Origin of the sequence: Pantoea sp. Cy-640, from assembly GCF_011752635.1 — a bacterium.
Lineage (GTDB): Bacteria > Pseudomonadota > Gammaproteobacteria > Enterobacterales > Enterobacteriaceae > Pantoea > Pantoea dispersa.
The window spans coordinates 229,893-458,486 of sequence record NZ_VWXB01000002.1 but is presented as its reverse complement, the minus strand read 5'-3'; the positions used below and the strand labels follow the sequence as shown (position 1 = coordinate 458,486).

At 57.0% G+C, this 228,594-nt stretch carries 212 protein-coding genes, 3 pseudogenes and 1 riboswitch (2 of these 216 running past the window's edge); of the genes and pseudogenes, 114 read left to right on the top strand and 101 right to left on the bottom strand.

Going from position 1 to position 228,594, the window contains the following annotated elements; genetic code table 11:
• Positions 1–18 carry the 3' end of a LysR family transcriptional regulator gene (locus F3J36_RS07630; protein ID WP_058758955.1) on the top strand. The gene continues 837 nt to the left of window position 1, outside the view, so only the last 18 of its 855 coding nucleotides appear in the window; the start codon falls outside the window, past its left edge; it ends in the stop codon at positions 16–18.
• A 25-nt stretch (positions 19–43) separates the two neighbouring features.
• Here the strand turns inward: F3J36_RS07630 and F3J36_RS07625 are convergent, their stop codons facing one another.
• Complete coding sequence (locus F3J36_RS07625; RefSeq protein ID WP_371742002.1) at positions 44–964, bottom strand: LysR substrate-binding domain-containing protein; 921 nt, start codon at positions 962–964, stop codon at positions 44–46.
• An 87-nt stretch (positions 965–1,051) separates the two neighbouring features.
• Between F3J36_RS07625 and F3J36_RS07620 the strand changes: the two genes are divergently transcribed.
• Both F3J36_RS07620 and F3J36_RS07615 read left to right on the top strand, forming a co-directional pair.
• The gene (locus tag F3J36_RS07620) at positions 1,052–1,354 is read left to right on the top strand and encodes a carboxymuconolactone decarboxylase family protein (RefSeq protein ID WP_166719364.1); all 303 of its coding nucleotides are present in this window, start codon (positions 1,052–1,054) and stop codon (positions 1,352–1,354) included.
• A 5-nt stretch (positions 1,355–1,359) separates the two neighbouring features.
• On the top strand, positions 1,360–1,758 hold the full coding sequence (locus F3J36_RS07615) for a tautomerase family protein (protein ID WP_166719363.1): 399 nt from the start codon (positions 1,360–1,362) through the stop codon (positions 1,756–1,758).
• A 92-nt stretch (positions 1,759–1,850) separates the two neighbouring features.
• Here the strand turns inward: F3J36_RS07615 and F3J36_RS07610 are convergent, their stop codons facing one another.
• From F3J36_RS07610 to gcvA (F3J36_RS07570), 9 genes are all read right to left on the bottom strand, one after another.
• Complete coding sequence (locus F3J36_RS07610; protein ID WP_166719362.1) at positions 1,851–2,873, bottom strand: C45 family peptidase; 1,023 nt, start codon at positions 2,871–2,873, stop codon at positions 1,851–1,853.
• 19 nt (positions 2,874–2,892) lie between these two features.
• The gene (glnQ, locus tag F3J36_RS07605; protein ID WP_058759243.1) at positions 2,893–3,615 is read right to left on the bottom strand and encodes a glutamine ABC transporter ATP-binding protein GlnQ; all 723 of its coding nucleotides are present in this window, start codon (positions 3,613–3,615) and stop codon (positions 2,893–2,895) included.
• A 2-nt stretch (positions 3,616–3,617) separates the two neighbouring features.
• Positions 3,618–4,274 carry a glutamine ABC transporter permease GlnP gene (gene glnP, locus F3J36_RS07600; protein ID WP_021508828.1) on the bottom strand — a complete coding sequence of 219 codons (657 nt, stop codon included), beginning with the start codon at positions 4,272–4,274 and terminating at the stop codon, positions 3,618–3,620.
• Between the two features lie 51 nt (positions 4,275–4,325).
• The gene (gene glnH, locus F3J36_RS07595) at positions 4,326–5,078 is read right to left on the bottom strand and encodes a glutamine ABC transporter substrate-binding protein GlnH (protein ID WP_166719361.1); all 753 of its coding nucleotides are present in this window, start codon (positions 5,076–5,078) and stop codon (positions 4,326–4,328) included.
• A gap of 127 nt (positions 5,079–5,205) precedes the next feature.
• Positions 5,206–5,760 (bottom strand): carboxymuconolactone decarboxylase family protein, encoded by a 555-nt coding sequence (locus F3J36_RS07590; protein ID WP_211072910.1) that lies wholly within the window; start codon positions 5,758–5,760, stop codon positions 5,206–5,208.
• Positions 5,757–7,085, bottom strand: coding sequence for an aspartate aminotransferase family protein (locus F3J36_RS07585; protein ID WP_166719360.1), 1,329 nt, complete (start codon positions 7,083–7,085; stop codon positions 5,757–5,759). Before F3J36_RS07585 ends, F3J36_RS07590 begins: the two co-directional genes overlap by 4 nt.
• A gap of 127 nt (positions 7,086–7,212) precedes the next feature.
• Positions 7,213–8,070: a MurR/RpiR family transcriptional regulator gene (locus tag F3J36_RS07580; protein WP_104093462.1), complete on the bottom strand. Its 858-nt coding sequence runs from the start codon at positions 8,068–8,070 to the stop codon at positions 7,213–7,215.
• A gap of 198 nt (positions 8,071–8,268) precedes the next feature.
• Entirely contained in the window at positions 8,269–8,898 is a 630-nt protein-coding gene (locus tag F3J36_RS07575; protein WP_058776142.1) for a LysE family translocator, read from the bottom strand.
• Between the two features lie 96 nt (positions 8,899–8,994).
• Positions 8,995–9,879, bottom strand: coding sequence for a transcriptional regulator GcvA (gene gcvA / locus F3J36_RS07570; protein WP_166719359.1), 885 nt, complete (start codon positions 9,877–9,879; stop codon positions 8,995–8,997).
• A 268-nt stretch (positions 9,880–10,147) separates the two neighbouring features.
• Between gcvA (F3J36_RS07570) and F3J36_RS07565 the strand changes: the two genes are divergently transcribed.
• The 5 genes from F3J36_RS07565 to F3J36_RS07545 all read left to right on the top strand — a co-directional run bounded on the left by F3J36_RS07565 (position 10,148) and on the right by F3J36_RS07545 (position 12,893).
• Positions 10,148–10,588 carry a VOC family protein gene (locus tag F3J36_RS07565; protein WP_166719358.1) on the top strand — a complete coding sequence of 147 codons (441 nt, stop codon included), beginning with the start codon at positions 10,148–10,150 and terminating at the stop codon, positions 10,586–10,588.
• Positions 10,589–10,623: 35 nt separating this feature from the next.
• A complete protein-coding gene (locus F3J36_RS07560; RefSeq protein ID WP_166719491.1) occupies positions 10,624–11,154 on the top strand; it encodes a GNAT family N-acetyltransferase in 531 nt (176 codons plus the stop codon).
• Between the two features lie 47 nt (positions 11,155–11,201).
• Complete coding sequence (locus F3J36_RS07555) at positions 11,202–11,639, top strand: acetyltransferase (protein WP_166719357.1); 438 nt, start codon at positions 11,202–11,204, stop codon at positions 11,637–11,639.
• Between the two features lie 25 nt (positions 11,640–11,664).
• On the top strand, positions 11,665–12,060 hold the full coding sequence (locus F3J36_RS07550) for a GFA family protein (RefSeq protein ID WP_166719356.1): 396 nt from the start codon (positions 11,665–11,667) through the stop codon (positions 12,058–12,060).
• 92 nt (positions 12,061–12,152) lie between these two features.
• Positions 12,153–12,893: a GntR family transcriptional regulator gene (locus F3J36_RS07545; RefSeq protein ID WP_088517460.1), complete on the top strand. Its 741-nt coding sequence runs from the start codon at positions 12,153–12,155 to the stop codon at positions 12,891–12,893.
• Here the strand turns inward: F3J36_RS07545 and F3J36_RS07540 are convergent.
• The 8 genes from F3J36_RS07540 to F3J36_RS07505 form a co-directional block, all read right to left on the bottom strand.
• Positions 12,880–13,860: a PfkB family carbohydrate kinase gene (locus tag F3J36_RS07540; protein ID WP_150360121.1), complete on the bottom strand. Its 981-nt coding sequence runs from the start codon at positions 13,858–13,860 to the stop codon at positions 12,880–12,882. The two genes, F3J36_RS07545 and F3J36_RS07540, sit on opposite strands and share 14 nt — an antisense overlap.
• Positions 13,847–14,869, bottom strand: a complete 1,023-nt coding sequence (locus F3J36_RS07535) for an ADP-ribosylglycohydrolase family protein (RefSeq protein WP_211072962.1) — start codon at positions 14,867–14,869, stop codon at positions 13,847–13,849. Before F3J36_RS07535 ends, F3J36_RS07540 begins: the two co-directional genes overlap by 14 nt.
• 17 nt (positions 14,870–14,886) lie before the next feature.
• Positions 14,887–16,161: a nucleoside permease gene (locus tag F3J36_RS07530; protein ID WP_031279949.1), complete on the bottom strand. Its 1,275-nt coding sequence runs from the start codon at positions 16,159–16,161 to the stop codon at positions 14,887–14,889.
• Positions 16,162–16,550: 389 nt separating this feature from the next.
• Positions 16,551–17,861 (bottom strand): MFS transporter, encoded by a 1,311-nt coding sequence (locus F3J36_RS07525; protein ID WP_021508813.1) that lies wholly within the window; start codon positions 17,859–17,861, stop codon positions 16,551–16,553.
• 108 nt (positions 17,862–17,969) lie between these two features.
• Positions 17,970–18,608: an isochorismatase family protein gene (locus F3J36_RS07520; protein ID WP_021508812.1), complete on the bottom strand. Its 639-nt coding sequence runs from the start codon at positions 18,606–18,608 to the stop codon at positions 17,970–17,972.
• A gap of 9 nt (positions 18,609–18,617) precedes the next feature.
• The gene (locus F3J36_RS07515) at positions 18,618–19,319 is read right to left on the bottom strand and encodes an Asp/Glu racemase (protein WP_199188990.1); all 702 of its coding nucleotides are present in this window, start codon (positions 19,317–19,319) and stop codon (positions 18,618–18,620) included.
• Between the two features lie 47 nt (positions 19,320–19,366).
• Positions 19,367–20,188: an alpha/beta fold hydrolase gene (locus F3J36_RS07510; protein WP_166719354.1), complete on the bottom strand. Its 822-nt coding sequence runs from the start codon at positions 20,186–20,188 to the stop codon at positions 19,367–19,369.
• A complete protein-coding gene (locus tag F3J36_RS07505; protein WP_058758938.1) occupies positions 20,185–21,333 on the bottom strand; it encodes an FAD-dependent monooxygenase in 1,149 nt (382 codons plus the stop codon). Before F3J36_RS07505 ends, F3J36_RS07510 begins: the two co-directional genes overlap by 4 nt.
• A 322-nt stretch (positions 21,334–21,655) precedes the next feature.
• On the opposite strand from F3J36_RS07505, the gene F3J36_RS07500 reads away from it, so the two are divergent.
• The 4 genes from F3J36_RS07500 (at position 21,656) to F3J36_RS07485 (ending at position 27,388) form a co-directional block, all read left to right on the top strand.
• Positions 21,656–22,708: a 2,5-dihydroxypyridine 5,6-dioxygenase gene (locus tag F3J36_RS07500; protein WP_166719353.1), complete on the top strand. Its 1,053-nt coding sequence runs from the start codon at positions 21,656–21,658 to the stop codon at positions 22,706–22,708.
• A 78-nt stretch (positions 22,709–22,786) separates the two neighbouring features.
• Positions 22,787–23,248, top strand: a complete 462-nt coding sequence (locus F3J36_RS07495) for a MarR family winged helix-turn-helix transcriptional regulator (RefSeq protein WP_021508807.1) — start codon at positions 22,787–22,789, stop codon at positions 23,246–23,248.
• Between the two features lie 43 nt (positions 23,249–23,291).
• Positions 23,292–23,819, top strand: a complete 528-nt coding sequence (locus F3J36_RS07490) for a (2Fe-2S)-binding protein (protein ID WP_370586261.1) — start codon at positions 23,292–23,294, stop codon at positions 23,817–23,819.
• On the top strand, positions 23,816–27,388 hold the full coding sequence (locus F3J36_RS07485; RefSeq protein ID WP_166719352.1) for a molybdopterin cofactor-binding domain-containing protein: 3,573 nt from the start codon (positions 23,816–23,818) through the stop codon (positions 27,386–27,388). The genes F3J36_RS07490 and F3J36_RS07485 overlap by 4 nt, the downstream gene beginning before the upstream one ends.
• 21 nt (positions 27,389–27,409) lie before the next feature.
• Here F3J36_RS07485 and F3J36_RS07480 read toward each other — a convergent pair whose 3' ends face one another.
• Together F3J36_RS07480 and F3J36_RS07475 are read right to left on the bottom strand one after the other, a co-directional pair.
• Positions 27,410–27,994, bottom strand: a complete 585-nt coding sequence (locus tag F3J36_RS07480; RefSeq protein ID WP_166719351.1) for an NTP transferase domain-containing protein — start codon at positions 27,992–27,994, stop codon at positions 27,410–27,412.
• A 53-nt stretch (positions 27,995–28,047) separates the two neighbouring features.
• The gene (locus F3J36_RS07475) at positions 28,048–29,424 is read right to left on the bottom strand and encodes an aldehyde dehydrogenase family protein (RefSeq protein ID WP_166719350.1); all 1,377 of its coding nucleotides are present in this window, start codon (positions 29,422–29,424) and stop codon (positions 28,048–28,050) included.
• Positions 29,425–29,904: 480 nt separating this feature from the next.
• On the opposite strand from F3J36_RS07475, the gene F3J36_RS07470 reads away from it, so the two are divergent.
• The 3 genes from F3J36_RS07470 to F3J36_RS07460 all read left to right on the top strand — a co-directional run bounded on the left by F3J36_RS07470 (position 29,905) and on the right by F3J36_RS07460 (position 34,860).
• Entirely contained in the window at positions 29,905–30,834 is a 930-nt protein-coding gene (locus F3J36_RS07470; RefSeq protein ID WP_021508802.1) for a RepB family plasmid replication initiator protein, read from the top strand.
• 1,847 nt (positions 30,835–32,681) lie between these two features.
• Positions 32,682–33,881, top strand: a complete 1,200-nt coding sequence (locus F3J36_RS07465) for an AAA family ATPase (protein ID WP_125311079.1) — start codon at positions 32,682–32,684, stop codon at positions 33,879–33,881.
• Positions 33,882–33,888: 7 nt separating this feature from the next.
• Positions 33,889–34,860, top strand: coding sequence for a ParB family protein (locus F3J36_RS07460; RefSeq protein ID WP_058780984.1), 972 nt, complete (start codon positions 33,889–33,891; stop codon positions 34,858–34,860).
• A 506-nt stretch (positions 34,861–35,366) separates the two neighbouring features.
• Here the strand turns inward: F3J36_RS07460 and F3J36_RS07455 are convergent.
• Positions 35,367–37,298, bottom strand: coding sequence for an aliphatic sulfonate ABC transporter substrate-binding protein (locus tag F3J36_RS07455; protein WP_166719349.1), 1,932 nt, complete (start codon positions 37,296–37,298; stop codon positions 35,367–35,369).
• A gap of 272 nt (positions 37,299–37,570) precedes the next feature.
• On the opposite strand from F3J36_RS07455, the gene ssuD reads away from it, so the two are divergent.
• The 8 genes from ssuD (at position 37,571) to F3J36_RS07415 (ending at position 47,045) form a co-directional block, all read left to right on the top strand.
• Positions 37,571–38,746 (top strand): FMNH2-dependent alkanesulfonate monooxygenase, encoded by a 1,176-nt coding sequence (gene ssuD / locus F3J36_RS07450; protein ID WP_058758931.1) that lies wholly within the window; start codon positions 37,571–37,573, stop codon positions 38,744–38,746.
• Positions 38,747–38,760: 14 nt separating this feature from the next.
• A complete protein-coding gene (locus F3J36_RS07445) occupies positions 38,761–40,167 on the top strand; it encodes an FAD/NAD(P)-binding protein (RefSeq protein ID WP_166719348.1) in 1,407 nt (468 codons plus the stop codon).
• A gap of 74 nt (positions 40,168–40,241) precedes the next feature.
• Positions 40,242–41,636 (top strand): LLM class flavin-dependent oxidoreductase, encoded by a 1,395-nt coding sequence (locus tag F3J36_RS07440; RefSeq protein WP_058780980.1) that lies wholly within the window; start codon positions 40,242–40,244, stop codon positions 41,634–41,636.
• Entirely contained in the window at positions 41,633–42,652 is a 1,020-nt protein-coding gene (locus tag F3J36_RS07435; RefSeq protein ID WP_166719347.1) for a methionine ABC transporter ATP-binding protein, read from the top strand. The genes F3J36_RS07440 and F3J36_RS07435 overlap by 4 nt, the downstream gene beginning before the upstream one ends.
• Positions 42,649–43,347 (top strand): methionine ABC transporter permease, encoded by a 699-nt coding sequence (locus F3J36_RS07430; RefSeq protein WP_058780978.1) that lies wholly within the window; start codon positions 42,649–42,651, stop codon positions 43,345–43,347. The genes F3J36_RS07435 and F3J36_RS07430 overlap by 4 nt, the downstream gene beginning before the upstream one ends.
• Entirely contained in the window at positions 43,344–44,219 is an 876-nt protein-coding gene (locus F3J36_RS07425) for a MetQ/NlpA family ABC transporter substrate-binding protein (protein ID WP_058780977.1), read from the top strand. Before F3J36_RS07430 ends, F3J36_RS07425 begins: the two co-directional genes overlap by 4 nt.
• 174 nt (positions 44,220–44,393) lie before the next feature.
• Complete coding sequence (locus F3J36_RS07420; RefSeq protein WP_152390888.1) at positions 44,394–45,827, top strand: MFS transporter; 1,434 nt, start codon at positions 44,394–44,396, stop codon at positions 45,825–45,827.
• A gap of 3 nt (positions 45,828–45,830) precedes the next feature.
• A complete protein-coding gene (locus F3J36_RS07415; RefSeq protein WP_166719346.1) occupies positions 45,831–47,045 on the top strand; it encodes an acyl-CoA dehydrogenase family protein in 1,215 nt (404 codons plus the stop codon).
• Positions 47,046–47,147: 102 nt separating this feature from the next.
• Here F3J36_RS07415 and F3J36_RS07410 read toward each other — a convergent pair whose 3' ends face one another.
• Positions 47,148–47,657 carry an ATP-binding protein gene (locus F3J36_RS07410; RefSeq protein WP_166719345.1) on the bottom strand — a complete coding sequence of 170 codons (510 nt, stop codon included), beginning with the start codon at positions 47,655–47,657 and terminating at the stop codon, positions 47,148–47,150.
• Between the two features lie 375 nt (positions 47,658–48,032).
• On the opposite strand from F3J36_RS07410, the gene F3J36_RS07405 reads away from it, so the two are divergent.
• On the top strand, positions 48,033–48,566 hold the full coding sequence (locus F3J36_RS07405) for a hypothetical protein (protein ID WP_166719344.1): 534 nt from the start codon (positions 48,033–48,035) through the stop codon (positions 48,564–48,566).
• Positions 48,567–49,137: 571 nt separating this feature from the next.
• The gene (locus F3J36_RS07400; protein WP_166719343.1) at positions 49,138–50,271 is read left to right on the top strand and encodes a glutathione-independent formaldehyde dehydrogenase; all 1,134 of its coding nucleotides are present in this window, start codon (positions 49,138–49,140) and stop codon (positions 50,269–50,271) included.
• Positions 50,272–50,470: 199 nt separating this feature from the next.
• On the opposite strand, the gene F3J36_RS07395 is transcribed toward F3J36_RS07400, so the two are convergent.
• The 5 genes and pseudogenes from F3J36_RS07395 to F3J36_RS07375 form a co-directional block, all read right to left on the bottom strand.
• Complete coding sequence (locus F3J36_RS07395) at positions 50,471–50,965, bottom strand: anti-virulence regulator CigR family protein (RefSeq protein WP_166719490.1); 495 nt, start codon at positions 50,963–50,965, stop codon at positions 50,471–50,473.
• 287 nt (positions 50,966–51,252) lie between these two features.
• Positions 51,253–51,565 (bottom strand): annotated as a pseudogene (locus F3J36_RS07390) (hypothetical protein).
• A 193-nt stretch (positions 51,566–51,758) separates the two neighbouring features.
• Entirely contained in the window at positions 51,759–52,454 is a 696-nt protein-coding gene (locus F3J36_RS07385) for a DJ-1/PfpI family protein (protein WP_166719342.1), read from the bottom strand.
• 229 nt (positions 52,455–52,683) lie between these two features.
• On the bottom strand, positions 52,684–53,037 hold the full coding sequence (locus tag F3J36_RS07380) for an NUDIX hydrolase (protein WP_166719341.1): 354 nt from the start codon (positions 53,035–53,037) through the stop codon (positions 52,684–52,686).
• Positions 53,031–53,624, bottom strand: a complete 594-nt coding sequence (locus F3J36_RS07375) for an NUDIX domain-containing protein (protein ID WP_088517482.1) — start codon at positions 53,622–53,624, stop codon at positions 53,031–53,033. Before F3J36_RS07375 ends, F3J36_RS07380 begins: the two co-directional genes overlap by 7 nt.
• 80 nt (positions 53,625–53,704) lie before the next feature.
• Between F3J36_RS07375 and F3J36_RS07370 the strand changes: the two genes are divergently transcribed.
• The gene (locus F3J36_RS07370; protein WP_166719340.1) at positions 53,705–54,454 is read left to right on the top strand and encodes a DeoR/GlpR family DNA-binding transcription regulator; all 750 of its coding nucleotides are present in this window, start codon (positions 53,705–53,707) and stop codon (positions 54,452–54,454) included.
• Positions 54,455–54,687: 233 nt separating this feature from the next.
• A complete protein-coding gene (locus F3J36_RS07365; protein ID WP_166719339.1) occupies positions 54,688–55,008 on the top strand; it encodes a hypothetical protein in 321 nt (106 codons plus the stop codon).
• 58 nt (positions 55,009–55,066) lie between these two features.
• Here F3J36_RS07365 and F3J36_RS07360 read toward each other — a convergent pair whose 3' ends face one another.
• Positions 55,067–55,444, bottom strand: coding sequence for an Ltp family lipoprotein (locus tag F3J36_RS07360; protein ID WP_166719338.1), 378 nt, complete (start codon positions 55,442–55,444; stop codon positions 55,067–55,069).
• 744 nt (positions 55,445–56,188) lie between these two features.
• Here F3J36_RS07360 and F3J36_RS07355 point away from each other — a divergent pair.
• From F3J36_RS07355 to F3J36_RS07335, 5 genes are all read left to right on the top strand, one after another.
• Positions 56,189–57,175, top strand: a complete 987-nt coding sequence (locus F3J36_RS07355; RefSeq protein ID WP_031279943.1) for an autoinducer 2 ABC transporter substrate-binding protein — start codon at positions 56,189–56,191, stop codon at positions 57,173–57,175.
• 253 nt (positions 57,176–57,428) lie between these two features.
• Positions 57,429–58,949, top strand: coding sequence for a sugar ABC transporter ATP-binding protein (locus tag F3J36_RS07350; RefSeq protein WP_088517486.1), 1,521 nt, complete (start codon positions 57,429–57,431; stop codon positions 58,947–58,949).
• Positions 58,942–59,931, top strand: coding sequence for an ABC transporter permease (locus tag F3J36_RS07345; RefSeq protein ID WP_166719337.1), 990 nt, complete (start codon positions 58,942–58,944; stop codon positions 59,929–59,931). The genes F3J36_RS07350 and F3J36_RS07345 overlap by 8 nt, the downstream gene beginning before the upstream one ends.
• A gap of 1 nt (position 59,932) precedes the next feature.
• Positions 59,933–60,886 carry an ABC transporter permease gene (locus F3J36_RS07340; protein WP_058758909.1) on the top strand — a complete coding sequence of 318 codons (954 nt, stop codon included), beginning with the start codon at positions 59,933–59,935 and terminating at the stop codon, positions 60,884–60,886.
• 28 nt (positions 60,887–60,914) lie between these two features.
• A complete protein-coding gene (locus tag F3J36_RS07335) occupies positions 60,915–62,555 on the top strand; it encodes an FGGY-family carbohydrate kinase (protein ID WP_058776185.1) in 1,641 nt (546 codons plus the stop codon).
• Positions 62,556–62,610: 55 nt separating this feature from the next.
• On the opposite strand, the gene F3J36_RS07330 is transcribed toward F3J36_RS07335, so the two are convergent.
• On the bottom strand, positions 62,611–63,018 hold the full coding sequence (locus F3J36_RS07330) for a Rid family hydrolase (RefSeq protein WP_166719336.1): 408 nt from the start codon (positions 63,016–63,018) through the stop codon (positions 62,611–62,613).
• Between the two features lie 251 nt (positions 63,019–63,269).
• On the opposite strand from F3J36_RS07330, the gene F3J36_RS07325 reads away from it, so the two are divergent.
• From F3J36_RS07325 to F3J36_RS07285, 9 genes are all read left to right on the top strand, one after another.
• Positions 63,270–64,208, top strand: coding sequence for a GlxA family transcriptional regulator (locus tag F3J36_RS07325; RefSeq protein WP_058776186.1), 939 nt, complete (start codon positions 63,270–63,272; stop codon positions 64,206–64,208).
• 151 nt (positions 64,209–64,359) lie between these two features.
• The gene (locus F3J36_RS07320) at positions 64,360–65,175 is read left to right on the top strand and encodes an SDR family oxidoreductase (protein WP_166719335.1); all 816 of its coding nucleotides are present in this window, start codon (positions 64,360–64,362) and stop codon (positions 65,173–65,175) included.
• Positions 65,176–65,334: a hypothetical protein gene (locus F3J36_RS07315; RefSeq protein WP_247653150.1), complete on the top strand. Its 159-nt coding sequence runs from the start codon at positions 65,176–65,178 to the stop codon at positions 65,332–65,334. It abuts the gene before it with no gap.
• A gap of 45 nt (positions 65,335–65,379) precedes the next feature.
• Positions 65,380–66,087, top strand: coding sequence for an MFS transporter (locus F3J36_RS07310; protein WP_166719334.1), 708 nt, complete (start codon positions 65,380–65,382; stop codon positions 66,085–66,087).
• A gap of 311 nt (positions 66,088–66,398) precedes the next feature.
• On the top strand, positions 66,399–67,397 hold the full coding sequence (locus tag F3J36_RS07305) for an ABC transporter substrate-binding protein (protein ID WP_166719333.1): 999 nt from the start codon (positions 66,399–66,401) through the stop codon (positions 67,395–67,397).
• Positions 67,397–68,434 carry an iron ABC transporter permease gene (locus F3J36_RS07300; protein ID WP_021508765.1) on the top strand — a complete coding sequence of 346 codons (1,038 nt, stop codon included), beginning with the start codon at positions 67,397–67,399 and terminating at the stop codon, positions 68,432–68,434. The genes F3J36_RS07305 and F3J36_RS07300 overlap by 1 nt, the downstream gene beginning before the upstream one ends.
• The gene (locus F3J36_RS07295) at positions 68,434–69,195 is read left to right on the top strand and encodes an ABC transporter ATP-binding protein (RefSeq protein ID WP_166710652.1); all 762 of its coding nucleotides are present in this window, start codon (positions 68,434–68,436) and stop codon (positions 69,193–69,195) included. The genes F3J36_RS07300 and F3J36_RS07295 overlap by 1 nt, the downstream gene beginning before the upstream one ends.
• 11 nt (positions 69,196–69,206) lie before the next feature.
• Entirely contained in the window at positions 69,207–70,457 is a 1,251-nt protein-coding gene (locus tag F3J36_RS07290; RefSeq protein ID WP_166719332.1) for an MFS transporter, read from the top strand.
• Between the two features lie 165 nt (positions 70,458–70,622).
• On the top strand, positions 70,623–71,009 hold the full coding sequence (locus F3J36_RS07285; RefSeq protein WP_166719331.1) for a VOC family protein: 387 nt from the start codon (positions 70,623–70,625) through the stop codon (positions 71,007–71,009).
• A gap of 114 nt (positions 71,010–71,123) precedes the next feature.
• On the opposite strand, the pseudogene F3J36_RS07280 reads toward F3J36_RS07285, so the two are convergent.
• From F3J36_RS07280 to F3J36_RS07260, 5 genes and pseudogenes are all read right to left on the bottom strand, one after another.
• Positions 71,124–73,223, bottom strand: a pseudogene (locus F3J36_RS07280) (peptidase domain-containing ABC transporter).
• A complete protein-coding gene (locus F3J36_RS07275) occupies positions 73,216–74,490 on the bottom strand; it encodes an HlyD family secretion protein (RefSeq protein WP_166719489.1) in 1,275 nt (424 codons plus the stop codon). Before F3J36_RS07275 ends, F3J36_RS07280 begins: the two are co-directional and overlap by 8 nt.
• Before the next feature lie 49 nt (positions 74,491–74,539).
• Positions 74,540–75,184, bottom strand: coding sequence for a CPBP family intramembrane glutamic endopeptidase (locus F3J36_RS07270; protein ID WP_166719330.1), 645 nt, complete (start codon positions 75,182–75,184; stop codon positions 74,540–74,542).
• A complete protein-coding gene (locus F3J36_RS07265) occupies positions 75,181–75,408 on the bottom strand; it encodes a hypothetical protein (RefSeq protein ID WP_058781980.1) in 228 nt (75 codons plus the stop codon). The genes F3J36_RS07270 and F3J36_RS07265 overlap by 4 nt, the downstream gene beginning before the upstream one ends.
• Before the next feature lie 48 nt (positions 75,409–75,456).
• Positions 75,457–75,810 (bottom strand): hypothetical protein, encoded by a 354-nt coding sequence (locus F3J36_RS07260; protein ID WP_166719329.1) that lies wholly within the window; start codon positions 75,808–75,810, stop codon positions 75,457–75,459.
• 864 nt (positions 75,811–76,674) lie between these two features.
• Here F3J36_RS07260 and F3J36_RS07255 point away from each other — a divergent pair.
• On the top strand, positions 76,675–77,442 hold the full coding sequence (locus tag F3J36_RS07255; RefSeq protein WP_058775537.1) for a GntR family transcriptional regulator: 768 nt from the start codon (positions 76,675–76,677) through the stop codon (positions 77,440–77,442).
• Between the two features lie 11 nt (positions 77,443–77,453).
• On the opposite strand, the gene F3J36_RS07250 is transcribed toward F3J36_RS07255, so the two are convergent.
• Together F3J36_RS07250 and F3J36_RS07245 are read right to left on the bottom strand one after the other, a co-directional pair.
• Positions 77,454–78,323, bottom strand: a complete 870-nt coding sequence (locus F3J36_RS07250) for an N-acetylmannosamine kinase (RefSeq protein WP_166719328.1) — start codon at positions 78,321–78,323, stop codon at positions 77,454–77,456.
• The gene (locus tag F3J36_RS07245) at positions 78,320–79,018 is read right to left on the bottom strand and encodes an N-acetylmannosamine-6-phosphate 2-epimerase (RefSeq protein WP_058770456.1); all 699 of its coding nucleotides are present in this window, start codon (positions 79,016–79,018) and stop codon (positions 78,320–78,322) included. Before F3J36_RS07245 ends, F3J36_RS07250 begins: the two co-directional genes overlap by 4 nt.
• Before the next feature lie 330 nt (positions 79,019–79,348).
• Between F3J36_RS07245 and F3J36_RS07240 the strand changes: the two genes are divergently transcribed.
• The 8 genes from F3J36_RS07240 (at position 79,349) to F3J36_RS07205 (ending at position 86,121) form a co-directional block, all read left to right on the top strand.
• The gene (locus tag F3J36_RS07240; RefSeq protein ID WP_058770457.1) at positions 79,349–80,362 is read left to right on the top strand and encodes a Gfo/Idh/MocA family protein; all 1,014 of its coding nucleotides are present in this window, start codon (positions 79,349–79,351) and stop codon (positions 80,360–80,362) included.
• Between the two features lie 29 nt (positions 80,363–80,391).
• Positions 80,392–81,660, top strand: coding sequence for a sugar ABC transporter substrate-binding protein (locus F3J36_RS07235; RefSeq protein WP_166719327.1), 1,269 nt, complete (start codon positions 80,392–80,394; stop codon positions 81,658–81,660).
• A gap of 68 nt (positions 81,661–81,728) precedes the next feature.
• Positions 81,729–82,589 (top strand): carbohydrate ABC transporter permease, encoded by an 861-nt coding sequence (locus F3J36_RS07230; RefSeq protein WP_058775541.1) that lies wholly within the window; start codon positions 81,729–81,731, stop codon positions 82,587–82,589.
• Positions 82,582–83,409, top strand: a complete 828-nt coding sequence (locus tag F3J36_RS07225; protein ID WP_166719326.1) for a carbohydrate ABC transporter permease — start codon at positions 82,582–82,584, stop codon at positions 83,407–83,409. The genes F3J36_RS07230 and F3J36_RS07225 overlap by 8 nt, the downstream gene beginning before the upstream one ends.
• 24 nt (positions 83,410–83,433) lie before the next feature.
• Positions 83,434–84,579 (top strand): ABC transporter ATP-binding protein, encoded by a 1,146-nt coding sequence (locus F3J36_RS07220; RefSeq protein ID WP_166719325.1) that lies wholly within the window; start codon positions 83,434–83,436, stop codon positions 84,577–84,579.
• A gap of 126 nt (positions 84,580–84,705) precedes the next feature.
• A complete protein-coding gene (locus F3J36_RS07215; protein ID WP_166719324.1) occupies positions 84,706–85,029 on the top strand; it encodes an antibiotic biosynthesis monooxygenase in 324 nt (107 codons plus the stop codon).
• The gene (locus F3J36_RS07210; protein WP_166719323.1) at positions 85,022–85,414 is read left to right on the top strand and encodes an amino acid-binding protein; all 393 of its coding nucleotides are present in this window, start codon (positions 85,022–85,024) and stop codon (positions 85,412–85,414) included. The genes F3J36_RS07215 and F3J36_RS07210 overlap by 8 nt, the downstream gene beginning before the upstream one ends.
• Positions 85,411–86,121, top strand: coding sequence for a helix-turn-helix transcriptional regulator (locus tag F3J36_RS07205; RefSeq protein WP_166719322.1), 711 nt, complete (start codon positions 85,411–85,413; stop codon positions 86,119–86,121). Before F3J36_RS07210 ends, F3J36_RS07205 begins: the two co-directional genes overlap by 4 nt.
• Before the next feature lie 173 nt (positions 86,122–86,294).
• On the opposite strand, the gene F3J36_RS07200 is transcribed toward F3J36_RS07205, so the two are convergent.
• On the bottom strand, positions 86,295–87,242 hold the full coding sequence (locus F3J36_RS07200; RefSeq protein WP_166719321.1) for a sulfonate ABC transporter substrate-binding protein: 948 nt from the start codon (positions 87,240–87,242) through the stop codon (positions 86,295–86,297).
• Positions 87,243–87,484: 242 nt separating this feature from the next.
• Here F3J36_RS07200 and F3J36_RS07195 point away from each other — a divergent pair, with 242 nt between their 5' ends.
• The 3 genes from F3J36_RS07195 to F3J36_RS07185 all read left to right on the top strand — a co-directional run bounded on the left by F3J36_RS07195 (position 87,485) and on the right by F3J36_RS07185 (position 90,719).
• Positions 87,485–89,539 (top strand): FUSC family protein, encoded by a 2,055-nt coding sequence (locus tag F3J36_RS07195; protein WP_166719320.1) that lies wholly within the window; start codon positions 87,485–87,487, stop codon positions 89,537–89,539.
• Between the two features lie 106 nt (positions 89,540–89,645).
• The gene (locus F3J36_RS07190) at positions 89,646–89,867 is read left to right on the top strand and encodes a YdgH/BhsA/McbA-like domain containing protein (protein ID WP_010615756.1); all 222 of its coding nucleotides are present in this window, start codon (positions 89,646–89,648) and stop codon (positions 89,865–89,867) included.
• 150 nt (positions 89,868–90,017) lie between these two features.
• Positions 90,018–90,719, top strand: coding sequence for an aspartate/glutamate racemase family protein (locus F3J36_RS07185; protein WP_166719319.1), 702 nt, complete (start codon positions 90,018–90,020; stop codon positions 90,717–90,719).
• A gap of 125 nt (positions 90,720–90,844) precedes the next feature.
• Here F3J36_RS07185 and F3J36_RS07180 read toward each other — a convergent pair whose 3' ends face one another.
• From F3J36_RS07180 to F3J36_RS07155, 6 genes are all read right to left on the bottom strand, one after another.
• Positions 90,845–92,116: an alanine racemase gene (locus F3J36_RS07180; protein ID WP_166719318.1), complete on the bottom strand. Its 1,272-nt coding sequence runs from the start codon at positions 92,114–92,116 to the stop codon at positions 90,845–90,847.
• An 11-nt stretch (positions 92,117–92,127) separates the two neighbouring features.
• Entirely contained in the window at positions 92,128–92,865 is a 738-nt protein-coding gene (locus F3J36_RS07175; protein WP_021508752.1) for an amino acid ABC transporter ATP-binding protein, read from the bottom strand.
• Positions 92,862–93,506 carry an amino acid ABC transporter permease gene (locus F3J36_RS07170; RefSeq protein WP_021508751.1) on the bottom strand — a complete coding sequence of 215 codons (645 nt, stop codon included), beginning with the start codon at positions 93,504–93,506 and terminating at the stop codon, positions 92,862–92,864. The genes F3J36_RS07175 and F3J36_RS07170 overlap by 4 nt, the downstream gene beginning before the upstream one ends.
• Positions 93,503–94,240 (bottom strand): amino acid ABC transporter permease, encoded by a 738-nt coding sequence (locus tag F3J36_RS07165; protein ID WP_166719317.1) that lies wholly within the window; start codon positions 94,238–94,240, stop codon positions 93,503–93,505. The genes F3J36_RS07170 and F3J36_RS07165 overlap by 4 nt, the downstream gene beginning before the upstream one ends.
• 53 nt (positions 94,241–94,293) lie before the next feature.
• The gene (locus F3J36_RS07160; protein ID WP_021508749.1) at positions 94,294–95,130 is read right to left on the bottom strand and encodes a transporter substrate-binding domain-containing protein; all 837 of its coding nucleotides are present in this window, start codon (positions 95,128–95,130) and stop codon (positions 94,294–94,296) included.
• A gap of 193 nt (positions 95,131–95,323) precedes the next feature.
• Positions 95,324–95,716, bottom strand: coding sequence for a RidA family protein (locus tag F3J36_RS07155; protein WP_021508748.1), 393 nt, complete (start codon positions 95,714–95,716; stop codon positions 95,324–95,326).
• Between the two features lie 382 nt (positions 95,717–96,098).
• Here F3J36_RS07155 and F3J36_RS07150 point away from each other — a divergent pair, with 382 nt between their 5' ends.
• From F3J36_RS07150 to zigA, 3 genes are all read left to right on the top strand, one after another.
• The gene (locus F3J36_RS07150) at positions 96,099–96,851 is read left to right on the top strand and encodes an IclR family transcriptional regulator (RefSeq protein WP_010615761.1); all 753 of its coding nucleotides are present in this window, start codon (positions 96,099–96,101) and stop codon (positions 96,849–96,851) included.
• A 150-nt stretch (positions 96,852–97,001) separates the two neighbouring features.
• On the top strand, positions 97,002–98,108 hold the full coding sequence (locus tag F3J36_RS07145) for an ABC transporter substrate-binding protein (RefSeq protein WP_166719316.1): 1,107 nt from the start codon (positions 97,002–97,004) through the stop codon (positions 98,106–98,108).
• 159 nt (positions 98,109–98,267) lie between these two features.
• Positions 98,268–99,485 carry a zinc metallochaperone GTPase ZigA gene (zigA, locus tag F3J36_RS07140; RefSeq protein WP_166719315.1) on the top strand — a complete coding sequence of 406 codons (1,218 nt, stop codon included), beginning with the start codon at positions 98,268–98,270 and terminating at the stop codon, positions 99,483–99,485.
• Positions 99,486–99,526: 41 nt separating this feature from the next.
• Here the strand turns inward: zigA and F3J36_RS07135 are convergent, their stop codons facing one another.
• The gene (locus F3J36_RS07135) at positions 99,527–99,760 is read right to left on the bottom strand and encodes a hypothetical protein (RefSeq protein WP_058781352.1); all 234 of its coding nucleotides are present in this window, start codon (positions 99,758–99,760) and stop codon (positions 99,527–99,529) included.
• A gap of 57 nt (positions 99,761–99,817) precedes the next feature.
• Positions 99,818–100,498 (bottom strand): O-methyltransferase, encoded by a 681-nt coding sequence (locus tag F3J36_RS07130; RefSeq protein ID WP_088517579.1) that lies wholly within the window; start codon positions 100,496–100,498, stop codon positions 99,818–99,820.
• A gap of 93 nt (positions 100,499–100,591) precedes the next feature.
• On the opposite strand from F3J36_RS07130, the gene F3J36_RS07125 reads away from it, so the two are divergent.
• Both F3J36_RS07125 and F3J36_RS07120 read left to right on the top strand, forming a co-directional pair.
• On the top strand, positions 100,592–101,230 hold the full coding sequence (locus tag F3J36_RS07125; protein ID WP_058775568.1) for a TetR family transcriptional regulator: 639 nt from the start codon (positions 100,592–100,594) through the stop codon (positions 101,228–101,230).
• 135 nt (positions 101,231–101,365) lie between these two features.
• Entirely contained in the window at positions 101,366–102,187 is an 822-nt protein-coding gene (locus F3J36_RS07120; RefSeq protein ID WP_021508741.1) for a Cof-type HAD-IIB family hydrolase, read from the top strand.
• 86 nt (positions 102,188–102,273) lie between these two features.
• Here the strand turns inward: F3J36_RS07120 and F3J36_RS07115 are convergent, their stop codons facing one another.
• Positions 102,274–102,702, bottom strand: coding sequence for a helix-turn-helix domain-containing protein (locus tag F3J36_RS07115; protein WP_166719314.1), 429 nt, complete (start codon positions 102,700–102,702; stop codon positions 102,274–102,276).
• Between the two features lie 108 nt (positions 102,703–102,810).
• Between F3J36_RS07115 and F3J36_RS07110 the strand changes: the two genes are divergently transcribed.
• The 3 genes from F3J36_RS07110 (at position 102,811) to F3J36_RS07100 (ending at position 107,127) form a co-directional block, all read left to right on the top strand.
• Complete coding sequence (locus F3J36_RS07110; RefSeq protein ID WP_166719313.1) at positions 102,811–103,860, top strand: NAD(P)-dependent alcohol dehydrogenase; 1,050 nt, start codon at positions 102,811–102,813, stop codon at positions 103,858–103,860.
• A gap of 181 nt (positions 103,861–104,041) precedes the next feature.
• A complete protein-coding gene (locus F3J36_RS07105) occupies positions 104,042–105,877 on the top strand; it encodes a methyl-accepting chemotaxis protein (protein WP_166719312.1) in 1,836 nt (611 codons plus the stop codon).
• A gap of 173 nt (positions 105,878–106,050) precedes the next feature.
• Positions 106,051–107,127 carry a diguanylate cyclase gene (locus tag F3J36_RS07100; protein WP_058781357.1) on the top strand — a complete coding sequence of 359 codons (1,077 nt, stop codon included), beginning with the start codon at positions 106,051–106,053 and terminating at the stop codon, positions 107,125–107,127.
• Here F3J36_RS07100 and F3J36_RS07095 read toward each other — a convergent pair whose 3' ends face one another.
• Positions 107,128–107,589 carry an OsmC family protein gene (locus F3J36_RS07095; protein ID WP_104093520.1) on the bottom strand — a complete coding sequence of 154 codons (462 nt, stop codon included), beginning with the start codon at positions 107,587–107,589 and terminating at the stop codon, positions 107,128–107,130. It lies immediately after the preceding gene.
• A gap of 128 nt (positions 107,590–107,717) precedes the next feature.
• Entirely contained in the window at positions 107,718–108,488 is a 771-nt protein-coding gene (locus F3J36_RS07090) for a GntR family transcriptional regulator (RefSeq protein WP_166719311.1), read from the bottom strand.
• A 79-nt stretch (positions 108,489–108,567) separates the two neighbouring features.
• Between F3J36_RS07090 and F3J36_RS07085 the strand changes: the two genes are divergently transcribed.
• The 11 genes from F3J36_RS07085 (at position 108,568) to F3J36_RS07035 (ending at position 121,459) form a co-directional block, all read left to right on the top strand.
• Complete coding sequence (locus F3J36_RS07085; RefSeq protein ID WP_166719310.1) at positions 108,568–109,848, top strand: M20 family metallopeptidase; 1,281 nt, start codon at positions 108,568–108,570, stop codon at positions 109,846–109,848.
• Positions 109,849–109,869: 21 nt separating this feature from the next.
• Positions 109,870–111,468: an ABC transporter substrate-binding protein gene (locus F3J36_RS07080; protein WP_166719309.1), complete on the top strand. Its 1,599-nt coding sequence runs from the start codon at positions 109,870–109,872 to the stop codon at positions 111,466–111,468.
• A 9-nt stretch (positions 111,469–111,477) separates the two neighbouring features.
• Positions 111,478–112,425: an ABC transporter permease gene (locus F3J36_RS07075; protein ID WP_021508731.1), complete on the top strand. Its 948-nt coding sequence runs from the start codon at positions 111,478–111,480 to the stop codon at positions 112,423–112,425.
• Positions 112,418–113,248 carry an ABC transporter permease gene (locus tag F3J36_RS07070; protein WP_166719308.1) on the top strand — a complete coding sequence of 277 codons (831 nt, stop codon included), beginning with the start codon at positions 112,418–112,420 and terminating at the stop codon, positions 113,246–113,248. Before F3J36_RS07075 ends, F3J36_RS07070 begins: the two co-directional genes overlap by 8 nt.
• Positions 113,245–114,882 carry an ABC transporter ATP-binding protein gene (locus tag F3J36_RS07065; protein ID WP_166719307.1) on the top strand — a complete coding sequence of 546 codons (1,638 nt, stop codon included), beginning with the start codon at positions 113,245–113,247 and terminating at the stop codon, positions 114,880–114,882. The genes F3J36_RS07070 and F3J36_RS07065 overlap by 4 nt, the downstream gene beginning before the upstream one ends.
• 10 nt (positions 114,883–114,892) lie before the next feature.
• Positions 114,893–116,122, top strand: a complete 1,230-nt coding sequence (locus F3J36_RS07060; protein WP_166719306.1) for a M20 family metallopeptidase — start codon at positions 114,893–114,895, stop codon at positions 116,120–116,122.
• Positions 116,119–117,234 carry a Xaa-Pro peptidase family protein gene (locus tag F3J36_RS07055; RefSeq protein ID WP_166719305.1) on the top strand — a complete coding sequence of 372 codons (1,116 nt, stop codon included), beginning with the start codon at positions 116,119–116,121 and terminating at the stop codon, positions 117,232–117,234. Before F3J36_RS07060 ends, F3J36_RS07055 begins: the two co-directional genes overlap by 4 nt.
• Before the next feature lie 14 nt (positions 117,235–117,248).
• A complete protein-coding gene (ddpX, locus tag F3J36_RS07050; protein WP_166719304.1) occupies positions 117,249–117,839 on the top strand; it encodes a D-alanyl-D-alanine dipeptidase in 591 nt (196 codons plus the stop codon).
• Positions 117,840–117,913: 74 nt separating this feature from the next.
• Positions 117,914–118,043: riboswitch (TPP riboswitch) on the top strand.
• A gap of 68 nt (positions 118,044–118,111) precedes the next feature.
• Entirely contained in the window at positions 118,112–119,221 is a 1,110-nt protein-coding gene (locus tag F3J36_RS07045) for a long-chain fatty acid--CoA ligase (protein WP_247653149.1), read from the top strand.
• On the top strand, positions 119,218–120,666 hold the full coding sequence (locus F3J36_RS07040) for an acyl-CoA reductase (RefSeq protein WP_166719303.1): 1,449 nt from the start codon (positions 119,218–119,220) through the stop codon (positions 120,664–120,666). Before F3J36_RS07045 ends, F3J36_RS07040 begins: the two co-directional genes overlap by 4 nt.
• Positions 120,667–120,685: 19 nt before the next feature.
• Positions 120,686–121,459, top strand: a complete 774-nt coding sequence (locus tag F3J36_RS07035; RefSeq protein ID WP_166719302.1) for an SDR family oxidoreductase — start codon at positions 120,686–120,688, stop codon at positions 121,457–121,459.
• A 59-nt stretch (positions 121,460–121,518) separates the two neighbouring features.
• Here the strand turns inward: F3J36_RS07035 and F3J36_RS07030 are convergent, their stop codons facing one another.
• Both F3J36_RS07030 and F3J36_RS07025 read right to left on the bottom strand, forming a co-directional pair.
• Positions 121,519–121,851 (bottom strand): four-helix bundle copper-binding protein, encoded by a 333-nt coding sequence (locus F3J36_RS07030; RefSeq protein ID WP_058758661.1) that lies wholly within the window; start codon positions 121,849–121,851, stop codon positions 121,519–121,521.
• A 492-nt stretch (positions 121,852–122,343) separates the two neighbouring features.
• Complete coding sequence (locus tag F3J36_RS07025) at positions 122,344–122,508, bottom strand: general stress protein (protein WP_010615780.1); 165 nt, start codon at positions 122,506–122,508, stop codon at positions 122,344–122,346.
• A gap of 491 nt (positions 122,509–122,999) precedes the next feature.
• On the opposite strand from F3J36_RS07025, the gene F3J36_RS07020 reads away from it, so the two are divergent.
• Complete coding sequence (locus F3J36_RS07020) at positions 123,000–123,506, top strand: ferritin-like domain-containing protein (RefSeq protein WP_211072908.1); 507 nt, start codon at positions 123,000–123,002, stop codon at positions 123,504–123,506.
• 18 nt (positions 123,507–123,524) lie between these two features.
• On the opposite strand, the gene F3J36_RS07015 is transcribed toward F3J36_RS07020, so the two are convergent.
• Positions 123,525–124,487, bottom strand: coding sequence for a PDR/VanB family oxidoreductase (locus F3J36_RS07015; RefSeq protein ID WP_166719301.1), 963 nt, complete (start codon positions 124,485–124,487; stop codon positions 123,525–123,527).
• A gap of 10 nt (positions 124,488–124,497) precedes the next feature.
• On the bottom strand, positions 124,498–125,529 hold the full coding sequence (gene hpxD, locus F3J36_RS07010) for a molybdenum cofactor-independent xanthine hydroxylase subunit HpxD (protein ID WP_166719300.1): 1,032 nt from the start codon (positions 125,527–125,529) through the stop codon (positions 124,498–124,500).
• Between the two features lie 137 nt (positions 125,530–125,666).
• Between hpxD and F3J36_RS07005 the strand changes: the two genes are divergently transcribed.
• Positions 125,667–126,593 carry a LysR family transcriptional regulator gene (locus F3J36_RS07005; protein ID WP_166719299.1) on the top strand — a complete coding sequence of 309 codons (927 nt, stop codon included), beginning with the start codon at positions 125,667–125,669 and terminating at the stop codon, positions 126,591–126,593.
• Between the two features lie 6 nt (positions 126,594–126,599).
• On the opposite strand, the gene F3J36_RS07000 is transcribed toward F3J36_RS07005, so the two are convergent.
• The 4 genes from F3J36_RS07000 to F3J36_RS24175 all read right to left on the bottom strand — a co-directional run bounded on the left by F3J36_RS07000 (position 126,600) and on the right by F3J36_RS24175 (position 130,420).
• The gene (locus F3J36_RS07000) at positions 126,600–127,925 is read right to left on the bottom strand and encodes an MFS transporter (protein WP_211072907.1); all 1,326 of its coding nucleotides are present in this window, start codon (positions 127,923–127,925) and stop codon (positions 126,600–126,602) included.
• A 269-nt stretch (positions 127,926–128,194) separates the two neighbouring features.
• The gene (gene map / locus F3J36_RS06995) at positions 128,195–128,980 is read right to left on the bottom strand and encodes a type I methionyl aminopeptidase (RefSeq protein ID WP_088517519.1); all 786 of its coding nucleotides are present in this window, start codon (positions 128,978–128,980) and stop codon (positions 128,195–128,197) included.
• Positions 128,977–129,222, bottom strand: a complete 246-nt coding sequence (locus F3J36_RS06990) for a ParD-like family protein (RefSeq protein ID WP_010615787.1) — start codon at positions 129,220–129,222, stop codon at positions 128,977–128,979. Before F3J36_RS06990 ends, map begins: the two co-directional genes overlap by 4 nt.
• A 1,012-nt stretch (positions 129,223–130,234) precedes the next feature.
• A complete protein-coding gene (locus F3J36_RS24175; protein ID WP_247653160.1) occupies positions 130,235–130,420 on the bottom strand; it encodes a DUF1330 domain-containing protein in 186 nt (61 codons plus the stop codon).
• Positions 130,421–130,594: 174 nt separating this feature from the next.
• On the opposite strand from F3J36_RS24175, the gene F3J36_RS06980 reads away from it, so the two are divergent.
• On the top strand, positions 130,595–131,080 hold the full coding sequence (locus tag F3J36_RS06980) for a MarR family winged helix-turn-helix transcriptional regulator (protein ID WP_088517581.1): 486 nt from the start codon (positions 130,595–130,597) through the stop codon (positions 131,078–131,080).
• A 493-nt stretch (positions 131,081–131,573) separates the two neighbouring features.
• Here F3J36_RS06980 and F3J36_RS06975 read toward each other — a convergent pair whose 3' ends face one another.
• Complete coding sequence (locus F3J36_RS06975) at positions 131,574–132,479, bottom strand: DMT family transporter (RefSeq protein WP_166719298.1); 906 nt, start codon at positions 132,477–132,479, stop codon at positions 131,574–131,576.
• Between the two features lie 119 nt (positions 132,480–132,598).
• Between F3J36_RS06975 and gcvA (F3J36_RS06970) the strand changes: the two genes are divergently transcribed.
• Positions 132,599–133,513, top strand: coding sequence for a transcriptional regulator GcvA (gene gcvA, locus F3J36_RS06970; protein ID WP_088517522.1), 915 nt, complete (start codon positions 132,599–132,601; stop codon positions 133,511–133,513).
• 241 nt (positions 133,514–133,754) lie between these two features.
• On the opposite strand, the gene F3J36_RS06965 is transcribed toward gcvA (F3J36_RS06970), so the two are convergent.
• Complete coding sequence (locus F3J36_RS06965) at positions 133,755–134,210, bottom strand: GNAT family N-acetyltransferase (protein WP_166719297.1); 456 nt, start codon at positions 134,208–134,210, stop codon at positions 133,755–133,757.
• A 228-nt stretch (positions 134,211–134,438) separates the two neighbouring features.
• Positions 134,439–135,446 carry an NAD(P)-dependent alcohol dehydrogenase gene (locus tag F3J36_RS06960; RefSeq protein ID WP_166719296.1) on the bottom strand — a complete coding sequence of 336 codons (1,008 nt, stop codon included), beginning with the start codon at positions 135,444–135,446 and terminating at the stop codon, positions 134,439–134,441.
• A 94-nt stretch (positions 135,447–135,540) separates the two neighbouring features.
• On the opposite strand from F3J36_RS06960, the gene F3J36_RS06955 reads away from it, so the two are divergent.
• Positions 135,541–136,443 carry a LysR family transcriptional regulator gene (locus F3J36_RS06955; protein ID WP_166719295.1) on the top strand — a complete coding sequence of 301 codons (903 nt, stop codon included), beginning with the start codon at positions 135,541–135,543 and terminating at the stop codon, positions 136,441–136,443.
• 53 nt (positions 136,444–136,496) lie between these two features.
• Here F3J36_RS06955 and F3J36_RS06950 read toward each other — a convergent pair.
• A pseudogene (locus F3J36_RS06950) lies at positions 136,497–136,643 on the bottom strand (hypothetical protein); the annotation flags it as partial.
• Positions 136,644–136,692: 49 nt separating this feature from the next.
• Positions 136,693–137,487, bottom strand: coding sequence for a helix-turn-helix transcriptional regulator (locus tag F3J36_RS06945; RefSeq protein WP_166719294.1), 795 nt, complete (start codon positions 137,485–137,487; stop codon positions 136,693–136,695).
• A 111-nt stretch (positions 137,488–137,598) separates the two neighbouring features.
• Between F3J36_RS06945 and F3J36_RS06940 the strand changes: the two genes are divergently transcribed.
• Positions 137,599–138,678: a zinc-binding dehydrogenase gene (locus tag F3J36_RS06940; protein WP_166719293.1), complete on the top strand. Its 1,080-nt coding sequence runs from the start codon at positions 137,599–137,601 to the stop codon at positions 138,676–138,678.
• Between the two features lie 111 nt (positions 138,679–138,789).
• Here the strand turns inward: F3J36_RS06940 and F3J36_RS06935 are convergent, their stop codons facing one another.
• The 5 genes from F3J36_RS06935 to F3J36_RS06915 form a co-directional block, all read right to left on the bottom strand.
• Complete coding sequence (locus tag F3J36_RS06935) at positions 138,790–139,017, bottom strand: YgdI/YgdR family lipoprotein (protein WP_021508704.1); 228 nt, start codon at positions 139,015–139,017, stop codon at positions 138,790–138,792.
• 22 nt (positions 139,018–139,039) lie between these two features.
• Entirely contained in the window at positions 139,040–139,267 is a 228-nt protein-coding gene (locus tag F3J36_RS06930; RefSeq protein WP_021508703.1) for a YgdI/YgdR family lipoprotein, read from the bottom strand.
• A 187-nt stretch (positions 139,268–139,454) separates the two neighbouring features.
• Positions 139,455–139,706, bottom strand: a complete 252-nt coding sequence (locus F3J36_RS06925) for a biofilm development regulator YmgB/AriR family protein (RefSeq protein WP_021508702.1) — start codon at positions 139,704–139,706, stop codon at positions 139,455–139,457.
• 21 nt (positions 139,707–139,727) lie between these two features.
• A complete protein-coding gene (locus F3J36_RS06920; protein ID WP_021508701.1) occupies positions 139,728–139,931 on the bottom strand; it encodes a hypothetical protein in 204 nt (67 codons plus the stop codon).
• Between the two features lie 143 nt (positions 139,932–140,074).
• Entirely contained in the window at positions 140,075–140,692 is a 618-nt protein-coding gene (locus tag F3J36_RS06915) for a TetR/AcrR family transcriptional regulator (RefSeq protein ID WP_058770495.1), read from the bottom strand.
• A 188-nt stretch (positions 140,693–140,880) separates the two neighbouring features.
• Between F3J36_RS06915 and F3J36_RS06910 the strand changes: the two genes are divergently transcribed.
• Positions 140,881–141,609: a YoaK family protein gene (locus F3J36_RS06910; protein ID WP_132463588.1), complete on the top strand. Its 729-nt coding sequence runs from the start codon at positions 140,881–140,883 to the stop codon at positions 141,607–141,609.
• Positions 141,610–141,620: 11 nt separating this feature from the next.
• Positions 141,621–142,193, top strand: coding sequence for a pyridoxamine 5'-phosphate oxidase family protein (locus F3J36_RS06905; protein ID WP_166719292.1), 573 nt, complete (start codon positions 141,621–141,623; stop codon positions 142,191–142,193).
• A gap of 3 nt (positions 142,194–142,196) precedes the next feature.
• Here the strand turns inward: F3J36_RS06905 and F3J36_RS06900 are convergent, their stop codons facing one another.
• The 5 genes from F3J36_RS06900 to treZ all read right to left on the bottom strand — a co-directional run bounded on the left by F3J36_RS06900 (position 142,197) and on the right by treZ (position 151,936).
• A complete protein-coding gene (locus tag F3J36_RS06900) occupies positions 142,197–143,393 on the bottom strand; it encodes an MFS transporter (RefSeq protein ID WP_159377522.1) in 1,197 nt (398 codons plus the stop codon).
• A gap of 187 nt (positions 143,394–143,580) precedes the next feature.
• Positions 143,581–145,224: a methyl-accepting chemotaxis protein gene (locus F3J36_RS06895; protein WP_166719291.1), complete on the bottom strand. Its 1,644-nt coding sequence runs from the start codon at positions 145,222–145,224 to the stop codon at positions 143,581–143,583.
• 300 nt (positions 145,225–145,524) lie between these two features.
• The gene (gene glgX / locus F3J36_RS06890) at positions 145,525–147,600 is read right to left on the bottom strand and encodes a glycogen debranching protein GlgX (RefSeq protein WP_166719290.1); all 2,076 of its coding nucleotides are present in this window, start codon (positions 147,598–147,600) and stop codon (positions 145,525–145,527) included.
• A gap of 59 nt (positions 147,601–147,659) precedes the next feature.
• Complete coding sequence (gene treY / locus F3J36_RS06885; RefSeq protein WP_166719289.1) at positions 147,660–150,155, bottom strand: malto-oligosyltrehalose synthase; 2,496 nt, start codon at positions 150,153–150,155, stop codon at positions 147,660–147,662.
• A complete protein-coding gene (gene treZ / locus F3J36_RS06880) occupies positions 150,152–151,936 on the bottom strand; it encodes a malto-oligosyltrehalose trehalohydrolase (RefSeq protein WP_166719288.1) in 1,785 nt (594 codons plus the stop codon). The genes treY and treZ overlap by 4 nt, the downstream gene beginning before the upstream one ends.
• 328 nt (positions 151,937–152,264) lie before the next feature.
• Here treZ and F3J36_RS06875 point away from each other — a divergent pair, with 328 nt between their 5' ends.
• On the top strand, positions 152,265–152,474 hold the full coding sequence (locus F3J36_RS06875) for a CsbD family protein (RefSeq protein WP_021509571.1): 210 nt from the start codon (positions 152,265–152,267) through the stop codon (positions 152,472–152,474).
• A gap of 228 nt (positions 152,475–152,702) precedes the next feature.
• Here F3J36_RS06875 and F3J36_RS06870 read toward each other — a convergent pair whose 3' ends face one another.
• The 4 genes from F3J36_RS06870 to F3J36_RS06855 form a co-directional block, all read right to left on the bottom strand.
• Entirely contained in the window at positions 152,703–153,641 is a 939-nt protein-coding gene (locus F3J36_RS06870) for a bifunctional helix-turn-helix transcriptional regulator/GNAT family N-acetyltransferase (RefSeq protein WP_166719287.1), read from the bottom strand.
• Positions 153,642–153,795: 154 nt separating this feature from the next.
• Positions 153,796–155,079 carry an MFS transporter gene (locus F3J36_RS06865; protein ID WP_166719286.1) on the bottom strand — a complete coding sequence of 428 codons (1,284 nt, stop codon included), beginning with the start codon at positions 155,077–155,079 and terminating at the stop codon, positions 153,796–153,798.
• A 136-nt stretch (positions 155,080–155,215) separates the two neighbouring features.
• The gene (proP, locus tag F3J36_RS06860; RefSeq protein ID WP_031280122.1) at positions 155,216–156,649 is read right to left on the bottom strand and encodes a glycine betaine/L-proline transporter ProP; all 1,434 of its coding nucleotides are present in this window, start codon (positions 156,647–156,649) and stop codon (positions 155,216–155,218) included.
• Positions 156,650–157,133: 484 nt separating this feature from the next.
• Positions 157,134–157,673 (bottom strand): nuclear transport factor 2 family protein, encoded by a 540-nt coding sequence (locus F3J36_RS06855; RefSeq protein WP_021509568.1) that lies wholly within the window; start codon positions 157,671–157,673, stop codon positions 157,134–157,136.
• A gap of 120 nt (positions 157,674–157,793) precedes the next feature.
• Between F3J36_RS06855 and F3J36_RS06850 the strand changes: the two genes are divergently transcribed.
• From F3J36_RS06850 to F3J36_RS06835, 4 genes are all read left to right on the top strand, one after another.
• Positions 157,794–158,687: a LysR family transcriptional regulator gene (locus tag F3J36_RS06850; RefSeq protein WP_166719285.1), complete on the top strand. Its 894-nt coding sequence runs from the start codon at positions 157,794–157,796 to the stop codon at positions 158,685–158,687.
• Between the two features lie 230 nt (positions 158,688–158,917).
• Positions 158,918–160,237, top strand: coding sequence for an MFS transporter (locus F3J36_RS06845; RefSeq protein ID WP_058775106.1), 1,320 nt, complete (start codon positions 158,918–158,920; stop codon positions 160,235–160,237).
• A gap of 1 nt (position 160,238) precedes the next feature.
• Complete coding sequence (locus F3J36_RS06840) at positions 160,239–161,432, top strand: enolase C-terminal domain-like protein (RefSeq protein ID WP_166719284.1); 1,194 nt, start codon at positions 160,239–160,241, stop codon at positions 161,430–161,432.
• 126 nt (positions 161,433–161,558) lie between these two features.
• Positions 161,559–162,257 carry a GntR family transcriptional regulator gene (locus F3J36_RS06835; RefSeq protein ID WP_166719283.1) on the top strand — a complete coding sequence of 233 codons (699 nt, stop codon included), beginning with the start codon at positions 161,559–161,561 and terminating at the stop codon, positions 162,255–162,257.
• 39 nt (positions 162,258–162,296) lie between these two features.
• Here the strand turns inward: F3J36_RS06835 and F3J36_RS06830 are convergent, their stop codons facing one another.
• Positions 162,297–162,872 (bottom strand): TetR/AcrR family transcriptional regulator, encoded by a 576-nt coding sequence (locus tag F3J36_RS06830; protein WP_166719282.1) that lies wholly within the window; start codon positions 162,870–162,872, stop codon positions 162,297–162,299.
• Positions 162,873–162,960: 88 nt separating this feature from the next.
• On the opposite strand from F3J36_RS06830, the gene bdcA reads away from it, so the two are divergent.
• On the top strand, positions 162,961–163,674 hold the full coding sequence (gene bdcA / locus F3J36_RS06825; RefSeq protein ID WP_021509562.1) for an SDR family oxidoreductase: 714 nt from the start codon (positions 162,961–162,963) through the stop codon (positions 163,672–163,674).
• A gap of 2 nt (positions 163,675–163,676) precedes the next feature.
• Here the strand turns inward: bdcA and F3J36_RS06820 are convergent, their stop codons facing one another.
• From F3J36_RS06820 to gcvA (F3J36_RS06805), 4 genes are all read right to left on the bottom strand, one after another.
• Positions 163,677–163,922, bottom strand: a complete 246-nt coding sequence (locus F3J36_RS06820; RefSeq protein ID WP_166719281.1) for a hypothetical protein — start codon at positions 163,920–163,922, stop codon at positions 163,677–163,679.
• A gap of 170 nt (positions 163,923–164,092) precedes the next feature.
• Positions 164,093–164,983, bottom strand: a complete 891-nt coding sequence (locus F3J36_RS06815; protein ID WP_166719280.1) for an oxidoreductase — start codon at positions 164,981–164,983, stop codon at positions 164,093–164,095.
• 19 nt (positions 164,984–165,002) lie between these two features.
• The gene (locus F3J36_RS06810; protein WP_166719279.1) at positions 165,003–165,830 is read right to left on the bottom strand and encodes a DMT family transporter; all 828 of its coding nucleotides are present in this window, start codon (positions 165,828–165,830) and stop codon (positions 165,003–165,005) included.
• A 75-nt stretch (positions 165,831–165,905) separates the two neighbouring features.
• Positions 165,906–166,811, bottom strand: coding sequence for a transcriptional regulator GcvA (gene gcvA, locus F3J36_RS06805; protein WP_166719278.1), 906 nt, complete (start codon positions 166,809–166,811; stop codon positions 165,906–165,908).
• 121 nt (positions 166,812–166,932) lie between these two features.
• Here gcvA (F3J36_RS06805) and F3J36_RS06800 point away from each other — a divergent pair, with 121 nt between their 5' ends.
• The 4 genes from F3J36_RS06800 (at position 166,933) to F3J36_RS06785 (ending at position 170,543) form a co-directional block, all read left to right on the top strand.
• Complete coding sequence (locus F3J36_RS06800; RefSeq protein WP_166719277.1) at positions 166,933–167,631, top strand: response regulator transcription factor; 699 nt, start codon at positions 166,933–166,935, stop codon at positions 167,629–167,631.
• The gene (locus tag F3J36_RS06795; RefSeq protein ID WP_166719276.1) at positions 167,631–168,896 is read left to right on the top strand and encodes a HAMP domain-containing sensor histidine kinase; all 1,266 of its coding nucleotides are present in this window, start codon (positions 167,631–167,633) and stop codon (positions 168,894–168,896) included. The genes F3J36_RS06800 and F3J36_RS06795 overlap by 1 nt, the downstream gene beginning before the upstream one ends.
• Positions 168,897–168,986: 90 nt before the next feature.
• Entirely contained in the window at positions 168,987–169,754 is a 768-nt protein-coding gene (locus F3J36_RS06790; RefSeq protein WP_088517545.1) for a MipA/OmpV family protein, read from the top strand.
• An 87-nt stretch (positions 169,755–169,841) separates the two neighbouring features.
• On the top strand, positions 169,842–170,543 hold the full coding sequence (locus tag F3J36_RS06785; RefSeq protein ID WP_088517546.1) for an OBAP family protein: 702 nt from the start codon (positions 169,842–169,844) through the stop codon (positions 170,541–170,543).
• 14 nt (positions 170,544–170,557) lie between these two features.
• Here F3J36_RS06785 and F3J36_RS06780 read toward each other — a convergent pair whose 3' ends face one another.
• The 4 genes from F3J36_RS06780 to F3J36_RS06765 are packed head-to-tail and all read right to left on the bottom strand — an operon-like array spanning position 170,558 to position 175,393.
• Entirely contained in the window at positions 170,558–171,337 is a 780-nt protein-coding gene (locus F3J36_RS06780) for an SDR family oxidoreductase (RefSeq protein WP_088517547.1), read from the bottom strand.
• Positions 171,338–171,347: 10 nt separating this feature from the next.
• The gene (locus F3J36_RS06775; protein ID WP_166719275.1) at positions 171,348–172,427 is read right to left on the bottom strand and encodes a Xaa-Pro peptidase family protein; all 1,080 of its coding nucleotides are present in this window, start codon (positions 172,425–172,427) and stop codon (positions 171,348–171,350) included.
• On the bottom strand, positions 172,420–174,063 hold the full coding sequence (locus F3J36_RS06770) for a GMC family oxidoreductase (protein WP_166719274.1): 1,644 nt from the start codon (positions 174,061–174,063) through the stop codon (positions 172,420–172,422). The genes F3J36_RS06775 and F3J36_RS06770 overlap by 8 nt, the downstream gene beginning before the upstream one ends.
• A gap of 10 nt (positions 174,064–174,073) precedes the next feature.
• Positions 174,074–175,393 carry an MFS transporter gene (locus F3J36_RS06765; RefSeq protein WP_059011891.1) on the bottom strand — a complete coding sequence of 440 codons (1,320 nt, stop codon included), beginning with the start codon at positions 175,391–175,393 and terminating at the stop codon, positions 174,074–174,076.
• Positions 175,394–175,600: 207 nt separating this feature from the next.
• Between F3J36_RS06765 and F3J36_RS06760 the strand changes: the two genes are divergently transcribed.
• Positions 175,601–176,773, top strand: coding sequence for an ROK family protein (locus tag F3J36_RS06760; RefSeq protein WP_132463652.1), 1,173 nt, complete (start codon positions 175,601–175,603; stop codon positions 176,771–176,773).
• A 102-nt stretch (positions 176,774–176,875) separates the two neighbouring features.
• Positions 176,876–178,312 (top strand): sugar porter family MFS transporter, encoded by a 1,437-nt coding sequence (locus F3J36_RS06755; RefSeq protein WP_159377504.1) that lies wholly within the window; start codon positions 176,876–176,878, stop codon positions 178,310–178,312.
• Positions 178,313–178,373: 61 nt separating this feature from the next.
• Here F3J36_RS06755 and F3J36_RS06750 read toward each other — a convergent pair whose 3' ends face one another.
• Entirely contained in the window at positions 178,374–179,123 is a 750-nt protein-coding gene (locus F3J36_RS06750) for an SDR family oxidoreductase (RefSeq protein WP_166719273.1), read from the bottom strand.
• 144 nt (positions 179,124–179,267) lie between these two features.
• Between F3J36_RS06750 and F3J36_RS06745 the strand changes: the two genes are divergently transcribed.
• Positions 179,268–180,173 (top strand): LysR family transcriptional regulator, encoded by a 906-nt coding sequence (locus F3J36_RS06745; RefSeq protein WP_021509549.1) that lies wholly within the window; start codon positions 179,268–179,270, stop codon positions 180,171–180,173.
• 213 nt (positions 180,174–180,386) lie between these two features.
• Positions 180,387–181,250, top strand: coding sequence for a DMT family transporter (locus F3J36_RS06740; protein ID WP_021509548.1), 864 nt, complete (start codon positions 180,387–180,389; stop codon positions 181,248–181,250).
• A gap of 29 nt (positions 181,251–181,279) precedes the next feature.
• Here F3J36_RS06740 and F3J36_RS06735 read toward each other — a convergent pair whose 3' ends face one another.
• Both F3J36_RS06735 and F3J36_RS06730 read right to left on the bottom strand, forming a co-directional pair.
• Positions 181,280–183,094, bottom strand: coding sequence for a glycoside hydrolase family 15 protein (locus F3J36_RS06735; protein ID WP_166719272.1), 1,815 nt, complete (start codon positions 183,092–183,094; stop codon positions 181,280–181,282).
• Positions 183,095–183,168: 74 nt separating this feature from the next.
• Entirely contained in the window at positions 183,169–184,062 is an 894-nt protein-coding gene (locus F3J36_RS06730) for an SDR family oxidoreductase (RefSeq protein ID WP_058770520.1), read from the bottom strand.
• 303 nt (positions 184,063–184,365) lie between these two features.
• Between F3J36_RS06730 and fdhF the strand changes: the two genes are divergently transcribed.
• The 4 genes from fdhF to F3J36_RS06710 are packed head-to-tail and all read left to right on the top strand — an operon-like array spanning position 184,366 to position 190,142.
• Positions 184,366–187,338, top strand: coding sequence for a formate dehydrogenase subunit alpha (fdhF, locus tag F3J36_RS06725; RefSeq protein WP_166719271.1), 2,973 nt, complete (start codon positions 184,366–184,368; stop codon positions 187,336–187,338).
• On the top strand, positions 187,338–187,823 hold the full coding sequence (locus F3J36_RS06720; RefSeq protein ID WP_166719270.1) for a DUF1641 domain-containing protein: 486 nt from the start codon (positions 187,338–187,340) through the stop codon (positions 187,821–187,823). Before fdhF ends, F3J36_RS06720 begins: the two co-directional genes overlap by 1 nt.
• Entirely contained in the window at positions 187,816–189,186 is a 1,371-nt protein-coding gene (locus tag F3J36_RS06715; RefSeq protein WP_166719269.1) for a cytochrome ubiquinol oxidase subunit I, read from the top strand. The genes F3J36_RS06720 and F3J36_RS06715 overlap by 8 nt, the downstream gene beginning before the upstream one ends.
• 11 nt (positions 189,187–189,197) lie before the next feature.
• Positions 189,198–190,142 carry a cytochrome d ubiquinol oxidase subunit II gene (locus F3J36_RS06710; RefSeq protein WP_166719268.1) on the top strand — a complete coding sequence of 315 codons (945 nt, stop codon included), beginning with the start codon at positions 189,198–189,200 and terminating at the stop codon, positions 190,140–190,142.
• A 433-nt stretch (positions 190,143–190,575) separates the two neighbouring features.
• Here F3J36_RS06710 and F3J36_RS06705 read toward each other — a convergent pair whose 3' ends face one another.
• Both F3J36_RS06705 and F3J36_RS06700 read right to left on the bottom strand, forming a co-directional pair.
• A complete protein-coding gene (locus F3J36_RS06705) occupies positions 190,576–191,736 on the bottom strand; it encodes an ABC transporter substrate-binding protein (protein WP_371741997.1) in 1,161 nt (386 codons plus the stop codon).
• A complete protein-coding gene (locus F3J36_RS06700) occupies positions 191,726–193,858 on the bottom strand; it encodes a TonB-dependent siderophore receptor (protein WP_166719267.1) in 2,133 nt (710 codons plus the stop codon). Before F3J36_RS06700 ends, F3J36_RS06705 begins: the two co-directional genes overlap by 11 nt.
• 407 nt (positions 193,859–194,265) lie before the next feature.
• On the opposite strand from F3J36_RS06700, the gene F3J36_RS06695 reads away from it, so the two are divergent.
• The 4 genes from F3J36_RS06695 (at position 194,266) to F3J36_RS06680 (ending at position 198,531) form a co-directional block, all read left to right on the top strand.
• Complete coding sequence (locus F3J36_RS06695; RefSeq protein ID WP_166719266.1) at positions 194,266–195,159, top strand: MurR/RpiR family transcriptional regulator; 894 nt, start codon at positions 194,266–194,268, stop codon at positions 195,157–195,159.
• A 208-nt stretch (positions 195,160–195,367) separates the two neighbouring features.
• Positions 195,368–196,282: an alpha/beta fold hydrolase gene (locus F3J36_RS06690; protein WP_166719265.1), complete on the top strand. Its 915-nt coding sequence runs from the start codon at positions 195,368–195,370 to the stop codon at positions 196,280–196,282.
• Between the two features lie 131 nt (positions 196,283–196,413).
• On the top strand, positions 196,414–197,010 hold the full coding sequence (locus F3J36_RS06685) for a TetR/AcrR family transcriptional regulator (protein ID WP_058770527.1): 597 nt from the start codon (positions 196,414–196,416) through the stop codon (positions 197,008–197,010).
• Between the two features lie 48 nt (positions 197,011–197,058).
• Positions 197,059–198,531 carry an MFS transporter gene (locus F3J36_RS06680; protein WP_211072901.1) on the top strand — a complete coding sequence of 491 codons (1,473 nt, stop codon included), beginning with the start codon at positions 197,059–197,061 and terminating at the stop codon, positions 198,529–198,531.
• A 55-nt stretch (positions 198,532–198,586) separates the two neighbouring features.
• Here the strand turns inward: F3J36_RS06680 and F3J36_RS06675 are convergent, their stop codons facing one another.
• On the bottom strand, positions 198,587–200,767 hold the full coding sequence (locus tag F3J36_RS06675) for a TonB-dependent siderophore receptor (protein ID WP_166719264.1): 2,181 nt from the start codon (positions 200,765–200,767) through the stop codon (positions 198,587–198,589).
• A 492-nt stretch (positions 200,768–201,259) separates the two neighbouring features.
• Here F3J36_RS06675 and F3J36_RS06670 point away from each other — a divergent pair, with 492 nt between their 5' ends.
• Genes F3J36_RS06670 through F3J36_RS06655 form a run of 4 tightly spaced genes read left to right on the top strand, consistent with a single transcriptional unit; the run spans position 201,260 to position 206,177 of the window.
• The gene (locus tag F3J36_RS06670) at positions 201,260–202,156 is read left to right on the top strand and encodes an ABC transporter substrate-binding protein (RefSeq protein ID WP_021509534.1); all 897 of its coding nucleotides are present in this window, start codon (positions 201,260–201,262) and stop codon (positions 202,154–202,156) included.
• Positions 202,153–203,076 carry an amino acid ABC transporter permease gene (locus tag F3J36_RS06665; RefSeq protein ID WP_021509533.1) on the top strand — a complete coding sequence of 308 codons (924 nt, stop codon included), beginning with the start codon at positions 202,153–202,155 and terminating at the stop codon, positions 203,074–203,076. The genes F3J36_RS06670 and F3J36_RS06665 overlap by 4 nt, the downstream gene beginning before the upstream one ends.
• Positions 203,069–203,830 (top strand): amino acid ABC transporter ATP-binding protein, encoded by a 762-nt coding sequence (locus F3J36_RS06660; RefSeq protein WP_058758829.1) that lies wholly within the window; start codon positions 203,069–203,071, stop codon positions 203,828–203,830. The genes F3J36_RS06665 and F3J36_RS06660 overlap by 8 nt, the downstream gene beginning before the upstream one ends.
• A gap of 34 nt (positions 203,831–203,864) precedes the next feature.
• The gene (locus F3J36_RS06655; protein WP_166719483.1) at positions 203,865–206,177 is read left to right on the top strand and encodes a molybdopterin-dependent oxidoreductase; all 2,313 of its coding nucleotides are present in this window, start codon (positions 203,865–203,867) and stop codon (positions 206,175–206,177) included.
• Here F3J36_RS06655 and F3J36_RS06650 read toward each other — a convergent pair.
• A complete protein-coding gene (locus F3J36_RS06650; protein ID WP_166719263.1) occupies positions 206,170–207,501 on the bottom strand; it encodes an aspartate aminotransferase family protein in 1,332 nt (443 codons plus the stop codon). The genes F3J36_RS06655 and F3J36_RS06650 overlap by 8 nt on opposite strands.
• Positions 207,502–207,600: 99 nt before the next feature.
• On the opposite strand from F3J36_RS06650, the gene F3J36_RS06645 reads away from it, so the two are divergent.
• On the top strand, positions 207,601–208,518 hold the full coding sequence (locus F3J36_RS06645) for a LysR family transcriptional regulator (RefSeq protein ID WP_166719262.1): 918 nt from the start codon (positions 207,601–207,603) through the stop codon (positions 208,516–208,518).
• A gap of 174 nt (positions 208,519–208,692) precedes the next feature.
• On the opposite strand, the gene betA is transcribed toward F3J36_RS06645, so the two are convergent.
• From betA to betI, 3 genes are read right to left on the bottom strand one after another with little or no spacing between them, the layout of a single operon-like run.
• Positions 208,693–210,372: a choline dehydrogenase gene (gene betA / locus F3J36_RS06640; RefSeq protein WP_166719261.1), complete on the bottom strand. Its 1,680-nt coding sequence runs from the start codon at positions 210,370–210,372 to the stop codon at positions 208,693–208,695.
• Positions 210,373–210,397: 25 nt separating this feature from the next.
• The gene (betB, locus tag F3J36_RS06635) at positions 210,398–211,870 is read right to left on the bottom strand and encodes a betaine-aldehyde dehydrogenase (RefSeq protein WP_104187214.1); all 1,473 of its coding nucleotides are present in this window, start codon (positions 211,868–211,870) and stop codon (positions 210,398–210,400) included.
• A gap of 13 nt (positions 211,871–211,883) precedes the next feature.
• Positions 211,884–212,480 (bottom strand): transcriptional regulator BetI, encoded by a 597-nt coding sequence (betI, locus tag F3J36_RS06630; protein WP_058758824.1) that lies wholly within the window; start codon positions 212,478–212,480, stop codon positions 211,884–211,886.
• Positions 212,481–212,721: 241 nt separating this feature from the next.
• Here betI and F3J36_RS06625 point away from each other — a divergent pair, with 241 nt between their 5' ends.
• Entirely contained in the window at positions 212,722–214,752 is a 2,031-nt protein-coding gene (locus F3J36_RS06625) for a choline transporter (protein WP_021509525.1), read from the top strand.
• 105 nt (positions 214,753–214,857) lie between these two features.
• Positions 214,858–215,814 (top strand): UV damage endonuclease UvsE, encoded by a 957-nt coding sequence (locus F3J36_RS06620; RefSeq protein WP_058758822.1) that lies wholly within the window; start codon positions 214,858–214,860, stop codon positions 215,812–215,814.
• 8 nt (positions 215,815–215,822) lie between these two features.
• Here F3J36_RS06620 and F3J36_RS06615 read toward each other — a convergent pair whose 3' ends face one another.
• The 5 genes from F3J36_RS06615 to ascF all read right to left on the bottom strand — a co-directional run bounded on the left by F3J36_RS06615 (position 215,823) and on the right by ascF (position 221,296).
• Positions 215,823–216,296, bottom strand: a complete 474-nt coding sequence (locus tag F3J36_RS06615) for an OmpA family protein (protein ID WP_166719260.1) — start codon at positions 216,294–216,296, stop codon at positions 215,823–215,825.
• Positions 216,293–217,507 carry a diguanylate cyclase domain-containing protein gene (locus F3J36_RS06610; RefSeq protein WP_058770539.1) on the bottom strand — a complete coding sequence of 405 codons (1,215 nt, stop codon included), beginning with the start codon at positions 217,505–217,507 and terminating at the stop codon, positions 216,293–216,295. Before F3J36_RS06610 ends, F3J36_RS06615 begins: the two co-directional genes overlap by 4 nt.
• 1 nt (position 217,508) lies before the next feature.
• Positions 217,509–218,072, bottom strand: coding sequence for a YfiR family protein (locus F3J36_RS06605; protein ID WP_058775074.1), 564 nt, complete (start codon positions 218,070–218,072; stop codon positions 217,509–217,511).
• 322 nt (positions 218,073–218,394) lie between these two features.
• The gene (locus F3J36_RS06600; protein ID WP_166719259.1) at positions 218,395–219,831 is read right to left on the bottom strand and encodes a 6-phospho-beta-glucosidase; all 1,437 of its coding nucleotides are present in this window, start codon (positions 219,829–219,831) and stop codon (positions 218,395–218,397) included.
• 25 nt (positions 219,832–219,856) lie between these two features.
• Positions 219,857–221,296, bottom strand: coding sequence for a PTS cellobiose/arbutin/salicin transporter subunit IIBC (ascF, locus tag F3J36_RS06595; RefSeq protein WP_058775072.1), 1,440 nt, complete (start codon positions 221,294–221,296; stop codon positions 219,857–219,859).
• A gap of 263 nt (positions 221,297–221,559) precedes the next feature.
• Between ascF and F3J36_RS06590 the strand changes: the two genes are divergently transcribed.
• Positions 221,560–222,579, top strand: coding sequence for a LacI family DNA-binding transcriptional regulator (locus F3J36_RS06590; RefSeq protein ID WP_150059068.1), 1,020 nt, complete (start codon positions 221,560–221,562; stop codon positions 222,577–222,579).
• A 2-nt stretch (positions 222,580–222,581) separates the two neighbouring features.
• On the opposite strand, the gene F3J36_RS06585 is transcribed toward F3J36_RS06590, so the two are convergent.
• On the bottom strand, positions 222,582–223,256 hold the full coding sequence (locus F3J36_RS06585; protein ID WP_166719258.1) for a GntR family transcriptional regulator: 675 nt from the start codon (positions 223,254–223,256) through the stop codon (positions 222,582–222,584).
• Between the two features lie 114 nt (positions 223,257–223,370).
• Between F3J36_RS06585 and F3J36_RS06580 the strand changes: the two genes are divergently transcribed.
• From F3J36_RS06580 to F3J36_RS06565, 4 genes are read left to right on the top strand one after another with little or no spacing between them, the layout of a single operon-like run.
• Complete coding sequence (locus F3J36_RS06580) at positions 223,371–224,051, top strand: DUF2848 domain-containing protein (protein ID WP_104187226.1); 681 nt, start codon at positions 223,371–223,373, stop codon at positions 224,049–224,051.
• 10 nt (positions 224,052–224,061) lie between these two features.
• A complete protein-coding gene (locus F3J36_RS06575) occupies positions 224,062–225,405 on the top strand; it encodes an amidase (RefSeq protein ID WP_166719257.1) in 1,344 nt (447 codons plus the stop codon).
• Between the two features lie 2 nt (positions 225,406–225,407).
• Positions 225,408–226,049, top strand: coding sequence for a DUF4286 family protein (locus F3J36_RS06570; RefSeq protein ID WP_166719256.1), 642 nt, complete (start codon positions 225,408–225,410; stop codon positions 226,047–226,049).
• Positions 226,036–227,349: an MFS transporter gene (locus F3J36_RS06565; protein WP_166719255.1), complete on the top strand. Its 1,314-nt coding sequence runs from the start codon at positions 226,036–226,038 to the stop codon at positions 227,347–227,349. Before F3J36_RS06570 ends, F3J36_RS06565 begins: the two co-directional genes overlap by 14 nt.
• A gap of 30 nt (positions 227,350–227,379) precedes the next feature.
• Here F3J36_RS06565 and F3J36_RS06560 read toward each other — a convergent pair whose 3' ends face one another.
• Positions 227,380–228,594, bottom strand: the 3' end of a protein-coding gene (locus F3J36_RS06560; RefSeq protein WP_305848952.1) for an EAL domain-containing protein. 1,380 nt of this gene lie beyond the right edge of the window; 1,215 of the gene's 2,595 nt are visible here — the last part of the coding sequence; its start codon lies beyond the right edge, outside the window; it ends in the stop codon at positions 227,380–227,382.

The following is a 228,594-nucleotide window of genomic DNA, read 5'->3' as shown; positions in this document are numbered from 1 at the left end:
CTGCTGATTGCGAAGTAACGGTCGCAGGGATTAGCGCAGCAATTCAGGCGGGCCGCAGACCCGGTAACGGCTCTATGCTGCGCAGCGCATTTTCCATCAGTCTGGCCAGCAGGTTTTGCGCATTCGGCTCAGTCTGGCTGCCACTTTTTTGTTCCAGCGTAACGCCCAGCGCGCCCAGCGGCGGCAAAACATTGCCAGCGCTCACCAGGTTAGCGGGCATGCCGACCCGCGTGCGCACGGTGATCCCCAGACCGGCCCGCACCGCCGCCCAGATGCCGCTCAGGCTAAGGCTGACAAACACGATTCGCCATGCAATGCCCGCCCGGTCCAGACTGTCGATGGCGCGCGAGCGCATCAGGCAGGGATTATCAAACATCACCAGCGGCAGCGGTTCGCCCTGGCTTATCATCGCGCTGACGTCGCAGTCGGGGTGGGCGATCCACTCCAGCGGGAACTGGCCGATCAACACGCCTTTACGCTGCAGCGTTTGTGCCTGCCACAGCAGCGCCATATCAAGAGCATCGCTGTCCAGCGCTGCAAGCAGCTCCTGATTACGCGCCACGCGGGCGATGATCTGCAGCCCGGGATGGTGACGTGTAAATTCGCCCAGAATACCGGGCATCAGAGTGTCACCAAAATCTTCCTGCATGCCCAGGCGCACTTCCCCCTGCAGCCCTACACCGCTGAAGGTGCACAGTGCTTCGTCGTTCAATGCCAGCAGACGACGGGCATAACCCATCATCACTTCCCCCTCGCGGGTTAACGCCAGATGACGCCCGCTTTTCACCACCAGCTTGCTGCCACATTGCTGTTCCAGCTTTTTTAGCTGGGCGCTGACCGCCGAAGTGGATCGACAGAGCCGCACGGCGGCCTGCGCAAAACTGCCACACTCCATGCCGGTGACAAAACTGCGCAGCGCATCGAGATCCAGCGTCTGAGCTAACTTTTGCATGATCGTCCTGATTTATGGGATGAATGACGGTGTTTTATTTGATTTTCAGGATGGTTATGTTTCGCCACAATCGCGGCTGAGTCAATACGGAGAAACATCATGGCAAAAACACTCGATAGTAAAACGCTGGCGCGCATCGCGCCAAAGCTGGCCGAACTCAGTCAGCAGGTTCTTTTCGATGACATCTGGCAACGTGACGCGCTTACGCCGCGCGAACGCAGCCTGATTACGCTGGCCGCACTGACGGCGCTGGGGCGGGTGCAACAGCTGCCGTGGCATATCGAATTCGCGCAACAGAATGGCCTGGCACGAGAAGAGATCGTCGAAGTGTTCACCCATCTGGCCTTTTATGCCGGCTGGCCGGCGGCAGTATCAGCGCTAAGCTGTCTGAAAGAGGCGTAACCCTCATGCCTTTTACCCGCATCATACTGCGTCAGGGTTATAGCGACGCGCAATTAACGCAGATTTCCGACATCCTGCAACAGAGTCTGGAGGACGAATTTGCCGTTCCACCCGGCGACCGCTTTCAGGTATTTGAAGAACTGCCGGCGCGGCTAAGGGTGTTTAATCGCCACTATAAAAGTCGCGGGCGTTCAGAGAATTTTGTTCAGTTCATGATTACTGCGGGCAAGCCGCGCAGCCGCGAACAGAAGCACAAGCTGTGTCGCAGATTGTGTCAGCAACTCTCGCAATCGCTGGATATCGATCCGCAGGATGTGATGGTGATTATCCAGTTTAACACCGTCGATGACTGGAGTTTCAGCGACGGATGTCTGATGTCCGAAGAAGCGCGTATCCACGAGTAACATAGTCAGTATTGCTGGCAGCGCAGGTTAGCGCGCTGCCAGCAATCACTGTCCGGCTTCAGTGATGGGGGGTGGAGATTAAAAATAACACCTCATGGACGACCAGCAGATTGCAAAGCGGCGCGCTGGCGGTCGCGCGTGAAGATCTGCCACGTCACCGCGTCATCACTCAGGGTAAAAATAGCCGTGGCGAGGGTATTTTCCTCATCCGGATCCTGCGGCGACAGCCGGTAAATCGGCAACGCTGCATCCTGCTGATCCGATAAAATCGCCTTAGCCGCCGCGCCATCTACCGCCGGTTGCGTCGTCAGCCATGTCTCCAGACGCTGCTGGCGCGAGCCGGAACTGGCAGTGACCACCTGTTCGACGGCGGCAAGCTGCGGGTGAATAAGATGGTTAGCGTGCCCGAAAGGTGCGTTCAGTGGGATCACTGAACAGCCTGAGCCTGTCGCTTCAATACTGATCAGTCGGCTATCGCCCTGCTGCCCCAGCGTATGGTGAAACGCGCCGGCGCGCGGCGTGGCGCTAAGTATGGCGATCGCTTCATCCAGCGTGGTCGCATTCAGCGACGCGCGGGCGATAATCTGGCGCGGCATGCCATCCGGACGATGCTGTGCGCGAATGTTATTGACGGTGTTAACGATGCCCTTCTCATTAACGGCAAAAGTGTGACCGCAAAGTGATGCCGGATAGGCGAAGCTGGTGAACGCGAGCCCGTCATCGGGGGTCACGGTGACCAGCGCACAGTCGTCACGCAGCTGGGGAAAGCCATCTTCGTTGTGCGCAATGATCAACTCCCCGCTGGCACTTTTCCCCGCCACCGTGGTGCAACCATCCGAAGTAGAACGCACCAGATCGCCCCGGCAGTTCCACGCAAACACCTCGTCAATCGGTGCCTGTAATCCTGCAGCCAGCCCTTCCAGCTCCTGCCAGATCAGCGGAAACTGGCGCTGGACCCGCGCGCGCATATTGCGGATTTGCTGCGTATCTTTCATGGAGGTGACCGTTTGCCAGAGACGGGTATGCCTGAGTTTGTTATGCCAGGCATCACGGCCAAAGTCACCGAGTTGCTGACCAATAACAAAAGCCGAACCACGGAAGTCGATTTTTTTCATAGCGTTATTTCACTTCATTTCAGGATACATGTTGCAAAAATTCTTTCAGACGCGGATTACGGCTGGCAGTCAGCAGCATATCAGGTGGCCCATCTTCGGCAATGGTACCGCCATCAATAAAGATCAGCCGCGAAGCCACATCGCGGGCAAAGCCAATCTCATGCGTCACAATCACCATGGTCATGCCCTCTTCAGCCAGCGAGCGCATCACTTTCAGCACTTCATGACGTAACTCCGGATCCAGCGCGGAGGTTGGCTCATCGAACAGCATCATTTTCGGCCTGACGGCCAGTGCCCGGGCAATCGCCACGCGCTGCTGCTGGCCCCCGGAAAGTTCAGACGGATAGTGGCTGGCGCGATCGCGCAAGCCAACGCGCTCCAGCAGCGCCAGCGCCTGCTCGCGCGCCGCGGCTTTCGTTTGATGACGCACGCGAATCGGGCCGAACATCACGTTTTCCAGCGCAGTCAGATGCGGGAACAGGTGGAACTGCTGAAACACCATGCCGGCTTCGCGGCGGATATCACATTCATTCGCATGCGGATCGGTGATATGCATTCCGGCGACCAGCAGCGTCCCGGATGAGATCTCTTCCAGTTTGTTGATGCAGCGTAGCAGCGTTGATTTGCCTGAACCTGAAGGGCCGATAATCACCACCACCTCGCCGGACTCAATTTTTAAATTGATATTGTGCAGGACCTGCGTGGCACCGAAATTTTTCGACACTGCGTTAAATTCAACCATGCTCATAAAATATGGATCCTTTTTTCCAGCTGCTTCAGTAAAAAGCTCAGGCATAACGTCACCAGCAGATAAATCATGGCCACCGCCGTCCACACTTCCAGCGCACGGAAATTACCCGCAATGATCTCCTGCCCCTGACGCGTCAGTTCTGCCACGCCAATCACAATAAACAGTGAGGTATCTTTAATACTGATAATCCACTGGTTACCTAAAGCCGGAATCATGCGGCGTAACGCTAAAGGCATAATGACATACCACAGCGTACTGCGCTGCGATAAGCCCATCGCCAGACTCGCTTCTTTAAAGCCTTTATTGATTGAGAGGATCGCGCCCCGGGTAATTTCAGCAATGTAGGCACCGGAGTTAATCACAATAGTCACGATCGCGGCGGTGACGGGATCAATTCTTATCGGCAACACCATCGGCAGTGCAAAATAGATAAACATTACCTGCACCATGATGGGCGTACCGCGAATAAGCTCGACAAAAATAAGTGACAGCGTTTTGGCGATTTTTCCGCCCAGAGCACGGCAGGTTCCTGCCAGTAAGCCAATAATAAAACCGCCCAGCAGACCTGACAGCGAAATAATCAAGGTCAGCTGCAGACCCTGCAGCAGTAGCGGCAGAGATTCCCAAATATATTTACTGTCAAAATTCATAATTTAACCTGTAAACGCTAAACAAGGCCGGAGAGCTCCGGCCTGGCAGGATTATTTCGGCTGCTTAGCAAACCATTTCATGTAGATTTTGCTGTAAGTCCCATCCGCGCGCAGGGCCTGCAGCGCGGCGTTGATCTTAGGCGTCAGGCTGCTGTTTTTCTGCATGGCAAAGCCATACTGCTGCGGCAGAATCGTGTCGTTTTCACCGCTGGCTTTCACTTTGCCATCGCCCGCCGTTTTCACGTAGTACAGCACATTGGGCGAGTCGTGGACCACCGCATCAAGGTTGCCGGCCTGCAGATCCAGATAGGCGTTGTCGATATTAGGAAACTCAACATAATTTGCCTTGTATTTACTTTTCATAAAGCTGGCTGCGGCCGTGCCCTGTTTCAGGCCCACTTTCTTGCCGGTTAAATCGCTGAATTTTTTAATGCTGTTATCATCGCTTTTGACGGCCATTAATAAGTCGGCGTCATAATAACCGTTGCTGAAATCCACCACCTGCTTACGCGCATCGGTAATGGTAATGCCTGCCATCGCGACATCCAGATTCCGTGATTGCAGCCCCGGAATCAGGCCACCAAAGTCCATTGGGTGTAATTCATAGCTGACATGCATTTTCTTCGCGATGGCATCCCATAAATCAATGTCAAAGCCGACGTATTTATCACCTTGCTTAAATTCAAAAGGAACAAAAGCCGTATCAACCCCGACGGTTAATTTATCCTGCGCCGCAGCGATAAAACTGGCGGAACAGGCCACCAATACCAGTGTAACCTTTAGTTTATTTAAAAATGCAGACATAATAACCCTCAGCGTCAGTAATGTAGCGTGCAATGATTGTCATCCAGCGAAATAACCCGGCGGACATGGTCAAAGAAGGTGGTTAATATAATGGGCGCATCAGGTACGCCCGGAGTAATGCGACAACTTATGCAGGAAGCAAGTGATCCTGCGTAAAGGGTACCGGCGTCTGTGCGCCGTTCATGATCATCGAGAGAAAACTGTAATAGCCGTTAATGCCTATCAAATCCACCACGCCCTTCTCGCCCCATAATTCGATGGCTTGCTGCCAGGTGGCATCACTGATTTTCTGTTGCTGATGTAACTGCTGGCAAAACTGATAAATCACCCACTCATCAGGCTGCAAATCCGCGGGCTGACGTTTTTCATTGATGGCCTGCACCGCTGCAGCAGAAATCCCCTTTTCGCGCGCTATGGGCGCATGGATTGCCCACTCTACCGGCTGTGACCAGTGCCTTGCCGTCATTAAAATCGCCAGTTCCGATAACCGCTGGCCCAGCGCACTGCGATAGCGCAGATATTCCCCCATACGCTGTGCATGTGCCATTAACTCGGGGCTGCGCAGCAGCGGCTCAAACGGGGGCAGCAGCGCGCCGCGCGGCCCGTTGATAATCTCTTCCGCGAGCGGACGTTGCCGCTCATCCCAGTCCTGCTCCGCCAGCGGCGGTAATCGGTTAATCATAATTTGCCGGTCTCTTCACGTATCACGGTGTTCAGCGTATCCACGACAAAATCCAGTTGTTGCGGGGTGACGATAAACGGTGGGGCAATTAAAATATGGTCGCCATATTGCCCGTCCAGCGTGCCGCCCATCGGATAGACCAGCAAACCGCGCGCCATACAGTTGGCCTTGATGGCTGCGTGAAGTTTTAACGCCGGATCGAACGGGGTTTTCGTGGCTTTATCACGCACCAGCTCCACACCGGCAAACAGGCCGCGGCCGCGCGTATCACCCACGTGCGGTAACTCCCCCAGCACGTCGCGTAGCGCCTTGTGCAGATAAGCGCCCTGCTGCTGAACCGCCTCCAGCAGATGGTCGCGCTCAATCACCTGCTGTACTGCTAACGCCGCCGCAGCGGCTGTCGCGTGACAGATATAAGTGTGTCCATGCTGGAACAGACCGCTGCCAGCCTGCAGCGCAAACACGATCTTCTCACTGGCCAGCACCGCGCCGATGGGTTGATAACCGCCACCCAGTCCTTTGGCAATGGTAACCAAATCAGGTACCACGCCATCCTGTTCGAACGCGTGCAGTGTGCCGGTACGCCCCATTCCGCACATCACCTCATCGGCGATAAACAAAATGCCATACTTGTCGCACAGGCGACGTACACCCTGCAGATAGCCCGGCGTCGGCGGCGTGGCACCGCTGGTAGCACCGACCACCGTCTCCGCGCAGAAGCCAATAATCGTTTCCGGGCCCGCATCGATAATCGCCTGCTCCAGCTCGCTCAACAGCCGCTGGGTATACTGCTGCTGGGTTTCATCGGCACGGCGATCGCGATACTCATTGCAGGCTGAAACGCGAATCACGTCGATTAACAAGGGTGCGAACTGACGCCGGCGCCATTCGTTGCCACCCACCGCCAGCGCGCCCAGCGTATTGCCGTGGTAGCTCTGTTTGCGGGCGATGAAACGGGTACGCGCGGGCTGTCCGATCTCAACAAAGTATTGCCGGGCCAGTTTCAGTGCGGTTTCCACTGCCTCAGAACCGCCCGACACGAAATAGGCATAGTTAAGATCGCCCGGTGCGGTGCGCGTTAACTGTTCGGCGAGCTGTTCAACGGTATCGCTGGTGAAGAAACTGGTATGCGCATAAGCCAGTTGATCGATTTGACGATGCATGGCTGCGAGGACGTCAGGATGGGCGTGGCCCAGGCAGGAAACGGCGGCGCCACCGCAGGCATCAAGATACTGCTTTCCCTGTGCATCAAAAATGTAGGCCCCGTGTGCGCGAGTGGCCACGGCGGGCACGCTGCGCAGACTGCGGTGAATGATACGGCTCATGCTGGTCCTGCTCCTGAATACGCTTTGTTGTTGAAACGTATCTTGCAGGATCCATTTGAATCACGTCAACGCAATAATGATTCAATCGCATTCAATATTCTTATGACAGATACAAATGAATCATCTGTCAGGATTTGCCGGCATGCACGTAAGCGCCAGAATCGATTAAATAGCGTTCGGCGTTTTCAATTTTACTGACCGCATCACGTCCATGACGGGCCACCAGCATCGCCAGCAGGCACTCGGCCAGGCCCATGCCAGAAACGACTGACGGGAAGAACGATGGGCTGTCCAGTGAAAACCGGAGCGAGCAATCAGCGGCCTGCGCCAGCGGCGAGACCGGTGAGTCGGTGATGGCGATGATCTTTGCGCCCGCCTGCTGCGCTGCGCGCAGTACATCAAGTGATTCGCGTGAATAAGGGGCAAAGCTGGTAAGCAACAGACAATCGGCGGCGGTCAGTTCACGCGTGAAAACTTCGATATTGCTCGCCAGACCATCCACCAGTGATACCTGACGATTGAACAGCCGATACACATAAAATAATGACCAGGCGATCGGAAAGCTGGCGCGGAAGCCGCAGATGTAAACATTGTCAGCCGCATCGAGTAAGGTCACCGCCTGTTCCATTGCCTGGCGGTTTTCGTTCTGCGTAAAGGCCAGGTTGGTCTGATGGGCCTGAAACATCGCATCATACAGCTGCGGCTGCGTGCCGGCAGCTACCAGCTTTTCCGCTTTCGAGACATAGGTATCATTGCGCAGGCCGATGTCATCGATGAATGCGTCTTTGAGTTCACTCCAGCCGTTATAGCCCAGCCGTTTCGCCAGGCGCAGCAGCGTTGCCGGTTTCACTCCGGCCTGCTGCGCAAAGGTGCGCATGGATTGCACCACCAGTTGATTGGCATTCTGCAGTGAGAATTCGGCAGCCCGCTGTAGTTCTGGCGATAATTCACTGAACTCGCGGACGATAGTTTCCTTTAGATTCATGGCAACGATTCACAGGCTTTGACGTTCAGGTATCTAAACACATTTGAGATCAAGACTCTAGGCGCGGTTATCGCACCGGAGTGACGGCCTGAAGCAGGGCGCGATGCGTCGCGCCGCGACAATCAGGCTGCTCATGGTGGTTTACTTAACTGAGCGGCCTGTTGCTATGGAGGGCGAACCTGAGGTTAAAAATTTACTTTATTGACGACTCAACACCAGTTTCAGTCCGGCAATGGCAAAACAGCAGGCTAATAGCGCATCTAATCCCCGGCGGATACGACGGTAAAACGCGTTCATTGCTGCGGTGGAAAATATCAGCGCATAGCCGCAAAATACCGCGACGCAAATTGCCGCACAGCCGAGAATAATCAGCGGTAAGGTCGAGGCTGCAGCGTCCGGTTTGAGCGCGACGGACATGATCGCGACCCAGGTTAAAATGGCTTTCGGATTACCGACGTGCATCAAAATTCCCTGCCGAAATAACGCGCCATACGCAACGCGGTGATCGCTGATAACGGTTTTATCGGCAGCGGTGCGGGTTAACGCAGATTTACCGGCTTTGTATGACAGCCACAACAGATATAACCCGCCGCCGATTTTCAACACCAGCAGCAATTGGGCAAACGTCGCCAGCACGGTTAATACCCCGCAGGCCGCCAGCAGCGCCCACAGCATTGAACCGCCAATTACCCCGCCCGCAAGCGCTAAGGCGGCACCGCGCCCTTTATTCATCGCCGTTCCCATAATCGCCATATTACTCGGACCAGGGCTGGCCGTTGCCACAAAATAAGTGGTGTAAATCAGCATTAATTCGTGTGAAAGCGCCATGATATCCTCTGCAGGTGAAATATCCTGAACCTGTTATATCGGCTTGCTCAGAAATTTACTATGTCTTGTTGATATGAAGAAATGCCGGACGCTGTTCTATTCTGTGGACTGCTGCATGAGCCAGGCTCTTACCTTTACCACAGCAGAACGCAGCAGCGCTTCCTGAGGCGTAATAAGCCAGTACGCGTGTCCGGTATTCAGCGTATTTGGAAACGGTGCCACCACTTCACCGGATGCCAGATTCGCCTGAACAAATCGCCTGCGCATCAGCGCTACGCCCATGCCGGCAAGCATCGCCAGCCACGCCCCGCTGCCATCGCTATACAACGGCCCTTTACCGGAATCAATATGCCCGACACCGGCTTCAGCGAGCCAGCGCTGCCAGTCTTCCCGGTGCATATCATGCAGTAACGTGACGCGACCGAGTGCGGCAAGTGCCGGCGGTTCTCCCAGCTGCTGCGCCACAGCAGGAATGCAGACTGCAAGGTAGTCGTCGTCGATCAGCTTCTCACTCACGCAACCTTCACAGAAACCATTACCATGCCGTACGGCCAGGTCGATACCATCCGTGGCGAAAGACTGAATGCGGGAAGTGGCGCTGATACGCAGGTCGATATCCGGACAGGCGCGTTCAAAATCAGCCAGTCGCGGCAGTAACCAGTGGGTCGCAAATCCGGTGGTGCAGGCCAGCGTGATGGTATTTTTTTGTGTCTCCTGCACCAGCGTTTCAGTGGCTTCACGTATCAGGCTGAAAGCCGAAGCAATCGAGTAGTAATAGCCCTGACCGGATGCCGTCAGCGCCAGCTTGCGTCCATTTCGCTGAAACAGTGGCAGGCCCAGTTGCCGTTCCAGTTCCCTGATGTGCAGACTGATCGCGCCGGGCGTGACGTGCAACTCCTGGCCTGCAAGGGTCATGCTGAGATGCCGGGCAACGGATTCGAACGCCTTCAGGGCGTTAAGAGAAGGCAGGCTGTTTCGCATTGTTTAGTTTTCCTAAAAAACAGGCGGAAATTAAATCGTTTTTATTTCCGCTCCGTCAACGTTATTAATAGGCAAATAGCACGCGATGCCGTGTCGTTTTTATTCCAAGACTGTTGAGTTACATTGAAATTTTAAGAGAAAGTACCGTTTCACGCATCACGCCTCCACACGGAAAAATGATCAGCTACCACGCCCTTTATGGCGATTAACCTTAAGCAGGCTTGAGTTTTTATCGTGTCAGGGGGCAATAAATGGAGACAGGATGCAGATGAAGGATATCGATGTTGGATTTACCCACGTTGCGTTTATGGTGAGGGATCTGGAGAAGAGCATGGATTTCTACCGCCGCTATGCAGGAATGAAGGTGATACACACCCGTGAACCTGACGTCCCGGCTGCCCGCAAGGTGGCATGGCTGAGCGACCATACCCGCCCTTTCGCGCTGGTTCTGGTACAGGCGGATGACGTGTCAGATACGCCACTGGGTAAATTTGGACACTTAGGCATTGCCTGTGCGTCACGCGAAGAGATCGATCGTAAAACAGCGATGGCCGTCGCCGAAGGCGTGTTACGCAAAGCCCCTGAAGAGGCTGGCGAACCGGTGGGATATTACGTATTTTTTGCCGATCCTGATGGCAATACGCTGGAGCTGTCTTTCGGGCAGCGCGTCGGGCTTGAAGCGATACGCACCGCTCCCGGATCACTTTAACTCGCCTGCACGCAGGCAGCGGAGAACATATGGCGCTGACGTTGCCGATTTATACTCAACGCCTGGTGTTGCGCAAGCTGACAGTGGCTGATTTGCCGCATCTGTCGCGCTATCGCAATCTGCCAGACGTTGCTCGTTATCAGAGCTGGGAAGAATTTACCCGGCAGGACGCTGAGAAATTATATGCGCAGCAGGATGCGCTGCCGTTCAACAGCGATAACACCTGGTTTCAGCTTGCCGTAGCACACCAGGAAGGCCACCGGCTAATAGGGGACATCGGAATTCATTTTTTTGATGGAGGAAGACAAGCTGAACTCGGCATGACATTTGATGCCGGATATCAGAAACAGGGTTTTGCGCTTGAAGCAATGAGTGCCATCGTTACTCTGCTTTTCACGCAGTTTGCAAAACACCGGCTTACTGCCGTGGTAGACACACGTAATATTCGCGCCATAAACCTGCTGGAAAAGCTGAATTTTCGCCGTGAAGCGCACTACCGGCAGAATATTTTTTTCAAAGGGATGTGGGGCGATGAATATCTTTATGCGCGGCTGGCCAGCGATTAGCGCAGATATTGCGTTAAGCCATCGCGTTGGCATGTTAAGGAGACATAGTGACAATTAGCGAAGTAAGCAAGGAAGAGTATCACTTACTGATTCAGGTCTGGGAGGCTGCCGTCCGGGCAACGCATCATTTCCTGAATGAACAGGATATCCTGCGGCTCAGACAGCTTATTCTGGAAAATTATTTTGATGCCGTTGTTTTGAGAAAGGTGACCGATGAAAACCATGACATTGTCGGATTCATCGGCGTGCAGGATGAGAATATCGAGATGCTTTTCGTCTCGCCCGCTCATCACAAAAAAGGGATCGGTGCACGGTTAGTCCGTTACGCTATCCGTCATCTTTCAGCGAAAAAAGTGGACGTTAACGAACAAAATACCGCTGCGCTCGGGTTTTATCAGCATCTGGGTTTTCAGGTGACGGGACGGTCTTCTGTTGATGGTGAGGGAAAGCCGTTTCCCCTCCTCCATCTGAAACTGATGCAATAATCCGGCACAGGAATCAGGAGAAAAAATGAACGGAAGTTGTCTCTGTAAACGTGTGCGCTACGAATGCGATCGCCTGGCGGGCAGCATTACGCATTGCTGCTGTCATACCTGCAGAAAAGCGCACGCCGCCGCTTATACCTCGACAGCGCGCGTGCGGCGTGAGGATTTCAGGTGGACCCAGGGAGAAGAATTTCTGACGGCCTTTAATTCTTCCCCGGATAAGTTGCGTTATTTCTGTTCAGTCTGCGGATCTCATCTGATGGCTGAAAGACCTCATCAGAGCCACGTGATTCTGCGTGTGGCCACGCTGGACGACGATCCCGCTCAGACGCCGGTTTCCTATATCTGGTGCTCGCACACCGTGCCGTGGCTAACAGAACGCGATGATGTACGTCATTATGAGCAGGATAAAGAAACATGATGACTGGTCAAAACGCCGCTGGCTGCGCGCCGCATTAAAATTCAGTATTATAGCGGTTCCTGCCGCTGACCCGAGTGAGTGCCCTGCCCGCTATGACTGACCACAATGCGCTGTTGGCGCGGTTGACCACCACGCTGGCGATAGAGAGCCGCACGCCGCTGTATAAACGCTTTGCCAGTGCGATTAAAGAGGCAGTGCGCGATGGCACGCTGGTGCACGAAGAGATCCTGCCGGGCGAGCGCGAGTTTAGCCAGTCGCTGAACATTTCGCGCATCACCGTGCGTAAAGCCATGGACGAGCTGGAAAAAGAGGGCGTCGTGTTCCGTTCCCGCGGCTACGGCACGCAGATTTGCAGCCAGTTTGAATATTCACTCAAAGAACCAAAAGGATTGTCGCAGCAGGCGGTGCTGCGCGGTAAAACGCCGGACACCGTGTGGATCAACAAAAGCAAAATTGCCTGTAGCGCAGAGATCGCCGAAAAGCTGGGGCTGAGCACGGGCAGCGATGTCTATCTGCTGAAACGTATTCGCTATGTTGACCGCCAGGCGGTCTCGGTTGAAGAGTCATGGGTGCCGGCGCGCTACATTGCCGATGCCGATGAGATTGGTATTTCGCTGTATGACTATTTTCATCGCCAGCAGATCCTGCCGGTGAAATCCCAGAGCCGGGTCAGCGCGCGTATGCCGGACGAAGCCCTGCAGCAGCAAATTGCCCTGCCCGCCAATGTGCCGGTGCTGGTGATTAAGCAGCTGGCACTCGACGCACAGGGCAATCCGCTGGAGTACAGCATCAGCTACTGCCGCAGCGATATGTACGTGTTTATTGCTGAGTAAGGCGTTGCTGCCAGTAAGCGCGCAGTGTGGCGCGATCGGGCGCACAGTCGCCACCGCGCCGGGAAACCACATACGACGCCACTGCGTTGCCCAGCGCAACGCTCTCCGCCAGTGACCAGCCGGACGCTAATCCCGCCAGTAATCCGCCAGCATGGCTGTCGCCCGCGCCGATAGTATCAACCACCGTTGTCGCCAGTGCGGGCACCCAGCCCTGCGCCTCAGCGTCGATGTATCCGGCACCTTCGCTGTCCAGCCTTAACACCATTGCGCCGCCAAACTGCTGCTGCCAGCGCGCCATCAGCTGATGGGCGTCGAAAGGTTCGGATGCGCGCAGACGCTCATGCCACAGCAGCTCCGCTTCCTGCCTGTTCACTGTAATCAGTGGCTGCAACGCCATGATACGCGCAAACTGTGCCTCGCCGATGTCCGCCAGCCGCGGGCCAAAATCCACCAGCAGCTGATACGGCGGTGCCTGCTGCTCCAGCCAGTCGATCAGCACTTCGCCGCTTTTGCTGGTGAGCTGATAACCCGAGAGATAGATCCAGCGCTGCGCTGGCTGCGGCAATGTGCGTAACAGCGCGGCGTCCCACTGGTTTTCCACGCCACTGACGGAAAGAAAGGTGCGCTCGCCATCCGGCTCGACCAGCGCCAGACACCAGCCATTATCACCGTGCGCATTTTCCAGTACGCTCTGCACACCGTATTCCGCCAGCTTCTGTCGCACGATACTGGCCCAGATACCGTTCCCCAGCGGCAGCGCGTTGATAGAAGGAATGCCGAGACGATGCAGCGCAATGGCGACGTTGAGCGCGCAGCCGCCGACGTTAACGCCCTGCTGATGCAGTTCGATGTCGCTGCCGCGATACGGCAACGTCCAGGCATCGGCAATCACATCCACTACCGCCGCCCCCACCACGCACACCGGCAACCGGCCCGCCAGTCGGGACAGATCGTCAGGCGTCAGCATAGGCGGCCTCGCGCTGCTGGCGGAAACGGACAAACGCGCGGCTGTAGTGAGTGAAATCCAGCGCGTTAGCAGCATCCAGTTCCGCTTTTAGCTGCGCATCGATCGCGTCGATACCGTGCAGCGCGCCGCAGATAGCAACCGCCATCGCGCCGATGGTATCCGTATCGCCGCCCAGATTGGCGCACAGAATGGCGCAGCGGTTGGGATCGGTGGCTGCCAGTTCGACCATAGCGATCGCCGCCGGTACCGATTCAATGGTGCTGGTGCCGGTACCGACCAGATCGTAGATCTGCTGCATGGTCGACTCGGTGCCCCTGCCCTGCGCCACCACCTGCAACGCCAGTTCGATGCGGGCCGCCATTGCCGCACTGAAAGTGGTGACTTGCCGCTCCTGCGCCGCGCGGGCAATCGCCGGCAGTTCGTCACGAATTGTTGCCCAGTCGCTACCGTCAATCGCGCGGGAGATTGCCCAGGCGATCGCGGTGGCACCGGCAATCGCCACGTCGGATTTGTGCGTCGGACTGGAGGCCAGCGCGACAGCATCAATAAAAGCCGGCAGGTCACGCGCTGGCAGCAGACAGCCCAGCGGTGACACGCGCATCGCCGCGCCGTTGGTCAGGCCGTTATTTTCCAGCTGCGCCACCGGCGTACCGTTTTTCAGCGCGTTAAGCGCGATTTTGGAGGTCGGCCCGAGCACATTTTTGTTAAAGGCATCAAACGCTTCCGCCCAGCGCAGAATATTGGCACCGATAGTTTCCGCATCAATTTCGCCGTCGTGACTGATGATGGCATCGGCCAGCGCCAGCGCCATTGAGGTGTCGTCAGTGAAAGCCGCCCGGCCAAAGTAGCAGGCGGCATTGTTTTCTGCCGGGCCGGGCAGGAAGCGATCGATCCAGCCAAAGTGCTGTTTCACGCGGCTGCGCGGCCACAGTTCCGATGGCATGCCCATCGCATCGCCCAATGCCTGGCCGTAAAATGCGCCCAAAATCCGTTTTTCCTGGTGTGTCATCGTCATGGTTACATCTCTTATTTATGGCTGTCAGCGGTTGCTGAGTTTTCAAAAGCGGTTAATTCATCACTGCGTTTTTTGCCGTCGCGGAACAGAACGATAAAGGCGATGGTGATGATGACTATCATCACGCTGCCAAACATCCACATTCCCGCCCAGTTGAAGGTCTGACCGTTGCGCGGCTGGTCATACGCAAACATCTCCTGCATCAGATAGCCGCCGAGGCGGTAACCCAGCAGGCTGCCGATGCCCTGACAGGCCAGGGTGATCAGGCCCTGCGCAGCGTTACGCATCGCCACCGGCGCTTTCTTATCCACATAAATGTAGGCGGTGATGAAGTAGAAGTCGTAGCTGACGCCGTGCAGCAGAATGCCCATAAACAGCAGGCCGAAGGTCAGCAGGTTTTGATCGCCGCCGAACACAAAGAACACGTAGCGCAGCGCGGCGGTGACCAGGCCGAGCAGCAGCACTTTGCCGATGCCGAAGCGTTTAATGAAGAACGGCAGCGCCAGCAGGAAGAAGATTTCTGATACCTGGCCGAGCGTCATCCAGCCGGTGGCGTGTGGCAGACCGACTTCGGTCAGATATCCCTCAGCGAAGATGTAGTAGAACGCCAGCGGCATACTGAACAGGAATGAACAGACGAAAAATACGAGGAAGCTGCGATCTTTCAGCAGATGCAGTGCGTCGAGGCCGAGCGCCACGCGCAGGCTGAACTTGCCGGTGCTTTTGGGTTCGGTGGCTGGCAGAGTCAGGGCGAACAGGCCAAGCAGCAGCGAACTGGCCGCGGTGATCAGCAACGGTACATTGCTGGCGGAGATATCGCCAAAGCCGAGCAGCGGCGGCAGGAAACCGCAGGCGATGCCGGAGGCGATCCAGCCGATAGTGCCCATCACGCGGATGCGCGGATAGTCGCGCTCCACGTCACCGACGTGGGAAAACGCAATACTGTTGGTCAGCGCAATGGTCGGCATATAGGTGAGCGCATACAGCAGCAGCAGCGGAAAGAAGCTGCTGAAGTGCGTCTGCTGTGCGGCAAAGAACATCAGAATCGCGCCGGCGATGGTCAGCAGCGATAACACTTTCTGTGCCTGGAAGAAACGGTCAGCCAGCGAGCCGACCAGAATCGGTGACAGGATGGCAGCGATGGAGGTACAGGCGTAGCACCAGGCGATCTCAACTGGCGAAAAGCCGTTTTTGCTGAGAAATGCCCACAGCGGCACGAACCATGCCCCCCAGATAAACCACTCTAAGAACATCATGAACGACAGCTTTGGAATTGTAGTTTTCATCGAAATAGACTCCCCGGTGTTGGTAGAACCAATCTAGCACCAGAATAGATACCTTTATAATACCTTTAGCTGATAGTTTGAGCTATCCCACAAGATTTTTACCTTATGGATAACCGATAAGCGAGGAGGATTGGGTTCGGGTGGGCGTGACGGTCTGGCGGGGTGTGGAGCTGCATCCAGCGGCTGTGAGACGGTCGCTATGAATGGCGTAATCCTTGTCAGTTATCTTTGAATTTGTATATAAATGATTGCACTTATCGTAGCGGCGCAATTTATTGCGCGATGAATCGCGCCGCTACGAATTTGTGCGTATTGCAGTTTCTGAACTATTCGGCATTACACCATCGATGGCAATCCATCAGCGGTCGTTCAAATAGGTAAGGTATTCGCTACCGGTTCACCAGCTTCGCTGGCAGCGCGACCACCAACAGCGAGCTGAGCAGCAGACACACGGCGAAGAACCACAGCGCGCCGTTGCTGCTGCCGGTGAGATCCAGCGCCACGCCCATGACGGAATTACTCACCAGTCCGGCGATATTGGCGATCGAACAGGCCAGCGCAAAACCCGCCGCAGCCGCCGTGCCTTTCAGGAACGTAGCGGGCAGACTGAAAAACACCGGCACCGCCCCGATAATCATCGCCTGTGCAATTGAGAACAGCAGCACGGTCATCGCCACGTTGTGAGCAAAGAAGGTGCTGGTGCCCATCGCTGCCGCGCCAATAATAAACGGAACAATGATGTGCCAGCGGCGTTCACGCAGGCGGTCTGAGCTGGCACCGATCGCCAGCATACCAATCAACGCCGCCAGGCTGGGGATCGCCGTCAGATAGCCAATCGTGGTGATATCGGTGGTGCCGGCATTCTTAATAAAGGTCGGCATCCAGAAACCCATGGCGTAAGCGCTGAGCAGAATCGAGAAATCGATGCCGCCGAGCATCACCACGCGAATATTCAGCAGACCATCGCGCAGGCTGTGTTTCAGCCCTTTGGCGTCACCTTCGTCGCGCGCCAGTTCGCGCAGCACCGCCTGCTTCTCACTGCTGCTGAGCCAGCTGGCGCTCTCGACGCTGTTCGGCAGCAGCCAGAACGTCAGCACACCCAGTAATACGCTGGGCAGGCCTTCCAGCAGAAACAGCCACTGCCAGCCGCGCATGCCGTAAACCTCATGAAAATGCCCCATGATCCAGCCGGAAAGCGGTCCGCCAATCAGGCTGGAGAGCGGCAGGCCAATCATAAACAGCGCAATGATGCGGCTGCGGCGCCACGAAGGAAACCATTTGGTGAGATAGAACAGCACGCCAGGCAGAAAACCGGCTTCGGCCGCGCCGAGGAAAAAGCGGATGATGTAGAACTGGGTCGGCGTTTGCACCAGCAGCGTGGCGGTCGAGAGCAGCCCCCAGGTAATCATAATGCGCGCGATCCAGATCTTTGCGCCGACCCGCTGCAGAATCAGGTTGCTCGGCACTTCAAACAGGATATAGCCGACAAAAAACAGCCCGGCACCCAGACCAAACGCGGTCTCGCTCAGCGCCAGATCGCTCGCCATCTGTAGCTTAGCCAGGCCGATATTGATGCGATCAAGATAGGCCGCGAGATAACACAGGCAGAGAAACGGAATCAGCTTCCAGGTGATTTTGCGATAAATCGAAGCGGTGTCTTCGGCTGCCAGCGCAGCAGGACGGGTTGAAACGTCAGTCATGGTGTTCTCCGGGCGCAATAACCCCGTCGTCGGGGAGATGTTGTTATGCGTCTCAGCCGCAGCCGAAACGGACTGTTTGTGCGCACTCCGTGCAGGTGAAACGCGCCCTTAACGGGCGCTGAACTTCCCGAGATACTCCAGCGCCGCGGCTTTACTTACCACGTCGCCATATTTACTGTCGATATCAAACAAATTGGCCTGATGCGGCGCATCATGGCGATCGCCCACGCATTCGCGCACCACCATGGCGCGAAAACCGTATTGCAACGCATCCACTGCGCTGGCGCGGATGCAGCCGCTGGTGGAGCAGCCGGCGATCAGCAGCGTATCAATGCCCTGCGCCACCAGCATCGATGCCAGAGACGTGCCAAAAAACGCGCTGGCATACTGTTTGGTGATCACCACTTCTGCGGCAAGCGGCTGCACCGCCGGACAAAACGCGGCCAGCGGATTGCCTTCCACCATGTCACGCATTACCGGAGCTTTCTGCACCCAGATCCCGCCGTCCTGCTGATGCTGCGGATGGTAGCGAATCTGCGTATGGATCACCGGAATCGCGCACTGGCGCGCCGCCGCCAGCAGGCCCTGTGCGGCGGCCACCGCCTCTACCACGCCCGGGGCAAATAGCGCGGCGCCCGGGGTGGTGTAACCCTGCAGAAAGTCGATCATCAGCAGCGCCGGACGCTGACCAAAACCGATGCGGTTGCCCCAGACACCGGCGTAGTTATCACTGACACTCTGGCTCATGGTTTCTCCTTACCACGCACCGGACAGCAATGCGCCCGCGCCCGGTACCACCGGCTCCAGCTCCAGCGCCTTCAGCAGAGCATACGTGGTGGCAATGGCGGCCGTAATTACCGGCTTGCCGGTCTGCGCCTCCACTTTTGCCACCGCCGGCAGCGACGGCATCTGCACGCAGGCCGACAGCACCACCACATCAACATCCGTCAGCGTCATGTCCGCCACGATGCCGGGTAAATTGGCCGGGTCGTGGCGGGCGACGGCGAGGTTATCGGCAATTTCCAGCGCGCGCCACTGCTTTACCTCAATCCCTTCGCGCTGGATGTAATCCACCACCAGCTCGGTCAGCGGCTTCATGTAAGGTGCCACCAGCGCGATCTTCTTCGCGCCCATAATATGCAGCGCATCGACCAGCGCGCCGGCACTGGTGATCACCGGTGCCAGCGCCTCGTTGTCGCGCGTGACCTGCGTCAGGCGCTGCTGCGACTGGCGATGATAGCCCGGGCCCATCGCCATGATCGCCACCAGACAGGCATAGCCGAGCACGTCAACGCGCGCGTCGGACAGCTCCAGCGCACAGCGGTCGGACTCTTTATCCATCGCCGCCAGCTCATCTTTATTGACATGTTTCATGCGCATACGGCTGGAGTGGAAGGTAAACCGCTCCGGGCGAATCAGCTGGCGCGCCTGCAGCATGGCGGGAATTTCGGTTTCCATGGTGATGTTGGAACTCGGCACAATCTGGCCGATACGATACGAACGCGTCATGGCTGCGTCTCCGGAGTCAGTGAGGGGCCAAGGAAGGTGCCAAAGGCATTAAAGAAGCCGTGAAAATCATCCCACGGGATCATGTGACCGGCGCCGGCTACCCGGCTGATCTCAATGGTCGGCAGCAGCTCGCGGATTTCGGCTTCATCTTCCGCCTGAATGACGCCGCCCTTGCCTGCCACCATCAGCAGAGTTTTTGCCGGCAGCTGAGGGAAATATTGATGGATATCCAGCTGGTGAAAATCGTCATAGGCGCGACGGATGGCCGGCGTATAGCAGGTGTGCAGCCACTCGGCGCGCAGCTGGCGCTGGTCATCGCTCCAGGCCGGGCAGTATTGCTTCATGGTTTCAGCATCCATGCCGCGCTGCGCGTCGCGAATGGAATCTTCATACCACGGCCACTGCCCCGGATAGAGACGCCGGCCCGGCCCGGAAACTGGCGGATCGATCAGCGACAGCGACAGCACGCCGGCTGGCTGTTTCACCGCCGCACGCATGATGAAGCGCGCGCCCATCGAATGGCCAACCAGGTGATAGCGCGTCAGCCCCAGCGCATCCGCGAAGGCGTTGATGTCATCGGCGCAGCTCTCCATGCCGTAATCCAGCCCTTCACCGCTGCTGGAGAGCCCGCGACCGCGCACGTCCAGTACCCAGGTATCAAAATGCTGCGCAAAAACTTCCGCCACAAAACCCCAGGTGATTGCCGGGCTGGTGATACCCGGTACGAGGATCAGCGCGGGCCCGCTGCCGCCGTAGCGCAGATAGTGCTGGCGAATGCCGTTGGCCTGTACCTGACCGCCGTGCATAAAACGGCTCATGAGGTCACCTCGCTTTTCAGCGGCGCGGCAAACACATCGTAGCCGTACACCCAGGCCGGATCTTCCTGGGTGCGCAGGAAAGTATTGGCGTTAGAGACGGCCTGCACGCGCGACGCACGTTCTTTGCGGTTGGCTTCATACAGGCGGAACGCGGTGCGGTAATCATCAAGACCGGTTTCTGTCAGGCAGCGCGACAGCATGGCGGCATCTTCGATGGCCATCGCAGCGCCCTGCGCCATGTGCGGTTTCATCGGATGGCAGGCATCACCCAGCAGCACAATGCGCCCTTCGCTCCATACCGGCAGCGGCTGGCGGTTGAGCAGCGGCCATTTGGTGACCGATTCGCTGCACTCGATCAGCGCCTGTACCACCGGATGATAGTGACCAAAGGTTTCCAGCATCTCCTGCTGACTACTGTCAACGAAGCTGCCTTTGATATCCCACGCCGGGTGCGGCACACCGGAGACGTAATAATATTCGTCGCGCGCTTTGGTGGTGTAATAGACCATCAGATGACGATCTTCAGACCACCACTTCACGCAATCTTCAAAGCTGAGGTTGTATTTGCGCAGTTGTTCGCCGCGGATCAGCGCACGGTGCGCCACCCAGCCGCTGTAAGTGGGCGCTTCCACACCCAGCAGATGCTCACGCAGTTTTGAGTTGATACCATCCGCACCAATCACGATATCCGCGCGCGCTTCGCTGCCATCCTGAAAACGCAGCACCACATCGCTGCCGCTGTCTTCGACGCTGCTCAGGCACTTGCCGAACTGGACGCTGCCCGGCTGCAGACTGGTCATCTGCATGGCCTGCAAATCGCCCCGGTGCACCGTGACATAAGCCGCACCGTACTCTTTGCGCGCATAAGCGCCCAGCGGAATGCGTGACAAATACTCCCCGGTCTCGCCGTCGCGGCTGAACCAGAAATCGGGATGCGAAGCCAGATCCTCCAGCTGCTGTTCGATGCCCATGCGGCGAAACACCTTGAGCACGTTCGGCCCCATGTGGATGCCGGCACCCAGACGGGAGAAAGCCGGGCTTTGTTCATAAACCGTGACATGAAATCCCGCTTTCTGTAACAGCGAGCCGGCGGCAAGCCCGCCCAGCCCGGCGCCGATCACCGCGATGCGTTTCATATTGCTCATATTTTCCTCTCACACTGACGCTGATTTGAAGGTATGCACGCGGATAAACGATCAAACCCGACGCTGAGTTTATAGTGCATACGCTTTAATTATTGAGGTTATGACACTGTTAAAAGCAACCGTATTTACAGTGAAAACTCGATAACATGATGTTAATCACAGCCTGATGATAAGGTTAAATAGGCTTTTCTTATGTCAAAAAGAAATGCTTGCACTGTTCTTCGCAACACGTCTATAACAAACACATAAAGCGTGTTCGCTATAAATAGCTGAAGTTTTGCGCAGCAAATTGTCTGACATCTAACCCTGAGAGGAAACCGCTATGGCAGTAAATCAGAGCCAGTTAGGCCAGATGTTCGAGCAGGTTTTACGGCTGTCGAAAGTCGACGCCAGCCAGAGTGTCGCCATCCTGAAAAGTCACTATTCCGATGCACGCACCGTGCAGGCCGCCACTGATGCTGCACTACGATTGGGCGCGAAGGTGTATTGCGTTGAGCTGCCGGCCTTCAATCACCCGACGGCGATGGGTAACGACATGACCGCCTACTGTGGTGATACCGCGCTTACCGGCAACATTGCCGCACAGCGCGCGCTGGAAGCGGCGGACCTGATCGTCGATACCATGATGCTGCTGCATTCGCCGGAGCAGGAGCAAATCCTGAAAACCGGGACGCGAATTTTGCTGGCCGTCGAGCCGCCGGAAGTGTTGGCACGAATGTTGCCCACTGAAGAGGACAAGTCGCGCGTGCTGGCCGCGGCGGCGGTGCTGGAAAAAGCGCGCATGATGACGGTGAAGTCACCGGCCGGCAGTGATTTTCGCGCCCCGCTCGGCCAGTACCCCACGGTAACGGAATATGGCTACGCGGATGAGCCGGGCCGCTGGGATCACTGGCCGAGCGGCTTCCTGTTCACCTGGCCGAATGAAGATCAGGCTGAAGGCGTGCTGGTGCTGGACGTCGGCGACATCCTGCTGCCGTTTAAATCTTACGCGCGTGAACGTATTACGCTGGAGATTGAGCAGGGCTTTGTCACCCACATCCACGGCGGCTTTGAGGCTGAGTATCTGCGCGATTACATGCGCTACTTCAACGATCCGGAAGTGTACGGTATTTCCCACATCGGCTGGGGGCTGCAGCCGCGCGCACAGTGGACGGCGATGGGGTTACACGACAAAAACGACGGCATGTGTATGGACGCGCGCGCCTTTTACGGCAACTTCCTGTTTTCGACCGGACCGAACACCGAAGTGGGCGGCAAGCGCAAAACGCCGTGCCATATGGACATTGCTCTGCGCCGCTGCGACATCAAAGTGGACGATTTGCTGGTGGTGGCGGAAGGTGAAGTGGTGGCACCGGAGGCCTCACGCGCGCGTTAATCGTGCGCAGGGAACGGCTGTCAGCGCAGTGACAATGCATTACACTGCCTGACAGTTTCCGGGAAAAAGGATAAAGGCATGTCGCACCAGCAGGATCCGCGCGCAGACCAGCGCTATGACTATACCGAGCAGGTTGGCCATCTGTTGCGCAAGGTGTATCAACGCCATGCGGCGATTTTTCAGCAACACGTCGGTGATTCACAGATAACCGCCGTGCAATTTATTACCCTCTGTGCGCTGCGCGATCGCGGTCCGAGCGCACAGAACGATTTAGTGCGCTATACCGCCGTCGATCAGGCCACCATTCGCGGTGTGGTTGAGCGTCTTAAGGCGCGCGATCTGGTCAGTCTGGGTCCCGATCCCACCGACAAACGCAAAGTGATTGTCATGCTGACCGACGCAGGCCACCGCCTGATTGACAGCACGACAGACAACGCGATGCGCATCACCGAAATGACTTACGGGCAGCTGAATCCGGCCGAACGGGTCGCGCTGATTTATCTGCTGAAAAAAATGCTGGACGATACGAGCCAGCCCTAACCCGGGGCGCTTAGCCGCCTCGCTAAGGCGGTTAATAATGAAAATGCTGGCACATCAGACTGCCACACCGGTTTCACCTGCATCCACGTGCCATTACGCCCTTGAGGTGAACGGTGCGACTCACCCCATCAGCAGCTATCGCGATACCTCGCTGCTGCTGGTGCTGCGTAATCAACTCCAGCTTAACGGACCCAAATATGGCTGCGGCCTGGGCGAATGCGGCGCCTGCACCGTGCTGATCGATGGTGTTGCCGCGCGCGCCTGCGTGATCCCGGCGTATGGCGTGCGTCAGCGCGCTATCACCACGCTGGAAGGCCTGGGCAACCGCGACGCACTGCACCCGGTGCAGCAGGCGTTTATTGAGGCGCAGGCCGCACAATGCGGTTACTGCCTTAACGGCATGATCATGACCACTGCCGCGCTGCTGCGCGCTCAGCCCTGCCCTGATGACCGGCAGATACGTGCGGCGCTAAGCGGTAACCTGTGCCGCTGTGGCACCCATCAGGAGATCCTGTGCGCGGTGAAGCGCGCCATTACCTTATGCCTGCAGCAGGCGGAGGCGGCATCATGAGTGCGGCTAACGTCCCCACGCAGCAGCAGTTGCTGGCAGCCAGCGACGTCCTTTTGATTGTCGATGAGATTCAGCCGCCGCCAGGGCTGGTACCCAAAGGCCAGACGCCGACGCTGAAAGCCAAAGAGCGGGCACTGTTTCTGGCTATTGACGGTTCCGGCCGCGTCTGGGCCTTCAATGGCCATGTCGATCTCGGCACCGGGGTGAAAACCGCGCTGACGCAAATCGTCGCCGAAGAACTCAATTTGCGCATGGATCAGGTGCAAATGGTGCTGGGCGATACGCTGCGCGTGCCCAACCAGGGTGCCACCATCGCCAGCGCCACCTTGCAAATTTCTGCCGTACCACTGCGTAAAGCGGCTGCAACGGCGCGCCAGTGGCTGTTAAAACAGGCCGCCGCGCGCTGGCAGCTGCCGGTGGAGAGCATCACGCTGGACGGCGGTTTCCTGCAGCACCCCAGCGGGGTGCAATTGTCATTTGCCGAACTGGTGCAGCAGCAGCGCAGCATCGTGCCGATTGATCATCAGGTAACACTCAAGCCCGCCAGTGAATATCGCTTAGTTGGTACCAGCTCAGCGCGGGTGGATATTCCCGCCAAAGCCACCGGCGAACTGACGTGGGTGCATGACCTGCGCGTGCCCGGTATGCTGCACGGCCGGGTCATTCGTCCACCGTATGCGGGCTATGACACCGGCAGCTTTGTCGGCACCTCATTGCTCAGCATTGACGAAAGTTCGATCGCGCATCTCGAAGGCATCGTGAAAGTGGTGCAGATCGCGGATTTTGTCGGCGTGGTGGCCGAGCGCGAGGAGCAGGCCATCGCCGCGATGGACGCATTACAGGTGCGCTGGAAGCCGTGGGAACACAGCCTGCCGGACCTGCGCGATATCGAACAGGCTATTCGTGATAATCCCCGCACCTCGCGCGTGGTCCATGACAGCGGTGAAGTGGATGCCGCGCTGGCGAATGTCGCGCAGCGTTTTACCCGCAGCTATGTCTGGCCCTATCAGCTGCATGCGTCGATTGGCCCTTCCTGCGCGGTGGCCGACTATCAGCCTGATTCGCTGCAGGTGTGGAGCGGCACGCAGAACCCGCACCTGCTGCGCGCCGATCTGGCATGGCTGCTGGAGAGGCCGGAAGAGACCATTGAAGTGAACCGCATGGAAGCCGCCGGTTGCTACGGTCGCAACTGCGCCGATGACGTGGCCGCCGATGCGGCGCTGCTGTCACGCGCGGTGGGCCAGCCGGTGCGGGTACAGCTGACGCGCGCCCAGGAGCACGTCTGGGAACCGAAAGGCACTGCACAGCTGATGGAGGTGGACGGCGGGCTGGACGCGCAGGGCAATCCACAGGTGTATGATTTCACTACATCTTATCCGTCCAACGGCGCACCCACCCTTGCGCTGCTGCTGACCGGCCGCGTCGATCCGGTGACGCTGGCGTATGAAATGGGCGATCGCACCTCCATTCCACCTTACGATTTTCCCCATCTGCGCGTCACCATTGAGGACATGGCGCCGATTGTACGCGCCTCGTGGATGCGCGGCGTTTCAGCCCTGCCCAACACCTTTGCCCATGAATCCTATATGGATGAGCTGGCCCACGCGGCAGGCGTCGATCCGGTGGAGTACCGGCTGCGCTACATTCAGGACGATCGCGCCGCCGAGCTAATGCGCTCCACCGCTGCGCGCGCAGACTGGACGCCGCGCACCGCCATTCAGCAGACCGCCAGCGAACCCGGCATTTTGCGCGGGCGCGGTTTTGCCTACGCACGCTATATTCACAGCAAATTTCCCGGCTTCGGTGCCGCCTGGGCTGCCTGGGTCGCGGATGTCGCGATTGATAAGCAGAGCGGCGAGATCGCCGTTACGCGCATCACCGTGGGCCATGATGCCGGCATGATGATCAACCCGGAAGGGGTAAAGCATCAAATTCACGGCAATGTCATTCAGTCCACCAGCCGGGTGCTCAAAGAACAGGTGACGATTGAAAGCAACCTGATCGCCAGCCAGGAATGGGGCAGCTACCCGATCCTGACGTTTCCGGAAGTGCCGGATATCGACGTGATGATGGTGCCGCGCCCGCACGAACCGCCGCTGGGCGCGGGGGAATCCGCGTCGGTGCCCAGCGCCGCGGCCATCGCTAACGCGGTGTTTGATGCCACCGGTATCCGTTTTCGCGAATGGCCCATTACCGCTGACAAACTGCGTCAGGCGCTGAACGGCCCCGATCCGCAGCCGGAGCCACAGCTGGCCGCACCGGCCCAAACCGCCCGCCGCCGCAGCCGCAGCCGAAAATGGGCGCTGGGTGGCGTAACAGGATTGCTCGGCCTCGCCGCTGGCGTGGCGATTAACGCGCTGCCGTGGCGCGCACCGATTGCGCCCGTGACACCCCCGGCCGCCGGAAGCTGGTCGGCAGAGATGCTGGAACGCGGTCGTCAGGTGGCCGCCGCCGGTGACTGCGCGGTATGCCATACCACGGAAGGGGGCGCGACCAATGCCGGCGGCCTGAAGATGGAGACGCCGTTTGGCACGCTCTACACCACCAACATCACGCCGGATAAACAGACCGGCATCGGTAGCTGGTCATTTAACGCCTTCGATCGCGCCATGCGCGAGGGCATCAGCCGCGACGGCCATCACCTCTATCCGGCGTTTCCCTACACCAGCTTTCGCCAGCTGAGCGAAGGCGATATGCAGGCGCTGTACGCCTGGCTGATGTCGCAGCCGGCGGTACAGCAGGCACCGCCAGAGAACCAGATGCGCTTTCCCTATAACCTGCGTTTCCTGATGGCGGGCTGGAACGCGCTCTACCTCGGACGCGGCGAATACCAACCTGACCCCCGTAAAAGCGCCGAATGGAATCGCGGTGCCTATCTGGTGAACGGAGCCGGACACTGCGGTGCCTGCCACTCGCCGCGTAATCTGCTGGGCGCGGAAAAACGCGGGGACAATTTCCTCGCCGGTGGCTGGGTCGACGGCTGGGAAGCGCCCGCGCTCAATCAGCTGAATAAAGCCCCGCAGCCCTGGACGGCGCAGTCGCTGTATAACTACCTGCGCAGTGGTTACGATGCGCAGCACGGCGTTGCCGCCGGACCAATGGCACCGGTGGTAAGCCATCTCGCCACCCTGCCGGAAGCCGACGTGCGCGCCATGGCCAGCTATCTGGCAGACATTAATGGTCAGGCAGCGCGCCCTGTCGCTGTGCCGGCGGCAAAACCGGCATGGAACACTGCCGCGGGGGAACGGCTGTTTAAAGGCGCCTGTCAGGCCTGCCACAGCGCCAGCGAGGGCGGACCGCAGTTGTTTGGCGTCAGCCCATCGATGGCTAACAGCAGCAGCATAACCAGCGCGACGCCGGATAATCTGTTACAGGTGGTGCTGCACGGTATCGACAAACCGGCAACCGCTGCGCTCGGTTATATGCCCGGCTTTGCCGCCAGCTTGTCGGATAAGCAGGTTGCGGATATTGCCGCCTGGCTGCGCCAGCGCTACGCACCTGACCAACCGGCGTGGCAGAATCTGAGCGAAAAAGTGGCGCAGGTGCGCGCTAATCCCGGCAGCCACTGACCCAGTCAGGCGTGCTGCCGGTCAGCGGCTTGCATCGGATCGCGGCAGATCCGCGTCGCGGATCGTGCCCTGATGGGCCGGCAGAGTGATGAGAATAGCCGGGTCAAGCAGCGCGCGGGCACCGCTGTCGCCCTGCAGTTGAGCGAGCGCCGCGCCATAGTGCGCGGCAAATCCCACCGGGTGGCCCGGCTGATTTTGCCAGCTGAGCCGTACCTGCGGCGCACCGTTGCGCAGCGTCTGCGCCACACATTGATGATCCTCCGCCCTCACCCACGCCATATCACCCGGTACGATCAGCCAGCCATGCCAGTGGGCAGTGGCCCGCACGCCAGCGGCAATGCTTTCACCGCTGCCGGCGCTGGCAATAGTGCAGGTCGCGACGCCGCACTGCTGTGCCAGCTGTTGAATGGCACCATCTTCCGGCCGGATAATGAGGAGAAGCGGCAAACCGCTGCGCTGCGCCTGCTGCAGCGTCAGCTTCAGCAGCGGCTGAGGCACGCCATTATCGTCAGGATACGGCGCCAGCAGTTTATGCCCGGTCCCGCCGGCCTGACGAAAGCGGCTGCCGAGACCGGCAGCAAGGATAAGAATGCCTGGCGTCTGCATACAAGGATTGCTTCCGAAAGTTGGGGCGCACAGTATGGCGCGCCCCGGCCGGGTTAGCGACGGTTTTTCCACACCGTCTGAATATTACAGAACTCGTGGACGCCGAAGCTGGAGAGTTCGCGGCCATAACCACTCTTTTTCACGCCACCAATTGCGACGCGCGGATCTGAGGCGCCGTTGCCGTTGATAAACACCGCGCCGGTTTCCAGCTGCTCTGCCAGTTCCTGCGCCAGCGCTTGATTGCCGCTCCACACGGTAGCGCTCAGGCCAAACTCGCTGTCATTCGCCAGCTGCAGTGCATGTTGCGCATCGCGCGCAACGGTGATCGCCGCCACTGGCCCGAAGATCTCCTGACGAAAAGCGGTCATCGCGGGCGTGACGTCGGCAAGAATGGTTGGCGCATAATAGTTGCCGACTCCCTCGATCTTGTGGCCGCCCAGCACCAGACGTGCACCCTGCTGCAGGGTTTCCTGCACCTGATGATCCAGTTCATCACGCAGATCGTAGCGTGCCATCGGACCGATATAAGTCTCTTCCTGCAGCGGATCGCCCACTTTCAGTGCCTGCACGGCTGCGCTGAAACGCGCCTCAAACGCCTCTGCGATGCTCTCTTCAATGATGAAGCGTTTGGCTGCCATACACACCTGCCCGCTGTTCTGGTAGCGCCCTGTGACCGCTGAGGCCACTGCCGCATCCAGATCGGCATCCGCCAGAACGATAAAAGGATCGGCACCGCCTAACTCCAGCACGGTTTTTTTCAGTACCGCACCGGCCTGAGCGGCGATAGCCCCACCCGCGCGCACGCTTCCGGTCACGGCGATAGCCGCGACGCGCGGATCTTTAATGGCAGCAGAGACACCGTCGTTATCAACGTTGATTACATTGAATGCGCCGCGCGGCAAATCGGTCGCAGCAAACAGTTCCTGCATCAGCCGGGCGCAGCCCATGACGCTCGGAGCGTGTTTCAGCAGGTAGGTGTTGCCCGCCAGCAGCATGCTGACCGCGCCGCGCAGGACCTGCCAGTAAGGAAAATTCCACGGCATCACCGCCAGGATCACACCGAGTGGACGAAACGATTGCCAGGCCTGCTGGTTTTCCACCAGCGTGGGCTGATCGGCCAGCATTGCCGGTCCGTGTTCAGCATACCAGTCACACAGGCTGGCGCATTTCAGGACTTCGGCACGCGCCTGCGCAATGGGTTTACCCATTTCCAGCGTAGCGAGCGTAGCCAGTTGCTCCTGACGCTGGCGCAGCTGCTCACCCAGCTGACGCAGTACCTTCACGCGCTGTGTCATCTCCGTGTTACGCCACTGCGCAAAGGCGCTGGCGCTTTGCTGTAAAGCCGTTTCCAGCTCTGCTGCATTCTGCAGGGGATAAGTGGCAATGATTTCGCCGCTGGTTGGATTACGTGAAATAACGTGATCAGTCATAAGATGCCTTCGTCAGATAATCGGGTTGATCAGAGTGAGATCTACCTTACGCCAGCCATCAGGTGATGAAAAATGAATAGATGAGAGCAAGTTGTTCACCTGAAATGAATTGAGAGGCAGCGCAGGCCTGAAGATTTTCATTTTCCACCCTCACAGGGTGATTTAAAGACGTAAGCGAATATTCTGCAGGTTACGCTTATCAGCATCAGTCGCCTCAACGGGTTATCCACTTATACAGTGATTAGATCTTAAAGAAAGATCATAAAGAGATCTAAAAGAGATCCTAAGAGATCCCCGATCGCGGCAGGCCGCACCCGACAAGGGCTGAGAAGGTGATCGTGTTCACTATAATCAGTAAAGTATCCACTATAGTCAGTACTTTATTCACTATAGACAGTAGAATGTTCACTATAAACAGTGTTAATGTTCACTGTAATCAGATACCGATCCTTTTCATCCACAGAATGAAGATCTCAGGCTATGGCAGATAAAGAGAGTGAAAACAAGGCGTTACTTGAACCTTTTCTGTCGGTGACGAAAAACAGTGGTGAAGTTATTCAGCTTCATCCCAATAAAAATAACACCGTACAACCGGTCGCACTGATGCGCCTGGGTCTGTTTGTTCCTACCCTGAAGTCAACGGCGCGCGGAAAATCCGGCGCAATGGCTTCAACCGATGCCACCAAAGAGCTCAAAAACCTGTCGCTGGTGAAAGCGGAAGGCTATGAAAAGATTACCATCACCGGCGCACGGCTGGATATGGATAATGATTTCAAAACCTGGGCCGGCATCATTCAGTCTTTCTCGCGTTATCCGTCGAAGGGCGACACCGTCACGCTGCCGTTTATTGATTTCGTCAAGATGTGCGGTATTCCCTCGGCCAACTCGTCCGCGGCGCTGCGTAAGCGTCTTGACGCCTCGCTGCGACGTATCGCAACCAATACCCTGTCGTTTGAGGGGAATGGTAAAGCCTACCACACGCACCTGGTGCAGTCGGCTTACTACGATCGTGAGAAAGATCTGGTGCGTATTCAGGCCGATCCTAAGCTGTTTGAGCTGTATAATTTCGACCACAAGGTGCTGCTGCAGCTGCGTGCTATCTCGCGCCTCAAGCGTAAGGAGTCGGCGCAGGCGCTGTATACCTACCTGGAAAGCCTGCCCACTAATCCGGCGCCTATCTCCCTGGCGCGCTTACGCATGCGTCTTAATCTCGGCTCAAAAACCACCACGCAAAACCATGTGGTGCGGCGCGCCATGGAGCAACTGAAAGAGATTGGCTATCTGGATTACTCCGAAGTGAAACGGGGCCGTTCGGTATTTTTCATCATCCACAGCCGGACACCCAAACTCGATGGTATCAGCAATCTGGAAAGTATCGATTCGCTGGAAGACCTCGATTTCGAAGACTGACTTCACCCATTCACTGTAATCAGTTCACCCTCTTTCCGCAGTGTCATTAAGCCTAAAAGTGACACTGCCGCTTTCCTCTCATTCACTGTAATCAGCACAACCTGATCTGTTCACTGTAATTGGTAGCATTCACTGTAATCAGTGGTCGCTGCCGGTATCGCCTGTTCCGTAAAAACCCTCAAACCTTCCTTTTCATACATAACAGCGCTTTTATTGATAGTGGGTACTTACCAGGTGGGTTGACAGACATCTCGTTTACGCTTTCAGAGACCGTCTGACTGATTACAGTGAATGTCTGGTCTGCCGGGCGATTCTGCTGACCACAGTGAACACGTAAGCCTACGAGCTCACTGATTACAGTGAACGCTTTATCGTATCTGACTGAAAATTAAAGTTAATAATCGATATACTGCAATACATTCACTGTATTCAGTAATTGTGCTGTAAAAGTAACCAGTAAAAGTGACAGGGTTGGTCACTATCACTGATTACAGTGAATCGTGGGAGGGATTACCGATTATAGTGAACGTCATTTCATGACGAAACGGCCCTCTGGGTCGTCTGACTTTTACTGATTGCAGTGAACGTTCTCAACACTCCCCTACCCTCACCGCAGGCACTGGCCTGCAAGGGAAGGAAAGCCAGCTACTGACTACAGTGAACGTTATCGGCCTGAGGCGTAGCGGGCATGCTCTGATTACAGTGAACGTGTGCGTCAGGTACTGCTGCTTCAAAGCGCAGCGCGCGCGAACCCGGCTGCTGATTACAGTGAATGTTGTTAGCTGAGTGCCCTTCCCTGTGCCGCACGACCCTCCCTCGACCTGGCGCGATAAAGATGATCGGGTTTACTGATTACAGTGAATGCTCAGTCAGGCAGGTCAGCAATTCAGCTTTAAACACGCTTTTCCTTTTACTGACTACAGTGAATGCGCCGCAGCGATTAGGTTATGAATATCTGATAACGGTCACATTACTGATTACAGTGAACATTGACGAAAAGGCGTTCATAGTTTACTGACTACAGTGAATGCCGCTGGCATCGACGCCGCAGTTTACTGATTACAGTGAATCTTATACCTGCATCAATCGATGCGCTGGCAGATTGCCGCCAGTAAGGCGGCCTTGAACATGACACTGCACGGCGCTCGCCGCGACGCTACCCAATCATCCTGCAGGCGATGCTCGCCAGACCACAATCGCAAACCGCGTAATGCTCATCGTGTGCAGCTTCTCCCCTTCTCACTGGCCGGCAGGCCCCCCTCACACCGTGCTATGCAGGCAGTCACAGAGGGAAGAATGTAGTGGGCTTGTGCTGACTACAGTGAATCCTGCTCATTTGGTGAGCGGATGATCGCAGAATCACTGACTACAGTGAACATTTACTTTTGCGCACTGGCTCACCCTGGCGCCGGTAGCGCTGTCCCTGCGCTAAGGATTACTGATTACAGTGAATCTTACGGCAGGGTTACTGATTGCAGTGAATGTTCTGCCAAGTACAGTGAACGCAGTTCATTCCTTTTCGCCACCCGCTGATTACAGTGAACGTGCGGACTGCTCTGTCAGGTAACGGCGCGCAGTATTTCACCTTAATCGCCCGCTTCTGCCGCACATGTCGGTTACTGATTACAGTGAATAGTGGCAGAGTGCCGCCCTTACACCGAGCACATTTTCATCAATTGATGGGTAAACAATCAACGCGCGCTACTGACTGCAGTGAACGTCTGGTTTAAACCCCTCTTGCAAAAGGTCTTTTTACAACGCGAGCCGATGATGAACAGATGAGATAGATTTGCCTCATGTGCAGGATTTCGGTATAAAGTCATAAATCCTACATGTGTGGAGCAAGTATGGCTAACGATGAGAAGCAGGTTCTGAAAGTCGCTCAACGCTCAGAAAGAATGCTGATGAGCCTGACGGAGCAGATTCAGGCGCAAAAAGAGGAGTTACACGAGAATACTTTTTACCAGGTTTATGCCAAAGCGGCGTTAGCCAAGTTGCCCAGGCTGACGCGCGCTAGTGTCGATTACGCGGTTAACGAGATGGAAGAAAACGGCTATCCGTTTGATAAGCGCGCGGCCGGCAGTTCCACTAAGTATGCGATGTCGATCCAAAATATTATCGACATCTACCATCATCGCGGCGTCCCGAAATACCGCGATCGCCATCCTGAAGCGTTTACGCTGTTTGTCGGTAACCTGAAAGGCGGCGTGTCTAAAACCGTTTCCACGGTATCGCTGGCGCACGCGCTGCGCGCGCATCCGCACCTGCTGTTCGAAGATTTACGCATCCTGGTTATCGATCTCGATCCTCAGTCATCGGCCACCATGTTCCTGAATCATGAACGTTCGGTCGGTTTGGTTGAAGCCACCGCGGCTCAGGCGATGCTGCAAAACGTCAGCCGTGACGAGCTGAAAAGCGAATTTATTGTGCCGTCGATTATTCCTGGCGTTGACGTACTGCCCGCCTCAATCGATGACGCTTTCATTGCTTCCCGCTGGGAAGAGTTGTGTGCGGAGCATCTGCCGCAGCAAAACGTGCATGCGGTGCTGTATGAAAACGTAGTGGCTAAGCTGAAAAAAGATTACGACTTCATCTTTATTGACAGCGGCCCCCATCTGGATGCCTTCCTGAAAAACGCCATTGCCGCTTCCGATTTGCTGATGACGCCGGTGCCGCCGGCACAGGTTGATTTCCACTCCACGCTAAAGTATCTGACGCGCCTGCCCGAGCTTATCGACATCATCGAAGAGTCGGGAGCCACCTGCCGGTTGCAGGGCAACATTGGCTTTATGTCCAAGCTGTCGAATAAAGCGGACCACAAGATGTGTCACAGCCTGGCGAAAGAGATATTTGGTGGCGATATGCTGGATGCGGCGCTGCCGCGGCTGGATGGCTTTGAACGCTGCGGTGAATCGTTCGATACGGTTATCTCCGCTAACCCATCTACCTATGTCGGCAGCAGCGAAGCCCTGAAAAACGCGCGTTCGGCGGCAGAAGACTTTGCCAAAGCCGTCTTTGATCGTATTGAATTTATCCGCCTGAACTGAGGTTATTATGAGCGCAAAAAGAATCACTATTGGCCGCACCTTCAGCCAGAGCCCGTTACAAAATGAACCCAGCGAGGATGGACACTCCCAGACGTTTATCCTTTCCACCGGTAAACGCGCCCTGTTCACCCTGGAACACATCACGGCTAAAGAGATAGAAGAACGTACGTACGTGGTGATGGAAACCAACGGCCGTGACCAGTCCGGTCTCACGCCAGAGTCACTGCGCGATATCATCCGTACCATTAAACTGCAGCAGTTCTTCCCGGCCATTGGCGTAAAGCGTGGCGATCGGATTGAAATCCTCGATGGTTCGCGTCGTCGGGCGGCCGCGCTGCACTGTAAAACCGGGCTGGATGTGCTGGTCACCGACGTCGCTATCTCTGCCGAAGAAGCCCGTCGTCTGGCGCAGGATATCCAGACCGCGCGTGAGCATAATCTGCGTGAAGTCGGCATGCGTTTGCTGTCACTGAAAGACAGCGGCCTGTCGCAAAAAGAGATTGCGCAGAGTGAAGGGCTGTCTCAGGCAAAAGTGACCCGCGCGCTGCAGGCTGCCAGTGTGCCGCTGGAACTGGTCACCCTGTTCCCGAACCATTCAGAGTTGACCTATCCTGACTACAAAACGCTGCTGCAGGCTTACGAAAAACTGCAGGAAACCGGTCAGACGGTCGATGCTCTGATTGAAACTATCGGTATGGATGTGGACAGCGTCTGTGCGCGTGAAGGCCTGGCGGAAGATGAAGTCAAGAATGGCATCCTGCGGCTGGTCCGTAACGGCAGCCAGACACTGGTGCAGGCGCCGGCTAAAGATAAAGTGGTGGCGACACCGCTGTGGACCTTCGCGGATAAAGACCGTTACGCCCGCAAGAAAACGCGCGGACGCATGTTTAGCTACGAGTTTAACCGCCAGTCCAGAGAATTACAGGAAGAGCTGGATCGCGTTATCACCGAGACGCTGAATAAGTATCTCAATCAGTAGTAGCGCTTTACCTCCGATGACCAGCAATCTGTAGCAGCACAATCCCGTACAACCTGAACCGTGCCGCTACAGATTGTTACCTCACCCACCTGATATCTCCCCCGTAATTTCATCCTTCGCCAGCGTAATTTCAGCGCTAAGTGCATGAAATCAAATCAACCTTAGCTGGAATTTCAGGCTGAAATCGCCAGCTCAGCGATGTAATACGATGAACCCGCGCCATCGCCGATTGAGGCTTTGATAATGGCCAACGCTGCTGGATGCGAAATCGACAATGAAAACAGCAGGGAGAATCCTTAACGGAATCTGCCAGAATCAGGCGACGTTCGCCATGGCGATTTCACCTCTAACTGTTTGAAAAAATAGTTTTTATCTGCAGGATTTCAGGCTGAAATCGCCCGAATTTCACAGTAAACCCTCATGCTGCCGTGAGAAAAACGAGGATTTAGCCAGACGATATTCAATGTGTTATCCACAGAAAACGTGGATAACTTTTACTGTAGCCGCTATGCCATAAGCGCCGTCTGGCTGGGCGACTGCCACACTGCATCACGCACGCGCACCGGTTTATGAATCAAACCGAGTGCATAAAAGCGGTCAGCGATAGTTTGCTGTTCTTTGATGACGTGGAAAACCATGGCCCGCGTCTGGTGGCTGCGACGGGATAAGGCACGTTCCACGGCTGCGAACTCCAGCCCCAGTTCCTGCGCCAGCATAGTGGCAGCTTCATGGCGATGATTATCGATAAAGGTCCCGGTTTGCTGCAGGCTCGTTACCAGCTGCTGCACGATATCGTCATGCTGCTGCACATAATCATGGCGCGCCAGATAAAACTGGTGGTTGCGCACCCGGCCTTCGCCCTTCTCCAGCACGCGCAAATCGGCGTTACTTTCTGCGGCACTCAGCAGCGGATCCCACATCATCCAGGCATCGACGGCCAGATAATCGCTGGCTGTGAGCGGATATTTCGGCGGCGTGTACACCACTTTAATTTCATCCAGACCGATGCCGCCTTCCTCCAGCAGCTGCAACAACAGCCAGTGAACATTCGACCCTTTATTTACCGAGATACGCTTACCCCGCAAATCTGCCAGGCTGTGAATATTACTGTCGCGTGGCACCACAATACCGACACTGCCCGGTGCCGGTGGCTCCCAGGCGATATAAGTCACGGCGTTACCGCTGGCCTGAGCGAAGATAGGTGGCACTTCACCGGTGGTGCCAAAATCAATCTCATTATTCTGCAACGCATACAACAGTTGCGGACCGGCAGGGAATTCACTCCACACCACGCTGATACCCTGCTGGTTGAAGCACTGTTCCAGCGTCTGGCGCGCTTTCAACACGCCGAGATTGCCAAATTTCTGAAAGCCAATGCGCAACTCGCGTTCAGGGCGCGCGGCCCCGCTGACGTGCGCGAAGGCCATGACGGCGGACTTGCGGCGCCCTTTTATAACGCCCATCTGTGCCAGATGCGTGCGTAGCGTGTGCCGGCTAATGCCCAGCAGCGTGGCGGCCTGCGTCTGATTGTTGTCCGCTATTTCCAGTGCGTTACTGATCAGACTCTGAATCACCCGATCAAACAGCTGTTGCGGTTCGCGTGTAATCTGCTGGCGCAGGAAGCTATCCAGCGTCGAATTGTCTGTTTCGCTGTATCCACGTTCACTGTAACCTGCCAGCCGCAGCTGCGTCGGCGTTAATGTCTCATCGCGACTGAGCAGCACCGCATTGTGCAGCGTATTCTCCAGCTCACGAATATTGCCGGGCCAGCTGTAGTCGCGCAGGGCTTCCAGCGCGTCAGGCGACAGGCGACGCGCCGGACGGCCAAGGCGGCGTGCGTACAGGGAGAGGAAATGCTGTGCCAGCAGCGGGATGTCCTCGCGACGCTGGCGCAGCGGTGGCAGGGGAACAACGGCGATATTCAGGCGATAAAACAGATCTTCACGAAAACGCCGTTCGCGAATCGCCTGGGCCAGATCGACATGGGTTGCGGCGATAACGCGCACGTCTATTTTAATGGCCTTGCGTGAACCGACGCGCGTAATTTCACGCTCCTGAAGGACGCGCAGCAGTTTAACCTGCAGCGGCAGGCTCAGTTCACCTATCTCATCCAGCAGCAGCGTGCCGCCCTGCGCCGCTTCAAACCAGCCAGGGTGCGCCTGAGTCGCGCCGGTGAAGGCACCTTTCTCATGTCCAAATAATTCAGCTTCTGCCAGACTTTCCGTCAGGGCGCCGCAGTTGACGGCCATAAACGGGGCATGCCGGCGTGGACTGTGATGATGCAGATACCGGGCGACCACTTCTTTGCCGGTGCCGGTTTCGCCCACAATCAGCACCGTGGCGTCGGTGGGTGCGAATTTATCCAGCAGCGACTGGAAAGCCAGCGATGCCGGGTCGACCAGGCGAGGTGAATCCGGTTGATTGTAAGGTGTCAGCATGAGGGTGGCTCCTGTAAAGGTCTGCCATCACGCTAAACCCGGTAAGTGGCAATGAACAGCAGGAAAAAAGCATAAGCAGTTGCATATGCAGCAAATGCTGTTGGCGTTGCGTTGCAATTGCAACAGACATGACGGGCTCTGATGACCTAACTGACTGAAAATGCAAAATCTCTGTTTCGTTAAAAGCTGGCATGCTTTTCGCTTACGCCTATATAACCAAATAGAAAGTTAAGAATGAACGTTTTCTCATAAAGTTATATAGGATAAGCATAATGGCCGATTCTGCGCACGAGAGCATAAATGTCTTCTGGTTCCTGCCGACGCACGGCGATGGCCGTTACCTGGGTACCACAGAAGGCGGACGCCCGGTTGATTTAGCCTATTTACAGCAGGTCGCGCTGGCCGCCGACAATCTGGGCTTCTACGGCGTCCTCATTCCGACAGGGAAAAGCTGTGAGGATTCCTGGCTGGTGGCTTCCGCGCTGGCACCCATGACGCGCCGGCTGCGCTATCTGGTCGCCGTCCGTCCGGGGTTACAGCCACCCACGCTGGCAGCGCGCATGGCCACCACGCTGGATCGTCTGTCGGAAGGCCGTCTGCTGATTAACGTGGTCACCGGCGGCGATCCGGTAGAGAACAAAGGCGACGGCATCTTCCTCAACCACAGTGAACGTTATGAAGTGACTCGCGAGTTTCTGGATGTGTATAGCCGGCTGATGCGCGGCGAAAAAGTAGATTATCAGGGCGAGCATATTCAGGTTGAAGGCGCTGAGGTGCTGTTTCCACCGGTGCAGGAAAACGGCCCACCGCTCTACTTTGGTGGCTCATCGGAGGCAGCGATCGACGTGGCGGCGCAGCAGATTGACACCTATCTCACCTGGGGCGAGCCACCGGCGCAGGTAGCAGAAAAACTGGCGGTCGTACGTGAGCGCGCTGAGTCACGCGGCCGGAAACTCGAATACGGTATCCGCCTGCATGTGATTGTGCGTGAAACCGAAGAAGAAGCCCGAGCGGCGGCGGATAAACTGATTGCCCATCTGGATGACGACACCATCGCTCAGGCGCAGAAGATTTTTGCCCGCATGGATTCCGCCGGTCAGGCGCGCATGAGTGCGCTGCACAACGGTTCGCGTGATAACCTCTACATTGCGCCGAATCTGTGGGCAGGCGTCGGACTGGTGCGCGGCGGTGCCGGCACCGCGCTGGTGGGAAGCCCGCAGCAGGTCGCTGAACGCATTCGGGAATACCAGGCGCTCGGCGTGACTAACTTCATTCTTTCGGGCTATCCGCATCTGGAAGAGGCGCATCGCGTGGCTGAATTGCTGCTGCCGCTGTTACCGCTGGCTCACGGTCAGCAGCAGCGCGCCCGTACCATTAACACTGGCCCGTTTGGTGAAACCATCGGCGGCGATAAGCGCCCATCGGCGAAACAGACGAGCGCCAGCTGATGCAGGAGAAGGCGATGGCAACAGCGCACATCATTATTGTCGGCGGGGGCTTCAGCGGCACAGCGCTGGCGATCCACCTCGCCCGCACGTCGCTCGTGCCGCTACTGATTACAGTGGTCGAACCGCGCGCCAGCCTCGGCGCCGGTGTTGCCTATTCCACGCCGGAATCGGCACACCGTATCAACGTGCCGGCTGCGCGTATGCAGCTCAGCGGAGAAGAGCAGGGCGCCTTTGATCGCTGGTATCGTCAGCAGCCGGAATGTTCACTGGATTCAGCAGCACACTGTGCCGATGGCGCGGTGTATCCGCAGCGCGCGCTCTTTGGCCGCTATCTGGCGCAGCAGTTTGCCGCCGCCGCTGAGGCGCATCCGCATGTCACTCTGCGTCACGTTCAGGCGCGTGCGCTGGCGTGGGAAGGGCAACAACTGCTGTTGAGTAACGGTGAAACCCTGACTGGCGACATCCTCGCGCTGGCGATCAGCCATCCACCGCCGTCGCTGCCACGCATGCTACAGCCGTTTGCCGACCATCCGGCGCTGATTGCCAACCCGTGGCAGCCAGGCGTGCTGGATAGCGTTGAGCCTGATGCATCGGTGGCGATTGTCGGCACCGGCCTGAGCATGGCTGATGTGGTAGCTTCGCTGGCGACGCGTGACCATCAGGGGCCGCTGCTGGCGTTCTCACGGCGCGGACAACTGTCACGCGCCAATCTCAGCGGCGAATGGCCGGAGTGGACACTGGGCGCGCAATCTCAGCCCAGCGCGCGTCGCTGGCTGCGGCATATTCGTGATGAAGTCGCTCGCGCTGCCGCGCAGCAGCTGCCGTGGCAGCGTGTGCTTGATGAGGTGCGTGTGCAGGGGCAAGCCATCTGGCAGTCACTTCCGCTACATGAACAGCAGCGCTTTGCGCGTCATCTGCGTTCATGGTGGGATGTGCATCGCTATCGCATTGCCCCACAGGTCGCCGCCGTCATCGCCCGGCGACAGCAGCAAGGTAGTCTGCAGGTATTGGCCGCTCGCCTCGTGGCGATTTACGCTCACCCGCAGCAGCTGGAAATCACCCTGCGTCAGCGCGATGGCACCCGGCAAAACCATGTGCTGGATAAACTGATTGTCACGACCGGACCGGGACATGAAGCGCTGACGACCAGCCAGCCGCTGCTGCAATCGCTCAGCGAGCAGGGCCTGATCCGCGCCGATGCGCTCGGCTTCGGTATTGATGTGGATCACCACTCGCGCACCCTCAACCGGCACGGCAAGCCCAACGCACGCCTGTTTGTCGTGGGCCCGGCGGCGCGCGCCCGCTTTGGCGAGCTGATGGGGTTGCCGCAGGTGGCCGATCACGCGGCCGCCGTAGCGGATGAAATTCTTAAGGTATTGCCTGTCGCTCACGCTGAGCGATGTCCCCCTTCCGCCTCCTGAACACTCAACATCCTGATAATTAACTGACGAACGCCGGGTCGCTGCACGATCACGGCCTCGCTATGGAGATTGCTATGCCATCGCAACGCGAAATACGCCTGAATGCCTTTGATATGAACTGTGTCGGTCACCAGTCACCCGGACTCTGGGCCCATCCCCGTGACCGCTCCTGGCAGTATAAAGATCTGGAATACTGGGTTGATTTGGCGCGCCTGCTGGAGCGCGGCAAGTTTGACGGCCTGTTCATTGCCGATGTGCTCGGCATTTACGATGTGCTGAACGGCAACGGTGACGCGGCGATACGCCAGGCCACTCAGGTGCCGGTGAACGATCCGCTGGCGTTGATTACGCCGATGGCGCTGGTCACAGAGCACCTCGGTTTCGGCTTAACCGCCTCGCTGTCGTTTGAGCATCCTTATCCGTTCGCGCGCCGTTTGTCGACGCTGGACCATCTGACCAAAGGCCGCATTGGCTGGAACATCGTTACCTCCTATCTGGAGAGCGGCGCGCGCAACATTGGTCATAAAGCGCAAACCGATCATGACAGCCGGTATGACTATGCCGATGAGTACCTGCAGGTGGTCTATAAACTGCTGGAAGGCAGCTGGGAGCAGGATGCAGTGCTGCGCGATCGTCAGCGTCGCATTTTCAGCGATCCCAGCAAAATCCATCCGATTAACCATCAGGGTACCTTCTTTAACGTACCGGGCATCCATCTGTGTGAACCCTCGCCGCAGCGCACGCCGGTGCTGTATCAGGCCGGTGCATCGAGCCGCGGCAAACAGTTTGCGGCTGAGCACGCAGAATGTGTGTTTGTCGCCGCGCCGTCCAAAGTGCTGTTAAAGAAAACCGTGGCCGACATCCGGCGTCGTGCAGCCGAAGCCGGTCGCGATCCGCGCAGTATTTTGATCTTCAACCTGCAGACGGTGATTGTCGGTGAAACCGATCGGGCGGCGCAGGCGAAGTGGCAGGAGTATAAAAACTGGGTCAGCTACGAAGGCGCGCTGGCGCTGGTCTCCGGCTGGACCGGCATCGACTTTGGACAATATCAGCCGGACCAGGTGCTGAAATACCTGCATACCAACGCCATTCAGTCAGCGGTTGAAACTTTCTCTACTGCAGATCCCGATCGTCAATGGACGGTGAAAGCGCTGGCTGACTGGGTGGGCATCGGCGGTTTTGGCCCGCTGCTGGTGGGCAGTGCGGCAACGGTGGCGGATGAGCTGCAGAGCTGGGTAGAGGAGACCGACGTGGATGGTTTCAACCTGGCGTATGCGCTGACCCATGAAACCTTTGAGGATGTGGTCGAGCTACTGATTCCGGAGCTGCAAAAACGCGGCGTTTACAAACAGGATTACGCCGCGGGCACGCTACGCGAAAAGCTGTTTGCCGCCGGGCCGCAGCTCAGTGCGCCGCATCCGGGTGCTGGCTATCGCGTACGCAGCGCGCAGCAGCAGGAGGTCATATGATCGAAATCGAGCGCCTGAGTAAACACTACCGTGCGCCGGACGGTCGCGTCACCGACGTGCTGAAAAACATTACGCTGCAGGTGCCGGAGGCCAGCATCACCGCGGTGGTCGGACCGAGCGGTGCCGGAAAATCTACGCTGGCGAAATGCATCAGCCTGCTGGAGCAGCCGAGCGGCGGCAGCATCCGGGTTAACGGCAGCGATTTATCCCGGCTGGATGGCGAAGCGCTGCGCCGCGCGCGTCGCGCCATCGGCACGGTATTTCAGTCTTCCGCGCTGCTGCAGCGTAAAAGTGCCTGGGAAAATATCGCGCTGCCGCTGCGCTATCTTGGCGTGGTCGAGCGCGATATCCGCGCCCGCGTCGGCGAGCTGCTGGAGAGTGTCGGGCTGAGCCACAAAGCCAGCGCCTTTCCCGCCCAGCTCTCCGGTGGGCAGCGGCAGCGCATCGGTATTGCCCGCGCGCTGGCGCTGCGTCCCTCTGTACTGCTGGCCGACGAAGCCACCTCCGGTCTCGATCCGGAAGCGACGGACACCATCCTTGAGCTGCTGAAAAAACTGCGTGACGACTACCGGCTGGCAATCGTGCTAATCACCCATGAAATGGATGCCGTACGTCAGGCGGCGGATGCGGTTGCCGAGATTCGCGATGGAGAGATAGTGCAGTATGGCACCGTCAGTGCGCTGCTGGCACAGCCGGACAGCGCGCTCGGCCAGCGGCTGCTGCCGCTGACGGCACAAGTCAGTGATGCCGGACTGGTGCTGCAGCTTAGCTACCGTACCGATGTCGCGGTGGCCAGCGACTGGATTTCGCGCATCAGCCAGCAGTTCGCTTTAAAGGTGGATCTGCTGGGTGCGCATGTCGAGCGGGTCAATGGCATCCAGGCCGGACGGTTGCAGGTGGGCATTCATTTTCAGCAGGAGCAGGTGCCGCTGGCACGGTTGCTGACGCAGCTTGAGCAGTATGGCCTGGCGGCCAGCGTTGCTGTCAGCGTGCCGCCGTTACGGGAGGCGGTATGAGCGTATCCGTGATAAGCCAGGACACACCCTGGCCTGAAATTCCGGCACTAATGCTGCCGGCGCTGGGTGAAACCGCGCTGATGGTCGGCATCGTAATGCTGTTTGTGGTGAGCCTCGGTGGCGTGGTCGGCGTGGTGCTGTTTAACACCTCGCCGCGCGGACTGTTTCCGCAGCGCGGTGTGCATCGGGTGCTGAGCTGGATCGTCAATATGGGGCGCTCGTTACCGTTTCTGGTGCTGATGGCGGCCATCATTCCGTTTACCTTCTGGCTCACTGGCACTACCATCGGCATTCCGGCGGCGGTGGTACCGATGATCGCCGCCGGGATTCCTTTCTTTGGCCGCCTGGTCGACAACGCATTACGTGAGCTGCCTGGTGAAGTTACTGCCGTGGGGCTGGTGTGCGGCGGTTCGCGCTGGCAGATCATCCGCTCCGCCCAGCTGAGTGAAGCGCTGCCGGCGATTGTCGCAGCTATCACGCTCAACCTGATCTCCATGATTGAGTACTCGGCCATCGCCGGCACCATTGGCGCTGGCGGCATTGGCTACCTGGCGGTGGTGTATGGCTATCAGCGGTTCGATAACCACATCATGATCGCCACCATCATAGTGTTAATTGCACTGATTCAGACCATTCAATTTTTCGGCGACCGGCTGGTTGCGGCCTTGCGCCATCCTCAGGGGACATCGTTATGACAACACAAGAATTTGAGTTACGTAAAACACGCCGCTGGCCGTGGCTGCTGCTGATTATAGTGGTCATTTTGCTGGCCGCCGCTGGCTGGTTCTGGCGCAGCCAGCAGCCGCAGGCGGTGGTATTTGGTACCACGCTGAAAGTGCATTATGAGCCGGCAATGGCCGGGGAACAGAAGCTGATCGACTATGTGGGTGAGCATATCGCGCCGGACTACGGCCTGAAGCTGGAGGCGGTCGGTGTGCAGGATCCGGTGCAGGCGGACCGTGCGGTAGCAGAAGGGCAGTATGCTGCGACGGTCTATCAGCATCAGTGGTGGCTGAAGCAGGTGGTCGATGCTAACGGCTTCCAGCTCACTTCCAGCCTGCCTCTGTTCCAGTGGGCCTTTGGTATTTACTCCGATCGCTACCACTCTGTGGCGGATCTGCCGCAGGGCGCAACCATTGTGGTGCCCGACGATGGGGCGAATCAGGGCCAGGCGCTCTGGCTGCTGGCGCGTCAGGGATTGATCACCCTCGATCCAACGGTAGAACCGCGCACCGCCAAACTGAAAAACATTGTCGGTAATCCGCACGGTTTCGTGTTCAAAGAGCTGGATCTGCTGACCATGCCGCGGGCGCTTAATTCGGTCGATGCGGCGATTGGTTATGTGTCGCAGTTTGACGCCGGTAAAGTCCCGCGTGACAAAGGCATTCTGTTCCCGCCCGCGCCGCGCACCTTTGCCTCGCAGCTGGTGATCGGTACGCCTTACCTTGAGCAGGAGAACATCGTCAAACTCAGACAGGCTTTTGCCGATCCGCGCGTACAGCAGTGGCTAAAAACCACCGATGACCCGCTGGTCAAAGGCGTACTGGTGCCGGTTTCTGCTGAATAACTTTACTGCCGAATACGCTACCCGGACCCGCATTGCGCGTCCGGGTTTTAGTGTTGGTGTCTTTATTATCTTATTGATTATATTGTAATTAATAGCAAATATTGTTGCTTTGGTTCCCTGCATAAAGCGCTTATAACCACCTCACCTGCACAACAAAAACAGACGTGAGGCGTTATGAGTACTCTTCCTTTAGAAAACACCTTGCCGGCTTCGCAACCGGTACGTTCGGTCAGTGATGTGGCAAGGCTGATCAACACCCGCAGTAGTAAAAACAACTATGCGCGCATGATTGTGTTTCTCGCGTTGGGTGGCGTGTTCCTCGACGCCTACGACCTGACCACACTGTCGTACGGCATCGATGACGTGGTGCGCGAGTTCCAGCTATCGCCGTTCACCACCGGGCTGGTCACCTCATCCATCATGGTCGGCACCATCGTCGGCAACCTGATTGGTGGCTGGCTGACGGATAAGTACGGCCGCTATTCGGTGTTCATGGCCGACATGCTGTTTTTTGTCGTATCGGCGATTGCGGCGGGCTTAGCACCCAACGTCTGGGTGCTGATTGGCGCGCGTTTCCTGATGGGCATTGGCGTGGGCATCGATCTGCCGGTGGCGATGTCTTATCTGGCGGAATTCTCTAAATTTGCCGGCAAAGGCAACAAAGCCGCACGGCTCGCGGCCTGGTGCCCGATGTGGTATGCGGCTTCCACTGTGTGTTTCCTGCTGATTTTTGGCCTCTATTTTCTGCTGCCTAAAGATCATCTCGACTGGCTGTGGCGCGCCTCGCTGCTGTTTGGCGCGGTACCTGCGCTGTTGATCATCGCGGTACGCAGCAAGTTTATGAATGAATCACCGTTGTGGGCCGCGAATCAGGGCGATCTGACCTCGGCGGTGCGTATCCTGCGTGATTCGTACGGTATTCATGCACACGAAGCAGAACCAGAAACGCCACCCGCGGCGGCGGCACCGAAGGTGAGTTTTCGCGTACTGTTTCAGAAGCCGTGGCGTGAACGCACCATCGTTGCCGGCGTAATGAATATCTGTATTTCGTTTGAGTACACCGCCATCGCCTTCTTCCTGCCGTCGATACTGGCGCAGTTTCTTGGTGCCGGTGTGTTCGAGACCATCTCAGCTTCGCTGGGGCTGAACGCGCTGTTTGCCTTTACCGGCGGGCTGCTGGGGATGCGCCTGGCGTGGAAATATCCGTCACGCCACGTGGCGATCGCTGGTTTTGCGCTGCAGTTTTTGGCTCTGGTGGCGCTGGCACTGATTGGCCACCCGCAGGCGCTAGTGGGTATCGTGTTCGCGGTGCTGATGCTCGGGCTGTGGCTGTTCGCTGAAGGCTTTGGCCCGGGCGCGCAGCTGATGGTCTATCCGGCGCTCTCGTATCCCACCTCGATTCGCGCGACTGGCGTCGGCTTTAGCCGTGCGCTGTCGGGCATCGGCAGTGCGCTGGCGCTGTTCATTCTGCCGATTCTGCAGGCGGCGCTCGGCACCAACATGTTCTGGGTGGTATCGCTGGCCGCCATCATTCCGATCTTTTTCCTGCTGGCGGTGCGTCACGAACCCACCCGCCACGACATCGACGACCTTTCCCCTCAGGAGTAAAACATGAGCATTCTCTCTACCGGTACTGACTATGACACGCTGGCGGCGCACTTCCGACCGCTGTTTGCCCGCATCGCGGCGGGCGCAGCGGAACGCGAGCGTACGCGTACCTTGCCTTATGAACCACTGCAGTGGCTGAAGGAGGCCGGCTTTGGCACGGTGCGTATTCCACAGCAAAAAGGTGGCTGGGGCGCCTCGCTGCCGCAGCTGTTTCAGCTGTTGATTGAGCTGGCGGAAGCAGATTCCAACCTGCCGCAGGCGCTGCGCGCGCACTTTGCTTTTGTCGAGGACCGGCTCAACCAGCCGGACAATGTGGAGCGCGATGCGTGGTTTCGGCGTTTTGTTGATGGCGAGCTGGTGGGCAGCGGCTGGACGGAGATCGGCAACGTCAGGCTGGGCGACGTGGTCACCCGCGTCACGCCTGCCGCCAATGGCTGGACGCTGAATGGCGAGAAGTTTTACAGCACCGGTACGCTGTTCGCCGACTGGATAGATGTTTACGCGCGCCGCGATGACAATCAGGGTGACGTGATCGCGCTGGTGAATACGCATCAGCCGGGCGTCACGCGCGAAGATGACTGGGACGGATTTGGCCAGCGCCTGACCGGCAGCGGCACGACGCGCTTCGAGCACGCGCATGTGGAGACGCAGCACGTGTATGATTTTGCCACGCGCTTCCGTTATCAGACTGCGTATTACCAGCACGTGTTGCTGGCGACGCTGGCGGGCATTGCGCGCGCGGTGGCGCGGGACGGGGCGGCAGCCGTTGCCGCACGCAACCGCGTTTACAGTCACGGCAACGGAGCTGCCTCGCGGCAGGATGCGCAGGTGCTGCAGGTGGTGGGCGAGATCACCAGTCTGGCATTTGCTGTCGAAGCCACGGTGATTCGCGCTACCCATTCACTGCAATCAGCATATGAAGCACACGTCAGTGCCGATGAAGCGGCTATCGCCGCCATCAACAACCTGGCGGAAGCCGAGGCCGGACAGGCGCAGGTGATCGCCAGCGAGCTGGTGCCGCGTGCCGCCACCGAACTGTTTAATGCGCTTGGCGCGTCGGATACGCGCGTCAGCAAAGCGCTGGATCGTCACTGGCGCAATGCGCGCACCGTCTCGTCGCATAACCCGGTGATCTACAAAGCGCGCGACATCGGTGACTGGAAAGTCAACGGCACGCCGCCAACCGGCATCTGGCAAATCGGCAGGGGAGAGGGGTAACCAGCCTTGATGAGCAAACGGCGCCGTTATCGGGCGCCGTTTAATGGCGCAGAATCCGGCTGCGTCATGGAATTAGCACGTCATAAGCCGCAACCCGGCGGCTTAAGAGCGGTATTCAATAATATTGAAACCTTCATCAGCCGCTGGCGCTGAGAAATAACGGCTTATGATTTCAAACTGTTCATCTGAAGCGGCATAATCGTGGGTGCCGGCTGCGTTACGGGCACGTAATCGGCTCTTACACACCTCATCAGGGACGTTAAGGAAATGCAGGTGGTTAGCAGCACCTGATGCTTTAATGATACTCATCATCCATTCACGACTGGCGGGTGTATTAGCCGGAAAATCCAGGACTACCGACATCCCCGCGTTAAGTAATGACACCAGATGCGGTTTCATGGCATTTCTGAGCTTAGAGGAATACTGCACGTAATCCGCGACCGTGTGCATTTCATCGGCATAGAGCGCTGCAAGCCAGCGATCCTCACTGATAATGAGAGTGTGCGGTGCAGCGCCTAATTTTGCGGATAACGTAGATTTACCCGACGCAATTTTTCCACATAACAGGTGAAGCGTGGCTTTTTCAGGTGATGCGACATCGGTGGTGTTCATGGCTGACCTCACTGGTTGATTACCGGTAAGGCCCGCCTTACCGGCGGGAAAATGGCAAACGTTATCCCACCTGAACGTGCAAGGTGATAATAATGATTGCGGAAGACAGAGTTGAGCAAGTTTTCATCGTTTTAAACTAACAGGTTAAATCGCAATAATCACCTTGTGCTTTGCTTTAGCTGTGATGGCAGCGTGTTGTTGATAGCGGAGTGCGCAGGGGGTAGGGCCGTTTGGGGCCGGGAGCGGACATTGTTCAGGTGTCAGGCAGGTATCTCAGGGACAGATTATCCCCGGATGGCTGGCTTAATATCTGTTAAAGATTTCACGCCCACAGGCCGATAAAAACAGGAGCGACAGAAACGTAAGGAGATGCGCATGTATGGAAAACTGGTCATTACGGGAATAATAGTAACGTTGTTAAGTGGATGTTCGGCTGGGTTTAGGCCTTCTCTGGAAGACTATAAAGGTGCAGATGCAGCCAGGGTTCGTGCTGCATCTGAGGGCAATACAGCCCTGCAATTTTACGAAAAACAACCGAGTGGCTGTTATAAAAAAGTTTTAGAGCGCCGGGTTACAGCTGGTCTGGCTATTCTCGGTATTCCTGTGTCAGGAAATAAAAAAATCGGAATGCCAGAATCAAGTAACAATAAAGGGGCTTTCATAAATGAATTTACGATCAAGCCGGGGCAACTGATAAGTATAATTCATTACTGGACTCAGCCGGGCTACTACCAAAATACAGAACGATCTGTCTCCACCAGATTCATTCCTCAGCCAAATCATGATTACGATATCGTCGTCACTGGCTCAGAATTTGGCGGGGATAGCGTATCGGTGAGAGATCTGGATCCAGGCGCTAAGATAGTTGGATGGGAAGGCAATTACTGCCCCTCCGGTATATTTGATTAATTGCATGACGCTGGTCACCGTGTGTACGCTTAAGCCCACCCTGGAGTGGGCTTTTTTATGTGTTAATAAAAGCGCTTGCTTATGCTGGAAGTGCGTCGGGGGTCAGGAAAAATCAATGACGATAAGCGAACGGCAAATACTGCATTCAGGATGAACTGCAGAAAAATAATGATGAAAGCCGCGGCACTCAGCAAGGTGCGCTTTTCCTTCAGGATAAACCTCAGTCCGGACAACGCCGCACCGGGTCGCTGGATAAAAAGCAGGGGATAGCCGGCCGGACGTTGAGGGCAATAGCGGTTACGGGATTCAGTGCAAGGCTAAGTCAGCGTAGCGGTGTGGTGCGCCAGGGGTCTGGAAGAAGGCGGAGACAAAAGACGTTTAGCGAAACGGCGCTTACAATTCATAGAGTTACATAATATTAATGCCACCAGTCGACTTCATGCGCTGTTCTACACTTACACATTCAATCAAGCCTTTTGATTGAAAAAGCAGCATCACTGAGAGGGAGGCGACCGCAAAGCGTCACGCAGCCGCAGACTTCATAACTGATCATGCACGTGAGGAGAACATCATGAAAGCAGTTGTCTATAACGGACCTTTTGACGTTTCAGTCAAAGAGGTTCCGGATCCCAAAATCGTTCGCCCTACCGATGTGCTTGTCCGTATTACCACCACCAATATCTGCGGTTCAGATCTGCATATGTACGAAGGACGAACCAGCTTCAAACAGGGTCGCATCTTTGGCCATGAAAATCTGGGGCAGGTCATTGAAATCGGCAGTGCGGTTGAGCGGGTCAAAGTTGGCGATTATGTCTGCCTGCCCTTTAATGTCGGCTGCGGATTCTGTGAAAATTGCGAGAAAGGGTTAACCGGCTATTGCCTGACGGCAAATCCGGGTACGGCCGGTGCCGCCTATGGCTTTGCTGAAATGGGCGAATGGGATGGCGGACAGGCTGAGTTACTGCGTGTTCCCTATGCTGACTTTAACTGTCTGGTGCTGCCGCCGGATGCGGTTGAAAAAGAGGAGGACTACGTTTTACTTTCCGACATCTTCCCCACCGGCTGGCATGCCACTGAACTGGCAGGATTGCGCCCCGGAGAGAGTGTGGCGATTTACGGTGCGGGCCCGGTCGGCTTGATGGCGGCTCACTCGGCCATGATTAAAGGCGCATCGCAGGTGTTTGTGGTTGATACCCATCCGGACAGACTGGCGCTGGCCGAACAACTGGGTGCAGTAGCGATCAATGGTGTGGGCGATGAGGCAGTAAATAAAATTCTCGAGTTAACCGACGGGCGCGGCACGGATTGCGGTTGCGAGTGTGTGGGGTATCAATGTTGCAATAAACATGGCCACGAGGATAACTCTGCCACGCTCAACAGCCTTGTCGCGTCAACTAAAGCCACGGGCGGCATCGGTGCGGTCGGCGTTTTTGTTCCGCAGGATCCCGGAGGCGCGACCGACCTGGCCAAAGAGGGTAAAGTGCCATTCGATTTTGGGAATTTCTGGTTCAAAGGTCAGTCAATCAAGACCGGTCAGTGTAATGTCAAAGCGTACAACCGCCAGCTCGCAAGGCTTATCCATCAGGGCAGGGCCAATCCGGCGCAGATCATTTCCCATCGACTCGCTCTGGCGGACGCTGCCGAAGGCTATAAGCATTTTGATGATCGTGATAATGGCTGGACAAAAGTCATTCTGAAACCCTGAAAGCCAGGTAACTCAGAAGAGCTAAGACACATTCAGGCGGTGGGAAGAGGGAGAACGAAAACTGCCTGTCTGTGGCTGGCTATATCTGGCATTACCACGCTTATGACACATCAGCGCAAACCCGATAAAGCGCTTAAGCAGACCCGCTATTAAGCGCCCTGAACTGAGCTGCAAGACGCCAGATATCTGCATACTGGGGTTAGTTAAACACACCGTTAATCACTGCGGTCACAACTGCTGTGCTCAACGCAATAAGCACTAAATCATCTCCCACCGCGCGCCACTCGTAGCCGGGGTAATGAGGCAGCGCATTTATCATGGATGCTGGCAAATTTTTCTTAGTAATACCCGGTGGCAATGCTTTCCCACGCGCCACTTTCTTAGCGATTCCCGGCGGCAGAGACTGATAGCCTACCAAGCCATAGTTGACGGCGAGCGCTCGTGCCTGAGAGAAGCTAATATCAGATTGAACATGATCGGGGTGCCGGGCGTTCTTGCGTTGTCCATGTCCGTTTTTCGACGATGCGTAACCCTGCTCTTTATTCCCGTGCGCGCCATTATTACCGTGATTGCCATTGCCATTGCCATTGCCATTGCCATTGCCATTGCCAGGGTTTGCATAAGCCGGTGCAACAAAAACGGCGAAACCAATCATCAGAGCAAAGGTTGTTTTAAGCGTGCGTTGCGCGAGCATGACAAATGTCCTTAATAGTATGTATTGCCTTATTGAAATATAGAACGAGGCGGCAATCTTAACCATCACCTCATTTCTGAAATATCAGTAATGTAATAAGGCTGACATTTCTGAAAAATCACGCTTAATCCGGGCGTTCCACGGCTCAGTCTCTGAATCCAGGGGGGCACCTGCCGGCTCGTGACTACTGAAAGAAATGTCCGCTCGTCGCGCAAATCGGACATTGACGCCTGGTATTAATTTAGAAACGAATCAGGATTACCGATAAGTCGCCGTGAAAAGCAGAGCTAAAGTGGTATAACGGCTTCCACGGTGTGCTGAAAAACGTATGGATCTGAAAGTAACTCAAATTGTTCGTCATCCGGATACGTCACTGCCACGTGATAGTTTTCTCCCGCGAAAGTCTTTACTGACTGCAGATCCTTCCAGTAAGTTGCCAGAAAGAAATGACTCCCAGTCACCCTGTGTTTCTCTGCGCACATAAGCGCCTATATTCCCGGCAGTGCTTCGTGAATGTTCCACACCTGTCTTCTCAAGGTGTTTCGCAAAATCTTCAGCGTGTTTAAGCGGAACACAACCGTGCCAGGTCCTTACAATCATTCGTTTTTCCTCTTAATGTGGCAAGGATGTCACCCTATCATCGCAAGCCACGTAACGGTGTAATTTCTGAAGGGCACGTTCTTTAATGCAAAATAAATTTATGACGACCGAAGCCTATTCACTGTTACCTGTAGGTCCGTTTTTCGCTCATCGAGGCATTCGTCGGTGGAGAAGTCCACTCTGTGCCGGCCCGTTATTTCTGCAGTCTGGCTGCGGCTTTCAGCGTCGCCTGTCGCCGCTTTTCAATAAATGGCGCAACCTGTTGCTGAGCTTTTTTCAGCTGTTCTTCAGATGAGGAGCGGGGCGAGCCACAGTCAAAGGGCGGGGCAGGGTCATATTCCATATGCAGCTGAATATTTTGCGCGATATCCGGTCCGAACATCTCTGAAACGACGCTGATTGCAAAATCGATACCTGAAGTCACACCGGCGCCCGTTATACGGTTGCGGTCGCGTACAACACGCTCATTTACTGGCTCTGCGCCCAATAGCGCCAGCTGATCCAGTGAAGCCCAATGCGTCGTCGCTTTATATCCCTGCAGAAGCCCGGCCGCGCCCAGCACAAGCGATCCGGTGCATACTGACGTTACCAGCTTCGCCTGTTTGCTTTGAGCCCGGATAAACGACAGGACTTCTTCATCCTCCATTAGGTTTATCTGCCCCGGCCCGCCGGGAATACATATGATATCCAGCGCGGGACATGCGTCGAACGTGGTGGTTGGCTGAATCGCCATCCCCCGGTCTGACACCACAAGGTCCAGATTTTTCCAGATGAGATGCACTTTCGTGTCTGGTGCCCGCGCAAAGACTTCAAACGGACCGGTCAGGTCAAGCTGCGTAAGCGCAGGGAACAGCAGCAGACCGATGGATGTAGATGCAGAATCACTCATAAATAATGCCTTCATTATGTGCCAGCAGCAGACATCGCTGCGGTAAGTTATGAATCACTGCAACAGATGATGCAGAGAAACCACCATCAGCAATAGTGGCATATTTTCCGGGCATCAATAGGTTTGTTTTATTCGCGAAAAATACCCGTGTTTGACTGACGGCGACAAGCCAAATGTCCATAAGCCTGAATGGCCGCGCGGGTATCGTCGACATCCAGTGAGTGAATAATCACCCGATCGGAATCTCATTTATTTCAGTATAAATTTTTAACCCGCGTTCTCTGCCAATCCGTATATCGTTATCGGCGCCGTGCGACGCGCCCGGCATACGTAAGACCGCGTCGCAATGTTGAATCAGCCGATGTGCAACCGGATAAAGATAAGCCTCACTGATTTCGTCACCGATTGCCTGTGAACCTGCGGCGGCGGCAAGAGGTAATGCCAGCCATTCTCCAATCACCGGCGTATGGCCTCTGTGATAAACCTGCAGAGCGGCTTCATCTAATTTTTGTATATTGGCGTGAATTAAGACCGGGTCTCCTTCGGTGCCGCTGCGCACAGGGCCGGCAATCAGGATCAGCATGGTTTTGGCTCCTCAAAATGGACATTCATGGCAACGTATTGCAGTAACATGATGGTTTTCGCATCCATAATTTCCCCGCTGCGAATTGCGCTCAGCGCCTGAGTCAAAGGCCATTCCAGTACTTCAATATCCTCGCCCTCATCGGCAAGGCCACCGCCTTTGCTCTGGCGATCGTCGTCAGCATATTCGGCGATGAAGAAATAGAGTTTCTCGGTAACCGAACCCGGACTCATAAACGCTTCCATGACTTTTTCAATATGCTGCACCCGGTAACCGGTTTCTTCTTCTGCCTCGGCGACAATGCGGGTTTCCGGCGAAGCGTTATCGAGCAGCCCGGCAGCCGCTTCAATCAAAAAACCGTGGTGACCATTAATGAAAACCGGCAAGCGAAACTGGCGGGTTAGCACCACGCTGCGCTTTTGGCGGTTATAGAGAAGCACGACGGCACCATTACCGCGGTCATACGCTTCACGCTGCTGCTCCTGCCACAAGCCGTCACGGCGCTGCAATTCAAAGGTGTATTTTTTCAGGGTGTACCAATTGTCGGACAACAGCTGCTCACGGATATTGCGTATTTTCTGCTGCATAGCTTGCCTCCTGAAGATGACAAAACAGACGCTATCATGCATAATCGTGCAAATTCAAGAAAAAACGTGAGCGGGTAATTATGCTATCGAGCCAGCGTAAACAACAGATTCTGAAGATTCTGGCGGCTGAAAATCAGGTGATGTCAGGTGAGCTCAGTCAGCGTTTTGGTATATCCGAGGACTCAATACGCCGCGATTTGCGGGAGCTGGCCGCTGAAGGGCTGTTACAGCGCGTGCACGGCGGCGCGCTGCCGGTGTCAGCCGCGCTGGCATCCTTCGAAAAACGCAAAAACGTGCAAATGAGTTCCAGGCAGAGTGTGGCGCAAAAGGCGGTGAAGCTGATTCAACCCGGGCAGGTGGTGATTATTGACGGCGGAACCACCACAGCAGAACTGGTGCAGTTACTGCCAGCAGACCTGGCTTTCACGGCGATCACCCACAGCCCCGGTATTGCGGTTGCGCTGGTGGATTTTCCGCGGGTAGAAGTGATAACCCTGGGCGGGCTGCTCTATCGCCACTCGGTGGTCGCGGTGGGATCGGCTGTTCATGAGGCAGCTGCGCGTATTAATGCTGATCTGTTTTTTATGGGCGTTACCGGCGTGCATAAAACCGCCGGCCTCACGACCGGCAACTATGAAGAGGCCGGCATAAAACGCGCGCTGGCGGGGAGAGCCGCCGAGACCGTTGTCATGGTGTCAAAAGAGAAACTCAATTCCGCCTCCGCCTTCGCGATTGGGGATCTGGATCTGGCCAGTACGCTGATTGTCGATGGCGAACCTGATAAAGAGCTGCGCCAGATTTTACAGCAGAAGCATGTCTCGCTGTTGTAGTGTGCAACGCTGCCTTTTTGGAGTAACTGCGAAACAGATCGGTTAGTGATCTTTAATGGCCGGCCGGGTAAAGCTATTGGTGTCCGCTGTATGTCAGAAGCGGACTTTAAAAGATACGCTTTGCTTTGTTATTCAACTAACTTATTTAAGACTACATTCGACCCATTAGTCAAATACCTACATTACTAACTGATCGTTATATCTAATACTTAGTGCAGGTCACCAGAGGTGATATGTCATTACAGTATCTTGAAATCGTGCCTCGCCTACTGCCGGACGTTCGCGCAGGCAGGAAGCGTCATACCATCCGATGGCGGGAATGTGAGATTGTGCCGGGCCCTATGCTTTACGTAAACGCGCAGGATGCCTATGACACCGTCATGATGTGTGTCACGCACGTTGAAAAAATGCCGCTTTTTGACGTTGCAGCCAGGCTTGGAAAAAGTGTGGAATGGCCGGATGCATTACTGCCAGAAGGGATGCGTGAGCACTACCCGCGCATAGAGATGGATTTCGAGGTTGCGGTCATACACCATTTACCGTCTACGTCGTAAGTTTATAGCCGGGAATTCGGTGGTTCGAGTGTAACCGTCACTCAAACCACATCGTTTTTTAGCAGCCACCTGCCTGTTTTGCCCCATAGGTTGCTTGATCAACAGTGTATTTGTCTCCGGCACTTGAGGAGAGTTGCTGAATGAGGCCTTTGCATGAGAAGCCCATCATGTTGAGATACTGCTTCGCAGATTTCACCGCCTCCTGGTTCCAGTCAATGTTCAGGCTGTCCACTGCTACCGTAGCGTCAGAAATCTCGTAACCATCTCCAGCATCGGATGAAAGTTGCTGAATAAGTCCGTTTCGTGAGAAACCCGCCATACTGAGATATTGCTTCGCAGATCTAACCGCATTATTTTGAGGCCCAGTCAAATCTCCCGCCCATGTGGGCGCTGCGACAAACAAAGCTGCAGTAAGTACTGTCTTCAAAAAGTCCATTTTTCACTCCATTAGTTTATCTGATTAAGCTTGTTGTTATTCGACGGCTTCGACATTTTGGGCATTAATCTGGCGATCCATATCCAATACAACTTGTCCATTCATGCTTTAAATCCAAATATTTAGCCCGTTAAATGGTCGTTGCCATTGAATACTCCGTTGATTCTAAGAAAATTTGCAAAATGCATTGTGATCATCGGCAAGATAGATATGAACTTGAGTCGATTAAGGAAAATAATGTTCAACGTATTAGAACCACTCAGCAGTCATAAGTGAGACGTCCGCTGCTCGCTCAAAGCTGACCTCGCAACGTTCAGGACACCCAGCACCAAAAGCGGAACTCACCTTCATCGCGCACAGTTGCCAGCAAATGCTGTGAAAAGCGTCATCGCCTGCTCAGGTGATGACGCTCACAATCTGTGCAAATAAAATTCAGGGCCGGGTTTGTACTGCGGTAAAAACAACGGCGCGTTTTGTCTATGTATCCTAATTGTTAAATAAATGATCTAAATTTGTTTCTAAAAATCCATCCAGGAGCTTCAGCAACCACTCCGAGAGTAAACAGAGATGTTAAATTAACTATAATTTAACATATTTAATCATTTAATTTAACATTTATGGGCTTTGCTCACATTTCCATCACATCTGCGCGAAAACCTATGTACCGGTAAGTTAATCTCTGAGCGTGAATTAAATAGCAATCGCCTGTTCCCTATATCAGAACCTCATCAGAAAGGTACCAAAATGAAATTTAACCTCGCATTAGTCAGTGCATGTGTGGTTTCAGCGTGCATGTTATTCACAACACCCTCATTCGCTGCCAAACCTTACGATATCGCCGTGGTGGCCAAAGTTACCGGTATTCCGTGGTTCACCCGCATGGAAGTCGGCGTAAAAGAAGCCGCGCAGAAACTGGATGTCAACGCCTATCAGGTTGGCGCCTCGACGCCCGATCCGGCGCAGCAGGTCAAGGTGATTGAAGATCTGATTGCCAAAAAAGTGGACGCCATCATTGTGGTGCCAAACGATGCCAAAGTACTGGAGCCGGTACTGAAAAAAGCGCGCGACCAGGGCATCGTGGTATTAACCCATGAATCGCCGGACCAGCAAATTGGTCAGTGGGATGTTGAAACCATCGACAGCCAGAAATATGCGGAAGCCAATATGGACGAGCTGGCAAAAGATATGGGTGGCAAAGGCGGTTATGCCATTTATGTCGGCTCTTTGACCGTGCCATTACATAATGCGTGGGCCAATGCAGCGATCAAATATCAGAAAGAAAAATACCCGGACATGCATGAAGTCACGTCACGCCTGCCGGTGGCTGAAAATATTGATAAATCATACTCCACCACGCTGGATTTAATGAAAACCTATCCTGATCTGAAAGGGATTATCGGTTTCGGCTCGCTCGGTCCGATCGGTGCCGGTCAGGCGGTTCAGCAGAAGCGGGCGAAAAACAAGATCGCGGTTGTCGGTATCGCTATGCCGGCTCAGGCTGCGCCATACCTGATGCGCGGTGACATCAAAAAAGTCCTGCTGTGGGATCCAAAAGATGCCGGTTACGCCCTGGTTTCGGTTGCCGATCAGCTGCTGCAGGGTAAAGAAGTCACTAAAGACCTGAGCATTGAAGGTCTGGGCAAAGCCGACGTCGATATGGATAAGAAAGTGATTCGCTTTAATAAAATTCTCGAAGTAACGCCAGAGAATGCGAAATCACTTGGCTTCTGATCAGAGTGTTTAACACCTTAATTTAACGGAGATAGATTATCTCCAGCGCCACACCAGGCAAATAGAAACAGATACAGCGTTGTATGTTGTGCTGTATCTGAACTTCTACTCAGAGATTGAAAACATATACCCTGAATAATTCGCGTCAGGCGCGGCGAAACTCAGTGAAATTCGATGAGATATAAATGATTCGGATAAGCGAGCATCGCCAATACCCGACTGGAAATAGGATGGGCAGGCTTAAGGATCTATGATGAATACGCTCAGCACGTCCCCCGCCAATGCTGAGGCCTTTATCAGCCTCGAAAAAATCAGTAAAAAGTTCCCCGGCGTATTAGCACTGGATAATGTCAGCCTGACACTGAATAAAGGTGAGGTGCATTGTCTGGCCGGGCAGAATGGCTGCGGAAAAAGCACCATAATTAAAGTCATTTCCGGGGTTTATCAACCGGAAAAGGGCGCGGCCATCACGCTGGACGGAAAACTCTTTCATACCCTGACGCCACAGCTGTCTTCTTATTACGGCATTCAGGTTATTTATCAGGATTTGTCGTTATTTCCCAATCTGTCAGTCGCTGAAAATATCGTTATTCACCGCTATTTACCGGGCGGTGATTTCTGGGTACATCGCGAGTCAATGCGCAAAAAAGCGCTGGCGGCGATGCAACGGGTCGGCGTTGCTCTGGATCCGGATCGTAAAGTTGAAAAGCTGTCGATCGCTGACCGCCAGTTAGTGGCAATATGCCGTGCCATCGCTGCTGATGCCAGTCTGGTGATTATGGATGAACCGACAGCGTCACTGACCCGCAGCGAGGTTAATGGTCTGCTGCGGGTGGTGAATGAACTCAAAGCCGCCGGTATCTGCGTGGTGTTCGTCAGTCACCGTCTTGATGAAGTGATGGAAGTGGCCGATCGTATCAGCGTGATGCGCGACGGCAAACTGGTCGGCACCTATCCGGCCAGTGAACTCGACAGCCATGAGCTGGCGTTCCTGATGACCGGGCAGCGTTTCACCTACAGCCATCTGCCGCACCGGGCACCCGCTGATGTGACGCCACTGCTGGAAATCAGCCAGCTGAGCCGCAAAGGTCAGTATCACAATATTTCGCTGTCGCTGCGCCAGGGAGAAATCACGTCGATTATCGGCCTGCTCGGTTCGGGCCGCACGGAACTCTGTCTGAGCCTGTTTGGCATGAGCCAGCCGGACAGCGGAGAGATCCGCATCAACGGCAAGGTGGTGAAATTCCACTCTAACCGCGACGCCATTCGTCACGGCATCGCCTATGTGTCGGAAGACCGGCTGACGCAGGGGCTCATCATGGATCAATCCATTTATGACAACACGCTGGTATCGATTTTCGACAAGCTGCATACCGGCGCCGGATTGATGGATCACCGCAAAGCCGCGGCGGTGGTTAAAGACCTGATCCGTGACCTGAACATTAAAGTTCCGGACAGCAGTTTACCGGTTAAGACGCTCTCCGGCGGCAATGCACAACGTATCGCCATCGCCAAATGGGTGGCGACGCGGCCCCATATCCTGATCCTCGATTCACCAACGGTAGGGGTGGATATAGCCAATAAAGAAGGCATTTACCGCATTGCCCGCGATCTGGCGGAATCCGGCATGGCGGTGCTGATGATTTGCGATGAAATCCCGGAAGCGTATTACAACAGCCATCGCGTGCTGGTGATGCGCAAAGGCGAACTGGTAGCGGAGTTCGCGCCGCACCAGAGCAGCGAAGCGCAGATTGCGGAGGTGATTAATGGGTAACAAATCGCTATCGAAACTGTTTACCCAGCACGAATTCTGGCTGGGATTACTGGTGCTGCTGCTGGTGGTGGGTCTGAGCGCCAGCAGCAGTGAATTTATGACGTTGGGTAACCTGACTGACGTCGCCACCAGCTATGCCATTCTGGGCATTCTGGCCTGTGGTCTGTTTGTGGTGCTGATTGCCGGCGGCATCGACATCTCCTTTCCCGCCGTCACCTCCATCGGTCAGTACGTGATGGCGAGCTACATCATTCATCACGGCGGCAGCTTTCCGCTGGCGTTTGCCATGTCGATGGGAATCGGGTTGCTGCTCGGCCTGGTCAACGGTTTTCTGGTGTACTGGCTGCGCGTGCCGGCCATCATTATCACCATCGCGACGCTCAACCTGTTTTACGGTTTGCTGGTGTATCTGACTAACGGTACCTGGTTGTACGGTTTCCCCGACTGGTTTATGAACGGGATCAGCTGGTTCTCCTTCACCGCCGCCGACGGTTACGACTATGGCCTGACCCTGCCGCTGCTTTGCCTGCTGGGGGTGATCATCGTTACCGGCGTCCTGATGAATTGCACCCGCGTGGGCCGCCAGATTTACGCCATGGGCAGCAACCGTGACGCCGCATCGCGTCTTGGTCTGAACATCCTGCGACTGCATTTTTACGTTTACGGTTTTATGGGATTGCTGGCGGGTATTGCTGCCGTGGTACAGGCGCAAATTACCCAGTCGGTGGCACCTAATTCCCTGCTCGGTTATGAACTGACGGTGCTGGCGGCGGTGGTATTAGGCGGCACCAGCATGACCGGCGGGCGCGGCTCGCTAACCGGCACCATTCTGGGCGTGATGCTGCTGGCCTTCCTGCAAAATGGCATGACTCTGCTGAGCATTTCATCTTACTGGCATCAGGTGTTCAGCGGCGCGATTATTCTTGTCAGCATTAGCAGCACCGCGTGGAACGAAAAACGCAAACTGGCGAAGGGGATGTGACATGACCACCTTAAACCGATTCTTCCCCGGCGACCGCATCATCCGTTTGCAGTTGCTGATCATTGTGGCCGTTGCCGTGCTGTTCTCCTTTACGCTGGGTGGCAGCTTTTACAGCGTCGGCAATTTCCAGTCGATCTCCTCGCAGTTACCGATTCTGGGCATGCTGGCGCTGGGGATGGGCATTACCATGCTGACCGGCGGGATCAACCTTTCGATCATTGCCGGTGCCAACGCGTGTTCGCTGGTGATGGCGGCGATTCTGGTGGCGCATCCGAACCAGCCGGAATATGTCGCGCTGGCGCTGCTTGCGGGTCTGGGTGTGGCGCTGGTGATTGGGGTGCTCAATGGCGCGCTGATCGCCTTTATCGGGGTTTCACCAATTCTGGCGACGCTCGGCACCATGACGCTGATCGCCGGGCTGAATATTCTGCTGACCAACGGCGCGGTCATTTCCGGCTTCCCGCCGGTGATTCAGTACCTCAGCAACGGCAGTCTGCTGGGTATTCCGGTCGCCCTGGTGTTATTCCTGCTGGTGGCGCTGCTGCTGTGGGTGTTTCTGGAACACACTACGCTCGGCCGCAGCCTGTATCTGATGGGTTCCAGCGAGCAGGCGACGCGGTTCAGTGGGGTCAACACGCATAAAGTCACCATCGCGGTGTACGTGCTTTCAGCTCTGCTGGGGTGGGGCGCGGCACTGCTGATGATGTCCAAATTTAACTCGGCACAGGCTGGCTACGGCGACTCCTATTTACTGGTGACCATTCTGGCCTCGGTGCTTGGCGGTATTAACCCTGACGGCGGTTTTGGCCGGGTGATTGGGCTGGTGCTGGCGCTCATCGTGCTGCAAATGCTGGAAAGCGGCCTGAACCTGATGGGCGTCAGTAGTTACCTGACCATGGCGCTGTGGGGTTGTGTCCTGATCCTGTTTATCGCTCTGCAAAACAGAAAATCATAAGCGAAAGCTTTTCAAGAAAGGAAAGAACATGGCGAGTTATTTTATTGGCGTCGACGTAGGAACCGGCAGCGCCCGCGCGGGCGTCTTCGACATGACTGGCCGTATGCTCGGCCAGGCCAGCCGGGAGATCACGCTCTACCGCCCGAAAGCTGATTTTGTTGAGCAATCCTCTGATGAGATCTGGCAGTCCGTGTGTAACGCGATTAAAGACGTGGTCAGTCAGGCGGATATCAACCCGATTCAGGTGAAAGGCATCGGTTTTGACGCCACCTGTTCGCTGGTGGTGCTGGATAAAGAAGGCAAACCGCTGACCGTGAGCCCGACCGGGCGCAGTGAGCAGAACATTATTGTCTGGATGGATCATCGCGCTATCACGCAGGCAGAACGCATCAATGCCACCGGCCATCGCGTGCTGGAGTTTGTTGGCGGGATTATCTCGCCGGAAATGCAGACCCCCAAACTGCTGTGGCTGAAACAGCACATGCCGACCACCTGGAGCAACGTCGGGCATCTGTTCGACCTGCCGGATTTCCTCACCTGGCGCGCCACCCAGGATACCACGCGATCGCTGTGCTCAACCGTCTGCAAATGGACCTATATCGGCCATGAAGACCGCTGGGATCCGAGCTATTTCCGCCAGATTGGCCTGGAGGATTTACTGGAAAACAACGCGGCAAAGATCGGCAGTGAAGTGAAAACCATGGGTGAGCCGCTGGGGCATGGCCTGACGCAGCGCGCCGCCGCAGAGATGGGGTTAATGGCGGGCACGGCGGTCAGCGTTTCGATTATTGATGCGCACGCCGGCAGCCTCGGTATTCTCGGTGCCAGCGGCGCATCCGGCGAATCAGCGGATTTTGACAACCGCATCGCGCTGATTGGCGGCACGTCTACGGCCCATATGGCGATGTCGCGCAGCGCGCGCTATATCGGTGGCATCTGGGGGCCGTACTATTCGGCGATTTTGCCGGATTACTGGCTGAACGAAGGCGGACAATCCACCACCGGCGCGCTGATTGACCATGTGATTCAGTCGCATCCGTGTTATCAGGATCTGCTTAAGCAGGGTAAAGACAGCGGCAAAACAATTTATGAAGTGCTCAACGGCATACTGCGCAAGATGGCGGGTGAACCCGAGAATATTGCCTTCCTGACCAAAGACATTCATATGCTGCCGTATTTCCACGGCAACCGCTCACCGCGTGCCAATCCGACCCTGACCGGCACGCTGACTGGCCTGAAACTGTCACGCACGCCGGAAGACATGGCGCTGCATTATCTCGCCACCATTCAGGCGCTGGCGCTTGGCACTCGCCACATTATTGAGACCATGAACCAGAGTGGTTACTGCATTGATACCATTATGGCCAGCGGGGGCGGCACCAAAAATCCCATCTTTGTCCAGGAGCACTCCAACGCGACGGGCTGCGCGATGCTGTTGCCGGAAGAGAGTGAAGCCATGTTGCTCGGCAGCGCCATGATGGGCACCGTGGCGGCGGGTGCGTACGACTCTTTACCCGAAGCGATGGCCGCCATGAGCCGCATCGGTAAGACCATCACGCCGCAGACCAACAAAATAAAAGAGTATTACGACCGTAAATACCGCGTATTCCATGAGATGTACCACGACAGCATGAAATACCGGCAGCTGATGCAGGGAAAAACTGAATAAATCCGGAAGAAGCAGGGCTGTAATCACAGGCCTGTGGCGGAAGCGGCGGTTGCGGTTATTTTTGCCCATCCGCCTGAATCACCCTTTTCGCCACAATCCGCATTTCCACCAGGGCATTCTCCGGAATGAACTCTGATACGCCGATGGCAGACCATGCCGGGTAGGGGGCTTTGATATACACATCTTTGACCTTAGAAAATACCCCGATGTGTTTTTTAAGATCGATATGAAAGGTGGTCATCTCCAGTATATGTTCATAGTCCAGTCCGGCAGCGTTTAAATACACACCCAGCTTATAAAACGCATCATGGAATTGTTCTTCAGGGTGGGTACTTATCGGTTTGTCTTTCCGCGCTGCCGTCACACCGGAAAGATACAGGGTGCCATCGGCTTCGATAACGGGAGAGAAGTGCCAGTCATGGTAATAGTGCTGAAATTCTTCAGGAATGATCGATTTTTTCATGGTTTTTTCTCTGATTGATGACCTGGGCAATGGCCGCCTGTTTAAAACCCTATGCCTGGCGAACTGCCCGATCGGGTACTCTTAACATAAAACGGCGCAGAAGATCCGCAGCAGGTCGGTGTTATCGCCTTTTTTATTTTTCCGCAGGTGATACCGCTGAGCGAAATCGGGTTATTGTCATCGCTTACCCCGCTTAAGATCAGGCCGGACACAGTGTGGCAGACGGTGCCGGACGACTGAAGGAGACGACGATGCACCGGGTAGGTTTACTGATTTCCGATTATTTCCAGGTTCTGGGATTATCCACGCTGAGCATTTTTGAGTTTGCCAATCAGGTAAACGGCGAACCGTTTTACCACTGCACGGTTTATTCTGAGCGCGGTGGCACGGTGCAGTCCTCTTCCGGCTTCGGCGTGGACAGCCAGCCGATTCATGCAGAGATGGAAATGGATACCTGGCTGGTCGCAGGCGTAATGACGCCGCTGGAGCTGCCGGCCACAGCGGGCATCGTTGATTTTCTTCAGGTGCACGCGCCCCGTGCCCGACGGGTGGCCGGGATCTGTACCGGCGCATTCGTGCTGGGGCAGGCTGGTCTGTTATCGGAGCGCCGCGCCACTACGCACTGGGTACATGCCCAGAGTCTGCAACTGCTGCACCCGACGACGCGGATAGAAGAAGACCGCATCTTTATTATTGACGATCACATCTGGACCTCGGCGGGACTCACCGCCGGGCTGGATATGGCGCTGGGAATGGTGGAGAAAGATCTCGGTGCCGAAGTGGCGCGCAGCGTGGCACACCTGCTGGTCATGCATCACCGCCGCTCCGGCGGACAGACGCAGCACTCTGAGATGCTGATGCTCTCTCCGCGCAGCGACCGGCTGCAGTCGGCGCTGGAATATGCGCGCAACAATCTCAACAAAGCGCTGACCATCGAAGACCTTGCGGATGCGGTTCACCTCAGCGCGCGGCAGCTCAGCCGCCTGTTCCGTTCTGAGACGGGCAAGTCCCCGGCCAAAGCCATTGAGGGATTACGACTGGAAAACGCCCGCTTGCTGATCGAGCAGAGCAGGCTGCCGATGGAGGTGATAGCCCGTGAATCCGGCTTCCGCGATCGCCGCCATATGCGGGAAGTGTTCATTCGCGGTTACGGCATCCCGCCGCAGTCGCTGCGCACCGGTAAAGCCTGACGCGGGCTGTCCCGCCTAAACGCCTTCTGATCACGATGGCCGGAATCCCGGTCATCATGTTGTCCGAAATCACGACCTTTCTCGTCAGCCGCGCCGGTGCGCGACTGCGTACTATGAATTCACCAACCCGATAACTGACAAGGTGAATATCATGACGCAGCAGACACACACCAACCGCGGCACTGCCGTTGTCACCGGTGCCTCTACCGGTATGGGCGCACTGTACGCCGGCCGCCTGGCACGCATGGGCTATGACCTGATCATCGTGGCCCGCAATCACAACCGCCTGAACCAGCTGGCTGAACACATCACCACCGACAGCGGCCGCAGCGTGGAAGTCACCACCGCGGACCTGGCCGATGCCGCACAGCTGAACGCGCTGGAAGAGAAGCTGCGTCAAGACGCGAGCATTACGCTTCTGGTGAATAACGCCGGCATCGGCACCCATACCCCATTGCTGGACAGCGACGTGGCGCAGATGAACGCCATGATTAACCTCAACGTCATCGCGCTGACCCGCCTGACCTATGCGCTGGTGCCAGGCATGGTGGCGCGCGGACGCGGCGCCATCATCAACATCGCCTCGATCGTCAGCATTGCGCCTGAGCTGCTGAACGGTGTTTACGGCGGCAGCAAGGCTTACGTGCTGGCGTTCAGTCAGTCGCTGCACCATGAACTGGCCAGTAAGGGGATTCAGGTGCAGGCCGTACTGCCTGGCGCTACCGCGACGCCGTTCTGGGATAACGGCGGTCTGCCGGTTGACCAGCTTGACCCGAACATCGTCATGAGCGCGCAGGAGATGGTTGATGCGGCGCTCACCGGCTTCGCCCGCGGCGAGCTCATTACCATTCCGTCCCTGCAGGACGAAGCGCTCTGGACCCGCTATGAGCAGGCGCGCCAGGCCATGATGCCGCACCTCGGCAGCGACGCGCCGGCTGAACGCTATCGGCCCGTCTCTGTGCACTGAATGCCCCCTTATTCAGAATCGCAATCCCGATGCACCGACACCATCGAAGCGATTGTCGACCGCGTGCTGCCGGTGCGCGATAACCCGGGCGCGAACGAGCATACGCTGGTGAATCAGTTCAACCAGTCTGTGGCGGATAACCCGATTCCTGTTCAGTAAACATTTCAGGGGCACCGCCCCTGAAGTTTATGCCGGAGAGAAATAATGAACGCTGCCATCACCTCTTCCCAGCGCCGCGCGCTGCGTGCGCTGAGTATTGCCTACTTCGTACAGGCTACCGGTGCGCTGTCTGTCGCTGGCAGTCTGCCGGCCATCTCAGCAGCCTGGCAGCTGACTGATGCGCAGAGCGCGCGCTTACTAAGTGTTTTCGGACTCACCTTCGCGCTGGCGGCTCCGCTGGTACAGGTGCTGTTTGGTCACCTGCGCCGTCGCCGGCTGGTGCTCACCGGCATTGCACTGTTTAGCCTGGGCGCCTTCGCGTTTGTGCTGTCGCCGGGCTACAACGTACTGCTCGCCTCACGCATCCTGATGGGGGCCGGCGCCGGGTTCATCGGTCCGGTGCTGGTTGCGCTGGGCTCCGAACTGGTCCATGAACAGCAGCGCGGCCGGGCCATTGGCATGGTACTGCTCGGGGTATCGATGGCAAGCCTTGCCGGTATTCCGCTCGCCGCCTGGGTAGCCAGCCTGTGGGGCGCGAAAGCCCTGTTTGTGCTGGTCGGATTGCTAAGTCTGCTGAGCGGGCTGAACATTTTGCTGACGGTGCCGGATGACAGTGCCGGGACGCGCATCCGCCTACGTGAGATGGCCGGCGTGCTTTTACGGGCTGATCGGCATGTCGGTGGCCTTTATTCTGCTGGCGATGCTCAGTCTGCAGCTGTCAGAAAAGCGCAGGCAACCGGTAAACATCGCTGAGTGCGGTCAGCGTCAGGCCTGAATCGGTGGACGCCTCTTACCCGGTGCCGCGAAGCGAATGCTGGCCTGGCACGCTCTGCGTATTAAATGTGTGACGTCAGCGGGGAAGGGGACCGGCTGGCTGCGGACAGGCTTTTGCAGAACGTCCGGTATGCGATCCTGGCAGGCCGATGACGATGATAACTCTGGGAAACAATCTCCCGTTGACACCTTAAAATGCCCATTGTATAAAAGCCCGCTTCGTTAATGAGTTTCATTTGCATTAAAGCGGCGCGGGCTTCTCAAAACAATATCAATGGGGATAGGGGTTAATGAAAAAGGTCATCTGCACGTTATGTTTGGTGTTTGCATCGGTTAGTTCTGCGCTGGCCACCACCTATCCTCTCACGATTGAAAACTGCGGCTATAAAGAGACCTTCACCAAACCGCCTGAGCGCGTGGTGGCGCTGGGGCAAAATACCGCAGAAATTTTGCTGCTGCTCGGCCTGCAGGATAAGGTCATCGCCAGCGCGTTCTGGCCAACTAAAGTGTTGCCACAGCTGGCTGAACAGAATGCAAAAATCAAAACGCTGACGGTAGAAATCCCCACCCTCGAATCCGTGCTGGCGCAAAATCCGGACTTCGTTCCTGCCCAGACGCCGCTGCTGCTGGGACCCGAGAGCAAGGTGGCAAAACGCGAAGATTTGATCGCCCTTGGCGTGAACAGTTATGTGTCGCCAGGAATGTGCGCCACCAAAAAAGCCGCAGGGGATATGTATGGCAGCCGCCAGCAGCTGTGGAATATGACGTACCTGTATCAGGAGATTCAGGACTTCGCCAAAATTTTCAACGTGGAAGATCGTGGCCAGGCGGTGATTGCCGATTTCAAAAAACGTGAAGCGGCACTGCGTCAGGAGTTTGGTAGCAGCAAAAAAGATCTCTCGTTTGTGTTCTGGTTCTCAAGCTCGTCACCGTCTGCAGATGCCTATGTGGGCGGTAAAAACAGTCCATCCGGATTCATCGCCAGCGTGCTGGGCGGGCACAATGCCATCACGTCAGAGACCGAATGGCCGACGGTCAGCTGGGAGAGCATCATTGCTGCCAATCCGGATGTGATCGTGGTCTCCAGTCTCGATCGCAATCGCTGGGCGCTGGATAAAGCCGAAGAGAAAATCAAATTCCTGAAAAGCGATCCTGCCGTCAGCCAGCTGGATGCGGTAAAAAAAGGCCACATCGTGGTGATGGATGGCCAGGCCATGAACCCGACCATCCGCACTATCTACGGAGCCGAACAGGTGGGTGAGCAAATGAGAAAACTGGAACTGAACTGATGACCATCGCTGTTGTTCAGGCGCGACAGGGGCTATTCCTGACCGCCTCGCTGGTGGCTGCCGTCGCGTTATTATTGCTGGTGATTGCGACCGGTGTCAGCGTCGGAGAACTGTCGATCCCGCTAAAAAGCGTCTTTTATGCCATCAGTAATAAAATGGGGCTCACGCACGTTCCCCTGAGCCGCATCTACGAAAGTGTGATTTGGGACTTTCGCCTGAGCCGGGCGCTGGTGGCGGCATGCTGTGGCGCCGGATTGGCGATTTGCGGTGCCGTTTTGCAAAGCCTGCTGAAGAATGCGCTGGCTGAGCCTTATGTGCTCGGTGTCTCTGCCGGTGCCTCCACCGGGGCGGTTTCTGTCGTGGTGTTGGGCATCGGCAGCGGGGCCGTCTCGCTGTCGGCGGGTGCCTTTGCCGGCGCCTTCACCGCCTTTGCCTTTGTCGCTTTTCTGACTAAAGGGGCACGCGGCGGTAATGAACGCACCATCCTGGCCGGCGTTGCGGCTTCCCAGCTGTTTAATGCCATCACCGCTTACACCATCAGCACCTCTGCCAGTGCGCAGCAGGCGCGCGATGTGATGTTCTGGTTGCTGGGCAGCTTCAGTGGCGTGCGCTGGCCGGAACTCCAGCTGGTGCTGGTGGTGGTGACCATCGGACTGGCCATTTGCCTCTACTATTCCCGGGCGCTGGATGCGTTCACCTTTGGTGACGATGCGGCTGCCTCGCTGGGTATTGCAGTGCCTCAGGTGCGCCTTGCACTCTTTATCACCACCGCGCTTATCACCGCCACCATCGTCAGCATGGCCGGTTCGATTGGTTTTATTGGCCTGGTGGTGCCGCATGTCATGCGTTTCTTCTTTGGTCCGCTGCATCGCACGTTACTGATTGCCAGCGCACTGGCCGGTGCCATTCTGATGGTGCTGGCAGATATCGCGTCGCGCCTGCTGATTGCCCCGCAAAGCCTGCCGGTAGGCGTGGTGACCGCGCTGGTTGGCGTACCATTCTTTGCGGTGATTATCTGGCGTTCGGGGAATAAATAATGAGTATCTCCGCTGACAACATTAGCTGGAAAGTCGGAAAAAAGGTCATCGTCGATAACGTATCGCTGCACATTTCCCGTGGTGAAACTGTCGGGCTAATCGGTCCAAACGGCTGCGGTAAATCTTCCCTCCTGCGCATCCTCGCCGGTCTGCGGCGCCCGGATGCCGGCTGTGTGACGCTGGACGGGCAAAATATCGCCCGCATCGCCCGCAAACAGCTTGGTCGCCGGGTGGCATTCGTCGAGCAGCACGGCATGACTGACGCCAATATGCGTGTGCGCGATGTGGTGAAACTGGGGCGCATTCCGCATCATTCGCCATTCTCCAACTGGAGCGCGCACGATGACGAGACCGTGACGGCCGCTCTGCAGCGCGTGGATATGCTGGAGAAAAGTGAGCAGGGATGGCTGAGTCTTTCCGGTGGCGAACGTCAGCGTGTGCACATTGCCCGCGCACTGGCGCAAACGCCGAGCGAAATTCTGCTGGACGAACCGACCAACCATCTGGATATCCATCACCAGATGCAATTAATGCAGCTGATCAGCGAGTTACCGGTTACCAGCATTGTCGCCATTCACGATCTCAACCACGCATCGATGTTCTGTGATTCGCTGATCGTGATGCAGAACGGTCAAATCATCGCAACCGGCACGCCGCAGGATATCCTGACCGAGGCGCTGCTTTGGCAGGTATTCCGGGTGAAAACTAAAATTGAGATCTCCCGCTTTCATGGCAAGAAGCACATTCATTTCATTCTTTAGGGTCAGGTAGCATGCTTCCGTTTTCGCTGCGTCCTGTCTCTACCCTGCGCCCGGGCGTTTTGCTGGGCAGCCAGTTTGTTTTCAACATTGGCTTTTACGCGGTCGTTCCCTTTCTGGCGATATTCTTACGCGATGATATGTTGCTCTCCGGCGGCGTTATCGGGCTGATTCTGGGATTACGCACGTTCTCCCAGCAGGGGATGTTTCTGCTGGGCGGTGCGCTCTCTGACCGGTACGGCGCAAAGATCATTATCCTGTGTGGCTGTCTGGTCCGGATTACGGGTTATCTGTTGCTGGCGCTGGGGCAATCGCTGTGGCCGATCATTCTGGGTGCCTGTCTGACGGGCATCGGCGGTGCGCTGTTTTCCCCGTCAATTGAAGCGCTGCTGGCCAAAGCGGGAACGCAAAGCGAGACGCAAGGAAAGCGCGGCCGCGCGGAGTGGTTTGCGCTGTTTGCGGTGTGCGGCGAACTCGGTGCCGTACTGGGCCCGGTGGCTGGCGCACTGCTGACCGGATTCGGTTTCCGCCAGGTGGCGCTGGCAGGGGCCGCAATCTTTGTCATCGCGCTGATGGTGCTGTACTTTTTTCTCCCTGCTACAGGTAACAGCAAACAGGCGCTGAAAATTGTCTCCTGGTGGATGACCTTCCGCCAGCCGCGTTTTGTTGCTTTCATCGTGGCTTATAGCTCGTGGCTTTTGAGCTACAACCAGCTGTATCTGGCGTTGCCAGTGGAGATTCGGCGAGCAGGCGGCAGCGAGAAAGATCTCGGCCCGCTCTTTATGCTGGCCTCGGTGTTGATCATCGCTTTTCAGCTGCCGCTGGCGCGCTTTGCACGACGCGTGGGAACGGTAAAAGTTTTACCGGTGGGTTTTTTGCTGCTCTCCGCCGCGTTTGCCAGCGTGGCCCTGTTCGCGTCGACAACCCCGCCTGACGGCTGGCTGCGATTGATCCCTGCGGTGTGTCTGGTGACGTTTTTAACATTCGGCCAGATGCTGCTGGTGCCGTCGGCCAAGGATTTGATTCCCCGTTTTGCCGACCCCGCGACGCTGGGTGCACATTACGGCGCCCTTGCCACTGCCGGCGGCTTCGCGGTGCTGGCCGGCAATTTAATGTTTGGACCGCTGCTGGACAATGCGCTTGTCCCTTCAACGCAGGCTATTTATCCCTGGCTGCTGCTGGCGTTGTTTCCCCTGTGCAGCGCCGTTGCCATGACCGTGATTTGTCGCCCGCTGCGCAGCGCGCCGTTCGGGAAACCTGAATAACCGTTGCTGCCATTCGGGTTATAACGGCGCGGTGCAGTAGCATGACGTGCACAACGCGGGCAGGGCAGGTTGCGCAGGCTCTCATCGACAAATGATCAGCCCGATCATGTGTAAACTCTACCGGGTTAACAACACCCAGAAAAACGTTTTCAGGAGTCAAGCCAGATGTTTACGCACATGCGCATTGCCAGACCCGTCTCTCAGCTTGAACGATCGGTTCTGATGTTTAGTCAGGGACTGGGTCTGCAAAAAATTGCCGAATTCCACGATCACGACGGCTTCAATGGCGTGATGCTGGGGCGAAAAGACCTCGACTGGCACCTCGAATTCACCTGCTGCCCGGGACATCCCGTTCAACCCTCGCCAACCGAAGACGATCTCCTCGTCCTCTATTATCCGGATGAAAAAGCGTGGAAGCTGGCATGCGAAACCATGATCGACGCGGGTTTTAAACGGACGAATTCTTTTAATCCTTACTGGGATGTGAATGGGAAAACCTTCGTCGATCCCGACGGGTACCGGGTGGTGATGCAAAACAGGGCGTGGGGCTAGAGGGGACCGACCAGTGCGGCGTTGCTGGTTGTATCTGTCTGCTTTTAATCTGAGCGGACATGATAAATGACGAAAACCGCCCTGAATCCTTTTGTTGACGATATCCAACTGCGATCAATCCAGAGTAATAACTCTGTCAGCTGAGGCGATCGTACTTTCCCTGTGCGCAACGATGATTCTGGTAATGCTGAGCTCTCTGATTGCCCGGTTTACCATCGCTTCACTCTCATTATCCAACGCACTTGTCGCCTCATCCAGAAACAAAATTGATGGTTTTTTATAAAGTGCTCGCGCAATGAACAGGCGTTGCTTTTGTCCGCCAGAAAGCCCTTCACCCAACTCGCCTATAAGAGTTTCATAACCCATCGGCATACGCATAATCACCTCATGAATGTAGCTGGCGCGGGCGCATTCTTTCATCCAGACTTCATCAGCCTCGTCTGCAAAACTACAGATATTTTCCCTGATTGAACCACTGAACAGCTTGTCATGCTGCATGACGCAGGCGATCATTTTATGGTAGTTATTGATTCCAATCTGCTGAATATCAACACCCTCTATCTCTACTCATCCGCTGTCGGGGGTAAATAGGCCGCATAATATTTTGAGTAACGTAGATTTTCCTGCCCCGGAAGAGCCCGTGATTGCCACGCTCTGCCCCGGCAGGATTGAGATATTCATTTTGCGAAATATGTAAGGTGACTGAGTGTCGTAACGATAGCTAATTTCATGGGTCTCCAGTCCTAAAGGCTTTAACCCCGTTTCGTAATAGCGGTCAGGTTTATGATTTTCTCGCGGATTCAGTGCAATATCGGCAATGCGTTCATTATGCAGGCTCATCATGCGCAGCTGTAATACAAATTCCGTCAGTGAACTGATGCGATCAGAGAATTGTCCCCGAAAAGCACCAAATGCAACAAACATTCCGATAGTCATTTGGTTATCGATAACCTGACTCGTACCCAGCCAAAGCACAGTAATTTGATCGCAGGCAATAATCAATGTGTTGATACCGCCAAACAGCATGTCCATTTTAGTAATGCGAATGCTGGTATTAATTGAGTCTATTTCAAGGTTTAGCCAGTGGGCGGCGCGACGCCGTCCCATTCCCTGTATTTTTACAGCGGCAATGCCGTATAACGTTTCCATAAAGTAAGAACTGGCACGAGCTTCTCTGACAAGTGATTCTTCTGATAGCTGTCGGTAGCGTCCATAAGTTAGCAGGCGCAGCAATACATAAAGGACGGTAAATGCCATCACAATCCAGGTCAGCCCTCCACCATAAAGCACCATCATAATCACCACTCCAATGACCATGATACTGTCCATGATGGCACCGACTATACTGGTGGTGAAAGTGTTGCGCAGCGTATCCAGTGAGCTAAACCGTGACTGGATATCACCCATCTTACGTCGCTCAAAATAGCTGAGCGGCAGACATAACAGATGACTGAAGAGGCTGGATTGCCACTGCACGTTTATAAGCGTTGCCATAATTAGTGCTGACCAGGCGCGTACCATACCGACTACGGCCCTAAGCAGGATGAAAAAAATCAGTCCGACGCAGATTACCGTCAGTAAACTCTTGTCTCCTGCCGGTATGGCATGGTCCATTACCAGCTGTGTACCGATCGGCATTACCAGATTGATGGTTTCAAACACCAGCGACAGACAAAATATTTTACCGAGCGCTCGCTTTAAACCGTGTACGCTGCCAATAAGGGATCTGAGGCTAATTTTGTTGAGGACGTTTTCGGCTGTAAAATTACTCCCAGGACAGGCTTCCAGCGCCACACCGGTAAAACTCTGCGAAAGTTCTTTAAGGCTAACCGTCCGCCGTCCGCGCGCCGGATCGTGTAGCACCATGCGATTGTTCCTGGCGCTGACCAGCACTACAAAATGATTAAATTCCCAGTGTAAAATGCACGGCATCTTCAGAGCCCCAATCTCGTCGATGTCGAGCGAAAGAGGGCGGGTTTTCATTCCCAACTGTTCAGCCATATCCGTCAGCCCGGATAGCGAAGTACCGCGAGATGACAGATTAAACTGTTGCCTGAGCGCTATCAGGTCCACATTCTTGCCATAATGTCCGCAGATCATTGCCAGGCAGGCAAGGCCACATTCAGCAGACTCGGTCTGGTGGATCATCGGCAGTCGGTTGCGTAACTTTATTTCCAACTTCGCGACCAAAGTTTTAAAGGTCATTCTATTCATTGACTGGTCCTGAAGTACTGACCTTCATATCGTAGAAGGGGGCGATCATCCATTGATAGATTTTCCTTTTCTCCAGAAACATTGTGCTCTGCGCTTGAATGCCATTTTCCAGGCGCAGTCGTTTTCCGACATACCTGACTTCCTGCATTTCAGGCCTGACGATGACCTTGTAATAGGGAGAAACAGTGGTTAAAGCGGATGAGGGAGCGCTTCGGTAGCTGTGCATTTCCTGCAGCGATGCAGGCGTTCTTGAGATAACAGAAACCGTGCCGGCAAACTGGCCGAACTTCTCTACCGGGAAAGCCTCATAACGAATATTGACCCGGTCACCGGGATTAATATAAGGAATGGCGTTATCAGGAACCCAAAGCACCAGAGCGTAATATTCTATTTTTTCTGGAGTAATCTGTAGCAGGCTATCACCCGGATTAACCATTTGTCCCACTGTAACGCTCAGCGAATCTATACGACCAGCGACTAGTGCCCGCACGATAATGGTGTCATCGGCATCAATACGGGTTCGCTCTTTTTGAAGTTCAAAGCGCTGTAGTTCCATCTGATAGATTTGATTGTCAAAATCGGCTGCCTGAGTATGGATCTGGCTATCCAGTGCCGTTATCTGAAGAGAATTATTATCATTTTGAACTGACAAACCGAGAAGACTGTTTTGTTGCTGGTAATAAAGAGCTACCTGGCTAATGAGTTGTTCTTTGTTTACGAGTCCAAGTTTCTGATACTGGCGATAGTTATCCATATTTTCTTTCATGATACGTAGCCCTTCCTGTGCGCGATGAAGAATATTCGTAGAGTGCAGGAAGGCTGAGATGTATTGCTCTTTTTGCTTTTCTAACATGTCCAGCGTAGCTTTCTTATTGCTTTCCAGGCGGCTGACTATCTGTGAAAATCGGTTAAGCTGGTTATCAATATCCCTGCGTTCATTTTCGCTTATGACACCGTTACGCGTGCTTTTGCTTACATCAATTTGGTATACGGGCGAGCCTGCTTCAATTGATTGCCCTTCGTGAACGTATCGTTTTATAACTGTACCCTGAACGCCGGAGTAGAGAGTTGCAGCGCGTGGATAAGTCGATATTTCACCTGAGACGTTGATCCTGCGGCTATAGGTTCCGGCGATAATGAAGGTCAAAAATGCTGCAATAAAAAAGGAACACAGGCTCGCCACTGCCCAAAAAGGGATTCCGGGAAGCAGCAGTGTCCGGCCACGCAATCTCATCCTCTGATAATCAACCGCCTCCCTGCGAAACAATGTCATCTCCTTATAAAAGTATGCTATATGGTGAGAAATCCTTTCTCATTTAACTGCCAAAAATATAGCTTTTATTTATGATGATACAATTCATCAGCGCATGCAGTATGACTGGCAATAATAATCCCTTTGACCGAACTCTCGCTGCTGTAAGCGTTAATGAAACAAAAAAAAGAATGATTAATGGCTCGTAGCCTGAATACTGAGTATGTAAAACGGCGAAGATCAGAGAGGATAAAATTGCCGCAGGGAATTTTGCTTTGAGAAAAATGGTCAGTGATCCGAATAGCGCACCTCTGATTGCAATTTCCTCATAAACAGGCGCCATTAAAATATAAGATATTTGTATAAAAATAAAGGTGATTGCAGGCAGGATTGTCTCAGAATGACTGCCATAGGTTTCTTCTTCGAAGAACAGTTTTGGGAGAATGAACTGTATAATCAAAATAATGGATGAATAAAGGATGAAATCTTTCAGGTTGAAATTTCCCACCCCAAAACCTTCTTTTTCTCTCAAAAACAAAAAATAAAGAGGTGTAATAACCAGGATCTCCACCGTGAACATCAATGGGAAAAACATACCAGACACGATCGACATCATTCTTAACTGTTCAGGCAAAAGCAGTGGAGCCCCGGTAAGAATAACCATAACAATAAAAACAGATAAGAATAAATATCCATCTTTTTTGTTCATTTAATGTTACCATGTGCTTTTATATCACCTTTGAATAAAATCTTTATAATCTTACCGCCTAGCAACACAAATGATATTAATGAGCTGATAGTGATGACTAACCTGGATAACTCAACGGGAGGTTTAAAGGTGTTGAATCCTGGGAAGATACCTGCGCCACTGAGAAACAAAAAGCCAGTCATTATTGATAAAAATAAAATAAGATTTTTTATGATAAATTTCAATTAATCCTCCTTAATACCCGCCGCAAAAGAAGCGGCGGGTGAATATTTTTAACGGCTGCAGGAGCCACCCATTCCACCTGAGTTACAGCTTCCAGAAGAGCTATTATTACCAGAGTTATTTCCACCGTTACCGCTTCCTGTAAAGCAGCCGCCAGCAAATGCGCCACCTGCTATGCCCAATGCTACACCACCGATTCCCCCGGCTGCACCGGAAATAGCTCCGCCAATAATACCATTATTACAATTTACCACGCCCGATTCATTATATCGGGGATTACCATTGGATCCTGAACTCGAGCCACCGTTATTACTGGTGTTGTTACGCCCTGAGCTATAGGAGGGATCGTTACAGCCGCCGGCTCCAGATATTTCGTCTAAAAGGTCTCTTGCGATTACTTTCATAAATAACTCCTGTTTATGGCTGTGGTGAGCTTAATAACAAAACATTGCCAGACAAACAAATACACCGTGAGTAATTTACTTTCAACTTTTTTATTTTTATGAAAACCAGACAAAACTGGTGTGCTTTTGCTAAGTTATCTTTTTAGTAATTTTATCTGGCGTAATTGAATAACGTTTCTGTTTAACGGTTTCCTGTTAATTCATAATTTCACGATTTTATACGGAAATTATTTCTTTTGCTTACATGTGGTTTCTTAGATTTTAAGCAGTTGTTTGATTTATCACTCATTTTTAGAAATATATACTGCTATACATTCTCTCCTATTTTCGGTGTTTTTTTAACATGTGACTGGAAGATAAAATCTATTTTTTGGGGAGAGCATGGCTATGAATGAGGGCGCAATTCGTACCATTTATGGCGCTCGCCGTATATGGGCGCTGCAGCGATAGGGGGGCAGGACGGGAAGGCTCGCTTACCGCCGGATCGCTGAGCGCTAAGGTGGGTGCCATGCTGCGGGTTGAAGTAATCATCCGCGAACTTACGGCGATGGGGAACTTGTATTCAACGGCAAGCCAGCAGACGGCCACTGCGACGCTGCCTATGCTGTTTTAAGTCATCAGTCGCATCATCAACTGAAATGTCTGGCCTGAATCCGGCAGGGTCAAACTGGTAGTTTTTCGACCTTTCATTTTTCTTGAGGAATGCCGGGATCTTCTCGCGGCCCCTCATCATTGCTGCATCCTGGTAAAATAACGCGAACCATACCAGAGGATACCAGTTTTGTTAAAACGGGAGTTTCATCCCTATGCCAGCAGGTAAACATCAGGTATCTTTGAACTCTCATGAGAAAGGGACGGCTGAGCATGGATACGAAATTCATCGAGACACTGAAAACTTACTGTGACGATACAAATCGTGCCGTCGGCCCGCTGTATCTTCGCCTCGAGAAAGGTTTTCGCGACATGATCACCCGCGGTGATTTGAAAGCCGGATACGCGATTCCAAGCGAACGCGAGCTGTCAGAACAACTGAACCTGTCTCGCGTGACGGTGCGCCGGGCATTGAGCGAACTGGCGAATGCGCAGATCATTATTCAGCGACGCGGTGCACGCAGTACGGTCGCTGGCAGAGTTGAAAAGCCGCTGTCATCGCTGACCAGTTTCAGTGAGGACATGATTTCACGTGGCTATCAACCAGGTGCCCAATGGCTTGAGAAAGAGCTGACGCACGCATCGCCTTCGGAAATCATTGCGCTCAACCTCTCTCCTGGCGCACTGGTTTGGCGTCTGAAGCGCCTGCGAACTGTCGACGATCGTCCGATGGCCGTTGAAATTGCGGTTGTGCCACAGACGTTTATTCCGGATATGAATGAGCTAAAAGATTCCCTGTATGCCGTGTTTCAGTTGCATGGGTTCATGCCTGCTCGGGCGCTTCAGCGTATTCGTGCAGAACCGCTAAACCGCGAACACAGCCATCTGCTGGATATGCCAGCGCACAGCCCGGCATTACACGTAGAACGGCACTGCTATCTGGAAGATGGCCGACCGATTGAATACACCCATACCTGGTACCGGGGCGACAGTTACGACTTTCTGGTTGAGCTACAGCGAGATATCTCGTCGGGCCAGTAAACCAGTGCCATCTAATTGCGCTGTGCCCAGTCAGCAGCGCCCAGTAAACCGGCATTACCCTCGCCCAGTGCTGCCGTCACGGGCAGGTTAAACAGTGCCGGGAAGTCCTGAAGTGCCTTATTAACCCGTGCTATCATGCCTTCTGCCAGACCTACGCTTCCACCCAGCACCACCTCCTGGATGTCTACAACCATGAGCGTATCGGCAATGGCCTGTGCTACAGCCGTGGCTGCGTTATCGAGGATCGCACTGGCCTGTGGTTCATCTGCCGCCAGGGAAAACAGTTCGCGGCTGTCGATCCGACGGCCAAAAAGTGCCGTGGCCTGGCGGGCAAGGGCAGTGCCGGAAGCGATATGTTCCAGACAACCCGTGCGTCCACAACCACAGCGCCCTGCGTCCGGATCCAGCGGTGCAACACTCACCGTCGCATGCCCGATATGTCCGGACAGCCCCTGCGGACCAATCCGTAGTTTCCCGTCGCAAATGAGGCCACCTCCGACCCCGGTAGAAAGGGTAATGAAAAGCAGATCTGTACGATTATGCTGGCGTGGAAGGTACTCTCCCCATGCCGCAGCCTGCGCATCATTGAGCATGATCACCGGACAGTTAAACTGCTTCTCCAGCACTTCGCCCAGCGCAAAACCTTTCCAGAAGGGGATGGTGTTGAGATTAACCGACCATACGCGGCCTTCGCGCAAATAACCCGTTGCGGCAACAGCCACGCGCTCAACTGGATAGTCTGATTGGGTGACCTCGCGTAACGCCGCCAGAAAACCCGCCTCATCATGCTGCATGGGTACCTGCCTGCGAGCAATACATTCCTGCCCCTCAATCCATGCAGCGGACAGCTTTGTCCCGCCAATGTCCAGCGCCAGTATCATGCCGTTGTTCTCCCCTTAATCACGTCAGCCAGTGCTGCTTTGTACCAATCAGTGATGTGCTCGACGCGGGTGATGGCAGATCCGACCGTTACTGCAAACGCGCCTGCTTTCAGCGCTGCTGCGGCGTGATCCGGCGTGCGGGTACGGCCTTCCGCCATCACACGATAACCGCGAGCTGCCAGCGCTGAGATGAGTTCAAGGTCTGGTCGATCCATCGGCTGATCGGCTGTTTCATCGGTATAACCTGAGAGGGTGGTGCCAATAAAATCAAAGCCCATCTCAGCGGCAGCAATGCCATCTTTCAGTGACGAGCAGTCGGCCATAAGTAACACATTTGACTGACGGCCAAGCTTATAGAGGTCTGTAACGGGAACCGGGCGCTGACGATCGGTAGCATCCACTGCAATAATGCTGGCTCCGGCAGCTATCAGATCAACAACGTCTTGCAGGAAAGGTGTAATGCGCACCGGCGAATCATCCAGATCACGCTTCACAATACCAATCACCGGGATTTCCAGCGACTTAGAAACCTGCTTCACGTTCTCCACACCTTCGATACGCACGGCACCCGCGCCAGCCAGTTCTGCGCTACGCGCCATCGCGACCACGATGTCGACGTGATCCATTGGCCCATCAGTTACGGGCTGGCACGAAACAACCAACTGATTTTTAAGTTTATTCACATCGAGCGTCATCTTCCGTTCCTGTTGGTTTTGCAATTACCCATCAGATAACCACAATAATACCAGATCTGTAAATTGGTATTTTAAAGACATACTTCTCGCACCGTGATGGTGCTCTGATTTTGACCAAAAGCACCATGATCGTGCTGGACAGCAGTCAGGATCAGGCGTTATAACAGGTTAAATATGTTGCAAAAATATTGATTTAACGCTGATTGCGTTGATATGCAACTAATTTTTACTTTGGTATTAATCTGGACTTATTCTGGCGTGTTATTTGAATCAACTGATATGCCGCGGGAACGTTATGTAGTTTTCAAACTAGGTACTGAGGAAAGTGAAATGACAGACAGCGTTATTAAAGTATGCGTCATTGGCGCAGGTTTCATGGGAGCAATGCATGCCCGCATCTGGCAGCAGATGTATGGCGTTGATGTGGTTGGCGTGGCCGACCCGGACCTGTCCCGCAGTGAAGCGCTGAAGGAGTGGATCCCGAAGCTGAACTGCTATGAAGATTTTAACCAGATGCTGGATCAGGAAAAACCCAACATCGTCAGCATCTGCACCAAAGATGATTTCCACCTGGCACCGGCCCTGGCGGCCGCCCGAGTGGGTGCGCACATCTTCCTGGAAAAACCGATTGCCGCAACGATGGAAGACGGCGAAGCCATCATCCGCGCTGCCCGCGATGCCAATGTGAAGCTGGGTATTGGCTTCCTGCTGCGTTTCGACCCGCGCTACTCACGTGCTCAGGAAATTCTGGCGACCGGTAGCGCAGGCGAAGTCAGCCACATTACTGCTCGTCGTAACAGCCCGGCGATTGAAGGTCCGGCCCGTTACGGTGGCAGCCTGCCGTTGCCGCTGCACGTTACGGTGCACGACGTGGACATGATCCTGTGGCTGCTGAAGCACACCCAGCCGGTGAGCGTGTATGCGCAGACCACCAACAAGTTGCTTGGCCATCTGGGTACCGAAGATTCCGTGTTCGCCATCATTCGCTTCGCGGACAGCACCGTCGTGAATCTGGAAAGCTCCTGGGCACTGCCGGCCGGTTCACGCACGCTGCTCGATGCCAAAATGTCGATCTTGTCGACAAAAGGGCTGATTGAAATTGAATGCGGTGAGTCAGGACTGTATCACGCGTCCGAAACGGCTAACCGTTATATCGACACCCAGCACTGGCCGCTGAGCCAGGGTGAAATCAAAGGCGACCTGCGTGAAGAGCTGATGTCGTTCCTCGGTGATGTCCGCAACGGCACGACGACAGTCGCGACCGGTGAAGAAGCTAACGAGGCGCTGCGCATTACGCTTGCCATTATGGACTCCGCCCGTACCGGCGAAATCGTCCGGGTCTGACATTCTGACTGAATAAACCAGGTGATGAGATGAGCATAAAAAAAATGGGTATTGCAGGTGTTATTGGCACACTTCTGCTGGCAGGTAACGCCAGCGCAGAGGAAACCCTTCGTGTACTGCTTGAAGGACACAGCACCAGTGATTCCATCAAAGCGCTTTTGCCGGAATTCGAAAAAGAGACCGGTATTAAGGTTCAGGCAGAAATAGTACCTTACAACGATCTTACCTCTAAAGCCTTGCTGGCCTTCTCCTCGCACAGCGGACGTTACGACATCGTTATGGACGACTGGGTTCACGCCGTAGGTTACGCCTCGGCAGGCTATATCACATCCGTTGATAAGTGGATGAAGAGTGATACCAAATTTTATGACAAAGCGGATCTGGTACCGAGCTATGCAGATACGCTGCGTTATAAAGATGCTTATTACGGCCTGCCGGTATACGGTGAGAGTACCTTCCTGATGTATCGCAAAGACCTGTTCGAGCAGTACGGTATCGCCGTGCCGAAAACCTTTGATGAGCTGACCGCAGCCGCTAAAACCATCAAGGAGAAAACGAACGGCCAGGTCGCGGGTATCACTCTTCGCGGCGCACAGGGTATTCAGAACACCTTTGCGTGGGCTGCCTTCCTGTGGGGCTACGGCGGCCAGTGGATCGACAGTAACGGCAAGTCTGCCATCTCATCACCCGAGGCGATTGCAGCTACAAATGCGTTCGTGAATATCCTGAAAAATTACGGCCCGATTGGTGCGGCTAACTTTGGCTGGCAGGAAAACCGTCTGGTGTTCCAGCAGGGCAAAGCGGCGATGACCATCGACTCTACCGTGAACGGTGGTTTCAATGAAGACCCGAAACAATCTTCAGTCGTCGGGAAAGTCGGTTATGCCCCGGTTCCTGCACAGCCGGGTGATCATCCGGGTAACAGCGGCGCACTTCAGGTTCACGGTATGTTCATCAACAGTGACAGTAAGCATCAGGATGCCGCCTGGAAATTCATCAGTTGGGCAACCGCCAGCCAGACGCAGATGAAATCGGTGGAGCTGAATCCGAACGCTGGTGTGAGTTCGCTCAGCGCCATTAACAGTGATGCTTTTGCTCAGCGCTATGGCGCTTTCAAGGACGGCATGCTTGCTGCTCTGAAGAACGGGAACGCGAAATATCTGCCTACCGTGCCGCAGGCTACACAGATCATTAATATCACCGGCATTGCCCTGTCTGAAGCGCTGGCTGGCACCCAGTCTGTTGAAAGTGCACTGAAGGCCGCGAACACCCGTAACGATAAAGCGTTGTCTCGTTAACCTTTCTCCCTCAGTGCGTTCAGGCGTGCTGAGGGAAATGAATTTCTTACGCAGGTCCAGGTAAAACTATGAAAGCAAAACTCACGCAGCAGGCGTTTACACTGCCGTTATTGATTGTATTGCTGCTGGTTTCGTTCTACACGCTGGGTTACGCCATCTATTTGTCCGTGTATGACATCGATTTGATGTCGCCACCGCCGTTTGATTTCATCGGTCTGGCGAACTTCATTGAGGTGCTGAAAGAACCCCGCATGTGGCTCTCTCTGTGGCATACGCTGGTCTATGTGGCGGGCTCTACGGTGGCAGAGCTGGTACTCGGCAGTGCCATTGCGCTGTTCATCAGCCGCGATTTTTTTGGCCGCAAGCTGGTACGAGCGCTGTTACTTTTACCCATGATAGTGACCCCCATCGTGGCGGGACTTATCTGGCGTATTTTCTACGATCCTAATGCCGGGCTGTTCAACTGGATCGCGGGCATGTTTGGCATCGCGCCAATTGACTGGTTAGGCAATCCCGGCACGGCAATGGCCTCGCTGATACTGGCGGATATCTGGCAGTGGACGCCTTTCATTATCCTGCTGGTATCCGCAGGGCTGGACGCATTACCAAATGAACCTCTTGAGGCGGCAGAGCTGGATGGTGCACGTAGCTGGCGGCTGCTGGCCTTCATCAAGCTGCCGATGATGAAGCCCATCATTCTTATGGCGCTATTCCTGCGCATGATTGATGCGTTCAAATCTTTCGACCTGATTTATGTGATGACCCGAGGCGGCCCGGCTCTGGCAACGGAAACCACCAACATGTACGCCTACCTCACCGGGTTCCAGGATTTTCGTATCAGCGCAGCGGTGGTGATTGCCATCATCAACACGCTGCTGGTGATCGTGGTGCTGTCATTCGCCAGTAAGAAGGTAATGAAAGATGAGTGATTCACTGAAGTTTATCTGCCGGAGAACCGGCTTCTGGCTGGTGCTAATAGTCATACTGGCGTTTTTCCTGCTGCCGATCTACTGGCTCGTGACAATGTCATTTAAAACGTACTTAGATGCCTTCGCCATGCCACCAAAGCTCTGGTTTACGCCGATACTGGACAACTATCGACAGGTGCTGAGCAATGGCGATTTCATTCGCGCATTCGGTAACAGTCTGCTGATTTCGCTGGTCTCAACGTTCCTGTGCCTGGTATTCGGGTCGCTCTTCGCCTACGGACTGGTGTTCTTTATTGAGCGAAAAGGACAGGCTAAGCAGTTCATCATTAGCCTGCGCTACGCACCGGTCATTATGCTTGTCATCCCGGTGTATTACCTCATTACGAAGCTTGGCATGACGGATAACTATCTGGTGTTGATTCTGGTTTACACCGTAGCTAACGTGCCATTTACCATTCTGATGATCACTACTTTCTTTGAAGATATTCCACCTGAAATTCGTGAAGCGGCGCGCGTTGATGGTGCCAGCGAATGGCGCGTGTTTCGCAGTGTCATGCTGCCGCTGGCAAGAACCGGCCTGGCCGCATCAGGCGTATTGACGCTGTTCTTTATCTGGAATGAATTCCAGATTGTCCTGACGCTCTCTGGCGACTCTACACAGACGCTGCCAGTCGCGATCACCTCATTCCTGACCTTCCAGGGGACAGAGTGGGGGCCGCTGACTGCGGCAGGAACCCTGGTGATGCTGCCGATGCTGGTGCTCGGTCTGCTAGTACAAAAACATCTGGTGCGCGGTTTAACCATGGGCGGCGTCAAGTAGCTCAGAAGAGAGGAGTATTGAATTATGTCAGGTATACGTCTGAGCAATGTGTTTAAGCGCTTTCACGATACGCAGGTTATCAATCAGGTCGATCTTGAAATTAAACACGGCGAGTTTTGCGTGTTTATCGGGCCATCAGGCTGCGGTAAGTCTACGCTGCTGCGCATGATCGCCGGGCTGGAGACCATCTCCTCCGGTGAAATTCGCATCGGCGATAAGGTCGTCAATAAGCTGGCACCCGCCGATCGCGGTGTAGCGATGGTGTTTCAGAGCTACGCGCTTTATCCGCACATGACCATTTACGACAACATGGCGTTTAACCTAAAGCTCGCTAAAACCGAAAAGGCGGAGATTGAGTCTCGCGTGCTGAATGCGGCCAAAATTCTGCAGCTTGAGCCGTTACTTCAGCGTCTTCCGAAAGCGCTCTCTGGTGGACAGCGTCAGCGCGTGGCCATCGGGCGCGCGATTGTGCGTAACCCGGAGGTGTTCCTGTTTGACGAACCGTTGTCGAACCTGGACGCGTCGCTGCGTGTAGCAACCCGCGTAGAAATCGCCAGGCTGCACCATAAACTTGGCAATACGATGATTTACGTCACGCACGATCAGGTTGAAGCCATGACGCTGGCCGATAAGATCGTGCTGCTGAACAGTGGCGCGGCCATGCTCAATGAAGGTTCAATTGCGCAGGTGGGCCATCCGCTTGAACTCTATCACCATCCGGTCAATGCGTTTGTCGCCGGCTTTATCGGCTCACCCAAAATGAACTTCCTTCCTGCAGAGTTGATCAATAGCAGCGCGCAAAGCAGCAAAGTCCGGCTGGGTCATGCAGGAGAGATCATTGATGTTGAGGTCAATACCGCCGTGGCGCAGTCCGGTGAGAAGGTGAAAGTAGGCATTCGTCCTGAGCATCTGCGTCTGTGCAGTAAGTCTGAGGCGCATCTTACAGGGCAAATCCAGCACATTGAGCATCTGGGGGAAGCCGCCTACTTTTACATTGCGGTAGAGGGCTTCGATCCTGTTCTGGTTAAACATGCGGAAGAGCTGGAGCTGAGCCTGGGTGATGACGTTGGGCTGATGATCCCGCCACAGCACGCACATCTGTTTGATGAAAAAGGCGTGGCCTTCCGCCGCACAGCCCTGGCCGTACAGAAACAGTTTGCTGCAGCTTAAGCCTCAGCTTGCTGTTTATTGCTTATTCATGCCGATGGCTTCGCTGACACAGACACTTCGGTACCGGCCGAAGCAACATGGCTTCGTCTTCATTAAGCTGTCTGAAAATTAACGAAGGAGCGGACCATGATTGCAGTACTTTTTGAGGCAGAAGCCCTGCCAGCAGCTCAGGAGCGATATCTTCAACTTGCTTCTGAGCTGAAGCCTCTTTTATCCGACACGCCCGGATTTATTTCCATTGAACGCTTCCAGAGCCTCACCACGCCCGGCAAGATCCTCTCTTTGTCCTGGTGGGAGGATGAGAATGCTGTCGCCGGATGGAAACGAAATGTGATGCATCAGGCCGCGCAGCAAGAAGGCAGGCAGTCGATTTTTTTATTTTACAGAATACGGGTAGCCAGCGTATTCCGTGATTACTCTTCTAATAAGGGAACCAATCCGCATGCATGACATTCACGTTATTCTCAAAAATAGCCCGGGCTCGCTGGGTTTACTGGGGAGTGTGTTGGGGAAAAACGGTGTGGGTCTTGAAGGAGGTGGCGTATTTACAACTCCGGAAGGCGGACATGCACACTTCCTGGTTGAAGACGGTTATAAAGCGCGCACGGTATTAACTGAAGCCGGTTTTGAAGTCGGCAACGTATGTCGTCCTCTGGTCAGAAAATTAGCGCAGGAACGTCCCGGAGAGCTGGGCGAAATCGCTGACACGCTTGCCCGGAACGGCATCAATATTCTGGTACAGTACAGCGACCACCGTAACCGGCTCATTCTCATTACGGATGATGATGTCCGGGCAGCCGAAGTAACCCGAAAATGGGCAGTAGCTTCTGAATGAACCTTGTTAACCAAACGCGCGAAAGTGAGCCGGATAATGTCCTTGAAACATCAATGGCAATGGTGGCGTCTGCGCTGGCAGACCCGTCAAGGGTGACTATTCTGTGCGCGCTGATGGACGGGCGCGCATGGACAGCGACCGAACTTAGCGTAGTGGCTGGCATAGCAGCCTCGACAACCAGCGGGCATCTGAACCGACTCCTCAGTAACGGTCTGGTTAGTTGCCTGATGCAGGGTCGTCATCGCTATTACAGTCTGGCCGGTCACCCTATCGCCGGATTACTGGAAAACCTGATGGGGGTTTCCATGGGGACCATTAAGGCCCCCGTTTCCAGTACGCCGGTTCATCTGCGTTACGCCCGCACCTGCTATGACCATCTGGCCGGCGAGCTTGCTGTCGAAATTTATGACTTTATGCTGCGGGAAAACTGGCTGGAAGCAGAGGGGTCGGGACTGACATCAGCCGGCAAAATGCATTTTGAGAACATGGGCGTTTTACTTAACTCTCGCACACGGCGCAAGCCCTGTTGCCCCTGTCTGGACTGGAGTGAAAGGCGTTTGCACCTCGGCGGTGACGCGGGCTCAGCCCTGTTTACGCTTTTCCTGCAAAAAGAATGGGTAAAGCGTATACAGGGATACCGTGAAGTCAACGTGACCGATTCAGGCCGGGTGGCAATGAATCGGCTGTTTAAGCTGAAAATCAGCTGAATAAACGTCTGGTACCGGTCGATGTGATCAGGTTAGCCGGCATGCCTTCATTGTGAAAGGTTAAGCGGAGGGCGATAAGTTTTCCTTCAGAACGCGGTAACTTACCTTCCGGCCGGGGAAAACAGGCTTACTCCGCTTCAGGTCAGGCGCCAAATCGCCAGAACTTAAAGAGGTTATTTCTTATCCAGCGACCAGGTCGCGCTGCGCACATCGACTTTCACCGGCAGCAGGCCGACGCGGGTGAAGGTGTCCGCCAGCGCCTGCTGTTCCGCAAACACCTGCGGTGACATGCGTGACGCGCCATAAGGCAGGCGTTGCAGCGTGGTCTGCCAGATGGATTTATCCAGACCGGTGGATTTCGCCAGAATCGCGGCGGCTTCGTCCTGATGCTGATTGGCCCATTCGCTCAGCTTGCTCAACTCGTCAACCACCTGCTTAGCCGTTTGCGGGTGGTTTTCGGCAAACGGGCGGCTGGCAAGATAAAAGGTGTAGTGCGGCACCAGACCTTCGGCGTTGCGCACTTCACGCGCGCCGGCGTTGGCTTCGACCTCAGCCAGGTAAGGATCCCAGATCACCCAGGCATCGATTGCGCCCTTCTGGAAGGCGGCGCGCGCATCGGCCGGCGGCAGGTAAACCGGCGTGACATCTTTATAGTTCAGCCCGGCATCTTCCAGCGCTTTCACCAGCAGATAATTGACGTCTGAACCCTTGTTCAGGCCAACGCGTTTGCCTTTGAGATCGGCCACGCTTTTAATGGGTGAGTCTTTCGGCACCACAATGGCTTCGGTTTTAGGGTTGGCGGGTGAATGTCCGAGATAAATCAGATCGGCTTTTGCCGCCTGCGCAAAGGCGGGTGGCGCATCGCCGGTGGCGGCCAGATCGATACTGCCTACGTTCAGCCCCTCCAGCATTTGCGGGCCGGCGGGGAATTCCACCCAGCGCACCGCAATACCCTCTTTTTTGAAGGTCTCATCCAGAGTGCCGCGATATTTCAGCAGCGCAAAAATGTTGGCTTTCTGATAGCCGATGGTGACGGTTTCCGGGTTGGCGGCGAAGGCGTGCGTGGCGAGCAGGCCGAAGCTGAGTGCCAGTGCGCTCAGGGCAAAACGTTGTGCTTTCATGGGGCGTCTCTCGTGGTTTTTCCTCCATCCTGGCAAAGTTGTTATATAACCAATAAATAACTTTTTGATATCGCTTATAACTCTAATTCCAGCCTGCATCAGCATTCACTGTAATGGGCAAGTTGCATAGAGAACCGGATAATTAGCACGGTAATAATTTGTATAACAAATCAAAATGTCATCGCCGCAGGCTTCTGTCAGGATAAGCGATAACGTTGCCTGCTATAGGTTGCTCCTGTTCTATGAAGTGGTTTTCCCGAAGCGCCGTACTATTCTCTGCCAAAACCTGTCTGGCCGCCTTTCTGGCATTTTATCTTGCGCTGGAACTCAACCTGGACAAACCCGCCTGGTCACTGACCACCGTGTATGTTGCCTCGCAGCTTTATTCCGCTTCGACGGTGTCTAAATCGGTGTTTCGCTTTTTTGGCACCGTGCTGGGCGGGCTGTTTACTCTGTTGATCTATCCGGCTACGGTCCAGTCGCCGATGCTGTTCAGCCTGTGTATTTCACTCTGGGTCGCCGTCTGCCTCTATCTCTCGCTGCACGACCGCACGCCAAAAAGTTACGTCTTTATGCTGGCAGGCTACAGCGCCGCCATTATGGGCTTTCCCGATGTGACCTCGCCCGGCGCCATTACCTATACGGTGATTTCCCGCATTGAGGAAATCACCGTGGCGATTGTCTGCAGCAGCCTGGTGCATCGGCTGATCTTCCCGGTTTCGATGCGCCATCTGCTCGAACAGAGCGTCGGGCTGTGGTATCAAAACGCGCGTAAATTGTGTAGCGAGCTGATGACGGCGATGCCCGCGGCAAAATCGCTGGAGCGCGAGGATATTCTGGTGCAGATGGCCAACTATCCGCTTAACGTTGAAACGCTGATCACCCACTGCGTCTATGAAGGGGATGCCGCGCGGCGGCTGGTGCGGCTGGTCAGCGTGCAGTATCAGCATTTGTCGTACCTGATCCCGACGCTCACCGCCATTGAATCGCGTCTGAATCTGCTGGCACAGCAGCAGATCCGCTTTCCCGATTATGTCGCGACGGCCTTTCAGCAATTTTTACAATGGCTGAACGGCGACGCGCAACAGCCGGTGCGCGATCGCCTCACCGGCGCTCAGGAGCAGCTGCAGCAGGCCTGGCGCGCAGGGCGGCTTAACAGTGAAGAGAGCATTTTGCTCATCGGCCTGCTGGAACGGTTACTCAATTTTGTCCGTATTGCCGATGCTTACCACAGCGTCAGCGAGCGCGTCAGTGACTGGACGCCAGCGGTGAAACCGGGCAAGGCGTCACGCGCGCACAAACATGTCGATAAAGGTCTGCTGTTGCTGTCGTGCTTTACTGCCTTCATCGCCACCTTTGCCAGCTGCCTGTTCTGGATCGGCAGCGGCTGGCGTGATGGTTCAACCGCGCCGATGATGGCGGCGGTGCTGTGTTCGTTCTTCGCCGGGCTGGATAGCCCCATCGCGCCGATGAAGCTGTTTCTGAAGGGCGTACTGATCTCCATGGCGATCAGCCTGATTTACGTCACGCTGCTGATCCCGCAGGCGGTGACGTTTGAAGCGCTGGTGATTTGCCTCGCGCCGGGATTGTTTGCTTTAGGGCTGGTGATCGCCAATCCGTCTACCAACCTGATCGGTCTCATCGTCGCCACGCAGATCCCCGGTTTGATCGGCATGAGCCACAATTTCAAACCCGATTTGCAGCTTATAGTGAATGCCATGATCTCGACGCTGGTGGGCATTGCTGTTGCGCTGGTGCTGACGCTGCTGATTCGCAACAAACGCCCGGCGTGGACGGCCACGCGTGCGCTGCGCAAAGGCATTCGCGATCTGCTGCAGTTTATTACCGCGCTGCGCATGAACACCGCCACGCTGACGGCGCGGCAGCAATTTGTCGCACGCACGCTGGACAGAGTAAACGTGATTTTGCCGCGTAAACGTGTCGATCCGGCACCGGCACTGGTGGCGGGCGGTAACCTGATTGCGGAAGCCTGGCTCGGTGCTAACTGCTATGACTATTACACCCGTCATCGGCACCTGCTGCTGGCGAACCAGATAGAAAGCGCGGCCATGTTTCACGAGCTGAGTCAGTTTCTTAAGCAGCGGCTGAAAACGCTGGACAGCACGCCATCGCCGGCGCTGCTGCATGAGCTTGATGTGTTGCTGCTACGGCTGGAGGCGGCGGCGCAGCAGGAAAATGCGCTGTTTGCGCCGCTGTTTCATCTGTTCAATATCCGTCTGTCGCTCTTTCCTGGCGCGCGCTGGCCGCAGCCGCTGGCAGAGCAAAACCGCACATAGTGTGATTAAGATCGCACTTTTTGTTAGGCCGGTAATAATAACAATGGTTACTATAACTCCCATGCAGAGCATTCAGCTCTGACCCAAACATTGAAGGAATATGACCATGAAAAACGTAAAAACTCTGACCATCGCTGCTGTTGCTGCTCTTTCTATGATCTCTTTCGGTAGCTTCGCCGCTGAAAGCATCTCCGTCCACGGCAGCACCCTGGATAGTGCTGAAGCCCAGGTTGCCGCTCAGGCTAAAGCGAGTGGTGCAGACAGCTACAAAATCACCAGTGCCCGCGCAGACAACGGCGTGGACATGACTGCTGAGCTGTACAAATAATAACAATCCCTTTCTCCGTTAACGTGCTTAGCCCGGGTTATCCCGGGCTTTTTTGTGCCTGCGATGCGGTTCAGCGCCGCGACGCTTTCATGCCTTCATTGAATACCGTACAGTGCCAGACGAGCTAATTTCCGTGGGGAACGGTAACTGATGAAAATGATTGGCCTGATTGGCGGCATGAGCTGGGAATCCACCGCGCTTTATTACCGCATCATCAATGAACAGGTAAAGCAACAGCTGGGCGGACTGCACTCGGCGCGCAGCCTGATGTACAGCGTCGATTTTCAGCAGATTGAGAAATTGCAGGTCGCCGGTGAATGGCAGCAGGCCGGTGAAATCCTGGCCGAAGCCGCCCGTAGCCTGGAGAAGGGCGGGGCGGATTTCATTGTGCTGTGCACCAACACCATGCACAAAGTCGCCTATCAGATCACCACGGCCACCCGCATTCCGCTGCTGCATATCGCTGACGCCACGGCACAACGCATTCGTCAGGCCGGCGTGAAACGCGTCGGTCTGCTGGCGACCGCGTTCACCATGGAGCAGGAATTCTATAAAGGCCGCCTTGAGCAGCAATATGACATCGAGGTGCTGGTACCGGACGCTACCGGACGTAAAACGGTGCACGACATTATTTATCAGGAGCTGTGCCTCGGCGTGATTCGTGATGAGTCACGCGCGCAGTTCCGTGACATCATCGCTCAGCTGGTGGCACAAGGGGCTGAAGCCATTATCCTTGGCTGTACCGAAATCACGCTGCTGGTTAAAGCGGAGGATGCGGCGGTGCCGCTGTTCGATACCACACTAATCCATGCGCAGGACGCGGTGAAGCTGGCGCTGGCAACAAATAACTAGCCTGCTAATTATAAGCTGTGTTATTATGTGTTCATTGAAGGCACAACGCCGACCCGCATGGTCGCACAGGGATGTGCCAGAACTGGCTGCCAGCACTGGCAGCCTTTTTTGTGGCTGAAAAAGCGTCAGAACGCTGTTTCCAGTGAATCGGTGACGCAATAGTCATCATCCACCAACGGTAAATAGCGCCACTTATCAAATGCGGTACAGGGATGGGAAATGCCGCAGCCAATCCAGTCGCCCGGTTGCAGCGGATCGTCCGCCGGTAACTGCAAATAAGCGTGCTGATCGTTGACGTCGGTGATGCGCAAATGCGTGGCCGCGCGCGGTGCGCTGCCGTCCACCTGACGAATCCACAGCGGATTGGGCAGATCCTGATCGAACGGCACATCGCGCCGGCCGAAATCGACAAAGGCCAGCCCCGGCTCCGGACGCGATAACACGCGGCCCCAGATCTCCAGTGCGGCGCTGAAATGGTGCGTTGCTCCCGGCTGCGCAAAGGGGGCAATGCGTGCATACAAGCCGCTGTCGTGTGCCATGTACGCACCGGATCGAATCAGCGGCGTGACCGGCAGCGGCAACTGTGACGCGCTGAAGCAGGCCGCGACCACATCAAACCACGCGCCACCGCCGGCGCTGAGAATAATCTCCCTGCTGGCAAACAGCTGGTGTTCAGCGAGCAGCGCGGCGGTCGCGATCATCATCTCGCAGTAATCTTTCACGCGCTGTACGCCTGCGGCATCGCGTCCGGCACCCAGCGCACCTTCATAACCGGCCACCCCCACCAGCTGCAGCGAGCGACTGTCATGGATTGCCTGGGCGATTTCCAGTGCAGCCTGCGGCGAGCGACAGCCGGTGCGGCCGCCGCTGACCGACATCTCCAGCAGTGCGGCGATCTGCGCGCCGCCGAGATGCTGCTCAAGCAGTTTTACGCCCTGCAGCGAATCCACATAACAGAGAAAGCCGTGGTCGGGATGCTGCTGTTGCCACTGGCCAATCCAGCGGATCCCGGCGGGATCGACCAGTTCATTGGCGAGAAACACGTTGCGGATGCCAAACTGGCGCAGCGCGCGCACCTGGGCCGGCGTCGCTGCGCTCAGGCCCCAGGCGCCGCCTTCACTGACGGCACGGCGCAGAATCGCCGGCGACATCGAGGTTTTGCCGTGCGCAGCCAGCATCACGCCGTTTTCCTGGCAGAACGCCGCCAGTTGCCGCAGGTTATTCTCCAGCGCCGATTGTTTCATCAGCATCAGCGGTGAGAAAACGTCAGGGCTGTTAAACACCGGCGTACCGTTAGCCAGCGGCTGATTGCCCGTTCCGGCCACTGATTTAAATCGCGGCGCAGGCTGCAGCGCATCCAGCGCGCCGTCGACCTGCAAAGGGAAGTGAATCGACATCCTGCCTCCTGTTAGTGTTCAAGCACGCGCGACAAAAACTGCTGGGTGCGCGGATTCTGCGGATTAACAAAAATTTGCTCCGGCGAACCCTGTTCGGCGATCACCCCCTGGTCCATAAACACCACGCGATCGGCGGTTTTACGCGCAAAGCCCATCTCATGCGTCACCACCACCATGGTCATGCCTTCACGGGCCAGACTGCGCATCACTTCCATCACTTCACCGACCAGCTCGGGATCGAGCGCGGAGGTGGCTTCATCGAAGAACATGATTTTCGGCTCGACCGCCAGCGCGCGGGCAATCGCCACACGCTGTTGCTGGCCGCCGGACAGCTGAGCCGGATAGTGATGCGCGCGCTCCGCCAGGCCAACGCGCGTCAGCGCCGCCATGCCGCGTTTGTTCGCTTCCGCTTCGGACAGCTTCTGCGCTTTGATCAGCGCCAGCGTCACGTTGCCGAGTGCGGTTTTATGCGGAAACAGGTTGAACTGCTGAAACACCATGCCGACGTGGCCGCAAATTTCACTGCTGCGTTTACGGTCATGCAGCGGTACTTCATTGACCCAGATTTCACCGCCGTCGGCGGTTTCCAGACCACTCATAATGCGCAGCACGGTACTTTTTCCCGAGCCGGAGGCGCCAATCAGCACCAGCACTTCGCCCGGCGACACGTCCAGGCTGATCTCTTTCAGTACCTGGGTTGCGCCAAAGGATTTGGTAATACGGCTCAGCGTAATGGCGGATTTGCTCATGATAACTGGCTCCTGGTTTGATGATGTTGAACCCAACGGGAAAGCGGAAAGCAGACAGCGAAGTAGAGCAGGGCGACCAGGCCGTAAACCACCACCGGCTGGCCAATGCGATCAACAATCGCCTGCCCCTGGTGCATCAGCTCCGACATGCCGATCATGCTGACAATCGACGTATCTTTGATCAGTGAAAGATACTGACCTACCAGCGGCGGCAGCACGATGCCGCGCGTTTGTGGCAGCACTACGCTGAGAAACGTCTGGCGTTTTGATAATCCGAGGATCCACGACACTTCCCACTGCCCTTTCGGCACGGCTTCAATGCCGGCCCGGAACACTTCAGCAATGTAAGCGCCCTGATAAATGCTCAGGCCCAGAATGCCGGCGGCGAACAAATTGATTTCATAGCCAAAGTAGGCCACGCCGAAGTAAATGAACATCAGGGTGATCAGCACCGGCGTGCCGCGGAACAGCTCGGTGTACAGCACGGCAATCTCTCTGGCGATCGGCAGACGGCTGGTGCGAAGCACCGCGGCGAGTAAACCGAGCAGGGTGCTGCCGGCGATAGCGGCGATGGACAGCAGTAAGGTGATGACCAGTCCTTTCAGCAGGATTGGCAGCGAGCTGATGATAAGTTCGCTCATAGCGCATTCTCCCGTTTCACTGGATTAATCAGCCATTTTTTTGCCCACCGCCAGCCGGACTTTTTTACCGGCGTCACCAGCGGCGGGTGGAACAGCCGGCGTCCGGCCACGGTGCCAAGCCATGAAAACAGGTTGCTTAGCACCAGATACACCAGGGCAACGACGCTGAAAGTCTGGATATAAAGCAGGGTGCGCGCGTTGATCACCGTGGCGGTGCCGGTCAGCTCTGGCAAAGCGATCGCCGAGAGCAGCGACGTACCGAGCAGCAGCTGAATCAGGTTATTAATGATCGCCGGCCAGACGGCGCGAGCCGCCTGCGGCAGCACCACGCTGAGGAAAATCTGGTGGCGCGGAATGCCGAGGATATACGCCGCTTCCAGCTGGCCCTTCGCCACGGACTGAATACCAGCGCGGAAGGTTTCCGACAAATAGGCACCAACGTTAATCCCCAGTGCCAGCACCCCGGCGGTAAAGGCGCTCATGGTGATACCGAGCGACGGCAGGCCAAAAAAGATGATAAAGATTTGCAGCAGCACCGATGTATTGCGGATGAATTCAACATAACAGTGGCTGATCCAGCGCAGCGGCGCCAGCGGTGAAGATTTCGCCAGTGCGGCCAGCAGACCGAGCGCCACCGCCAGCGCGAACGCCAGCAGGGTAACCTGCAGCGTGAGCCACGCGGCCTCCAGAAAGGTGTCGGCGTAACGCCACAGGGTTAGCCATTGATAACTCATGGTATGACTCCTTCAGGCGGCGCAGCCTGTGCGACTGCGCCGTGGGCGGACAATCAGTATTGCGGATTCAGCGGATAACGCGGTTTGCTGCCGAACCATTTCTCATACAGCTGGGCGTTCTCACCGGATGCGTTGATTTCAAACAGGAATTCGTTGAGGTAATTGGTCCATACCTGGTCGCCCTGTTTCACCCCAAAGGCGTTGTACTCCAGTGGTACCAGCGCTTCGTTGGTCACGGCCAGTGACGGATCGAGCTTCGCCTGGTAAGCGAGGAAGTTGTTATCCTCGATCATCGCATCGGCCTGACCCTGTTTGACGGCCAGAATCGCCGCCTGGGATGAGTCGTACTCCTGAATTTTCACGTCGATGCCGAGGTTGCGCACTTCGTCGCCATTGGTCGAGCCTTTCACCGTGGCAATGGTTTTGCCGGCCATGTCATGCGCAGACTGAATGCCGCTGTTTTTGCGCACCAGCATTGCCTCACTGGCTACTACGTACGGATGGGTGAAGCCAATCTCTTTGGCGCGTTCCAGATTGCGGGTGAAGTTACAAAACACCACATCGACTTTGTTGGTTTGCAGATTAGGGATGCGGTTGGCGCTGGTGGTGTTGACCATTTCCAGCTTAACGCCCATCTCTTTGGCCAGCGCTTTCGCCAGGTCAACGTCGTAACCATCCGGGTTGCCGTCTTTGTCATAAAAACCGAACGGTGCGAAGCTCAGGCAGTCACCGACGCGCAATGTGCCGCGTTGCAGCACGGTTTGCAGCGCCGACTGTGGCGCGGCGCCAGCCTCTTTTTTCTCTTCGGTCGGCGTACAGCCTGCTATCGCCAGCAAGACCAGCGCACCGGCCACGGTTTTGGCACTTAATTTCAGCGATGTTGCATTCATCTTTATGCTCTCTTTAAATGTTTGACGAGACGGCGTTATTCCGCATCACCCGTTTAATAGACGATCGCCAGCGCAGCGGCCGCACCGCGTATTTCGGGTTATTTTTTTGAAAAAGCAAATGCACTAATTAATATCAGGCTGGCCTGGTGTTGGCGAAGAAAATGAACATCGCAGCCTGGTTGAACGGTATTACTTATTTACGGTCGGCGCGGAAACATTTCATGTCCACTTCGACTTTGCAGTCGACCACTAAATCCTGCACGCTACAAATACGCGCCGGTGGATGACCACTGAATATCTCACTGAATACTTTGTTGAAAGAACTGAAATAACGCGCGTCGGTCAACACCGCCGTCACATGGACCACATCCTCCACGCGATAACCCGCTTCGCGCATGATGGTGAGGCAGTTGTCGAACGCTAACTGTGTCTGTTCGATGATGCCGCCCTCTACCACTTCGCCGTCGCGCATCGGCGTCTGGCCTGAGATATACAGCCAGCCATCGGCCTCCACGGCGCGGGCGAACGGCAATTTTTGCCCGCCGGTACCGGTACCGCCCTCAATGCCATAACGTTTGATCGTCATGTCTTTCTGCTCCTTTGCACACTACCGTTTCTGTCTGATATACCAGACTGCTATCTGCAATACCGGATAGGACGAGATTTGCACAGCTGTTGTTTTTTTGCAATATGGCAATCGGCAATTAATTTCTTGCCGTGCTGGTGCGATCGCAAAATAAAATCCAGTGCTTAAGTTTTTTGAATAGAAATGTGACCGCTATCGAATTTAACAGCGAGTCCCATCCTTTCTATGCGCCACAATGGGGCCCGAAAATAGCGCATGATAAATAAATTCACCGGAAAGATTTTTATTATTGCGGGGGATGGGTAATTTCGTTTGCCGGGTGTATCATGCAGCTCTTTTTAAACGCAGATGAGTAGCACCATAACGACAGGGGAGTGAGCGTATGCCGGATGAAAAAACGTCCCGGGCACGCGGTGTTGACCGGGTTATTGATATTTTTCGCCAGCTGCATATCGCGCGTCAGCCTATGGCGATGCGGGATTTAATCGAAGCGACCGGTGCACCGCGCTCCAGTATTTATGAGCTGGTCAGTTTGCTGAGTGAAGCGGGTCTGGTTGAGCTTGATGCGGAAGGTGCCGTGTTTTTCGGTCGTGAAATGCACTATTACGGTGCGGATTACATGGCCCACAACGATCTGATCCGTCGTGCACATCAGCTTATGGTTGAGATCGTGGCGCGTCATGGCGAAACCGTCCAGCTGTGTATGCTGGAAGGTAACAAATACACCGTGGTGCTGTCGGAGAGCAACGCCCATCCGTTTAAAATCACCTCTGATATCGGTGTACGCGTGCCGATCACCTGGACAGCGACCGGTCGTTTGCTGCTGAGTAACTGGTCGGACAGCGCCATTCTCGACCTGATTCCAGAGGAGGATTATCGTCTGGCCAGCGGTCAGATTCTCGACAAGCAGACCTTCCTCGAAGAGATTCACCGTGCCGGCCAGCTGGGCTACTGCATGACCGAAGGTCTGTCCGAAAGCTTTACCTGCTGTATGGCTGCACCGATTCGCTCGCGCAGCGGCCAGGCGGTCGCGGCGATCTGCTTTATGGTCAGCCGTGATACCCCGGCGGAACGCCGACAGATGCTGTTGCAGGAACTGATCGCGTCTGGGCAGAAATTGTCTGATTTCACCTGAGCCGTTGCTTCGCTACAGCGTAATGCGGCAGGCTCCCGGCGCCGTATTATTCGCTTACAACCGCGTGCCGTCGGGTTTATTTTGCCGTGATTAAGGTTGTGTTAAGGTAATTGATAATAATAACTATTTCTTTTACCACGGAGTTTTGGCATGAAAACGCGCCTGTTACTGGCAATGGGGATTCTGGTCTCAACCGCAGCCTGCGCGACTGACTATCCGCTCACCGTCACCGACATGGATGGTCACACGCAAACAATCAGCAAAGAACCGCAGCACATCATTCTGCAGGATGGCCGCGATGTGTTGACGCTTGCGCTGCTCGATCGCGACAATCCGTTTAAACGCGTCGTGGCCTGGAACAACCTGCCGAAAAAGCAGGATACGCAAACCTGGGATATGCTGAAGCGCCGCTGGCCTGAAGCGACAAAAATTGTCGATATGGGCTTCAGCGATCAGGGCCAGGTTAATCTGGAAAGCGTGCTGGCGCAGAAACCGGATCTGATGATTGCGCAGCTGCGCGCTAAGCCGGCGCTGGAACAATCCGGCGTGCTGAGCACGCTGAACAACCTGCACATCCCGGTGCTGTTCGTCGATTATGAACTGCATCCGGCACAAAACACCGCCCCGAGCGTCACGCTGCTGGGCAAAGTGCTGAACCGTGAAAGCGAAGCCAAAGCCTACACCGATTTTTACCAGCAGCGCTTCGACCGCATCATGCAAGCCGTTGCGAAGGTCAAAAACAAACCCACGGTATTTATCGAACCCATTGCCGGTAACAGCGATAACTGCTGCTTTACCCACAGCCATAATGGCTGGGGTGGGCTGGTAGAAGCGGTCGGCGGCAAAAATATTGGTTCGGCACTGCTGCCAGGCAATGCCGGCTTTGTCGCGCTGGAAAAAATCATCGCCATGAAACCGGACGTTTACATCATGACCGGTTCAAAGCGGCCAAACAGCAACGTGCTGCCGTTTGGTTACGGCGTGCAGCCGCAGGAAGTGCGTGCCACGTTCCAGACGTTATTGCAGCGTACCGGCCTGGCGCAAATCGCGCCGGTGAAGCAGGAGCGCGTGTATGGGGTATATCATCACTTCTACAATCACCCGTACAACATTATCGGCATGGAAATCCTGGCGAAGGATCTCTATCCGCAGCAGTTTGCCGATCTCAAACCGGTGGCGGATTTCCATACCCTCGTGAAAACCTTCACTCAACTGCCGGACGATGCCATCGAACTGAGCTATCCGGACAACCAGTAATTGCCCGCAGCGGGCGCCCGGCCCGCTGTTCGCTTTCCCTGAAAGGCAAAATCCCCACAAAAAGTGCACGACGATCATGACACTGTATATTGTTATGTTATAACATATCAATATCAGCACCCCTTCAGGTGCGCGTGATGTCATTATTCAGGAGTGATTATGTCAGCTTTATCCACCAACGGCGGCTTCAGGCGGCTGCCGGTCACCGTACTCTCTGGCTTTCTCGGCGCCGGAAAAACCACTTTGCTTAACCATATTCTCAACAACCGCGAAGGCCGCCGCGTGGCGGTGATCGTCAACGATATGTCGGAAGTGAATATTGATGCCGCGCTGGTGCGCGAGGGCGGGGCGGCGTTGTCACGTACCGACGAGAAGCTGGTGGAAATGAGCAACGGCTGCATCTGCTGCACGCTGCGCGAAGATTTACTGCTGGAGGTCAACCGGCTGGCAAAAGAGGGGCGTTTTGATCATCTGGTGATTGAATCGACCGGCATCTCTGAGCCGTTGCCGGTGGCCGAAACCTTTACGTTTGCCGATGAAGAGGGGCAAAGCCTGTCCGCCGTGGCGGCGCTGGATACCATGGTGACCGTGGTGGATGGCTACAATTTCCTGCGTGACTATGATTCCAGTGAAAGCGTCCGCTCGCGCGGCGAATCGCTCGGCGAGGAGGATGAGCGCACGGTGGTCGATTTGCTGATCGATCAGATTGAATTTTGCGATGTGCTGATTCTCAACAAAACCGACCTGATTGATGCGGCGGAGCAGGCACGGTTGACCGCGATTCTGCACTCGCTCAATCCCCGTGCGCGGATTATTCGCGCGCAGTTTGGTCAGGTGGCGCTTGATCAGGTGCTGAATACCGGCCTGTTTGACTTCGATGCTGCGGCACAGGCCCCCGGCTGGCTGAAAGAGTTGCGCGGCGAGCACACGCCTGAAACTGAAGAGTACGGCATCCGCAGCTTTGTTTTCCGCGCGCGTCGTCCCTTCCATCCGCAGCGTTTTTACCAGGTGATTACGCAGCACATGCAAGGCGTGGTGCGGTCAAAAGGATATTTCTGGCTGGCAACCCGCCCGCGTCACGCCGGATCCTGGTCGCAGGCCGGCGGCGTTACGCGGCAGGGGCTGGCCGGGATGTGGTGGGCCTGCGTGCCTGAAGATCGCTGGCCGCAGGATGCAGACACGCTGCATTACATCCGCGAAAACTGGCATGAAGGCACGGGGGATGCGCGGCAGGAGATGGTGATCATCGGGATCGATATGGATGAAACTGCGCTGCGTCAGCAGCTGCAACATGCGTTACTGACCGATGAGGAGATGGCGCTGGGGCCAGACGGCTGGGCACAGTTGCCGGATCCGTTCCAGCCATGGTTTGACTGATGCGTCGCCGCGCAGCGGGCTGTGCGGCGACGAACCTATCATCATAACCCGGTATTCATCAGCCGCATCTGGGTGCAGAACGGACACTGACAGCCGCTCACCGCCGCCGCCAGGCGCGCATGCGCTTCGGCAATCGCCAGCGGCTGCGCCTGATCGGTGCTGGCAAGTGCGTTAGCCGGTTTCAGCGCCAGCTTCAATGGATCGATTTTCGCCTGAAATGCTCCCGCTTTCGCCGAAGCAAAAGCAATCACTAACAGTGGAACGGTAACCTTCATCGCAGCAACCTAAATCAGAGCACGGGATTGTAACGATATAACATAAACGTGGCGCTGTTAAGCGCCTTGATGCGGCGATCCCAGCCACATTGAAACTTCGACGCCATCAGCAAACGGCAGCGAGGTATAGAGGCGGCTGCCGTGCACCATTTCCAGATACTCCGGGCTGAAATCGGCATCATCGGCCACAATCAGGGCCCCCGGACGCAACCAGGGCTGCACCAGCTGCAGAATCTCCGGATAGATCGCCTTCGCGCCATCCAGCACCAGCATATCAACGCTGGCTGGCAGGTCCTGACTCAGCGTGTCCAGCGCATCGCCCACGCGAATTTCAATCAGGTCACTGACGCCAGCATCGGCAAAATGATTGCGCGCCAGCGCCACTTTGCCCGGTTCAAACTCGCTGGTGATGATGCGACCGCCGCCGTTATCGCGCACCGCCGCCGCCAGGTGCAGGGTGGAGAGACCAAACGAAGTACCAAACTCAACGATATGCTGCGCCCGGCTGCTGCGCGCCAGCATATACAGCAGTTTGCCGGTTTCCCGCGAGACCGCCAGCGGCACATCTTTTAAATGACCGTAAAGTTCGCGGTAATCGGTTTTGCTCTGCAGCAGACGCGTTTGCTCCTCATCGGACATCACGCGAAACGCTTCATTGGTGGGATGCGCCATGTTATCCGCCAGCTCAAATAAATAGTTAAGCAGCGGCGCCAGCGGCGCGGAAGTCAGGGTGTTCATCATCGGGGTTCCTGCATCAGAAGGTGGATTTTGCGTCAGGAACAGAATACGATGAATTACTCGCATTTCACTATTCGCGTTCAGGAGCAGACGATGGCCGCACAACGTAACGCTAAGATTTCTGAAAGAAAAAAGCCGCAGCAGGCGCGATCCAGTGAGCTGGTGGCAGCCATTTTGCAGGCGGCGACTCAGGTTCTGGAGCAGGAAGGTGCCACGCGCTTTACCACTGCCCGCGTGGCCGAACGGGCAGGCGTCAGTATTGGATCGCTGTACCAGTATTTCCCCAACAAGGCCGCTATCCTTTTCCGTCTGCAGAGCGAAGAGTGGCAGCGAACCGGCGATCTGCTGGGTTCGATTCTGCGCGACAGCGCATCCACGCCGCGTCAGCGCTTGCATCAGCTGACCTGGGCGTTCCTGCACTCGGAGTGTGAAGAGGCGGCGATGCGCACCGCACTGAATGATGCCGCGCCGCTTTACCGGGATGCGCCGGAAGTGCAGGCCGCGCGCGCCAATGGCGAAAATGTGATGTGCGAATTTCTGCAACAGCTGCTGCCGCAGCGGGACGCGGCTGAGGTGGCGCGGGCGGCGGATTTAATCAACAGTACGCTGGGTGACGTCGGCAAGCATTTTTCCGAATCGCCGCGCAGCGCAGCAGAAATTCAGGCTTACGCACGCGATATGGCAGACATGTTCTGTGCCTGGATCAGAGAAAAAGGGGCCGAATTGCAGTAAAAAATGGGCTGGAAATCTCTGAAAGCGGTTAACAAACTCATTATTCACATTCTCATTAATCCACACCGCGAGTAAGCTTGATAAAACCTTGGTAAAGCCGGACGGATTGACGGCACACAGAGACGGGAGAGCATGATGGCAGTAAAAATGATTGCGGTGGATATGGATGGGACATTTCTCGATGACAATAAGCAGTACAACGCGCAGCGTTTTGCGCGCCAGTACGCGCTGCTGAAGGAGAAAGGCATCCGTTTCGTGGTCGCCAGCGGCAATCAGTATTATCAGTTGCAGCACTATTTTCCCGCTATCAAAGATGAGATCGCCTTCGTGGCTGAAAACGGTGCCTGGGTGTCCGACAGCAACGAAGAAATTTTCTGCGGCGAACTGGCGCCGGAACGTGTTCATCAGGTGCTGGATATTCTCGCCAAAGAGCCGGAGATCAGCACCGTGGTGTGCGGTCGCAACGGGGCTTATGTGCACAAGTCAATGCCGGATGAGGTGGTCGCCATGCTGGCCAATCACTATCGCCGGCTGGAGAAGCGCGACAGCCTGTACGATATCGACGATACCATTTTCAAGTTTTCGCTGAATCTGGCACACGAAGGTGTCGAGGCGCTGCTGGCGCGTCTGCACAGCGAACTGAACGCGATTGAAAACATCATGCATCCGGTCTCCAGCGGATTTGGCTTTGTCGATTTAATCATTCCCGGCTGTCATAAGGCGCACGGCATCGCGCTGCTGCAGGAGAAGTGGGGCATTGATGATTGTGAAGTGCTGGCGATTGGCGACAGCGCCAACGACATCGAAATGCTGCGCCAGGCCTGTTACAGCTTTGCCATGGCCAACGCCGCTGCACCGGTGGCAGCCGTCGCGCGGTATCGGACGGAAAGTAATAACGACGAGGGCGCTCTCAACGTCATCGCCCGTCTGCTGGCACGCGAAACGCCGTTTGGTTAACGGTCACCGGATCGATCCACGAACCGCGGCGCCATTTAGTGTGTGATAAATCGCGCCGCGACGAACACTATGCGACCCGCGCGTGGTTATTCACTGGCGGATGACGCTGCAGGGTGGGCGTTTTCCGCCGGCTTGCCGCCTGCCGCGCGAAGGTTAGCTTCCATCTCATCCAGTGCCGCCTGGTTTTCTAATCCCCACTGATACATCTGCTCAATCGGCCGGGCGAAGGTCATCCCCAGCGCGGTCAGCCGGTAATCCACTTTCGGTGGAATCACTTCGTAGACCTGACGTGCAATTAAGCCGCGCTGCTCCAGCTCTTTCAGTGTCTGAAACAGCATTTTTTTCGAAATCCCCTGCAGGCTACGCTGCAGTTCACCGGTACGGGCGCGCTGTCCCGGCCAGTGATACAACGCGTGCAGCACCATTGTGCTCCATTTCACCGAAAACAGATCCATCAGACGGCGCGGTGGCGAATCCGCATAGAAAACCAGTTTGCCATCAACCCAGGCTGGCATCGCACTCTCCTTTATGGTCACCAAATGGTGACTACTATCAATTCTGCACCGCGTTGATTATAGTCTGCCGCCTTCATTCAGCCCACATCAGAATTTGAGGAAGGCACCATGAAAATTAACGCACTGGTGGCACAGGATGCAGCGCAACCGCTGGCTGCCGGCCAGATTACTTTGCGTCCGCTGCAGCAGCAGGACGTAAAAATTGAAATTCTTTACTGCGGCGTATGCCATTCCGATTTGCACATGGCACGCAATGAGTGGGCGGTCAGTCGTTATCCGCTGGTGCCGGGCCACGAGATCGTTGGACGCGTGCTGGAGACCGGAACTCAGGTTACGCGCTTCAAAGCCGGTGATGTGGTCGGTGTGGGCGTGATGGTGGATTCCTGCCGTGCCTGCCACTTCTGCCAGCAGCAGGAAGAGCAGTACTGCGAAGCGGGCTTCACCGCCACTTACAACGGCATCGATAAATACACCGGCGACAGCACCTGGGGCGGCTACGCGCAGAATGTGGTGGTCGATCAGCATTTTGTCGTGTCGATTCCGCAAAATCTGGCGCTGGCGGGCGTGGCACCGCTGCTGTGTGCGGGCGTGACGGTGTGGTCGCCACTGCGCCATTTTGGCGTCAAAGCCGGCGATAGCGTTGGGGTAGTGGGGCTGGGTGGTTTGGGCCACATGGCGGTAAAACTGGCCAGCGCGCTGGGCGCTGAGGTTACCCTGTTTACTACCTCGCCGGAAAAAGGCGCTGACGCACGTCGTCTTGGTGCTACGCGCGTGGTGGTGTCGCGTGATGCCGCGCGGATGGCGGCATGCCAGACCTCGCTTGATTTCATCATTGACTGCGTGGCGGCACCGCACGATCTGGATCCTTACCTCGCGACGCTGAAGACCAATGGCCGTCTGGTGCTGGTCGGCATTCCTGACCAACCGCATCAGTCGCCGAACGTCACGCCGCTGGTGTTTCGCCGTCTGAGCATCAGCGGTTCATCCATCGGTAGCATTGAAGAGACTCAGGAGATGCTGGATTTCTGCGGCGAGCATAACATCACGGCAGATATTGAGCTGATCGCCGGTGAAGAGATCGAAACGGCCTTCGCGCGTATGCTGAAGGGCGAGGTGAAGTACCGTTTCGTCATTGATATGCTGGCAACTCGCTGGTAATTGCCCAGCCATGGCCGGCGATTTCAGGCTGAAATCGCCGGCTTTGCTATGAATAGGCTACTCTGGCAGGACCGCTTTTATGACACAGCACATTTTCGCCCCGCAACAGTAAACAATTCCCGTTACGGTCCGATAACTCCTTCTGCAGACTCAACAAAAACAACAATGACAGGAGCGAGACATGGGACTGGTCTCCCGATTACGGAATGTGCGCATTACGCGCAAGCTGGCGGCGGGCTTCGGCATCGTCCTGCTGCTGGTGGCGCTGGCCACAGCGCTCAGCGTGCAACGATTCAATCAGATCCACGATATCTATCAGAAAACCAATCTGATTTATGACATCAACATTGAAGTCTTTCAGGCCAAAATCAATCGTCTTAAATATCTGTATGGCGAGGACAAAGCGGGCGACACCATGACGGATTACGTCACGCACGCTCAACAGCTGACGCAGCAGGCCCAGCAATTGCCGTGGACGGCGGATGCCAGAGGGTTGCTCAACGATGTCGCCAGCCATCTTGCCCGTTTTCAGCACAGCATCACCGCCATGACCCAGGCAACCCGACAGCTCAACGATGTGCGCAGCCAGCTGGATGCGCTGAGCCAGCAGGACATGACGTCGCGCTATACCGGGCTAATCCGGACCCCCGTCAGTACACCCGAAGTCACCAACCAGATTTATCAGCTGCTGTTTGCCATCAGTAATGTGCGCGAAGAGGCCTGGGCGCTGCGCTTTAATGTCAGCGAGGCACTGCGCAATAAACTGGAACATGATTTTCAGCGCGCCGGGCAGGACATGAACACGCTACTGGCCCAGCTGCCAGCGGAGCAGCAGGGCGGATTTAACGCGCTATGGCAGGATACCGAACGTTTCAAAGATCTGAGCCTGCAGGCGGCAGCGATTTACGGCCAGCTGCGCGGCGCGGAAAACACCGTCAAAGTGGCGGGCGATAACAGCAGCGCGGCGATCAAACAGATCATCGCCCTGGTTAAGGCGCGTAACGATGAACTGGCTAACGGGTCAGCGGCGCTCTCGCTGCTGATTGGCAGCCTGGCAATAGTGCTGGGCGTGCTGGTGGCCTGGACCATTATCCGGCAGATTACGCGCCCGTTGTTCCACAACCTCGCGCTGGCGGAACGCATTGCCAGCGGCGACCTCAGCTCGCAGTTTGTCACTAATCGCCAGGACGAGCTCGGCCAGCTCACCTCTGCCATGGGACGCATGAATGCGCGGCTGCGTGGCATGATTGGCGAGGTGCTGCACAGCGTCAGCAATGTGTCGCAGGCTGCCAGCACCATACATCAGGGCAACCTGGAGTTGTCGTCGCGCACCGCCCAGCAATCGGCTGCGGTGGTGGAAACCGCCGCCAGCATGGAGCAGCTCACCGCCACGGTGAAAAATAATGCCAGCAATGCGCGTCTCGCCAGCCAGATCGCGGCGGAAGCGACGCATAACGCCAGTCAGGGCGGTATCGCGGTGCACAACGTCGTCAGCACCATGGGCGAGATTTCTGATAGTTCAAAGAAAATTGCCGAGATTACTGCGGTGATCAACAGCATCGCCTTCCAGACCAATATCCTGGCGCTCAACGCGGCGGTTGAAGCCGCCCGCGCCGGCGAGCAGGGGCGAGGCTTTGCGGTGGTCGCCAGCGAAGTGCGTAATCTGGCCCAGCGCAGTGCCGGAGCGGCGAAAGATATTGAACGACTGATTGGCGAATCGGTCGGGCGTATCAGCAACGGCCATCAGCAGGTAGCGCGCGCGGGTGAAACGATGGAGCAGATTGTCAGTAGCATCGCACGCGTGAATGAAATCATGGCGGAGATCGCGGCTGCTTCTGATGAGCAGAGCCGCGGCATTGAGCAAATCGCGCGCGCGGTAGGTGAGCTGGACGGTACTACCCAGCAAAGTGCGTCGCTGGTCAGCGCGTCATCCCATTCCGCACAGGCGCTGGAAGAGCAGGCATTCATGCTGCAGCGGCTGGTCAGCCAGTTTCGTTTGCAGGGAGCTGCAAGCTAACAACACGCGCGGCGGCAGCGAACTTTACCCGCTGGCCGCTACTGCTATTGGCGGCAAAGCGCTTCTTATTTTCGTGTCGCCAATGTGCAAGGCGAAAATTCTTAAAAAAAGTCGCCGCAGGGCGACTTTTTCCCGATACACTGCCATTTTTGTCGACCTGAATTTTCCCGTGAATGAATTACTACTCGCCTGATGAAAACCATTTGAAGCGCCGGTCAAAACGCTTCGTCCGTCGTATGTTCATCATGCGTCAGCTCGGCACGATCCTCTGTTTCTTTCCGATTCTCTCGGTGTTACTGGAAATGCAGCGCGGACTGGCATTCAGCGCGCTGCTGTTTATGAACGCCTTTTTCTGGCCATGGCTCGCGTATCAGCGTGCGCTTCGTGCCGAAGACTCAACCGGTACCGAACGCCAGAATCTGACGCTGGATGCCGCCTTCGGCGGAATCTGGGTGGCGCTGATGGCGTTAAGCCCGATGCCCTCTTTTGTCATCATGGCGGTGCTGGCATCGGATCGCTATGCCGCTGGCGGCGGCGCGCAGCTGATTGCCGCCATACAGGCATTTTTGTGCGGGTTTATTATGGTGTGGCTGCTGGATGGCACCAGCGTACATCTGGCGTTCAGCACGCAAACGGTCTGGCTAACGTTGCCGCTGGCCACCTGTTACATGCTGGTACTCAGCGTGGCTTCCTACAATCTCACCTGGCATTTACGCACCCGCAACCGTGAACTGGAGCGCATCGCGCTGATGGATCCCGGCCTGAAAATTCCTAACCGGCGCCTGTTTGAGCGGCGGCTGGAGAGTGAATTTCTCAGCACGCGGCGCGGCGATAGCAGCGGCTATCTGCTGTTGCTGGATGTCGATCACTTCAAAGTGGTCAATGATAGCTGGGGTCATGAGGCGGGCGATTTTCTGCTGGCCGAGATCTCGGCGCTGCTGCGCAACTATGTCGGGCTGCAGGACATTCCGGCGCGCTTTGGCGGCGATGAGCTGGGCGTCATCGTGCATCAGGCCAGCGATGAATCAGTGGTGGAACTGGCCGAACGGCTAAAAGAGAAGATTGCCCAGCTGCGTTTACCGGCCTCGGCAGAGTTCCGCTGCTCGGTCAGTATCGGTATTGCGCCTGCGGTCAGCGCCGAATCGTTAAGCGACTGGCTGCGCCATGCGGATGAAGCGCTGTATGAAGTGAAGCGCGCCGGGCGCAACGGCGTGCGGCTGTGGCAAACGCCGCTGGCCCGCGCATCATAATCAGAAAAATTCAGGATCGCAGTTTACCGGAAAATTCAGCGAGTTGGCGATGAAGCAGGCTTCGTGTGCCTGATGATGCAATGCCCGCGCGCGATCGGCATCCGCTGGGTCGCGCAGTTTGATGCGCGGCTTCAGCGTGATATCGGTGAAGCGGCCACGCGCCCCCTCGACCATGTTCCCTTCGGCAGCATCTTCATACTCCTCCACCACAATGCCGGCATCGGCGCACAGGTGTAAATACCACAGCTTATGGCAGGCCGCCGCAGACGCCAGCAGCAATTCCTCAGGATTCCAGCGCGTTTTATCCCCACGAAATGCCGGATCGGCACTCAGCAAAATGGGCGGTTTACCGGGTGCCTGTAATTCGCTGTCACGATCGTAAGCGGTATAAGACGCTGTGCCATCGCCGCGATTGCCGCTCCAGCGAAGGTGAATCTGGTAATGATGCTGCCGTGCTGCCATGGGAAATGTCCTGTTCAGTGAGATCACCTTAGCGGTTGTTATTCACAACGTTCGCTGCGTTTTGGTGCAAATTAATCAGGTGCGCGTGGATGCGCATCTGAACACCTTACAGTAAAACATCTACGTGATCAGCGTATCTCATTGACATACATAAAGTGTTCAGTGCTGAAACGGTGATGTGCAAGAATCACCGGCGTGGCGCTTTGATCAAATGAGACCTCATCGATCACCATCACCGCGTGCGGCAGAGCAAGTTCCAGCAGGCTGGCATCTTCTTCTGTAGCGAGCGTGGCGCTGATCTGCTCGCGTACTGCCGCAACACGCACATCGTACTGCTCAAACAGGTAACGATACAGCAACTGCGGTAGCTGTTCCGCCGGCGGAAAGTCGGGCAGACGCGCGGCGGGCAGCACCAGCGTTTCATGCATGGCCGCAATACCCTTCACCTGGCGCAGGCGTTTCAGGCGAATCACTGCGTCACCCGCTGCGATCTGCAGCTTATCGGCCTCGTCGGCGCTGGCGCGGCTATGCTGATACTCCAGCAGTCGCGTTTCCGACTGCAGCAAACCGCCCGATTTGTCATGCAGACGAAAATAGTGAAAGAAATGGCTGAGGTTATGCAGCGGCGCCCAGCCGGTCACCACCGTGCCGGTTTTGCGCCGGCGCATCAGCATCCCTTCCGTCGTGAGCGCCGCCAGCGCCTTGCGCACCGTACCGACCGAGACACCGAACTTCGCCGCCAGACTGTTTTCACTGGGCAAAATGGTGCCTGCCGGCAGTTCGCCCTGCAGGATGGATTCACTGATATGGCGCTTCACTACTTCGTACAGCGGAGCGCCTTCGCCTTCGTTCAGGCGACTGAATTGAGGAACGTCGTGCGCGTCATAGTTTTTTTGCATGTTTCCGATTACCGATTGACCCCAACTGTTCATTTGCATTATCTATAAACTATATAGAAATACAATAAGTGAACAGTTTATGCAGGAAAATTCATCACTACAGCGCGCTCTGACCCATATCGCCGACGATCAGGCGCAGATTCTTGACGATCTGCAACGCATGCTGGCGGTGGATACCTGCTTCCCGCCCGGACTGGGTTACGCAGCATTCGCCGACCTGCTGAGCACGATGCTGCAGCCGATGCATTTTGATCTGCAGCGCGTTTCGGTGCCCGACGCGCTGTGGCAGACGCCGGACGGCAGCGCGCAGGGCGAGCGGGTGAATCTGCTGGCCGCGCTGGATGCCGGCGCGGCTGAAAACTGCAATCTCTACTTTCACACCGATACGGTTCCGGCCGGTGATGGCTGGCGCTTTCCGCCGCTGGCGCTCAGCGTGGCGGAAAATAAGCTGTTTGGACGCGGTGCCGCGGACATGAAAGGCACCATCGTGGCCGCGCTGGCTGCGGTGCGGGCCGCGCAGCGCTATCAGCTCCGCCTGCGCTATAACCCGGTGTTTTTACTCTGTACCGATGAAGAGGGCGGCCTTTATCCCGGTATTCGTTATCTGGCGGAGCAGCAGTTATTCCACGGTCACCTGCTCAGCTTCAACGGCGGCGCGGTGCCGCGCATCTGGGCCGGCTGCTTTGGCAGTATCGATATCAAAATTATCGTCAGCGGCCGCTCGGCGCACTCCGGCGATCCGCTGCAGGGTATTAACGCCATTGAGGCCGCGCTTCCGCTGATGAATGCGCTGTATCAGCTGAAAGGTGAAGTGGAACAGCGGGTTTCGGCAATGCCCGCGCCGCCGCACTATCAGGGCCAGCCGCTCACCGCCTTACTGACGCTGGCCGCCGCGCACGGCGGCAGTAAAGGCTCCACCATTCCGGAACGCTTCGAGCTGCTGGTTAATCGCCGTTATGCGCCGGAAGAGCCGTTTGCCGACGTGTGGCAGGAGCTGACGCAGTGCGTGGATAAGGCGATGCAGGGCAGCGTCGCCAGTGACGTCACGCTACAACTGATTGGCCATCTGGCACCAGTCGCCGATCCCACCGGTCCGCACTGGCCGCGCTGGCAGGCGGCGCTCAGCCAGGGCTTCGGCTTCCCGCCAGCAGAATTCAAAGCCTGGGGATCCGCCACCAGCTCGGATATGGGCTGGGTACAGCAGGCCGGCATTCAGGAAATTTTGCTGGGCGGACTTGCCCGTCCCGATAACCGCATTCATGCCGCCGATGAATACACCACGATGGCAGATGTTATTGCACTTTCGCAGTCGATTCTGGCGTATCTCGCCAATGATTTTCAGCCAACCCAGGGTAATTAATAAACCAACGAGGAACAGAAGATGTGCGCCATGAAAGGGTTAAACCGCAGACAGTTTATCGCCAGTTCAACCGCCCTGACCGGAGCGGCGCTGCTGCCCTGGTCATTCAGTGCCTCGGCTGCCGCCGTTGCCAGCGCGACCCCGGGCGGCACGCCGCGTAAAGGTGGCGTATTGCGCATCAGCGTTGACCAGGCGGTCAGCGTGCTCAATCCCCATCAGGTGCGGGTTAATCCGGAATATCTGGTGGCAGAGCTGCTGTACAGCGGCTTAACCCGCCTGACGCAGGCGATGAAAGCGGAAGCCGATCTGGCGCAGTCCTGGCAGCCGAACGACGACTTAACCCAGTGGACCTTCACCCTGCGGCCCGATCTGCGCTTCAGCGACGGTTCGCCGCTCACCGCAGCGGATGTGGTCGCCAGCCTGCAGGCGCTGCTGGACCCGAAAAACGCCTCACCGGCGCTGCACAACATCGGCCCGATTAAAACGGTAAGCGCTAAAGACAACAACACCATCCTGATTGAGACCGAGGCGCCTTATGCCGATCTGCCGGTGATGCTGGCCTATCCGGATGCCAAAATCATCCCGGCGCATATCGCGCAGGGGCAGTACGACAAGCTGAGTAGCGCCTCGCTGGGGGCCGGGCCGTTCCAGCTGGTGTCTTACGATCCGGAACGCAAAATCGTGGTGAAACGCAACCCGTACTATTACGACGCCACGCGGCCGTATCTGGATGGCGTGGAAGTGGTGGTGTATCCCGACGCTATCGCTGAAAGCTCCGCGCTGATCGCCGGCGATACCGATCTGATGCTGAGTGCGCAGTCGAGCGAGTTTGCCCGCTTAGCCAAATCGGCGGGCGTGCTGCCGCTGCGCGTGGCGTCCGGCCAGTTTCTTAACGTCAACATGGGCTGCGATCAAAAGCCGTTTAATGATGCGCGCGTCCGCCAGGCGATGGCGTTATGCGTGGACCGCCAGGCATCGGTGGATTTTGTCGCAGACGGGCTGGGATCGCCGGGTAACGATACGCCGATCAACGCCGCTTATCCGTATTACGCGCAGCTGACGCAAAAAGCGCTGGACTACAGCAAAGCCAAAGCGCTGCTGGCGGAGGCCGGTTATCCCAATGGGCTGGATTTAACGCTCATCGCCTCGGACAAACCGTCAACCCGCACCCAGTTGGGGATTGCCCTGCGGGAGATGGCGAAACCGGGCGGTTTCCGTATCAATGTGCAGACCATGGCGCACAGCACCTATCTCGATCAGGTGTGGAAGAAGGGCAATTTCTACGTCGGCTTTTACAACATGCAGCCGACGCCAGATGCGGTGTTTTCTCTGCTCTATACCTCAACGGCGGCGTGGAACGAAACGCGCTGGAACAATGCGGCTTTCGACGGTGCAGTGATGGCGGCGCGCGAAACCAATGATGAAACGCTGCGCACCCAGCTGTACGGCAAAGCGCAGCAGCTGATGCACGATGAGGTGCCCTCGTTAATCCCGACCTTCTTTGATTTGCTGGCTGCCAGCCGTGAGCACGTGGCGGGCTATCATCTGCATCCGCGCGGTGCGGTGTTCCGCCTCGATCATGTCTGGCTGACTGCTAATGCGCCAAAGCGCAGCCTGTAAGGAGCGACCGTGACAGCAAGTTACCTGCTTAAACGCCTGCTGCTGATGATTTACACGCTGCTGGTGGTGTCGCTGCTGGTGTTCGGCATCACTCAGCTGCTGCCCGCCGATGCCGCGGTTACGCTGCTGGGACAAAACGCCACCCCGGAAGCGCTGGCGGCGGTGCGGGCGCGGCTTGGGCTGGATGCGCCCGCCTGGCTGCAATACTGGCACTGGCTGACACAGGCGTTGCAGGGCAACTTTGGCGTGTCGATGCGCAATGGCCTGGCGGTCGGGCCAACGCTGCTGACCGCGCTGTCGCGCTCGCTGCTGCTGGCGCTGTGCGCCCTGTTACTGATGCTGGTGATCGCCATTCCGCTCGGCATCTGGGCGGCCGTGCGGCGCGGTAAGACCGCCGATGTGCTGGTCAGCGTGATCTCCTACATGGGCATCTCGTTTCCGGAATTCGTCACCGCCACGCTGGTGCTGCTGCTGTTTGCCGATGTCTGGCAGATTCTGCCCGCCACCGGCTACGTGCCGCTCAGCGAAAATTTTATCAGCGGTATTCAGCACCTGATTCTGCCGTCGATCACCGTTGCGCTGATTCTGGTGGCACACGTTTCGCGCATGGTGCGCTCGGAAATGGTTGACGTACTGCACACCGACTACGTTCGCGCCGCGTGGCTGAAAGGCCTGTCGCGCCGGCGCATCCTGTGGCGCCATGCACTGCGCAATGGCCTGTTGCCCACCATCACCATTGTGGCGCTCGACGTCGGCTATCTGCTGGGCGGGATTGTGGTGGTGGAGGAGATTTTTGCCATTCCCGGTATTGGCCGGGAGCTGATTGTCGCGGTGCAGGCGCGCGATTTGCCCACCATTCAGGCCGGCGTGATGATCCTCGCGGCAACCTATGCCGTGGTGAATTTCCTCGCGGATTTGGCCTACGTCATGCTCGATAAGCGGATTTCCTATGCCTGAAATACTGAAACGATTACTGCGCTCGCCGCAGGGTGCGGCGGGGGTGCTGATTCTGCTGCTGGCGCTGCTGATGGTGGCGGGCGGCGCGCACGTGGCACCGTTTGATCCGGAAGCGATCTCAATTCTGGCGCGTTACCGCCCGCCCAGCGCAGAACACTGGTTCGGCACCGATCAGCTGGGGCGTGACATTTTTAGCCGGGTGCTGGTCGGCGCGCGATCCACCATTTTGCTGTCGCTGCTGGCGACCGCGCTGGCGATGGTTATTGGCTCGGTGCTGGGCACCGCCAGCGCCTACGTTGGTGGCAAAGTGGATGAATTCCTGATGCGCACCATGGATGCGGTGATGGCGATTCCCAGCCTGCTGTTTGCGCTGCTGATTGTCAGCACCCTGGGGCAGAGCAGCATGAACGCCGTGCTGGCCATCACCATCGCCTTCGTGCCGGGCATGGTGCGCATTGCGCGCAGCGTGGCGCTGGCGGCGCGTCAGCAGGACTATATCAGCGCCGCCATCGCGCGCGGCGAAGCGGGTTACTACATCATTCTGCGCGAAATGCTGCCGAACATTCTCGCGCCGATCATCGTGGAAGCCACCATTCGCGTGGCATTCGCCATCATGCTGTTTGCCACGCTGAGCTTTCTCGGCCTCGGCGCGCAGCCGCCCGAGCCGGAGTGGGGGCTGATGGTGTCCGAAGCGCGCAGTTATTTCTTTAAAGCACCGTGGATGATGATGATCCCCGGTCTGGCTATCGCGCTGGTGGCGATTGGCTTCAACCTGCTGGGCGATGGCCTGCGTGATGTGCTAAATCCAGGGAGCCACAAATGAAGAGTCCGCACAACCCGGTGCTGTCGGTGGACAATTACAGCCTCGATTATGCGTTAGCGCGCGGCCATTCGCTGCCGGTACTGCGCGATATCACCCTGCAGGTGATGCCGGGCGAAGTGCTGGGGCTGGTGGGGGAATCCGGCTCCGGCAAGACCACCCTTGGCTGGGCGATCATGCGCTGGCTGGCCAGTAACGCACGCGAGCAGGCGGGTGATATCCGGCTGAACGGCGAAAGCCTGCTGCAGCTGCCAGCGCACCAACTGATGGCGCTGCGCGGTAAAAAGCTTGGCATGATTTTTCAGGATCCCAGCGCGTCGCTGAACCCGACGCTGACGCTGGGTGAACAGGTCACTGAAGTGCTGCGCCGTCATCGTGGGCTGTCAGCACGCGAAGCGCAGCAGCTGGGGGAATCGCTGCTGCGCGATGTCGAGCTGAAGCACCCGGCACGCATGATGCAGCGCTATCCGCATCAGGTTTCCGGCGGTGAGAAGCAGCGCATCCTGATCGCCACCGCCTTCGCCTGCCAGCCGGACTGCCTGATTTTTGATGAGCCGACCACGGCGCTGGACGTCATCAGCTCGGCGCAAATCCTCGATCTCTACGAGCGACTGCGCGCCGAGACCGGCGTCGCGTCGCTGTATATCTCACACGATCTGGCGCTGGTGGCGAAAGTGGCCGACCGGGTGTGCGTGCTGGAGCAGGGCCGCATCGTCGAGCAGGACGCGACGCGCACGCTGTTCAGCGCACCCGCACATCCGTATACGCGCAAACTGATTGCCGCGGTGCCGGATCCGCAGCATCGGCTGGTCGCGGATGCGGCCGGCAGTCAGCCGCTGCTCAGCCTGCAGGCGCTGACGATTAATTATGGCCAGCACGGCGTGCTCGATCGGCTGCTGAAACGGGAGGCGAACACGACGCGGGCCGCCAATGCGGTTTCGCTGACGGTGCATCAGGGCGAAATTCTCGGCGTGGTCGGCGAGTCCGGTTCGGGTAAATCTTCACTCGGCAAGGCGATAACCGGCCTGGTGCCGTTCACTGGCAGTATCGACTTCTGCGGCGCGACGTTATATGGCCGCGCGCAGATGGACCCGGCGTATCGCCGCCGTGTGCAGATGATTTTTCAGCATCCGGATGCGTCACTCAATCCGCGCATGACCGTCGGCGAAATCATCGCCCGTCCGCTGCGGCTGTATGGACTGCCACCGGGAGAAAGCGAGGCGCAGGCGGTGGCGCGTCTACTGCAGGAAGTGCGGCTGCCCGCGGAATTTGCCAGCCGCTATCCGCACGCGCTGTCGGGTGGGCAAAAGCAGCGCGTAGCGATTGCGCGCGCCTTCGCTAACCCGCCGGACCTGGTGATTTGCGATGAAATCACGGCGGCGCTGGATGTGTCGGTGCAGGCCACCATTATCGAGCTGCTGCTGGAGCTGCGCCGTCGCTACGGCACGGCATATCTGTTCATCACCCACGATCTCAATCTCATCCGCCAGATCGCTCATCGCGTGGCGGTGATGTATCGCGGCGATGTGGTGGAAGTGCTGCCCGGCGAGAATATGCGGGCGCAGGCACAGCATCCTTACACCCGTGCACTGCTTGATGCCGTGCACATCCCTGATCTGACCCAATCCGTGGCATAACGAGAAGCGCATGAACCCTGAACAGTTAATTCATCACATCGATCGTGAATACTGCCTCGCTTTCCTGGCAAAAATGGTGCAGCACAAAAGTTACAGTGCCACCGAGGGCGAGCGCGAATTAGCCCGCTATATGGCAGAACAGATGGCGCAGCTGGGGCTGGAGACTGAACTGCAGCCGGTGGCCGGCGATCGGCTGAACGCCATTGGGCGGCTGGCCGGCACCGGAGGCGGCCACAGCCTGCTGTTCAACGGTCATCTTGATACTAACCCGGTTACCGAAGGCTGGACCGTCGATCCCTGGGCGGGAAAAATCGACGAGCAGTTTATTTACGGCATCGGCGTTTCTAACATGAAAGCGGGCGATGCCGCCTATTTCTGCGCGCTGAAGACGTTGATTGATGCCGGCGTGAAGCTCAGGGGTGACGTGATCCTCACTTATGTGGTCGGCGAGTTACAGGGCGGCATCGGTACGCTGGCGGCGATTGAGCAGGGCGTACGCGCCGACTATTTCATCAATGCCGAACCCACGGATTTACAGGCACTGACCATGCATGCCGGCTCGCTGATGTTCACCATTGAACTGACCGGCGATACGCGCCATCTGTCAAAGCGTGAAGAGGCGGTCGACGCGATTGCGGCGGCGGTTGAACTGATTCCGCAGATCAATAACATCACCTTCAGCGGAGCGAAAAGCGCAGAACACCGCAAAATTAACCGTGGCCATATTGGCACCGTTCACGGTGCGCTGGGGCGTGATTTGCAGGAGTGGCGGCCGCCGCAGGTCGCGGATTTTGTCCGCCTGAAAGGCTCCGCCCGCTTTGCGCCGGGGCAAACGGTGGATGGTGTGCTGGCCGACCTGCAGGCCCTGCTGGATGCACTGTGCCAGCGCTATCCGGGTCTGCAGGCGCAGCTGTTCGATGACGGCCTGCGCGATAAACCCACCATGCTGCCGTTTGAGGTGTCGCCGGAATCGCCAATCGTTAAAGCGGTCAATCGCGGCTGGCAGACTGTGCGCGGCACGCCACAGCCCACCGGGGTGATCACGCCGCCCGCCTTCTACGGTACCGATGCGGCGCACCTGTATCAGCATGCGGGCATGGAGGGCATCGTGTGCGGGCCCGGCGGCAAGTACAACACCATGCCGGATGAGCGCGTTGAGATCAGTGAATTTCTCGATATGGTGCGTATCTATTTGCTGGCGATCCTCGACATCTGCCAGCCGGTTGAACCGGCGTCATGATCGCCGACGCGCTGTCACGGCTGCGCAGCGCCATGCGCGCCGCCGACATCGAGGTGATGCTGATCGATCATGGCGAACTGCTGGCATGGTTAACCGGTTATACCGTGTCGGAAACGCGTTATCGTGCCTGTCTGGTGCCGTTGCAGGACGAACCGTGGATGGTGCTGCGCCAGCTGGATGCCGCGCCGTGCCGCGCGCAGTCACCGCAGCTGGCGATTGACGCGTACCGTGATGAAGACGATCCGTGGCTGGCGGTGGCGCAAAGCCTGACGCGGCGCGGCTATCAGCGGGCGCGGCTGGGCGCGGATTATGCATCCTACGGCATGACGGTGCATAGCTGGCAGCAGCTGGCGCGCCATCTGCCCGGGGTGCGCTGGTGTGAGGTCAGCGGCATCAGCGACCGGTTGCGCAGCGTTAAATTTCAGGCTGAAATCGCCAGCTTACGCCAGGCCGCCGGCATTGCCGATGCCACGCTGGCCCAGCTGTGTGCGCAGGTGCAGGGCGGCTGGCGCGTGCGTGATGTCGCCGCGCTGGCGGCGGCACAATTTCTGCGACTCGGTGCTGACAGCGGTGAAACCGGACCGATTGTTATAGCCAGCGGCGACAGCGGATTTTTGCATGCCAGCGGCCATGAGCAGCATCTGCAAGCGGGCGATGTGCTGCACGTTGAGCTGATCCCTAAAGTGCGGCACTACAGCGCGCGCCTGATGCGTCCGCTGATTGTCGGTGAAATCTCTGCGGCGCGCGCGGCGCTGGCACAACAGCTGATCGCCATTCAGGATCGCCAGCTGCGGGTGATGAAGCCGGGCGTAGCGGCCTGCACGGTGGATGCCGTCGCGCGCGAGGCGGTGCTTAGCGCCGGGCTGCGTGAGGATTACAGCAACATCACCGGTTATGCGCTGGGTCTGTATACGCGCACCCCGCGTCCGAGCGATTTCAGCTGCTGTTTTCATCCTCAGGCGCCGTGGTTACTGGAGGAAAACATGGTATTTCACATGTATATTTCAGCGCAGGGCCTCGCCTTCAGTGAAACCGTGCGCGTCACGGCACAGGGCGCAGAGCGACTCACCACGCTGCCGCGCCAGCCGTTTACGCTGCCGGCTAACAATTAACAGGATGATGTACAGTGCAGGACGTTGAATTAATCGATTTGGCTGCCACCTTGCCAGGCCTGATGTTTGATCTGAAGTACGCCACCGCCGATAACATCGCCGGGTATGCTATTTATCGCGACGCGCAGGCGCTGCTGCATCCGGATGCCGCCGCCGCGCTGCGCCGCAGCAGTGACATCGCCCGGCTGGCGGGATTTCGCCTGCTGGTGCTGGACGCGTATCGTCCGCAGCAGGCGCAGTGGCACTTGTGGGATGCCTGTCCCGACGCGGATTATGTGGTGCCACCGGCGCGGGGCTCGAATCACAGCCGTGGCGTGGCCATCGATGTGACGCTGGTGGATGAGGCGGGCAACATTCTGGAGATGGGGACCGGGTTTGACGACATGTCAGTGGAGTCGCACCCGTTCCATCCCAACGTGCCGCAGCAGGCGCAGCGCCATCGCCTGTTGCTGAACGCCATCATGCTCGGCGGCGGTTTTGTCGGGATGCCCACCGAATGGTGGCACTTTGAACTGCCGGATGCGCAAAACTATCCGCTGCTCAGCGATCGCTTTGCCTGCGTCAGCCGGGCTGATCGCGCTCCTGTGAGTGATATTGCACGTTAATAATCGCGTTGCTGAAGCGGGGGATTCTCCGCCTTCCCGCCTTGACATGCCCTCCGTTCCGACCCCAGAATGCAGCTTGTTCCAAGGGGTGCCCTGTTAGAGGGCTGAGATTCTACCCGCGCGGCTATGACGGCCGGCAACGTAGTGACCCTCTGAACCTGATCCGGCTAATACCGGCGTAGGGATGTGGAACCGGGGTCACTGCACGCCCTCATTCCCTCTTTGCGCCTTTCTGCGAATCCTGCGCATCACTCAGCCCCTGGCTGGCCGTTATGCCGCAGTCCAAAGAGGGCACCTTCATGACCGAAACGTCAATCATCGCCGCGCTGCTGGCGTTTATGCAGCGCGAAGAAACCACGGAAGCGGATTTCAACCAGCTGGCGCTGCAGCTGTTCGCGTGGCAATTCGAACACAATCTCCCTTACGCCCGTTTCGCCCGCCAGCGCGGCCGCACGCCGCTGACGGTAAAACAGTGGCGGCAGATTCCGGCGGTGCCGATTACGGCGTTTAAAGATCTGACGCTGAGCTGCCGTCCGGTGGCGGAGATTCCCCACATCTTTATGACCAGCGGCACTACGGGGACCGGCCGGGGGCGCAGCTATCACCCGACGCTGGCGGTTTACGATCGCTCGATGCTGATCAATTTCCGCCAGCGCTTTATGGCCGGATATCCGCGCCTGCCGATGGCGATCCTGTTTCCACACAGCAGCGAGCTGCCCAACTCTTCGCTGGCCCATTATCTGACGCTGGCGATGCAAGAATGTGGCACACCAGACAGCGAAGTGATGGTGGATGCGCAGGGGCTGAAACTGCCGCGTCTGATCGCCGCGCTGGAGCAGGCGCAGGCCAGCGGCCAACCCTATGCCCTGCTGGGTGCCAGCTACAGTTTTGTCCATCTGCTGGACGAACTGGCGCGTCAGCAGCGGCGTTTCAGGCTGCCGCCGGGCAGCCGCATCCTCGACACCGGGGGTTTTAAAGGCCAGTCGCGTGAAGTGGCGGCGGAGGCGTTTTATAGCGCGCTGCAGCAGACGCTCGGCGTGCCGCGTTCGCACTGCATCAATATGTACGGCATGACTGAACTCAGCACGCAGTTTTACGATGCCGGCAATGAAATCTGCCCGCCGGTGAAATCCGGACCGCACTGGATCCGCACGCGCGTGGTCAATCCGCTGACCGGTGCGGAGGTGCCGGAAGGTGAGACAGGCGTACTTGTGCATCACGATCTCGCCCATTTCAATTCTGTTTCCGCCATTCTGACCGAAGATGCCGGCGTGATGGTGCCCGGCGGGTTTCAGCTGCTGGGCCGCGTCGCAGGCGCGGATGCCAAAGGCTGCTCGCTGGCGATGGAATCGTTTCTCGCTGCTGCGCAGGCACGGGCATGAAAGTGTATGCCGGCCATCTGCCGGGCATCCGCCACAGCGAGGTGGCGTGGCACAGCCTGCACTTTGGCCATGTGGGCAGCGCGCTGGAAGTGTGCGTGCCGGTGCTGTCCGAGGCGCAGATTGCCACGCTGGCGGCCAGCGTACGCGATAACGCGCGCCGCTACCTGCACACCCTGAGCGTAGCGCGCATCACTGCGTTGATTGATGAAGCCATCGCGCGCCTGCTTGACCGTTCGCACCCGGTGCGCCAGCAGGCGGAGCGGTTGCTGCCGCTGGTTACCGGCTATGACGCCGACATGCTGCGGCTCGGTTTAACCGGCTATCTCAAAACCTTCCGTGAACCGCAGCTGCGGCGTTTTCTGGCGGAGGATTTCGGCAACGTGCAGATGCTGGACGATTTTCAGCCGCGGCCAAAAGGCGGCTTTGCCCGCGCGTTTGGTCCGCAGCTGTTGCTGCAGATCTGGGCCGGCAATGTGCCGGGTTTGTCGCTGTGGAGCCTGATTGCCGGCCTGCTGGTGAAGGCGGGAAGCGTGGGCAAAGTAGCGAGCGCTGAGCCGCTGATGGCGGGCTGGTTCGCCCAGCTGCTGGCGGAGATCGATCCGCAGCTGGGCGACTGTCTGGCCGTTGTATGGTGGCAGGGCGGTGATGAACGCACTGAGCAGCAGTGGTTCCGCGAGGCAGACGTGGTGATGGCTTATGGCGGAGAAACCGCGCTGACGGCGATGCAGCGGCGTCTGCCGCCAGCCACGCGCTTTCTGCCGCATGGCCACAAAATCAGTTTTGGCATGGTGGCACGGTCGGCGCTGGACGTGCGGCGCGGTACGGCGCTGGCGCGTCAGGTGGCTTACGATGTGATGCGCTATGACCAGGCCGGCTGTTACTCGCCGCAGGCGCTGTTTATTGAGCGCGGCGGCCGGGTGTCGCCGCAGGAGTTTGCTGCTTACCTCGCCCATGAACTTGCCGCGCTGGCACAGCGCTATCCGCGCGCGACGCTGACGCTGGGTGAAAGTCAGGCTGTGGCCGCGTGGCGCAACGCGGAGGAAATGCGTGCGCTGAGCGGTGACCGCACGCTGTACGGCGATGAGCACGATGCCTGGGCGGTGGTGTACGTCGACAAGCCGGAGCCGCTACAACCGGGCGCGCTCGGACGTACGCTGAAGGTGATTGCCGTGGATACGCTGGAGGAGACGGTAAACTGGGTGGCCGCGCAGCGCGCGTATCTGCAAAGCGTTGGCCTCGCGGCCGCGCCCGAGGTGCTGTTTCGGCTGGCGGCGCAGCTCGGTGCGGCGGGCGTCACGCGCATCACGGCGCTGGGTAACATGACTTCACCGGAGGCGGGCTGGCATCACGATGGCCGTTTTAGCCTGCTGGATCTGGTCACCCTGTGCGAAATCGAACAGGCGGCGGAAACCGCCGCTGAACACTATGCGCCCTATCTTGACTGAGCGGGCGTGGAGAAACGCAATGAAATTCAGCAATCACACCGTGCTGGTGACCGGCGCCAGCCGCGGTATTGGCGCCGCCATTGCCCAGGCCTTTGCCGCCGAAGGCGCGTTTGTCGTGGTCAACTATTTACGTAATCACGACGCCGCTGCGCAGGTAGTCGCGGCCTGTGAAGCACAGGGCGGGGGTGCACTGGCGATTGCCGCCGATGTGACCTGCGCCGCACAGGTAGCCGATATGATGCAGCAGATCGACACCGCTACCGGGCGACTGGATGTGGTGGTGAACAATGCCTTCGCACCTTATCGCTTCGATCCGGACCAGCGCCAGCGCTTCTGGGAAACGTCCTGGTCCGCTTACCAGACGCAGTTTGATGGCGCAGTGAACGCCTGCTACAACGTGTGTCAGGCGGCCTTGCCGCTGATGCGCCGCCGCGCACGCGGCAGTATCATCAATCTGGTGAGTGATTTGATCGCCCGGCCAGCGGTGGCTTATCACGACTATATCACCGCAAAAGCCGCGCTGACGGGCTTTAGCCGGACGCTGGCGGCCGAACTAGGGGCGCTGGGCATTCGGGTGAACTGCGTGGCGCCGGGACTGGTGTATCCCACCGATGCCAGTCAGCATACGCCAGAAGCGGTCCGCCACGCGCTGACGGCGCAAACGCCGCTCGGACGACTGGCGCGCGCCGCGGATATCGCCGGGCCGGTGCTGTTTCTGGCATCAGCATGGAGCGAATTTGTCACCGGCCAGACGCTGTATGTCGATGGCGGTTCGGTGATGCAGGACCATTAAGCCAGGTCGCCAGTCGCCGTACTGGCGACCTGCCACCCCCCTCCCGGTACCTCAATCCGTTATTCCGCCATGCCCACCGTCATGCAGCTATCTGCGCACTGCAGGCAAATTTCCGCACAGGTCTGACAGTGCGGATGCTGGTGCTTCTGGCACTCCCAACCGGCCAGCTGACAGGCCATCGACGTGATGGTACAGAGCTGCTCGCTCAGTTCACTCTGGGCAGCCAGCAGTTGGGCGGTAACGCGACACAGCGCCGCGCACTGCTGATTCAGGCTAATGCAGACGCTCATCTCACTGGCGTCAGCGTCCAGCAGACAAGCCGCCGCACAGTGGTCGCAGGCGGTCGCGCAGCGATAGCACAGCGCGATACAGTCATTGAGTTCAGCGTTCATGGGTTTCCTTAGCGTCAGGGTAAAACGACGCATATGTGAGCCTGAAGGGAAAATTTAGCTAAAACAGAGGGGATATCAAGTGGATAGCGGCGGATTAACCCCGGTAAGGTGCATCGCAGATGCAATTATCCCTTTAATAATGCGGAGTTAGCTAATTGTAAGCTTGTGTATATATCAGCGCAGGTAATAAAAACCGCTTAAATAAAAGTGTACAAGTCTGTGTGGCTTGTACAAATATAGCCGCTGCGGATTTGTTAGTTAAATAAGCAATAGTTTAAATTCGTGGTAAATAAACGATGCAATTGAGGCATTATAAGCGAAGCGGTAAATGCTGCCGGATCGCTGAAGATTTGATCGATTAATTGTTTTCCAGCGAGAAAATTACTCTCCTGACAAGGTTTATCACGCATTTAAGCGAAGCGTAAACTCAATGTCAGGAGAGTGTGGTGCCAAAGGTTATCGAGGTTAAATCAGTATTAAGAGGGGAAAGTCTTATTTACGACGACTGATCTTTCCTCCCTTCCTGCCGGCTTCAATGGCACGCTGTGGATCGTTCTTGAAGTTACCGCCACTGACCTGACCACCCTTGCGGCCTGCTTCAGCCGCGCGCTCCTTATCGGCTGCGAAGTTGCCTGAACCCCCACGACGTTGCGTCACTTTTTCTTCCTCTTCAGGTTTCTTCTTTGGATCCTTCATTTTTTTCCTCTCAGTTCATACCCGCATGAAGCAAAAATAAATGTAGCGATGTTTTTACCATAATCAAGCCAGGAATAATCTTAACTTTTAATTTACAGCGCGTTGGTTGTTTAACTATGAGTCAATTCCAGCTGATTTATTCCGGCAAAACATCTGGGGTGGAATTGTTAACATTTTACTTTCATAAAGGGAAGCATTCTTTTAGCGCCGCTAATGTGATTCGATGAGGTTATGACAATTATCCGCTGTCGCAATTCTTAAAAACCTTTCTTGCACAGCTGCGCTTACTTGCTACGTTTAATTAAGTTGTTCGCCTGGACTTAATTAGCGCTTCGCTTATTTTCAGATAAACAGCCTGAAAGCGATGAGGTAAGAGCGTGCTGCCGGCTCAGTGACGAGCATCCAACGCGGCTGATGTGCCTGGCCGGTGTCACTTTACTTTGGAGCGAAACATGACGAAGGAATCTGTGTATCTGGACTGGCTGCGCGATGCGCATGCTATGGAAAAACACGCGGAAAGCTTGTTGAAAGCGGCGGTGTTGCGCCTGACGGAGCATCCCGCGTTGCAGACGCGCCTTGAGCAGTATCTTGAGGAAAGTCGTGAACAGCAGCAGCAGGTGAAAACGCTGCTGCGCCAGTATGACAGCAGCTGGTCGGTGCTGAAGGAGTCGTTAGGCCGGATGTCGGCGGTCGGTCAGGCCGCCAGCGACATGCTGCAGGATGAAGAGGGCATCCGTGTGGCAGTCAGCAGCTACGTGTTCTGTAACTATAAAATCGCCACCTACTCGACGTTGCTGGTGGCCGCAGAGCAGGCGGAAGAGGGGGAGGATGTCAGGATCGTGCGGCGCATCCTGCAGCAGGAAAGCCAGATGGCCAGCAGGCTGCTGCAGCTGCTGCCACAGGCGGCAGAAGAAGCCATTGTGCTGCGCACGGAACCTGAGCTTTCCGGCACGGATTAAGTCATCCTACGGCGCGCCCTAGAGATCAATCACCAGTTCCGCCGACTTGCTGCGCGAGCAGCACAAGGCGATGTACTGCTCCGGGGCGCTTTTCTCGCTGTCCGACTGCACGGTATCGCGGTGATCGATCTCTCCGGCGGTGACCCGCGTCAGGCAGGCGCCGCACATGCCCATCTCGCAGGAGAGCGGAACGTCGACGCCATGCTCCAGCAGTACCGTGGCAATGGTTTTGTCAGGTGGAATGGTGCATTGCTGCCCACTGCGTGCCAGCGTCACGGTAAAGCCCTCTTCCGCGCCAGCCGTGCGGGCGGCAGGTTTGAACGCTTCAGCGTGAATATTGGTGCTGTCCCAGCCGCGCGCCAGCGCCTGCTGCTGCATGTGCGTCATAAACCCTTCCGGCCCGCACAGGTACAGATGCGTGTCGGCGGCAGCATCAAGCAGTTCCGCCGGTGGATAATCACGGGCGCTGCGGCCTTCGCTGCTGTACCAGATTTCACAAAATCCATGCTGAAAACGCTGCGCCAGTTCGGCGGCAAAAGCTTCATCACCGCGCTGGCGGACAAAGTAATGCAGCACAAAAGGCACGGCGGCGGCCTCCAGCGCCAGCGCCATGGCGTACAGCGGCGTAATGCCAATTCCGGCTGCCAGCAAAATGACTTTAGCGGCCGGTTGCAGAGGAAACAGGTTGCGCGGTGGCGAAATCGCAATCGTCTGGCCGGGGCGCAGCGTGTCGTGCACGTAGCGCGATCCCCCGCGTGATTGCCCGTCGCGGGCAATACAGATTTGGTAGCCGCGCGCGTCATCGCAGCGTCCGGTTAGTGAGTACTGACGTATCAGGCCATTACGCAGGTGGACATCAATGTGCGCACCCGGTTGCCAGTCCGGCAGCGGCTGGCCATTTTCCGCCACCAGCGTGACGCTGAGATTGTGACGTCCCTGACGATACAGTCCATCCACCACCACATTCAGCAGATCACTCATCGTTGCCTCCTTACACCAGGAAAAATTCGCCGAAGCCCATGCGCTTCAGGCCGCGACGATAAGCAATGGAGCTGCGATCGGCCGGAATATGCGCTTCCAGAGTCAGGTCGAGTGGCAAACGCTCCGGCTGCTGGGTTTCCACCATCAGGCGATCTTCCTCGAACACGCGCTGATTGAAGGCGTGCACCTCTTCGACCGGGATGTGCAGGTCAAAATTACGCGCGATGGGCGCAAACATGCGCGTTTTGCGCGCCGACACCGGCGACGCGGCGTTCATGATCACCAGGCGCGATTCGCCGGGGAAATGAATGGTCAGCGTGGCGGTAAACGGCAGATGCATCTCGAAATGACGCAGCCAGCTAAATCCTTCCGGCGCCTGCTGCGGACTGTCAGCGGCAAAGTTACTCACTGAGCTCCAGTAATCCACGGCAAAGCCGGTCTCGGTTTCGACCGGGTTATAGGCAGGTACTACCTGGTTGTTGGGATCGGCGAAGGTTTCCGTGTGCACCCAGGCGAAGTGCGCCACATCCAGAAAACCTTCCACCTGGCGTCCGGCAAAGCCGTTGACGTCAAAACCGGGGCAGTTGATCTGTTGAAAACCGGCATCATCCCAGTGCGGCATGGTGGGCAGCGGCGCGGGCTGGTCAGCATCCGGCGCGAGGCACACCCAAATCAGACCAAAGCGCTCTTCCACCGCGTAACTGATCAGATTGAGCTTGGCCGGAATCGGCTGATCGGGGCTGGACGGGATGCGATTGCAGCGGCCACCGGCACCGAAGCGCAAGCCGTGATAAGGGCAGACGATACCCTCCTCATCATGAAAACCCAGCGTCAGCGGGACGCCACGATGCGGGCAAACGTCGCGTGCCGCTACCACCTGACCCTGCAGACGATACAGCACCAGCTGCTCGTCAAGCAGCACCGCTTTGGTCGGTGCGCCGGCGATATCACAGGAACGGGCAACCGGATGCCACTGTCGCGCCAGACGCAGCCAGTCATCAGGTTCAAACGTGCAGTGTGCGGGAGGCGTAATGTTATTCATGCTGTTGTCCTGTCAGGTGCTCACATAAGGCGAAATAGAAGGCTTCATTTTTGTCAGGACATTGTTAATATGCTTGCCTGTGCAAATCCATCAGCAAGAATGCAGCCAGGTGTTGCAAAAAACCGTACAGGTGAGCAATGAGCCCGTTTTCCCGCTTTGCCGTCTATTTTGCCGAAGTGGCGCGCAGTGGCAGTTTGCGCAAAGCCGCTGAGCAACTGCACGTTTCCGCTTCTGCCATTAACCGGCAGATTCTGCAGGCGGAAGAGAGTTTTGGTACGCCGCTGTTCGAACGTTTGCCGGAAGGGCTGCGCATGACCACCGCCGGAGAATTGTTGTATGACGATGTGATGCGCTGGCAGCGTGAGTTTCGCGTCACGCGGCAGCGTTTCGATGATATTCAGGGACTCAAGCGCGGTAACGTCACGGCCGGGCTGGTGCAGTCGCTGACCAAAGGCAGCGTGGCAGACGCCATCGCCGATATCGCACGCCAGCATCAGTGGCTGCGGCTGGAGCTGACGGTGGACAACAGCCACCGCATCAGCCAGATGATTCGCCAGTCGGAAATCGATTTTGGCCTGATTCTCGATCCCGCCGGGCAGAGCGGACTGGAAGTGCTGACGTTTGCCGAACTGGAGATGGGCGTGGTGATGGCCGCTGACCATCCGCTTAGCACGAGGCCGCTGCTGTCGCTCAGTGAGCTCAGTCATGAGCGACACATTGTGCCTGGCGCCGCGCTGGTGGTCCACGAACGTGTCGACGCGCTGTACCGCAAGCAGGGCCTGGCGCCGGAAAACATTATCGCCTGTAACGACATCCGCCTGATTCGCAGCCTGATCGCGCAGGGCACCGGCATCAGCGTGCTGAGCCTGCTGGATGTGATGACCGAGGTGCAGGAGAACCAGCTCTGCTTTGTACCGCTCAGGCACAGCGTGATGCGACCGCTGACCCTGGCGCTGTGTACTGCGCCGTCGCGCCAGCTATCGCGGGCGGCGCAGATGGTGATTCAGCGCATGACTGAAGTGATAGAGGCGATGGCCAGCGTCAGGCCCGCAGGCGGGCCGTAATCACGTTCAGTGCCCGGTTTCGGCATGCGGCGCGCGGGTTTTGGTGGCACCGGCACCGCCCGATGGACGGGCGATAATAATACCGAGAATACCGCCGGCAATCAGCGCCATCGCCACAATCAGCAATCCTGAGTGATAACTTTGCGTCGCATCTTTCATTTTTCCCAGCAGCGGCGGTAAACCCAGTCCGACAAAGTTTGCCACCGTATTGATAAAGGCAATCGATGCCGCAGCGGCTACGCCAGCTAATTTTTCTGTGGTCACGGCCCAGAATATTGGCGTCAGGGCAAAGTTAAGCCCGACGGTGAAGACCAGCAAAATATAAGCCAGCAGCAGGCTGCCCGAATAAATCGCGCCGGTCAATGCGAGGCCCGATAAAATTAATGGCAAGCCCATATGCCAGGCGCGTTCACCGCTGCGATCGGAATGGCGTCCGTTTAAATACATAAATACGCAGGCCATCACAAAGGGCAGGGCGGATAACAGGCTGATAATAAAATTGCTCTGCTCTGCGGCCATGCTTTTAATAATCAATGGCATAAACAACGTAATACCGATCGAACCGAACGCCTGTAAAAACCATACCAGACTGAGCAATAACACCGTGCGATCTTTTAATGCCTGCAGCCAGGAGTGGTTCTTATTCAGGGTAACACCCAGATTGTCCTGTTCGAGGCGCTGGCGCAGCCAGTGTTTTTGCGGTGTAGTTAACCAGACAGCATCGTCGGGCTTATCGGGTAAGCGCCACAGCACCAGACAACCAAGCACTACCGCGGGAATGCCTTCCAGCGCGAAAAGCCAGCGCCAGCCTGCGATATCGGCAATGCCATGCATATTGAGAATGGCACCGGAAATGGGCAGACCAATAATCGACGCGCCCACCGATCCCATGTAAAAGAAAGACATTGCACGTGCGCGGTTACTTTTGGGGAACCAGCAGGAAATATAATAGATAATACCCGGCGCAAAACCGGCTTCGGCCATACCGAGTAAAAAACGCATTACATATAACTGATTGGCGCTATGAACCAGCGCCATGCCGGTACTGACAATGCCCCAGGTAATCATAATGCGCGCTATCCAGCGCCGGGCGCCGACTTTGGTCATAATGACATTGCTGGGAATTTCAAACAGAATGTAGGAAATATAGAACATGCCGACACCGAGGCCGTACATGCTGGTGGTAAGCCCGAGATCGGCATTCATTTGCAGCGCAGCGATAGAGATATTGGTTTTATCGAGATTAGCGACAAAATAACAGATTACGATAAACGGGATGATGCGCTTATTTAATTGACTCAACGTAGAACCAGAAACATCGGAACTTATCATATCCACCTCGTCACGCAGCATTACGCCACTCCGCGCCGGCAGACGGGCGCAAGGGCAGCGATGTCATGAATGATCTGTTTCGCTTGCTAAGCAATAAATGAAGTGCAGCCGAAAAATAAAAATCATTTTATTTCGGCCACGCGGAAGCATTAACTATGCCGATAGTGATATTGCACATGAGCGATATAAATCGTCATGAGTTAGCAGTGTAGTACAATCTATTTTGATTGTACTACAATAGAGATCACAGATTGGACGATTGGCAGATGTTAAACGATCGCGGCGTAATCACCGGTCCCCTCCGGCCAGGGTGTGAGCAGGTCGAAGCCGGTATCCGTGACGGCAACAGTGTGCTCCCACTGCGCGGACAGGGAGCGATCTTTGGTCACCACCGTCCAGCCATCGGACAGCACGCTGGTGCCCGCTTTACCGGCGTTAATCATGGGCTCAATGGTAAAAATCATGCCAGCCTGCAGCGCCAGCCCCTGGCCCGGCGTGCCGTAATGCAGGATTTGTGGATCGCCGTGGTAGATCTCGCCAACGCCGTGACCGCAATACTCGCGTACCACGGAAAAACCTGCCTTTTCAGCGACCTGCTGAATAGCCGCACCGATATCGCCCAGCGTTGCACCGGGTTTCACCACCCGAATGCCTGCCACCATTGATTCATACGTCACGTCAACCAGGCGCTTAGCGCGTACCGACGGCTGACCAGCGAAATACATGCGGCTGGTGTCGCCGTACCAGCCGTCTTTGATGACCGCCACGTCGATATTGACGATGTCACCGTCTTTGAGCTTTTTCTCGCCCGGAATCCCGTGGCACACCACGTGATTAACCGAGGTGCAAACGGTACGGGTGTAACCCTGATAGCCAATGTTAGCCGGAATGACCTTTAGCTCATTGACAATATAGTCGTGACAGCGGCGATCCAGTTCATCGGTGGTAACGCCGGGTTTCACCCAGGGCGCGATCATCTCCAGCACTTTGGCGGCGGCGTGACCGGCGGCGCGCGCCCGTTCAATCTCTTCAGCGGTATGTAGTTTAATACTCATTGCGCGATTCCCTGCGGAATAAAGGAAGGTTGGTCAAGCAACTGCGCCAGTTCAGCGCCGCCATCACGTTCGACCCGCATCAGCAGACGCGTCAGTTCCTGATGGCTGAGCTGCGGATAAAGTTCGGCCAGCATGCCGATTTTCATCCAGTGCTCCGCCTGCGCGTTGATCGAACGACTGAGCGCCGTGCTGGCGATGCGCAGGTTCTCATGCATTAAATCTGAAATTTTGACGATACCCATAGCTGGCCTTTATATGAAACGTATATGCTATGTATATAGCATATCCACAACGGCATGATTTGCAAGGTCAGATTTTCGCCTGTCCGAAAATATGCGGAATTTGTCCGTAATTGCCTGTGCCTCATACCAGTAAGTACTCATCGCCACGGAGGTCGGGATACTTCTGTCACATCGAGAGATTCTTATAACCCGGTAACCGCTGTGTAAACACCTCACCCTAATGCGCTTCATATAACCTTCCCGATAAACTGCGGATCTCATGGAAAGTGGGCGGGTTGTCCGCTTCATCCAGACCGCAGCGGGTTCGCGCGCGTCAATACCTGCGTCAGATTTTCCGGGCATATCGGACCGGGTCTCCGTGAGCACGACTCTGTATATACCAGGCGAACTGGCGTGACACTCTATGTAAGAGGAGTGAAATCATGTTTCCAGTCGGTTTTGCTGGGATGTGCTGCTGGCTGACGCTATGCGGGGGAAAACCGGCTCGAAAAATATCAGTCTACTGACACGCCTGCTGACGTCATCAGTTCATGCATCAGAATGGCGCAGCTGCCCCATGAAGAAGTGAGAAATATTGAACGGCAGGTTAAAGCGGACATTCAGGCCAGCCCAGACCTGAAACGGGATTGTGCGCTGCTGAAGTCGACAGCTCAGAGCAAAGCTCTACATGTCTGCCCAATACGGAAAAATTAATAATAACGGATGCGTAATATCTACCAGGAAATGTGTCTCGAGGGCAAACCTAAAATGGTAACCATCGGCGCACTGATGCGAAAACGGGTTCACCGCTGTTATGGCGTACTGAAAACGGCAACAGTTTTTTGTGATCTGGAATCAAGAGTTGCACTTAACGACTGATTTATATGAATCTTATTTTTATACCCTATCCAGGGATGCAGGTTTTGTCTTCATCATAAACAGGCTCTGCGCAGGATATTTTTGGTTTCCTGGCAAAGCCTTAGGAGGCACAGCATGTACTCAAAAGAATCTGTCTGTATTCCGGGAAAAGATCTCAGTCGGTTTCGACAATAAACATTCGTGCTTCCTGAGCTTCCCGGCGTTCGGCCTTGATGGGGGCGTATTTTTCAGAGTTGTAGAAGGCTAATGCCTGGTTAAGGGTTGGAAACTCAAATACGCCAGCTAATGGCAGAGGCACCTCATCGCCTTCAAGAACCTCCGAGACGGTGCCAAAATGCAGAATTCGCCCGCCGGCTTCTTTCAGAGCTGCCTGAACCGGGGAGCGAGTTTAGACTGCCTGTCAGGGTCGATAACACGCAGATTGATGTGCACGTACGCTGGCATAATGCTTCTCCTGTTGTTAAATAATGCATATACACTATTATTGGTTGATCGGGATTTCAAGAGGTACTACATGAGCGGTTTTGATCCAAAATATTTCAGGGAAATAGCAGCTGAATGTCCGGGATTTCAGGCTCGTGCCACGGCGCGCGCAGTCACGCGCTACTACAATGTCTGTTTCAAATCGCTCGGTCTCACCGCCGAGCAATTTAGCCTGTTGGTTGGAATTGGAGCTTTCGAGGGCGCCACAATAGTTGATCTTGCGGTCAGCGCGGGAGTTGATGCGACAACCCTGAGCCGAAATGTTCAGAACATGGAATTGAGAGGCTTAGTCCGTTCCGAAGGTGGACGCGGTCGCGCAGGAAAGCGGCTAAGTCTGACGGATTCCGGATACCAGCTCATGGCAGAAGCCTTGCCTATATGGAAATCAGCTAAAGATAAGTTGTCCATGAAGATGGGTGATGACCGACTCCGGTCAGCAACACGGGCAATGGGGGAGTTAGCCAGGGCAATAAATATCGACCAGAGCCCTGAAGCAGATCGCAACTCCCACAATTAAAATACGGTAGCTGAATGACAATTCCCCCGTATCAGCACTCCTGCTTGAGCATCTTGAAAAAATAGGTTTCTCAAAATGAACGAATTTTTACCTCATTTTTTTGGGCATGCAGAGCGTTCCGGTGTGAAGGTGAACGGCGCCGTACGCCCGGCGTAGCCGGTTACAGCCGTATAAATCGTGCCATACCCTACCTTTCTCTGTTTATGCCCAGAAAGTGCGGGCATGCTAATATCCGCGTCAGCACTGGGCTAAGCAGGTATTCTCAAAAAAACAGGTGGGGAGTATGGGGCTTATAAACACGGGACGAGTGAAGGGTTATATGCTTTCACATACTGCCCATTGTGATGTTGGTACTTTGTAAAAATGCATGCTGAATGTCCGTTTTGTGCCAGAAGCGGACCATCATTAGTTAATCCAGTTATAAGAAATGATGCAGGTGACATATTTTTATCAACTTATAAGGGGTTCCGGTTATGAAACCCCCTTAGGTTGACTAATCACAATTTTCAGCTTTTTGATTTTTTTCCGGACTCACAACCATCCAGACAGCTATCCCTATAGTTATCGCACCGACAATGAAACCATTGTTAATGGTTTCGTTCAGTACCAGGTATCCCCACAGCACGCCAAACGGAGGAATTAAGAATGTAACGGTTAAGGAGCGTAACGGTCCGATATCGGCAATCAGTCGAAAATATAATATGTATGCTAACGCAGTACAGATCACCCCCACAGCAATGACACTAATCCATGGCTCTTGCTGTAGCCAGTTAACGGCAGGCCCAACGCTGGTACTCCATATGAAAAAGGGCAGTAAAAAAATAGATGCTCCTATTTGACTGCCGAAAGCAACGATTTTAGGATCGAGTCCACCTTTGTCTGAAATCCAGCTACGTGTCAAAAAACTGGAAACCCCATAGCAACTGGTAGCGATGAGGCAGGCAATAACACCGGTAATTTTTTTATCCGATGGCTGTGCTTCACCGATGGTGGTTATCACTATGATGCCGACAAGTCCCAGGAACATGCCTGCCCATTTTCTAAATGTTAATTTCTCAGCAAAACATGAAAACCCGATGAGCGCTCCCATCAAAGGGGTTGTTGCATTCATAATAGCGGAATACCCGGCAGGCAACCACCTGGCCGCAAGGCAATACATGAGAAAAGGCAATCCAGAGTTTATCACGCCAAGTATGACTGAAGGCTTGAACTTATCTTTAAAATCAAAAGAAGATTTAAACATAAACAAAATAATAGCGAGGCCCGTGAAACCTAAAAACACTCGCAAAAAAGCAGTATTAATGGCACCGAACTTTGGCACGGCTATGCGCATAAAAAGAAAGCTCGCCCCCCAGATAGCGGCAAGCAGCAATAACCGAAAATAGTCAGCAACACGCATAACAGTTCCTTTTTATTTAAATGGAAGTAACAGCGAAACTGTGAAACATGTCAGACGTGCTCACAAACAAGATTTTTGTTTATACTTAAGATTTCCTAACTCATGGAACTGTGTATCCGATGAAAATGCCACCTTTACATGCGCTTATGTGTTTTGAGTCTGCGGCAAGGCTGATGAGCATGAAAGCTGCCGCCGAAGAGTTATGTGTGACATCCAGCGCGGTCAGCCAGCAGATTGCAAAACTGGAAAACATGACGAATATCCGGTTGTTCATACGTAGTCCTCGCCGTCTCGAACTGACAACCGAGGGGCGCATCTATCTGAGGGCGATTAGACCCGCTTTTATCCAGATAGCAGAAGCAACACAACGCTTAATGAATGAGGGAAAGGCGAACAAAGTAACGGTCAGTTGCACAAGTGGTTTTGCCATTCAATGGTTGCTGCCACGGCTACCTGCATTTGAAAAAGCCAACCCGGGTGTGGAAGTGCAAATCAGTACAACCAACAGGCAGGTTGATTTATTGTCTGAAGGGATTGATTTTGCTATCCGTCACGGCGCTGGTAACTATCCCGGACTGGAGTCCGAGTGTCTGGTGAATGACAAACTTCTCCCGGTTTGTAGTCCCCGCTTAATAACCAGAGAATACGATCTTTCATCGCCGGGCGATATGGCAAATTACACGCTGCTGCACGATGAGCACCGGCTGGACTGGGCCGTCTGGTTCCGGGCTCTGGGTATTGAAGATGTGAATACTGACACCGGTCCTGTTTTCATCGATTCTAACGGCGTTATTGAAGCTGCAATCGCGGGTAAAGGTATCGCCCTCGTACGCAGTGTACTTGTACGTGAAGAACTGGAAAGTGGTTTATTAATTAACCCACTGCAAATAGAGGTTAATTCGCCGATTGCGTATTATCTGGTGTATGACGAGTCAGCTATATTGCAGAAGATAAGTCGTCGATTCCGTGACTGGATAACCCTGACCGCCGCAGCGCAACATGAGCATGCAGCAATACACAAGAGAGTTAAATAAATATGTTGATGCTGTCTTTCATCACTAATTATGTCCCAAAAATTTTATATTTTTTTATGCCTAAAGGTGTTTTGCTGAATGCGAAATTGATTTTAATATCCCCTCAGGTAATAAGCCCTCAACGTCCGCTCCTCGCTCTCCACAGCCCCTGGGCATCAGAGGAAGCTCTGTGCCAGAAGCGGATCTTTTACTCTCAAAGGAGTTGTGCCCGGGCATTGAGAGATACTTGTTATATTTGCTTTTATCTTCTGGTATAGATATCAGGACGTGTGATACTCCATGCATAGTTTTCCCGATTAACAGGCTCGTAGCCAAATTTTTCATAGAGCCAGGGCGCAGTGGTTGTAAACAACATGATCCTGCGAAGCCGCTCAAAAACAGGATGATCATGTATGCATTGCATCACCCATCTACCCAATCCTTCTCCCTGATATTCCTCCAGGATATAAACATCACAAAGGTAAGCGAACGTAGCGTAATCTGTTATTAAGCGCGCGAAACCAATCTGGGCGTCATCGTGATAAACACCGAAATTAAGGCTGTTTTCAACGGATGCACGGACAAGAGCCAGATCAATCCCTTTAGCCCAGGTTGACCTCGTGAGATAGAGATGGATAGCCTGCACATCCAGTTTTTTTCTGTCTGTACTTATCAGGTAGTTATCTTTATGCCACTCATATTTCTCTGAAATACTCACGCTCAATCCTGTTTAAGAATTCCCGGAAAACCTGACCTTATCACCTGATGGAAAATCGGACTATCAATACTTCTTAGTAAAAAAATGAATCCTGCACTCTTATGCCAGCGTTTCATTTAGCACTTTTGCGCAGCGGGCTCCGTTTCCTGGAAAAGAGTGTCCATCATTACTGGACAGGAGTAATCAGCCGGTATCAGGCCCCATGATGAACTCCCGGCTGATTCAGCGTTATGCATCCAGACTAATAACCACTTTCCCGATATGTCCGGCAGCCTCAAGGTAGCGATAAGCTTTCCGTGTATCGGCAAAAGTAAAAATACGATCAATTACGGGATAAATCGTGGATGCTTCAATCGCCCTGACCGCCGCGCGCAAATCTGAAGTCGAACCCGTATTGTTACCCACAATATTCAACATCTTTTGCATTACGGGCAGAACAGGCATGCTGACTTCTGCACCACCAACAAAGCCAATAACGAAAATGGTTCCGTTATGAGCTGCTGCGTTAATCGATTTCGTAAATGTTGAGCCACCCACTGATTCCAGTACAAGATCAGCGCCATGCTCATCAGTCAGCTTAAGCACCCGTTGATCCCATTCAGGCACCTCGTGATAGTTAATTCCTTCATCCGCACCCAGGGCTTTCACTCTGTCCAGTTTTTCATCAGAAGAGGAAATGATGATCACCCGCGCACCTGCTGCCTTCGCATATTGCAATGCAAACAGACTCACGCCTCCCGTGCCAAGCAGTAAAACAGTGCTGCCGGGCTGTATTTTACCGCGCACTATAGCGTTCCATGCGGTCGTTGCGGCAATGGGTAACGTCGCTGCCTGCTGCCAGTTGAGAAAATCGGGTATATGCACCAGTGACTTAGCAGGCACTACAGCGTATTCTGCCAGCCCACCGTTGGTCGTAACTCCGCGTAATATTTGATGATGTTCTGATCGTATTGCTCCAGCATGCCAGTGAGACATCATACCCGGCACCACATGTTCGCCAATTTGCCAGCCTTCAACTCCCTCTCCAGACTCAACAATTTCTCCCGCGCTGTCTGCACCAGGAATAACCGGCTGCGAAACAGCGCCGAATTTACCAGTGGCCAGCGCCAAATCAAGGTAATTCAGACTTACAGCATGCTGACGAATCAGCACTTCGCCATACCCTGGTTGTGGTGGTGAAATATCACATATTTTTAAGCTGTCTATTCCTGCAGCGGATAAGTGGATAGCTTTCATGGTGTCCCCCTGTTCAATTAATACGATCATTTTGAGGCAGAACTGACGCTATAATGAGCCTGAAAAACAAATAACTGTTGCATGAGGTGCAATAATGTATGACGACGATTATCGTCAGCGGGAGGCTTTTCTTGCAGTAGTTCGCGCTGGCAGCTTTAGTGCTGGTGCGCGCGATTTGGGAAGAGATGTCTCTGTCGTTTCCCGGCGTGTAGCTGCATTAGAAAAACGTCTGGGAATTCGCCTGCTGGAACGCACCACCCGCCGCATACGTCCCACAGAAGAGGGCTTACGCTATCGGCAAAAAATTGAATTGGCAGATGAATTGCTGCGGGAAGCGGAAGAGGAAGCCCGTGATTTGGCAGCGCGTCCGGCCGGGACGATTCGCCTTACCGTTCCCGCCTCATTCGGACGAAAGTGGGTCGTACAGGCCTTACCATTCTTTTTAAAAGCCTATCCTGACATCCGTATTGTGCTGCACTGCAGCGATCGCTACGTAGATTTACTGGGTGATAATTTTGATATGGCAATCCGTATTGGTGTTCTGAAGGACAGCAGATTAATTGCCCGAAAGCTGGCAAATACAAGTCGCATTTTATGTGTCGCGCCGGATTACCTGGAGCGCCATTCTCCTGTAACACACCCTCAGGACCTTCGTAAGCATGATTGCCTAGGTTTCACACCCATGCACAGCTGGCCCGAATGGCGACTCGAGAAAGACGGTCAACAGATAGCGGTACCTGTTAAGACGCGTTACGAGAGTGACGAAATGGATGGGCTTATACTGGCCGCTCAATCGGGTATGGGGATATTACTCGCGGCCAACTGGCTGGTACAGAAAGAACTGGCTGAGGGTTCACTGGTGCCAGTGCTGTCGGACTGGCAGGCAACAGGCGAGGATGGTGTCTGGTTAATGAAACCTTCAAGCCAGTTGCAGTCGGCAAAAATCAGTGCATTAACAGACTGGCTGACTTTATGGTTTTCTACACCACGCTGGTAGCCTGCGGGATGCAATATGAAACAGCCTGTCACCTGTTCTGAATAGCAGATGGGTTAGGTATGTACAGCTTGTGCAGTCAAGTAGTCGACATACCCCGGATAATGTCGGCACTCCTGGAGGTAATAACGTATTTCTTCACGCTGCTGCCGCTCCACTTCGTCATGGATCACCGGCAGGTTAGATCGCTCTTTATAGGCTACGGCAGACTCAGCGAAACCCCCTTAACACTGCTCCGGCGGAATCATGATGTCATATAATCTTGCTGCCCGATGCAGATAACAGCGGGACATAAATTGCCAGTTTGAGTGCAGGGGAGTCATTTGACGTAAACGTTGAATAGCTGAATGTCCGCGTTATCCCGTCTTTCCCAGTGAGTTTTTTCTCTCCGGACACCGGCGCCGTTATCACATGCTCGCTCCACCATGTATCAAACTCCGGGCATTCACGGCTTAAGCGTTCTACCAGCGCAGTGAAGGTCTCATTGTCTGCATTTCGTGAATAACTGGAATGAAACAGGCCAAGTATTCTCTGTGCCTCTGCAGGCCAGGTGTCGCCAAAAAGGTATCTGGCCTGCTCTGTAGTGAACATGAAAACCATGATATTTCGCTCATTTGCAGCCAACAGGCTGAAGTCCGTGATGACCTGTTCTGCTGCAGAATTCCACACCAATACATCCCATCTGTCATTGGTGATGTAGGCAGGCTCACTCAGCGCCCTGACCAGATGCGATAAGCTAGCCGGGACTTCATGTTCGATATCTGCACTTTTTTTCCGGCCTGTCAGTGTTCTCAGGTGCAGAAATTCTGCCTCGTTCAGCTGCAGAGCTTTACCCAGGGCGTTAACTATCCGTTCGGAAAGCGTGCTGACCCGTCCCTGTTCGATTTTGGTATACCATTCCGTACTTATTCCCAGCATCGCTGCAACTTCCTCACGCCTTAGCCCGGGCGTTCGCCGTCTTTCTGGCCCGGCAGAGGGGGGACGCTGAGGCTTCACCCTGGCACGTCGTGAACGTAAAAACTGACTGAGCTCAGTATTCTTAACCATTTTTTGAACCTGGTAGTAAATTATACCTGTATAAAACTAGTGTATTTTACGCCGTTTTGGGTCGCTCTATGATGGTTTCATATTGTTCTATGCCCTCAGGAGAATATGACCATGAAAGCTGCTGTGCTTACTGCCTTTGGCCGTCCGCTAGACGTTAAGAATGTGCCTGCACCGGTGATGGGAACCGGGGAAGTCATTGTCGATGTGGTTGCGGCGCCCGTTCTCTCCTACACGAATGAAGTACTGAGTGGGGAAAGAAAATATCTTTTACCTGTGCCGGTCATCCCGGGCTGTGGTGCCATCGGAAAGGTTCGCCAGACCGGCCCTGACTCAGCCTGGCTGAAACCAGGAGACTGGGTATTTTGCGATCCGACGGTGCGTTCCCGTGACAACGCGCTGTTGCCAGAAATTGTCCTTCAGGGATGGAGTGCCCGTGGTGAAGGAGGACAAAAAATCCAGCAATATCACCTGAATGGCAGTCTTGCTGAACAAATACGCATTCCGACTGAAAACGCAGTGCCCATTGGCGACATTTCGCCTGCAGAAGCAGGGCGGTGGTGTGCCATCAATACGCTGCTTATAGCCTATGGCGGATTGTTATCTATGGATTTGAAAGCGGGAGAGCGCCTGCTGGTCAGTGGCGCAACCGGTAATTTCGGCAGTTCCGCTGTGCTTGCTGCCCTGGCCATGGGAGCCCATAAAGTCATCGCACCGGGCCGTAGTGAACAGGTGCTGAACGATTTGAAAAAACGTTTTGGATCGCGTGTGGAAACAGTAAAGCTCACAGGTACAGCAGAGATCGATATTTCTGCCATGAAGCACATAGCCGGGGGACCCATTGATGCGGTCCTTGATTTCCTTCCGCCGTCTGCGCAGGCCTCTGTCGCCCGGAATGCGATTATGTCAGTCAGACCTTATGGTCGTGCAGTCCTTATGGGCGGTGTTGGCATGCTGGGAGGGGACGATCTTTCGCTACCTTATCCCTGGATAATGCGTAACCTCATTACCGTAAAAGGGCAGTGGATGTATGAACCTTCGGCAGTCCCTACGCTCTGCGGCCTTATACGCGCGGGACTGCTTGATCTGAGCCACTATGACGTAACCGAGTTTCCGCTTGAGAGAGTGAATGATTCAGTCGCGCATGCTGCGAAAAACAGCGGGCCGTTTAAACTCACCGTCGTGCGTCCCTGACCAAAGGCGCCGCGATGGACCGGATGGCTCTCCTACGACGGCCCTGCGTATGGGTTCAATCACAAAATTCTGGCACAAAAAAGCCCGCTGCGCGGGCTTGATAAGAACAGATTAATGCGGAATCTCAGAGACCTCTTTGACATCCGCTTTGTTGATCTGCTGTTTGACACCATTGGCATCAACGTAGCCCAGCAGTCCGCTTTCCGCTTCCTGCGGTTTACCATCGCTGACAATGGTACGGCCATCATTGGTATGAATGGCGTAGCTGGTACGGGTACAGCCGGTCAGGGCGCTCAGTGCCACAATGGCTGCCAGTGGTAACAAAATCACTTTTTTCATGTCGCTCTCCCTATCGAGTAGATCAGTTGTTCAGTTCACTCATATTGGTGATCTGGTCACGGTTAATCTGTTCTGTTTTACCGGTTTGCGCATCTTTATAAGAGACCAGGCCAGTATCACTATCCACCTGTGGCTTACCATCGGTGACGATAGTGCGTCCGTCGGTGGTTTTAATCGCCTGATTCGATGAACAGCCGGCGATGGCAAAAATCGATGTCAATAACACAGCCGCTACAGTCAGTTTCTTCATAGTAATTTCCCTGATTGGTCTGAAGTCCAGCTATAAGCGTAGAACAAAATCCGGATTCTGGTCTGACCTGACTCGCTTTCTTTGCACAATTAATGCGGTTTAGCGTGCAATTGATGAGGAGGAAATTACCAGGCGCGGCTAATGTGTTTCGCCGCGTATATTGGGAAGGCAGGATAGCGTTGCGATATTACTCAGCGGCCAGGCGACCAAGCAGCAGAGAAAAAATAGCCTCGTAATGCGTTTTCAATATCACATCGTCGCACTGGTCGAGACGTGCTATTAGCGCGACAAACAGGGTTTTTCGGTTCAGCAACTTGCCGCTACACAAAATTTCCTGCACCAGCGTGCCAAGTAACTCATGCTGCTTTGCCTGCAGCGATCCACCAGTCCATGGTAATGCATCTTCAGAATTATTATGAAAAGGATCGTATCGCATCATCATTACCCTGATAGCAGTGCGTTAATTCAGCTTTTTGGCCAGCAGCCTGATCGCATTATCGCAGGCCTGCTGGATGGCCGGATTCTCCGAGCGCAAGCCCGTGCGATACAGCGCGCCAATTATTTGCTGAACAGATAAGGTTTCACCCGGTTGTACAATCTGTGTGACGACTTTGCCCAATAAAAGATAGATCTCATCGGCATCTTCTAATTCATCGTGCTTCACTCAACCCCCGGAACAAATAAACATAAATCTAAGTAATATGTTACTGACTGATAAATATTCTTAAGCGCGCGATTCCAGGGTTTAAAACGTTATCGCGGCGAATATCAATTAGGAAACGCCTATTTCCTAATAGGCCAGACGAATCAGTCCAGAATGCTGAGCACCATATTAATAGTTTCTTTGCCATTAGTCACATCCTGAATTTTGCCTACCACGCGCATACCAAATGCCACGCAAAGCAGCAATCCGGCAGCGGTGTCGGCATCCAGTCGTGGCGAAATCGATCCGTCCTCTTGTCCCTGCTCAACCAGCGAAGTCAGGAAGTTGCGGTTGCGCAATACCGCTTCACGTACCAGCTGGGATAACTCTTCGTCCAGCGTTTGCAGTTCCACGGTACTGCCAACCACCAGGCAGCCGCGTCTGCCCTCGATCTCGCTGGCTGAGTCGAGATAAAACTGCAACAGCTCAGCAATGCGCGCCCGGCCGGTCGGGTACTGTTGCAAACGGGCGCGCAGGTCCACGTTGCGCAGCAGGATGTAGCGCTCAAACACCCGCAGAAACAGGGAACGTTTATCCTGAAACGCTTTATAGATACTGCCCGCCGTCAGGTTCATCGCTTCACCTAAATCGGCAATCGAGGCCGCATGAAAACCCTTCTGGCGGAACACGATCATGGCGCTGTCGAGCGCTTCGTCGATATCAAAATTGCGCGGTCTGCCGCGCTCTCTGGCAGCCGGCGCCGGATTGGGTTTACTGGTCATAATGCGGGCTATTTAGAATGAATCGTTTCCAAATTATCCGGCTTATCGGTGACAGGGTCAAATCCTGCCCAAACGGCTGGCCCGGCGTACGCTGATCGACAGCGAGCCGCGTTAATGTTCAGCCCTGCTAGTTGAGAATTTTTGACCGCCGGAGGATGATAAACCTTTTGCCGGGCCGGGACCTTTTCATGCTGATCTCCACTGAGGATACGCGCACTTTCAACACCGACATCCGCCTGGCGGCGACGCTGGCCGCCGTGGCGGGCGCACTGAACACTGCGGCGTTCGAAACGGTTGGTTTCTTCTCCGCCAACATGACCGGTAACGTCTCATCCCTGTCCGATCATCTGGCGAAAGCCAATCTGCATATCGGGCTGTTCTTCCTGCTGATTGTGCTGTTATTCATCGCCGGTTCGTCGGTCTCCACGCTGATCATCAATTCCGGCCGCAGGCGGCAGATACGCGGCATCTACGCCATCAATATTCTGCTCGAGGGCATTGCGTTGCTGGTGCTGGGAATTATTGAAAGCGGCTTTCATTTCAGCGAGGGCGGCGTGTTGCTGATTCTCAGCCTGAGCTTTCTGATGGGCCTGCAAAATGCGGTGGTAACGCGCATCTCCAATGCCCGGGTGCGCACGACGCATGTCTCTGGCACGTCAACCGATATCGGCATTGAGCTGGCGATGCTGTTCGATGTGCTGCGTCGCAAAGAGTCACCGAAAGACGCGCCGCTGTACATTGAGCGGCTAAAACTGCATTGCTACACCGTGCTGGCATTTCTCGCTGGCGGCGTGCTGGGCATTCTGCTGCTGCAGTGGCTAAGCTACGCGCTGCTGATCGTCATTGGGTTACTGCTCAGCGCGCTGGCGCTGTCGGCGCTGAAACGTGCGGGCAGCAACCCGCTTCACGCCCGCTAAGGAAGGGAATCATGATCTCACTCGACGACCGCCTGCAAGCCATCTGGCAGCTGCTTAGCACAGCCACCACATCGCGTTCGGCTTTCACCCTGATGCAGCTGGCGACGGTGACCGCTGACGGCCAGCCCAGCCTGCGCACCGTGGTGATACGGCAGTTTTTGCCCACGCTGCCAGCCCTGCGTTTTACCGCCGATCGGCGCAGCGCCAAAATGCAGGATATTGCAGCCCAGCCGCAGGTGGCGTTACTGGCTTATGATGCCGCCAGGCGCGTTCAGCTCAGGCTGGCAGGCACGGCTCAGCGCGTTGACGATGCACAACAGCGTGCCGCAGCCTGGCATGCATTGCGCCCGCACTCACACGCGTTGTTTCAGTCACCCGTCAGGCCGGGCAGCGTGATTACTCATCCTGATGACGCACTGCCTGCCAGCGCGCAAAAGGCGGGCACCGGGCCCGACGAGCACTTTGCGCTGGTGCAGATCACCTTGCACAGCGTGGAGTGGCTGGATGTCAGCCGCGAGCCCCATCAGCGCGCGCGTTTTGAGGCCACTGCGGATGGCTGGCAGGGCAGCTGGCGCGTGCCCTGAGATTTATTGTTCCGCCGGTGTTTTTGCCTGACGCGGGCGGCCAGCCGCACCGGCGCACACCAGCGCCAGCAGTACCATGATCAGTACCGGCAACATCGCCATACGCAATCCGGCATGTTCGCCGATAAAGCCCAGTCCGGGCGGGCCGACCAGAAACGCCAGATAACCCAGCGTGGCGGCAATCGTGACGCGCACCGCGCTGTTATGACCATCGCCCGCCGCCGAGACCGTTAGCGGGAAGCCGAGCGACGCGCCGACGCCCCAGAACAGCACGGCCGCCGCCGCCAGCCATGGGTTATCGGAGAAAATCACCAGCGTCAGCCCCAGCGCGGCGGAGAAAGCGCTGGCGCGCAGTACCCAGACGCGACCCAGACGATCAACCACCAGCCCACCGAGAAAGCGCCCCAGCGTCATGCCAGCGGTGAAGCCCGCGTAGACCAGCGTGCTTTGGGTATGATTGAGGTTATGGCCGTCGATCATCAGTAACGGCAGCCAGTCGTTAGCCGAGCCTTCCGCCAGCGCCATCGCCAGAATCACCACGCCGAGCACCAGCAGCTGGCGGTCACGCAGTTCACGTCCAACCTGGGCCAGAAAGCCGCCATGATGCGGCTGTTCGCTGCGTTCGCTGTCGCTGGTGGCGGGCAGATGGCGCAGCGCCAGGGCGGCAATCAGCAGGTTAACCAGCAGCACCACGCTAAAGTGCCAGTGGGTGCTGATATCGGCTGCGGTCATGGCCAGCCCCGCCAGTGCGCCGATCAGCGTGCCGAAACTGAAGAAGCCGTGAATGATTGTCATGATTGACTTGCCGATGCGCCGCTCAAACGCTGCTCCTTCGACATTAACCACCACATCCATCAGCGCGGTTCCGCCGCCCAGCAACACCAGACTGGTAAACACCAGCCCGCTACTGGCGAGCGTTAACGCAACGGTCATCAGCACCAGGCCACCGAGCAGGATCAGGTAACCCGTGCGCATCACCCGGCTGGTGCCAAAGTGCGCGACCAGCTTACCGGCCAGCAGCACGCCCAGCATGGAGCCACAGGAGAAGCCAAACAGAATCAGGCCCATCATTTCCGTCGAGGCGTGCAGCACATCGCGCATAAAGGGGGTGCGGCTAACCCAGGAAGCCCAGGTAAAGCCAGGAATAAACATCAGGCCAAAGATGGCCCATTTACCGCGTGTCTGTTGCTGAGGGTGCATAAGGTTCCTTTAGGGAGCGGCGGGCATGCGGAGGTAAAACGCTTTCGTTGCTGATGACCGTTAGCATGGTTCACAGAATAGCAGTTTTGCTGGCGCTCGTTGAGGCAATGTCGCTCGCGCCAGCGCGCCGGGGGAGTTTGTCAGTGGGAGAAAGCCCCTCCGCGCGGCGACGCGGAGGGCAAAGGGATTAGAAACTCTGCCAGTCGGCATCGCTGGCCAGTGCCAGGCGTCCCGGCTGTGGCGCTTTATGGCTCGCCGGCGCAGGCTTGATGATCGGCGTTGTGCCGGATTCCGCCAGCACGAAGCGGGTCACCAGCTGGTTGAGCGTCTGGGCCTGCTCCTGCAGCGATTGCGACGCGGCTGAGGCCTGTTCCACCAGCGCGGCGTTCTGCTGCGTCACATCATCCATCTGATTCACCGCCTGCTGCACCTGGCTGATGCCCTGACTCTGCTCAACCGCGGCCGCGGCGATTTCGCTCATCAGTTCGCTGACCTGATGGATAGCGTCATTCATTACCTGCATGTTGCTGCTGACGTCGCTGGCCTGGGCGGCCCCGGCTTCAGTCAGTCGATGCGACTCTTCAATCAGCCCTTTGATTTCGCGTGCGGCCGAGGTTGAGCGCTGCGACAGGCTGCGTACTTCACCCGCCACCACCGCAAATCCCTTGCCGTGCTCACCGGCGCGTGCGGCTTCGACTGCGGCGTTGAGCGCCAGGATATTGGTCTGGAAAGCGATGCCTTCGATCATCGAAACAATGTCCGTGACCTTGCGCGAGCTACCACGAATATCATCCATGGTCGAGAGCATGGTGCTGAGCGAGGTACCACTTTTTTCCGACAGCGAACTGGCGTTAGCCGCCAGCTGGCTGGCCTGACGCGTGTTATCGGCGGTCTGACGTACGGTTTCACTCAGTTCAGTCATGCTGGCCGCAGTCTGCTCCAGTGAGGCGGCCTGCTGTTCGGTACGCGCAGAGAGATCTTCATTGCCGGCGGCGATTTGCACCGATGCGCTGCTCACCGAATGCGACGCGCTGCGCACGGCACTCAGCGAACCGGCCACGCTGCGCATCAGCTGATTAAAGGAGCGCGCCATATTGCCCACCTCATCGCGACGGCTTTCGTCTGCGCTGAGCGTCAGGTCGAGATTTTCACTGGCGCGCATCATCACTTTGCCGACATCCGCCAGGCTGCGGCGGATGCGCAGTACGGTGAACAGGGCGAACAGACCGAATACCAGCACGGTTGCAACCACGCCGCTGATGGTCGTCCACAACACATTATGGAAGGTGCTGCGGTTGGTGGCGCGTAACTCGTCGCCAATGGCGATGTTCAGCATCAGCTGTTTCTGATAATCGGCAATCAGCTGACGAATGGCGGCACCGATGCCGCTCTGGCCCTCAATCAGGTCGAGGCTGATGGCATTCTGGTGTGCACGCGACGCACTGAGAAAGGCGGGCAGCCGCTCAGTCACGCGCTGAATATTGCTAAAGGCCACCTCAGTCAGGCGCTTATCTTCCTCGCTGGAGATATCATGCTTCATGTAGTAATCAGTGAGCGATTTCAGCCCGCCGATCTGTTTATCAATGTCCGCTTCGACGGCGGGCATGTTGCTGTCCTGCAACTGGGTCTGGTGTTTGTACAGCGTCAGCGCCAGCTGGTTGCTGCGATCAATCAACGTATTGAGGTCTTTGATCGAGGGGATGGCGTTGGTTTGCACATATTCAAAGCGCTCCTGGAAGCCGGAAAGCAGTGAGATGGCGAGCACGGCTTGCAGAATGATGGCGCCAAACAGCATGGAAAAGGTCAGTAACAATCGTTGGGAGATGTTCATCTTATTATCCTTAATCTAAACGCACCCCGACGCCTGACGCGGCGGGTACAAGGGCAGATTAAAGAACATCGGCAGATTGTGGTTTTTAGTTAATGAAATTTTAGCGCCGGGTAGCAGAAGAGGCTGGTGGGTTAACAGTGGAGCCGGTCGCCGTGAACGGCGACCCTGGGGTGGTGCGGGTTGAACGATGGGTGCAGAATGCGACAAGGTCGCCGTAAACGGCGACCCTACAGTGCATGTCCCGTTGTTTCTGTAGGGTGCGCATTCATGCGCACCTGGAAACCGGCACCCGTGTTCCACTCACGGCCGGCGGAACAGCGCCAGGCTGCGGCCCTCCAGCTCGAAATCCTTCTCTTTGGTAATCACCAATCCCTTACTGGCGCTGTCGGAGGTGGTCAGCTCCAGCACCCAGCCGCCTTCACCAAACTGCGGGATGCGGAACGGCACATTGCCTTCAAACGGATTGAACAGCATCAGCACATCGTGCCAGATACCCTCTTCGGTTTGCAGATCCGGACGCCCGATGTACACGCCCAGCGTCGAGCCTTCATCCCACTGTTCCGCCTGCTGGAAACCGCCGCCGGCGTTGAACCATTTAATCTCCATGCCGTCGCGCCAGCTTTCACGCCGCAGCAGCGGCTGCTGCGCGCGCAGCGCAATCACCTGACGGGTGAAATCGCGTAACGCATCAGCGGAAGCCGGCAGATCTTCCCAGTGCAGCCAGGAAATCTCGCTGTCCTGGCAATAGCCATTGTTATTGCCCATCTGGCTGCGGCCAAATTCATCGCCCGCCAGCAGCATCGGTGTGCCGTGAGAGAAAAACAGCGTGGCGAGGAAGTTACGTTTCTGCCGCTCGCGCACCGCGTTGATGCCTTCATCGTCGGTGGGGCCTTCGGCACCGTAGTTGTATGAACGGTTATCGTTATGGCCGTCGTTGTTATCTTCCCCGTTGGCATCGTTATGCTTGTCGTTGTACGAGACCAGATCGTTCAGCGTAAAGCCATCGTGCGCGGTGATAAAATTGACGCTGGCCCACGGGCGGCGGCCGCGTTGATCGTACAGATCGCCGGAACCAAGCAGGCGCGCGGCAAAGTCGGTTGAGACGTTGTCGCCTTTCCAGTACTCACGCACCGTGTCGCGATATTTGTCGTTCCACTCAGCCCAGCCGGGCGGGAAACCACCCACCTGGTAGCCACCGGGGCCGATGTCCCAGGGTTCGCCGATCAGCTTCAGCTTAGACAACACCGGATCCTGCGTCATGGCATCAAAGAAGCCGCCACGCTGATCGAACCCTTCCGGCTCGCGACCGAGAATGGTGCCGAGGTCGAAGCGAAAACCGTCGATATGCATCGATTCTGCCCAGTAGCGCAGCGAATCCGTCACCAGCTGCAGCACGCGCGGATGGGAGGTATTCACCGTGTTGCCAGTGCCGGTATCGTTGATGTAATAACGATGCTGATCCGGCAGCGTGCGGTAGTAGGAGAAGTTATCAATGCCTTTGAACGACAGCGTCGGCCCCAGTTCGTTGCCTTCCGCGGTGTGGTTATACACCACGTCGAGAATCACTTCGATGCCGGCATCGTGGAAAGCGCGCACCATGTCGCGAAAACCCTGAATGCCGCGCGGGCCAAAATAGCGGCTGGCAGGCGCAAAAAAGGCCAGCGAGTTATAGCCCCAGAAGTTTTTCAGCCCGCGATCCAGCAGGTGCTGGTCGTCCGGGAACCAGTGCACCGGCAGCAATTCCACTGACGTCACGCCGAGGCTTTTGATGTAGTCGACGGTGGATTTGTGGCTCATGCCGTCATAGGTGCCGCGCATCTCTGCCGGAATCGCCGGATTAAGCTGGGTGAAACCTTTGACGTGGGTTTCATAAATCACCGTACTGGACCACGGAATGCTGGGGCGGTTATGGTCCTGCCAGTCGAACGCATTAGTGTCAATCACCCGGCACTTGGGAGTAAACGGCGCGCTGTCACGGGTATCCAGCGTCAGATCTTTATCTTCGTGCAGTAAATCGTAAGCGAAGTGCGCTTCGTTCCAGTCGATGTTGCCCTGCAGCTCGCGGGCGTAGGGATCAATCAGTAATTTGCTCGGGTTAAAACGGTGACCGTTTTCCGGATCGAACGGTCCGTGAACGCGATAACCATACAGCGCGCCGGGTTTCAGCCCGGGCACGTAGCCGTGCCAGATTTCGTGGGTATATTCCGGCAGATCGAAGCGGGCAATTTCATGCTGACCGCTCTCATCGTACAGACAGAGTTCGACCCGTTCCGCGTGTGCTGAAAACAGCGCAAAATTGACGCCGTCCCCATCAAAGTTGGCGCCGAGCTGGTGCCCCGATCCAGCGGTGATTTCTAAAGGTTTACCGTTAGACATTCAATCCTCTCCATCCAGTGAATAGATAGTCATGTAAAACAACAGGTTTATCGGGGACGCTACTGGCTAATCAGTACCAGCGGCGCGCTATAGCTCACATTGTCCAGCGTAACATCGTCATTAATTACTACGATCTCGCCGGTCAGCACATTGCGATAGTGGCGATGCGCCAGCGATTCCGGCAGTGCCAGTCGGGTATGACTCCACTGTGCACCATTGAAAATCAGCCGTGGCGTAATCACCAGCAGCGCGTAGTCGCTGTCCTGACGGGCAAAGGCGATCACTTTTTCCGCATGTTCGCCCGATGCACTGAGCGGTTGATAATCACCGAAGCGGAACAGCTGCGCATGGTCGCGGCGCAGATGCAGCAGGCGCGCAACCATCTGCTGCTTCAGCCGGCCGCTCAGCCAGTCCTGCTGGCTGGCGAAATCCGGCGCGGCGTGGACATCCAGCTGCGCCGTCAGCTGAGCGAAATCCGGCTCGCGTCGGTTATCCGGATCGACCAGGCTGAAATCCAGCGCTTCGCAGCCCTGATAGATATCCGGCACGCCCGGCGCGGTCAGTTTGATCACCGTCTGGCTCAGGCTGTTAACCAGTCCGGCCCGGATGAACGGCTGCAGTGCGTGGCTGAAGTCCTGCAGGAACGCCGGATTGGTGGGTGACAGCAGCTGGCGGGCGTACTCCAGCACGGCATTTTCATAAGCTTCGTTGCTGTCCGCCCAGTCGGTGCGTAACTTCGCTTCGCGCAGGGCTTTTTCCACAAACGGCAAAAAGCGCTCGCGCAGCGCGTCCAGTGCCGCCGTGTCCTCCGGCTGCAGCGTGGTAGGCCAGACGCCCGCCAGCGCCTGGTACAGCATCCACTCGACCGGCGGTTCAGGCGCCGGGCCGTCCGCCAGCGCGACCACGTGCGGCTGATTCATCTGGCGCCAGCGCGTCACATTCTCCGCCCACAGCGCCGGCGCTTCACTCAGGGTATACAGCCGTGCACGTGCATCCTCGCCGCGTTTGGTATCGTGCGTGGAGGTACCCGACAGGCCATCCGGCTGGTGCTGCAGTCGGATTTGCATTTCGCGATGAAAGCGTTCAAGCGAAAACGCGTGCGGCAGCGGTTCGGCACCCACTTCGTTGATCGCCAGCGCCACGTGATTGCGGAAAAACAGCGTGTCTTCGACCGATTTCGCCATTAGCGGGCCGGTCAGCTGCTGGAAGCGGGCGCGGAATTCCGCCGCATCCTGCTCGCCCTGTTCAGTGATCGCCCCCAGCAGTAATGCCTGCAAAAAGCTCAGCGCTGCAGGCGAGGCGCTGTGTTTAACCTGCTCCAGCACCTGTAATAGCAACGCTTCGCCTTCCAGCGGCATCCCGGCTTTCCGGCCGTAGGTGCGATACACCGGGAAGGCGATCAGCAGTTCGCGCAGCGCCACGTGCAGCTCAGCCTCACTAAAGTTGCGATGCACCAGATCGGCTGCCTCGGTAGCCAGCGCCAGCAGGCGGCTGAATTCCCCGGCAAAGTTGCGATCGACCATCAGTTCACGCGCTGCACGCAGGCCAGCCGCCACGTCGTTACGTTCAGCGGATACCGCTTCATAGGCCAGATGCAGCATATCGATCTGATTATCATCAATCAGCGCATGTGACAGCGCGGCGATAAACTCGTAACCGGTGGTGCCGGACACTGGCCAGTCGGCGGGCAGTTGCTCACCGTCAGCGAGAATCTTCTCCACCGTGATATAGCACGCGTCGCCTGCGGCCTGACGCAGCTGTTGCAGATAGCCGAGCGGATCGGCCAGCCCGTCAACGTGATCGACGCGCAGCCCGCTCACCACACCGCTGTGTACCAGTTCGAGAATCAGGCGATGCGACGCCGCGAACACCTCTTCATCTTCGACGCGCACGCCGACCAGCCCGGTAATTTCAAAGAAGCGGCGGTAGGAGAGCGCGCTGCGCGCCTCACGCCAGTTCATCAGCTGCCACGGCTGTTGCGCATGCAGTTCCGCGATGGCCGCGCGATCGCGCAGCGCCAGCACCTCGTCTTTACGCTGCTGCCAGCTGGCGGGCGTCAGCGGATAGTAACTGTCATAATAGACCAGCGCCGGATTGCCGCTGTGCGGATCGGCCTTGATACTGAGTTCATCATTGGCCAGCACGCGGTCAAAATCATCGCCGAGGAACGGCAGCGTCAGCCTGCGCGACCAGTCGATATCAAAGTAGCGCGCGTAGCGGCTGGCTTCCCCGTGTTCAATCACATCGCGCCACCAGGCATTTTCCAGCGACGCTGCCATGTGGTTAGGCACAATATCGAGGATCAGGCCAATCCCGGCCTGCTGCAGCGTCGCGCTGAGGCGGTCAAAACCGGCGCGTCCGCCAATCGCCGGGTCAATCTCATTGGCATCGGTAACGTCATAGCCGTGCGTCGAGTCGCGCGTGGCGGTAAAGATCGGCGAGGCATAAAGATGGCTGATGCCCAGCTGCTGCAGATAGGGCACCAGCTGCGCTGCGCGGTCAAAGGTCATGCCGTTGCGGAACTGAATACGGTAGGTTGCGGTTGGAATGCTCATTGCGCTGCTCCTTTTGCCAGACGCACGATGAGAGAGTGCTGCGGCAGCTCGCCGCTTTCCTGTGGCCACGCAAAGAGCGTCTCGCCGGGCATCGCGGGCAGCGGCTGGCTCTGCTGTCCAATATTCAGCGCCAGCGACAGCTGGCCCTGCGGGAACTGCCAACTGATGGCGACAAAGCCTGGTGCGGTGCGCAGCACCTGGCCGTTATGCCTGCGGGCATCCGCCAGCAGCGGCACGATGTGCTGCTGGCGCAACGCCAGCAGCTGGCGCGTAAGCGTCAGCCACGCCTGGCCTGCGGGATTTTCCACTTTGCTCCAGTCCAGTTTCGAACGCGTGAAGGTCTCTTCGGCATTGGGATCCGGTACCGTATCGTCATGACCGGCGTGACCGGTAAATTCGCGCGCACGTCCTTCGCGCACCGCTTTCGCCAGATCGCCGTGGAAATCGGTAAAGAACAGGAACGGGTTGGTTTCACCGTACTCTTCGCCCATAAACAGCAGCGGAATATGCGGTGACAACAGCAGGGTGGCGAACAGCACTTTGGTGCGATCGACACCGGCCAGGCTAATCAGGCGTTCGCCCTGAGCGCGATTGCCCACCTGATCGTGGTTCTGGATGAAATCGACAAACGCGACCGGCGGCTGGCCTGCGCTGGGTACGCCGCGCCGCTGGCCGCTCTGTGGCGACAGCTCGCCCTGATAAGCAAAGCCCTCGGTGAGAATGCGCGCGATTAATTTCTCTGGTACGTCGGCGAAATCCTGGTAATACGCGTGCGTCTCGCCGGTGGCAAAGACGTGAATGGCATTATGAAAATCGTCATTCCATTCACCGCTGAACAGTGGCGCGTTACCGTCCGCATCGCGTGGATGCAGGAAGATCACGTTGCGGCTGTCTTCGGTGGTGAGATGGATCGGGCGGGAGTGGATTTCACTGCGAATGCGTTCGGCAATCTCAATCAGCACATGCTTGCTGGACGTATCCTCAATCTGGTCGATGGCATCGAAGCGCAGGCCGTCGAGGTTAAACTCCTTCAGCCAGTAGAGCGGCGCTTCGACGATATAACGCCGCGCGGCGTCGACATCGTACGCAATCCCGGCGCCCCACGGCGTCATGCGCTCTTCGTGGAAAAAGGCCGGCGCCAGCAGCGGCAGGTAATTGCCTTCCGGACCAAAGTGGTTGAGCACAATATCCAGCACCACCGACAGTCCCAATGCATGCGCGGCATCGACAAAGGCTTTGAAATCATCCGGTGAGCCATACGCCGAGTGCGGCGCATACAGCAGAACGCCGTCATAGCCCCAGCCGCGCGCGCCGCCAAACTGCGACACCGGCAGCACTTCGAGCATGGTGATACCAAGCTCTGCCAGCGCAGGGAGTTTTGCGATAGCCGCGCGGAAGGTGCCTTCGGCGGTAAAGGTGCCGATGTGCAGCTCGTAGACCACCGTTTCATGCCAGGGCCGTCCCTGCCAGTCACGCTGCTGCCAGTCGTAATGGTGAGGGTCGATAACCAGAGAAGGGCCGTTGACATCGGCGCGTTGTGCCCGCGCGGCCGGATCGGGTACCGTGCTGCCATCGGCCAGCTCGTAGTGATATTCGCTGCCGTGACCAGGCCCGCGCAGCGTCAGGCTGAACCAGCCATCCTGCTGCGGCTGCATGGCATGCTGCTGACCATCGGCGTGAAGGGTAATTTGCTGCTGACCGGGTGCCCAAAGGCGAAACCGCACGCTGCCGTCAGCAAGGATTTCAGCACCCCAGGATTTTTCCAACGTTGTGGATTCCATTCTATTGCCTCGTTAAGCCCCGCACGGGGAATGGACGACATCAAGCGATTCGCGTTCCTTAAAACCATTTACTCTCTGAATACAAAAGACTAAATGCCCTGGTAGCAAACGGGTACGCAGATAAATCACTGAGTACCCTGAAAAATCATAGCCTATATTTTCAGATTTAATTCCCGCTGCGCTTTAAACAGTGCCGTTACGTAAATTTTCCGATTTGTTCGCTTAAGCACCTTTTAATCTCAGTCATAGGCTACGCTTATCTCTGCGCAGTTAACCGATGCGCGAAATAATGCCAGGCGGCACTGTCACCTAAATGAGGAGAACACTGATGAACGAAGATCGTATCAGCGGAAACTGGAAGCAGTTCAAAGGAAAAGTGAAAGAGAAATGGGGCCAGCTTACAGATGACGATTTAGACGTAGCCGAAGGGAAACGCGATCAATTAGTCGGCCGCATTCAGGAGCGCTACGGCTACGGTAAAGATCAAGCAGAGAAAGAAGTCAAAGAGTGGGAAGATAGTAATAAATTTAACTGGTAGTGTTGGTTATCCCCGGCACACTGATGTGCCGGGGTTTTGTTATTTCAGACTGCTGAGCTTTACAACTGGATAAATTTAAAATCCGGTTTACGTTTATTTAATACCATTTATTACTAAACCCGAAATTCATATTCAGGCCTGTTTTGCTCGCATTAACCCGGCTATTTCTCTGGCCTGACGCGATGGTAAAACGGCAGCGCATCAGCCGTTGAGAACCTTTCCCGGCCATCATCGCGTGAAGTGCTGTTCAGTCACGATTTTGCCCCACTGGTCGCCCTGCCACTCGCGCGTCAGAGTAAAGCCTGCCTGCTCGTAGAGTCGTCTGGCCGCATCCAGCCCACTGAAGGTCCACAGTTGCGTTGCGCTAAAGCGCTGACGATCGCAGAACGCCACAGCCTCATGAAGCAAGCGTCGCCCGACGCCGCTACCGCGACACGTCTCGTCAAGAATAAACCAGCGCAGATGGGCCTGATTATTGCCGAGATCTTCTCCGTCAATCGCCACTGAACCGATAATATTATCGTTATGCACTGCCAGCCAGATTTGATTGCGCTCACTTCCCAGCCGTCCGGCAAACTCTGCCAGCCCGCTGGCGACTTTGCCTTCAAAATAGTGACCAAACTGATGATGCCGGGCATAGTAACGGCCGTGCATTTCGGCGATGCGGCCGATCATCCCGGGCCGGTAACCGCTGACGATGTCGATGGCACCTGAGGGAAGAGGCTGCGTGCCGGTCCGACAGCGGCGCAGGGAGTCAGCGTAAGCGCTCAGTCCCTGCGCTACGGTGCGCTGCTGTGCCGGTTCAAGCCCGGCCAGCGCGGCCAGCACCCGTTGTGCCGCGTACTGATTGACTCTGGCGACGGTAGCCATCCCCTGCGCAGTCAATTTCAGCCTTTTAACCCGGGCATCACTGCCGTCGGCGATTTCCTGCACTTCACCAGCCGCCACCAGTCTGGCCAGCATGCGACTGACGCTCGATTTTTCCAGACCGAGCAAGTCCACTAACTGTGCAGCAGTCACTGTGCCCTGGGTTTCCATCTCCAGCAGCGTGTGGACAGCGGAAGGCGAATAGTCCGTTGCCGCCAGCGTCGGGCGCATAAACCCGAGTTCACGTACCATCAGTCGTGAGGCGGAACGTATCTGATTAACTAACGATTCAGTGGTCATGGTGCAAACGCCCGGTGGCTATAAAGTTGTATAATACAACTATTAATTGGGCCGAATGTCAACAGACTAACCGGCGGCGTCGATACGGGTGAGGGCGAGCGCTCACCCTGGCAAGGCTGCATCGCATGAGGTGCAGGAACGAAGCAGCATGATGTTAAAGGGGCTTGCGGTGATCGTCCTTATTAAGCGAAAGCAGCGCGACAAAACTCACTACGGCGGTGGCCATCACATACCAGGCGGGAATGTCGGCGTTGCCGGTTTGCTTCATCAGGCCGGTAATGATCAGACCTGCGCAGCCGGAAAACAGCGCGTTGGAGAGCGAATAGGCTAGCCCCAGCCCGGTGTAACGCACGCGGGTCGGGAACATCTCGGCCAGCATCGCCGGTCCCGGTCCGGCCAGCATGCCCACTAGCGCACCGGCGATAAATACCACCAGCGCTTTGATCGCCATACCGCTTTCCGGATGCTGCAACACTTTCAGCAGCGGGAAAGCCAGCACCAGCAGCAAAAACGTCGCCAGCAGCATTAATGTGCGGCGGCCATAGCGATCGCTGAGTATGCCGGCCGGCAGGATGGTGGCGGCAAAGCCGAGGTTAGAGATGACCGCAATCAGCAGCGCCTGGTTAAAGCCGGTATGCAGCGCAGCCTGCAGATACGTAGGCATAATCACCAGGTAGGTATAACCGGCGGCCGACCATACCATTAACCGCCCAATGCCCAGCCCGATAGCGCGCAGCGTGACACCCAGCGATGCCTGCTGTTGTGGTGCCGCCGGTGTCTGGCGGAACTGCGGTGATTCATCGAGTCCGGTGCGCAGCCACAGCGCCACTGCGCCGAGCGGCAGCGCCAGCAGGAAGGGAATGCGCCAGCCCCAGGCGTTCATGGCGGCGTCTCCCAGCAGCAGCGGCAGTACTGCCACCACGCCCGCGCCCGCCAGCAGTCCGAGCGCCACCGTCAGCGACTGCCACGCGCCATAAAATCCGCGCTTGCCGGGCGGCGCCGATTCGGTCATCAGCGAGACCGCGCCACCGTATTCTCCGCCGGCAAACAGTCCCTGCAAAATGCGTAGCAGTGTAATCAGCAGCGGCGCAGCCACGCCAATGCTGGCATAAACCGGGACCAGACCGATGGCAACGGTGGCCAGTGTCATCAATACCAGCACCGCGATCAGCACCGGTTTACGGCCATAGCGATCGCCCAGGCGGCCAAACAGCACCGCCCCTAAAGGGCGAAAAAAGAACGCCACCGCGAAGGCCGCATAGGTGAGGATCAGGCTGGTGAGGGCGCTTTCACCTTCGAGCTGGAAGAAATGTTTAGCGATCAGCGTGGCCATGAAACCGTACACGGCGAATTCATACCACTCGATAAAATTGCCGACGGATCCGGCAATCAGTACGCGCTTTTGATTAACGGCGGGAGCTTCTGCAGATGACATCATTATCCCTTAATGTGTAAAAAACAGTCAGAGAGGGGCAGTCTACCGCAGCCCGGGGCGATTATCTGAACTATAAGTCTGACGCAGGGCACAAAAAAAGGTGCGCATTGAGCGCACCTGATGTGAATATCAGCGAAGATTATGCTGGCTGCTGTTTTTTACGGCTGCGCTGTTTACGCAGTTTATCAATCAGTTTATGCGCCTCGGCTTTAGTCGCCACCGCAGGGGATGAACCTTTCAGTGGCTTACGTGCTGTCTCACTCAGCGTTAATACCGTTAACAAACCAATCACGCCGGCACCCATCATGTAATACGCCGGCATCATGGTATTGTGCGTGGTGTCGACCAGCCATGCGGTAATTAACGGCGTGGTGCCACCGAACAGCGAGACTGACAAATTAAAGCCGATAGCCAGCGCGCTGTAACGAATATCCGTGACAAACAGTGCCGGTAATGTCGCTGGCATGGTACCGCTAAAGCAGGTATGCAGTAAGCCCAGCACGGCCAGACCGGCAAATACCCACAGCATGTTACCAGAGCCAATCAGCATGAACGCCGGAATCGCCAGCACTAATAATCCCAGCGCGCCGAAACCAATCACCGGTTTACGGCCGATGCGGTCGGTAAAATGGCCCCACATTAAGGTCAGCGGCATCATGATAAACATCACCACCATCACCAGCAGCAGACCGGATATTTCGCTCAGTCCCAGAATGCCGGTTAAATAACTTGGCATGTAGGCGGTCAACATGTAATTAGACACGTTAAACAGCAGCACCAAACCAATACACTTTAATAGTGGCTTGCTCTGCGTGCGCAGCATTTGCCACAGCGTGAGCTGCGGCTTGTTATGTTCGGCCTCTTCACGCTTATCCATGTGCTCTTTAAACGCGGGTGTCTCTTCCAGCTTCAGGCGGATATAAAGGCCAAACAGCCCCAGCGGTGCGGCCAGGAAGAACGGAATGCGCCAGCCCCAGTCCATCATCGCCTGATGCGGCAGCAGCGCAATCATACCGGTCACCAGGCTGGCACCTAGCAGATAGCCGGCCAGCGTACCAAACTCCAGGAAGCTGCCCATAAAACCGCGGCGTTTGTCGGTGGAGTATTCCGCAATAAAGGTGGCGGCACCGCCATATTCACCGCCGGTGGAAAAGCCCTGCACCAGACGCGCCAGCAGCAACAGGATCGGCGCGGCAATACCGATACTGGCATAGCTGGGAATCAGGCCAATACAGAAGGTACCAATCGACATCATAATCATGGTAAAGGCCAGCACTTTCTGCCGGCCAAAGCGATCGCCGAGTGGACCAAATACCATGCCGCCAATCGGGCGCACTAAAAACGCGGCCGCAAAAGTACCAAACGACGCAATAAGCTGCGCGGTATTACTGGCGTCCGGGAAAAATACCTGGCCGATAATCACGGCAAGGTAACTATAAACGCCGAAATCAAACCACTCCATGGTATTACCCAGCGCTGCTGCGCTGACGGCGCGTTTCAATAATTTGTTGTCAATGACGGTAATATCGTCAACGGTCAAATCAGGTTTATTGGTCATCGTTCCGGTGCTCATAAACTCCCCATGAGTAAAATTGGAGCGATCTTATAGCTTTCGCAGCCGGCACTTCACAAAGGGAAATGAAAGCTATAAGAGGCTGAAAGGCGGTCACCTTAGGAAAAATTTTATCTTTACGCAAGTTTGCGACATATATCCTTGCAATTAAGCGTAGCGTTAGAGTATGAGACTGTCAAAAGGCGCAGCGGCTGAAATAACCCATTATGCTGATGCTTAAAGCTGATAGCATTCTGCACATGATATTCTTTGGTGAGGCGATGATTTATAGGGAAATATGCTGCATTGCTACAGGATAAGAATGTCGACTTTGATAAATTTCATACGTTACTGGCAAGTACATCACCAAAGGATTTGGCTGAAAGGAATAGCCAGACTGTTGCCATGCTGGACACCAACCTGCGCCGCCAGTCTCGTAGCGGATTGTCATTCATGACTTAGCTGCACATCGTGGTCTGGCTCAATGACTGTCTTGTCGCGTTAATTATCGTGATTGCCGGCTGAATACATCTTTCAGACCCTGGGAAAGCAATGCGCGTGATAAACCGCTACCGTCCACCGGAATCAACGTCCTGCGATGAATTTTCCATTGGCCCGCAATGCGTTTTAACTCCCAGCGATTCACTACAACGCGGTGAATGCGATAGCCAGGAGAGCTGCCGTGATTGGCCAGCATGCGTGATTCGCCTTTATCATCCAGATAAATTAACTGTAAATAAGAGGTGACTACCGCGCTGTCTCCGCGCAGATCAATCAAGGGTAATCCGGTAAAATGCGCTAATCCGCTAGCCAGTGCTTCCTCATGCTCAGGCCGCAAAATAAAGGCGGCTATCGCCTCTGCACCCTCCGCGCCATCAAGATGAGGACCGCGATTGAATTCACTCTTTTCCAGATAAACCGATAATGTATATTCCGCCATTGCAGTATCTGCGCTGGGAGGATGTGACGCAATCAATTCATAAATAGCCAGTTTGTCTTCGATAATTTGTAATCTCTGGGCTAATTCAAGGTTTTCCTGCAGCATAAAGTGCTCCTGATATTATTTATTAATTATGATTTCAGTGATTATAACGAGATACTTACAGGCGTGAAGTTCCTGTATCTTAATGGTGTGTTAAGTGGCAATTAATAAAGGACATCAATAATGATTAACAGCGCGGAGTATCTGGCTTTACGGGCTTTCGTCGTGGTTGCTCAGCAACTAAATTTCAGAGCCGCTGCGGAAATATTAGGGGTATCTGCGTCAGCCGTCAGTCAGCAAATCACCGCGCTGGAAGCACAACTCGGGCAACGTTTGCTGAACCGGACCACCCGGGCGGTATATCTTACCGATGATGGCAAGTCCCTGTTTCTTCAGACTGCACCCATTATGACTAATCTGCATGAAACCCTGCAGCAGGCACACGCCAGAAGCCAGGATATTAAAGGGCTGATTCGCGTTCATGCTTTTCGATCGGGTGCTGAAATGTTTCTTGATCACAATATTGCCGGGTTTCTTACTGATTATCCCAACGTGCAGCTGGATATCACAACCAGCGATGCGCCGGTCGATCTGAGCCGCGGCGGCTATGATTTATCACTGCGCTTAGGCGAGGTGCTGGAACCGGGATTTGTTGCTATTCCATTAGGCAAGCCGCTCCACCAGATTGTGGTCGCTGCGCCAGCATATCTGGCAAAGCATGGTGCGGTTGAAGTGCCGGAAGATCTGCTCAATCACAATTGCATCGGCTGGCGCTGGCCGGGAAGTAGCAGGGTAGAGCCCTGGCAGTTCTTAAATGAGGGGAAAATTTTTGATATTCCCGTGCACGGAAATCTGGTGGTAGACGATCGCGAAAGGCAGCGGCAGGCCGCTATTGCTGGCGCAGGTATTGCCCAGTTAACGGCGGAACGGGTCAGTGCATTGCTGGCCTCCGGCAAGCTTTGTCGCCTTCTGCAACCCTGGGAGATGGAATTCCCGGGTTATTCACTTTGCTGGATAGCGGGTAAAGCCATGTCACCTGCCATGCGCGCGTTTATACAATGGCTGCGCATAAAATAACCCTGCCCGGAGTGTGTCAGCGCACTCTGTTCACTTCGAATAATCACCACGTTTTTAGTTCATCTTCGCCCGGCTCAATCCTCTTATAAACGTTTATCAGCGGCTTCTCGCTGAAACGTTTCATATCTCATTTCCGTACTCAGCCCATTGAAGAGTGGTCGGTGGATGTATACAACAGAACTTGTATACAAGTGCATTTTTTATCCATGACACCAACATCGGGAAAGACCATGCAAAGTACAGATACTGAAATTGAAAAGCGGGTGATCCGTAAACTGTCGTGGCGACTGATTCCGCTCCTGATTGGCTGCTACGTGATTGCGGTGATCGATCGCGCCAATATCGGCGTGGCTGCCCTCACCATGAATGCCGATCTCGGCATCAGCGCCGCCAGTTTTGGCCTCGCCGCCGGTCTGTTTTTCCTGCCTTACGCCATACTTGAACTGCCCTCCAATCTGCTGATGGAAAGGGTGGGCGCGCGCTGGTGGATCGCCCGCATTATGGTGACCTGGGGCATCATCTCCGGTGCGCATATGTTTGTGTGGAGTGAAAACAGCCTCTATGTGATGCGCGCGCTGCTGGGTGCCGCTGAAGCCGGTTTCTTCCCCGGCATCGTGTTTTATCTCACCCTGTGGTTTCCGGTGGCGTGGCGCGGACGCATAATCGCCTCGTTTATGACCGGCATTCCGATTGCGCTGATTATCGGCACACCGGTTTCCAGCCTGTTGTTAGAACTGCACGGATGGCTGGGGCTGCGCGGCTGGCAGCTGATGTTTCTGCTGGAGGCCATTCCGGCGATTGTGCTGGGATTGATCGTCCCCTTTGCGTTGCCCGATCGGCCGAAAGATGCCCGCTTCCTCAGCGCAGATGAGCAGCACTGGCTGGTGACAACACTGGCTGCTGAGCGGCAAAAACTGCCGTCGCGCGGCCACGGCGGTCTGCTGAAAGCGTTGTTCAGCCCGCTGGTGTTGTTGTTCAGCCTCACCTATTACGGACTGGCGAATCTCAACGGCGCGGTGAGCACCTTCCTGCCGCTGATCATCAGCGAAACCGGCTTAAGTCATGTTCAGACCGGATTCATCACCATCATCCCTTACGTATTTGGTCTGGCCGGCATGCTGGTGCTGGGACGTATAGCCGATCGTCCCGGGTCGCGTCTGCTGGCCAATTATCTGGCGCTGATCTTCTCCTTTGTCGGGCTGTTATGCGTTGCGTGGTTCGATAACTCGCTGGTGAAAATGATGTTTTTGTGCTGTTCAGCATTTGGCTTTTTCGGCGCGATGCCGGTGTTCTGGGGATTGCCCGCGCAGTTTATCCCGGCATCCGTGGTGGCGGGCGGCCTCGCCCTGATCAATGCGCTGGGCAGTATTGCCAGTGTGGTGAATCCGTGGGTCATCGGCGTGATACGCGACCGCAGCGGCAGTTATAACGGCGGATTTTACTGGCTGGCGGCGATGGCCATGCTCTCGATTATTACCCTGAGCATCATCTTCCGTCGTCAGCGTTTACCGGCTTACCAGGCCAGCAATGAACAACGTGAGGGGCAGTAGTATGAAGATTATTGATGTCCGGTTACTTCAGGTGAAAGGCGTGATGCCGGGAGAGGGTGATTTCTGGGAGGAGCGTCTCGCGCGTCCCACCGATGTCTATGCGCAGTTTCGTACCGTGAATAACCATGACGGTGGCGTTCAGCTGCAAGACGGTTTTGCCATTACCACTGTGTTTCTTGAGATCGTTTCTGATGAGGGCGTGGACGGGCTGGCAGGGCCGGTGCCGCATGCCGTTGCATCAATCATTCACGGCCAGTTGCGACCGTTGTTGCTGGGTCAGGATCCGCGCGACACCGAGCGTTTGTGGGATCAGATGTACCGGGCGCAGATTCATGGGCGTCAGGGCGATGGCATGCTGGCGATCAGCGCGGTGGATTGTGCCTTGTGGGATTTGCGTGCCAAATGGATGCAGCAACCGGTGTTTCGCCTGCTTGGCGGTTCGCTACAGGAAGAAATCCCGGCGTACGCATCAATGCTGGGCTTTGCGGTGCAGGATATGGCACGAGTGCACGAGCGGGCGCTGGAGTATAAGGCGTTGGGATATCGCGGACAAAAATGGTTTTTCCGCCACGGCCCGATGAGCGGCAGAGAAGGGCTGAAGAAAAACATCGAACTGGCAAAAACGCTGCGCGAAGCCGTGGGGGATGATTACGATCTGATGTTTGATTGCTGGCAGTCGATGGATGTGACCTATCTGCTTGAACTGGCAAAGGGCATCGAGCCGTATCGCCCGCGCTGGCTGGAAGAGTGCGTGATGGCCGACAGAATCGGCAGTATGCAACGACTCAAAGATAAACTGTCCATCCCGATGGCGGGAGGCGAACATGAGTACACGCGCTGGGGTTTCAAACGCTTCTTTGAATCCGGGGCGCTGGATGTGATTCAGCCCGATATTTACTGGTGCGGTGGGCTTTCAGAAACGTTAAAAATTGCCGCTATCGCTACCCTGTACGATTTGCAGGTAATCCCGCACGGTCATTCCAGCATCGCAACGGCCCATTTCAGCACCACGCAATCGCCGATCCACACGCCATATCAGGAGTATCTGGTGAAATGGAACGATATTCATCAGTACTTCCTGCGCGATCCGCTGGTGCCACAAAACGGGTTAATCCCGGTACCGCAGGGACCCGGCATGGGCATGGCACTTAATCCAGCGCATATCCAGCAGCAGACATACTTGTTCACCTCATAACCCAACGTTCCCTCAAACAGGCCCGTTATTGTTTGGGGGATCTGTCTCTTGTATACTACAAAACACAGTGCCCATCGTCATTCTGACCCCCTAAATGCTCGCTGTTTAAAGGACGCTCGCCACGCTATGCCCGCCGATAAACTCATCATTGACTGGTCATCGAAAAACATCCTCCGCCCGCAGTCACTGAGCAGCATTCTGGCCGATCATATTCGGGACCTGATCGTGAATTGCCAGATTGCACCCGGTGCATTAATTTCCGAGAACGATATTGCCACCCAGCTTAACGTGAGCCGGACGCCAGTAAGAGCGGCACTGCAAAAGCTGGAGATGGAGCGTCTGGTGCAAATTATCCCGCAGCGCGGCACTTTTGTGTTTTCGTTCAATGAGCGGGAGATGCGCGAAACCTGTGAGATGCGGCAGATTCTGGAATCAGGCGCATTAAAGCTGGCGCTGCAACACGATCGTCAGGCGCTGATCGCGCGCCTGAACGAACAGCTGGCGCGTGGGCGCGATGCATTACAAAACGCGCCGGAGACCTACCGCGAAACCGATGCGGCGTTTCATATGGCACTGATTGAAGCCAGCCATAATAGCGAGCTGGTCGGTTTTTACAAAACCAGCATCAACCGCATTCGCGCCTTTCTCAATCACCTGACACGCACGCCGGATGAGTTTCAGGGCTCGCAAAACGATCATGAGGCGATCGTGGCGCGGTTAACTAATTACGAGGATGAACAGGCGCTGGAACTTCTGCACTGGCATCTTGGCGGCATTATGCGCATGTTCCAGCGGTCGGTGGCGGACACCGACTCAGCCAGTTGATCGGCATCACTTCGCAGTCAGAACATCGCTGAAAAGCGATCACGCCTCAAGCGCAGCAGCCACCGCCAGACCCGCCAGCTCCGCGCTGGCCAGCAGTTGCTCAACGCTGTGGCCCTGACGCGCTCTGGCAGAAAGTCCGGACATCACGGTACTGACAAAATCGGTCAGGCGCGGCGCATCTTGTGGGTAGCGGGCCGCGATATAGCGCCGGATGGTGTCCTCAGCGGCGCGATGAAACACCCTGGCCGCCTCGCGCGCCTGCTGATCCTGACAGCGAATCCCTTCCAGCACCAGACAACCCGCACACACCTCATCCCGGGCATAATGCAGCGCCGCCGCTTTCAGTAATGCATCCAGGGCTTCGGCCACCGGGCGGTCGTCGCGCAGTATCTCAGCCAGGGGAATCGAGCCGGTAGTGGCGTAGCGATCGAGAACGCGGGCATACAATCCGGCCTTGTTACCGAAGGCGCTGTAAAAGCTCGGCGGATTGATGCCCAGCGCGTCAGTGACATCGGCGACGCTGACGGCGTCATAACCTTTGGCATGGAATAATCCCTGCGCGACCGCCACGGCGTGTTCGGGGTCAAAGTTACGGGGACGACCAGGTGATTTCATATTTTATAGTGCTCGCTACAAAATTGCATTGACATTAAATCGGGCTCATTTTGTAATGCATACTAAGAAATCACACGTGGAGATGCAAATGAGCGTATTTAAAGATAAGCAGGTTCTGGTTCTGGGCGGCAGTCGCGGTATTGGTGCGGCTATCGTGCGTCGCTTTGCTGATGAGGGTGCCAGCGTGACCTTCACCTTCTCAGGTTCGCCGGAGGCCGCCGAAAAACTGGCGCACGAAACCGGTTCGGCTGCCGTTCATACCGACAGCTCAGAGCGCGATGCGGTGATTGCTACCGTGCGCGACAGTGGACCGCTGGATGTGCTGGTGGTCAATGCCGGTATCGCCCTGTTTGGCGATGCGCTGGAACAGGATCCGGACGCGGTCGATCGCCTGTTCCGCATTAACATTCACGCGCCGTATCATGCTGCGGTTGAAGCCGCCCGACAGATGCCAGCCGGCGGCCGCATTATCATTATCGGTTCGGTCAATGGCGACCGCATGCCGATTCCCGGTATGGCGTCTTATGCGCTAAGTAAATCCGCTTTACAGGGGCTGGCGCGCGGCCTGGCGCGGGATTTCGGCCCGCGCGGCATCACCATTAACGTGGTGCAACCGGGCCCGATTGATACCGATGCCAATCCGGAAAATGGTCCGATGAAAGATCTGATGCACAGCTTCATGGCCATTAAACGGCATGGCCGTTCTGAAGAAGTGGCTGGCATGGTGGCGTGGCTGGCAGGACCCGAAGCCGGTTTCGTCACCGGCGCCATGCACACCATTGATGGGGCGTTTGGCGCATAACGTCAGTGTCTGAACAGGACGCTGACCACCGTGCTGAATACCGAACCGGTGGCAAAAGCGTGTTCGGTCATGTGCTCTTCATGGCGAATATCAGCCAGCCGCCGCAGCGCCGCCTGCGCGCTGGCTGCATTAATTTCTTCATCCATCTTGCTATAACCGTCCGCCATCAGCAGCCGGGCACGTTCCACATCCGATCGTTCCAGCGTGGCGATAACCTGTTGTTTGCGATAAAAAACGTAATCTGTCATAAGCGCGTCCCGTTGCCGTCATCGTGATTATGCCGGGGAGGCGATGGTTTAAATCAGGTAGACATCGCACCCTATTTATCGCGCAACACATTGCGTCGCGATCAAAACGTAGCCGTTATAAACAATTCGCAGCATAGCTGTTTCTGCTCGCGCGACAGGCACCTATTTTATCAGCCCGGCCCTTCGCTGCCCGCTGCCAGCAGCGGCACCACGACATCACTGATCGGCGTAGCAATAGCATGCTGACGCCCATAGCGCTGTACCACACCATTGCGAGTATCCCACTCCAGCGGGCGGCTGGCCTGGCGATCGGCCAGGATCGAAGTGCTCAGATCGGGCGGCGCGCGGTGAAAGCCATCGATAATTTCCTGCGGCACGCTGTCGTCCAGCACCGCACCGGCCGCGCGTGCCACCGTCAGGCACTCCTGCAAATAGGCTAATCCCAGCTGCGTGATATCGCCGCGGCTAAACATGCCGGCGCGACGGTTGGCCAGCACCATCAAACCGGCGGCGGCATTTTGTAACAGCTTGCGCCAGGCGATGGAGAGAAAGTCCGCGGCCAGTGCCACCTCACAGCGCGTGTCGCGTAGCGCATCCACTACGCGCGCGGCCTGCGGCACATCCGGCAAGGTCAGGCGAGGCTGGGCGCGCAGCCAGACTGACGCATCCGGCTCGCGCTGCGCCGGGAACCACACCACCGAAGGTAATACCGTGGCGCCGTTGACATAAGGCGCCAGCTGGCTCTGCTGCTCGACGCCATTTTGCAGCGCGCACACCACGGTTTTTTCATCACACAGGGTGGCCAGCCACGCGGCGCTGTCCGCGACCTGTGTGGTTTTAACCGCCACGAACAGCAAATCGCAGCGTTGTGTCACGTGCGAGGCATCATGCAATACCGGACCAGGCACGCTGATTTCGCCCGCATCGTGGCGCAGCGTTAACTGGGCATGGGCCGTGCGGCCGCACAGCAGCGGGGTGCGCCCGGCTTCATGCAGCACCGCCGCGACGGTGGTACCAATTGCACCGGGGCCCAGCAGGGCGATTTTACAACGTTCAGACATGCTGCCATCTCCTCATCGCTTAACCGATCATCAGCGTGCCGAGTGCAATCACCGCACACGCCAGCATTTTCCTTACCGTTAATGCTTCACCGAGAAACAGCGCGCCCAGCACGGCGGCAAACAGCACGCTGGTTTCACGCAGGGCCGACACCGCGCCCATCGGCGCTGCCGTCATGGCGTAAATGATGATGCCGTAGGCCAGCAGCGAAACCAGGCCACCCGCCGCGGCGCTCAGCACGCCCGGTCGCCACTGCAGCAGGCTTTTGCTGTCGCGCAGCGCGATATAGACCGCCGGCATTAATATGCCCCACAAGCTGCACATCCACGCGGTATACGCAAACGCATTGCCGGCAACGCGCACGCCCATGCCGTCCACCACGCTGTACGCGGCGATAAAGGCACCGGTCGCCAGCGTGTAGCGCAGGCCCGGCAGCGCCAGTTTGCCGCCGCGCAGCGCCAGCGACACAATGCCAGCGGACACCAGCACGATGCCGCACAGCGAAGTAAAGGCGATGTGCTCGCCGGCAAACAGCGCGGCGGCGCAGGTCACCAGCAGCGGCGACGATCCGCGCGCAATCGGATAGGTCTGGCCGAGATCGCCGCTCTGGTAGCTGCGCACCAGGCACAGGTTATAGCCGACGTGCAGCAGCGCCGACAGCAGCGCATATTTCCAGCTGGCGCGCGCCGGCAGCGGCAAAAACAGCGTACTGAGCGCACACACCAGCGCGATCGCCACGCACATAATGGTCATCGACCACAGGCGATCGGACCCGCCGCGCAGTAAGGTGTTCCAGCTGGCGTGCAGCAGTGCGGCGCACAGCGTTAAGACAATAATGTAATCAGGCATGGGTTGATGCTATGCAGCCGCAAATGGATTGGAAAGCGAAGATTTATCATTGCGCTATGAGTAAAAGCTCATGCTTCACTGATAATCCTGCTGCGCCTGACGTGATTCGGCGAGCAGCCAGCGTCGAAAATCAACAATGTGCGGCTGGCTTTCGATGCCCTGCGGACAGACGAAATAGTAGGCGGCGGGCGAGGAAAACGCGACGCTGAACAGCCGCACCAGGCTGCCGTCGCGCAGCTCTTTTTCAACGTGACCGCTGCGCGCCAGCGCCACGCCTTGCCCCAGCAGCGCGGCTTCCAGCGTCATATTGGTGTCGGCAAAACGTACGCTCTCCTGTAAGGCATCCAGCGTCAGGCCGACCTGTTTAAACCAGCTCTCCCATTTTGGCACCAGATCGGCGCCATCACGCATCAGCAGCGGGTAGCGCAGCAGTTCTGCCGGTTCATGTGGCGTGCCAAAGCGCTGCAGCAGCGCCGGGCTGGCAACCGGAAACAGCTGTTCACGAAACATAAATTCGCTGTGCAGCGCCGGATAATTGCCATGGCCAAAGCGGATCGCCACGTCAGAATCCTGGCGCGAGAAGGTAATCGCATCATCGGTGCTTTCCAGCGTCACCAGAATTTCCGGGTGCAGGCGCGTCAGGCCCGGCAGGCGCGGCAACAGCCACTTCAGCGCAAACGAGTAAGTGGTATTGACGCGCAGCCGCACGCGGCCTTTCTGCTCGCGTAAGTCGGCTAAGGTGGTTTCCAGATTACTGAAAAACTCGCGCACGATCGGTGCCAGCGCCGCGCCGGCTGGCGTCAGACTCAGAGTTTTGCCGCGCTGAAACAGCTGTACGCCCCAGATCTCTTCCAGGTTTTTGAGCTGATGGCTGACGGCGCTTTGGGTGATAAACAGCTCTTCAGCGGCGGCGGTAAAGGTCGGATGGCGCGTCGCCACTTCAAACGCGCGCAGCATGGCGGTAGGCGGTAACTCTCTCATCGGTGCAGCCTTGTTTTATGAGCGTTCACTCATGATAGCGGAATCGTCTGTTCACTCACGAAACTTATTAACAAACGGCGCTGTCTGTATCTCATTAACCACTCCTCTGGCGGGTAACGCGATGACCTCGGTTCTGTTTATTGAGGATGATAACCGGCTGGCGCAAATGATTGTGCCATGGCTGGCGCAGTACGAATTCAGCGTGCAGCACAGCGCCAGCGTCAGCGATGCCCATTACCGCATGCAGCAGCAGCCGTTTGATGTGGTGCTGCTGGATTTGATGCTGGGCGATGCCGATGGTCTGGCGCTGTGCCGCCAGATTCGCAGTGACTATCAGCACGATCCGGCCATCATCATGGTGACCGGCCGGGGCGATCCGGCTGACCGCATCATCGGGCTGGAAGTCGGTGCCGATGATTACCTGCCCAAACCGTTTGAACCACGTGAGCTGCTGGCCCGTATGCGCGCTGTGCTGCGGCGTACCCGCCCGGCAGGCACCGCCGCCGGGCGCAATGTGATCCGCAGCGGCGCGCTGGAGATCGACACCGCCGCGCGCAGCGTTACGCTGGCGCAGCAATCCTGTCAGCTGACCTCGCTACAGTTTGATCTGCTGGTGGCGCTGGCGCGTCAGGCGGGCCGCGTCCTTTCGCGCGAACAGATCTGGCAGGCGGTGCGCGGCGAGAATTATGACCCGTTTGACCGGGCGATTGACGTCCACATTGGCCGCATTCGTCAGGCGATTGGTGACGATCCGCGCGCGCCAACGCGGATTATCACGGTGCGCGGTGTCGGTTACGTGTTTTCGGCGCAGCCCGGCTGATGAAACGTCTCGCTGATTTTCCACTCTATCTGCAGATATTTTTTGCCTTCAGCGGCGCGCTGCTGATTGTGGTCACGCTCACCATCGTGCTGTGGCTGTGGAATAACGATGATAGCCGCCATCGCGATGCCTTCGCCACCTTTGCTGAACTGGTGGAGCAGAACCTGCCACCTGCGTCCGCGCCACAGCGCGCGCAGGCCGCCGCCATCGATCGCTGGATGGTGCGCACCAGAGCGCGCTTTGCGCTGTTCGCGCCTGATGGGGCACTGCTGAGCCGTCCGCTCCAGCCACTGCTGCCGCGACCCGCGCACAGCGTGCCGGGGGGCAGTTTTGATGACTGGTACGCGACGCGCTTCGTCTGGCCACTGCAGGATGGGCGACTGCTGGTGATCCAGCTCAGCCTCGATCGCATCAAGCGGCCGTGGTTGTTTATCCTGCTGCTGATTGCCCTGGCGGTCAGCGTGGCGCTGGTTTCACTGCCGGTGATCCGCCGCCTGACAGCGCGGCTGGAGTCGTTGCAGCAGAGCGTGGAGTCGCTCGGGCAGGGGCAGCTCAGCGCGCGCGTACTGGTCACCGGGCGTGATGAAGTGGCGCAGCTGGCCGCCAGTTTTAACCGCTCGGCGGCGCAAATCGAACAGCTGGTTCAGTCACAAAAAACCATGCTGGCCAATGCATCACACGAACTGCGCTCGCCGCTGACGCGCATTCAGATGGCGGCGGCGTTACTGGCAGATGATGCATCCGTCGCGCGCCGCGAACTGCAGCGCAGCGTGACCGAACTGGATGAACTGGTGGATGAGATCCTGACGCTCAGCCGGCTGGAAATGGCCACCACCCTCGTCAGCGGTACATTTGAGTTGAGTGATGTGACGGCCATCGCCGCGGAAGAGTGCGCCAGCGCCCAGGTCGAGCTTAGCGCACAGCACGTGTTAGCGGAGGTTGATGCGCGCCTGCTGCGGCGGTTGCTGCGTAATCTGCTCGACAACGCACGGCGCTATGCCGGTGAGAAGATTGAAGTGCACCTGCAGCAGGAGGAGCATTATTTCCGACTGGAGGTGAAAGACCGCGGACCGGGTATTCCGCCGCAGGAAATCGAACGGATTTTTGCACCGTTTTATCGACTGCACCACGCGCAGCCCGGCACCGGACTCGGACTGGCACTGGTGCGTTCGATTGTCCATCATCACGGCGGCAGCATCACGGTGCGCAACCGCCAGGGCGGCGGGGCCTGCTTCAGCCTGCGCCTGCCGCTGGCTGTTACATAACTTTACCGAAGCGAAAAACGCACTTTACAGCCGGCTGGTTGAATAGCACCACTCATCAGAATGGTGTTTTGCAACCTTAAGGACATAGCGATGCGTTTTCCTCTGGCCCAGCCTCTCATCCTGTTCTGCCTGCTACCGGCGACACTGCCGGTACTGGCGGACGACACGCTATCCGGTTTCATCGGCGGCGGCGTTGGCGTAAAGCCCAACTATTCCGGGGCGAAATATAATCAGACCACCTTTGTGCCGGCGATCAAACTGGCGTATGGCCCGTTTTTCGTCGGCGGCGTGGACGACCTGCTGGGTGCTGGCTGGGAGGTGGCTAAAACCGATCGCTGGACCTTTGCGCTGGGCGTTGGGACCAACCTCTCGCCGCGCCAGGAATCCGATGATGCGCACCTGCGCGGACTGGGCGACATTGACGTCACGCCGCGCGCCTTTGCCTCCGCGACTTACCAGAACGGCTGGCTCAAAGGGGGCGTGATAGCCTCGCAGGATGTGGGCGGCAATCAGCAGGGGTTTAAGCTCACCGGCTACGCACATCTGCAGTGGCGTCCGGTTGAAAGCGTACGTCTGTTCACCGGCCCCACTTTCAGCTGGGCCGATAGCGACTACATGCAAACGCAATACGGCGTGACAGCGTCACAGGCTATGCGCAGCGGTCTGCCACGCTATGACGCGGGTGCCGGACTGGAGAAGGTCGGCTGGGAGCTGGGCATGGATTATGAGATGACCTCCAGCTGGCTATTGGGCGCGCGCGTTGTCGCGCAGCATCTGGAAAATAACGCAGCGGACAGTCCGATCGCTGAACAGTCCGGGCAGCTGAGCGGCCTGTTATTTACCGCGTGGCGGTTTTAATTCGCCGCCGGATAGTGTTCCCGCTGCGCTCGCGTCCTGACACTGATTAACTATGTTTATCACTCAATAAAAGTATGGGGTGATGAAATGCGAAACCGTGTATTTAGCGCGCTGGCGTTATTGTTATTATCCGGCTGTGGCGCGAATAACAGCGCCTCGCCGGTCACAGCGCCTGGTGCGCCGGTAGCGGGGAAAACCGCGCTGCTGGAGAGCGGGGCGGCGGCGTTGCAGTCGCGGCCGCCGATTGAGGCGATCAATACGTATCTGGATGGTTTTCATTATTACTGCGGAAATCAGCAGGGGCAGATGGAGGCCCATCACTACGTCACCATTCTTAATGACGATGTGATGCAGGCGGTTATTTATGACGGTAACAAAAAAGACGCCAAATTAATGGGCGTGGAATATATCATCAGCGAACGTTTATTTAAGCAGCTGCCGGCGCAGGAAAAGCAGTACTGGCACAGCCATCGCTATGAAGTGAAATCCGGTACGCTGATTGCGCCTGGCCTGCCGCCGGCCGCGGAGCACGCGCTGATGAGCAAAATCGTCAACACCTACGGAAAAACCTGGCACACCTGGCATACCGACCGCGATAAAACGCTGCCGCTGGGCGCGCCGACGCTGATGATGGGCTTTACCGCCGACGGTCAGCTCAATCCGGCGCTGCTGGCTGACCGCGACAAGCGCTTTGACGTCGATACTGCGACAATCCGCACTGACCGCGCTGATATCGCCGCCCATCCGGTGGCGGCAGGTGCCGATCATTGCCGGCGCGTGCATCCGTAACCGGTGATTCCGGCTCACTCGTGATACATCTGGCTGCGCCCACCGTCGATCAGGATATCGGTGGCATTGATGAAGCGCGCCTCGTCGCTGGCGAGAAACAGCGCGGTGTAAGCCACTTCATCCGGCTCGCCGATGCGTTTACACGGCAGCAGCGCCGCCTGACGCGCGCGCTCGGCCTGCGGATCCGGACAGCTCGCCAGCCAGGCTTCAGCGGCTGGCGTCATGATCAAACCGGGCGAAATACTGTTTACGCGAATGCCCTGCGCGGCGTATTCCACGCCCAGCGAACGCGTCAGGCCGATCAGCCCGTGTTTGGCCACCGGATAAGGGAACGCGCCGGGAATGATTTTGTGCCCGTGCACCGAGGCAACGTTAACGATGTTGCCGTACTGACGTGCCAGCATCGCCGGCAGGACGCTGCGTATCAGGTTGTAAGGCCCTTTCAGATTGGTGTCCATGCAGCGCTGCCAGTCATCCTCGTCCAGCGTCAGCGGATCGCGAAAAACGTTTACGCCAGCGCAGTTAATCAGGATATCAATATCCCCCAGCGCCTGCTGCGCCTGCTCTACCGCGCGGCTAACCTGCTGCGGCTGCGTGACATCGGCTGCGCAGGCCAGACAGCGCTGGCCGGACTGCTGCTGTAGCTGCGCCGCCAGCGCTTCGCTGCTGTGTGCGTCGCGATCAAACAGCGCCAGGCGGGCGCCTTCGCGCGCAAACAGGGTGGCGATGGCGCTGCCGATGCCGCTGCCGGCACCGGTAATGATGGCGGTTTTATTGGCTAAACGTGGGGACATAGTCGCTTCCTTATGAGGATGTCGGGAGAATCAGCCAGTCGGCCAGCTCAAGGGTATTATCACCGCGCTGCAGGCGAATCAGCGGCCAGCTGTCGCTGCGCGTGAGCGGCACCAGCCCGCTGCGGCTGAGCAAAAAAGTGTCTTCGCTTTTCACGCCGCTCAGCGTCGGGTTCCACGCCACGGCGATGTCGGGCTGCACCTCGCCGCGACTCTCCGAAGTGATAATCCAGTCGCGGCAGCCGTAGCCGGCCGGACCGCCCTGATGATGATCGCGCCATGCTTCAGCGTGACCGTGGCGTTGATAAGCCTGAGTGATGTCGGCAAAAACCGCTGACCAGCTGCGCTGCGCCTGGGTGGCATACAGCATATCGGCGTGGATCTCCGCCAGCGTCACAATGCGCTGGCGCAGCGCCGCGTCGGGTTCGCCGAGATGCACCAGGCGCGTCAGGCTGACATGCAAACCGTGCCGCTCGGCACCGAGGGTGATCAGCATCATGCGCTGCAGCGTTTTGCGTGTCGGCACCGGATGTTTAAATGCGGCGATGCGCTCATCAGCGGCCACCAGCGTGCACATCGGGCGAATGCCGCGCGCCAGACAGCCGGCGGCAATCTCGGCTTCGACCTGCCATTCGCTGACGCCCACGCGCAGCTGGCGCGCCACCGTTTCGACAATCTGCGCCGTCTCCTGTCCCAGCGTGCGAAAGCGCTGCTGTTCCGCTGCGCTCAGCCCCTGGCGCAGCGTAATCATCTGCGGCTGGATATCGCTCAATCCTGCCATAGGCGTATCGCTGCCGATATGGCCCGCCGGCAGCACGCTGCTCAGCGACTGGTACCACGGAAAGTGCTGGGTCGCACAGCTGAACGGCAGCGGCTCTTCGGCCAGAATGCGCGGTAATTCATTGTCCGGTGCCAGCAGCAGCACGCTGTAGCGGCCAATCAGCAGACTGGCAACGCCGGTCTCGGCGCGATCCACTACATAATAGCTGGCCCCGTCGGTCAGCCAGGCGATGTTATCGCGGCGCGTCAGCAATACTGCATCCAGCTGCCAGTGTGCCAGCGCCTGTTGCAGGCGCGCCAGTTTGTCACTCATACACGGCCTCCTTGTGCTCGACAAGTTGTGACTGCAGAACCAGTTGCGCCGCGCGATGCGCCACGGCCATCACCACCGCATTGGTGTTGCCGCTGATAATATTCGGCATCATCGAGGCATCCACCACGCGCAACCGCTGTACGCCGCGCACGCGCAGGTCATCGTGCAGCACCGCCAGCGGATCGTCATCGTGGCCCATGCGACAGGTGCCGACCGGGTGATAGCCGGTCTTTACCATGCGCCGGCAGTGGGCGCCAATCGCTTCATCACTGGTGACTTCTGCACCAGGGAAAATCTCCTGATTGACCATCTCACGGATGGGCGCGGCGGCCAGCACCTGACGCGCAAAGCGAAAGCCGGCGAGGGTGCGCGCTAAATCGTCCGGATGGCCGAAAATCTGCGTATCGATCACCGGCAGGCTGCTGGCGTTGTTATCGCGCAGCGTCACTTCACCGGTGGCCATCGGGCGCAGCAGTAGGGAATTCACCGTGACACCGTCACCGGGATCGGCACCCATTACATCGCGATCGAGATAGACCGTTGGCACGCAGAACATCTGAATGGTGGGCGTCGCCGTGAAATCGAGCGGATCGAAAAAGGCGCAGGTTTCCACGCCGGTGGTGGTCACCGGGCCGCTTTTGAACAGCAGATATTGCAGTCCGGCTTTGACCATCGGCCAGCCGCGATCCTGGCCGTAGTAGCCAAACGCACCGCGCGTGCTGGCAACCACCGGCACTTCGTAATGGTCCTGCAGGTTTTTACCCACGCCCGGCAAGGCATGGCGCACGGCTATGCCGTGCTGTTTCAGCTGCTCCTGCGGACCGATGCCGGAGAGCATCAGCAGTTTTGGCGTCTGGTAGGCACCGGCGGCCAGAATCACTTCGCGGCTGGCGCGCGCCTGTTGCGGTTGGCCATCCTGACGATAGCGCACGCCGCTGGCGCAGGTGCCGTCAAACAGCACCTCTTCCACCTGCGCACCGGTGACCAGCGTCAGCCGTGCGTCATGGCGCAGCGGGTTGATAAACGCATCGACCACGCTGCAGCGCTGCCGTGTCTGAGCGTCAATGGTGTGCTGCATGAAGCCGACGCCAGACGGATTGCCGCTGTTAAAATCCGGCGTGTAGGGAATACCCAGCCCCTGCAGGGTTTTGACATAGGCGCGGCTCAGCGGACTGAAGTGGCCGAGGTGCGACACCTTCATCGGACCGCCAACGCCGTGATTGGGTGCGCCGAGGTGATCGTTATCTTCGATGGCGGTAAAGTGCGGCAGCAGTGCCTCCCACGACCAGTCAATGCCCTGATGGCCCAGCGCGCGGTTCCAGTCGGCGTAATCCTGTTTATGGCCGCGCATGTAGACCATGGCGTTGACAGTCGAACCGCCGCCCAGCACTTTGGCCTGCGGCACGATCACGCCGCGTCCGTTGAGCTGCGGCTGTGCTTCGGTTTGATGCATCGTCAGAAACCGGTCGCTGGCGAGAAACTTCATATAGCCGGCGGGCATTTTCAGCACCGGATGGTATTCGTCGCGCCCGGCCTCCAGCAGCAGCACGCGTGCATTTCCTTCGCTAACCAGGCGCGCGGCAACGATACAGCCCGCGCTCCCGCCGCCCACCACAATGTAATCGTACTCTTTCATAACGCTCTGTTTACTCCGACGCGATGGAATCTAACCGGCGCAGGCGCTGCGCCGCCGGGTTGTGCTGCTCGCCTGGATCGAGCGGACTGAGCAGATAACGCCACGAGATAAACGCACTCACCAGATACAGGAAGGCGTAGCCCCAAATCACCCCAAGCGTGCCGAGCAGCGCGTTGATCGCCCCGTACAGCGCCGGACCGAAGAAGGTGGACAAACCGGCGGCGAAGCAGTAAATCGCCATAGCGTTACCTTTGTCCTTCGGCTGGCACAGCGATGAGAACAGCGCGGCGGCGGGCACGTAGCCGCACAGCGTGATGCCGTACAGGCACGCGCAGATGACGCTGAGCACAAAGCTGCCGTGACTCCACTGTGGCACAAAGTACATCAGCAGCATCGAGACGCCGGAGCCGAGGCCGCCGAACACCGTCAGCACTTTGCGCCAGCCGATGCGGTCGCTCAGCTTGCCGACGATCGGATTAAAGCTCATGCCCACCAGTCCCATGATGGTGATCAGGCTGAGGTATTCGGTCTGGGAAAAGCCAATCTGTTCGGTGAAAAAGCCCGGCAGAAAAATAAAGAAGCCGAAGTAGGGCGTGGTGTTGATGATGCGCACCACTGCCGCGGCAGCGATGCGCGGCTCACGCCACAGAATATCGATGCCGCCCATCAGCGTGCGCAGCGTGCCCTGCTGACGATGTTCGGCATCCAGCAGCGACTGATAACCGCTGCGCTCTTTCAGCGCCAGCAGCATCACCAGCAGACCGATCGCCACCAGACCCAGCGACAGCCAGAAGGTAGCGTATTCGCCCACCAGGCGGATAGAGAAGATCGCCACCAGCGAACCGAGCGTCGGCAGCCCGCCGGTAAACGCCAGCCAGAACCAGCCGGTGGCGGAGCCGCGCATCTCCGCCGGGGCTGCCGACTGAATCCACACCAGAAAGGCGTAGGCAAACATCGGGTAAGCCACGCCGCGCAGGCCATAGGTTAGCGCCAGCAGCAGCACGCTGTGCGACGGCAGCGCCACGGCCAGGAACAGCACTTCAAACACAATCCAGATCAGGCCGCCCGCCAGCATCACTTTACGCGGGCCAATCAGCGTTGACAGCGAACCGGCCAGCCATGAGCCCAGCGTGACGGTGACGCCGTAAAAGGCGATTACCCAGGCAGCGATATTCAGGGAGAAGCCGTTTTCGTGCAGATAGGGCGCGAGATAGTTGGACTCGACGCCGTCGCCAATCATAAACAGCAGGACCGCCAGATAGCCCCAGGCCAGCGCGGGCGGAATGCCGAGGCGGATCAGCCACGGATGGGTTGCAGGTGATGTTGTCATTATGTTTTCTCTGTAGGGTTGGTGTCAGCACAGCCAGATAAAGCGTTCGCCCGGCATTATCAGAACGTTTTTTACCGGGATAGCGCGAACGGGTTGTTATGAGCAGGGACTCTAAAGCACGGCAGGCGCGCAGGATGGCGCAACCATCACAGAAGTCAGTAAACACTGTTTAGTAAGATGAGCGCGGATGAAGCGAAAGGAGGCCGCGTGAAAACCGTCGGACTGAATAATTTTCAGGTGCGTAAGCACAACAAAGCGCTGTTTATGCAGCTGATGTGGCGTCATAAACGTCTGAGCAAATCGCAGCTGGCGCAGCTCAGCGGCCTGACTATTCCGGCGGCCAGCAAGATTTTGCAGGAGCTGCTGGAGCAGGGCCACGTGCAGCACTCCAGCGCCACGCTGAGCACGCGCGGCAACAGCAACGGCAGTTTTCAGCTGCCAGCGCAAGGCGCGTGGACGCTGTGCCTGTGCGTCAAGCCGACCAGCATTGAACTGCAGCTGGCGGATGCGCAGCTGGTGGCGCAGGGCGACTATCAGCAAATCAGCATCAACGCGCAGACGCCAGAGCAGCTGCTGGCGGAGATTGAAACGGTGTGGCGCGCGACCTGTAAACGCTGGCCGAAGCGGCAGATTAATCTGGCGCTGGCGGTGCACGGGCAGGTCGATCCGGTAACCGGTGTCTCGCAGCATATGCCGCAGGCGGCGTGGCGCAGCCCGCTGCAGCTGAAGTTTCTGCTGGAGGAGAAGCTGGCGGTTGACGTCCGCGTCGATAACGACTGCGTGATGCTGGCGCTGGCGGAAAAGTGGCTGAACCGCAATGCGCTGGCCGAATTCTGCGTCATCAATGTCGATTACGGCATCGGCTCATCATTTGTCATCAACGGCGAGATCTTTCGCGGCAACCTGTACGGCAGCGGGCAGATTGGCCACACCATTATTGATCCGCACGGGGAGCGCTGTAACTGCGGACGGCAGGGCTGCCTGGAGACGGTCGCCTCGCTCAGCACGCTTAAGCGGCTGGCGCATCGGCGCGCGCCGCAGGCGGTGCAGCCCACCAGCCGTCAGCTGCTGACCGCCTGGCAGGCCGGCGAGCCGTGGATCGTCGAGTGGGCGCTGCGCAGCGCGGAAGCCATCGGCATGAGTCTGTACAATTTCCTTAATACACTGAATATCAATCAAATCTGGCTGTACGGTCGCAGCTGTACTTTTGGTGAAAGCTGGCTGCAGACCATTGTGCACCAGATTGATTTCAACCCCTTCGATCCGCGCGATGCGCTGAAAAGCAAAGCCACCAACGTGCATTTTGGTCAGCTGGATCGCGCGCGTCAGGTCCTCGGCATCGGTTACCTCTATGTTGAGGCCGATCCCGGTACGGCGTAGTTTACTAAACTCCTGTTACTAAAATCTGTGAGGGCCTGAACTTTCACCCTGCGGTATCGGTGGTGAGATAGCCGCACTTTGACCCTGGTGCGGAGAGTGGCCGTGAACAATCATCAACATCTGAATATGCGTTACGTGTGGAGCATCTGTCTGGTGGCAGCCTGCGGCGGTTTGCTGTTTGGCTATGACTGGGTGGTGATTGGCGGGGCCAAACCCTTCTATGAGGCCTGGTTCAACGTCACCGATCCGGCGGCATCCGGCTGGGCGATGAGCTCGGCGCTGGTGGGCTGCGTGTTTGGTGCGCTGGTGTCCGGCTGGTCAGCAGACAAGCTGGGGCGGCGGCTGCCGCTGATCGTCGCCGCACTGCTGTTTGTGGTGTCGGCGATCGGCACCGCGCTGGCCAGCAGCTTTACGCTGTTTGTCTGGTGGCGCATTCTCGGCGGCGTCGGCATTGGTATCGCCTCGGCGCTCAGCCCGATGTACATCGCGGAGATCAGCCCGGCAGACAAGCGCGGCAAGTTTGTCGCGGTTAACCAGCTGACAATCGTTATTGGCGTGCTGGCGGCGCAGCTGATCAACCTGATGATTGCCGATCCGGTCGTCGGCGCATCAACCCATGCGGCGCTGCGTGAAACCTGGAACGGTCAGGTTGGCTGGCGCTGGATGTTCGCCTCGGCCGCCGTGCCGTCGCTGGCATTTCTGCTGCTGATGATGTGGGTGCCGGAATCACCGCGCTGGCTGATGCTGGCGGGCCAGCCGCAGCGCGCGCTGGCGATGCTGAACAAAATTGGTTCGCCTGCTTATGCGCAGCAGACGCAGCGCGAGATTGCCCGCGCGCTGGAACAGGATCGCCAGCAAACGCGCGCCCGCGCCGGCTCGCTGCTGGCGCCGCGCACGCTGCCGATTGTCATCACCGGCATCGTGCTGGCGATTTTCCAGCAGTGGTGCGGTATCAACGTGATTTTCAACTATGCGCAGGAGATTTTTGCTTCGGCTGGTTTCGATATCAACGGCACGCTGAAGTCGATCGTGGCCACCGGCCTGATCAATTTGCTGGCAACAGTGCTGGCGCTGCCGCTGGTGGATCGGCTCGGCCGCCGCAAACTGATGCTGATCGGCGCCGGAGGACTGACGCTGTGTTATGCACTGATCGCCGGTGCCTACACGCTGGGTATCACCGGCTGGCCGGTGCTGATTCTGGTACTGGCGGCGATTGCGGTTTATGCGCTGACGCTGGCGCCGGTTACCTGGGTGCTGCTGGCGGAAATTTTCCCCAACCGGATTCGCGGTCTGGCGATGTCGGTCGCCACGCTGGCGCTGTGGATTGCCTGTTTTGTACTGACCTACACCTTTCCCATCCTCAATGCCGGACTCGGTGCAGCGGGCAGCTTTATGCTGTATGGCGTGATTTGTGCGGCGGGCTTTGTCTTTGTGCTGCGTCGCGTGCCGGAGACCAAAGGCATATCGCTGGAGCAGCTGGAGCAGCAGCTCACCGCTGGCGAGCCGGCAGCGGTAGCAGGTGAGCATTCGCTGCGGTAACCGCAGCCATGCTTCAGGCAGAAAGCCGGTGCGCCAGGCGGCGCACCGGAACAACACCCGCTTACACCTGCGCCATACCGCCATCGACAAACAGCTCGGCTGCATTAATAAAGCTGGCGGCATCGGAGGCGAGAAACGCCACCACCTTGCCAATCTCTCCCGGCTCACCCAGACGACCGAGCGGTACCTGCGCGGCCAGCGCATCGAACAGCCCCTGGCGCTGATCTTCCGGCACCAGGCCGCCTAAGCCTGGCGTCTGCACCGGGCCAGGGCTCACCACGTTAATGCGGATGCCGCGATCTTTCACATCCAGCGCCCACGAGCGGGCAAAGTTACGCACCGCCGCTTTACTGGCACTGTAAACGCTGAAGCCCGGCGTACCCTGAATGGCGGCGGTGGAGCCGGTGACAATCACCGACGCCTTATCGCTCAGCAGCGGCAGCGCTTTCTGCACGGTGAACAGCACGCCGCGGACGTTGGTGCTGAAGATACGATCAAAATGTTCTTCTGTGATGGCCCCCAGCGGCAGCATGTCGCCGCCACCGGCGTTGGCAAACAGGATATCCAGCCGGCCGGCCTGGCGCGCAATCTGCGCATAGACGGCATCCAGATCGCTTAACTGTGCTGCATCGGCGCGAATGCCGGTGGCGCCGCCACCGATGCTGGCGACGGCCGCATCCAGCTCAGCCTGACGACGACCGGTGATAAACACGCGTGCGCCCTGTGCCGCCAGTTCCTGAGCGGTGGCGAGGCCAATACCGGAGGTGCCGCCGGTCACTAAAGCAATTTTGTCTTGCAGAATCAGGTTCATAGTATGTACTCCACAGTTGATCAGGTTAGGTGGTGACGGCCTTGCCGTCGCTGAAGTGCACTGTAGCGCTGCCGCTTTTACGGATAAATGGTGTAAAATCGAAAGGACTATTTCTCTGGGTGGATAATCAGGTGAGGGGCGACAATGGATCAATTGCTGGCAATCCGGGCGTTCGCCCGCGTGGTCGAGGCAGGCAACTTTACCCGGGCCGCCAATTCACTGGATATGCCTAACGCCACCCTGAGTAAGCTGGTGCAGGAGCTGGAAGCGCATCTCGGCGTGCGTCTGTTGCAGCGCACCACGCGCCGGGTCACGGTGACGGCAGAAGGGCGCGATTACTACGAGCGGGCGCTGCGCATCGTGCGCGATCTGGAAGATATCGATTGTGCTTTCAATAGCGTCACGACGAAACCGCACGGTCAGCTGCGTATGGATATCGGCGGCTCAACGGCGCGTGATGTGCTGCTGCCGGCGCTGCCCGATTTTGTCGCCAGGTTTCCCGACATCACCCTGGACCTTGGCGTGTCCGATCGCACCGTGGATCTCATCAGTGATAACGTGGACTGCGTAGTGCGCGGCGGTCCGCTGAGCGATTCGTCACTGGTGGCACGGCACTTAGGCAATGCGCAAATGATCACCTGTGCCACGCCCGGCTATCTGCGGACCTACGGCATTCCGGCGTATCCGCAGGAGCTGAACAATGGCCACCGCATCATCAGCTATCTGTCGCCGCAGAGCGGGCGCGCGTTTCCGCTGCGCTTCCGCCACGGCGAAGAGCGAATCGAGGTCAAGACCGCGCATCGCGTTGGCGTCAATGAGAGCAACGCGCACCTTGCCGCGGCGGTGGCGGGTCTGGGCATCATTCAGACGTTCCGTTACGCTGCGGCCGCGGATTTGCAGGCCGGACGGCTGGTGGAGATCCTCGCCGACTGGCGTCCGTCCGACTATCCGTTCCACGTGGTTTATCCGCAAAGCCGCCATCTCACCCAGCGCCTGCGGGTACTGATCGACTGGCTGCGTGAGGTGTTTCCGCAACGGCTAAATGGATGACAGGGTGTAAACAATCTGTTAACGTTTGGCCTCAACCCCATGCTACAGGCGCGTTTATGACACTCTCTGCTGATTCCGCATCGTCATCTGACTTTCGCCTGTATGCGCCTTGCTGCCCGCCACCTCCGGTACGCGTTGTGATTCGCTAAGTATCGAACTTCCTGCGCCTCGCTTAGCGAGCGCGCTAACAACGTTTGTTTCAGGAGCAATGCTATGCGTTCTTCTTCTTCGCTGACTTCGCAGGCAGCGACGTCAGGCTTTGTGCTGCTGTGGGGCAGCGCAGCCATTTTCTCGCGTCTCGGGCTGGATAATGCCTCACCGCTGGCGCTGCTGGTGGTGCGTTTTAGCATCGCGCTGGTTGCGCTGTTGCTGGTGGGACTGTTTCGCCGCCGCTGGCTGCCGCAGCCCGGTACGCGCCCGCGCGTAATGCTGACCGGCCTGGTGTTGATCGGCGCTTATTCGCTGTGTTATTTCCAGGCGATGGCGGAGGGCGTGACGCCAGGGCTGATCGCCACCATCATGGGCATCCAGCCAATTCTGACGCTGTGCCTGGTGGAGCGGCGTCTGCCGGGCAGGCGCTTGCTGGGCTTAACGGTCGCGCTGGCGGGGCTGATACTGCTGGTGTGGCGCAGTCTGGCGGCGTCGCAGCTGCCGCTCAGCGGCGTGCTGTTTGCGCTGGCCGCGCTGCTGTGCATGACCTTCGGTGCCATCATGCAGCAACGGGTGACGCAGCATCCGGCGCAGGTGCTGCCGCTGCAGTACGGCGTGAGTTTACTGTTGTGCCTGCTGTTGCTGCCGGTTAAACCGTTTCATGTCAGCTTCACGCTGCATTTCTGGCTGGCCGCGCTGTTCCTCGGCGTGATGATCTCCGTGGTGGCCCAGCTGCTGCTGTATCGCTTACTGAGCGCGGGCAGTATCGTTAACGTTACCAGCCTGTTTTATCTGGTGCCGGTGATTACCGCGCTGCTCGACTATCTGCTGCTGGGTAACCGACTGCCGTGGCTGAGCCTGCTGGGCATGGCGGCGATTCTGGCGGGTATCCTGCTGGTGTTTCGTGCGCCACAGCCTTCGCGTTAACATCATGCCCCGCCAGCCGGCGGGGCATTTCAGCCATGATCGGTCAGCGCCTGTGCGGCGCAAATTAATGCCAGATGACTGAGGCCCTGCGGCATATTGCCGCGCCATTCGTCACTGCGCACATCAAACATTTCGTTGAAGGTTTCCACGTTGCCGCGCTGGCACAGTTTGCCGAGGATCTGCTGCATGGCCTTTTCGGCGCGCGTGCATTCTCCCAGCGCCGCCCAGGCTTCTACCAGCCAGAATGAGCAGGCGATAAAGGTGCTCTCTTCCTGTTCCGTGCCGCTGTAGCGATACAGCATGGCGCTACCGTGCCCCAGTTCCTGCTCAATGGCGCGGTAGGTGGCGCGCATGCGTGCCGGGTTAACCCGGCTGCCGTAGGCATGCACCAGCGCCAGCGCGGCATCCAGCCGTCCGTCGCTGTCGGGATAAAATTCATACGCCTGTTTGTCTTCGTTCCAGCAGTGCGCTTCAATCCAGCTGCTGATACGGTCGCGCTCGCGCTGCCAGCGTTTCAGCCACGTGGGTTCAATGTGGCGCGCTTCGGCCAAAGCCACGGCACGGTCCAGCGCCAGCCAGCAGGCCATCTTTGAATGCGTATAGTGCTGCTGCTCGGGCAGCTCCCAGATGCCGCTGTCTTTCTGACGCCATAAATCGGCACAGTGATTAGCCAGCGCACCCAGCATGCGCGAGGTGGCTAAGTCCAGCACGTGCCCGGCGCGAATAAACAGCTCGGCGGTGGCAAGCATGTCGCCGTACATACTGAGCTGCAGCTGGTCGCGCGCGTTGTTGCCCACGCGTACCGGCTGAGAATGGTGATAGCCACGCAGCGGCACAAAGCGTTCGGCAGGCACTTCGTTGCCCTCCAGCGTGTAGCAGGTGCGCAGCGCGGTACCGTGGCGGATAATGGTTTTCGACAGCCAGGAGAACGCCGCTTTACAATCTTTCAGCGCACCGAGAAAAACAAAGGCTTTGATGATCAGACAGGCATCCCGTACCCATGCATAGCGGTAGTCATAATTCTTTTCCCCGCCAATGCCTTCCGGCAGCGAGGTAGTGGCTGCCGCCGCCAGCGCGCCGGTAGGGGAATACCATAAAAATTTCAGCGACAGCGCCGAGCGGCGCACGTGCTCAGCAAAGCGCCCCTGATAGCTCAAGCTGCGGGTCCAGTCGCACCAGGCGGTATGGCTGGTTTCAATCCGGGTATCGATCGCCTCCAGCGGCGGCACCGCCAGTGGTTCGCGCTCGGTGACCAGCAACGCCACCAGCGATCGACTGTCCGCAGCCGTCCGCAGTGTAGCGCTGATTTGCTCATCGTCACGCTGTTCAATCTGCCAGTCCTCGCTGGTGCGCAGCATCGCCATCAGATCGCCGATGTGGTACACGTCGCCCTGTTCGGTGCTGTCCTGCCACGGCGAGCGGGTTTCGGCAACGGTGCCAAAGCGCAGCGTCAGGCGCAGGGTCACTTCGCCATCAATGCCTTCCACGCGCCGCGCCAGTTCACTCCAAGGCAGACGGCCGGCCAGCGTGCTGTTCAGCGATTCGGTCAGCAGCACGCTGCCGTCATCGGTAAAAAAGCGGGTTTCCAGTACGTTACTGTCGGCGCGATAAGCGCGCTCGATGCGGTAAGGGACGTCAGGTTCAATCTGGAAAAAACCGCCAATCTCCGGGTCGAGCAGGCGGTCAAACAGCGGGGCTGAGTCGAGGTTGGGCGCGCACCACCAGTCAATGGCGCCGTCGGGCGCGATCAGCGCCACCGACCGGCCTTCACCGATGGCCGCGTAGTCGCCGAGACGGGCAAAGCCCTGGTCGCGCATCGGCGACTGCAGCGTTTGATTATTCATGGATCTTCCCTGTCAGCAGAAACGGCAACGTGGCCGCCCGCGGCAGCCACGTAATCCGGATGAGCACCCGTATGTCAGAGGGTGCCGGTACCGCCATCAGAGCACCATACCTGGCCTGAGGTGAAGCTGTTGGTGGTCTCCGCAAAGGTCACATACAGCGGCGCGATTTCAGCCGGCTGGCCGGGGCGGCCCAGCGGCGCGCTGGCACCAAACTGCTCGACTTTTTCCTGCGGCTGGCCGCCGCACACCTGCAGCGCGGTCCAGTAAGGTCCTGGCGCGACGGCATTGACGCGAATTTGCTGTTCGCCCAGCTGTTTCGCCAGCGCTTTGGTAAAGGCAGCGATAGCGGCTTTGGTTTGCGCGTAATCCAGCAGAATGGCGCTCGGTTCATACGCCTGAACCGACGAGGTATTAATAATGGATGATCCGGCAGGCAGATATTCCAGTGCCGCTTTGGTGATCCAGAACATCGCGTAAACATTGGTCTTAAAGGTGGCGTCAAAATCTTCCGTCGAGAGCGTGCGTATTGACTCATTAAATTGCTGGCGACCGGCGTTATTCACCAGAATATCCAGACCGTCGAGTTTTTCTGCTGCCTCTTTTACCAGCTGCTGGCAAAAAGATTCTGAGCGAATATCACCCGGAATAGCCACCGCTTTACGGCCTTCCGCTTCGATTAATTGCACCACTTCAGCGGCGTCCTGCTCCTCTTCCGGCAGGTAGTTGATTGCCACGTCAGCCCCTTCACGGGCATACGCAATGGCTACCGCGCGGCCAATGCCGGAGTCACCACCGGTAATCAGCGCCTTGCGCCCGGTTAAACGGCCAGTGCCGCGATAGCTGGTTTCACCGTGATCGGGACGGGGTTCCATCTTACTGGCTAATCCCGGAATGGGCTGATGCTGCTTTTTGAATGGCGGCTTTGGATATTCCTGGGTAATCAGCGTTTTGTTAGTAAATGAAGTCATACCTATCTCCTTGTACAGTGGAACGAGTAAATTAAGCCTGGCAGAGATGTGATATTTGTCACGTCAAAAAATAAGCAGTCGCGTTTTATTAAAGCGTGGCGGTAGTGGCTGAAATGATATTTTTAGTTACAAAATCACTAACGTAATGATTATTTTAGCGCTGCGTAAGCTGTGCGCATTATTAAGCGAATCGGTCTGCTTGCGGGATAAAGATTTGTTCCTAAGCTCTATGCATAACTTTACATAATAATCGGCGCTAGCCGGCCCGAATAATTATGAGCGATGGCTTAAACGAGGCGTTAAATGAGCGAAGCACAATGTACCATTATATTTAATGGTGAGCGCTTAAGCGGAACCGCAAATCAACCGTTAATTGATTTTCTGCAGAAGCAGGGAAAAAAACTGCCTCACGTCTGTTATCACCCGGCGCTGCCGCCGCTGCAAACCTGTGATGTCTGCTGGGTGGAGGTGGATGGCGAACCCGTGCGCGGCTGCACGTTACGCAGCGCCGAGGGCTTGCGCGTGGTCAGCCAGAGTGCGGTACTGCAGGCGGCACAGCAGGAGGGCATGGACCGCATCCTCAATCGCCACGAGCTTTACTGCACGGTGTGTGAGCACAACACCGGCGACTGCACGTTGCATAACACCGTCGCGGACATGCACATTCCGATTCAGTATTACCCCTACCAGCGCAAACCGGACAGCAAAGACCACAGTAATCCGTTTTATACCTACGATCCGGATCAGTGCATTCTGTGCGGACGCTGCGTGGAAGCCTGCCAGAATGTCGAGGTAAATGAGACGCTGTCGATTGATTACAGCGCCGATCACCCGCGCGTGCTGTGGGATGGCGGGACGCAGATTGCCGGTTCCAGCTGCGTCAGCTGCGGGCACTGCGTGACCGTCTGCCCGTGCAACGCGCTGCTGGAAAAAACCATGCAGCCCGACGCCGGACCCTTCACCGCGATGGATGAAGACCTGAAGCGGCCGCTGATTGATTTCGTCAAATCGCTGGAAAACAGCATCGGCATGGAGCCGATCACCGGAATTTCGCTGATCGATGATGCGCTGCGCAAAGTCGAAATTAAAAAAACCAAAACCGTCTGCACCTATTGCGGCGTCGGCTGCAGTTTTGAAGTCTGGACGCGTGATCGCCACATCCTCAAAATCCAGCCGGTGGCCGATGCGCCGGTCAACGGCATCTCAACCTGTGTCAAAGGCAAATTCGGCTGGGATTTCGTTAACAGCCCAAACCGGCTGACCACGCCGCTGATTCGTGAAAACGGCCAGTTCCGCCCGGCCAGCTGGGAAGAGGCGCTACAGCGTGTGGCCGATGGCCTGCGCGCGGTGGCACGCCAGCACGGCGGTAACGCGATTGGTTTTATTGGTTCCAGTAAAGCCAGCAATGAGGAAGCCTACCTGACGCAGAAGATCGCCCGTCTGATTTTCGGCACCAACAACGTGGACAACTCCTCGCGCTATTGCCAGAACCCGGCGACGGAAGGGCTGTTTCGCACCGTGGGCTACGGCGGCGATGCCGGTACGCTGCGCGATCTGCAGCAGACCGACCTGATCATCACCGTTGGCAGCAACCTGGCGGAAAATCATCCGGTTTTCGCTTCACATATCAAACAGAGCCACAAACATCGCGGACAGAAGCTGCTGGTGGTCGATCCGCGCCGTCACGAAATGGCCGAGCGCGCCGATTGTTATCTGCGCATCCGTCCCGGTACCGACATGGTGTGGGCGTCGGCGATGGCGCGCTACATGTTCGATCACGGTTATGCCGATGAAGCATTCCTGCGCACGCGCGTCAATCAGGTGGCGGAATATCGCGCGTCACTGGCGCCGTTTACGCTTGAGATGGCCAGTGAAATCACCGGTCTGAGCGTGGCGCAGTTGACCGAAGCCGCCGAGATGATCGGCAACGCGGGCAGCGCCTGCCTGCTGTGGGCGATGGGCATTACGCAGCACAGCCACGGTGCGGATACCAGCACCGCGCTCTCCAATCTGCTGCTGGTCACCGGCAACTACGGCCGCCCTGGCACCGGCGGTTACCCGATGCGCGGTCACAATAATGTGCAGGGCGCCAGCGATTTTGGCTGCTTAAGCAATGTCTATCCCGGCTACGAAAAAGTGACCGATGCGCAGGTGCGGGAAAAATGGGCGCGCGCCTGGGGCGTGGCACCGGAAGCGCTTTCCGATGAAGCCGGGCTGGATAACTTCATGATGGTGGAAGACGCGCATAAACAGCGGGTGCGCGCCATGTATATCATCGGCGAAGAGACCGCCTTTTCTGATGCGGACTCGACCAAAGTGCACGAAGCCTTTAGCCGGCTGGATTTCATGGTGGTGCAGGACATCTTCATGAGCCGTACCGCGCAGTTCGCGGATGTGGTGCTGCCTGGCTGTCCGAGCCTGGAGAAAGAGGGCACCTTCGTGAATACCGAACGGCGCATTCAGCACTTCTCGCCTGCGTTTGCGCCGCTCGGCGACAGCCGGCCTGACTGGCAGATACTGACTGATGTCGCGGCGCGTCTCGGTCATCACTGGCACTACCCAAATCCCGGCGCCATCATGGCAGAAGCTGCGGGTATCGCCGCGCTGTTTGCCGGGGTCAGCTATGAGAACCTCGTCGGCTGGCAGTCACAGCTGTGGCCGGTAAACGCCGACGGCAGCAGCACGCCGCTGCTGTATACCGAGGCGTTCGCCTTTCCTGATGGCAAAGCGCGTCTGTACCCGCTGACGTGGCAGCCGCCGATGGAAGCGCCCGATGAGCAGTACGACCTGCTGCTGAACAATGGCCGTATGCTGGAGCATTTCCAGTCGACCAATCAGACCGGGCAGGGCGGGCGCATCAAATCGCTGTCGCCCAACTGGTTTGTTGAGATTTCGCCGCAGCTGGCGCAGGAGCGGCAATTACAGCAGGGCGACTGGGTGGAGCTGCGTTCACGCCGGGGCAGTGTAGAGGTGCCGGTAGTGGTGACCGAACGGATGGCCGGCAATGTGCTGTTCATTCCTATCCACCACGGCAAACCGGGGGTGAACGGGCTGACCGGTGAACACCACGATCCCGACGTCAACACCCCGGCCTACAAAGAGATTGCGGTGACGATGCGCAAACTGGCGCATGCGCCACAGCCGCATCCGATTCCGCTGCACAACTTCCGCCACGGCCAGCGCACGCCGCTGGATCATCTGCCCGTTGAACAAAAATGGCAGCAGCCTGAATACCGGCTGCCGCCTGAACACGTTTCGCATCCGGAGAAAAGCTAATGGCCGAACCGCTGCACTATCAACCTACTGCGACGCGCACCGAACCCAGCGCGCAGGAAGCGCTGAACGAACTGCTGGAGAATCTGCATCAGCACGGCTTCCTTCGCCTGGCTAATGACATGGTACAAGCCAACAATGACATCGGTAAAATCGTCGCCGCCGGACTTAACCGGCCCGGCACCCAGAATGCGGTGCAGAACCTGTCGCTGCTGTTTATGACCCTCAGCACCGTACCGCCGGAGCGTTTCAACCATTTACTGCTGGCGCTGCGCGATGCCCTGCTGGCGATGAAGCCGGCCAGCGACACGGCGCAGCAGGAGAAAAGCGCGCCGGGCGTCAGTGGCGTGCTCAAACTGCTGAATGATGAGGCGCTGTGGCAGGGCATCCGGCCACTGCTGGCGGCGCTGGAAACCTTCGCGCGCGCCATGCAGGGTGACGAAGAGAAGCCGATAACCCGCTACAGCGGTAAGCCGAGCCGTGAGTAGCCAGGATTGGGTGCTGCTGATCGCGCGCGGTCAGTTTGCCCTGACGATGGGCATGCACATTACCCTGGCAGCACTGACGCTGGGGCTGGCCCCGTTTCTGGTGTGGTTTGAAGCGCGCTGGCTATGGGGCAGGCGGCCGGAAGCGCATCAGGCGCTGCACTTCTGGATCAAGGTATTCGCGCTCACCGTGGCAATTGGTACGGTTTCCGGCGTGATCATGGAGTTTCAGTTCGGCACCCACTGGTCGGTGTTTGCCAGCAAAGCGGGCGGCATTATCGGTCCGCTGATGCTGTATGAAGTGCTGATCGCTTTTTTCCTCGAGTCGGCGCTGACCGGCGTGATGCTGTTTGGTATCGATCGGGTGAAACCCGGCGTGCATTTCGCCATTACCTGTCTGGTGGCACTCGGCGCGATTTTTAGCGCTTTCTGGATCCTCGCCGCTAACTCCTGGATGCAAACGCCGCGCGGTTTTACGCTCAATGACGCCGGCCAGTTCACGCCGGACAGCGCCTGGAGTTTGATTTCCGCACCCTCGTTTGGCTGGCGGCTGGCGCACATGCTGCTGGCCTCGTGGATCAGCGTGGCGTTTTTGCTGGGCGGTGTCGCGGCGTGGCGCCTGCTGCGTAATGCTGGCGAGGCCGCCAGCCGGCTGATGCTGCGCAGCGCGCTGACGGTGTCGCTGTGCATCCTGCCGCTGCAGATGGTGGTGGGCGATCTGCACGGCGAAAACACCCGTGACTATCAGCCCGCAAAACTGGCGGCGATCGAGGGCAGCTGGCAGCCGCCTGCGCCAGGGGAAGGCGAGCCGCTGCGGCTGTTTGCGCTGCCCGATCAGGCGCAGCAGCGGAATCACGCCGAGCTGGCGATCCCGGCTATCGGTTCGCTCTACCTGCGCCATAACCTCAGCGGCCACATCAAAAGCCTGCGTGAGTTTCCGCGCGACAGCCTGCCGCCGGTGCTGCCGGTGTTTTTTGCTTTTCGCCTGATGGTGGGACTGGCGCTGCTGATGCTGCTGAGCAGCCTGGCGGGCAATGTGCAGCGCTGGCGCGGTCGTCTTGATCAGTCGCGGCGCGTGCTGCGTCTGCTGGCGCTGATGTCACCGGCTGGCTTTGTTGCGCTGCTGGCGGGCTGGGTGGTGACGGAGGTTGGCCGGCAGCCGTGGACGGTATACGGCATGCTGCGTACCGCCGACAGCCTGGCGCCAATGTCCCTCGGCAGCAGCGTCGCCATTTTCGTGTCGGTGGTGGTGATTTACGCACTGAGTTTTGCCTTTGGCCTGGGTTATCTGCTGCGCCACCTGGCGGCACCGCTGCCGGATCCGCAGGCGACGGCGGTAGCGGAAACCATACAGACGCCAGCCTGAGGAGGATGAGGATGTTGGTCGAACTTTCTGCTGTGCTTCTGCTGTTTGCCCTGCTGATGTATCTGGCGCTGGATGGCACGGATAGCGGCGTGGGGATGCTGCTATACAGTTTCGACCAGCCACAAGAGCGGCAGTGGATGGTGCACAGCCTGCTGCCGCTGTGGGATGCCAATGAAACCTGGCTGGTGTTGCTGGCGGGCGGCATGCTGGCGCTGTTTCCGCCGCTGTACAGTCTGCTGCTACAAACGCTGAAGGTGCCGCTGTTTCTCTTCCTGCTGGCGCTGTTTTTGCGCGGGCTGGCGCTGGCGTATCGCGGTCAGTCTGGCGAGACCGGGCGACGCTGGCTGGACCGGCTGCTGATGGTCAGCTCGCTGCTGGCAGCGTTTCTGCCAGGCTGGATGAGCGGGTTAATGCTGGTGTCGCGTCCGCCCAGCGGGATTGTGATTGATTTTTCGCTGGTGCCGCTGCTGTGCGGTCTCGGCCTGGTGGCGGTTGATCTGCTGCTGGGCTGCTGCTGGCTGTGCTGGCGCATTGGCGAGCCGGTGGTGGAGCGGGCGCGGGCGCTGGCCATGCTGTGGTGGGTGGTGACGCTAGCCTGCTTTATTGCCGTGCTGCTGCTGGAGCCGGCGCTGTGGCAGCAGAGCTGGCAGCGCTGGCCGGGAAAAGTGTTGCTGAGCCTGTTGCCTGCGCTGTGGCTGCTGCAGCTGCTCACGCTGTGGCGGGAAGCGATGGTGGCGTTGCTGATGATCACGCTGGTGCAGACGGGCGTGGTGGTCGCGGCGCTGGCGTACGGGCTTTATCCGTGGTTGCTGCCGTGGCAGCTGGAGATGCACCAGCAGGCCTCCTCGCCGGTGACGCAGGGGTTCGTGGTGACGGGTTTATTGATTGTGTTGCCGCTGACGCTGCTGTACCACAGCTGGGCGTTCTGGGTGTTTAAGCGCCAGCCGCAGGCATAAATAAGTGTTTATAACGGTATTATTCGCTGGCACGTTTCGTAGCGGCGCGATTTATCACGCTGATCAAACCGCTGCGCCGCTGTGTTTTTGCGCAATAAATTGCGCCGCTACGATTGGTGCAGTATGTGATAACGGTACGGGTCGCTGGCAAGTTTCGTAGCGGCGCGATTTATCACGCTGATCAAACTTCTGCGCCGCTGTGTTTTTGCGCAATAAATTACGCCGCTACGATTGGTGCAGAATGTGATAACGGTACTGGTCGCTGGCACGCTTTGTAGAGGCGCGATTTATCGCGCTGATCTAAACGCTGCGCCGCTGTGTTTTTGCGCAATAAATTGCGCCGCTACGATTGGTGCAGAATGTGATAACGGTACGGGTCGCTGGCACGCTTTGTAGCGGCGCGATTTATCGCGCTGATCTAAACGCTGCGCTGCTATGGCTTGTGCTGGCTGGATGAATCCACCGCCGGAATCCGCATAAACAGCGTGCCGCGATAGGGGATCGGCAGGAAATCACGGAACAGGGTTTCCAGCGTCTGCTGCGGATCGACATCGGCGAACAGCTGCGGATACAGCGTTTTTGCCATGAACTCGGTCACCGCAATATGCCACGGGCTGAGATAAAAATTCATCCAGATTGCCGCTGCATGGCCGTTGCGAATCGCCTTCAGCTCACGCAAGCCATTCTGCTGCGCGGTGAGCTGGCGGAAACTGCTCAGCACCGCGTCGGGCGCGACGTCCGGCCCGAGGCGCAGCAGGCCTGCGCTGGCGTTATCGCCAAAGCCGGTGGCAAAGTAATACTCAGGCTGGGCTGCGATCACCTGCTCCTCACTCAAACGGCCAAACACGCCGTGCTGGGTTTTGCCAGCAATATTGTCGCCGCCGGCGGCGTTGAGCAGCTCGCCCAGACTGCCGTTAATCGCCGTCACGCAGCACTCGTTGCGCCGTCCCAGATGCAACTGCAATAGCACCGTGGGTTTCGGCCCGTGATAGCGCGCCAGCCGTTCCTCGATCACCTGCAGATGCGCGCTGTAAAAGCGGTTGAACGCCGCCGCGCGTGCCTGCTGATTCAGCACCTCACCAAAAATCTCTACGCTGCGCCGGGTGTTCTTTAACAGATGTACGCGCAGATCGATCTTCACTACCGGAATATGCGCAGCATTCAGGATGCTGACCAGCCTCAGATCGGCATCATCGTAGCGCGCCAGACTCGGCAGAATGACCACGTCCGGCCGCAGGGCGAGAATCTGCTCCGGATTGATCGCCTGAGGGCCGCCCGATCCGAGCGTCGGGATGTTCAGCATCTGCGGAAACCGCTGCGCAAAACTGTTCCACGTCTGGCTGTCATACTTTTGCAGATCGCGCGGCCAGCCGACGATGTGGCGGAACGGGTCATCCGGCGCCAGCAGTGCCAGGGTATACAGCATGCGGCTCTCACCCAGCACGATGCGCTGCGGATTATCGGGAATCTCCACCCGATTGCCGTCAATATCGGTGATCACCCTGGCCAGCGCGCTGGTGCTGAACGCCAGCAGCAGGAGGGCAGCCAGCCAGGCTCGCCACGTCAGCGGCTTTTTCGCTCGATCAGAATTCAACGCTGGCCTCGACCATCAGGTTACGGGTTTCCCCTTCGCGCACGCGCAGGTTGCCGCCGCTGGAGGTGTAGTAGTGCTTATTGAACAGGTTATTCAGGTTAAGCTTCAGCTGGGTTTTCTCGCCAAACAGCTGATTATTCCAGGCGATAAAGCTGTCGGCGACCACATAATCCGGCAGCGTAAAGCTGTTCTCCGGATCGCCGGCGCGTGAGCCAACGTAGCGCGCACCGCCGCCGACGCGGAAGTCACCGGGAATGCCGTTCAGCGTCAGGTTATGGCTCAGGTAAAGCGCCCCGGCGTGACGCGGTGCATTCTGCAGGCGGTTGCCATTGTTCGCCGGATTGACGCCATCGTCGACGATTTCGGCTTTATCGTAGCTGTAGTTGGCGCTCAGATCCCAGCCCGGCAGCACTTCACCATTGAGCTCAAATTCAGCGCCGCTCGAACGCGCTTTATTGATGGCGCGCGTGGTGCCGTTGATATTAAGCGACATATCGCGTTCGTCGATGCGGTACAGTGCTACGCTGGCAAACAGCCGGGGCGAAATCTGCCACTTGCTGCCCACTTCCCATGTGGTGCCCTGTTCAGGCTTGCCGACGTTGCCGTCATCGTCGACGTCAGTCGACGGCGTGAAGGATTTGCTCACGCTGCTGTACAGTGAGACATCCGGCGTCAGTTTGTAAATCAACCCGGCCTGCGGCAGGAACTTGTTGCCCTCGCTGTCCAGCGTTTGCACCACCGGATCGAAGCCCTTTGACGCGCGCTGTTCATAGTGCTGATAGCGTCCGCCCAGCACCGCAATCCAGTCGTCGGTGAGCGAAATGCTGTCTTTGGCATATACCGAGCGACTGTGCAGGCGGTTAAGCAGGTTGGCGTTGGCGCTGTTTTCACTGCTGCTGTTGGTGATCGGTGCCAGCATATCGTATTGCGGATCGTACAGGTTGAAGCCGGTGTTCGCTTTACCCTGATACTGGTGCGCACGGTAAGTCTGGTTCATTTCATAATCGGTGCCGAACACCACATCGTGCGTCATGCCAAACAGCTGTGGGGAACCGATCACATCCCACGCCACGTATTTGGTTTTATGGTTGAAGCCACGGTTGGCGTCGGCGCGGCGCGTCACCACGCCGGTGGTGGGGTTAATCGCCGTGACCCGCACTTCGTTGTTGTCGTACTGACGCTGGTTCCAGCCAAAAGTCAGGCGCGTGCTCCACGCCTCATTGAACTGCCAGTCGTAGTGCGCGTTCAGGGTTTTATTGTGGCCCCACGCATGGTTAGCTTTATCGTCCAGGCGATCTTTATAGCCAATCGCTACCGGCTTACCGTTAACAAACACCGTGCCGCGATCGTAGGGAATATCGTACTGATAATCTTCGTAGCTGATGAGGAAGCTGGCCTGCTCGCCATACCACTGTAGCGAGGGGGCGATTAAGGTGTGTTTATCGCTGCCGAAATTGCGCCAGTAATCCTGATTCTGCTTTTCAGCAATCAGGCGGAAAGCAAAACCGTTGCCGAGCGGGCCGGTGACGTCCAGCGTGCCGGCGCCGCCGCCCTCGCTGGCTGCGCGACCGCTGACTTTGGTGTGCCAGGTGTATTGCGGCTTTTTGCTCACAATATTGATCACGCCGCCGGGATTCTGGATACCGTACAGCAGCGAAGCCGAGCCCTTCAGCACCTCGACACGTTCGGTGGTGGCGTCGAAATTCAACCCCTGACTGCTGCGCACGCCATCACGATAGATGGAACCATCCGAGTTGCTGCCAAAGCCGCGCCGTACAAAGCCATCTTCGGTACCTGCCAGCGTGTTGCCTTCGCTCACGCCGCTGACAAAACGCAGCGCGTCGGCGAGGCTGGCGGCCTGATAATCCTCCAGCTGCTGTTGCGTCACCACGCTCACCGATTGGGCTTCATTGAGGCGCGACACCGGCGTTTTACTGGCGACCGAACTGCTGGTGGCGCTATAGCCGTCGTCACTGTTTTGCTGCTGCGCCGTCACGGTGAGGGTGCTGTTTTGTTCAGCGGCAAGGCTGTCAGTACTGCTGAGTGCCGTTACGCCGTAAATAGCGGCAAGGATAGCCGGATGGCACAGTAATTTAACCGCCCGCGGTGAGTTGTTCTGCATCGAATATAAACCTGGTGTAATTGCGGGATTATTTATTCCGCGCAACGAAGCTATCAGTAAAATGCTGCCGGTGACGAACAGGACATTCGCGGCCCGGCATTGGTATGCCATCAGTCAGCGGAAAAAGGCGGCTGAGATGTAATTGAGAATCATTCAAACATGAAAAAATGTAGTAGTAAACGTAAATGATGGTGTGGATACTACAGCAGAACGCGGGAGAAACTTTTGAACCGGGATTGTCATAAAATTTATTTTAAATCAGTTAATTATTTATTTTATGGCGTTTGAGGTTGGCCGGGTTAAGCCAGACGTGAAGGGAGTGGGCAGCGGTAGCAGCGCAAATTTTCACTACAAGCCGGCCTGCCGACGCGGTTCACAACGATGCGATATTACTAACAGGCAACATAATGGCGGCAAATAACATTAAAAATCGGGTGGATGTATTCGGTGAACGCTACCGTGCACGCGTCACGACATTATCGGCCAGCCTGCAAACGGTGGCGCGATATATCCACGAACATCGTGAGGCTATATTAGACGCGACTGCATTGGATATCGCCCAGGCCACCCAAACTTCTGACGCCACCGTGGTGCGCACCGTGCAGGCGCTGGGCTTTGCCGGTTTGCGCGATCTGAAAACCACGCTGGCCGCGTGGTTTGGTCCGGCGCAAAACTCGGAAGAGAAGATGAGCGCGACCATGAGCGAACTGTCGTGTGACATCAACTCCGGCATCGATTTTGTGCTGGGCGGCCATCAGCGCGCCTGCGAAGTGCTGGCAGAACCGGTCAACCGCCAGGCGGTGGCGGCTGCGGTGACGCTGCTGCTGGAAGCGCGTCAGGTGGCGCTGTTTGGCATCAACGCTTCCGGCATTCTGGCGGAGTACAGCGCGCGACTGTTCCGGCGCATCGGCCTGCCGGCGGTGACGCTTAACCGTGCCGGAATTGCGCTGGCGGAACAGCTGATAACGCTACAGCGCGGCGATGTACTGATCATGATGGCGCAGAAATCGGCGCACCGTGAGGGCATGACGACGCTGAAAGAGGCGCAGCGGCTGGGTATGCCGGTGATTCTGCTGACCCACGCGCTGGATTCGGCGTTTGCGCAGCAGGCGGATGTGGTGATTAACGTGCCGCGCGGCGGTGAAAATGGTCGCATGCCGCTGCACGGCACGGTGCTGGTGTGCCTCGAAATGCTGATTCTGGCGGTGGCCTCCGCCAGTTCGGCACGCACGGTAAAAACCATGAAACGCATTCAGGATCTCAATCGATCGCTGAAACCTGCGGCGAAGAAGGCGGGATAACCGCGCATCGCTCAGGCGCGGCGGCGGGACGATTCACTCCGCCGTTCGCTTCAGGATCTATTTCACAGACTCGCTTGCAAGGCGCGCGTGGCTGTCGTTAATATTAAGGAAATAAACATTTCCTTAATGAGTCCGCGTTAACGGCGCGGTAGCGCAGAATCGCATCCAATAAGGAAACACTCTTTACCAAAATAACCGGAGAACGCTTATGTCACTGCCTGCCCTGAACGCCGCGCCGCGCTGGTCACAGCCCGTCGATCATCTGCCGCAGTTTAACCATGCTTACGCCACGGTCGCGGGCGTGCGGCTGCACTACGTCAGCGGCGGCAATGTGCAGGGACCAGTGCTGGTATTGCTGGCGGGCTTTCCGCAGAGCTGGTTTGCCTGGCGTAAGGTGATGGCGCAGCTGGCGGCAGACTATTACATCATTGCGCCGGATCTGCCCGGCCAGGGCGATTCCGACAAGCCTGCCAGCGGTTATGACACCACCTCGCTGGCGCACAGCGTGCAGGGATTGTTGCAGCAGTTGGGGGTTGAGCGTTACTACCTGGCCGCGCATGACGTGGGTGCCTGGGTTGCCTGGCCGCTGGCGATGCTGCACGGTGATGCCATCAGCAAACTGGCGCTGCTGGATGCCGGCATTCCCGGAGTGACGCTGCCGGATGCGCTGCCTGCGACGCCGGACAAAGCCTGGAAAACCTGGCATTTTGCTTTTCACCTGTTGCCGGATCTGCCGGAAGCGCTGATCGCCGGTCGTGAAGCGCTCTATCTGCAGTGGTTTTTGCAGCGCAAAGCAGCCAGCCCGATGGTGTTTGGTGACGAAGAGATGGCGGAATATGTGCGGCTGCTGCAGCAAAACGGCGCGCTGCGCGCCGGCATGGCGGCGTATCGTGAGGTCAGCACCTCAGCGGAGCAGAATCGTCAGTTGTTGCAAACCCGGGGGAAACTGGCGATCCCGCTGCTGGCGGTGAGCGCCGATCAGGGCTCAATTGCCGATATGGCCCAGCCGCTGCGCACCTTTGCGGCCGACGTCAGCGGGATTCACCTCGCGTACTGTGGTCACTTTATCCCGGATGAGCAACCGCAGGCGCTGGCCGACGCGTTACGTCAGTTTTTTGTGTAACGCATCACTTAACCCTGATTATCCACGCGTAAGCGACCGCGCCGTGAAGGGGCTGCGGCTGACTTGCAATAGCCACTGCATTGCGGCTAACATAGGAACCATTTGGTTTATAATTACAGGGGAGGGCAGTGATGAAGAACCTGACCGTCATCGGTCGCCCGCGCGAGTTCGAGCTTGAAGAAGCCGCCCGCAGCGCCATGCACGTTTTCTGGGATCGCGGCTATGAAGCGGCGTCGCTACCGGATTTGATCGCCGGGACCGGTTTATCGCGCGGCAGTCTCTACAAGGCGTTCGGCGATAAAAAAGGGCTGCTGCTGGCCGCGCTGGATATCTACATGACCGAAGGCCTGAAAGCCACCTCGGATATTCTGGCGCAGCCCGGCGCGGTTAAAGCGGCGATTCGCGCCTCGCTGCTGCGTTATGCCGCGCTGTCCAGCGGTGAGAAAGGGCGGCGCGGTTGTCTGGTGGTGTCGCTCACCACCGAGATGGCCGCGCATGATGAACAGATTGCCGAACGCACGGGGCGCATGTTCCGGCGTTTGCAGCAGCTGTATGCGGCAACACTGGTGCGCGGTCAACTGAGCGGAGAACTGCCCGAGCGTGATGAGCAGGTGCTGGCCCGCTTACTGGTTTGCCAGATTGAAGGGATGCGCATCCTCGGTAAAACCGGGGCAACGGAAGCAGAAATGAACGCCGTAGTGGACTGCACGATGCGTCTGCTCGACTAATTTTTTTATCTAGATTGGAACCAATTGGTTCCTTAGTGAGGTGTTGTGATGTCCGATCCGCACGCGTTAAATCCCGAACCACGCCGCTGGGCGATGTTTATCGTCCTGCTGACAGGCGCATTTTTACCCCCGCTGGACTTCTTTATTGTCAATGTGGCGCTGCCGTCGATTCAGAGCGATTTGGCCACGTCCGGCTCGGCGGAGCAATTTGTCATCTCGTCCTATGCCGGGTTTTATGCCGTCACGCTGATCACCGGCGGTCGCCTCGGCGATCTGTTTGGCCGCGGGCGCATGTTCTTCGTTGGCCTGACCGGTTTTGCAGCGGCTTCTGCGCTGTGTGGCTTTGCCTGGTCACCGGGCGCGCTGATCGCTGGTCGCGTGCTGCAGGGCATCACTGCAGCGATTATGGCACCGCAGGCGCTGGCCTCGATTCAGGCGATTTTCCCGGAGGCGGAGAAATCGCGCGCGCTGAGCCTGTACGGCGCGGTATTTGGCCTGGCCTCGGTGATTGGCCAGGCGCTGGGCGGCATCCTGATCTCACTCAACCTGTTTAATAGCGGCTGGCGCGCCATTTTCCTGGTCAACCTGCCGGTGGCGCTGCTGGTGGTGCTGTTTGGCATCCCGTTGATTAAAGAGACGCGTGCTCAGCACGCGCGCAAGCTGGATTTTGGCGGAATGGGACTGTCGATGATGACGCTGGGTCTGCTGATCGTGCCGCTGATTGAAGGACGGGAAGCGGGCTGGCCGCTGTGGGCGTGGCTATCGCTGCTGCTGGTGCCGGTGCTGGGCACTCTGTTCTGGCGCTATGAAAGCCGGCTGGCAAAGCAGGGCGGCGATCCGCTGATCGATCCGGCGATTTTCAGCGTGCCGGGGCTGGGGCTGTCCCTGCTGCTGGCGCTGCTGTTCTACTCGATTGGCGTATTCTTCCTGCTGTTCTCGATCTATTTACAGGGCGCGCTGCATCAGGGCGTACTGAGCGCCGGGCTGATCTTCCTGCCCTTTGGTGCAGGTTTTCTGCTGGGGCCGTTATCCACGCCTTCTGCGCGACGACTGATTGGGCCTTACGTTAACGCCACTGGGATGGTGCTGGAAGTGGTCGGCCTGCTGGGCCTGGCGTGGCTGATGGCCAGCACGCCGGTTGGGATGTCACCGGCGGCGCTGCCGCTGGCTCTGGGCCTGTTTGTGGTGGGGTTTGGCCAGGGGCTGGCGCTGCCGACGCTGATGCACATCGTCACCGGACGCGTGGCACCCGCCTGGGCCGGGATGATTGCCGGTATCGCCAGCTCCACGTTGCAACTGAGCACGGCGCTGAGCGTGGCCATTATCGGCGGGATCTTTTATGCCGTGCTGGGCACGGGCAAGGGGCCGGGACAGATTACCCATGCCTTCATCGTGGCGATAGTGTGTATGTCGTTCTGCCTGGCGGCCGGCGCGCTGCTGAGCATTCGGCTAGCGCGCAGGCCTGCCGCACAGACGGCGGTGCTTAAAACACGCGGCAGTTCCAACGCGTTGCGGGACTGATGGTTGAAGACTGGGTGTGATCACCCCCAGCACCTTACCCGATGGCGTCCATTCCTCAGAACGACATCGTGACACCGGCGTACCAGGCGCGGCCCGGTTCGTTATAGGTCGATGCCCCGGCATTTTCGCGATAAACGCGCTTATCAAACAGGTTGTTGATACCGGCGTTGGCGCTCAGGTTTTTAGTGATGTCATAGTTGAGGTTCAGTCCGACAATGGAATACGGGCTGATTTCACGCTGCGACAGACCACGGCTGGCCTCGAGGCTGGTTTCCGCATACTGACGTGGCTTCTGCCGGCCGTATTGCGTCCAGTTGATGTTGGCGCTGAGCGCCTCGGTCGCCTGCCACTCCAGCTGCGAGTTGATGGTGAATTCCGGAATTACCGTCAGCGGGTTGCCGGTTTTTTTGCTCTCCGAGCGGAACATATAGGTGGCATTGGTGCGCCACTCCAGCGTGTCGGCGATCAGCGGGATGCTCAGATTGCCTTCCAGCCCTTCGACGATCGCTTTGCCGCCATTTTCCCAGCGCAGCAGGTTATACGAGCCGGTTGAAGCCACCGGCGTGGTGCCGGAGATGATTTTGTTTTTGTAATCATTGCGGAACCAGGTGATGCCCGCGACATAGCCCTGATTACTGAACTCGATGCCCACTTCTTTATTCACACTGATCTCGGGATCAAGGTCTTTGCTGCCCAGCAGGTAACAGCGTGACAGGCCAATCGGACAACCGTTGCCGCGCGTCGACAGGATGTAGCCCTCAGTGGACTGATACAGGTTTGGCGCTTTAAAGGCACGCGCAATACCGGCTTTCAGCGTGAAGTAATCACCGAGGCCCTGCGACAGGTTGAGGCTCGGGCTCCAGTTAGCGCCAAACTGATCGTGATAGTCGAAGCGCAGGCCGGGGATCACTTCGGTGGAGTCGGTGGCGGCGATGTTGTCTTCGAAATAGAGCGAGCTGATGGTGGCGCTGTTTTTACTGTCACGCTGCGAACCGTCGCTGGAAACGCCGCCGAAATCGACGCCCGGTGCGCTGGTGGCCTGTACCGATGCCGGATCGTTAAGCTCATCGCGATTCCACTCCGCACCCAGCGTAACGGTTTGATCCACCAGCAGCTGCAGCGGGAAATTGATCTCGCCGCCGGCGCGATAGCTCTCCAGCCGGCTGGTAGCGTACGTATCGCTGTTGATCATCCCTTCGGTGCTGCCGCCGGAGCCTTCTTTCAGGCGGGTGTTATTGGTTTTCTCATAGCTAAAGTTGAGCTTAGAGGTGCCCCAGTCCCAGATGCCGTTGTGCACCACTCCGTAGTTCTGGCGATACAGGCGGTTGGTTTCGCTGCCGTACAGCGCTTCCACCAGCCCGTTGGCGCTGGCATTGCTGTTGCTGTTTTGCGTGTCGCCGGCATAAATATTGCCCTGGCGACTGTAGCCATAGCTGAAATCGACAATCTGCGTCGGGGTGATTTTCCACGACAGCACGCCATTAATGTCTTTGTTACGCACCCCTTCGCGTCCGGCGGCGTAAGATCCATTTTGCGCGGTATTGATGTCGAAGGCGTCGGCATCCGTTTTGTTCAGGTTGCCGTACAGCCGCATGGTGAGTGCCTCACCGGCCAGCGGACCGCTGAGGTTGAAGTTTGCGCGGCGGGTGGCGCCTTCCTTGTCATCTTCTGGCTGGTTAGTGAACAGCGACAGCGAACCGTGCCAGTCATTGGTCGGGCGTTTGGTAATAATGTTGACCACACCGCCGGCGGCACCGGAGCCATAACGGGCAGCGGCCGGACCGCGTATCACCTCAATGCGTTCCACCATTTCCGGCGGTACCCAGTTGGTATCCCCGCGTGAGTCGCGCTCACCGCGCCAGCTGTAACGCACCGAGTTACGGGAGGTGACCGGCACGCCATCGATCAGCACCAAAGTGTTTTCCGGGCCCATGCCGCGAATGTCGATCTGGCGGTTATTACCGCGGCTGCCGCTGGCGCCGTTACCGGTGAGGTTAACGCCGGGCATTTTGCGGATGATGTCCGCGAGGTCGTTAACGGGCGGACTTTTTTTGATGTCTTCAGCGGTAATGGTGGAAACTCCCGGCTGCTGCTTCAGCTCCTGCTCTGCCGTCACAATCATCGACTCATCGTCGGCCAGCTTCTCCGTGGGTTCAGCGGCAAACACCGATGAGGTTAACAGGCCCGCCAGGCACAGTGCGACCGGACGTTTTTTGCCACATACAGTTACATTCACTTATATCATCTCCCTGATGCGTTAATATTTGTAAGCAAATGCGCATGATAATGAGAATGGTTTGCATTGTATATTGTTGTGCAACTTCTTTACATTCCTGCGTAAATCGCCTAATCGCGCCGCTTTTTTGTCAGTTTTTGTCAAGAGGGCAACATAGATGCTTAGACGGAAACGTTATGGCTAATAAGCAAATCATCCAGCGCGGCAGCATAAGCAGGTGCCTGATTTGCGGTAACAATCTGATTTTTGCGCGACGACAGGGCCGCGTTAAGGCCAGCAAAGAACCCTATTGCCGGATTTCGGCAATAGATATCTGTTTTTCGCATTTGTGATCGCTGCCTATCTTCCAGAGAATGGCTGCGGGACGTTCAGAGGATGACAATCCTTTGCGCCGCGCGGCTTTACGCGACATGGGCAAAGGGAAAAATACATCGCTACCTCGACGCCTTTTCCCTGCCGGGAAACATTTTAAATATCAGGAGAAAGGTTCCAGTGAAATTCGCAAAAGGTATCACCCTTTTCGCACTCGCTCTCAGTGCGCACACCGCGTTTGCCGCCGAACAATCCGTCCCAACCGACAGCTCACTGCATGTACAGGCTGATGCCGCGCTGAAAAGCCTGGTGCCCGCCGACGTGGCGAAGCGCGGCTATATTGTGGCAGGAACCAACCCCAACACGCCGCCCACCACCTTCTATAAAGAAGACAATAAAACGCTGGCCGGCCGTGAAATTGACATCATGAACGCGGTCGGTGAGCGTCTCGGCATTCAGGTGCAGTGGCGTGACACCGGCGGCTTCGACAACATCATTCCGGGACTGAAAACCGGCCGCTACGATGTGGCCTTGTCCAACATCAACGCCACGCCGGCGCGCGCCAAAATTATCGACTTCGTGAGTTACTACGACGCCAGCCGTCTCGGCATTATTTCGCGGAAAGACGCCAACGTCGCGCCGTTCAAAACCCTCGACGAGGTGTGCGGTAAAGAAGTCGGTGCCGGTTCCGGCACCACCCAGGTGACCCGTCTGGAAGAGGCCAGCAAAGCCTGTGAAGCGGCCGGGAAGAAACCGATTAAAGTGTCAGTGTTCCCGGATCGCCCGGCGGGTGTTCAGGCCGTGGTCAGCGGGCGTGTGCCGATGTTCCTCGGTCCGTACGAAGGCCTGTTGTGGCAGGTGAAAGTGATCAAACCGCTGACCATGAGCGGCGAAATCACCGTGCATGATGCGCCGGTATCGGTCGCCTTCCCGAAAGATTCCGCGCTTGAACCTGCGGTACAGGCAGCGCTGAACTCGCTGATTAAAGATGGCAGCTACCAGAAGATCCTGGATAACTGGGGCATCGGCTTTGGCGCGGTTAAAGAGTCAAAACGTAATCAGGATATCTTTCAATGAGTGACTTTCACGACCACACCGACGATCTGAAAATCGTCGGTAAACGCTACTACGGACGCTGGCTCAGTGCGCTGGTGGTGCTGTTGTGCGTGGTGGCCATGGCGCATTCGATGATCAACAATCCGCGCTTCGAATGGGGCGTGATTGCGGAAAACTTCACCGGCGAGTCGATCCTGCAGGGCGTGCTGATGACGCTGCAGCTGACAGCGATTTCGGTGGTGCTGGGCTTTGCCTTTGGCACGGTGCTGGCGCTGATGCGCCTGTCATCCAACCCGGTGCTGGTCGGCGTCAGCTGGTTCTATACCTGGTTTTTCCGCGGCGTGCCGATGCTGGTTCAGCTGTTCCTGTGGTACAACATCGCGGCGCTGTACCCGACCATTTCGCTGTCGCTGCCGGGTCTGGGTGAAATCTGGAGTACTCAGTCTAATGCGCTGGTCAGTCCGTTCAGCGCGGCGGTGATCGCGCTGGTAATGCATCAGTCTGCCTATGCAGCTGAGATCGTGCGCGCCGGGATTCAGAGCGTTGGCAACGGCCAGCTGGAAGCCGCCCGTGCGCTGGGTTACCGTCCGGCGCAGATTTTCCGTCATACCGTACTGCCGCAGGCGATGCGCGCCATCATGCCGCCGGCTGGTAACGAAATCATCGGCCAGCTAAAAACCACGGCGGTGGTATCGGTGATCTCCCTGCAGGATGTGCTGTTTTCGGCGCAGATCATCTATCAGCGCACCTATGAAGTGATCCCGCTGCTGCTGGTGGCGACGCTGTGGTATCTGCTGATGACTTCGGTACTGTCGGTTGGTCAGTTCTACGTCGAGCGCTACTTTGGCCGTGGCGTCACGCGCCGTGAAAAGCGCAGTTTACTCAAGTCGCTGCCCGGTTTCTCCGCGCCTAAAGCCGAAAGGAGCGTAAGCAATGGCTGAAGCGATCGCCTTACGTAAGGTGACCAAACGTTTTTCCGGCGTCACTATTCTGGATGAAGTTAATCTTGATATCCCGGCTGGCTCGGTGACGGTGATCCTCGGACCGTCCGGCTCGGGCAAATCAACACTGCTGCGCTGCATCAACCATCTGGAAAAACTGGATGGTGGCACGATTCGTATCGGTGGCGAGATCATTGGTTACAAGCAGAAAGGCCAGGCGCTGCACGAGCTGAGCAGCAGCGAGATTGCGCGTCAGCGTGCCGAAATCGGCATGGTGTTTCAGCAGTTCAACCTGTTCCCGCACCGCACCGTACTGCAAAACATTGTCGATGCGCCGATGCGGGTGAAAAAACAGAGCCGCCAGCAGGCGACCAGCAAAGCGCTGTCGCTGCTTAAGCAGGTGGGTCTGGCCGGGCGCGAAGAAGAGTGGCCGCAGAATCTCTCCGGTGGTCAGCAGCAGCGCGTGGCGATCGCCCGTGCGCTGGCGATGGATCCCGGCGTGATGCTGTTTGATGAGCCCACGTCTGCGCTCGATCCGGAACTGGTGGGTGAAGTGCTGCAGGTGATTAAACAGCTGGCGCACTCCGGCATCACCATGGTGATCGTGACACACGAAATCGGTTTTGCGCGCGAGGTGGCCGATAACATCGTGTTTATGGAAGGCGGGCGGATTGTGGCGGCGGGTCCGACGCAGCAGGTGCTCGACGATCCGGAAAACGGACGGGTAAGAAACTTTATTGCAACGGTGCTGTAAGCACCGTTTTTCATTTTTGACTCCAGGAAGCATGATGACGCAAAAACCGGTGATGCACAGCGCCCACTGGGGTGCTTTTACTGCCCGCCAGCAGGGCGAACGGCTGACCATCGAACCGTTTCACAGCGATCCCGATCCCAGCCCGCTGCTGCAAAACTTTCACAATGTCCTGCATCACCCGGCGCGCGTGGCGCAACCGATGGTGCGCCGTGGCTGGCTGGAAAATGGGCCCGGCGCGGATCCACGTCGCGGTAATGACGACTATGTGGCGGTGAGCTGGGAGCAGGCTTACACGCTGGTGGCGCGCGAACTGCAGCGCGTCGGTGACGCGTATGGGCCGGAAGGTATTTTTGGTGGCTCATATGGCTGGTCAAGTGCCGGCCGTTTTCATCACGCGCAGAGCCAGGTGCACCGCTTTCTTAACACGGTGATGGGCGGCTATGTGCGCTCGGTGAACAGCTACAGTTCCGGCTCGGCTTCGGTGCTGTTACCGCATATCGTTGGCGACATGAATGAGATCGCCCGCCGCGGCGTCAGCTGGGAAGAGATCGCCCGGCATAGCGAGATCGTGCTGGCGTTCGGCGGCCTGGCGCTGAAAAACTCGCAGGTGGCAAGCGGTGGTCTGAGCGAACACACCGAACGCGGCTTTATGCAGCAGGCGGCAGAACGCGGCGCGCGCTTTATTTCGGTGAGCCCGTTGCAGAGCGATCTGCCCGATGAGGCGCAGGGAGAGTGGCTGGCGCTGCGCCCTGGTACCGATGCGGCCTTTATTCTCGGTCTGCTGTCGGTACTGATTGACGAGCAGCGCACCGATGAGGCTTTCCTCGCGCGTTACACCGTCGGCTGGCCGCAAATGGTCGCCTATATTCGCGGCGAAGAGGACGGTACGCGACGCGACGCGCAGTGGGCGGCTGAGATTTGTGGCGTCAGCGCGGCAACAATCACCGATTTTGCCCGCCAGCTGCACGGCAAGCGCGTGCTGGTTACCGTGGCGCACGCGTTGCAGCGCGCGGAACACGGTGAGCAACCGGTATGGCTGGGGCTGGTGCTGGCGGCCGCGCTGGGCCAGCCGGGGCTGCCGGGCGGAGGATACACCTATGCGCTCGGCGCACTCGGCCATTACGGTAAGCATCATAATCTGGTGAGTTTCCCGGCGCTGCCGCAGGGCAGGAACGGTATTGACCGGCTGATCCCGGTGGCGCGTATCGCCGATATGCTGCTGCATCCCGGCACGCAATTTGATTACAACGGCCGGCGTCTGACCTATCCGCATATCCGTCTGGCCTACTGGGCGGGCGGCAATCCGTTCCATCATCATCAGGATCTGGCGCGGCTGCGGCAGGCGTTTTGCCAGCTGGATACGCTGATTGTGCACGAGACCGCATGGACCGCCAGCGCGCGCCATGCGGATATCGTGCTGCCTGCCACCATGACGCTGGAGCGTGAAGATATCGGCGGTGCGCCGACCGATCGTCATCTGTTTGCCATGCAGCCGGTGGCGCAACCTTACGCGCAGGCGCAGGATGACTACACCATTTTTGCTGAACTGGCGCGTCGTTTAGGCCGTGAAGAGGCGTTCACCGAAGGACGCGACGCCCGCGGCTGGCTGCGCCATCACTATGCGCAGCTGCAGGAAAAACTGGCCGCGCATCAGGTGACGATTCCTGACTTCGACCAGTTCTGGCTGCAGGGCGTGATTGAACTGCCGCAGCTGAAAGATGGCGGGCGGATGATCAATGCGTTTCGGGCCGATCCGGCGGCGGCACCGCTACCGACACCGAGCGGCAAAATCGAAATCTTTTCCGCCACCATCGCTAGCTTTGGCTATGAAAATTGCCCCGGCCATCCGGTGTGGCGCGCGCCGCAGCAGCAGCCGGATGCGGAACATCCGCTGTGGTTGATCGCTAATCAGCCGGCCACGCGTCTGCACAGCCAGCTGGATTTTGGTGACTACAGCCTGAGCGGCAAACGCGAAGGACGTGAGGTGTGCAGCCTGCATCCGCACGATGCCGAAGCGCGCGGCATTACCGATGGCGACATTATCGAGTTGTACAATCAGCGCGGTCACGTGCTGGCCAGCGCTCGCGTTACCGAAAGCATTATGCCGGGTGTGGTGCAGTTGCCGACCGGCGCCTGGTACGATCCGGTCGATCCCACCGCGCTGCGACCGCTGTGCCGCCACGGCAATCCGAATGTGCTGACGCTGGATATCGGTACTTCATCGCTGGCGCAGGGCTGTAGCGGACAAATCACCGTGGTGCAACTGCGCAAATACCGCGGCGAGCTGACGCCGGTGCAGGCATTTATTCCGCCGCAGCCGGTCAGCTACAGCACTGAGATTATCTGAGGCCGTGCAGGGCTTCGCCTACCGCATCAAATAGCCGGTCCAGTTCGGCCGGCTGGGTATCAAACATCGGGCCGAACTGCAGCGTATCGCCGCCAAAGCGGACGTAAAAGCCGGCTTTCCACAGCGCCATGCCCGCTTCAAACGGCCGCACGGTCGCGTCGCCTTCACGGGGTGCCAGCTGAATGGCACCGACCAGCCCGCAGTTGCGGATATCCACCACCTGCGGACAATCGCGCAGCCCGTGCAGCGCACGTTCAAAATGCGGTGCCAGTTCGGCCGACTGGCTAATCAGCGCCTCGTTTTCCAGCACGTCCAGCGTCGCCAGCGCGGCCGCGCAGGCCACCGGATGCGCCGAATAGGTGTAGCCGTGCGCAAACTCAACCGCGTGCTGCGGCAGCGGCTGAGACATAAAGGTATGATAGATTTCGCTGCTGGCCACCACGCCGCCCAGCGGAATGGCACCGTTGGTAATCTGTTTGGCGAAGTTGAGCAGATCCGGTGTGACGCCAAAATACTCCGCGCCGCTCCAGCGTCCCATGCGGCCAAAGCCGGTGATCACCTCGTCAAAAATCAGCAAAATATCGTGCTGCGTACAGATCTCACGCAGGCGCTGCAGGTAGCCGTGCGGCGGAATAATCGCGCCGGCGGAACCGGACAGCGGTTCAACGATCAGCGCGGCAATAGTCGAAGCATCATGCAGTTCAATCAGCTTCAGCATCTCATCCGCCAGCGCCTCGCCCCCCGTGGCGGGCTGGCCGGGGGTGAACGCCAGCTCTGGCTGCAGCGTATGCGGCAGGTGATCAACCTCCAGCAGCTGACCAAAGGCCTTACGGTTGCCGCCGATTCCTCCAAGGCTGGTGCCGCCAATGTTCACGCCGTGATAGCCGCGCGCGCGACCAATCAACCGGGTTTTATTGGGCTGGCCTTTGGCCCGCCACCAGGCGCGCGCCATTTTCACCGCAGTATCCGCCGACTCCGATCCCGAACCGGTAAAGAACACGTGATTGAGATGGCCGGGCATCAGGCTGGCGATGCGCTCGGCCAGCTGAAACGACAGCGGATGGCCGTACTGAAAGCCCGGCGAGTAATCCAGCTTACCGAGTTGCTGCGCGACTGCCAGCTGGATTTCACGGCGCGTGTGGCCCGCGCCGCAGGTCCATAAACCGGACAGACTGTCGAAAATCTGGCGGCCGTCGCCATCGGTCAGCCAGTGGCCGTGCGCGGCGACAATAAAACGGGGATCCTGCTGAAAATAGCGGTTAGCAGTGAACGGCATCCAGTGCGCCTGTAAATTCAGGTCGGCGGTATTGATCGGCTGTGACATCAGGTTTTCTCCGGCATGTGTTAAGCAGAGTTTGCAATCCGCCGCCGGTTAAGTTAAATGCTAATTGACTTGTCTTCACTTATGGATTTACTCACCTGAATGAAAAAGAAAACGCTGGCCCAGGTGACCGACTTTGACCTCAGACTGCTGCGCGTTTTCAAAACCGTCAGCGAGTGCGGCAGCTTTTCCGCCGCCGAAAGCCTGCTCGGCATTACGCGCTCGGCCATCAGCCTGCATATGAGCGATCTGGAAAAACGGCTGGGCATGCGCCTGTGTCAGCGCGGTCGCGCCGGGTTTGCGCTCACCGAGGAAGGGCGTGACATTTTACGACACAGCGAGACCATGATGGCGGCGGTGGAAGATTTCCGCCAGCAGGTGAACCAGATGCATCAGCAGCTGCGCGGAGAGTTCAATATCGGCATCATCAATAATCTGGTAACGCAGCCGCGCATGCGTCTCACCCATGCACTGGCGGCGCTGCGGGAGAGCGGGGCAGGGATCCGGATCAACATCAGTATGTTAACCGCGGCGGACATCGAGCGTGGCCTGCTGGAAGGACGCCTGCACGTGGGCGCGCTGCCGATGGCGGCGCCGGTCTCCGGGCTGGCGTACGCACAGCTGTATGATGAACATGCGCAGCTCTATTGCAGCCACGCGCACCCGCTGTTTAACCAGGCGGAGCGGCCGGAACACCACGCGCTGACGGCCTGCGATGCGATAGCGCCGCTGTTTCGCATGCCGGCGGAGGCGATTGCGCTGCACCAGCAGCTGAACTGCAGCGCCACCGCTTCCGATCGCGAAGGGATCGCATTTCTCATTCTCACCGGGCGCTATATCGGTTTCCTGCCGGACCACTACGCCGCGCAGTGGGTGGAGAAAAAGCAGATGCGCGCCCTCGCGCCGCAGCAGTTCCATTACCACAGTCAAATCGCGCTCGTTACGCGCCAGGGCTCGCGTCACAACGCCATCCTGCAACGCTTTTTGCAGGCGCTGGCGCTGGACGAGCCCGGCGCTTAGCGGAGGTGTTTACGCAATCTAGTTACAACATACTGTTAGTGTGCTACATCAATCCGGACGCCAGCACCGTGCGGCGCAAAGTCTGACAGACCTTAATGGCAGGCAGGGTGGCGAGAGAGAAGAGGGCGAAAAAAAGGGGAGAACCGTACGTTCTCCCCCTGGTACGTCACTGCTTTATGCGCGCAGCGGCTCGCCGCGTACCGGGCGATCGCCCGCCACGAAGTAGTCCGCTTCGCTGCGCGGCAGCGGCTGGCGGCCACGAATGTTGTCGGCGATCTTCTCGCCAATCATGATGGTGGTAGCGTTCAGGTTACCGGTGATGATCAGCGGCATAATTGAGGCGTCGACCACGCGCAGCCCCTGCAGACCGTGCACGCGACCTTCGCCATCCACAACCGCCATCTCATCGCTGCCCATTTTACAGGTGCCGCACGGATGGTAAGCGGTCTCAGCATGGTTGCGCACAAACTCATCCAGCTGCTCGTCGCTCTGGCACTCCAGCCCCGGACTGATCTCTTTGCCGCGATACTTATCCAGCGCCGGCTGGTTGATGATTTGGCGCGTGATGCGGATGGCATCGCGGAACTCATGCCAGTCCTGCTCGTGCGCCATGTAGTTGAACAGAATCGCCGGATGACGGCGCGGATCGCGCGACTTAATGCGCACGTGACCGCGGCTTGGCGAACGCATCGAACCGACGTGACACTGGAAACCGTGCGCTTCTACCGCATTCGAGCCGTTGTAGTTAATCGCCACCGGCAGGAAGTGGTACTGAATGTTGGGCCAGGCAAACTCTTCCCGGCTGCGGATAAAGCCACCGCCTTCAAACTGGTTGCTGGCGCCGATACCGGTGCCTTTGAACAGCCACTCGGCACCAATTTTCGGCTGGTTCCACCACTTCAGGGCCGGATAAAGCGACACCGGCTCTTTGCACTCGTACTGCAGGTACATTTCCAGATGATCCTGCAGGTTTTCACCAACGCCCGGCAGATCATGCACCAGCGGGATGTCGTGCTGCTTCAGCAATGCCGCCGCGCCTACGCCGGAACGCTGCAGAATCTGCGGCGAGGCGATAGCACCGGCGCACAGCAGCACTTCACGCCGCGCATGCACGGTGTGCGACGTATCGCTGGCGCCGTGCAGATACTGCACGCCGACCGCGCGTTTGCCCTCGAACAGAATGCGATCGGTGGTGGCGTGAGTGATGATTTTCAGGTTCGGACGCTGTTTCGCCGTATCCAGGTAACCGCGCGCGGTGCTGGAGCGCCGGCCCTGCGGCGTCACGAAACGGTCCATCGGACCAAATCCTTCCTGCTGATAACCGTTGAGATCGTCGGTGCGCGGATAGCCCGCCTGCACGCCGGCTTCAATCATCGCGGCGAACAGCGGGTTGTTGCCAGGCTTACAGGTGGTGATGCTCACCGGGCCTTCGCCGCCGTGATAATCATTAGCACCGATATCGCGCGTTTCCGACTTGCGGTAGTAGGGCAGGCAGTCGCGGTAAGTCCAGTTTTCCAGACCCGGCTGCTGCGCCCAGTTGTCGAGATCCATGGCGTTACCACGGATGTAGCACATGCCGTTGATCAGCGACGAACCGCCCAGCCCTTTACCGCGTCCGCACTCCATGTGGCGGTTATTCATGTGTGGCTCAGGCTCGGTTTCGTACGCCCAGTTGTAGCGTTTGCCCTGTAACGGCCAGGCCAGCGCCGCCGGCATTTGCGTGCGGAAATCAAAGCGGTAATCGGGACCGCCGGCCTCCAGCAGAAGGACGTTAACGCTGCTGTCTTCGGTCAGTCTTGTTGCCAAAACGTTCCCTGCGGATCCGGCTCCGATAATGATGTAATCAAATTCCATTAGTCGCTCCTCAGGTTAAGCTTGATTAAAATACCGACTGAAAACGGGTCAGTTCGACCTGCACAGATTTCACCTGGGTATAGCTCTGCAGCGTCATCAGGCCATTCTCGCGGCCGATACCGGAGTGCTTGTAACCGCCTACCGGCATTTCAGCGGCGGATTCACCCCAGGTGTTGATCCAGCAAATGCCCGCTTCAATCTGGTGAATGACGCGGTGCGCGCGATTCAGATCCCGGGTGACCAGACCCGCCGCCAGGCCGTATTCGGTGGCATTGGCGCGGCGCACCACTTCTTCCTCGCTGTCGTAGGTCAGGATCGACATCACCGGTCCGAAAATCTCTTCGCGTACGATGGTCATCTCATCACGGCAATCGGTGAACACGGTCGGTTCTACCCAGGCACCGTTATCAAACGCCGCGCCGCTCATGCGTTTACCGCCGCACAGCAGGCGCGCGCCTTCGCTGATGCCGGATTCGATATAGCGCAACACATTGTCACGGTGCGGGAAGCTGACCAGCGGGCCAAAGTTGGTGGCCGGATCGTTGACATCGCCAGCTTTGATGCGCGCCACGCGTTCAGCGATTTTGGCTTCAAACGCCTGCTGCAATGCCGTCGGCACAAACACGCGCGTGCCGTTGGTGCACACCTGGCCGGAGCTGTAGAAGTTCGCCATCATGGCGATGTCGGCGGCGAGATCGAGGTCGGCGTCGTCAAACACGATCAGCGGCGATTTGCCGCCCAGCTCCATGGTCACCTCTTTCAGCGTGGAGCCGGCCGCGTTGGCCATCACTTTTTTGCCGCTGGCCACGCCGCCGGTGAAGGAGATTTTGTCGATGCCCGGATGGTCGGTCAGCAGCTGACCGGTCACCGCGCCGCGCCCATTCAGCACGTTGAACACGCCATCCGGTACGCCGGCTTCGCTGTAGATTTCTGCCAGCTTCAGCGCGCTCAGCGGCGTCACTTCGCTGGGTTTAAAGATCATCGCGTTACCGGCCGCCAGCGCCGGTGCAGATTTCCACAGCGCGATCTGAATCGGATAGTTCCATGCGCCAATACCGGCGACCACGCCAAGCGGTTCGCGGCGCGTATAGACGAAGGAGGTATCACGCAGCGGGATCTGCTGGCCTTCCAGCGCCGGAATCAGGCCGGCGTAGTACTCCAGCACATCGGCACCGGTAACAATGTCCACCGCCTGGGTTTCACTCAGCGGTTTACCGGTGTCGAGGGTTTCCAGCGCCGCCAGCTCATCGTTACGCTCGCGCAGGATATCCACCGCACGGCGCAGGATGCGTGACCGCTCCATCGCCGTCATGGCCGCCCAGATTTTCTGGCCTTTTTGCGCGGCGGCGACCGCGCGATCGACATCCGCCTGCGCGGCTTCATGGACCTCGGCCAGCACTTCGCCATTGGCCGGGTTGATGGTCTGGAATGTGTCGCCCGCTGCTGCGGCAACGTATTGACCATCAATGTATAAATGCTGCTCGGTGAATCGGGACATGGTTGCTCCTTCCTCAGTGATTCGCGGCGCCAGCCAGCTGCTGGCGAATGAATTGGGTGGTGAGCGTTCTGGCAATCGCCAGATCAAACGGTTTGCCGCTCAGCGCGGCGCGCAGCCACAGGCCATCAATCAGCGAGGCCAGACCGTGCGCGGCCAGCCGCGCCTGCTCACGCGGCAGCTCGCGGCGAAACTCGGCAGCGAGCGTGGAAAACAGGCGACGGCTGCTGACGCGTTCCAGGCGACCCAGCTGCGGCTGATGCATGCTGCTGGCCCAGAAGTCCAGCCACGCTTTCATCGCCGCGCTGTGCACCTGGGTGTCGTCGAAGTTACCTTCGACAATCGCCAGCAGGCGCGCTTCGGTGCCGGCTCCCGCCAGTGGTTTCAGTCGTGCCGCCACCGCATCACGCAGCTGACGCGTCACGTCGCGCATGGTGGCTTCCAGCAAACCGTTTTTGTCTTTGAAGTAGTGGCTGATGATGCCGGTCGAGACGCCGGCGCGCCGCGCAATCTGCGCAATGGTCGCGTCATTGATCCCGACTTCGTTAATGGTACTCAGGGTCGCATCAATCAGTTGCCGACGACGTATCGGCTGCATTCCCACCTTTGGCATGACTCCAGCTCCACCGCAATGTAAGAACCCTATTAAAACTTTTTTTGATTGCACGTTCAATATAAAAAAGAAACTTGTTAGGATACTGTGCTTCGGTTGTTATGAAAGCGCAACGGGAAGGTGAATACTGAACCGTGCCGAACAATCAGGAGGGAAAACAGGAGAACGATACCGATAAGGCCGATCGCTACGGCCCTGCTACTTCATTGAATAATTACAGGAAATTAACCAGAGGTAACCGATGATTAATCCACCTGCCAGTGAAAAAGACAGAATCAATCCCGTGGTGTTTTACACCTCTGCCGGACTGATTCTGACATTTTCACTTGTTACCATTTTGTACAGCGATCTCGCTGCCGGCTGGATCCAGAGCGCCGTCAACTGGGTATCGTCCACCTTTGGCTGGTACTACATGCTGGCCGCTACGCTGTATATCGTCTTCGTCATCTATATGGCCTGTTCACGCTACGGCGCCATCAAGCTGGGCCCGGAGCAGTCCAAACCCGAATTCAGTCTGCTGAGCTGGTCGGCGATGCTGTTTGCCGCCGGCATCGGCATAGATCTGATGTTCTTCTCGGTGGCGGAACCGGTCACGCAGTATATGCAGCCGCCGGAAGGGGCCGGGCAGACCCTGGAAGCGGCGCGTCAGGCGATGGTGTGGACGCTGTTTCACTACGGTCTGACCGGCTGGTCGATGTATGCGCTGATGGGCATCGCGCTCGGCTACTTCAGCTACCGCTATAATCTGCCGCTCACCATTCGCTCAGCGCTCTATCCGATCTTCGGCAAGCGCATTAACGGCCCGATTGGTCACACGGTGGATATCGCGGCGGTGATCGGCACCATTTTTGGTATCGCCACCACGCTGGGTATCGGCGTGGTACAGCTCAACTACGGGCTGAAAGTGTTATTTGATGTGCCGGAAGGGCTGACGGCGCAGATGGCGCTGATTGTACTGTCGGTGGTGATCGCCACCATTTCAGTGACCTCGGGCGTGGATAAAGGCATCCGCATTCTGTCGGAGCTGAATGTCGCGCTGGCGCTTGGTCTGATTCTGTTTGTGCTGTTTATGGGCAAGACGGATTTCCTGCTCAACGCGCTGGTGCTGAACGTCGGTGATTACATCAACCGCTTTATGGGCATGACGCTCAACACCTTTGCGTTTGATCGTCCGACGCAGTGGATGAACAGCTGGACGCTGTTTTTCTGGGCGTGGTGGGTGGCGTGGTCGCCGTTTGTCGGCCTGTTCCTCGCCCGTATTTCCCGTGGCCGCACCATCCGTGAGTTTGTGCTCGGCACGCTGATTATCCCGTTCACCTTCACGCTGCTGTGGCTGTCGGTGTTCGGTAACGCGGCGCTGTACGAGATCATCCACGGCGATGCCGGTTTTGCCCAGGAAGTGATGGCGCATGCCGAGCGCGGGTTCTACAGCCTGCTGGCGCAGTATCCGGCGTTTAAGTTCAGCGCCTCGGTCGCCACCATTACCGGCATGCTGTTTTATGTTACCTCGGCGGATTCCGGCTCGCTGGTGCTGGGGAACTTCACCTCGAAGCTGAAAGACATCAACAGCGATGCGCCAAACTGGCTACGCATTTTCTGGTCGGTGGCGATTGGCGTGCTGACCATGGGCATGCTGATGACCAACGGCATCTCTGCGCTGCAAAACACCACGGTGATCATGGGCCTGCCGTTCAGCTTCGTGATCTTCTTTGTGATGGCCGGGCTGTATAAATCACTCAAAGTGGAGGATCACCGCCGCGCCAGCGCCAGCCGTGATACCGCGCCCTATATTCCGGCGAGCAATGACCGTCTGAGCTGGAAAAAGCGGCTGTCGCGCCTGATGAACTACCCGGGCACGCGCTATACCCAGCAGATGATGGAAACCGTGATCTATCCGGCGATGCAGGATGTCGCTAAAGAGCTGGAGCTGCGCGGCGGTCGCGTATCGCTGGAGAGCGTTGCGCCGGAAGAGGGCCAGCCGCTGGGCTACCTTGATCTGCGCGTGCACCTCGGCGAGGAGCAGGATTTCGTCTATCAGGTGTGGCCGCAGCAGTACTCGGTGCCGGGCTTTACCTATCGCGCCCGCAGCGGTAAGTCGCACTATTACCGGCTGGAAACCTTCCTGCTGGAGGGCAGCCAGGGCAACGATCTGATGGACTACAACAAGGAGCAGGTGATTATCGACATTCTCGATCAGTACGAGCGTCACCTGAACTTTATCCATCTGCATCGTGAAGCGCCGGGCAGCAATATCACTTACCCGAGCGTGTAACAGTGCGGGCAGCCGTGCAAGGCGGCTGCTCGTTTAATCACGCGGCGTTCCTCGCATAATTGCCAGCGGCAGCTAGACTCACTAGCTGACCTGAAGGGGAACATAATGAAATTGGGTTTTGCGTGTAAGTACTTTGATTCTGAGGCTAAACAGCCATTTCCATTTAAAACCACCACCCGCACACGCTTTCTCGCTATGGAGCGTAACGCGGCGGCCACGCTGCTACTGACGTTGGCACAAAATAACCTGCAGAACCTCTCTCTGACGCTGGAACAGCTGGCGCAGCAGCCGGATGCGTTGCGGATGATGCGCATCGGCAGCGATCTGCTGCCGCTGTACACCGTGCCGCTGGCCACTGAACTGTATGGCGATATTCTGCCTGAGCTGCAGCCGCTGTTTAGCCGCTGCGGCGAATTGGCCCGCGCGCACAACATTCGCCTGTCGTTCCATCCCGGCCAGTATACGGTGCTGGCTTCGGATAATGATGACGTGGTGGATCGGGCGCTGGAGGATGTCGAGTACCACACGCTGTGCGCGGTACTGATGGGCTACGGCAGGCAGTTTCAGGATTTCAAAATCAACATCCACATGAACGGCAAACGCGGTATAGAGGGTTTTCGCGCGGCGTTTATGCGCCTCAGCCCGGAAGCCCGCAATATGCTGACGGTGGAAAATGACGAAATTTCCTGCTCGCTGGATGACGTCTTGCAGGCGCGTGCGCTGTGTCCGGTGGTGCTGGATATTCACCATCACTGGGTGAAAGAGAATCAGTTTATTCAGGCCAGCGATGCGCGCGTGGCGCTGATTCTGGAGTCGTGGCGCGGCGTGCGGCCGGTGCTGCACTATTCGATCGCCCAGGAAGGGCTGATTCCGGAGAGCGGCTTTCCCGATCAGGAGCAACTCGCCGCCTCAAAGCCTAAGCTGCGCGCCCATTCTGACTACTATTTCAACCAGACGCTGAATGACTGGGCGCTGTCGTTTGATCGCTTCGACATCATGTGCGAAGTCAAAATGAAGAACCTCGCACGCGATCGCCTGTATGACTATGCGCAGACGCGCTGATTAACCGCTTACGGCGCCGTGATCACAATGGCGACGCGGCGATTTTGCGCCCGGCCCTGCGCAGTGTTATTGCTGGCGACCGGCGCGCTCATGCCTAGCCCGCGCGCCACGATGTTTTGCCGTGGAATCGCCGCGCCGGTGGCCCACTGATCAGCCACCGCGTTGGCGCGTTTCAGCGACAGCTGCTGGTTGTAATCTGCTTTGCCGTAGTTATCGGTGTGACCGTCAACGCGCAGATGTTCAATGCCGGTAGCGGCCAGGCTTTTCGCCATCTGCGCAATGCTGGCTTTGCTGGCGGGCGTCAGGTCAGATTCATTGATGCCAAACAGAATCTTATCGGACAGGCCCAGTCCCCAGCCTTCGGCGTTTTCGCTGAAGCCGGCGTCGCGCATCGCTTTTATTTGCGCGTCGCTAAAACGCCCGGTTGACTGACAGCCGACACAGGCCAGCACCATAACCAGCAAACATGATTTCAGTTTCATACGCGTACCTTACTCATTCCTTTGTTTTTATACATGTGCATATCGGCGCGCTCCAGAATCGACGCCACCGAATCGCCATGCTGCGACCAGGCGTAGCCGATGGTCACCGATGTGGTGATCTGCGTGCCTTCCGAAATCACAATCGATTGCGCGATTGCGGTACGAATATCTTCCGTCAGCTGCTGCAGATCGGCTTCTGAGGTGCGGCTGGTGATCAGCATGGCAAACTCGTCACCGCCCAGCCGCGCCACCAGATCGTCCTGATACGCCAGCGCGCTGAGGCGCGCCGCGATGGCCTTCAATACTTCATCACCGGCGGCATGGCCCCAGTTGTCGTTAATGCTCTTGAAGCGATCGCCGTCGAGAAACAGCAGCACAAAATTCTCATGCGCCAGCTGCTGATCGAGCAACTGCGACAGGCGGCCAACAAACGCCGAGCGGTTGGCCAGTCCGGTTAACGGATCCTCCAGCGCTTTGGCCGCCAGTGAACGGTTATCGCGCAGTAGTGAGGCTTTTAGCGTCTGCATTTCACTCAGCAGCGAGTTGAGATCTTCAGAAAACAGCTGAAACTCTTTGGTCGGATTTTGCGGTACGCGCGTCGAGAAATCGCCAGAGCGAATCACGTAATGGATGGCGCTGGTGATATTGCGCAGCGAGCGCAGAATACCGCGATGCAGAAATTCACTCAGCAGGCAGGAAATCACCAGCACGCACAGCATACCGATGGATAAAATCATCACCGAATAGCGAATAAAATCGGCCGCACCGCTGACGGTGCCGGCCAGCATTAAATGGCCAACCTGGGTTTCGGCGTGATTAATTTCCACCGCCAGCGGCTGCTGATAGATCCAGCGACGCAGTAGCGTTTCATACCAGCCGCTCTCTTGCTGGCGATCGTGCCAGTCCACCAGTACGGTATTGCCCGCCGTGACCAGTTTCGCGGAGGCAAACATCCCTTCATTGCCGAGCAGGGCTATTTTGTTGCGGGCATCATAGCTGTCTTCAAATACCGTCGCGGCGGTCAGGCTGGTGCTGAGTGTGGCGGCAATGAGTTCGAGGTTTCTTTTCTCATAGCGTTTAATAAACAGTAAAGACGTCGATGTCAGCAGCAGCCAGCACAGCAGTAATATCACGGCGGCATTGACGGTGCTGATACGACGCAACTTATTGCGAATCGATGATTTATCTTTTTTTATGCTATCAAACTTCATCTTATTTGCTTCCTTTGCGGGACAGCAACAACACGTCCGGGCTCACTCTGACACCGCTGCGCGCCAGCGAGTCAAGGTTGACGGAAAATGCGGTGTGATCGCGGTTAAAGATCAGACAAAAGGCCGCGCCAACCGCACAGTCCGGGTTGTTTTCCGCGATGGACAGGACGGCTTTACCCTGTAGCATCGCCAGCAGTTCAGTTTGCTGCTGCGGCGTCTGATCGCCGAAGTAAATGGCATCGCAGCGCTGGCGGCTGAGTTCACTGGTCTGGTTAATCCACACCACGCTGAACGGCGTCGGGCCCTGAGGCTGCGCAAGGTGCTGTGCTGAAGCGAATACGCACAGCTGTGGCGGCTGTGTTAACTGTGGCCAGTGGCTAAAACTGATGATGCCGCTGACGATGCGGTTAGCCTGATCGTCACGCTGAACCGCACTGTTTGCCGCCTGAGCAGCAGGAAAACAGAGGAGATAAATGAGAGAAAATACGGGAAGAAATGCGCGTAAGCCCTGCAATAAATAGAGCAGCTGGCTGTCGCCCTTCACCTTTAATTGTAGTTGTAACATAGCGCTATCTCTGAACAGCAACCGGGAAATAGTACCATCGCGCTGTACAAAAGAGTACCGCCGTACAGGCGCTGATACCGCGATCAGGCAGGGTAGAATAAATTCGTCAGGACCGGATTTAAATAGAGAGTTAAAAGAGTAATGAATAAAAACGCAGCAGAATAAGCGTATTAAGGCTGAATTCTGCCGGATATTCCCGCAGCAAAATTAGCGCAGCGGCGCGATTTTTCGCAAAATGAATTGTCCGGCTACGCCGGATATTCCCTTTGTGGTGCAATGGCCCTGAATTGAACAATCATTCAGCGCCATTCACCGCATTTTTTTAATTAAAATCCAAATCCCGGCCGTTGCTGGCAATGACCCGCTGATACCACCAGAAGGATTTTTTGCGCAGCCGGTTGAGCGTGCCGTTGCCGTGGTCGTCGCGATCGACATAGACAAATCCGTAGCGTTTACTCATTTCACCGGTCGACGCCGCGACCAGATCGATGCAGCCCCAGGTGGTGTAGCCCATCACCGGCACGCCGTCAGCAATCGCTTCACCCATGGCGCGAATGTGCTGTTGCAGGTAGCTGATGCGGTAATCGTCTGCAATTTCCCCGCTGGCATTGATTTCATCGTGCGCGCCGAGACCGTTTTCCACCAGAAACAGCGGTTTCTGATAGCGGTCGTACATCATATTCATGGTGATGCGCAGGCCAAGGGGATCAATGCCCCAGCCCCAGGCGCTGCGCGCCAGATGCGGATTGGTCAGTGACTTCACCACGTTGGCGGCGCTGCTGTTCTGTTCATTCATCTCTGCCGACGCGCAGCGCGAGGCGTAATAGCTGAAGGAGATGAAATCGACGGTGTGGCGCAGCAGTTCGCTATCGCCCTCCGCCATGACAATCTCCACGCCTTTCTCGCGGAATACCCGGGCGGCATAAGCGGGATAAGCGCCGCGCGCCTGGACATCGATAAAGAATAAGTTCTCGCGATCTTTCTGTAACGCGGCCCACACATCTTCCGGCTTGCAGGACCACGGATAAAAGTTGCCGCCGGCCAGCATGCAGCCGATCTGATTCTGCGGATTGATCTCATGGGCGATTTTGGTTACCAGCGCGCTGGCGACCAGTTCATGATGCGCTGCCTGATATTTCACCTGTTCGTGATGCTCATCCGGCGCGAACACCAGACCGGCACCGGAGAACGGGCTGTGCAGCAGAATGTTGATCTCGTTAAAGGTCAGCCAGTACTTCACCAGCCCATCAAACGCTTCGAAGCAGGTGCGGGCGTAGCGGGCGAAGAAATCGATCATTTTACGGTTGCGCCATGAGCCATATTCGGTGACCAGATGCATCGGTACATCGAAGTGACACAGCGTGACCAGCGGTTCGATGCCGTACTTGCGGCACTCTTCAAATACGCTGCGATAGAAGGCAATGCCTGCCGCGTTCGGCGTCAGCTCATCGCCGTTGGGATAAATGCGGCTCCAGGCGATGGAGGTGCGAAACACCGTGAAGCCCATCTCCGCCATCAGGGCGATATCTTCTTTATAGCGGTGATAAAAATCGATGGCGTCGTGGCTCGGATAGAACTCATCGTCGCGCAGCGTATAGCGCGGCTCCAGCCCCAGCTTCACCGCCATGCGGTGCTCGCCGTGTGGAATCATATCCACCGTGGTTAAGCCTTTACCACCGGCGCGATAACTCCCCTCTGACTGGTTGGCGGCTAACGCGCCGCCCCATAAAAATCCCGCAGGAAATGTCACTTCAGACATCACTCACCTCAATCACAGTCCATTATTAATTCGCGCTGAGCGGCTTTGCCGCTTCCGGCTTACCGGGGCGCGGCGCGGTCTCCGTCACCGGAATATCTTCAAAGCCAAGAATCAGCGTCAGAATGAACGACAGCACCACTGACAGCACCATCACGCCAGCCACCCAGACGATGCTCATCGGGTTGGTGGGATCGAAAAACTGTACGCTGGTAAACAGGCCCGGTGAGGCCATCGAGTGGCTGGCGAGGCCGCCAATGCCGGCCACCGCGCCACAGATAAAGCCGCTGATCAGGCTGGCAATCAGCGGACGCTTCAGGCGCACCGCCACGCCGTACAGCGCTGGTTCGGAAATGCCGGCGACGATGGCGGAAGCTGCCGCCGCGAACGCCGTCTGCCGCAGTTCCGGATTTTTGGTTTTGAACGCCACCGCCAGCGATGAGCCGCCCAGTGACAGGTTGGCACCAATTTCTGACGGCATCACCATGCCTTCTTTGCCGGTCTCAGCTATGGTCTGAATAATGGTCGGGGTAAACACGCGATGCATGCCGGTCATTACCAGCAGCGGCCACAGACCGCCCATGATCGCCACCGACAGCCAGCCGAGATAACCGTGAATGGTATACACCAGCGCCGAAATGCCGCTACCGATCCAGATACCGAGCGGGCCAATAAAGACGATGGCGATGGGGGCAGCAATCAGCACAATCAGCATCGGTTTAAGGAAGTTTTTGGTCACCGCCGGGGTAAAGCGATCGACCCAGTATTCGATGTGCGACAGAATCCACGTCATCACCAGCGCGGGGATTACCGTGTAGGTGTATTTCACCGCAGTGACCGGCACCGAGGCGAATTCCACTACCTGACCCTGCGCCGCTTTGGCCATCAGGTCGATAAAATTGGGATGCACCAGCACGCCAGCAATGGCAATCGCCAGCGACATATTGGTTTTAAATTTCAGCGCCGCCGAAGCCGCCACCATCACCGGCAGGAAGAAGAAGGCGCCGTCACCAATCACATTCAGGATGATTAACGTCGACGAGCCTTTGGGCAGCACGCCGCTCATCTCCAGCATCATCGCCAGCAGTTTCACCATTGATCCGCCAATGATCGCCGGGATCAGCGGTGACATGGTGCCGACCAGCGCATCGAGAATGCCCGCGCCGATACTGCGCAGCGTGATTTTCCGTTTCACCGGCGCGCTGTCGCTGTTGCCCGGCGTGCCGAGTTTCATCACTTCCTGAAAGGCGAGATTGACGTTGTTGCCGATGATCACCTGACACTGGCTGTCGGTGTGCACCACGCCCATTACGCCGGGAATGGCTTTCAGCGTGGCGTTGTCGACGCGCGCGCTGTCTTTCACCACGAAGCGCAGGCGTGTCATGCAGTGGGTAACGGCTTCAATATTCTCTAATCCGCCGAGCGAGGCCACAATGGCTCGTGCGGCGTCAGCGTAGTTGGTCGCCATGAATGTTTGTCTCTGATTGTAGGGTAGAGGAAACGTCGGTTTCGTCTGGCTGTTATGTGTTCATGAGAAACCGGTTTCACAAAATCATGAACAGGCGCATTCATTCAGACAAGAAAAATCGCCATCTTCGTTTTAATTTTGTGATGTTGATCGGCTGACGGGCGGCGGGATCTTCACCCGCAGGCGCAGGGCGACAAGAAAATTCCCCGTCTTATTCATCGCTTAGGTACACTGAGGCGATGAGCAGCGAAGCAGAGTGAAGCATGGCAACCATACTTGAGGTGGCAAAAAAGGCCGGCGTGTCAAAAGCGACGGTGTCGCGCGTGTTGTCCGGCAACGGCTACGTCAGCCAGGAGAAGCGCGATCGGGTGTACCAGGCGATTGCCGAGACCGGCTTCCGGCCGAATTTGCTGGCGCGCAATCTGGCGACTAAATCCAGCCAGACCATCGGCCTGGTGATCACCAACACGCTGTATACCGGCAGCTATTTCAGCGAAATGATGCAGCATTCGGCGCGTATTCTTGAGCAGCAGGGCCGTCAGCTACTGCTGGTGGACGGCAAACACAGCGCCGAAGAGGAGCGTGCGGCGATTCAGTTTCTGCTCGATCTGCGCTGCGATGGTGTGATCATCTATCCGCGTTTTCTCACCATTGATGAAATGGACAGCATCATTGCCCAGCACCGCCATCCAATTCTGGTGATCAACCGGCGACTGCGTCAGCACGACAGTTACTGCATCTACTCCGATCAGCAACGCACCAGCGCCGAGGCGGTGGCGCAGCTGATTGCGCTCGGCCATCGCGATATCGCTTTTATCACCGGATCGCTTGACTCGCCGACCGGGCGCGAGCGGCTGGCGGGTTATCACGCGGCACTGGCGCAGCATCAGCTGGTGGCGGATGACGCACTGGTAGTGGAAGGCAAATGGCAGGCGCAGCACGGGGCAGCGGCGGTGGAAACGCTGCTGGCGCGCGGTAAACCGTTCAGCGCGCTGGTCGCCAGTAACGATGAGATGGCGGTGGGCGCGCTGAAAGCGCTGGCGGCGCATAACATCCGCGTGCCGCAACAGGTGGCGGTGCTGGGTTTCGACGATATTCCGCTGGCGCCCTATACCATTCCGGCGCTGGCCAGCGTGCGCATGCCGGTGACCGGCATGATCGAGGAAACCATTGAACGGCTGGTGTCGATGCTCGACGGCGGCGAAATGCGTAACCGCAAAACCTTTGCCGGCGAGCTGATTATGCGTGAATCCGTTGGTCCCGGCCCGTTTTACCCTGGCTGAAATCAGGCGTTCAGCAGCGCCTGCTTGAACGAATAGATGTGCACGCGCGCAGCGTCTTCTGCCCGTGTTACGTCACCCTGCGCCAGCGCCGCAATGATTGCGTCATGCTCGGCAATCACCTCCTGCATGTGCTGCGCGCTCGACAGGGTGGTTGCCCAGAAGCGCTGCGCCTGGGCGTGAATGATGCTGAGAATATCTGACAGACGACCATTGCCGGCGATGTCAGCCAGCACCTGATGAAATTCACGGTCCAGCAGCATCATCTGCTCACGATCGCGCGCCACGCTGGCGGCGGCGATGCGCTGATTCAGCGCCTGTAGCTGGGCAATCTGCGCCGGATTCACGCGCTGCGTCGCCAGCCGCAGGCACAGCGCTTCATTTACCAGCCGCACTTCAATCAGCTCCAGCGCATCGTCAATCGACAGCGGTGCCACCATCACCCCTTTACGCGGGATAATCTGCAGTAACCCTTCGGTCGCCAGCCGATGTACTGCCTGGTTAACCGGCGTGCGGCCCATTGCCAGATCCTCCATCACCTGCGCGGTATTGAGATATTCACCTGGCTTATAGCGCAGCGTAATCAGGCGATGCCTGAACGCCAGATAGGCCTGTTCATTCAATGAAACGCTTTTATGTCCGGCCTGTGACTTCACATTTTCAGCAACTGAATCACTCATCACGCAGATCCTTATTTGGGTACTGAGACATCTTACACAAAAACCTGGCATGAAAATGGCTATCTTGAAATTGCAGTGAAATTTCACACGCATTTTTCATCAGGAGATCATCGCATGCATTTACGCTTTACAACCGACTCACAAGCCGCCCCGGTGCTGGATGTCGACATTAAGCAGCTGGTCATTGCCGGATGGGTAGGCCGCGACCAGGCGGCGGTGCTGCACCATATCAGGGAGCTGGAGGCGCTGGGCGTGCCCGCACCTGGTGCAGTCCCGCTGTTTTATCGCGTAGCCACCCAGCAGCTGGCGCAGCACAGCCCGCTGGAAGTGGTGGGTGAGCAAACCTCCGGCGAAGCCGAGCCGTTTGTGTTTTTCCATCGCGGCGAATACTGGGTGTCGCTGATTTCCGATCACACCGACCGTCACCTGGAAACCTTCAGCGTGGCACTGTCGAAGCAGGCCTGCGTTAAGCCGGTCGCCGGTCATGCGTGGCGTATGGCAGAGGTTGAGCCGCACTGGGATCGGCTGGAGCTGCGCGCGTGGATCAAAGTCAACGGGGACTGGGTGACTTATCAGCAGGGCACGCTCGACTCTCTGCTCACGCCGATGGATCTGCTGGCGCGCTACTTTGGCGATCGCCCGGTCAGCGAAGGCTTTGCGATGTCATGCGGCACGTTGAGTGCGATTGGCGGCATCCGTCCGGCCAGCGAGTTCCGCATGGCGCTGCACGATCCGCTGCTGAATCGCACGCTGGAACACCACTATGTCACCGGCGCGCTGCCGGTGATTGCCTGAGGAGGCGCGTATGACCACCTTATGGCAGGCGAGCCAGCAACTGCGCGCCGGAGATCTCACCGCAAGCGCCGCGACGCAACAGGCACTACGCGCCGCCGAGCAGCCATCGGGCGAAGGCGCACGCGTGTTTACGCGAACCTACGCCGACCGCGCCGTTCAGCAGGCGCAGCAGGCTGATGTGCGCTGGCAGCAGCAACAGCCGCGCAGCCCGATTGATGGACTGCCAATCAGCATCAAAGACCTGTTTGATGTGGCGGACGAACCCACCTGCGCCGGCTCGCGCGTGCTGGCGGATGCGCCGCCCGCCGCGCGCGACGCGCATATCGTGCAGCAGCTGAAACAGGCCGGTGCCGCTATCGTCGGCAAAACCAACATGACCGAGTTCGCTTTTTCCGGGCTCGGTATCAATCCGCACTACGGCACGCCAGCTAACCCATGGCAGCGCGGCGAAAAACGCATTCCCGGCGGTTCTTCATCCGGCGCGGCGGTGGCGGTGGCCGACGGCATGTGCCTCGCGGCGGTCGGCACGGACACCGGCGGCTCGGTGCGGATACCGGCGGCGCTGTGTGGGCTGACCGGCTTCAAACCCAGCGCCAGCCGCATCAATCAGGCCGGCACGCTACCGCTATCGGCGGCACTCGACAGTATTGGCGTAATTGCCCATGACGTGCACAGCTGCTGGCTGCTCGACAGCGTCATCGCCGATCGGCCTTTGCAGCTGGCAGAGCGTGATATCACGCGGGCGCACTTTGCGATTCCACAGACCCGGGTGCTGGACGGGCTGGATCTCGCGGTCAGCCAGGCCTGGCACCACGCGCTGGCACAGCTGCGCGCGCAGGGTGCCACGCTCACCGAGCTGCCGCTGCCTGAACTGGCGGAACTGGAAACCATGAACGCCCGTGGCGGCATCACCGCCTGGGAAGCCTGGCAGTGGCATCAGTCGCTGCTGCAGTCGCACGCGGCGGGTTATGACCCGCAGGTGCGGATGCGCATTGAGCGCGGCGCGTTACTGAATGAGGCCGACGCACAGCTGCTGTATCAGCAGCGCGCCGACTGGCGGCAGCGGGTGGAGCAGGCGGTGGCCCCGTTCGATGGTCTGCTGCTGCCCACCGTGCCGCTGATTGCGCCCACCATCGCCGAACTCGACGACCCGGAGCGCTATCGCCAGGTCAACCTGCTGATGCTGCGCAACACCAGCGTGATCAACATGCTGGACGGCTGCGCCATCTCCCTGCCTTGTCATCAGCCCGGCAGTGCGCCGGTAGGTCTGATGCTGGCCGCCACCCATGGCAACGATGCCGCGCTGCTTAGCTGGGCGCTGGCGCTTGAATCCATCCTGCAACGGAGTCTCTGAAAATGACACATCCTCACGGCATGCTGTTCGTCGCCACCAACGTCGCCGCTGAAAACGAAGCTGATTTCAATCAATGGTATGACCATGAACATGTCGCCGAGCGCGTCGCCATTGACGGCTTTCTCAGCGGCACGCGCTATCAGGCGCTGGATGCTGAACGCAAGTACCTCGGACTGTATGAAACCCGCTCGCTGGAAACCTTCACCAGCGCCGATTACTACGCTGCCTTCACGCGCCAGACGCCGTGGTCGGTAAAGAACCTGGAGCGGATGATCAAACCGATGCGCCGCGTGTGCGCCATCACCCAGCAGCACGGTCAGGGCAGCGGCAGCCACCTTGCGGTGCTGACGCTACAGGCTGGCATTGAAACTGCAACGCTCAACGCCTGGCAGCAGCAGGTTGCCACGGTGCCGGGCTATATCGCCTCGCGCTTACTCACGCCGGACACCACGCTGAGCACGCCGTTGCCGCAGGAAGATCGGGCGCAGCGCGCCATGCGGCCAATGCTGCTGCTCAGCTGTTCGTGCGCCGATGCCTGCCAGACACTGGCGGCCGCCGCGTCACAGGCGCTCAATGCCCGCGCTGAATTTTATGCGCTTAGCTGGCAGCTCACTAAACAGGAGATGGCTCATGGCGAATACTGATTCTACTCTGCCGCACGCCGCGCGTGCCGCAGCAGGAAAAACCCACACCGGCCGTCTGGCTGCGGCCAGCTCCATCGGCACCGCGCTGGAGTGGTATGACTTTACCGTTTACAACATCATGGCGGCGCTGGTGTTTAACCATGTGTTTTTCCCCAGCTTCGACCCGCTGGTCGGCACCATTCTGGCGTTTTCAACTTACGCAGTGGGTTATGTGTCGCGTCCGGTGGGCGGTTTTATCTTTGGCCATCTCGGGGATGTCGCCGGGCGCAAGGCGGTCTTGATCACCACGCTGGTGATCATGGGCGTGACCACGGCGCTGATGGGCATGCTGCCCGGTTATGCGCTGTGGGGCATCTGGAGCCCGATTCTGCTGGTGGCGCTGCGCTTTGTGCAGGGCATCGCGCTGGGCGGCGAATGGGCCGGCGCGGTGTTGCTCTCCATGGAGCACGGCGAAGCCAGTAAGCGCGGGCGTAACGCCTCGTTCGCCCAGGTCGGGCCTTCCTGCGGCACGCTGATTGGCACCGGATTTATCACTTCAGTGACGTTGTCACTCAGCGGCGAACAGTTTCAGGAGTGGGGCTGGCGCATCCCGTTCCTGCTCAGTCTGCTGCTGGTGATGTTTGGCCTGTGGCTGCGGCGCGGCGTGGAAGAAACCCCGACTTTCGTGGCGATGCAGCAGGCGGAGAAAACCAGCCACACGCCGCTGAAAGAGGTGTTCCTGCGCTATCCACGTGAACTGCTGATCGCCGGCGGCTCGCGCATCGGCTCTGATGTGCTGTACGCGCTGGTGGTGGTGTTCACCCTGACATACGTCACCACCGTGTTACAGCTGCCGCGTCCGCTGGCGCTGATGGCGACGATGGTCGGCGCGATTGGCAACGCGTTGACGGTGCCGCTGTTTGGCGCGCTGTCCGACCGCCTTGGCCGCCGTCCGGTGTACATTGCCGGCGCGCTGCTGGCTATCGTCTGGTCGTTTGTGTTTTTTGTTCTGCTCGACAGCACCCAGCCGTGGCTGATTGTGCTGGCGGTGGTGATTGGCCTGCTGATTCACGCCATGATGTACGGTCCGCAGGCGGCGTTTGTCACCGAGCAGTTCCCGAGTCACGTGCGCTATGCCGGTTCATCACTGGCTTATACGCTGGCCGGCATCATCGGCGGCGGTTTTGCCCCGCTGATCATTACCTCGCTGTACAAAGAGCTGGGCAGCACGCTGTGGGTGTCGCTGTACGTGACGCTGGCGCTGGCGATCACCCTGTTTGCCTTATGGAAAGCCAAAGAAACCGCGCACCAGTCGCTGTAATCACCTCTGGCGAAGGATCGCCACCTTTTATTAAATATTCATGTGCAGCGCCGGTTCACTCTGCGGCGGCTCGGTGGAGATTTGCGGCAGCGGCAGCGGTCGTCCGATGTAGTAACCCTGAATGGCATCGCACGCCAGCTCCTGCAATTGCGACATCTGCACCGGCGTTTCCACGCCTTCCGCGGTTACCGACAGGGAATAGGCTTTGCCGAGTCCAATCATGTTTTCCACCACCTGGCGCGCCTGGGGCGAATCGGCCAGCGGAAAAATAAAGGATTTATCGATTTTGATGCCGTCGAACGGGAAGGCGCGCAGGTAGCATAGCGACGCATAGCCGGTGCCAAAATCATCAATCAGAAATCTCACCCCCAGCGCTTTCACCGCCTGCATCACCGCCAGGGTTTTATCCGGATCGCTCAGCAGCGCGTTTTCCGTGACTTCAATTTCCAGCCGCTGGCTCGGCAGACCGCTGAGCTGCAGCACCCGGGTGATGCGTTCGGCTAAGGCGCTATCCTGCAATTCGCTGGCGGAAATATTCACTGAAACCGCCATTTCCGGCCGGTAACGGGCGATATCCTCGCAGGCATTAAGCAACACCCAGTCGCTCAGTGCGCTGATCAGGCCGGTCTCTTCGGCCAGCGGAATAAACTGATCGGGCATCAGTAAGCCCAGCCGCGGATGCTGCCAGCGTACCAGCGCCTCGACCGCGCTGATGCGCTGCGCGATCAGGTCATAGCGCGTCTGATAGACCAGCCGCAGCTGGTTCTCCTGCAGCGCTGCGCGCAGCTCATGCTCCATTTCGCGCCGCTGCACAATTTTCTCTTCCATGTCACGGTCGAAAAATATCCACTGGTTGCGGCCGCTGTTTTTCGCTTTATACAGGGCGATGTCGGCGAAGCGCAGCAAATCGCTGGCGTTGTCGGCATCCTGCGGGGCCAGCGCGATGCCGAGACTGCCGCCGATGTGGATGTCGTTGTCGTACACCGGGAACGGCAGATTGAGCTGGGCGATGAGCTGCTGACACAGCGCGTCGACCTGCTCGCGGCTGCCCGCCTCCGGCAGAATCACCACAAACTCATCGCCGCCGAGCCGCGCCACCAGGCCGTTGCCGTTGAGCGTGCGCCGGATACGATCTGATACCGCATGCAGTACCTGATCGCCCGCCGCATGACCGTAGAGATCATTGACCGGTTTGAATTTATCCAGGTCGATCATAATCATCGCCAGCAGCGGCTGCGCCGGCAG

Excerpts from the sequence above, each read along its gene's own strand:
- F3J36_RS07620 (WP_166719364.1), top strand. The coding sequence starts at position 1,052 with ATGGCAAAAACACTCGATAGTAAAACGCTGGCGCGCATCGCGCCAAAG.
- F3J36_RS07615 (WP_166719363.1), top strand. The coding sequence starts at position 1,360 with ATGCCTTTTACCCGCATCATACTGCGTCAGGGTTATAGCGACGCGCAA.
- F3J36_RS07610 (WP_166719362.1), bottom strand. The coding sequence starts at position 2,873 with ATGAAAAAAATCGACTTCCGTGGTTCGGCTTTTGTTATTGGTCAGCAA.
- glnQ (WP_058759243.1), bottom strand. The coding sequence starts at position 3,615 with ATGGTTGAATTTAACGCAGTGTCGAAAAATTTCGGTGCCACGCAGGTC.
- glnP (WP_021508828.1), bottom strand. The coding sequence starts at position 4,274 with ATGAATTTTGACAGTAAATATATTTGGGAATCTCTGCCGCTACTGCTG.
- glnH (WP_166719361.1), bottom strand. The coding sequence starts at position 5,078 with ATGTCTGCATTTTTAAATAAACTAAAGGTTACACTGGTATTGGTGGCC.
- F3J36_RS07590 (WP_211072910.1), bottom strand. The coding sequence starts at position 5,760 with ATGATTAACCGATTACCGCCGCTGGCGGAGCAGGACTGGGATGAGCGG.
- F3J36_RS07585 (WP_166719360.1), bottom strand. The coding sequence starts at position 7,085 with ATGAGCCGTATCATTCACCGCAGTCTGCGCAGCGTGCCCGCCGTGGCC.
- F3J36_RS07580 (WP_104093462.1), bottom strand. The coding sequence starts at position 8,070 with ATGAATCTAAAGGAAACTATCGTCCGCGAGTTCAGTGAATTATCGCCA.
- F3J36_RS07575 (WP_058776142.1), bottom strand. The coding sequence starts at position 8,898 with ATGGCGCTTTCACACGAATTAATGCTGATTTACACCACTTATTTTGTG.
- gcvA (WP_166719359.1), bottom strand. The coding sequence starts at position 9,879 with ATGCGAAACAGCCTGCCTTCTCTTAACGCCCTGAAGGCGTTCGAATCC.
- F3J36_RS07565 (WP_166719358.1), top strand. The coding sequence starts at position 10,148 with ATGAAGGATATCGATGTTGGATTTACCCACGTTGCGTTTATGGTGAGG.
- F3J36_RS07550 (WP_166719356.1), top strand. The coding sequence starts at position 11,665 with ATGAACGGAAGTTGTCTCTGTAAACGTGTGCGCTACGAATGCGATCGC.
- F3J36_RS07545 (WP_088517460.1), top strand. The coding sequence starts at position 12,153 with ATGACTGACCACAATGCGCTGTTGGCGCGGTTGACCACCACGCTGGCG.
- F3J36_RS07540 (WP_150360121.1), bottom strand. The coding sequence starts at position 13,860 with ATGCTGACGCCTGACGATCTGTCCCGACTGGCGGGCCGGTTGCCGGTG.
- F3J36_RS07535 (WP_211072962.1), bottom strand. The coding sequence starts at position 14,869 with ATGACACACCAGGAAAAACGGATTTTGGGCGCATTTTACGGCCAGGCA.
- F3J36_RS07530 (WP_031279949.1), bottom strand. The coding sequence starts at position 16,161 with ATGAAAACTACAATTCCAAAGCTGTCGTTCATGATGTTCTTAGAGTGG.
- F3J36_RS07525 (WP_021508813.1), bottom strand. The coding sequence starts at position 17,861 with ATGACTGACGTTTCAACCCGTCCTGCTGCGCTGGCAGCCGAAGACACC.
- F3J36_RS07520 (WP_021508812.1), bottom strand. The coding sequence starts at position 18,608 with ATGAGCCAGAGTGTCAGTGATAACTACGCCGGTGTCTGGGGCAACCGC.
- F3J36_RS07515 (WP_199188990.1), bottom strand. The coding sequence starts at position 19,319 with ATGGAAACCGAAATTCCCGCCATGCTGCAGGCGCGCCAGCTGATTCGC.
- F3J36_RS07510 (WP_166719354.1), bottom strand. The coding sequence starts at position 20,188 with ATGAGCCGTTTTATGCACGGCGGTCAGGTACAGGCCAACGGCATTCGC.
- F3J36_RS07505 (WP_058758938.1), bottom strand. The coding sequence starts at position 21,333 with ATGAGCAATATGAAACGCATCGCGGTGATCGGCGCCGGGCTGGGCGGG.
- F3J36_RS07500 (WP_166719353.1), top strand. The coding sequence starts at position 21,656 with ATGGCAGTAAATCAGAGCCAGTTAGGCCAGATGTTCGAGCAGGTTTTA.
- F3J36_RS07495 (WP_021508807.1), top strand. The coding sequence starts at position 22,787 with ATGTCGCACCAGCAGGATCCGCGCGCAGACCAGCGCTATGACTATACC.
- F3J36_RS07490 (WP_370586261.1), top strand. The coding sequence starts at position 23,292 with ATGCTGGCACATCAGACTGCCACACCGGTTTCACCTGCATCCACGTGC.
- F3J36_RS07485 (WP_166719352.1), top strand. The coding sequence starts at position 23,816 with ATGAGTGCGGCTAACGTCCCCACGCAGCAGCAGTTGCTGGCAGCCAGC.
- F3J36_RS07480 (WP_166719351.1), bottom strand. The coding sequence starts at position 27,994 with ATGCAGACGCCAGGCATTCTTATCCTTGCTGCCGGTCTCGGCAGCCGC.
- F3J36_RS07475 (WP_166719350.1), bottom strand. The coding sequence starts at position 29,424 with ATGACTGATCACGTTATTTCACGTAATCCAACCAGCGGCGAAATCATT.
- F3J36_RS07470 (WP_021508802.1), top strand. The coding sequence starts at position 29,905 with ATGGCAGATAAAGAGAGTGAAAACAAGGCGTTACTTGAACCTTTTCTG.
- F3J36_RS07465 (WP_125311079.1), top strand. The coding sequence starts at position 32,682 with ATGGCTAACGATGAGAAGCAGGTTCTGAAAGTCGCTCAACGCTCAGAA.
- F3J36_RS07460 (WP_058780984.1), top strand. The coding sequence starts at position 33,889 with ATGAGCGCAAAAAGAATCACTATTGGCCGCACCTTCAGCCAGAGCCCG.
- F3J36_RS07455 (WP_166719349.1), bottom strand. The coding sequence starts at position 37,298 with ATGCTGACACCTTACAATCAACCGGATTCACCTCGCCTGGTCGACCCG.
- ssuD (WP_058758931.1), top strand. The coding sequence starts at position 37,571 with ATGGCCGATTCTGCGCACGAGAGCATAAATGTCTTCTGGTTCCTGCCG.
- F3J36_RS07445 (WP_166719348.1), top strand. The coding sequence starts at position 38,761 with ATGGCAACAGCGCACATCATTATTGTCGGCGGGGGCTTCAGCGGCACA.
- F3J36_RS07440 (WP_058780980.1), top strand. The coding sequence starts at position 40,242 with ATGCCATCGCAACGCGAAATACGCCTGAATGCCTTTGATATGAACTGT.
- F3J36_RS07435 (WP_166719347.1), top strand. The coding sequence starts at position 41,633 with ATGATCGAAATCGAGCGCCTGAGTAAACACTACCGTGCGCCGGACGGT.
- F3J36_RS07430 (WP_058780978.1), top strand. The coding sequence starts at position 42,649 with ATGAGCGTATCCGTGATAAGCCAGGACACACCCTGGCCTGAAATTCCG.
- F3J36_RS07425 (WP_058780977.1), top strand. The coding sequence starts at position 43,344 with ATGACAACACAAGAATTTGAGTTACGTAAAACACGCCGCTGGCCGTGG.
- F3J36_RS07420 (WP_152390888.1), top strand. The coding sequence starts at position 44,394 with ATGAGTACTCTTCCTTTAGAAAACACCTTGCCGGCTTCGCAACCGGTA.
- F3J36_RS07415 (WP_166719346.1), top strand. The coding sequence starts at position 45,831 with ATGAGCATTCTCTCTACCGGTACTGACTATGACACGCTGGCGGCGCAC.
- F3J36_RS07410 (WP_166719345.1), bottom strand. The coding sequence starts at position 47,657 with ATGAACACCACCGATGTCGCATCACCTGAAAAAGCCACGCTTCACCTG.
- F3J36_RS07405 (WP_166719344.1), top strand. The coding sequence starts at position 48,033 with ATGTATGGAAAACTGGTCATTACGGGAATAATAGTAACGTTGTTAAGT.
- F3J36_RS07400 (WP_166719343.1), top strand. The coding sequence starts at position 49,138 with ATGAAAGCAGTTGTCTATAACGGACCTTTTGACGTTTCAGTCAAAGAG.
- F3J36_RS07395 (WP_166719490.1), bottom strand. The coding sequence starts at position 50,965 with ATGCTCGCGCAACGCACGCTTAAAACAACCTTTGCTCTGATGATTGGT.
- F3J36_RS07385 (WP_166719342.1), bottom strand. The coding sequence starts at position 52,454 with ATGAGTGATTCTGCATCTACATCCATCGGTCTGCTGCTGTTCCCTGCG.
- F3J36_RS07380 (WP_166719341.1), bottom strand. The coding sequence starts at position 53,037 with ATGCTGATCCTGATTGCCGGCCCTGTGCGCAGCGGCACCGAAGGAGAC.
- F3J36_RS07375 (WP_088517482.1), bottom strand. The coding sequence starts at position 53,624 with ATGCAGCAGAAAATACGCAATATCCGTGAGCAGCTGTTGTCCGACAAT.
- F3J36_RS07370 (WP_166719340.1), top strand. The coding sequence starts at position 53,705 with ATGCTATCGAGCCAGCGTAAACAACAGATTCTGAAGATTCTGGCGGCT.
- F3J36_RS07365 (WP_166719339.1), top strand. The coding sequence starts at position 54,688 with ATGTCATTACAGTATCTTGAAATCGTGCCTCGCCTACTGCCGGACGTT.
- F3J36_RS07360 (WP_166719338.1), bottom strand. The coding sequence starts at position 55,444 with ATGGACTTTTTGAAGACAGTACTTACTGCAGCTTTGTTTGTCGCAGCG.
- F3J36_RS07355 (WP_031279943.1), top strand. The coding sequence starts at position 56,189 with ATGAAATTTAACCTCGCATTAGTCAGTGCATGTGTGGTTTCAGCGTGC.
- F3J36_RS07350 (WP_088517486.1), top strand. The coding sequence starts at position 57,429 with ATGAATACGCTCAGCACGTCCCCCGCCAATGCTGAGGCCTTTATCAGC.
- F3J36_RS07345 (WP_166719337.1), top strand. The coding sequence starts at position 58,942 with ATGGGTAACAAATCGCTATCGAAACTGTTTACCCAGCACGAATTCTGG.
- F3J36_RS07340 (WP_058758909.1), top strand. The coding sequence starts at position 59,933 with ATGACCACCTTAAACCGATTCTTCCCCGGCGACCGCATCATCCGTTTG.
- F3J36_RS07335 (WP_058776185.1), top strand. The coding sequence starts at position 60,915 with ATGGCGAGTTATTTTATTGGCGTCGACGTAGGAACCGGCAGCGCCCGC.
- F3J36_RS07330 (WP_166719336.1), bottom strand. The coding sequence starts at position 63,018 with ATGAAAAAATCGATCATTCCTGAAGAATTTCAGCACTATTACCATGAC.
- F3J36_RS07325 (WP_058776186.1), top strand. The coding sequence starts at position 63,270 with ATGCACCGGGTAGGTTTACTGATTTCCGATTATTTCCAGGTTCTGGGA.
- F3J36_RS07320 (WP_166719335.1), top strand. The coding sequence starts at position 64,360 with ATGACGCAGCAGACACACACCAACCGCGGCACTGCCGTTGTCACCGGT.
- F3J36_RS07315 (WP_247653150.1), top strand. The coding sequence starts at position 65,176 with ATGCCCCCTTATTCAGAATCGCAATCCCGATGCACCGACACCATCGAA.
- F3J36_RS07310 (WP_166719334.1), top strand. The coding sequence starts at position 65,380 with ATGAACGCTGCCATCACCTCTTCCCAGCGCCGCGCGCTGCGTGCGCTG.
- F3J36_RS07305 (WP_166719333.1), top strand. The coding sequence starts at position 66,399 with ATGAAAAAGGTCATCTGCACGTTATGTTTGGTGTTTGCATCGGTTAGT.
- F3J36_RS07300 (WP_021508765.1), top strand. The coding sequence starts at position 67,397 with ATGACCATCGCTGTTGTTCAGGCGCGACAGGGGCTATTCCTGACCGCC.
- F3J36_RS07295 (WP_166710652.1), top strand. The coding sequence starts at position 68,434 with ATGAGTATCTCCGCTGACAACATTAGCTGGAAAGTCGGAAAAAAGGTC.
- F3J36_RS07290 (WP_166719332.1), top strand. The coding sequence starts at position 69,207 with ATGCTTCCGTTTTCGCTGCGTCCTGTCTCTACCCTGCGCCCGGGCGTT.
- F3J36_RS07285 (WP_166719331.1), top strand. The coding sequence starts at position 70,623 with ATGTTTACGCACATGCGCATTGCCAGACCCGTCTCTCAGCTTGAACGA.
- F3J36_RS07270 (WP_166719330.1), bottom strand. The coding sequence starts at position 75,184 with ATGAACAAAAAAGATGGATATTTATTCTTATCTGTTTTTATTGTTATG.
- F3J36_RS07260 (WP_166719329.1), bottom strand. The coding sequence starts at position 75,810 with ATGAAAGTAATCGCAAGAGACCTTTTAGACGAAATATCTGGAGCCGGC.
- F3J36_RS07255 (WP_058775537.1), top strand. The coding sequence starts at position 76,675 with ATGGATACGAAATTCATCGAGACACTGAAAACTTACTGTGACGATACA.
- F3J36_RS07250 (WP_166719328.1), bottom strand. The coding sequence starts at position 78,323 with ATGATACTGGCGCTGGACATTGGCGGGACAAAGCTGTCCGCTGCATGG.
- F3J36_RS07245 (WP_058770456.1), bottom strand. The coding sequence starts at position 79,018 with ATGACGCTCGATGTGAATAAACTTAAAAATCAGTTGGTTGTTTCGTGC.
- F3J36_RS07240 (WP_058770457.1), top strand. The coding sequence starts at position 79,349 with ATGACAGACAGCGTTATTAAAGTATGCGTCATTGGCGCAGGTTTCATG.
- F3J36_RS07235 (WP_166719327.1), top strand. The coding sequence starts at position 80,392 with ATGAGCATAAAAAAAATGGGTATTGCAGGTGTTATTGGCACACTTCTG.
- F3J36_RS07230 (WP_058775541.1), top strand. The coding sequence starts at position 81,729 with ATGAAAGCAAAACTCACGCAGCAGGCGTTTACACTGCCGTTATTGATT.
- F3J36_RS07225 (WP_166719326.1), top strand. The coding sequence starts at position 82,582 with ATGAGTGATTCACTGAAGTTTATCTGCCGGAGAACCGGCTTCTGGCTG.
- F3J36_RS07220 (WP_166719325.1), top strand. The coding sequence starts at position 83,434 with ATGTCAGGTATACGTCTGAGCAATGTGTTTAAGCGCTTTCACGATACG.
- F3J36_RS07215 (WP_166719324.1), top strand. The coding sequence starts at position 84,706 with ATGATTGCAGTACTTTTTGAGGCAGAAGCCCTGCCAGCAGCTCAGGAG.
- F3J36_RS07210 (WP_166719323.1), top strand. The coding sequence starts at position 85,022 with ATGCATGACATTCACGTTATTCTCAAAAATAGCCCGGGCTCGCTGGGT.
- F3J36_RS07205 (WP_166719322.1), top strand. The coding sequence starts at position 85,411 with ATGAACCTTGTTAACCAAACGCGCGAAAGTGAGCCGGATAATGTCCTT.
- F3J36_RS07200 (WP_166719321.1), bottom strand. The coding sequence starts at position 87,242 with ATGAAAGCACAACGTTTTGCCCTGAGCGCACTGGCACTCAGCTTCGGC.
- F3J36_RS07195 (WP_166719320.1), top strand. The coding sequence starts at position 87,485 with ATGAAGTGGTTTTCCCGAAGCGCCGTACTATTCTCTGCCAAAACCTGT.
- F3J36_RS07190 (WP_010615756.1), top strand. The coding sequence starts at position 89,646 with ATGAAAAACGTAAAAACTCTGACCATCGCTGCTGTTGCTGCTCTTTCT.
- F3J36_RS07185 (WP_166719319.1), top strand. The coding sequence starts at position 90,018 with ATGAAAATGATTGGCCTGATTGGCGGCATGAGCTGGGAATCCACCGCG.
- F3J36_RS07180 (WP_166719318.1), bottom strand. The coding sequence starts at position 92,116 with ATGTCGATTCACTTCCCTTTGCAGGTCGACGGCGCGCTGGATGCGCTG.
- F3J36_RS07175 (WP_021508752.1), bottom strand. The coding sequence starts at position 92,865 with ATGAGCAAATCCGCCATTACGCTGAGCCGTATTACCAAATCCTTTGGC.
- F3J36_RS07170 (WP_021508751.1), bottom strand. The coding sequence starts at position 93,506 with ATGAGCGAACTTATCATCAGCTCGCTGCCAATCCTGCTGAAAGGACTG.
- F3J36_RS07165 (WP_166719317.1), bottom strand. The coding sequence starts at position 94,240 with ATGAGTTATCAATGGCTAACCCTGTGGCGTTACGCCGACACCTTTCTG.
- F3J36_RS07160 (WP_021508749.1), bottom strand. The coding sequence starts at position 95,130 with ATGAATGCAACATCGCTGAAATTAAGTGCCAAAACCGTGGCCGGTGCG.
- F3J36_RS07155 (WP_021508748.1), bottom strand. The coding sequence starts at position 95,716 with ATGACGATCAAACGTTATGGCATTGAGGGCGGTACCGGTACCGGCGGG.
- F3J36_RS07150 (WP_010615761.1), top strand. The coding sequence starts at position 96,099 with ATGCCGGATGAAAAAACGTCCCGGGCACGCGGTGTTGACCGGGTTATT.
- F3J36_RS07145 (WP_166719316.1), top strand. The coding sequence starts at position 97,002 with ATGAAAACGCGCCTGTTACTGGCAATGGGGATTCTGGTCTCAACCGCA.
- zigA (WP_166719315.1), top strand. The coding sequence starts at position 98,268 with ATGTCAGCTTTATCCACCAACGGCGGCTTCAGGCGGCTGCCGGTCACC.
- F3J36_RS07135 (WP_058781352.1), bottom strand. The coding sequence starts at position 99,760 with ATGAAGGTTACCGTTCCACTGTTAGTGATTGCTTTTGCTTCGGCGAAA.
- F3J36_RS07130 (WP_088517579.1), bottom strand. The coding sequence starts at position 100,498 with ATGAACACCCTGACTTCCGCGCCGCTGGCGCCGCTGCTTAACTATTTA.
- F3J36_RS07125 (WP_058775568.1), top strand. The coding sequence starts at position 100,592 with ATGGCCGCACAACGTAACGCTAAGATTTCTGAAAGAAAAAAGCCGCAG.
- F3J36_RS07120 (WP_021508741.1), top strand. The coding sequence starts at position 101,366 with ATGGCAGTAAAAATGATTGCGGTGGATATGGATGGGACATTTCTCGAT.
- F3J36_RS07115 (WP_166719314.1), bottom strand. The coding sequence starts at position 102,702 with ATGCCAGCCTGGGTTGATGGCAAACTGGTTTTCTATGCGGATTCGCCA.
- F3J36_RS07110 (WP_166719313.1), top strand. The coding sequence starts at position 102,811 with ATGAAAATTAACGCACTGGTGGCACAGGATGCAGCGCAACCGCTGGCT.
- F3J36_RS07105 (WP_166719312.1), top strand. The coding sequence starts at position 104,042 with ATGGGACTGGTCTCCCGATTACGGAATGTGCGCATTACGCGCAAGCTG.
- F3J36_RS07100 (WP_058781357.1), top strand. The coding sequence starts at position 106,051 with ATGAATTACTACTCGCCTGATGAAAACCATTTGAAGCGCCGGTCAAAA.
- F3J36_RS07095 (WP_104093520.1), bottom strand. The coding sequence starts at position 107,589 with ATGGCAGCACGGCAGCATCATTACCAGATTCACCTTCGCTGGAGCGGC.
- F3J36_RS07090 (WP_166719311.1), bottom strand. The coding sequence starts at position 108,488 with ATGCAAAAAAACTATGACGCGCACGACGTTCCTCAATTCAGTCGCCTG.
- F3J36_RS07085 (WP_166719310.1), top strand. The coding sequence starts at position 108,568 with ATGCAGGAAAATTCATCACTACAGCGCGCTCTGACCCATATCGCCGAC.
- F3J36_RS07080 (WP_166719309.1), top strand. The coding sequence starts at position 109,870 with ATGTGCGCCATGAAAGGGTTAAACCGCAGACAGTTTATCGCCAGTTCA.
- F3J36_RS07070 (WP_166719308.1), top strand. The coding sequence starts at position 112,418 with ATGCCTGAAATACTGAAACGATTACTGCGCTCGCCGCAGGGTGCGGCG.
- F3J36_RS07065 (WP_166719307.1), top strand. The coding sequence starts at position 113,245 with ATGAAGAGTCCGCACAACCCGGTGCTGTCGGTGGACAATTACAGCCTC.
- F3J36_RS07060 (WP_166719306.1), top strand. The coding sequence starts at position 114,893 with ATGAACCCTGAACAGTTAATTCATCACATCGATCGTGAATACTGCCTC.
- F3J36_RS07055 (WP_166719305.1), top strand. The coding sequence starts at position 116,119 with ATGATCGCCGACGCGCTGTCACGGCTGCGCAGCGCCATGCGCGCCGCC.
- F3J36_RS07045 (WP_247653149.1), top strand. The coding sequence starts at position 118,112 with ATGCCGCAGTCCAAAGAGGGCACCTTCATGACCGAAACGTCAATCATC.
- F3J36_RS07040 (WP_166719303.1), top strand. The coding sequence starts at position 119,218 with ATGAAAGTGTATGCCGGCCATCTGCCGGGCATCCGCCACAGCGAGGTG.
- F3J36_RS07035 (WP_166719302.1), top strand. The coding sequence starts at position 120,686 with ATGAAATTCAGCAATCACACCGTGCTGGTGACCGGCGCCAGCCGCGGT.
- F3J36_RS07030 (WP_058758661.1), bottom strand. The coding sequence starts at position 121,851 with ATGAACGCTGAACTCAATGACTGTATCGCGCTGTGCTATCGCTGCGCG.
- F3J36_RS07020 (WP_211072908.1), top strand. The coding sequence starts at position 123,000 with ATGACGAAGGAATCTGTGTATCTGGACTGGCTGCGCGATGCGCATGCT.
- F3J36_RS07015 (WP_166719301.1), bottom strand. The coding sequence starts at position 124,487 with ATGAGTGATCTGCTGAATGTGGTGGTGGATGGACTGTATCGTCAGGGA.
- hpxD (WP_166719300.1), bottom strand. The coding sequence starts at position 125,529 with ATGAATAACATTACGCCTCCCGCACACTGCACGTTTGAACCTGATGAC.
- F3J36_RS07005 (WP_166719299.1), top strand. The coding sequence starts at position 125,667 with ATGAGCCCGTTTTCCCGCTTTGCCGTCTATTTTGCCGAAGTGGCGCGC.
- F3J36_RS07000 (WP_211072907.1), bottom strand. The coding sequence starts at position 127,925 with ATGATAAGTTCCGATGTTTCTGGTTCTACGTTGAGTCAATTAAATAAG.
- map (WP_088517519.1), bottom strand. The coding sequence starts at position 128,980 with ATGAGTATTAAACTACATACCGCTGAAGAGATTGAACGGGCGCGCGCC.
- F3J36_RS06990 (WP_010615787.1), bottom strand. The coding sequence starts at position 129,222 with ATGGGTATCGTCAAAATTTCAGATTTAATGCATGAGAACCTGCGCATC.
- F3J36_RS06980 (WP_088517581.1), top strand. The coding sequence starts at position 130,595 with ATGAGCGGTTTTGATCCAAAATATTTCAGGGAAATAGCAGCTGAATGT.
- F3J36_RS06975 (WP_166719298.1), bottom strand. The coding sequence starts at position 132,479 with ATGCGTGTTGCTGACTATTTTCGGTTATTGCTGCTTGCCGCTATCTGG.
- gcvA (WP_088517522.1), top strand. The coding sequence starts at position 132,599 with ATGAAAATGCCACCTTTACATGCGCTTATGTGTTTTGAGTCTGCGGCA.
- F3J36_RS06960 (WP_166719296.1), bottom strand. The coding sequence starts at position 135,446 with ATGAAAGCTATCCACTTATCCGCTGCAGGAATAGACAGCTTAAAAATA.
- F3J36_RS06955 (WP_166719295.1), top strand. The coding sequence starts at position 135,541 with ATGTATGACGACGATTATCGTCAGCGGGAGGCTTTTCTTGCAGTAGTT.
- F3J36_RS06945 (WP_166719294.1), bottom strand. The coding sequence starts at position 137,487 with ATGGTTAAGAATACTGAGCTCAGTCAGTTTTTACGTTCACGACGTGCC.
- F3J36_RS06940 (WP_166719293.1), top strand. The coding sequence starts at position 137,599 with ATGAAAGCTGCTGTGCTTACTGCCTTTGGCCGTCCGCTAGACGTTAAG.
- F3J36_RS06935 (WP_021508704.1), bottom strand. The coding sequence starts at position 139,017 with ATGAAAAAAGTGATTTTGTTACCACTGGCAGCCATTGTGGCACTGAGC.
- F3J36_RS06930 (WP_021508703.1), bottom strand. The coding sequence starts at position 139,267 with ATGAAGAAACTGACTGTAGCGGCTGTGTTATTGACATCGATTTTTGCC.
- F3J36_RS06925 (WP_021508702.1), bottom strand. The coding sequence starts at position 139,706 with ATGATGCGATACGATCCTTTTCATAATAATTCTGAAGATGCATTACCA.
- F3J36_RS06915 (WP_058770495.1), bottom strand. The coding sequence starts at position 140,692 with ATGACCAGTAAACCCAATCCGGCGCCGGCTGCCAGAGAGCGCGGCAGA.
- F3J36_RS06910 (WP_132463588.1), top strand. The coding sequence starts at position 140,881 with ATGCTGATCTCCACTGAGGATACGCGCACTTTCAACACCGACATCCGC.
- F3J36_RS06905 (WP_166719292.1), top strand. The coding sequence starts at position 141,621 with ATGATCTCACTCGACGACCGCCTGCAAGCCATCTGGCAGCTGCTTAGC.
- F3J36_RS06900 (WP_159377522.1), bottom strand. The coding sequence starts at position 143,393 with ATGCACCCTCAGCAACAGACACGCGGTAAATGGGCCATCTTTGGCCTG.
- F3J36_RS06895 (WP_166719291.1), bottom strand. The coding sequence starts at position 145,224 with ATGAACATCTCCCAACGATTGTTACTGACCTTTTCCATGCTGTTTGGC.
- glgX (WP_166719290.1), bottom strand. The coding sequence starts at position 147,600 with ATGTCTAACGGTAAACCTTTAGAAATCACCGCTGGATCGGGGCACCAG.
- treY (WP_166719289.1), bottom strand. The coding sequence starts at position 150,155 with ATGAGCATTCCAACCGCAACCTACCGTATTCAGTTCCGCAACGGCATG.
- treZ (WP_166719288.1), bottom strand. The coding sequence starts at position 151,936 with ATGGAATCCACAACGTTGGAAAAATCCTGGGGTGCTGAAATCCTTGCT.
- F3J36_RS06875 (WP_021509571.1), top strand. The coding sequence starts at position 152,265 with ATGAACGAAGATCGTATCAGCGGAAACTGGAAGCAGTTCAAAGGAAAA.
- F3J36_RS06870 (WP_166719287.1), bottom strand. The coding sequence starts at position 153,641 with ATGACCACTGAATCGTTAGTTAATCAGATACGTTCCGCCTCACGACTG.
- F3J36_RS06865 (WP_166719286.1), bottom strand. The coding sequence starts at position 155,079 with ATGATGTCATCTGCAGAAGCTCCCGCCGTTAATCAAAAGCGCGTACTG.
- proP (WP_031280122.1), bottom strand. The coding sequence starts at position 156,649 with ATGAGCACCGGAACGATGACCAATAAACCTGATTTGACCGTTGACGAT.
- F3J36_RS06855 (WP_021509568.1), bottom strand. The coding sequence starts at position 157,673 with ATGCTGCAGGAAAACCTTGAATTAGCCCAGAGATTACAAATTATCGAA.
- F3J36_RS06850 (WP_166719285.1), top strand. The coding sequence starts at position 157,794 with ATGATTAACAGCGCGGAGTATCTGGCTTTACGGGCTTTCGTCGTGGTT.
- F3J36_RS06845 (WP_058775106.1), top strand. The coding sequence starts at position 158,918 with ATGCAAAGTACAGATACTGAAATTGAAAAGCGGGTGATCCGTAAACTG.
- F3J36_RS06840 (WP_166719284.1), top strand. The coding sequence starts at position 160,239 with ATGAAGATTATTGATGTCCGGTTACTTCAGGTGAAAGGCGTGATGCCG.
- F3J36_RS06835 (WP_166719283.1), top strand. The coding sequence starts at position 161,559 with ATGCCCGCCGATAAACTCATCATTGACTGGTCATCGAAAAACATCCTC.
- F3J36_RS06830 (WP_166719282.1), bottom strand. The coding sequence starts at position 162,872 with ATGAAATCACCTGGTCGTCCCCGTAACTTTGACCCCGAACACGCCGTG.
- bdcA (WP_021509562.1), top strand. The coding sequence starts at position 162,961 with ATGAGCGTATTTAAAGATAAGCAGGTTCTGGTTCTGGGCGGCAGTCGC.
- F3J36_RS06820 (WP_166719281.1), bottom strand. The coding sequence starts at position 163,922 with ATGACAGATTACGTTTTTTATCGCAAACAACAGGTTATCGCCACGCTG.
- F3J36_RS06815 (WP_166719280.1), bottom strand. The coding sequence starts at position 164,983 with ATGTCTGAACGTTGTAAAATCGCCCTGCTGGGCCCCGGTGCAATTGGT.
- F3J36_RS06810 (WP_166719279.1), bottom strand. The coding sequence starts at position 165,830 with ATGCCTGATTACATTATTGTCTTAACGCTGTGCGCCGCACTGCTGCAC.
- gcvA (WP_166719278.1), bottom strand. The coding sequence starts at position 166,811 with ATGAGAGAGTTACCGCCTACCGCCATGCTGCGCGCGTTTGAAGTGGCG.
- F3J36_RS06800 (WP_166719277.1), top strand. The coding sequence starts at position 166,933 with ATGACCTCGGTTCTGTTTATTGAGGATGATAACCGGCTGGCGCAAATG.
- F3J36_RS06795 (WP_166719276.1), top strand. The coding sequence starts at position 167,631 with ATGAAACGTCTCGCTGATTTTCCACTCTATCTGCAGATATTTTTTGCC.
- F3J36_RS06790 (WP_088517545.1), top strand. The coding sequence starts at position 168,987 with ATGCGTTTTCCTCTGGCCCAGCCTCTCATCCTGTTCTGCCTGCTACCG.
- F3J36_RS06785 (WP_088517546.1), top strand. The coding sequence starts at position 169,842 with ATGCGAAACCGTGTATTTAGCGCGCTGGCGTTATTGTTATTATCCGGC.
- F3J36_RS06780 (WP_088517547.1), bottom strand. The coding sequence starts at position 171,337 with ATGTCCCCACGTTTAGCCAATAAAACCGCCATCATTACCGGTGCCGGC.
- F3J36_RS06775 (WP_166719275.1), bottom strand. The coding sequence starts at position 172,427 with ATGAGTGACAAACTGGCGCGCCTGCAACAGGCGCTGGCACACTGGCAG.
- F3J36_RS06770 (WP_166719274.1), bottom strand. The coding sequence starts at position 174,063 with ATGAAAGAGTACGATTACATTGTGGTGGGCGGCGGGAGCGCGGGCTGT.
- F3J36_RS06765 (WP_059011891.1), bottom strand. The coding sequence starts at position 175,393 with ATGACAACATCACCTGCAACCCATCCGTGGCTGATCCGCCTCGGCATT.
- F3J36_RS06750 (WP_166719273.1), bottom strand. The coding sequence starts at position 179,123 with ATGAACCTGATTCTGCAAGACAAAATTGCTTTAGTGACCGGCGGCACC.
- F3J36_RS06745 (WP_021509549.1), top strand. The coding sequence starts at position 179,268 with ATGGATCAATTGCTGGCAATCCGGGCGTTCGCCCGCGTGGTCGAGGCA.
- F3J36_RS06740 (WP_021509548.1), top strand. The coding sequence starts at position 180,387 with ATGCGTTCTTCTTCTTCGCTGACTTCGCAGGCAGCGACGTCAGGCTTT.
- F3J36_RS06735 (WP_166719272.1), bottom strand. The coding sequence starts at position 183,094 with ATGAATAATCAAACGCTGCAGTCGCCGATGCGCGACCAGGGCTTTGCC.
- F3J36_RS06730 (WP_058770520.1), bottom strand. The coding sequence starts at position 184,062 with ATGACTTCATTTACTAACAAAACGCTGATTACCCAGGAATATCCAAAG.
- fdhF (WP_166719271.1), top strand. The coding sequence starts at position 184,366 with ATGAGCGAAGCACAATGTACCATTATATTTAATGGTGAGCGCTTAAGC.
- F3J36_RS06720 (WP_166719270.1), top strand. The coding sequence starts at position 187,338 with ATGGCCGAACCGCTGCACTATCAACCTACTGCGACGCGCACCGAACCC.
- F3J36_RS06710 (WP_166719268.1), top strand. The coding sequence starts at position 189,198 with ATGTTGGTCGAACTTTCTGCTGTGCTTCTGCTGTTTGCCCTGCTGATG.
- F3J36_RS06700 (WP_166719267.1), bottom strand. The coding sequence starts at position 193,858 with ATGCAGAACAACTCACCGCGGGCGGTTAAATTACTGTGCCATCCGGCT.
- F3J36_RS06695 (WP_166719266.1), top strand. The coding sequence starts at position 194,266 with ATGGCGGCAAATAACATTAAAAATCGGGTGGATGTATTCGGTGAACGC.
- F3J36_RS06690 (WP_166719265.1), top strand. The coding sequence starts at position 195,368 with ATGTCACTGCCTGCCCTGAACGCCGCGCCGCGCTGGTCACAGCCCGTC.
- F3J36_RS06685 (WP_058770527.1), top strand. The coding sequence starts at position 196,414 with ATGAAGAACCTGACCGTCATCGGTCGCCCGCGCGAGTTCGAGCTTGAA.
- F3J36_RS06680 (WP_211072901.1), top strand. The coding sequence starts at position 197,059 with ATGTCCGATCCGCACGCGTTAAATCCCGAACCACGCCGCTGGGCGATG.
- F3J36_RS06665 (WP_021509533.1), top strand. The coding sequence starts at position 202,153 with ATGAGTGACTTTCACGACCACACCGACGATCTGAAAATCGTCGGTAAA.
- F3J36_RS06660 (WP_058758829.1), top strand. The coding sequence starts at position 203,069 with ATGGCTGAAGCGATCGCCTTACGTAAGGTGACCAAACGTTTTTCCGGC.
- F3J36_RS06655 (WP_166719483.1), top strand. The coding sequence starts at position 203,865 with ATGACGCAAAAACCGGTGATGCACAGCGCCCACTGGGGTGCTTTTACT.
- F3J36_RS06650 (WP_166719263.1), bottom strand. The coding sequence starts at position 207,501 with ATGTCACAGCCGATCAATACCGCCGACCTGAATTTACAGGCGCACTGG.
- F3J36_RS06645 (WP_166719262.1), top strand. The coding sequence starts at position 207,601 with ATGAAAAAGAAAACGCTGGCCCAGGTGACCGACTTTGACCTCAGACTG.
- betA (WP_166719261.1), bottom strand. The coding sequence starts at position 210,372 with ATGGAATTTGATTACATCATTATCGGAGCCGGATCCGCAGGGAACGTT.
- betB (WP_104187214.1), bottom strand. The coding sequence starts at position 211,870 with ATGTCCCGATTCACCGAGCAGCATTTATACATTGATGGTCAATACGTT.
- betI (WP_058758824.1), bottom strand. The coding sequence starts at position 212,480 with ATGCCAAAGGTGGGAATGCAGCCGATACGTCGTCGGCAACTGATTGAT.
- F3J36_RS06625 (WP_021509525.1), top strand. The coding sequence starts at position 212,722 with ATGATTAATCCACCTGCCAGTGAAAAAGACAGAATCAATCCCGTGGTG.
- F3J36_RS06620 (WP_058758822.1), top strand. The coding sequence starts at position 214,858 with ATGAAATTGGGTTTTGCGTGTAAGTACTTTGATTCTGAGGCTAAACAG.
- F3J36_RS06615 (WP_166719260.1), bottom strand. The coding sequence starts at position 216,296 with ATGAAACTGAAATCATGTTTGCTGGTTATGGTGCTGGCCTGTGTCGGC.
- F3J36_RS06610 (WP_058770539.1), bottom strand. The coding sequence starts at position 217,507 with ATGAAGTTTGATAGCATAAAAAAAGATAAATCATCGATTCGCAATAAG.
- F3J36_RS06605 (WP_058775074.1), bottom strand. The coding sequence starts at position 218,072 with ATGTTACAACTACAATTAAAGGTGAAGGGCGACAGCCAGCTGCTCTAT.
- F3J36_RS06600 (WP_166719259.1), bottom strand. The coding sequence starts at position 219,831 with ATGTCTGAAGTGACATTTCCTGCGGGATTTTTATGGGGCGGCGCGTTA.
- ascF (WP_058775072.1), bottom strand. The coding sequence starts at position 221,296 with ATGGCGACCAACTACGCTGACGCCGCACGAGCCATTGTGGCCTCGCTC.
- F3J36_RS06590 (WP_150059068.1), top strand. The coding sequence starts at position 221,560 with ATGGCAACCATACTTGAGGTGGCAAAAAAGGCCGGCGTGTCAAAAGCG.
- F3J36_RS06585 (WP_166719258.1), bottom strand. The coding sequence starts at position 223,256 with ATGAGTGATTCAGTTGCTGAAAATGTGAAGTCACAGGCCGGACATAAA.
- F3J36_RS06580 (WP_104187226.1), top strand. The coding sequence starts at position 223,371 with ATGCATTTACGCTTTACAACCGACTCACAAGCCGCCCCGGTGCTGGAT.
- F3J36_RS06575 (WP_166719257.1), top strand. The coding sequence starts at position 224,062 with ATGACCACCTTATGGCAGGCGAGCCAGCAACTGCGCGCCGGAGATCTC.
- F3J36_RS06570 (WP_166719256.1), top strand. The coding sequence starts at position 225,408 with ATGACACATCCTCACGGCATGCTGTTCGTCGCCACCAACGTCGCCGCT.
- F3J36_RS06565 (WP_166719255.1), top strand. The coding sequence starts at position 226,036 with ATGGCGAATACTGATTCTACTCTGCCGCACGCCGCGCGTGCCGCAGCA.